At 26.5% G+C, this 230686-nt stretch carries 228 protein-coding genes, 2 pseudogenes, 4 CRISPR repeat arrays, 1 riboswitch and 1 other annotated feature (2 of these 236 running past the window's edge); of the genes and pseudogenes, 133 read left to right on the top strand and 97 right to left on the bottom strand.

The window, feature by feature from the left end; translation table 11 throughout:
• The 14 genes from Q7K47_02160 to cls form a co-directional block, all read left to right on the top strand.
• Window positions 1-164 carry the final stretch of a MarR family transcriptional regulator gene (locus Q7K47_02160; GenBank protein ID MDP0506010.1) on the top strand. The gene continues 322 nt to the left of window position 1, outside the view, so the window shows 164 of its 486 coding nt (coding positions 323-486); its start codon lies off the left edge, out of view; its stop codon occupies window positions 162-164.
• An 83-nt stretch (window positions 165-247) separates the two neighbouring features.
• A complete protein-coding gene (locus Q7K47_02155) occupies window positions 248-673 on the top strand; it encodes an Rrf2 family transcriptional regulator (GenBank protein ID MDP0506009.1) in 426 nt (141 codons plus the stop codon).
• Between the two features lie 143 nt (window positions 674-816).
• Window positions 817-1470, top strand: a complete 654-nt coding sequence (gene nfsB / locus Q7K47_02150; protein MDP0506008.1) for an oxygen-insensitive NAD(P)H nitroreductase — start codon at window positions 817-819, stop codon at window positions 1468-1470.
• A 118-nt stretch (window positions 1471-1588) separates the two neighbouring features.
• Entirely contained in the window at window positions 1589-1894 is a 306-nt protein-coding gene (locus Q7K47_02145) for a hypothetical protein (GenBank protein ID MDP0506007.1), read from the top strand.
• 204 nt (window positions 1895-2098) lie between these two features.
• On the top strand, window positions 2099-2917 hold the full coding sequence (locus tag Q7K47_02140) for a gamma-glutamyl-gamma-aminobutyrate hydrolase family protein (protein MDP0506006.1): 819 nt from the start codon (window positions 2099-2101) through the stop codon (window positions 2915-2917).
• A 120-nt stretch (window positions 2918-3037) separates the two neighbouring features.
• Window positions 3038-3309, top strand: a binding site (T-box leader).
• Between the two features lie 45 nt (window positions 3310-3354).
• Window positions 3355-4755 (top strand): anthranilate synthase component I, encoded by a 1401-nt coding sequence (gene trpE, locus Q7K47_02135; protein MDP0506005.1) that lies wholly within the window; start codon window positions 3355-3357, stop codon window positions 4753-4755.
• On the top strand, window positions 4752-5312 hold the full coding sequence (locus Q7K47_02130) for an aminodeoxychorismate/anthranilate synthase component II (protein MDP0506004.1): 561 nt from the start codon (window positions 4752-4754) through the stop codon (window positions 5310-5312). The genes trpE and Q7K47_02130 overlap by 4 nt, the downstream gene beginning before the upstream one ends.
• Window positions 5313-5321: 9 nt before the next feature.
• The gene (gene trpD / locus Q7K47_02125; GenBank protein MDP0506003.1) at window positions 5322-6332 is read left to right on the top strand and encodes an anthranilate phosphoribosyltransferase; all 1011 of its coding nucleotides are present in this window, start codon (window positions 5322-5324) and stop codon (window positions 6330-6332) included.
• 2 nt (window positions 6333-6334) lie between these two features.
• Window positions 6335-7081, top strand: a complete 747-nt coding sequence (gene trpC / locus Q7K47_02120) for an indole-3-glycerol phosphate synthase TrpC (GenBank protein MDP0506002.1) — start codon at window positions 6335-6337, stop codon at window positions 7079-7081.
• Window positions 7082-7093: 12 nt separating this feature from the next.
• Window positions 7094-7714, top strand: a complete 621-nt coding sequence (locus tag Q7K47_02115) for a phosphoribosylanthranilate isomerase (protein MDP0506001.1) — start codon at window positions 7094-7096, stop codon at window positions 7712-7714.
• Window positions 7715-7732: 18 nt separating this feature from the next.
• Window positions 7733-8932 carry a tryptophan synthase subunit beta gene (gene trpB / locus Q7K47_02110; protein MDP0506000.1) on the top strand — a complete coding sequence of 400 codons (1200 nt, stop codon included), beginning with the start codon at window positions 7733-7735 and terminating at the stop codon, window positions 8930-8932.
• Window positions 8933-8944: 12 nt separating this feature from the next.
• Window positions 8945-9706 carry a tryptophan synthase subunit alpha gene (gene trpA / locus Q7K47_02105; GenBank protein ID MDP0505999.1) on the top strand — a complete coding sequence of 254 codons (762 nt, stop codon included), beginning with the start codon at window positions 8945-8947 and terminating at the stop codon, window positions 9704-9706.
• A 121-nt stretch (window positions 9707-9827) separates the two neighbouring features.
• Window positions 9828-10691 (top strand): hypothetical protein, encoded by an 864-nt coding sequence (locus Q7K47_02100; protein ID MDP0505998.1) that lies wholly within the window; start codon window positions 9828-9830, stop codon window positions 10689-10691.
• 52 nt (window positions 10692-10743) lie between these two features.
• The gene (cls, locus tag Q7K47_02095) at window positions 10744-12237 is read left to right on the top strand and encodes a cardiolipin synthase (protein MDP0505997.1); all 1494 of its coding nucleotides are present in this window, start codon (window positions 10744-10746) and stop codon (window positions 12235-12237) included.
• Here the strand turns inward: cls and Q7K47_02090 are convergent.
• Window positions 12213-13028, bottom strand: coding sequence for a MerR family DNA-binding transcriptional regulator (locus Q7K47_02090; protein MDP0505996.1), 816 nt, complete (start codon window positions 13026-13028; stop codon window positions 12213-12215). The two genes, cls and Q7K47_02090, sit on opposite strands and share 25 nt — an antisense overlap.
• A gap of 70 nt (window positions 13029-13098) precedes the next feature.
• Here Q7K47_02090 and Q7K47_02085 point away from each other — a divergent pair, with 70 nt between their 5' ends.
• From Q7K47_02085 to Q7K47_01930, 32 genes are all read left to right on the top strand, one after another.
• Entirely contained in the window at window positions 13099-14382 is a 1284-nt protein-coding gene (locus tag Q7K47_02085) for an MATE family efflux transporter (protein MDP0505995.1), read from the top strand.
• 103 nt (window positions 14383-14485) lie between these two features.
• A complete protein-coding gene (locus Q7K47_02080) occupies window positions 14486-15583 on the top strand; it encodes a GGDEF domain-containing protein (GenBank protein MDP0505994.1) in 1098 nt (365 codons plus the stop codon).
• A gap of 235 nt (window positions 15584-15818) precedes the next feature.
• Window positions 15819-16082, top strand: coding sequence for an iron-only hydrogenase system regulator (locus tag Q7K47_02075; protein MDP0505993.1), 264 nt, complete (start codon window positions 15819-15821; stop codon window positions 16080-16082).
• Window positions 16083-16096: 14 nt separating this feature from the next.
• On the top strand, window positions 16097-17548 hold the full coding sequence (gene hydG, locus Q7K47_02070) for a [FeFe] hydrogenase H-cluster radical SAM maturase HydG (GenBank protein ID MDP0505992.1): 1452 nt from the start codon (window positions 16097-16099) through the stop codon (window positions 17546-17548).
• A 12-nt stretch (window positions 17549-17560) separates the two neighbouring features.
• Window positions 17561-18160, top strand: coding sequence for an HAD family phosphatase (locus tag Q7K47_02065; protein ID MDP0505991.1), 600 nt, complete (start codon window positions 17561-17563; stop codon window positions 18158-18160).
• A 160-nt stretch (window positions 18161-18320) separates the two neighbouring features.
• Entirely contained in the window at window positions 18321-19025 is a 705-nt protein-coding gene (locus Q7K47_02060; protein MDP0505990.1) for a radical SAM protein, read from the top strand.
• Window positions 19022-19726: a queuosine precursor transporter gene (locus Q7K47_02055; GenBank protein MDP0505989.1), complete on the top strand. Its 705-nt coding sequence runs from the start codon at window positions 19022-19024 to the stop codon at window positions 19724-19726. The genes Q7K47_02060 and Q7K47_02055 overlap by 4 nt, the downstream gene beginning before the upstream one ends.
• Before the next feature lie 14 nt (window positions 19727-19740).
• Window positions 19741-20652, top strand: coding sequence for a tetratricopeptide repeat protein (locus tag Q7K47_02050; protein ID MDP0505988.1), 912 nt, complete (start codon window positions 19741-19743; stop codon window positions 20650-20652).
• A 220-nt stretch (window positions 20653-20872) separates the two neighbouring features.
• A complete protein-coding gene (pnp, locus tag Q7K47_02045; GenBank protein MDP0505987.1) occupies window positions 20873-22984 on the top strand; it encodes a polyribonucleotide nucleotidyltransferase in 2112 nt (703 codons plus the stop codon).
• Between the two features lie 15 nt (window positions 22985-22999).
• On the top strand, window positions 23000-24334 hold the full coding sequence (rimO, locus tag Q7K47_02040) for a 30S ribosomal protein S12 methylthiotransferase RimO (GenBank protein ID MDP0505986.1): 1335 nt from the start codon (window positions 23000-23002) through the stop codon (window positions 24332-24334).
• Between the two features lie 20 nt (window positions 24335-24354).
• On the top strand, window positions 24355-24900 hold the full coding sequence (pgsA, locus tag Q7K47_02035) for a CDP-diacylglycerol--glycerol-3-phosphate 3-phosphatidyltransferase (protein ID MDP0505985.1): 546 nt from the start codon (window positions 24355-24357) through the stop codon (window positions 24898-24900).
• A gap of 16 nt (window positions 24901-24916) precedes the next feature.
• Window positions 24917-25177: a YggT family protein gene (locus Q7K47_02030; protein MDP0505984.1), complete on the top strand. Its 261-nt coding sequence runs from the start codon at window positions 24917-24919 to the stop codon at window positions 25175-25177.
• Window positions 25178-25224: 47 nt separating this feature from the next.
• Complete coding sequence (rsmH, locus tag Q7K47_02025) at window positions 25225-26175, top strand: 16S rRNA (cytosine(1402)-N(4))-methyltransferase RsmH (GenBank protein ID MDP0505983.1); 951 nt, start codon at window positions 25225-25227, stop codon at window positions 26173-26175.
• 15 nt (window positions 26176-26190) lie between these two features.
• Window positions 26191-26472 carry a hypothetical protein gene (locus tag Q7K47_02020; GenBank protein ID MDP0505982.1) on the top strand — a complete coding sequence of 94 codons (282 nt, stop codon included), beginning with the start codon at window positions 26191-26193 and terminating at the stop codon, window positions 26470-26472.
• The gene (gene rlmD / locus Q7K47_02015; protein ID MDP0505981.1) at window positions 26459-27805 is read left to right on the top strand and encodes a 23S rRNA (uracil(1939)-C(5))-methyltransferase RlmD; all 1347 of its coding nucleotides are present in this window, start codon (window positions 26459-26461) and stop codon (window positions 27803-27805) included. The genes Q7K47_02020 and rlmD overlap by 14 nt, the downstream gene beginning before the upstream one ends.
• Window positions 27806-28066: 261 nt before the next feature.
• On the top strand, window positions 28067-28447 hold the full coding sequence (locus tag Q7K47_02010; GenBank protein MDP0505980.1) for a helix-turn-helix transcriptional regulator: 381 nt from the start codon (window positions 28067-28069) through the stop codon (window positions 28445-28447).
• Between the two features lie 231 nt (window positions 28448-28678).
• On the top strand, window positions 28679-29806 hold the full coding sequence (locus tag Q7K47_02005; GenBank protein ID MDP0505979.1) for an aminotransferase class V-fold PLP-dependent enzyme: 1128 nt from the start codon (window positions 28679-28681) through the stop codon (window positions 29804-29806).
• 34 nt (window positions 29807-29840) lie between these two features.
• The gene (locus tag Q7K47_02000; protein MDP0505978.1) at window positions 29841-32753 is read left to right on the top strand and encodes a sigma factor-like helix-turn-helix DNA-binding protein; all 2913 of its coding nucleotides are present in this window, start codon (window positions 29841-29843) and stop codon (window positions 32751-32753) included.
• An 18-nt stretch (window positions 32754-32771) separates the two neighbouring features.
• Window positions 32772-34484: a phosphoadenosine phosphosulfate reductase family protein gene (locus Q7K47_01995; GenBank protein MDP0505977.1), complete on the top strand. Its 1713-nt coding sequence runs from the start codon at window positions 32772-32774 to the stop codon at window positions 34482-34484.
• A 9-nt stretch (window positions 34485-34493) separates the two neighbouring features.
• A complete protein-coding gene (locus Q7K47_01990) occupies window positions 34494-35360 on the top strand; it encodes a DUF4007 family protein (GenBank protein ID MDP0505976.1) in 867 nt (288 codons plus the stop codon).
• 3 nt (window positions 35361-35363) lie between these two features.
• Window positions 35364-38768, top strand: a complete 3405-nt coding sequence (locus Q7K47_01985) for a hypothetical protein (protein ID MDP0505975.1) — start codon at window positions 35364-35366, stop codon at window positions 38766-38768.
• Window positions 38768-39463, top strand: a complete 696-nt coding sequence (locus tag Q7K47_01980) for a hypothetical protein (protein ID MDP0505974.1) — start codon at window positions 38768-38770, stop codon at window positions 39461-39463. Before Q7K47_01985 ends, Q7K47_01980 begins: the two co-directional genes overlap by 1 nt.
• 20 nt (window positions 39464-39483) lie before the next feature.
• Window positions 39484-40296 carry a DUF4007 family protein gene (locus tag Q7K47_01975; GenBank protein MDP0505973.1) on the top strand — a complete coding sequence of 271 codons (813 nt, stop codon included), beginning with the start codon at window positions 39484-39486 and terminating at the stop codon, window positions 40294-40296.
• Between the two features lie 16 nt (window positions 40297-40312).
• On the top strand, window positions 40313-40777 hold the full coding sequence (locus tag Q7K47_01970) for a hypothetical protein (GenBank protein MDP0505972.1): 465 nt from the start codon (window positions 40313-40315) through the stop codon (window positions 40775-40777).
• Window positions 40767-44717: a DUF6079 family protein gene (locus tag Q7K47_01965; GenBank protein MDP0505971.1), complete on the top strand. Its 3951-nt coding sequence runs from the start codon at window positions 40767-40769 to the stop codon at window positions 44715-44717. The genes Q7K47_01970 and Q7K47_01965 overlap by 11 nt, the downstream gene beginning before the upstream one ends.
• Complete coding sequence (locus Q7K47_01960) at window positions 44718-47081, top strand: PglZ domain-containing protein (GenBank protein ID MDP0505970.1); 2364 nt, start codon at window positions 44718-44720, stop codon at window positions 47079-47081.
• A 9-nt stretch (window positions 47082-47090) separates the two neighbouring features.
• A complete protein-coding gene (brxL, locus tag Q7K47_01955; protein MDP0505969.1) occupies window positions 47091-48482 on the top strand; it encodes a BREX system Lon protease-like protein BrxL in 1392 nt (463 codons plus the stop codon).
• A 177-nt stretch (window positions 48483-48659) separates the two neighbouring features.
• Window positions 48660-49166: a nitroreductase family protein gene (locus Q7K47_01950; protein ID MDP0505968.1), complete on the top strand. Its 507-nt coding sequence runs from the start codon at window positions 48660-48662 to the stop codon at window positions 49164-49166.
• A 15-nt stretch (window positions 49167-49181) separates the two neighbouring features.
• The gene (locus Q7K47_01945) at window positions 49182-49469 is read left to right on the top strand and encodes a putative quinol monooxygenase (GenBank protein MDP0505967.1); all 288 of its coding nucleotides are present in this window, start codon (window positions 49182-49184) and stop codon (window positions 49467-49469) included.
• A 97-nt stretch (window positions 49470-49566) separates the two neighbouring features.
• Entirely contained in the window at window positions 49567-49974 is a 408-nt protein-coding gene (locus Q7K47_01940; GenBank protein ID MDP0505966.1) for an arsenate reductase ArsC, read from the top strand.
• 515 nt (window positions 49975-50489) lie between these two features.
• A CRISPR array of direct repeats spans window positions 50490-50993; the repeat unit is 30 nt; unit sequence AATTTAATCTAACCAATGTGGAATGTAAAT.
• A 107-nt stretch (window positions 50994-51100) separates the two neighbouring features.
• Window positions 51101-51607, top strand: coding sequence for a PH domain-containing protein (locus Q7K47_01935; protein MDP0505965.1), 507 nt, complete (start codon window positions 51101-51103; stop codon window positions 51605-51607).
• Window positions 51608-51793: 186 nt separating this feature from the next.
• The gene (locus Q7K47_01930) at window positions 51794-51931 is read left to right on the top strand and encodes an LDCC motif putative metal-binding protein (GenBank protein ID MDP0505964.1); all 138 of its coding nucleotides are present in this window, start codon (window positions 51794-51796) and stop codon (window positions 51929-51931) included.
• Window positions 51932-51985: 54 nt separating this feature from the next.
• Here Q7K47_01930 and panB read toward each other — a convergent pair whose 3' ends face one another.
• Together panB and Q7K47_01920 are read right to left on the bottom strand one after the other, a co-directional pair.
• Window positions 51986-52813, bottom strand: coding sequence for a 3-methyl-2-oxobutanoate hydroxymethyltransferase (panB, locus tag Q7K47_01925; protein ID MDP0505963.1), 828 nt, complete (start codon window positions 52811-52813; stop codon window positions 51986-51988).
• Window positions 52814-53659: a DUF2520 domain-containing protein gene (locus Q7K47_01920; protein ID MDP0505962.1), complete on the bottom strand. Its 846-nt coding sequence runs from the start codon at window positions 53657-53659 to the stop codon at window positions 52814-52816. It lies immediately after the preceding gene.
• A gap of 204 nt (window positions 53660-53863) precedes the next feature.
• Between Q7K47_01920 and Q7K47_01915 the strand changes: the two genes are divergently transcribed.
• The 7 genes from Q7K47_01915 to Q7K47_01885 all read left to right on the top strand — a co-directional run bounded on the left by Q7K47_01915 (window position 53864) and on the right by Q7K47_01885 (window position 61926).
• Complete coding sequence (locus tag Q7K47_01915; protein ID MDP0505961.1) at window positions 53864-54583, top strand: putative ABC transporter permease; 720 nt, start codon at window positions 53864-53866, stop codon at window positions 54581-54583.
• 83 nt (window positions 54584-54666) lie between these two features.
• Window positions 54667-55686 carry an ABC transporter substrate-binding protein gene (locus Q7K47_01910; protein ID MDP0505960.1) on the top strand — a complete coding sequence of 340 codons (1020 nt, stop codon included), beginning with the start codon at window positions 54667-54669 and terminating at the stop codon, window positions 55684-55686.
• A gap of 20 nt (window positions 55687-55706) precedes the next feature.
• Entirely contained in the window at window positions 55707-57389 is a 1683-nt protein-coding gene (locus Q7K47_01905) for an iron ABC transporter permease (protein ID MDP0505959.1), read from the top strand.
• A gap of 17 nt (window positions 57390-57406) precedes the next feature.
• Window positions 57407-58477, top strand: coding sequence for an ABC transporter ATP-binding protein (locus tag Q7K47_01900; protein ID MDP0505958.1), 1071 nt, complete (start codon window positions 57407-57409; stop codon window positions 58475-58477).
• Window positions 58478-58667: 190 nt separating this feature from the next.
• Window positions 58668-59675 carry a Fe(3+) ABC transporter substrate-binding protein gene (locus Q7K47_01895; GenBank protein ID MDP0505957.1) on the top strand — a complete coding sequence of 336 codons (1008 nt, stop codon included), beginning with the start codon at window positions 58668-58670 and terminating at the stop codon, window positions 59673-59675.
• A complete protein-coding gene (locus Q7K47_01890; protein ID MDP0505956.1) occupies window positions 59675-61285 on the top strand; it encodes an iron ABC transporter permease in 1611 nt (536 codons plus the stop codon). The genes Q7K47_01895 and Q7K47_01890 overlap by 1 nt, the downstream gene beginning before the upstream one ends.
• Entirely contained in the window at window positions 61285-61926 is a 642-nt protein-coding gene (locus Q7K47_01885; protein MDP0505955.1) for an ABC transporter ATP-binding protein, read from the top strand. Before Q7K47_01890 ends, Q7K47_01885 begins: the two co-directional genes overlap by 1 nt.
• Before the next feature lie 25 nt (window positions 61927-61951).
• On the opposite strand, the gene Q7K47_01880 is transcribed toward Q7K47_01885, so the two are convergent.
• A complete protein-coding gene (locus Q7K47_01880) occupies window positions 61952-62812 on the bottom strand; it encodes an MBL fold metallo-hydrolase (protein MDP0505954.1) in 861 nt (286 codons plus the stop codon).
• Between the two features lie 268 nt (window positions 62813-63080).
• On the opposite strand from Q7K47_01880, the gene plsY reads away from it, so the two are divergent.
• The 16 genes from plsY to Q7K47_01800 all read left to right on the top strand — a co-directional run bounded on the left by plsY (window position 63081) and on the right by Q7K47_01800 (window position 79365).
• Entirely contained in the window at window positions 63081-63686 is a 606-nt protein-coding gene (plsY, locus tag Q7K47_01875; protein ID MDP0505953.1) for a glycerol-3-phosphate 1-O-acyltransferase PlsY, read from the top strand.
• Between the two features lie 13 nt (window positions 63687-63699).
• Complete coding sequence (locus Q7K47_01870) at window positions 63700-64698, top strand: NAD(P)H-dependent glycerol-3-phosphate dehydrogenase (protein ID MDP0505952.1); 999 nt, start codon at window positions 63700-63702, stop codon at window positions 64696-64698.
• A 12-nt stretch (window positions 64699-64710) separates the two neighbouring features.
• Window positions 64711-65538, top strand: coding sequence for an RNA polymerase sigma factor RpoD/SigA (locus tag Q7K47_01865; protein MDP0505951.1), 828 nt, complete (start codon window positions 64711-64713; stop codon window positions 65536-65538).
• 13 nt (window positions 65539-65551) lie between these two features.
• Window positions 65552-66676, top strand: a complete 1125-nt coding sequence (dnaN, locus tag Q7K47_01860) for a DNA polymerase III subunit beta (protein MDP0505950.1) — start codon at window positions 65552-65554, stop codon at window positions 66674-66676.
• A gap of 180 nt (window positions 66677-66856) precedes the next feature.
• On the top strand, window positions 66857-67396 hold the full coding sequence (locus Q7K47_01855) for a DUF116 domain-containing protein (protein ID MDP0505949.1): 540 nt from the start codon (window positions 66857-66859) through the stop codon (window positions 67394-67396).
• A 5-nt stretch (window positions 67397-67401) separates the two neighbouring features.
• Window positions 67402-70302: a tetratricopeptide repeat protein gene (locus tag Q7K47_01850; protein MDP0505948.1), complete on the top strand. Its 2901-nt coding sequence runs from the start codon at window positions 67402-67404 to the stop codon at window positions 70300-70302.
• Window positions 70265-70597, top strand: coding sequence for a hypothetical protein (locus Q7K47_01845; GenBank protein MDP0505947.1), 333 nt, complete (start codon window positions 70265-70267; stop codon window positions 70595-70597). The genes Q7K47_01850 and Q7K47_01845 overlap by 38 nt, the downstream gene beginning before the upstream one ends.
• A 16-nt stretch (window positions 70598-70613) precedes the next feature.
• Window positions 70614-71222, top strand: a complete 609-nt coding sequence (locus Q7K47_01840; GenBank protein ID MDP0505946.1) for a MotA/TolQ/ExbB proton channel family protein — start codon at window positions 70614-70616, stop codon at window positions 71220-71222.
• A 5-nt stretch (window positions 71223-71227) separates the two neighbouring features.
• Window positions 71228-71662: a biopolymer transporter ExbD gene (locus Q7K47_01835; protein MDP0505945.1), complete on the top strand. Its 435-nt coding sequence runs from the start codon at window positions 71228-71230 to the stop codon at window positions 71660-71662.
• A 10-nt stretch (window positions 71663-71672) separates the two neighbouring features.
• Complete coding sequence (locus Q7K47_01830; GenBank protein MDP0505944.1) at window positions 71673-72551, top strand: energy transducer TonB; 879 nt, start codon at window positions 71673-71675, stop codon at window positions 72549-72551.
• 17 nt (window positions 72552-72568) lie between these two features.
• Window positions 72569-73960, top strand: coding sequence for a sigma-54 dependent transcriptional regulator (locus tag Q7K47_01825; protein ID MDP0505943.1), 1392 nt, complete (start codon window positions 72569-72571; stop codon window positions 73958-73960).
• Between the two features lie 29 nt (window positions 73961-73989).
• Window positions 73990-75441, top strand: a complete 1452-nt coding sequence (gene dnaX / locus Q7K47_01820; protein MDP0505942.1) for a DNA polymerase III subunit gamma/tau — start codon at window positions 73990-73992, stop codon at window positions 75439-75441.
• 4 nt (window positions 75442-75445) lie between these two features.
• Window positions 75446-76285 carry a hypothetical protein gene (locus tag Q7K47_01815; GenBank protein MDP0505941.1) on the top strand — a complete coding sequence of 280 codons (840 nt, stop codon included), beginning with the start codon at window positions 75446-75448 and terminating at the stop codon, window positions 76283-76285.
• Between the two features lie 24 nt (window positions 76286-76309).
• Window positions 76310-76756, top strand: a complete 447-nt coding sequence (gene rplI / locus Q7K47_01810; protein MDP0505940.1) for a 50S ribosomal protein L9 — start codon at window positions 76310-76312, stop codon at window positions 76754-76756.
• 3 nt (window positions 76757-76759) lie between these two features.
• Entirely contained in the window at window positions 76760-78097 is a 1338-nt protein-coding gene (gene dnaB / locus Q7K47_01805) for a replicative DNA helicase (protein ID MDP0505939.1), read from the top strand.
• A gap of 38 nt (window positions 78098-78135) precedes the next feature.
• On the top strand, window positions 78136-79365 hold the full coding sequence (locus Q7K47_01800; protein MDP0505938.1) for a U32 family peptidase: 1230 nt from the start codon (window positions 78136-78138) through the stop codon (window positions 79363-79365).
• A 169-nt stretch (window positions 79366-79534) separates the two neighbouring features.
• On the opposite strand, the gene Q7K47_01795 is transcribed toward Q7K47_01800, so the two are convergent.
• Genes Q7K47_01795 through Q7K47_01775 form a run of 5 tightly spaced genes read right to left on the bottom strand, consistent with a single transcriptional unit; the run spans window position 79535 to window position 84266 of the window.
• Complete coding sequence (locus Q7K47_01795) at window positions 79535-80854, bottom strand: UDP-glucose/GDP-mannose dehydrogenase family protein (protein ID MDP0505937.1); 1320 nt, start codon at window positions 80852-80854, stop codon at window positions 79535-79537.
• Window positions 80854-81873, bottom strand: a complete 1020-nt coding sequence (locus tag Q7K47_01790; protein ID MDP0505936.1) for a GDP-mannose 4,6-dehydratase — start codon at window positions 81871-81873, stop codon at window positions 80854-80856. The genes Q7K47_01795 and Q7K47_01790 overlap by 1 nt, the downstream gene beginning before the upstream one ends.
• Window positions 81873-82136 (bottom strand): lipid-A-disaccharide synthase N-terminal domain-containing protein, encoded by a 264-nt coding sequence (locus Q7K47_01785; protein ID MDP0505935.1) that lies wholly within the window; start codon window positions 82134-82136, stop codon window positions 81873-81875. The genes Q7K47_01790 and Q7K47_01785 overlap by 1 nt, the downstream gene beginning before the upstream one ends.
• A complete protein-coding gene (locus tag Q7K47_01780) occupies window positions 82136-82849 on the bottom strand; it encodes a glycosyltransferase family 2 protein (protein MDP0505934.1) in 714 nt (237 codons plus the stop codon). The genes Q7K47_01785 and Q7K47_01780 overlap by 1 nt, the downstream gene beginning before the upstream one ends.
• Window positions 82850-82868: 19 nt before the next feature.
• Window positions 82869-84266 carry a hypothetical protein gene (locus tag Q7K47_01775; GenBank protein ID MDP0505933.1) on the bottom strand — a complete coding sequence of 466 codons (1398 nt, stop codon included), beginning with the start codon at window positions 84264-84266 and terminating at the stop codon, window positions 82869-82871.
• Between the two features lie 209 nt (window positions 84267-84475).
• On the opposite strand from Q7K47_01775, the gene Q7K47_01770 reads away from it, so the two are divergent.
• Together Q7K47_01770 and Q7K47_01765 are read left to right on the top strand one after the other, a co-directional pair.
• Entirely contained in the window at window positions 84476-85153 is a 678-nt protein-coding gene (locus Q7K47_01770; GenBank protein MDP0505932.1) for a response regulator transcription factor, read from the top strand.
• A 14-nt stretch (window positions 85154-85167) separates the two neighbouring features.
• Entirely contained in the window at window positions 85168-86637 is a 1470-nt protein-coding gene (locus tag Q7K47_01765) for a HAMP domain-containing sensor histidine kinase (GenBank protein ID MDP0505931.1), read from the top strand.
• 41 nt (window positions 86638-86678) lie between these two features.
• Here Q7K47_01765 and Q7K47_01760 read toward each other — a convergent pair whose 3' ends face one another.
• Together Q7K47_01760 and Q7K47_01755 are read right to left on the bottom strand one after the other, a co-directional pair.
• A complete protein-coding gene (locus Q7K47_01760; GenBank protein ID MDP0505930.1) occupies window positions 86679-87143 on the bottom strand; it encodes a YhcH/YjgK/YiaL family protein in 465 nt (154 codons plus the stop codon).
• A gap of 23 nt (window positions 87144-87166) precedes the next feature.
• Window positions 87167-88042, bottom strand: a complete 876-nt coding sequence (locus tag Q7K47_01755) for a LysR family transcriptional regulator (protein ID MDP0505929.1) — start codon at window positions 88040-88042, stop codon at window positions 87167-87169.
• Between the two features lie 287 nt (window positions 88043-88329).
• Between Q7K47_01755 and Q7K47_01750 the strand changes: the two genes are divergently transcribed.
• From Q7K47_01750 to Q7K47_01675, 16 genes are all read left to right on the top strand, one after another.
• The gene (locus Q7K47_01750) at window positions 88330-89517 is read left to right on the top strand and encodes a mandelate racemase/muconate lactonizing enzyme family protein (GenBank protein MDP0505928.1); all 1188 of its coding nucleotides are present in this window, start codon (window positions 88330-88332) and stop codon (window positions 89515-89517) included.
• Between the two features lie 26 nt (window positions 89518-89543).
• On the top strand, window positions 89544-90722 hold the full coding sequence (locus Q7K47_01745; protein MDP0505927.1) for a PatB family C-S lyase: 1179 nt from the start codon (window positions 89544-89546) through the stop codon (window positions 90720-90722).
• A gap of 16 nt (window positions 90723-90738) precedes the next feature.
• Complete coding sequence (locus Q7K47_01740) at window positions 90739-91701, top strand: tripartite tricarboxylate transporter substrate binding protein (protein MDP0505926.1); 963 nt, start codon at window positions 90739-90741, stop codon at window positions 91699-91701.
• A gap of 60 nt (window positions 91702-91761) precedes the next feature.
• Entirely contained in the window at window positions 91762-92190 is a 429-nt protein-coding gene (locus Q7K47_01735; protein MDP0505925.1) for a tripartite tricarboxylate transporter TctB family protein, read from the top strand.
• Window positions 92191-92199: 9 nt separating this feature from the next.
• On the top strand, window positions 92200-93681 hold the full coding sequence (locus Q7K47_01730; GenBank protein ID MDP0505924.1) for a tripartite tricarboxylate transporter permease: 1482 nt from the start codon (window positions 92200-92202) through the stop codon (window positions 93679-93681).
• Window positions 93682-93696: 15 nt separating this feature from the next.
• Window positions 93697-94065 carry a hypothetical protein gene (locus tag Q7K47_01725; protein ID MDP0505923.1) on the top strand — a complete coding sequence of 123 codons (369 nt, stop codon included), beginning with the start codon at window positions 93697-93699 and terminating at the stop codon, window positions 94063-94065.
• Between the two features lie 401 nt (window positions 94066-94466).
• Window positions 94467-95426 carry an ATP phosphoribosyltransferase regulatory subunit gene (locus Q7K47_01720; protein ID MDP0505922.1) on the top strand — a complete coding sequence of 320 codons (960 nt, stop codon included), beginning with the start codon at window positions 94467-94469 and terminating at the stop codon, window positions 95424-95426.
• A gap of 2 nt (window positions 95427-95428) precedes the next feature.
• Window positions 95429-96052 carry an ATP phosphoribosyltransferase gene (gene hisG, locus Q7K47_01715; protein ID MDP0505921.1) on the top strand — a complete coding sequence of 208 codons (624 nt, stop codon included), beginning with the start codon at window positions 95429-95431 and terminating at the stop codon, window positions 96050-96052.
• 13 nt (window positions 96053-96065) lie between these two features.
• Window positions 96066-97352, top strand: a complete 1287-nt coding sequence (hisD, locus tag Q7K47_01710; protein MDP0505920.1) for a histidinol dehydrogenase — start codon at window positions 96066-96068, stop codon at window positions 97350-97352.
• A gap of 19 nt (window positions 97353-97371) precedes the next feature.
• Window positions 97372-98418: a histidinol-phosphate transaminase gene (gene hisC / locus Q7K47_01705; protein ID MDP0505919.1), complete on the top strand. Its 1047-nt coding sequence runs from the start codon at window positions 97372-97374 to the stop codon at window positions 98416-98418.
• Entirely contained in the window at window positions 98405-98983 is a 579-nt protein-coding gene (hisB, locus tag Q7K47_01700; protein MDP0505918.1) for an imidazoleglycerol-phosphate dehydratase HisB, read from the top strand. Before hisC ends, hisB begins: the two co-directional genes overlap by 14 nt.
• The gene (gene hisH, locus Q7K47_01695) at window positions 98984-99586 is read left to right on the top strand and encodes an imidazole glycerol phosphate synthase subunit HisH (protein ID MDP0505917.1); all 603 of its coding nucleotides are present in this window, start codon (window positions 98984-98986) and stop codon (window positions 99584-99586) included. It begins immediately after the preceding gene.
• Window positions 99583-100302, top strand: a complete 720-nt coding sequence (gene hisA / locus Q7K47_01690) for a 1-(5-phosphoribosyl)-5-[(5-phosphoribosylamino)methylideneamino]imidazole-4-carboxamide isomerase (GenBank protein ID MDP0505916.1) — start codon at window positions 99583-99585, stop codon at window positions 100300-100302. Before hisH ends, hisA begins: the two co-directional genes overlap by 4 nt.
• Window positions 100284-101042, top strand: coding sequence for an imidazole glycerol phosphate synthase subunit HisF (gene hisF / locus Q7K47_01685; GenBank protein MDP0505915.1), 759 nt, complete (start codon window positions 100284-100286; stop codon window positions 101040-101042). The genes hisA and hisF overlap by 19 nt, the downstream gene beginning before the upstream one ends.
• 9 nt (window positions 101043-101051) lie before the next feature.
• Entirely contained in the window at window positions 101052-101690 is a 639-nt protein-coding gene (gene hisIE / locus Q7K47_01680; protein ID MDP0505914.1) for a bifunctional phosphoribosyl-AMP cyclohydrolase/phosphoribosyl-ATP diphosphatase HisIE, read from the top strand.
• 18 nt (window positions 101691-101708) lie between these two features.
• Complete coding sequence (locus tag Q7K47_01675; GenBank protein ID MDP0505913.1) at window positions 101709-102521, top strand: histidinol-phosphatase HisJ family protein; 813 nt, start codon at window positions 101709-101711, stop codon at window positions 102519-102521.
• Between the two features lie 40 nt (window positions 102522-102561).
• Here Q7K47_01675 and Q7K47_01670 read toward each other — a convergent pair whose 3' ends face one another.
• The 8 genes and pseudogenes from Q7K47_01670 to Q7K47_01635 all read right to left on the bottom strand — a co-directional run bounded on the left by Q7K47_01670 (window position 102562) and on the right by Q7K47_01635 (window position 109956).
• Window positions 102562-103776, bottom strand: coding sequence for a bifunctional 3,4-dihydroxy-2-butanone-4-phosphate synthase/GTP cyclohydrolase II (locus Q7K47_01670; GenBank protein ID MDP0505912.1), 1215 nt, complete (start codon window positions 103774-103776; stop codon window positions 102562-102564).
• An 18-nt stretch (window positions 103777-103794) separates the two neighbouring features.
• Window positions 103795-104451 (bottom strand): riboflavin synthase, encoded by a 657-nt coding sequence (ribE, locus tag Q7K47_01665; protein MDP0505911.1) that lies wholly within the window; start codon window positions 104449-104451, stop codon window positions 103795-103797.
• Between the two features lie 14 nt (window positions 104452-104465).
• Complete coding sequence (locus tag Q7K47_01660; GenBank protein ID MDP0505910.1) at window positions 104466-104999, bottom strand: dihydrofolate reductase family protein; 534 nt, start codon at window positions 104997-104999, stop codon at window positions 104466-104468.
• A gap of 114 nt (window positions 105000-105113) precedes the next feature.
• Window positions 105114-105839 (bottom strand): annotated as a pseudogene (ribD, locus tag Q7K47_01655) (bifunctional diaminohydroxyphosphoribosylaminopyrimidine deaminase/5-amino-6-(5-phosphoribosylamino)uracil reductase RibD).
• A gap of 19 nt (window positions 105840-105858) precedes the next feature.
• On the bottom strand, window positions 105859-106320 hold the full coding sequence (ribE, locus tag Q7K47_01650; protein ID MDP0505909.1) for a 6,7-dimethyl-8-ribityllumazine synthase: 462 nt from the start codon (window positions 106318-106320) through the stop codon (window positions 105859-105861).
• 153 nt (window positions 106321-106473) lie between these two features.
• A riboswitch (FMN riboswitch) is annotated at window positions 106474-106590 on the bottom strand.
• 74 nt (window positions 106591-106664) lie between these two features.
• Window positions 106665-108011 (bottom strand): sodium/glutamate symporter, encoded by a 1347-nt coding sequence (locus tag Q7K47_01645; GenBank protein ID MDP0505908.1) that lies wholly within the window; start codon window positions 108009-108011, stop codon window positions 106665-106667.
• A 93-nt stretch (window positions 108012-108104) separates the two neighbouring features.
• Entirely contained in the window at window positions 108105-109442 is a 1338-nt protein-coding gene (locus Q7K47_01640) for an MATE family efflux transporter (protein ID MDP0505907.1), read from the bottom strand.
• 28 nt (window positions 109443-109470) lie between these two features.
• The gene (locus Q7K47_01635) at window positions 109471-109956 is read right to left on the bottom strand and encodes a bifunctional precorrin-2 dehydrogenase/sirohydrochlorin ferrochelatase (protein ID MDP0505906.1); all 486 of its coding nucleotides are present in this window, start codon (window positions 109954-109956) and stop codon (window positions 109471-109473) included.
• Window positions 109957-110161: 205 nt separating this feature from the next.
• Here Q7K47_01635 and Q7K47_01630 point away from each other — a divergent pair, with 205 nt between their 5' ends.
• Both Q7K47_01630 and Q7K47_01625 read left to right on the top strand, forming a co-directional pair.
• On the top strand, window positions 110162-110989 hold the full coding sequence (locus Q7K47_01630; GenBank protein MDP0505905.1) for a MerR family transcriptional regulator: 828 nt from the start codon (window positions 110162-110164) through the stop codon (window positions 110987-110989).
• A 36-nt stretch (window positions 110990-111025) separates the two neighbouring features.
• Window positions 111026-112237 carry a diaminopimelate decarboxylase gene (locus tag Q7K47_01625; GenBank protein MDP0505904.1) on the top strand — a complete coding sequence of 404 codons (1212 nt, stop codon included), beginning with the start codon at window positions 111026-111028 and terminating at the stop codon, window positions 112235-112237.
• A 54-nt stretch (window positions 112238-112291) separates the two neighbouring features.
• Here Q7K47_01625 and Q7K47_01620 read toward each other — a convergent pair whose 3' ends face one another.
• The 3 genes from Q7K47_01620 to Q7K47_01610 all read right to left on the bottom strand — a co-directional run bounded on the left by Q7K47_01620 (window position 112292) and on the right by Q7K47_01610 (window position 115486).
• Entirely contained in the window at window positions 112292-113659 is a 1368-nt protein-coding gene (locus tag Q7K47_01620; GenBank protein ID MDP0505903.1) for an aldehyde dehydrogenase, read from the bottom strand.
• A 70-nt stretch (window positions 113660-113729) separates the two neighbouring features.
• Window positions 113730-114275: a ribonuclease M5 gene (gene rnmV / locus Q7K47_01615; protein ID MDP0505902.1), complete on the bottom strand. Its 546-nt coding sequence runs from the start codon at window positions 114273-114275 to the stop codon at window positions 113730-113732.
• On the bottom strand, window positions 114272-115486 hold the full coding sequence (locus tag Q7K47_01610; protein ID MDP0505901.1) for an SAM-dependent methyltransferase: 1215 nt from the start codon (window positions 115484-115486) through the stop codon (window positions 114272-114274). Before Q7K47_01610 ends, rnmV begins: the two co-directional genes overlap by 4 nt.
• Window positions 115487-115710: 224 nt before the next feature.
• Here Q7K47_01610 and Q7K47_01605 point away from each other — a divergent pair, with 224 nt between their 5' ends.
• From Q7K47_01605 to Q7K47_01595, 3 genes are all read left to right on the top strand, one after another.
• On the top strand, window positions 115711-116586 hold the full coding sequence (locus Q7K47_01605) for a DMT family transporter (GenBank protein ID MDP0505900.1): 876 nt from the start codon (window positions 115711-115713) through the stop codon (window positions 116584-116586).
• A 21-nt stretch (window positions 116587-116607) separates the two neighbouring features.
• Window positions 116608-116763 (top strand): hypothetical protein, encoded by a 156-nt coding sequence (locus Q7K47_01600; protein MDP0505899.1) that lies wholly within the window; start codon window positions 116608-116610, stop codon window positions 116761-116763.
• 131 nt (window positions 116764-116894) lie between these two features.
• Window positions 116895-118907, top strand: a complete 2013-nt coding sequence (locus tag Q7K47_01595) for a sulfatase-like hydrolase/transferase (GenBank protein ID MDP0505898.1) — start codon at window positions 116895-116897, stop codon at window positions 118905-118907.
• 57 nt (window positions 118908-118964) lie between these two features.
• Here Q7K47_01595 and clpB read toward each other — a convergent pair whose 3' ends face one another.
• Window positions 118965-121526 carry an ATP-dependent chaperone ClpB gene (clpB, locus tag Q7K47_01590; protein ID MDP0505897.1) on the bottom strand — a complete coding sequence of 854 codons (2562 nt, stop codon included), beginning with the start codon at window positions 121524-121526 and terminating at the stop codon, window positions 118965-118967.
• Between the two features lie 171 nt (window positions 121527-121697).
• Between clpB and Q7K47_01585 the strand changes: the two genes are divergently transcribed.
• The 3 genes from Q7K47_01585 (at window position 121698) to Q7K47_01575 (ending at window position 123180) form a co-directional block, all read left to right on the top strand.
• A complete protein-coding gene (locus tag Q7K47_01585) occupies window positions 121698-122198 on the top strand; it encodes a PH domain-containing protein (GenBank protein MDP0505896.1) in 501 nt (166 codons plus the stop codon).
• A gap of 151 nt (window positions 122199-122349) precedes the next feature.
• A complete protein-coding gene (locus tag Q7K47_01580) occupies window positions 122350-122841 on the top strand; it encodes a PTS glucose transporter subunit IIA (GenBank protein ID MDP0505895.1) in 492 nt (163 codons plus the stop codon).
• A gap of 69 nt (window positions 122842-122910) precedes the next feature.
• Window positions 122911-123180, top strand: a complete 270-nt coding sequence (locus tag Q7K47_01575; protein MDP0505894.1) for an acylphosphatase — start codon at window positions 122911-122913, stop codon at window positions 123178-123180.
• On the opposite strand, the gene Q7K47_01570 is transcribed toward Q7K47_01575, so the two are convergent.
• The 4 genes from Q7K47_01570 to Q7K47_01555 are packed head-to-tail and all read right to left on the bottom strand — an operon-like array spanning window position 123181 to window position 128976.
• Window positions 123181-123921: a 4Fe-4S binding protein gene (locus Q7K47_01570; GenBank protein MDP0505893.1), complete on the bottom strand. Its 741-nt coding sequence runs from the start codon at window positions 123919-123921 to the stop codon at window positions 123181-123183. It lies immediately after the preceding gene.
• A 21-nt stretch (window positions 123922-123942) separates the two neighbouring features.
• Window positions 123943-126282 (bottom strand): bifunctional glutamate--cysteine ligase GshA/glutathione synthetase GshB, encoded by a 2340-nt coding sequence (gene gshAB, locus Q7K47_01565; protein ID MDP0505892.1) that lies wholly within the window; start codon window positions 126280-126282, stop codon window positions 123943-123945.
• Window positions 126275-127612, bottom strand: a complete 1338-nt coding sequence (locus tag Q7K47_01560) for an MATE family efflux transporter (protein ID MDP0505891.1) — start codon at window positions 127610-127612, stop codon at window positions 126275-126277. The genes gshAB and Q7K47_01560 overlap by 8 nt, the downstream gene beginning before the upstream one ends.
• Window positions 127609-128976 (bottom strand): MATE family efflux transporter, encoded by a 1368-nt coding sequence (locus Q7K47_01555; GenBank protein ID MDP0505890.1) that lies wholly within the window; start codon window positions 128974-128976, stop codon window positions 127609-127611. Before Q7K47_01555 ends, Q7K47_01560 begins: the two co-directional genes overlap by 4 nt.
• 136 nt (window positions 128977-129112) lie before the next feature.
• Between Q7K47_01555 and Q7K47_01550 the strand changes: the two genes are divergently transcribed.
• Both Q7K47_01550 and Q7K47_01545 read left to right on the top strand, forming a co-directional pair.
• Window positions 129113-129892, top strand: coding sequence for a TSUP family transporter (locus tag Q7K47_01550; protein MDP0505889.1), 780 nt, complete (start codon window positions 129113-129115; stop codon window positions 129890-129892).
• A gap of 110 nt (window positions 129893-130002) precedes the next feature.
• Window positions 130003-130905, top strand: a complete 903-nt coding sequence (locus tag Q7K47_01545) for a DUF523 domain-containing protein (GenBank protein ID MDP0505888.1) — start codon at window positions 130003-130005, stop codon at window positions 130903-130905.
• A gap of 28 nt (window positions 130906-130933) precedes the next feature.
• Here the strand turns inward: Q7K47_01545 and Q7K47_01540 are convergent, their stop codons facing one another.
• Both Q7K47_01540 and Q7K47_01535 read right to left on the bottom strand, forming a co-directional pair.
• Window positions 130934-131635: a hypothetical protein gene (locus Q7K47_01540; GenBank protein MDP0505887.1), complete on the bottom strand. Its 702-nt coding sequence runs from the start codon at window positions 131633-131635 to the stop codon at window positions 130934-130936.
• Window positions 131636-131732: 97 nt separating this feature from the next.
• Complete coding sequence (locus Q7K47_01535) at window positions 131733-132083, bottom strand: helix-turn-helix domain-containing protein (GenBank protein MDP0505886.1); 351 nt, start codon at window positions 132081-132083, stop codon at window positions 131733-131735.
• Between the two features lie 145 nt (window positions 132084-132228).
• Between Q7K47_01535 and Q7K47_01530 the strand changes: the two genes are divergently transcribed.
• Window positions 132229-132951 carry an SDR family oxidoreductase gene (locus tag Q7K47_01530; protein MDP0505885.1) on the top strand — a complete coding sequence of 241 codons (723 nt, stop codon included), beginning with the start codon at window positions 132229-132231 and terminating at the stop codon, window positions 132949-132951.
• Window positions 132952-132963: 12 nt separating this feature from the next.
• Here the strand turns inward: Q7K47_01530 and Q7K47_01525 are convergent, their stop codons facing one another.
• The 3 genes from Q7K47_01525 to nhaC form a co-directional block, all read right to left on the bottom strand.
• A complete protein-coding gene (locus Q7K47_01525) occupies window positions 132964-134148 on the bottom strand; it encodes a CaiB/BaiF CoA-transferase family protein (GenBank protein ID MDP0505884.1) in 1185 nt (394 codons plus the stop codon).
• An 87-nt stretch (window positions 134149-134235) separates the two neighbouring features.
• Window positions 134236-135387 (bottom strand): beta-aspartyl-peptidase, encoded by a 1152-nt coding sequence (gene iadA / locus Q7K47_01520; protein ID MDP0505883.1) that lies wholly within the window; start codon window positions 135385-135387, stop codon window positions 134236-134238.
• A 7-nt stretch (window positions 135388-135394) separates the two neighbouring features.
• The gene (gene nhaC / locus Q7K47_01515) at window positions 135395-136846 is read right to left on the bottom strand and encodes a Na+/H+ antiporter NhaC (protein MDP0505882.1); all 1452 of its coding nucleotides are present in this window, start codon (window positions 136844-136846) and stop codon (window positions 135395-135397) included.
• Window positions 136847-137057: 211 nt separating this feature from the next.
• On the opposite strand from nhaC, the gene Q7K47_01510 reads away from it, so the two are divergent.
• From Q7K47_01510 to Q7K47_01445, 14 genes are all read left to right on the top strand, one after another.
• Entirely contained in the window at window positions 137058-139007 is a 1950-nt protein-coding gene (locus Q7K47_01510; GenBank protein MDP0505881.1) for a sigma-54 dependent transcriptional regulator, read from the top strand.
• Window positions 139008-139076: 69 nt separating this feature from the next.
• Window positions 139077-139415 (top strand): zinc ribbon domain-containing protein YjdM, encoded by a 339-nt coding sequence (locus Q7K47_01505; GenBank protein MDP0505880.1) that lies wholly within the window; start codon window positions 139077-139079, stop codon window positions 139413-139415.
• 141 nt (window positions 139416-139556) lie between these two features.
• Window positions 139557-140210, top strand: coding sequence for an epoxyqueuosine reductase QueH (locus Q7K47_01500; protein ID MDP0505879.1), 654 nt, complete (start codon window positions 139557-139559; stop codon window positions 140208-140210).
• The gene (locus Q7K47_01495) at window positions 140203-141138 is read left to right on the top strand and encodes a TIGR01212 family radical SAM protein (protein ID MDP0505878.1); all 936 of its coding nucleotides are present in this window, start codon (window positions 140203-140205) and stop codon (window positions 141136-141138) included. The genes Q7K47_01500 and Q7K47_01495 overlap by 8 nt, the downstream gene beginning before the upstream one ends.
• Complete coding sequence (locus tag Q7K47_01490) at window positions 141113-141970, top strand: MurR/RpiR family transcriptional regulator (GenBank protein MDP0505877.1); 858 nt, start codon at window positions 141113-141115, stop codon at window positions 141968-141970. Before Q7K47_01495 ends, Q7K47_01490 begins: the two co-directional genes overlap by 26 nt.
• 21 nt (window positions 141971-141991) lie before the next feature.
• Window positions 141992-142822: a glucosamine-6-phosphate deaminase gene (gene nagB / locus Q7K47_01485; GenBank protein MDP0505876.1), complete on the top strand. Its 831-nt coding sequence runs from the start codon at window positions 141992-141994 to the stop codon at window positions 142820-142822.
• A gap of 149 nt (window positions 142823-142971) precedes the next feature.
• Complete coding sequence (locus Q7K47_01480; protein ID MDP0505875.1) at window positions 142972-144666, top strand: FAD-dependent oxidoreductase; 1695 nt, start codon at window positions 142972-142974, stop codon at window positions 144664-144666.
• 27 nt (window positions 144667-144693) lie between these two features.
• Window positions 144694-145482 carry a cyclase family protein gene (locus tag Q7K47_01475; protein ID MDP0505874.1) on the top strand — a complete coding sequence of 263 codons (789 nt, stop codon included), beginning with the start codon at window positions 144694-144696 and terminating at the stop codon, window positions 145480-145482.
• An 18-nt stretch (window positions 145483-145500) separates the two neighbouring features.
• The gene (locus tag Q7K47_01470) at window positions 145501-145680 is read left to right on the top strand and encodes a rubredoxin (protein MDP0505873.1); all 180 of its coding nucleotides are present in this window, start codon (window positions 145501-145503) and stop codon (window positions 145678-145680) included.
• A gap of 115 nt (window positions 145681-145795) precedes the next feature.
• A complete protein-coding gene (locus Q7K47_01465; protein ID MDP0505872.1) occupies window positions 145796-146506 on the top strand; it encodes a DUF4163 domain-containing protein in 711 nt (236 codons plus the stop codon).
• Between the two features lie 24 nt (window positions 146507-146530).
• Window positions 146531-146965 (top strand): MarR family transcriptional regulator, encoded by a 435-nt coding sequence (locus Q7K47_01460; GenBank protein ID MDP0505871.1) that lies wholly within the window; start codon window positions 146531-146533, stop codon window positions 146963-146965.
• 96 nt (window positions 146966-147061) lie between these two features.
• Window positions 147062-148048, top strand: a complete 987-nt coding sequence (locus Q7K47_01455; protein MDP0505870.1) for a YhdH/YhfP family quinone oxidoreductase — start codon at window positions 147062-147064, stop codon at window positions 148046-148048.
• A gap of 153 nt (window positions 148049-148201) precedes the next feature.
• Complete coding sequence (locus tag Q7K47_01450; protein MDP0505869.1) at window positions 148202-149368, top strand: Fic family protein; 1167 nt, start codon at window positions 148202-148204, stop codon at window positions 149366-149368.
• Window positions 149369-149476: 108 nt separating this feature from the next.
• On the top strand, window positions 149477-150100 hold the full coding sequence (locus tag Q7K47_01445; GenBank protein ID MDP0505868.1) for a hypothetical protein: 624 nt from the start codon (window positions 149477-149479) through the stop codon (window positions 150098-150100).
• A gap of 52 nt (window positions 150101-150152) precedes the next feature.
• Here the strand turns inward: Q7K47_01445 and Q7K47_01440 are convergent, their stop codons facing one another.
• The 10 genes from Q7K47_01440 to Q7K47_01395 all read right to left on the bottom strand — a co-directional run bounded on the left by Q7K47_01440 (window position 150153) and on the right by Q7K47_01395 (window position 159159).
• Complete coding sequence (locus Q7K47_01440; GenBank protein MDP0505867.1) at window positions 150153-151628, bottom strand: citrate lyase subunit alpha; 1476 nt, start codon at window positions 151626-151628, stop codon at window positions 150153-150155.
• A gap of 16 nt (window positions 151629-151644) precedes the next feature.
• Entirely contained in the window at window positions 151645-152361 is a 717-nt protein-coding gene (locus Q7K47_01435) for an aldolase/citrate lyase family protein (GenBank protein MDP0505866.1), read from the bottom strand.
• Entirely contained in the window at window positions 152361-152624 is a 264-nt protein-coding gene (locus Q7K47_01430) for a citrate lyase subunit gamma (GenBank protein ID MDP0505865.1), read from the bottom strand. The genes Q7K47_01435 and Q7K47_01430 overlap by 1 nt, the downstream gene beginning before the upstream one ends.
• 58 nt (window positions 152625-152682) lie before the next feature.
• Window positions 152683-153621 (bottom strand): bile acid:sodium symporter family protein, encoded by a 939-nt coding sequence (locus Q7K47_01425; GenBank protein ID MDP0505864.1) that lies wholly within the window; start codon window positions 153619-153621, stop codon window positions 152683-152685.
• An 8-nt stretch (window positions 153622-153629) separates the two neighbouring features.
• On the bottom strand, window positions 153630-154013 hold the full coding sequence (locus Q7K47_01420; GenBank protein MDP0505863.1) for an aspartate 1-decarboxylase: 384 nt from the start codon (window positions 154011-154013) through the stop codon (window positions 153630-153632).
• On the bottom strand, window positions 154013-154861 hold the full coding sequence (gene panC / locus Q7K47_01415) for a pantoate--beta-alanine ligase (GenBank protein ID MDP0505862.1): 849 nt from the start codon (window positions 154859-154861) through the stop codon (window positions 154013-154015). The genes Q7K47_01420 and panC overlap by 1 nt, the downstream gene beginning before the upstream one ends.
• Before the next feature lie 338 nt (window positions 154862-155199).
• On the bottom strand, window positions 155200-155676 hold the full coding sequence (locus Q7K47_01410) for a methylated-DNA--[protein]-cysteine S-methyltransferase (GenBank protein ID MDP0505861.1): 477 nt from the start codon (window positions 155674-155676) through the stop codon (window positions 155200-155202).
• Window positions 155666-156910 carry a SulP family inorganic anion transporter gene (locus Q7K47_01405; protein ID MDP0505860.1) on the bottom strand — a complete coding sequence of 415 codons (1245 nt, stop codon included), beginning with the start codon at window positions 156908-156910 and terminating at the stop codon, window positions 155666-155668. The genes Q7K47_01410 and Q7K47_01405 overlap by 11 nt, the downstream gene beginning before the upstream one ends.
• 359 nt (window positions 156911-157269) lie before the next feature.
• A complete protein-coding gene (locus tag Q7K47_01400; protein ID MDP0505859.1) occupies window positions 157270-158235 on the bottom strand; it encodes a tyrosine-type recombinase/integrase in 966 nt (321 codons plus the stop codon).
• Window positions 158236-158478: 243 nt separating this feature from the next.
• The gene (locus Q7K47_01395; GenBank protein MDP0505858.1) at window positions 158479-159159 is read right to left on the bottom strand and encodes a pseudouridine synthase; all 681 of its coding nucleotides are present in this window, start codon (window positions 159157-159159) and stop codon (window positions 158479-158481) included.
• A gap of 133 nt (window positions 159160-159292) precedes the next feature.
• Here Q7K47_01395 and Q7K47_01390 point away from each other — a divergent pair, with 133 nt between their 5' ends.
• The gene (locus Q7K47_01390; protein ID MDP0505857.1) at window positions 159293-159790 is read left to right on the top strand and encodes a hypothetical protein; all 498 of its coding nucleotides are present in this window, start codon (window positions 159293-159295) and stop codon (window positions 159788-159790) included.
• A 109-nt stretch (window positions 159791-159899) separates the two neighbouring features.
• On the opposite strand, the gene Q7K47_01385 is transcribed toward Q7K47_01390, so the two are convergent.
• The 6 genes from Q7K47_01385 to Q7K47_01360 all read right to left on the bottom strand — a co-directional run bounded on the left by Q7K47_01385 (window position 159900) and on the right by Q7K47_01360 (window position 164205).
• Window positions 159900-161231: an MATE family efflux transporter gene (locus Q7K47_01385; GenBank protein MDP0505856.1), complete on the bottom strand. Its 1332-nt coding sequence runs from the start codon at window positions 161229-161231 to the stop codon at window positions 159900-159902.
• A gap of 96 nt (window positions 161232-161327) precedes the next feature.
• Complete coding sequence (gene queF / locus Q7K47_01380; GenBank protein MDP0505855.1) at window positions 161328-161828, bottom strand: preQ(1) synthase; 501 nt, start codon at window positions 161826-161828, stop codon at window positions 161328-161330.
• Window positions 161829-161846: 18 nt separating this feature from the next.
• On the bottom strand, window positions 161847-162524 hold the full coding sequence (gene queC / locus Q7K47_01375) for a 7-cyano-7-deazaguanine synthase QueC (GenBank protein ID MDP0505854.1): 678 nt from the start codon (window positions 162522-162524) through the stop codon (window positions 161847-161849).
• 30 nt (window positions 162525-162554) lie between these two features.
• Window positions 162555-163097, bottom strand: a complete 543-nt coding sequence (gene folE / locus Q7K47_01370) for a GTP cyclohydrolase I FolE (GenBank protein MDP0505853.1) — start codon at window positions 163095-163097, stop codon at window positions 162555-162557.
• A 3-nt stretch (window positions 163098-163100) separates the two neighbouring features.
• Window positions 163101-163778 (bottom strand): putative 7-carboxy-7-deazaguanine synthase QueE, encoded by a 678-nt coding sequence (gene queE / locus Q7K47_01365; protein ID MDP0505852.1) that lies wholly within the window; start codon window positions 163776-163778, stop codon window positions 163101-163103.
• On the bottom strand, window positions 163768-164205 hold the full coding sequence (locus tag Q7K47_01360; GenBank protein MDP0505851.1) for a 6-carboxytetrahydropterin synthase: 438 nt from the start codon (window positions 164203-164205) through the stop codon (window positions 163768-163770). The genes queE and Q7K47_01360 overlap by 11 nt, the downstream gene beginning before the upstream one ends.
• Before the next feature lie 245 nt (window positions 164206-164450).
• Between Q7K47_01360 and Q7K47_01355 the strand changes: the two genes are divergently transcribed.
• From Q7K47_01355 to Q7K47_01340, 4 genes are all read left to right on the top strand, one after another.
• A complete protein-coding gene (locus Q7K47_01355; protein MDP0505850.1) occupies window positions 164451-165002 on the top strand; it encodes a hypothetical protein in 552 nt (183 codons plus the stop codon).
• Between the two features lie 130 nt (window positions 165003-165132).
• Window positions 165133-165996 carry a DUF3100 domain-containing protein gene (locus tag Q7K47_01350; GenBank protein MDP0505849.1) on the top strand — a complete coding sequence of 288 codons (864 nt, stop codon included), beginning with the start codon at window positions 165133-165135 and terminating at the stop codon, window positions 165994-165996.
• Window positions 165996-166451 (top strand): hypothetical protein, encoded by a 456-nt coding sequence (locus Q7K47_01345; protein MDP0505848.1) that lies wholly within the window; start codon window positions 165996-165998, stop codon window positions 166449-166451. Before Q7K47_01350 ends, Q7K47_01345 begins: the two co-directional genes overlap by 1 nt.
• A 34-nt stretch (window positions 166452-166485) precedes the next feature.
• Window positions 166486-167805 carry an amidohydrolase gene (locus Q7K47_01340; GenBank protein MDP0505847.1) on the top strand — a complete coding sequence of 440 codons (1320 nt, stop codon included), beginning with the start codon at window positions 166486-166488 and terminating at the stop codon, window positions 167803-167805.
• A gap of 45 nt (window positions 167806-167850) precedes the next feature.
• Here Q7K47_01340 and Q7K47_01335 read toward each other — a convergent pair whose 3' ends face one another.
• Entirely contained in the window at window positions 167851-168303 is a 453-nt protein-coding gene (locus Q7K47_01335; GenBank protein MDP0505846.1) for a DUF4402 domain-containing protein, read from the bottom strand.
• A gap of 186 nt (window positions 168304-168489) precedes the next feature.
• Between Q7K47_01335 and Q7K47_01330 the strand changes: the two genes are divergently transcribed.
• Window positions 168490-169350 carry a DMT family transporter gene (locus Q7K47_01330; protein MDP0505845.1) on the top strand — a complete coding sequence of 287 codons (861 nt, stop codon included), beginning with the start codon at window positions 168490-168492 and terminating at the stop codon, window positions 169348-169350.
• 53 nt (window positions 169351-169403) lie between these two features.
• On the opposite strand, the gene Q7K47_01325 is transcribed toward Q7K47_01330, so the two are convergent.
• The 3 genes from Q7K47_01325 to Q7K47_01315 form a co-directional block, all read right to left on the bottom strand.
• Window positions 169404-169922 carry a nitroreductase family protein gene (locus Q7K47_01325; protein MDP0505844.1) on the bottom strand — a complete coding sequence of 173 codons (519 nt, stop codon included), beginning with the start codon at window positions 169920-169922 and terminating at the stop codon, window positions 169404-169406.
• 62 nt (window positions 169923-169984) lie between these two features.
• Window positions 169985-170530: a toxin-antitoxin system YwqK family antitoxin gene (locus tag Q7K47_01320; GenBank protein MDP0505843.1), complete on the bottom strand. Its 546-nt coding sequence runs from the start codon at window positions 170528-170530 to the stop codon at window positions 169985-169987.
• Window positions 170531-170634: 104 nt separating this feature from the next.
• A complete protein-coding gene (locus Q7K47_01315; GenBank protein MDP0505842.1) occupies window positions 170635-170778 on the bottom strand; it encodes a hypothetical protein in 144 nt (47 codons plus the stop codon).
• A gap of 180 nt (window positions 170779-170958) precedes the next feature.
• On the opposite strand from Q7K47_01315, the gene Q7K47_01310 reads away from it, so the two are divergent.
• A complete protein-coding gene (locus Q7K47_01310; GenBank protein ID MDP0505841.1) occupies window positions 170959-171420 on the top strand; it encodes a YbaK/EbsC family protein in 462 nt (153 codons plus the stop codon).
• Window positions 171421-171468: 48 nt separating this feature from the next.
• Entirely contained in the window at window positions 171469-171663 is a 195-nt protein-coding gene (locus tag Q7K47_01305) for a rubredoxin (GenBank protein MDP0505840.1), read from the top strand.
• A 19-nt stretch (window positions 171664-171682) separates the two neighbouring features.
• Here the strand turns inward: Q7K47_01305 and Q7K47_01300 are convergent, their stop codons facing one another.
• The 3 genes from Q7K47_01300 to Q7K47_01290 all read right to left on the bottom strand — a co-directional run bounded on the left by Q7K47_01300 (window position 171683) and on the right by Q7K47_01290 (window position 174065).
• Window positions 171683-172486, bottom strand: coding sequence for a Cof-type HAD-IIB family hydrolase (locus tag Q7K47_01300; protein MDP0505839.1), 804 nt, complete (start codon window positions 172484-172486; stop codon window positions 171683-171685).
• 1 nt (window position 172487) lies between these two features.
• Window positions 172488-173255, bottom strand: coding sequence for an RNA methyltransferase (locus Q7K47_01295; protein MDP0505838.1), 768 nt, complete (start codon window positions 173253-173255; stop codon window positions 172488-172490).
• A 159-nt stretch (window positions 173256-173414) separates the two neighbouring features.
• Window positions 173415-174065 (bottom strand): outer membrane beta-barrel protein, encoded by a 651-nt coding sequence (locus Q7K47_01290; protein ID MDP0505837.1) that lies wholly within the window; start codon window positions 174063-174065, stop codon window positions 173415-173417.
• A 245-nt stretch (window positions 174066-174310) separates the two neighbouring features.
• Between Q7K47_01290 and Q7K47_01285 the strand changes: the two genes are divergently transcribed.
• The gene (locus tag Q7K47_01285; GenBank protein ID MDP0505836.1) at window positions 174311-174697 is read left to right on the top strand and encodes a VOC family protein; all 387 of its coding nucleotides are present in this window, start codon (window positions 174311-174313) and stop codon (window positions 174695-174697) included.
• Window positions 174698-174735: 38 nt separating this feature from the next.
• On the opposite strand, the gene Q7K47_01280 is transcribed toward Q7K47_01285, so the two are convergent.
• Entirely contained in the window at window positions 174736-175590 is an 855-nt protein-coding gene (locus Q7K47_01280; GenBank protein ID MDP0505835.1) for an NAD(P)-dependent oxidoreductase, read from the bottom strand.
• Between the two features lie 12 nt (window positions 175591-175602).
• Entirely contained in the window at window positions 175603-176238 is a 636-nt protein-coding gene (locus Q7K47_01275; GenBank protein MDP0505834.1) for an N-acetyltransferase, read from the bottom strand.
• A gap of 135 nt (window positions 176239-176373) precedes the next feature.
• Here Q7K47_01275 and dinB point away from each other — a divergent pair, with 135 nt between their 5' ends.
• From dinB to Q7K47_01255, 4 genes are all read left to right on the top strand, one after another.
• Window positions 176374-177432, top strand: coding sequence for a DNA polymerase IV (gene dinB / locus Q7K47_01270; protein MDP0505833.1), 1059 nt, complete (start codon window positions 176374-176376; stop codon window positions 177430-177432).
• Between the two features lie 87 nt (window positions 177433-177519).
• On the top strand, window positions 177520-178242 hold the full coding sequence (locus Q7K47_01265; protein MDP0505832.1) for an ATP-binding cassette domain-containing protein: 723 nt from the start codon (window positions 177520-177522) through the stop codon (window positions 178240-178242).
• A 14-nt stretch (window positions 178243-178256) separates the two neighbouring features.
• Window positions 178257-179177: a SufD family Fe-S cluster assembly protein gene (locus tag Q7K47_01260; GenBank protein ID MDP0505831.1), complete on the top strand. Its 921-nt coding sequence runs from the start codon at window positions 178257-178259 to the stop codon at window positions 179175-179177.
• A gap of 25 nt (window positions 179178-179202) precedes the next feature.
• Complete coding sequence (locus tag Q7K47_01255) at window positions 179203-180288, top strand: extracellular solute-binding protein (GenBank protein MDP0505830.1); 1086 nt, start codon at window positions 179203-179205, stop codon at window positions 180286-180288.
• A gap of 86 nt (window positions 180289-180374) precedes the next feature.
• Here Q7K47_01255 and Q7K47_01250 read toward each other — a convergent pair whose 3' ends face one another.
• Both Q7K47_01250 and Q7K47_01245 read right to left on the bottom strand, forming a co-directional pair.
• On the bottom strand, window positions 180375-181349 hold the full coding sequence (locus Q7K47_01250; protein MDP0505829.1) for a magnesium transporter CorA family protein: 975 nt from the start codon (window positions 181347-181349) through the stop codon (window positions 180375-180377).
• 197 nt (window positions 181350-181546) lie between these two features.
• On the bottom strand, window positions 181547-182758 hold the full coding sequence (locus Q7K47_01245) for a M20 family metallo-hydrolase (protein MDP0505828.1): 1212 nt from the start codon (window positions 182756-182758) through the stop codon (window positions 181547-181549).
• Between the two features lie 137 nt (window positions 182759-182895).
• Here Q7K47_01245 and dnaN (Q7K47_01240) point away from each other — a divergent pair, with 137 nt between their 5' ends.
• Both dnaN (Q7K47_01240) and Q7K47_01235 read left to right on the top strand, forming a co-directional pair.
• Window positions 182896-183987 carry a DNA polymerase III subunit beta gene (gene dnaN / locus Q7K47_01240; protein MDP0505827.1) on the top strand — a complete coding sequence of 364 codons (1092 nt, stop codon included), beginning with the start codon at window positions 182896-182898 and terminating at the stop codon, window positions 183985-183987.
• Window positions 183988-184010: 23 nt separating this feature from the next.
• Complete coding sequence (locus Q7K47_01235; GenBank protein MDP0505826.1) at window positions 184011-184559, top strand: hypothetical protein; 549 nt, start codon at window positions 184011-184013, stop codon at window positions 184557-184559.
• Window positions 184560-184634: 75 nt separating this feature from the next.
• On the opposite strand, the gene Q7K47_01230 is transcribed toward Q7K47_01235, so the two are convergent.
• Genes Q7K47_01230 through Q7K47_01220 form a run of 3 tightly spaced genes read right to left on the bottom strand, consistent with a single transcriptional unit; the run spans window position 184635 to window position 186431 of the window.
• On the bottom strand, window positions 184635-185381 hold the full coding sequence (locus tag Q7K47_01230; GenBank protein MDP0505825.1) for a hypothetical protein: 747 nt from the start codon (window positions 185379-185381) through the stop codon (window positions 184635-184637).
• Between the two features lie 9 nt (window positions 185382-185390).
• Window positions 185391-186080, bottom strand: coding sequence for an ABC transporter ATP-binding protein (locus Q7K47_01225; GenBank protein MDP0505824.1), 690 nt, complete (start codon window positions 186078-186080; stop codon window positions 185391-185393).
• Window positions 186081-186089: 9 nt separating this feature from the next.
• On the bottom strand, window positions 186090-186431 hold the full coding sequence (locus tag Q7K47_01220; protein ID MDP0505823.1) for a GntR family transcriptional regulator: 342 nt from the start codon (window positions 186429-186431) through the stop codon (window positions 186090-186092).
• 513 nt (window positions 186432-186944) lie between these two features.
• On the opposite strand from Q7K47_01220, the gene Q7K47_01215 reads away from it, so the two are divergent.
• A complete protein-coding gene (locus Q7K47_01215; GenBank protein ID MDP0505822.1) occupies window positions 186945-188156 on the top strand; it encodes a MalY/PatB family protein in 1212 nt (403 codons plus the stop codon).
• A complete protein-coding gene (locus tag Q7K47_01210) occupies window positions 188146-189480 on the top strand; it encodes a Na+/H+ antiporter NhaC family protein (protein ID MDP0505821.1) in 1335 nt (444 codons plus the stop codon). The genes Q7K47_01215 and Q7K47_01210 overlap by 11 nt, the downstream gene beginning before the upstream one ends.
• Before the next feature lie 62 nt (window positions 189481-189542).
• Here Q7K47_01210 and Q7K47_01205 read toward each other — a convergent pair whose 3' ends face one another.
• From Q7K47_01205 to Q7K47_01075, 27 genes and pseudogenes are all read right to left on the bottom strand, one after another.
• Window positions 189543-189911 carry a hypothetical protein gene (locus Q7K47_01205; protein ID MDP0505820.1) on the bottom strand — a complete coding sequence of 123 codons (369 nt, stop codon included), beginning with the start codon at window positions 189909-189911 and terminating at the stop codon, window positions 189543-189545.
• On the bottom strand, window positions 189895-190998 hold the full coding sequence (locus Q7K47_01200; GenBank protein ID MDP0505819.1) for an ABC transporter permease: 1104 nt from the start codon (window positions 190996-190998) through the stop codon (window positions 189895-189897). The genes Q7K47_01205 and Q7K47_01200 overlap by 17 nt, the downstream gene beginning before the upstream one ends.
• Before the next feature lies 1 nt (window position 190999).
• A complete protein-coding gene (locus tag Q7K47_01195) occupies window positions 191000-192025 on the bottom strand; it encodes an ABC transporter permease (GenBank protein MDP0505818.1) in 1026 nt (341 codons plus the stop codon).
• Complete coding sequence (locus tag Q7K47_01190; GenBank protein ID MDP0505817.1) at window positions 192025-193611, bottom strand: sugar ABC transporter ATP-binding protein; 1587 nt, start codon at window positions 193609-193611, stop codon at window positions 192025-192027. The genes Q7K47_01195 and Q7K47_01190 overlap by 1 nt, the downstream gene beginning before the upstream one ends.
• Window positions 193612-193720: 109 nt before the next feature.
• Window positions 193721-194899, bottom strand: coding sequence for a DUF3798 domain-containing protein (locus tag Q7K47_01185; protein ID MDP0505816.1), 1179 nt, complete (start codon window positions 194897-194899; stop codon window positions 193721-193723).
• A 448-nt stretch (window positions 194900-195347) separates the two neighbouring features.
• Window positions 195348-195988: a CRISPR direct-repeat array (repeat unit 30 nt; unit sequence ATTTACATTCCACACTGGTTAGATTAAATT).
• Between the two features lie 198 nt (window positions 195989-196186).
• On the bottom strand, window positions 196187-196945 hold the full coding sequence (locus Q7K47_01180; protein MDP0505815.1) for a hypothetical protein: 759 nt from the start codon (window positions 196943-196945) through the stop codon (window positions 196187-196189).
• Between the two features lies 1 nt (window position 196946).
• Window positions 196947-198074, bottom strand: coding sequence for a type III-B CRISPR module RAMP protein Cmr6 (gene cmr6 / locus Q7K47_01175; protein MDP0505814.1), 1128 nt, complete (start codon window positions 198072-198074; stop codon window positions 196947-196949).
• The gene (locus Q7K47_01170) at window positions 198067-198468 is read right to left on the bottom strand and encodes a type III-B CRISPR module-associated protein Cmr5 (protein ID MDP0505813.1); all 402 of its coding nucleotides are present in this window, start codon (window positions 198466-198468) and stop codon (window positions 198067-198069) included. The genes cmr6 and Q7K47_01170 overlap by 8 nt, the downstream gene beginning before the upstream one ends.
• Window positions 198461-199291 carry a type III-B CRISPR module RAMP protein Cmr4 gene (gene cmr4, locus Q7K47_01165; GenBank protein ID MDP0505812.1) on the bottom strand — a complete coding sequence of 277 codons (831 nt, stop codon included), beginning with the start codon at window positions 199289-199291 and terminating at the stop codon, window positions 198461-198463. The genes Q7K47_01170 and cmr4 overlap by 8 nt, the downstream gene beginning before the upstream one ends.
• On the bottom strand, window positions 199291-200370 hold the full coding sequence (locus tag Q7K47_01160; protein ID MDP0505811.1) for a type III-B CRISPR module-associated Cmr3 family protein: 1080 nt from the start codon (window positions 200368-200370) through the stop codon (window positions 199291-199293). Before Q7K47_01160 ends, cmr4 begins: the two co-directional genes overlap by 1 nt.
• Window positions 200370-201896, bottom strand: coding sequence for a type III-B CRISPR-associated protein Cas10/Cmr2 (cas10, locus tag Q7K47_01155; protein ID MDP0505810.1), 1527 nt, complete (start codon window positions 201894-201896; stop codon window positions 200370-200372). Before cas10 ends, Q7K47_01160 begins: the two co-directional genes overlap by 1 nt.
• Window positions 201896-203182, bottom strand: a complete 1287-nt coding sequence (locus Q7K47_01150) for a hypothetical protein (protein MDP0505809.1) — start codon at window positions 203180-203182, stop codon at window positions 201896-201898. The genes cas10 and Q7K47_01150 overlap by 1 nt, the downstream gene beginning before the upstream one ends.
• A 14-nt stretch (window positions 203183-203196) precedes the next feature.
• Complete coding sequence (locus Q7K47_01145; protein ID MDP0505808.1) at window positions 203197-204918, bottom strand: hypothetical protein; 1722 nt, start codon at window positions 204916-204918, stop codon at window positions 203197-203199.
• Window positions 204919-205121: 203 nt separating this feature from the next.
• Window positions 205122-205749: direct repeats of the CRISPR family, unit length 28 nt; unit sequence ATTTACATTCCACATTGGTTAGATTAAA.
• Window positions 205750-205949: 200 nt separating this feature from the next.
• Window positions 205950-206228, bottom strand: a complete 279-nt coding sequence (gene cas2, locus Q7K47_01140; protein ID MDP0505807.1) for a CRISPR-associated endonuclease Cas2 — start codon at window positions 206226-206228, stop codon at window positions 205950-205952.
• Between the two features lie 2 nt (window positions 206229-206230).
• Entirely contained in the window at window positions 206231-207223 is a 993-nt protein-coding gene (gene cas1b / locus Q7K47_01135) for a type I-B CRISPR-associated endonuclease Cas1b (GenBank protein MDP0505806.1), read from the bottom strand.
• A gap of 12 nt (window positions 207224-207235) precedes the next feature.
• Complete coding sequence (gene cas4 / locus Q7K47_01130) at window positions 207236-207724, bottom strand: CRISPR-associated protein Cas4 (GenBank protein ID MDP0505805.1); 489 nt, start codon at window positions 207722-207724, stop codon at window positions 207236-207238.
• A gap of 16 nt (window positions 207725-207740) precedes the next feature.
• Complete coding sequence (cas3, locus tag Q7K47_01125; protein ID MDP0505804.1) at window positions 207741-209966, bottom strand: CRISPR-associated helicase Cas3'; 2226 nt, start codon at window positions 209964-209966, stop codon at window positions 207741-207743.
• A 36-nt stretch (window positions 209967-210002) separates the two neighbouring features.
• Window positions 210003-210755 (bottom strand): type I-B CRISPR-associated protein Cas5b, encoded by a 753-nt coding sequence (gene cas5b / locus Q7K47_01120; protein MDP0505803.1) that lies wholly within the window; start codon window positions 210753-210755, stop codon window positions 210003-210005.
• Window positions 210742-211605, bottom strand: a complete 864-nt coding sequence (cas7i, locus tag Q7K47_01115; GenBank protein MDP0505802.1) for a type I-B CRISPR-associated protein Cas7/Cst2/DevR — start codon at window positions 211603-211605, stop codon at window positions 210742-210744. Before cas7i ends, cas5b begins: the two co-directional genes overlap by 14 nt.
• Window positions 211606-211622: 17 nt before the next feature.
• Window positions 211623-212498: pseudogene (gene cas8a1 / locus Q7K47_01110) on the bottom strand (type I-B CRISPR-associated protein Cas8b1/Cst1).
• A 15-nt stretch (window positions 212499-212513) separates the two neighbouring features.
• Window positions 212514-213281: a hypothetical protein gene (locus tag Q7K47_01105; GenBank protein MDP0505801.1), complete on the bottom strand. Its 768-nt coding sequence runs from the start codon at window positions 213279-213281 to the stop codon at window positions 212514-212516.
• 12 nt (window positions 213282-213293) lie between these two features.
• On the bottom strand, window positions 213294-214001 hold the full coding sequence (gene cas6 / locus Q7K47_01100) for a CRISPR-associated endoribonuclease Cas6 (protein ID MDP0505800.1): 708 nt from the start codon (window positions 213999-214001) through the stop codon (window positions 213294-213296).
• A 525-nt stretch (window positions 214002-214526) separates the two neighbouring features.
• Window positions 214527-215221: direct repeats of the CRISPR family, unit length 30 nt; unit sequence ATTTACATTCCACATTGGTTAGATTAAAAT.
• A gap of 418 nt (window positions 215222-215639) precedes the next feature.
• Complete coding sequence (locus Q7K47_01095; protein MDP0505799.1) at window positions 215640-216677, bottom strand: 2-hydroxyacid dehydrogenase; 1038 nt, start codon at window positions 216675-216677, stop codon at window positions 215640-215642.
• Window positions 216678-216771: 94 nt separating this feature from the next.
• Window positions 216772-216966 (bottom strand): hypothetical protein, encoded by a 195-nt coding sequence (locus tag Q7K47_01090; GenBank protein MDP0505798.1) that lies wholly within the window; start codon window positions 216964-216966, stop codon window positions 216772-216774.
• Between the two features lie 130 nt (window positions 216967-217096).
• Window positions 217097-217423 (bottom strand): hypothetical protein, encoded by a 327-nt coding sequence (locus Q7K47_01085; protein MDP0505797.1) that lies wholly within the window; start codon window positions 217421-217423, stop codon window positions 217097-217099.
• A 22-nt stretch (window positions 217424-217445) separates the two neighbouring features.
• Window positions 217446-217694 carry a hypothetical protein gene (locus tag Q7K47_01080; GenBank protein ID MDP0505796.1) on the bottom strand — a complete coding sequence of 83 codons (249 nt, stop codon included), beginning with the start codon at window positions 217692-217694 and terminating at the stop codon, window positions 217446-217448.
• 41 nt (window positions 217695-217735) lie between these two features.
• Entirely contained in the window at window positions 217736-218806 is a 1071-nt protein-coding gene (locus Q7K47_01075; protein MDP0505795.1) for a M20/M25/M40 family metallo-hydrolase, read from the bottom strand.
• A 218-nt stretch (window positions 218807-219024) separates the two neighbouring features.
• Here Q7K47_01075 and feoB point away from each other — a divergent pair, with 218 nt between their 5' ends.
• Window positions 219025-221409 (top strand): ferrous iron transport protein B, encoded by a 2385-nt coding sequence (gene feoB, locus Q7K47_01070; GenBank protein MDP0505794.1) that lies wholly within the window; start codon window positions 219025-219027, stop codon window positions 221407-221409.
• Window positions 221410-221451: 42 nt separating this feature from the next.
• Here the strand turns inward: feoB and Q7K47_01065 are convergent, their stop codons facing one another.
• The 7 genes from Q7K47_01065 to Q7K47_01035 form a co-directional block, all read right to left on the bottom strand.
• A complete protein-coding gene (locus Q7K47_01065) occupies window positions 221452-222090 on the bottom strand; it encodes an outer membrane beta-barrel protein (protein ID MDP0505793.1) in 639 nt (212 codons plus the stop codon).
• Window positions 222091-222219: 129 nt separating this feature from the next.
• On the bottom strand, window positions 222220-222468 hold the full coding sequence (locus tag Q7K47_01060; GenBank protein MDP0505792.1) for a thioredoxin family protein: 249 nt from the start codon (window positions 222466-222468) through the stop codon (window positions 222220-222222).
• Between the two features lie 24 nt (window positions 222469-222492).
• A complete protein-coding gene (locus Q7K47_01055) occupies window positions 222493-223464 on the bottom strand; it encodes a permease (GenBank protein MDP0505791.1) in 972 nt (323 codons plus the stop codon).
• A 116-nt stretch (window positions 223465-223580) separates the two neighbouring features.
• A complete protein-coding gene (locus Q7K47_01050) occupies window positions 223581-223856 on the bottom strand; it encodes a metalloregulator ArsR/SmtB family transcription factor (GenBank protein MDP0505790.1) in 276 nt (91 codons plus the stop codon).
• A 101-nt stretch (window positions 223857-223957) separates the two neighbouring features.
• Window positions 223958-225379 carry an aspartate ammonia-lyase gene (locus Q7K47_01045; protein MDP0505789.1) on the bottom strand — a complete coding sequence of 474 codons (1422 nt, stop codon included), beginning with the start codon at window positions 225377-225379 and terminating at the stop codon, window positions 223958-223960.
• Between the two features lie 34 nt (window positions 225380-225413).
• On the bottom strand, window positions 225414-225971 hold the full coding sequence (locus tag Q7K47_01040) for a Fe-S-containing hydro-lyase (protein MDP0505788.1): 558 nt from the start codon (window positions 225969-225971) through the stop codon (window positions 225414-225416).
• A gap of 24 nt (window positions 225972-225995) precedes the next feature.
• Complete coding sequence (locus tag Q7K47_01035) at window positions 225996-226838, bottom strand: fumarate hydratase (GenBank protein MDP0505787.1); 843 nt, start codon at window positions 226836-226838, stop codon at window positions 225996-225998.
• A 195-nt stretch (window positions 226839-227033) separates the two neighbouring features.
• On the opposite strand from Q7K47_01035, the gene Q7K47_01030 reads away from it, so the two are divergent.
• The 3 genes from Q7K47_01030 to Q7K47_01020 all read left to right on the top strand — a co-directional run bounded on the left by Q7K47_01030 (window position 227034) and on the right by Q7K47_01020 (window position 229374).
• Window positions 227034-228197 carry an NADP-dependent malic enzyme gene (locus Q7K47_01030; GenBank protein MDP0505786.1) on the top strand — a complete coding sequence of 388 codons (1164 nt, stop codon included), beginning with the start codon at window positions 227034-227036 and terminating at the stop codon, window positions 228195-228197.
• Between the two features lie 94 nt (window positions 228198-228291).
• Window positions 228292-228906 (top strand): TrkA C-terminal domain-containing protein, encoded by a 615-nt coding sequence (locus Q7K47_01025; protein MDP0505785.1) that lies wholly within the window; start codon window positions 228292-228294, stop codon window positions 228904-228906.
• 84 nt (window positions 228907-228990) lie between these two features.
• On the top strand, window positions 228991-229374 hold the full coding sequence (locus Q7K47_01020; protein MDP0505784.1) for a desulfoferrodoxin family protein: 384 nt from the start codon (window positions 228991-228993) through the stop codon (window positions 229372-229374).
• A 163-nt stretch (window positions 229375-229537) separates the two neighbouring features.
• On the opposite strand, the gene Q7K47_01015 is transcribed toward Q7K47_01020, so the two are convergent.
• Window positions 229538-230686: the 3' portion of a response regulator gene (locus Q7K47_01015; protein MDP0505783.1), read on the bottom strand. It continues 2391 nt past the right edge of the window; 1149 of the gene's 3540 nt are visible here — the last part of the coding sequence; its start codon lies off the right edge, out of view; its stop codon occupies window positions 229538-229540.

Genomic DNA, 230686 nt, shown 5'->3' with positions numbered 1-230686 from the left:
AAGCCTTTGATAGTCATGAAGTTTATCACTCGGATATATATGATAAAATTAAAGAACTTTTAGATAAATATGGTGAAAAAGAAATTGAGACTATAATTAAATTTTTATTGGATGTAGATGAATATTTTTTAAGAGAAAGAGCAGCTAATAAAAAAGAAGTGTAAAATTAAATTGATTATTAAGATAGAAGTCTTAAACTTGACATTATATATTGTGTCTGATAACATTAGTTATGGGAGGAATATATATGAAAATAACATCAAGATTTACAATAGCAATACAAACTATGCTGTGTATAGCAGCATTTTCAAAGGATAGAAAAGTAACATCTAATTTTATTGCAGGGAGTACAAATGTTAATCCTGTAATAATAAGAAGATTAATAGGTCAATTAAAAGAAGCAGGTTTAGTTGAGGTTAAAGCAGGAGTTGGAGGAACGAAAATAAAAAAAGATTTATCAGATATAACTTTACTAGATATATTTAATGCAATTCAAGCAGTTGAAGAAAATTTTTTTAATTTTCACATGAACCCTAATTGCGATTGTCCATTGGGTAAAAATATTCATACAATTCTTGATTCTCATTTAAATGAAATTCAAGAAGCGATGACCGATAAGATGAAAAGTAAAACTTTACAAATGTTATTTGATGAGACAAAACAATATATATAAAGAATGCGGATTGATATCTGCATTTTTTTTATATTTTTTTGAGTTGTAACAATTGACATTACAACTCTTGTGTGGTACACTGATGTAACAAGAAAAGTTACAACTGGTATTTTTTATTTTTTATTAACTAAAAGGAGAAATATATGGAACTATTAAATATTTTAAACAAAAGATTTTCTACTAAGAAATTTATTCCAAATAAGGAATTATCAAAAGAACAAATAGAAATGGTAGAAAATTTATTGCAATTATCACCTTCTTCTACTAATGCACAACCATGGCATTTTATATTAGCTTCAACTAAAGAAGGAAAAGAAAAAATTGCAAAATCAGCAGCAGGTTTTTATAAATTTAATGAAGAAAAAGTTTTAGATGCAAGTGCAGTAGTTGTATTTTGTGGAAGGCATGATGTAGATGAAAAGTATTTGCTAGAAGTTTTAGAAAAAGAAGATAAAGATGGAAGATTTTCAGAAAAACAAATAAAGTTAGATCAACATTCAGGGAGAAGTTTTTTTGTGAATAAACATAGATATGAGCTTAAAGATATAGAACATTGGGCAGAAAAACAAGTGTTTTTAAATTTAGGGCAATTTTTGTTAGGAGTAGCTATTTTAGGTTTGGATGCTATTCCTATGGAAGGTTTTGATTTTAACGTATTAGACGAAGAATTTAAATTAAGAGAAAAAGGATTTACTTCGTGTGTAGTTGTATCTATAGGGTATCATTCAGAAGATGACTTTAATGCTAAATTACCTAAATCAAGATTAGCAAAAGAAACAATAATAGAAAGAATATAAAAAACATTTAGAAGTCATTTGACAAAACATTATACTAGTTATATACTCGAGGTGAAGAGCGTTAACATTACACTCCGTTTAATTATTAATTAATATCTGTTTTAATTGGAGGCGAAATATGAAAAAATTTAAAATGTTAGGTTTGGGTATATTTGCAGCTTTTCTTCTAGTTGGTTGTTCTAATATGTATAACAATAAAAAAGAAGAATTAGGAACAATGATGATGAGAGATAAAAGCGGGAAAATGATGATGGTAGAAGACAATCAAATGATGATGAAAGATGGTCAGATGATGTTAGTTAAAGACAAAGATGGAATGATGCATAAAGTAATGATGAAAGATGGAAAAATGATGATAAATAGGGATGGTCAAATGTGTGAAATAATGATGAAAGATGGAAAAGTTTATAAAGTTGGATATTAAAAAAAATCGGAAGATAGTGGTAATAATTCTTTAAAACACCCTGAGGGGTGTTTTTTTGTTTTTGATGACTAGTTTCTAACTTTGCGTTTGACAAATGGATAGGTGGATAGTATACTCAAGGTATAGTGTTATCTTTACTGGACTTTTCAATTAAATATTAGCAAATTAACTACTGCCTCTTAATAAATTTTTTGGGGGGTAAAGATGAAAAGAATTAAATTTAAGACTTTGATGTTAAACCTTGTTATTATGCTTTTTGCAGTTCTTTGTGTAGGTTGTAATAATTTTTCCATAAGAAACAAAAAAGATAAGCCAAAAATAGGTATTGCTTGGAGAAAAGATTTTAAAAATGAGGACTATTCAGAAAGTCTTCAAGTGTATATAGATGGTGTTGAAAAAGCTGGAGGTATAGCAGTTGTATTACCAAAAGTTACTGGAGAAGAAGAAGCTAAAGCTGCTTTAGCAACTGTAGATGGATTAATTATGACAGGAGGAGAGGATGTTAACCCTTCTTATTACGGGGAAAAACCTCATAGAAACCTAGAAAAAACAAATTCAGCTAGAGATACTTCTGATTTCTGGATGATAACAGCAGCATTAAAAGATGATATGCCTATGTTAGCAACTTGTCGTGGATTACAAATGTTAAACGTAGTATGTGGTGGAACATTATATCAAGATATTCCAACACAATACAAAACAAATATAGTTCATAGAGATCCTAGAAAAGAAAATTTTGTATATCATAAAATTAATATAAAAAGAGGAACTCACTTAAGTGCTATTATGGGACCAGAAGATATAACAGTTAATTCTTGGCATCATCAATGTATAAAAGATTTAGGGAAAAATCTAGAAGTTGTAGCAACAGCTCCAGATGGAATTATTGAAGCTGTAGAATATAAAGGTGCAACTTTTGTAGAAGCTCTACAATTCCATCCAGAATGGCATGTTCATGATGGAGATGAAGAGTTTATAGTTTTCTTTAGAGCTCTTGTAAAATATGCCGATGAAAACGAATAATATTTATTTTTAGTGTAAATAAAGAGGCAGTATTTGATTTTATAAATTGAAAATATAAATTTTTTAAAAAAAAGCTTTACAAAAGAAAAAATGTATGATAGTATATGCAAAATTAAATAAAGAAATCCAATGATTAGAAGTAGTAATCATTAAATTGTTTGTTTTAGCGAGTCGTCGGTTGGTGGAAAGGACGGTACAAATGTTGATGATGAATGGATCTATGAGGAGCGAGGTGAAATATAGTAGCTGCAGCCGGGTTCTCCCGTTACAGAGATAAGATATCGAATTAGAAAATTCCGTATTAAAAACTATTATGGTTATTATTACGTCTTTTTATAGACGTTTTTTTTATAATAACTTATGGGTGGCATAGCGAGTTAATCGTCCCAGTTTTTTGGGACGATTTTTTTTATACTTTTTTATACTGGAGGGGCAAAATGAAATTAAAAACTTACGAAAAAATTATTTCAGGTGATATAGAAACACCGATCACCTTATTTAAAAAATACATCAAAGATGAAGTTGGCTTTTTACTAGAAAGTGGTGAAAAATTTCATCCAAAGGGAAGGTATTCATTTCTTGGAAAACCTTATATGTTCCTAAAAGGAGATGAAAAATCTATTAGAGTTCAAAAGGATCATAGCTTAAAAATTCTTAAGGGAAATCCATTTGACATAATAAAAAAATATTTAGATGAAATAGATGTTGAAAATACAACAAGACTTGATTTTGTAGGAGGAGCAGTAGGAGCTATTTCCTATGACAGTATAAGATTTTACGAAAGAATACCAAATGAAAATAAAGATGAGATAAATACTCCAGTTGTAGATTTGTTGTTCACAAAGGAATTTTTAGCTTATGATCATTTATATCAAAAAATACATATTGTTGTTTTAGAAGAACCTACTAAGGAGGGGGAAGAGAAGGCAGAGGAAAGGATTGAAGAAATTGAAAGCCTTATAAATAAAGATGTGAAATTAAATTATGAACTTGAAGATTTCCATATTGATTTTAAAAGTAATGTTACAAAGGAAGAGTTTATAAATAATGTGAAAAAGGCTAAAGATTATATATATGCAGGGGATATATTCCAAGTTGTTTTAAGTCAAAGGTTTAGTGGAATAAAAAAAGATGTTGATTCATTGGATTTATATAGAAAATTAACTCAAGTTAATCCTTCTGCCTACATGTATTATCTTAAAATGAATAATTATGAAGTTATAGGTTCTAGTCCAGAGATGTTAGTTGAAGTAAATAATAATATAGTTAAAAATTGTCCGATAGCAGGAACAAGAAAAATATCAAAGGATGAAGGAGAAAATAAAAGAATTAAAGAAGAACTTTTAAAGGATGAAAAGGAAATATCTGAACATAATATGTTAGTTGATTTAGGGAGAAATGATATGGGAAGAATTGCAAAGATAGGCTCTGTAAAGGTTCCAAATTATTTAAATGTAAAAGATTGTTCTCATGTAATGCATATAACATCCTTAGTAGAAGGAGAACTTAGGGAAGATAAAAGTATATTTGATGCTTTTAAAAGTTTCTTTCCAGCAGGGACATTAAGTGGTGCTCCTAAAATTAGAGCTATGGAAATAATTGATGAATTAGAAAACTTAAAACGTGGAGTTTACGGAGGAGCAGTTGGATATTTTGGATTTAATAATACAATGGATACTTGTATAGCAATAAGAACAATTGTGAAAAAAGATGATGTTATAAATATACAAGCTGGAGCAGGGATAGTATATGATTCAGATCCTGAAGCTGAGTATGAAGAAACTATAAATAAATTAAGAGCTTGTGTTAAAGCTATAACAGGAAAGGAGATATTATGATAGTAATGATAGATAACTATGATTCATTTACTTATAACCTATATCAATATGTTGGGAAATACAATAAAGATATAGTTGTGTATAGAAATGATGAAATAACTTTAGAGGAATTAGATAAGCTAGACATAAAGGGAATAATTATAAGTCCAGGTCCCAAAACTCCCTATGAAGCAGGAATAACAATTCCAGTAATAGAAAAATACTATAATAAAATTCCTATACTTGGAATATGTTTAGGGCATGAAGCTATAGGAGTTGTCTTTGGTGGGAAGCTAGCTCACAGCAAAAAAATAATGCATGGTAAAACAAGTAAGATAGATTTAAATGATGATAAATTATTTGCAAATATGCCAAGTAAGATAAAAGTAGCAAGATATCATTCTTTAATAGTGGAAGATTTACCAGAAGATTTGGAGATTTTAACTTCTGCTGGTGATGAAATAATGGGGATAAAACATAAAGATTATGATGTTTATGGTCTTCAGTTTCATCCAGAATCAATACTTACAGAAAGTGGTGACAGAATAATAGCAAATTTTGTGAATTTATGTAGATAGGAGGAATTTATGAAAGAAATAATAAAAAAACTAGTTAATATGCAAGATTTAGATGCAAAAGAAATGGAATATGCAATGAACTATATTATGAATGAAGAAAGTGATGATATTCTTATTAGTAGTTTTTTAACAGCTCTTTTAATAAAAAAAGAAACTCCTGTTGAAGTTACTGCTGGAGCGAAGGTTCTTAAAAATCTAGCTACAAAAGTTCATGTGGATAATAAAGTTATGGTTGATGTAGTTGGAACTGGAGGAGATGCTTCTAATACTTTTAATATCAGCACTGCAACTTCTATAGTTCTTGCTGCAAGTGGTCTTTGTGTTATAAAACATGGTAACCGTTCAGTTTCTAGTAATTGCGGTAGTGCAGATGTTTTGGAAGGATTAGGAGTTAATATAAATTTAGATCCTGATAAAGCAAAAAGATGCGTTGAAAAATGCAATATAAGTTTCTTGTATGCTCCTTTGTTTCATAAAGCAATGAAAAATGTTGGAAAGGTTAGAAAAAATTTAGGATTTAGAACAATTTTTAATATAATGGGACCTCTTATAAATCCAGGATCTGCAAATCATATGCTAGTTGGAGTTTATGAAGAAAGACTAATGGATATTTACGGGAAAGTTTTAAAGAATTTAGGTGTAAAAAAAGCTCTTATAGTTCACGGAGAAGATGGATTAGATGAAATAACTTTAACAAGTAATACTAAAATCTTAGAGTTAAATGAAAAAGATATAAAAAAATATACTTTGAATCCTGAAGACTTTGGGATGAATAAATGTACAAAGGAAGATCTTAAGGGAAAAGATGCTAGTTTTAATAAGAAAATAATAAGAGATATTTTTGCAGGAGAAAAAGGACCCAAAAGAGATATTGTTATATTAAATTCAGCTGCTGCAATGTATGCTTCTAACTTAGTTTCTTCCATAGAAGAGGGGATTTTAAGAGCTAAAAAAATAATAGATGAGAAACTAGCTTTAAAAAAATTAGAAGAATTTATAATAGTTAGTAATGAGGTGTAGGTATGGAAGAATATTTGAAAAAAATTGTAGATGCAAAATTAAAATTTATAGAAAAAAAATATAAAACTAAAAGGAAGATGACTTTTTATGAAGCTTTAAAAAAAGAAGGGTTAAGTATAATTGGTGAAATAAAAAAAGCTTCTCCTTCCAAGGGATTGATAAAAGAAGATTTTAATCCTTGCAAATTAGGAAGAAAATATAATATCTGTGTAGATGCTATCTCAGTGTTAACAGAGGAAGAATTTTTCTTAGGAAGGGATGAATATTTGCAAAATGTAGCAAAAGAAGTTGAAATTCCTGTTCTTTGTAAAGATTTTATTTTGGATAAGATTCAAATTTATAATGCAAAGGCTCTAGGTGCAAGTGCGATATTATTAATTGTAAATATTTTACATAAAAAGAAATTAAAGGAACTTTACGACACAGCAAAGTTAATAGATTTAGATGTCTTGGTGGAAGTTCACACAAAGGAAGAGATAGATATAGCTTTAGATATTGGAGCAGATATTATAGGTATAAACAATAGAGATCTTAAAAGTTTTACCACTGATGTAAAAAATACAATAGATTTAAGAAGATATATTCCTAAAAATATTTTAGTTGTTAGTGAATCAGGTATAAAAAATGAAGAGGATATTAAAAAGCTATCAAAGGTAAAAATTGACGGTATTTTAGTTGGTGAAAGTTTTATGAGAGCTCCTTCTATGAAAAATTTGGCAAGGGAATTTAAAGAAAATTATTCTAATTAAAAAGGAAAAATTATGGAAATAAAAATATGTGGAATTAAAGAACTAGAAGAGATAGAAATAATAAATGAGTTTAATTTAAAATATGCTGGCTTTATTTTTTCTAATTCTAAAAGAAAGATTCCTTTGGCTAAGGGAATGATTTTAATTAGAAATTTAAGGAAGGGTATTTTACCAGTTGGAGTTTTTGTAAATGAAGATATTTCTTTTGTTATAAAAGCAATTGAAATATGTGGGCTTAAAATTATTCAGCTTCATGGAAATGAGAGTATAAAATATATAAGAGAATTAAAAAGAAATTTAAAGTCAAGAAATATAAAAATATGGAAAGTTGTACATGTTAAGGAAGAGTTAGATATTCTAGAATTAAAAAAATATAAAATGGTTGATGGGATATTATTTGAAACCTTCAAAAAAGGAAAGTTCGGAGGTACTGGAGAAAGTTTTGATTGGGGATTAATAAAAAACATAAAATTAGATCAAAAGAAAATTCTTGCAGGGGGAATAAATAGTGAGAATATAAAAAATGCAATAAATATTTCAAAGGCTGATGTTATAGATGTTAATTCAGGAGTTGAGACAAATTTAATAAAGGATAGAGAAAAAATAAAATTATTATTTGAAAACATTAATTAATGAAAGGAAGGTTATGTTATGACAAAATTTGGAGAATTCGGAGGACAATATGTTCCAGAAAGTTTAATGAATCCATTATTAGACTTAGATAAAGAATTGAAAGAGGCTTTAAATGATAAGGAGTTTATGGATGAATATAATTATTATTTAAAGGAATATGTGGGAAGAGCAAACCCTTTATATTATGCAAAGGCTCTTAGTGAGAAATACGGGAAAGCAAAAATATATTTAAAAAGAGAAGATCTAAATCATACAGGAGCTCATAAAATAAATAATGTTCTAGGGCAAGTTTTATTAGCTAAAAGAATGGGGAAAACAAAAGTTATTGCAGAAACAGGAGCTGGACAACATGGTGTGGCAGTTGCAACTGTAGCTACATTAATGGGAATGGAATGTAGAGTTTTCATGGGGAAAGAAGATGTTGAAAGACAATCTTTGAATGTATTTAAAATGAAATTATTAAATGCTGAAGTTGTATCAGTTACAAGTGGAACAAGTACTTTGAAAGATGCCACTAATGAGGCTATAAAAGAATGGGTTCGTAGTGTTGAAGATACTTTCTATGTTATAGGTTCAGTTGTAGGTCCTCATCCTTATCCTTATATGGTTAGAGAGTTTCAAAAAGTTATAGGAGAAGAGGCTAGAGCTCAAATTTTAGAAAAAGAGGGAAGACTACCAAATAGGATATATGCTTGTATTGGTGGGGGAAGTAATGCAATGGGAATATTTCATTCCTTTGTTAAAGATGAAAATGTTAAATTAATAGGAGCTGAAGCTGGTGGACTAGGAGTAAAATCAGGGAAACATGCTGTAGTTTTATCAGATGAAGTAAAACTTAATATAGGAGTTTTCCAAGGAATGAAATCAGCATTATTTACAGATGAAAATGGAAATATTTGTCCAGCTCATTCAATATCAGCAGGTCTTGATTATCCTGGTGTAGGTCCTGAGCATACTTATTTGAAAAGTGTAGATAGAGCTCGTTATGAAGTTGTAAATGATGAGGAAGCTTTAGTTGCATTAAAAGAATTATCAAGTGTTGAGGGAATTATTCCAGCAATTGAAAGTTCTCACGCAGTTGCTCTTGCTCTAAGAGAAATTGATGAAACTACAGAAGATGACATTATAATTATAAATATCTCTGGAAGAGGGGATAAGGATATGAATACAATAATGGACTATTATGAAAACAACGACATTCACAAATTAAATAAATAAGGAGTTATGACTATGAATAGATTAGAAAAAAAATTAAGAGAAAAGAAGAAAAATTTTATAGGATTTTTAACAGGGGGGGATCCTAGTTTGGAGAAATTAGGACTTATGGTTAGAGCTTTAGAAGATGGAGGCTGTGATGTTATAGAAATAGGAGTTCCTTTCTCAGATCCTTTGGCAGATGGACCAGTTATTCAAAGTGCAGGACAAAGAGCTATAGAAAAAGGAGTTAATCTAAGATCTATCTTTGACGAAATTAGTAAATTTAGAGATGAAATAAATATACCTTTAGTTTTTCTTATATATTATAATTCTATATATAATTATGGAGTAAAAGAGTTTATAAAAAGATGTGAAGAAGTTGGAATAGATGGATTGATAATACCTGACTTGCCATACGAAGAACAAGATGAAATGTTAGAATATTTAGATCAAGAAAAAGTTGCTTTAATTCCCTTTGCAACTCCTACATCAAATAACAGAATGGCAAAGACTCTTTCTAGAGGAAGTGGCTTTGTATATACAGTTTCATCTTTAGGCGTAACTGGTAGAGAATCTGATTTTTATAAGGACTTTGAAAAGTATATTGAGGAAGTTAAAAAATACTCAGATATCCCCGTAGCAGTTGGTTTTGGGATTAGTAGCTCTGAAGATGTAAAAAAAATATATGAGTATGTTGACAATGTTATTGTAGGAACAGCAATAGTTAAGAAGATAAATGAGACTAATGGAGACTATGAGGAAGTTAAAAATTACATAAAAAAACTTTTAAATTAATAAAAAATAGGATATAATACATAGGTGGCTTTATTGTGTAAGTTAAACAAATTTATTGTGTGTGTTTTGTGTGTTTTGTATCAATTGTGTGTTGTGTTATTTAATTTATGGAGTGATGTAAATGTTAAAAAGAATCATGATGTTTTTTGCAGTAGTTACATTGAGTACTAATTTATTAGGAGCAGCAAAATTAGGTGAGGAATACAAATTAGAGAAAGTGATTGAAGTTAAAGGAAGACAAGGGATAGCTATTGATAAAGATTATTATTATGTGTCTAATAGTAAAGCTTTATATAAGTATACTAAAGATGGTGAACTTGTTGCTAAAAATGAAAATCCTTTCACAAAATTAGAAAAAGAAGCAAACCATTTAGGAGACATCGATGTATGGAATGGAGAGATTTACACTGGAATAGAAATATTTCAATTTGGTGTAAGTAAAAATATTCAAGTTGCAGTTTATGATGCAAAAACTTTAGAATATAAATATTCAATTCCTTGGGATGAAACTTCAGGGCAAGTTGAAGTTTGTGGTTTAGCTGTTGATCGTGAGAGAAACATGGTTTGGATGGCAGATTGGACAAAGGGGAGATATATCTATCGTTATAATTTAGAAACTAAAAAATATGATGGAAAAGTTCATTTACGTCCTGACCCACAATACACACAAGGAATATTCTGTGTTGATGGTAAAGTGTTAATCTCTGCTGATGATGGAGACGCTGACTATGATGAAAGTGATAACATTTATATTTGTGATGTATCTGATTTAAACAAAACAGCTACATATACAAGATTATTCCGTGAAATGAAGGACTTTAGAAGAGCTGGAGAAATAGAAGGACTATCAATAGATCCTGAAACAAATGAGTTAGTTGTTTTATCAAATCGTGGAACAAAGGTTGATAGAGGAATGCCAGTTGGTTTCTATGAAGGTTATGATAAAGAAATTCATGAATTATATGTTTATAAAAAAGTGAAATAAAATTTGAATTACACAATAAAAGCTAGAGTATGAGAGTTAAAAGGAGTTGCCTATGAAAAGTTCGATTTTGAAAAGAAGTATAATTATTTTATTAGCAGCTATTTTACAAATAATGTTATTTTCATTTTTATTTACAGACTTGTTTGGTAGTATTGCACATATTGAAGGAATCTTAGCATTTGTGTCTTTATTAATTGGGTTAACTATTATTAGATCTGAATTAATAGGGAATTTTAAAATAGCTTGGATAATATTAATCTTTGTTTTTCCTGTTTTTGCAGTAATATTAATCTTCCTATTACAAAGAGATAGAAAAAAATTAAAGAAAAGCATTATGAAAAATACTCATAAATATCAAAGGAAATATACATTATATGATACTTGTCAGTTAGATTATCCTAAAAGACAAGTCCAATTACTTAATCATCATGCTCATTATAATGTATGTATAAATAATGAAACTAAATATCTTGAAATTGGGGAGAAATTTTTTAAAGAAGTTTTAATAGAGCTTGAAAAAGCAAAGAGATATATTTTCATTCAGAGTTTTATTATTAATACAGGAGAAATGTGGGGTAGTATTTTAGAAATTTTAATTGAAAAGGCGAAAGCTGGTGTTGAAGTTAAGGTTATGTATGATGATATAGGTTGTTTTGCTACTTTGGATCCTAAATATCCTAAGTTTTTAGAAAGTAAGGGGATAGAAACTGAGATATTCAATCCTGTTAAACCAGTGATTAATACAAATGTAAATAATCGTGACCATAGGAAGATTATAGTTATTGATGGGGAGGTAGCTTTTAATGGGGGGATTAATATTGCAGATGAATATATTAATGCTATTGTAAAATATGGACACTGGAAGGACATGGGAATTAAAGTTACAGGTGATTCAGCTTTTGAATTTGCAAAAATATTTTTAGAAACATGGAGCTTTACTAGAGATGTAAGTGTAGATGTGGAAAAATATAAGGGTAATATAGAAAATTCTAATAAAGCTAATGGACTTTGTATTCCATTTTCAAGTAGTCCTATTGATGAGGATAACTTAGCAGTAGATCTACTTTTAAATATTATAAGTAATGCAAAAAAATATATTTATATAACTACACCATATCTAATCATAGATGATATGATGCAAAATGCTTTGATTAATGCAGTTAAATCAGGTGTTAAAATAAAAATTATAACACCTCGTATTTGGGATAAGAAAGCAGTTCATATGCTTACTCGTTCAAATTATAAAAGACTTTGTGATTATGGAATAGAAATATATGAATATACTCCAGGATTTATTCATGGAAAAACATTGGTATCAGATGATAAATTAGCTATAGTTGGATCTATTAATTTAGATTATAGATCTTTATTTCATCATTTTGAATGTGGTACTTGGATGTATGAGACTAATTCAGTAAAAGAAGTTAGGGATGATTTTATAAATACATTAAGGGTGAGTGAAGAAATTACACAAGAAGACTATAATAAAAGCTTCATATATAATTTCTTCATAGATGTACTTTATTTATTTGCTCCTTTGATGTAAACTTGTACTTCAAGAGGAGTAGGATTGTAGCTGGCATAGTTGTCATATAATTCTCTAAATATATAAATCCCTTCCTTTGAAGGAATTAGTTTTTCTAAATATTTATTTTCAATGATTGAGATTTCATCATAATCAAAAATCTCACAGGTGAATTCCCCTTTGGGGATGACAATTAAATTTTCAATATATTTGGTATTCTTAGATATTTCTAGGAATACCATTTTTTTTATGGTGCTATTTTCATTTATAATTATTATTCCTTGATTAAACTTACTTTCTAAATCAAGATCTTCACATTGATTATAAAGGTCAGTTATTTTTTTTATAAATTCTTTTAAATTATTTACATCTCCACTCCACTTACAAGTTATAAAAAAACGTTCTTTACAGGAAATTTCGTATGTTCCTTTATGTTTTTTTATTTCTTCAGTTGTTTTTAAATGATTTGAAATATAATTTAAATTTTTTAAAGTTTTATCTATTTTAGCTTTTTTTTCATTGGCAATCTTAATTCCATCTTCTAGAAGTTTTTTTACATTTAAAAGTTTATCCTTTGCATAATAATTATGAAAGTTTTTAAGAGGAATATCTAAGTTAATGCAATTAATTATCAAATCAATTATAATCATTTGTTCAATTTTATAATATCGATATCCTGTTTCTTCATTTATGTATGCAGGTATTAATATTCCTAATCTTTCATAATATCTTAAAGATTTAACACTAACACCTTTTAAATTAGCCACTTGTCCTATTGATAAAAATTTTTCTTTATTTTCATTCATTTTCATTGACTCTCCTATTATGGTATAGTTTATACTTTCATTATATCATAAAGTAGAAAAAATATAAGGGGGATACATGTTAGAAAATTTATCAGATGATAAAAAGTTTTATAAATTTGTAATACCGTCAATTGGGGCAATGTTAGTTACAGGTTTATATTTTGTAGTGGATGGAATTTTTGTTGGAAGAGGAGTAGGGACAACTGGACTTGCAGCAGTTAATATAGCAATACCTTTCATTTCTTTGTTAACAGCAGTTACAATGATGGTTGCCATGGGTGGAGCAACTTTAACTTCAATAGAATTTGGAAAAAAAGATTATAAAAAAGCGAATAATTATTTTAATTTAAGTTTGATGATTGTTTTTTCTTTTTCTTTGTTTATGACCTTGATAAGTGTTTTATTTCCAGTTCAACTAGCAAGATTTTTAGGAGCTAGTAAAGTTTTAGAGGAAGGAACTGCTACTTATTTAAAATACTATGTTATTTTTGGAATTTTCTTTTGTGGAAGTTCTATTTTATCTGTATTTGTTAGAAATGATAATAATCCTGAACTTGCTTTGTGGGGAATGATAACAGGAGCAGTTACAAATGTTTTTCTAGATTGGTTATTAATTTTTCCATTAAACATGGGATTAAAAGGAGCTGCAATAGCATCAGGATTAGGTCAGATATTAGCTTGTATAGTTCTTTTATTTCATTTTGTAAGTGGAAAAGGAACTTTAAAAATATCAATGCCTAAAATAAATAAAAAGAATCTTTTAGATATTATAAAAATAGGAAGGCCTGAGTTTATTACTCAAATGAGTCAACCAGTTACAATATTATGTTATAATTATCTTGCTATGAAAATATTTGGGGATATTGGAGTTTCTGCATTTTCTGTAATTTCATATATACTAGTAATAGTGATTTGTGTGTTTACAGGTTTAGGTCAAGGAATTCAGCCTCTTATTAGTCAAAGTATTGGACAAAATAAAAAGGAAAAAGCTAACTATTTCTTTAAAAAAGGAATTAAATTAAATATTTTACTTTCTGTAATTATATATGGAATCATGTTAGTGTTTGGAAAAAGTATTATCTCCATATTTAATTCAGACGAGGATCTTATATCAATAGCTTATAAATGTATGAGTGTTTATGGAATTTCTTTCATTTTTGCTTCAGTTAATATTGTATATACAGTTTATTATTTAGCTACTAAAAATACAAATTATGCTTTAATTATTTCAGGGCTTAGAAGTTTTGTTTTAAATAGTATCTTTATCTTTGCAGTACCTCTAGTTTTAGGAAAAAGCTTTGTTTGGGGTGGAATGATAATGGCGGAATTATCAGTTATGTTAGTTGCTATGTTTGTATAAAAAGATGTTATTTTGTAATATAGTTTAAGTTTTCCTTTTAAAGTGGTATAATATGTAAGTGTGGTGTGTTATTATAAATAGGATTTAAAAGGAGATGAAAATATTGTTATTAAAAAATAAATCACAAGTGTTTTTTACGATGATATTAATTCCACTTAATTATCAATTTATTTATGCACATAATGTTTATACTCGAGGTAATTTTACTCCAAAGGAATATGCTTTTTTTGGAGCAGTTGGAATAGTAATTTTAAGTTTTTTCTTGATGGTTTTAATTTCTTTAAACTATCAACTTAATATGGCTAAAGAAAAGCTACATGAAAGTAGGCAAAGGTTTTTAGATGTAACTGAGGCTGCTGAAGAAATAGTTTGGGAAATAGGAAAAGATAGTAAATTTAATTATGTATCTAAAAAAGCTGAAAAAGTTATAGGTTATTCTCAAGAAGAACTTCTGAATATGTCTGTATATGATATTTTAAAAGAGGATAATAAAAAAAGATTTGAAAATGATCTTTATAAAAGTGTAGATAGGAAAGAAAAACTTTACAAAAGAAGATATGTTGTCGTTCATAAAAATGGTTATGAAGTTTGGTTGCAGATGAGTGGAGTAGCTATTTATAATGAAGAAAATAAATTTAAAGGTTTTAGAGGAGTTTCAGCTGATATTACAAGGGAACATTACCAAGAAGAAAAATTATATTTGCTTGCTAGATCTGATGCTTTAACTGGACTTATGAATAGAAGAGCTTTTATAGAAAAGGCAAGGTTAGCTTTTAAGAAAAGTAAGGAAGAGGGAAAAGATTTTTCCTTTGCAATGGTGGATGTTGATTATTTTAAAAGTATTAATGATGAATATGGTCATGATGCAGGGGATATAGTTTTAAAAGAATTATCTTCAATAATGAAAGGATTTGTAAGGAATGAATATTTATTAGGAAGATTAGGGGGAGAGGAATTTGCTTATGTTCTTCCTAATACAAATGTTGAGGAAGCTAAAAAACTCATGTCTGATTTGCAGAAAAAGATTAATGAATATGTCTTTGTTGTGAATGATAAAAATATAAACATAACTGTGAGTGTTGGGATAAGTTTCTTAAAAACATATGATAAAAATTTATCTGAACTAGCCAAAGGAGCAGATATTGCTCTATATAGAGTTAAAAATAGCGGAAGAAATAAAATAGAAATACAAAAAAAATAAATATTTAAAAGACATCTTTAGATGTTGACAATTTATTAACCATGGAATATAATTTAGTAAGGATGCAATGTATTTGCTTGTAAAATTTTACTTGGGAGTGCAGGGCTTTGAAGATATCTGACTCGTCGGTATTTCCGTAGAGAAAGGCTTATTAATAAATTCAAGGGCCTCCTTTGTGTCTACAAGGGAGTTTTTTTTATCTTTAAGGTTAATTAGGTTAGGGAAGGAGATGTTTATGTGCATAGAAAATGAATATAGAATAGCAACAATAGGAATCGTAGTAGAAAATTTAGATAAATTTTATTTGGTGAATGCTGTTTTACACGAATATTCTGATTTTATAGTAGGAAGAATGGGTATTCCTTATAAAAAACATGGAATCTCTGTAATTACGTTAATTGCTGAAGGTACAAATGACGAAATATGTGCAATGACAGGCAAACTTGGAAGAATTCAAGGGGTAACTGTCAAATCAATGTTAACTAAATTAAAAGATTAGGGAGGATTCATAAAATGAATTTCACACAAAAGTATGCTAAAGAAATGGCAGAATACGATAAAATGGAGAAGGACTTTATCGATGATGATTTGATTTGGAAAAAATTAAATGAAGCAAAAGCACCTTCAAAGGAAGAAGTAAGAAAAGTTTTAAAAAAAGCTGAACAATGTGTAAGATTAGAACCAGAAGAGACAGCTATATTAATTCAAAATAAAGATCCAGAAACTATTGAGGAAATGTATCAATTAGCTTATAAATTAAAACATGAAGTATATGGAGACAGACTAGTATTTTTTGCTCCATTATACTGTAGTGATGAATGTGTAAATAGATGTAGATATTGTGGTTTTAGATGTGATAATGGAGTTATGAAACGTAAAACTCTTTCTTTAGAAGAAGTAGCTGAAGAAACTAAGGTAATGATTGAAGAAGGACAAAAAAGAACAATACTTGTTTATGGTGAATCACCAAATACACAAGTTGATTACATGGTAGATACAGTAAAAACTGTATATGATACAAAAACAGAGCATGGAGAAATACGTCGTGCAAATATAAACTGTGCTCCATTAAGAAAAGATGAGTTTGCAAAATTAAAAGATATAGGAATTGGAACAGTTCAAGTTTTCCAAGAAACTTATCATCATGAAACTTATAAATATATGCATCCTGAAGATACAATGAAGGGGCATTATCGTTGGAGATTATATTCTATGGATAGAGCCATGGAAGGTGGAATAGATGACATGGGTCTAGGTGTTTTATTTGGACTTTATGATTGGAGATTTGAAGTTATGGGACTTTTATATCATACTATTCATTTGGAAGAAAAGTTCAATGGTGTAGGACCACATACAATATCTTTCCCAAGAGTAACATTTGCAAATGCAACACCTCTTAGTAGAGAATTAGAATATAAAGTATCAGATGAAGACTTTAAAAAATTAGTTGCAATAATTAGATTATCAGTTCCTTATACAGGAATGATTTGTACAGCTAGAGAACCAAAAGAAGTTCGTGACCAAGTTATTCCTTTAGGAGTATCTCAAATAGATGCAGGAACTAGAATTGGAGTAGGAGCTTATGCAAAATCTAAAAAAGCAAATCAATTAAATGATGCTGAACAATTTACAATTCATGATGACAACTCTTTAGATGATGTTGTTAAAACAGTTTGTGAAACAGGAGAAATTCCATCTTTTTGTACAGCGTGTTATAGAGCAGGAAGAACAGGGGAAGAATTTATGAAGGTTGCAAAATCTAAATTTGTTCATAACTACTGTATTCCAAATGCAATGTTTACGTTAAAAGAATATGTATTAGATTATGCAAGTGAAGAAACAGTTAAAATTGCAAATTCTGTAATTGAAAAACATTTAGAAAAATTAAAAGATAAAGAATATTATAAAGAAGTTGCAGATGGACTTAAACGTATTGAAGCAGGAGAAAGAGACGTTAAATTCTAAAGGAGAATGAATATGTTAAAAAATATTGTATTTGATTTAGGAAATGTTCTGATAGAATTTAATCCTCAAAAATTTGTAAATGAAAATGTGGAAGACAAATATAAGGAAGAATTTTTTAAAATAGTTTTTTTAGGAAAAGAGTGGCAAGAATTAGATAGAGGGACTTTAGAATATAGTAATGCTATAAATTATTTTAAAGAAAAATTACCTTATTGCAAAGAAGCTATTGATAAATTATTTGAAAACTATATTATAGATTGTCTTAATCCAATTGAAAAAAATATTAATATTTTAAGGAAATTACAAAAAAAGTATAAGCTATATATTATTTCTAATTTTCATTATCCAGCTTTTGATAATATATACGGAAAATGGGATTTTTTCAAACTTTTTACAGGGAAAATAATTTCAGGACATGTTAAACTTTTAAAACCTGAGGAAAAAATTTATAATATGCTATTTGAAAAATATAAATTAGATCCAAAGGAATGTTTGTTTATTGATGATACTTTAGTAAATGTAAATACGTCTAAAAAGTTAGGAATGGACGCCATACATTTAGAAAAACCTCACATGTTGTATGATGAACTTGCAAAGAAAAATGTAATATAAAAAAACATTGACAAAATTTGAAAATATCATTATACTTTACCTTGAAAGATGTTCTGCACAGTTAAACCATCTATAAAAAACTAGGTCTAAATTTAACATTATTTAGATTATTAGGGCAGATGTATTCTGCCCTTTTTTATTTCTAAAAAAAGGAGGTTAAATGGGAATTAGATATAATAAAATTCAAGATAAACATAGACGTGAAATTGTCCTTTTAAAAAGTTTTCCTTGTGGATATGGAAAATGTAGTTTTTGTAACTATATAGAAGATAATTCTCTAGATGAAGAAGAAATAGATAGAGTTAATAAAGAAACTATAAAAAATATCACTGGAGAATATGGAGTGTTAGAAGTTATAAATTCAGGTTCTGTATTTGAATTAACTAAAAATACAATGAAAATGATACAAAAGGTTGTCTGTGAAAAAAATATAAAGGTTATTTATTTTGAAATATATTATGGATATATTAAAAGACTAGATGAAATTAGAAAATTATTTCCTGAAGTTGAAGTTAGAATTAGAATGGGACTTGAAACTTTTGATGATGATTTTAGAATAAATTGCTATAATAAAAACTTTAAATTAAATGAAGATGTTTTAAAATTATTAAGCCGTGAGTTGTATTCAGTTTGTTTGCTAGTGTGTACAAAAGGGCAAACGAGAGATATGATAGACAAGGATATAGAATTAGGACTTAAATATTTTAAAAATATAACTTTAAATATCTTCATAGATAATGGTACAATAGTAAAAAGAGACAATGATCTAGTGAAATGGTTTATAGAAAAATATAGTTATCTTCAAGATGATGACAGGGTGGAACTTCTTATCGACAATAAAGATTTAGGAGTGTTCGAACAATGAAAAATGAATTAATGTGGTTAGTTATGTTACTAGTAAATTTCTTAAGTATTTTATTTATTTACAAAAAGTATGGTAAAATAGGGTTATACATATGGATACCAATTTCTACAATACTTGCAAATATACAAGTTGTGTTACTAGTTGATTTATTTGGGATAGGAACTACTTTAGGAAATATTCTATATGCAGGTGGATTTTTAGTTACAGATATATTAGCTGAAAACTATGGAAGAAAGCATGCACAAAGAGCAGTATATATAGGATTTTTCTCTTTAATAGTTATGAGTTTAATTATGAAAATAGCAGTATCATTTGTTCCAAGTGATGTGGAAGAAGCAGTTATGATGTTTGAAGGTGTGAAAAGAATATTTGATTTTATGCCAAGACTTATATGCGCTTCATTACTTGCTTATTTAACTTCTCAAACTCATGATATATGGGCCTATGAATTTTGGAAAAAAAGATACGGAGAAACTAAGCATATATGGATAAGAAATAATGCAAGTACTCTTGTGAGTCAATTTATTGATAATACTATCTTTACGTTAGTTGCCTTTTACGGAGTTTATCCTAAAGAAGTTTTAATGGAAATATTTATAACAACTTATATCTTGAAAGTTATGGTAGCGATTTCAGATACTCCATTTGTATATTTAGCTAGTTATTTACAAAGAAAAGGAAAAATACAAGAAGTTGAATAAGTAAAGGAGATACTATGTCTAAAGAACTTATAGAAAAAGAAAAAAAAGAGCTTACAGAAAAACAAAAACTGGAAGAAGAAGTGCAAGCATACAGGGAACTTGAAAAACTAGGAGAAGATTCTTATTGGCTTCACTGTAATTTAGGGGCTGCTCTAGGAAAATTAGATAGAAGAAAAGAGGCTATAGAGTCTTTACTAAAGGCTGAACTTAAAAATCAGTACGATAAAAATGGGTGGTTACATAGTGAAATAGCTTGGAATTACGGGGCTCTTGGGAAACATAAGACAGCTTTATATTATTTAAAGAGGGCACAAGCTTATGGAAGAGATGATATCTGGATAGCAAGTGAAATTGGTTGGAATTATTCTAAACTAAAAGAATTTGATAAAGCAATTAGATATTTTATTCAAAGCTTTTATTTAGGAAGAGATGATTACTGGCTTAATGCTGAGATGGGATTAATTTACGAGCAAAAAGAAGATTTTAAAGAAGCTGTAAATTACTATAATGGAGCAAAATCTCATAAGGAAGATGATATTTGGGTAAATTCTCATTTAGCTTGGTGTTTAGAAAGACTTGGTTTAGTAGATGATGCTTTAGAATTATTAAAATATATCAAGGGGTTAGGAAGAGAAGATGTATGGCTTTATTCACAATTAGCTTGGTGCTATAGCAAAAAAATGGAACATGATAAAGCTATTGCTGCACTTGATAAAGCTGGAGATCAAGGAAGAGATGATTTTTGGATATTATGTGAGTATTCTTGGAATTATTCTATGTTAAAACAATATGATAAGGCTATTGAATTTATGGAAAAAGCTAAAGAAATCAATGGTGATGATGAGTGGTTAGCAAAACAAATGGAAATAGTTAAAAAGAAAATAGAAGAAGAAAAAAATGGACATGATAATAATAAAAAAGAGTAGGATTTTTTGGTCTTACTTTTTTTTATTAACTATAATTATCTTTGATTTTTGTCCTTAAAAATGGTATACTTTAGAGATGATAAAATTATTGTAGAGTGAATTGATAAGTAAGTAGTAAGAGAAAAATTATGTAAAGTACTAAATTTTAAAATACATATATTTTCCCTTATTATTTGCTAGTTCCTCTATGATAATTTATAAAATATTTAGGAGGAAATAAATGTTTGATGAAAAAAAACTAGAAATAGAATTTGCAGGAAGAAAGTTATCACTTTCAACTGGTAAATTTGCAAGACAATCTAATGGAGCGGTTATGGTTCAATACGGTGATACTGTAATGCTAAGTACTGTTAACCGTGGAAAAGAGCCAAGAGTAGGAATTGACTTTTTCCCATTAACAATAGATTATATTGAAAAATATTATGCTGCTGGAAAATTCCCAGGAGGATTCAACAAAAGAGAAGCAAGACCATCTACTGATGCAACTCTTTTAGCTAGATTAACAGATAGACCACTAAGACCAATGTTCCCAGAAGGGTTCACTTATGAGGTTCAAATAGTAAATACAGTATTCTCTTATGATGGAGTAAATACAACTGATTGTTTAAGTATCGTTGGTGCTTCTGCAGCAATAATGATATCTGACATTCCTTTCTTAGGACCAGTTGCTTCAGTTTGTGTTGGTAGAATAAATGGAGAATTCGTTCTTAACCCAACTCCTGAACAATTAGAAGAAAGTGAACTTGACTTAAAAGTTGCAGGTACAAAAGATGCAATTAACATGGTTGAGTCTGGATCTCAAGAAATGGACGAAGAAACTATGCTTCAAGCTATTATGTTTGGGCATGAAAATATTAAAAAATTATGTGAATTCCAAGAAGCTTTTGTTAAATTAGCTGGAAAAGAAAAAATTGAATTTGTTAAACCAGAAACTAATCCAGTAGTAAAAACATTCATTGATGAAAATGGAGAAAAGAAATTATTAGAAGCTGTATTAAAAGTTGGAAAACAAGATAGACAAGAAGCAGTAGACGCTTTAAAAGCTGAATTAACAGAAAAATTCGTAGCAGAAAACTTTGCAGATGTTGAAGAAGAAGAAATTCCAAAAGAAATAATGGATGAATTCAACATGTATTATGATAAATTAATGAAAAAATTAGTAAGAGATTCTATTCTTTATCACAAACATAGAGTTGATGGAAGAAAAACTGATGAAATAAGAGACTTATATGCAGAAGTTGGATCTTTACCAATACCTCATGGTTCAGCAATGTTCACAAGAGGAGAAACTCAAGCTTTAGTAACTACAACTTTAGGTTCAAAAGCAAATGAGCAATTAGTAGATAACTTAAATCAAGAATATTATAAAAAATTCTACTTACACTATAACTTCCCTGCTTACTCAGTTGGAGAAACTGGAAGAAATGGAGCACCAGGAAGAAGAGAATTAGGACATGGTTCTCTAGCAGAAAGAGCATTATCTTATGTAATGCCAAATGAAGAAAAATTCCCTTACACAGTAAGAGTTGTTTCTGATATTACAGAATCAAACGGATCATCTTCTCAAGCTTCAATTTGTGGAGGATCATTAGCACTTATGGATGCTGGAGTTCCTATTAAAGAACACGTAGCTGGAATCGCTATGGGACTTGTAAAAGAAGGAGAAGAATTTACAGTACTTACAGACATCATGGGACTTGAAGATCACTTAGGAGATATGGACTTTAAAGTTGCAGGAACAAAATCTGGAATTACAGCTCTTCAAATGGATATAAAAATTACAGGAATTACTGAAGAAATTATGAGAATAGCATTACACCAAGCTCATAAAGCAAGAATTCAAATTCTTGAAGTAATGAATGCAGCTATACCTGAACCAAGAGAAGAATTAGCACCAAACGCACCAAGAATTCACCAATTACAAATAGATACTGATAAAATAGGAGCATTAATTGGACCTGGTGGAAAAAATATCAAGAAAATAGTTGAAGATACTGGAGCTTTAATAGACATAACTGATGACGGTAAAGTTTCTATATTCTGTTCAGATTTAGAAGGATTAAATATAACAGTTAAGAGAATAACTGATCAAGTTAAAGATGTTGAAGTTGGAGAAATCTACAAAGGTAAAGTAGTAAAAGTTATGAAATTTGGAGCATTCATGCAAATACTTCCTGGAAAAGAAGGATTATTACATGTATCTGAAATTTCAAAAGAAAGAGTAGAGAAAGTTGAAGATGTATTAAAAGAAGGAGACGAATTTGATGTTAAAGTAATTTCTACTGATAACGGAAAAATCAGTCTTAGTAAAAAAAGAATAATCACAGAATAAAAGAGGGAAAGATAAATGAAATTAGGATTAATAAGTTTAGGTTGTAGTAAAAATACGGTGGATAGTGAAAACATGCTAGGTATGCTTATAAGTGAAGGAAAAGTCCAATTAGTAGAAGATTTGAAAGAAGCGGATGTTGTTATTGTTAACACTTGTGCATTTATAAATGATGCTAAAATGGAGTCTATAGAAACTATTCTTGAGATGGCAACTTATAAGAAAGACTATAACTTAAAAAAGTTAATAGTAGCAGGTTGTTTATCTGAAAGATATAAAGAAGAACTTATAGGAGAAATTCCAGGAATAGATGCAGTTGTTGGAACTGGAGATATAGATAAGATTTGTGAAATTATCACAAATGTAATGAATGGAAATAAAGAAGTAGTTGTAGGAAGTTTAGACTTCCTACCAACTTCTGGTACTAAAAGAGTTCTTATAAATAATCCTCATTCAGCATATATCAAGATTTCTGAAGGATGCGACAAACATTGTACTTATTGTATAATTCCATCTTTAAGAGGAGATTTAAGAAGTAGATATATAGAGGATGTAGTAGAGGAAGCTAAGATGTTAGCTGCTCAAGGAGTTAAAGAATTAAATATTCTAGCTCAAGAAACAACAGAATATGGAAAGGATATTTACGGAGAACTTGCTTTAGCGAAACTTTTAAAAGAATTAGTTAAAGTAGAAGGAATAGAGTGGATTAGACTTTACTATATGTATCCAAATTCAATAACTGATGAATTAATTCAAGTTATGAAAGAAGAACCAAAGATTTGTAAATATTTTGATGTACCTATTCAACATATTTCAGATAATATGTTACAAAGTATGGCTAGAGCAAAATCTGGTCAATATGTAAGGGATATTTTAGGAAGAATCAGAACTGCAATTCCTGATGCTACTATAAGAACAACTGTAATAGTTGGATTCCCTGGAGAAACTGAAGAAAACTATGAAGAATTAAAAGAATTTATAAAAGAATTCAGATTTGATTATGTTGGAGTTTTTAAATACTCAAGAGAGGAAGATACAGTTGCATACTCTCTTCCAGATCAAGTGGATGAAAAGATAAAGGACAGAAGATGGGCAGATCTTTTAAATGTTCAAGGTGAAATAGCAGAAAATATAAATGAAAAATATATAGGAAAAGAAGTTGAAGTTATTATTGATGGAATTTCTTCTGAAAGTGAATATATGTTAGAAGGAAGAATGAGAAGTCAAGCACTAGATATTGATGGGAAAGTTTTAACTACTGATGGAACTGCAAAACAAGGTGATATTGTAAAGGTTAAAATTGAACAAAAATTCCAGTATGATTTTATAGGTCCTATATTAGAAGATAATTAAATATATATGGGAGGGACAATATGAATTTACCTAATAAGTTAACAATCACAAGATTATTACTAGCAGTACCTTTTATTTATTTTTTAGAGAATTCACCAGAAAGTATGCCTTTTAGAATTATTGCTTTAGCTATATTTGCAGTAGCTTCTATTACAGATTTTTTCGATGGATATCTTGCGAGAAAACATAATTTAATAACGGATTTTGGAAAGATTATGGATCCTCTGGCGGATAAAATATTAGTTATATCAGCTTTAGTTGTAATGGTTGCAATAGATTATATACCTTCTTGGATGTCAATTATTGTTATTTTCAGAGAGTTTTTAATAAGTGGAATAAGAATGGTTGTAGCAGCAAAGGGTGAAGTTATAGCAGCTATAAAATTAGGGAAATATAAGACAACTTCCCAAATGATAGTTATAATGATATTAATTGTTTTTGGTAAAGAGTATGACACTATTTTAAATTTTAATAACGCTTTAATGCTAATACCAGTTATCTTAACAATATGGTCAGGATTAGAGTATATAAAAATTACAAAGCATCACTTTTTAGAAGAAAATTAAATAGAGAGGTGAGAATATGAAAATACTGATATGGAATATTGTTAACTATGCAATAACTATACTTAATTTAATTATTTTAATTAGAGTAGTTCTTTCTTGGTTAGTACCTTACAAAAGAAATGAATTTACTGAAGTAGTTTATGCAATAACTGAGCCTGTTTTAGCACCATTTAGAACGTTAATTCCAATGGGGTCTATGAGAATTGATTTATCTCCAGCTCTTGCATATATTGCTTTAAATGTTTTAAGAAGAATAATACTTTACATAATGTTTTAATTAAATAGAGAAGCTTGCTTCTCTATTTTTTTCAATGGAGGGAAAAAATGAGTGAAAATTTAGATAACACTTTTAGTGATTATCATATTCCAGTTTTATTTTATGAAACTATAGAAAAATTAATAACAGATGAGGATGGAGTTTATCTTGACTGTACTCTTGGTGGAGGAGGACATTCAGAAGGAATATTAAAACATCTTTCACAAAATGGAAAATTAATTTCAATGGATCAAGATGAACAAGCTATTAAGTTTGCTTCTAAGAGACTAGAACCATATAAAGATAGATGGCAAGTTTTTAAAGATAACTTTGAAAACTTAGAAACAGTTGTCTATATGGCTGGTGAAACTGAGATTGATGGAATATTAATGGATATAGGAGTTTCTTCAACACAATTAGATGATGAAGACAGAGGATTTTCATATAGATTTGATACTAAATTAGATATGAGAATGGATAAATCAAGTCCTCTTTCAGCTTATGAAGTAGTTAATAATTATGAGGAAGAAAGACTTTCTAAAATTATCTATGAATTTGGAGAAGACAGATTTGCTAGAAAAATAGCAAGATATATTTGTCAAGCTAGAGAAGAAAAGCCAATTGAAACAACAGGAGAATTAGTTTCTATAATAAGAAGAGCTTATCCTGGAAGAAGTAAAAAGCATCCTGCTAAAAAAACTTTCCAAGCAATAAGAATAGAAGTTAATAGAGAATTAGAAGTTTTAGAAGTAGCGATAGAAAAAGCTGTTAAATGTTTAAAAAAAGGTGGAAGATTAGCAATAATAACTTTCCATTCTTTAGAAGATAGAATAGTTAAAAACAAATTTAGAGAACTTGCTAAAGGTTGTACTTGTCCTCCAGAAATACCAATTTGTGTGTGTGGAAAGAAACCTCAAGTTAAACTGATAACAAGGAAGCCAATTTGTGCAACAGGGGAAGAGTTAGAATATAACAATAGAGCACATTCTGCTAAACTAAGAGTTATCGAAAAAATTTAATAACAAGGTGGTAAGATGAAATCTTTTATTATTGGAATTATTGTTACGCTTAGTGTGTTTGGGGTAAATAAATATTATTTATCAAGAATAGAAAAATTAGAACAACAAATAAGATTTGAAAAAAAACAAGTTGAAATTTGCAGAAAAGAGCTTAGAAAAAGTATAGCGAAATATAATAGTAAATCTGATTTAAAAAAGATAGAGCTTGAAATGATGGCTAGAGAAGATATGCAACACTCAGAAGAAATAGTATATTTTAAATTAGAAGGTGAGGAGAAAGTAAGTGACGAAGATTAATATTGAGAAGATTATTAACGGGGGAGAAGGACTAGGATATGTTGATGGCTTTCCTATTTTTGTTCCTATGTCAGTTCCAGGGGATGAATTAGAAATAAAAATAATCTCAAAGAAAAAATCCTATGGTAGAGGTATAATTAAAAAAATAATAAAGCCAGGTGAAGAAAGAATAGATTTTCCTAAATTCACAGAAGAGGATTTTCATGGATGTAATTTTGCAATGCTTAATTATGAAGCTCAATTAAAATATAAAACTATATTAGTGGAAGATGTTATGAGAAAAATAGGGGGAGTTTCTGATGTTCCTGTTTTACCTATTATAGGATCTTCTAAAGAAACTAACTATAGAAATAAAGTGATTGAACCATTTGCTTATGGTGAAAATGGTGAAATAATAACAGGAATGTTTAAAAGAAAATCTCATGAGATTTTCCAAATTAAAGAGAATATGTTAAGTTCACATTTGAGCAATAAGATTATAAACAGAGTTAAAGAAATCTTAAATAAAAACAAGAATGTATCTGTATATGATGAAAAAACTCATAAGGGAATACTTAGACATATTATGACTAGAACAAATTCTAAAAATGAAGCTATGCTAGTTTTAATAATTAATTCTAAGAAAATACCAGTTGAAGTATTTAATACTTTAAAGGAAGTATATGATGAGATGGGGGAAATAAAATCTATCTATGTTTCTTTAAATAATAAAAGAACGAACTTTGCTTTAGGTAAAAGTATAAAACATTTATTTGGACAAAAATTTATAAAGGAAACTATTGAAGGAATAGATTTTAATATTTCTCCAGATTCTTTTTTCCAAATAAATTTAGAACAAACTAAAAAACTATATGAAATAGGAATAAGCTATTTTGATAATATTGAAAACAAATATATTGTTGATGCTTTTTCTGGAACAGGAACTATTGGAATGATTCTTTCTAGAAAGGCAAAACAAATTTATTCTATAGAGATAGTTGAAAATGCTGTATTAGATGGAATAAAAACAGCTAAAGAAAATAACATTGAAAATGTAGAATTTATATGTGGAGATGTTAATAAGAAGATAAAAGAAGTAATAGAGGAAGGAAAGAAAATAGATTCAATAATATTCGATCCTCCTAGAAAAGGGGTAGAAGAGCCAACTTTAAGAGGGTTATCTAACCATAAGATAGAAGAACTTGTATATATTTCTTGTAATCCATCTACATTTGCTAGAGATAGTAAAATATTGATAGAGGAAGGTTATAAATTAGAAAGAATACAACCTGTTGACCTTTTCCCACAAACCTCGCATATTGAGGTAGTAGGTAAGTTTACTTTGGAAAAATAAGATTCTTTACTATTATAGAGGTAAATAATATTATTTACTTTAAAAAACTAGATAGAGGTATATATTATAAAGCTTCAATTTTTAATAATTAAGAGGAGATGTTTTTAGTAAGTGATATCATTTACTTACTAAAGATAAACCTCTTTTTTTTATTTTTGTAAATAAAATCATTTCCAGAAATTGTATTATATTAACAAAATTACTTACAATTTGTTTCCTAATGGTTTATAATAGCAATAAGTAGCTAAGGAGGACATCATTATGGAATCAGGTTTTTATTTGAGAGAATTAAGAAATAATAAAAAATTCTCATTGAGAAGTCTAAGCATCAAATCAGGAGTTTCACATACTCAAATAGCTGACTTAGAAAAAGGAATTAATTTTGGAACAGTTGAAAAAATAGAAAAAATTTTAAATGCTCTAGGAGCAACTGAAGAACAAAAGATGAAATTTTACTATTTAAGAGATTATGAGAAAACTCCAGAAACTATAAAAAAAGAATTAAACGAGTATAAAAGTATTCCTTTGGAAATACTTAAAAATAGAGCAGAACATTTAACAGAGAAATTAAAAAAGTTAGATGTTGAAGAATTAAATAAGCTTGAAGAATATATAGATTTTCTTTTAATTAAAAGAAAATAGAAAATAAAAATTACAAAGGTGTTAATATGAAAAAGGACTACAGGAGAAATGAGAATAGTTATTCAAAGAATCAAGTTCCAGAATTAGAGAAAAATTGGAGCTTTTTGTCAGTTATATCTACTATTTTTATATTTTTTGTTAGTCGTCATTCAAAAATAATAAGTTAAGCAGAACTCTCTTTAATGAAATTAAAGGGAGATTTTTTTTGTCAAAAATTTAAGGAGTAAATTTATGTACTATTTTGATAATGCATCCACAACTTTTCCAAAAGCAGAAGCTGTGTATAATAAAACAATGGAAATTTATAAAGATTTAGGAGTAAATTTTAGTAGAAATAAATCAACTAAAAGTAATGAAGCAAATAATATAAAAAAAGATTTAGTTGAAAATTTAAAAAATATTTTTTCTTCTAATGGAGATATAATAATTAATTCTTCTGCTACTTTTTCAATTAATGAAATTTTAAGAGGATTAGATTATTCAAAGATTAAGACAGTTTATATTTCACCATTTGATCATAATGCAATATATAGAACTATAAAAGATTTACAAGAAAAATATAACTTTCAATTAAAGATTTTAAAATTTAATAAATTTGAATTGGATATAAATGATATGGAATTACAATTTATGTCACAAAAACCAGATTTAATAATATCTACACATGCTTCAAATGTGTTTGGAAATATTTTAGATATAGAGTCAATATTTAAGGAAGGAAAAAAATATAATTCAATAACAGTATTAGATGGAGCTCAGACATCAGGATTACTAGATTTTTCACAAATATCAAGTCTATGTGATTTTGTAGTTTTTGCAGGGCATAAAACTCTTTATGGGCCTAGCGGAATAGGTGGATATTTATATAACAATAAGAATATTATATTAAATCCTTTATTATATGGTGGAACAGGAATTAAATCAGAAGAAGTTAACATGCCAGATGATATGCCAGAAAGATATGAGGCAGGAAGCCCTAATTTAATGGGAATAATAGGTTTAAAATTATCTACTGATTGGCTATTAGAAGTAGGTTTAGAAAATATAAGAAAAAAAGAAGAAGAAAATCTTGAAAAATTAGTTAATATTTTTGAAGAATATGAAGATGAAGTTCATTTTCAAAGATCAAAAAAAAGTGTAGGAGTAATATCTATAACAACAAATGATTATACTCCACAAGAATTTGGAAATATTTTAGAAGGATATAATTTATATACAAGAACAGGAATGCATTGTAGCCCCTTGGCTCACAAACATATGAAAACTGATGAAAATGGAACTATTAGATTTTCAATTTCATACTTTACGAGAGAAAAAGATTTTAAAAAATTAATCGAAGTATTAGAAGAAATTTTATAAAAAGTTAAAAATATAATAAGTTAAGGGGAAATAAATGAAACAGGAATGTAGGGAGTATTTAGAAACGATAATAAAAAATGATGTAATAGGAAATAATAAGTTAATAACTGTTGATGAAGTTCAACAAAGAATTCATGCTAGTTTTTGTATTGAATATACTAAAGAAAAAGTTAAAGAATGGTTATTAGAAAAAAAAGAAATTTTTGAGATTCAAAAAAATTCTTTTGTTTGTAAAACTCATTTTATGAATTTTTATAAAAGTATAAAAGATAAGGATAACATTATAAGTAGAATAAATCGTCATTATTTTATAAGATTATCAGATTTAGAAATAAAAAATTTATTTGATAAATATAAATCGGATCAAGAAAAGAAAGAAAAAATATTTAATATTTACAAAGAAATATATAATAGGGATAAAAATAGACATGAAAATAAAAAAATAGAAAAAGAAACAAGGCAAGAAATAAAACAAAAAATAGAAAAAGAAGAAGAAACAAAAATATTTACTGCTTATGAAAATTTAGGAACAAATAAAATAAATTATGAAGTAGAAGATATAGAAAAATATGTAATAGACTTTATATTGAAAACAGGAGTTTCATTAAGATTTAATCATATAGCGGAAAATAGATCAAAGGCTGGAAAAGAAGTAGAAGAAATATTAAAGTGTATGCCTTATATTTTATCAAAAAAATTAGTCAAAAATAATAAGTTATTTTACATTGCTAGTAATAAAAATATTTTTTTCAAACCTCTTTTAGGAGCTTTAATAATAGATAGAGATATAAAAAAATTGCCTTATAAAGTAATAGAAAATCTTTTAGTAGATAAATTAAAATCAAAGTCTATAAATAGAAAAGAATTAGATAGATATTTAAGAGAAAACAATAAATTTTTTAGAGCAGATAAAAATTTTATAGAAATATTATGTACTTTAGAAGAATATCTTCAAAGTATAAGAAAAAAATATAAAGTGATAGATAATAAAATTTATAAAAAAATAGAAGAAACAACTTTAGAAGATGAATTGGCAAAAATAATAGAAGCAATGAAAATAATAGAAGAAGAAGCTCCTGTAGCATTTAACATTAATCAGGTAGAGAAAATTTTGTTGGTATTATTAAGAAATGAACCTTTAAGTGTAGAAGAAATAGAAGAAAAATTATGGTTATATAAGGAAAAAATATCTAAAATAGTAATAAAAGAAATTTTAAATAATTCTTTAAAGTTTAAATGTGTAGATTTTTATCGTTATGTTAATAGAAAAAGTTTAAAATATTCTGAATTTAAAAATAGTTTAGTTTTAGAAATTATAGATATAATGAAAACTTTTACTGATCCTCAAAAGAAAGTATTTAAACTTAGATTGCTTAAAAGGATGACTTTAGAAGAAGCAGCAAAGCATGTTGGGGTAACAAGAGAAAGAGTTCGCCAAATAGAAATTAAAGTAAAAGGGAAATTAGAATTACATAAGAAAAAAAGTATAAATAGTTATCTTGATATTTTAGATAATATTTTTAATGAAAATAAAGTTTTAACAAAAAATGAATTAGAAAAAGAAATAAGAAAATATAAAGCTTTTGATAAATTAAAAATAATAGAGATTATTAGAATATATGAACTTTTTAAAGAAGAAGTAGTTAATATTTATTTCGAAAATTATTATAGCTTAATAAAAGAAAAAGATATATATGAAAATTTAAAAGGAATAGAAGAAAAAGTAATAACTTTTGATAAATTTAAACAAGAATTTGAAAAAATAGGAATAAAATCAGAAGATTTTATTAGTAATATTATAAAAAATAGTAAAAAAATATGCAAATGTAAAAATTTAGTTATGTACTCAAATAAAAATATAAATATGATAGATAAATTACAAATGGTTTTTGAAGTAGAACAAAGGGAATTAAAACTAGCAGAAGCTGCAGATTTATATAATGAGTATTATAATGAAAATAATAGTTTTAGAAATATAATAATAAAATTAGAAGATAAAATTTTTACAAGAGTTTTTACAGGTATTTATAGATTAACGAAATGGGGAGGTCAAAGACATATTTATACAGCTGATTTAACTGTTGCTTATTTAAGAGAAAAAAGAGCACCAGCTACTATACAAGAAATAGTAGAGAATATAAGTGAAAAAACAAGAGCGAATAACACTACACTAAAAGCATTAGCTTCTATGCCAAAAGAAGTTTTTTCATATAGCCGTGGGAAGTTAGCTTTAAAAGAATGGGCAGATAATTTTGAGTTAAGTAAAAGATACTATATTTCTAAAAATAGAATAGAAGCTAGTATGGAAAATAAAGTAGGAACTTGTAATAAAGGAAAGTTTAAAAAGAATGGAAAATTAGTAAGTTTACATTGCGTAAATAAAGAAAATATAATAATAAATGGAGGGTTAAATTTAGGAGAATATTTTGTATATAAATTATTTTCACAAATATTATTAAGATATAAAGATTTAGAATATAAGTTAAACATATCAGATAGAGAAGAGGGAGCTATAATAAAAGGAATATCAGAAGTTTTTTCAAATGTAGGAATAAAAGAGGGAATGTATTTTTATTTGGTTTATTTGAATAATGAAATAATTAGATTATATAAATGGGATGAATTTGAAAATGAAATTTTTTATAAGAATGAAAATTTATCAAAAAAATCTGAAGAAAATTATGAAAAATTACCAAAAATTGAAAATACTGATGAGATTAATATGGAAATTTCAGAAAATACAGAAGAAGAAAAAATTCAAAATACACCAATTGAAAATGTAGAAAAAATTTGGACATTTGATACCTTGTTAGCTGAAGGATTAAGAGCAGGTAAAGTAAAAAGTAAATGGATTGATTCTATTGATTTTGAAGAAGAAATAGATGTTGAAGATTATTATGATGTTGAAGAAGTATTGCAAGAAAGAGGAATAATAATAGTATATTAGAAAGTATAGAGGGATAAAATGAGAGAATTTAAAGTATATTGGAACAGTAAAGAAAAAGTTCCAATAATTATAGACGAAAGAACAGATAATATTAAAATAAAAACAGATAATTTAGAATATTTAACAACTGATCTTAGGCCTGTATTTTTAGAAGAAAAACATTTAATAAAAGAATTATTTTCTTTAGAGGAAAGTATTTATGAAAGCTCAGTATGGTGTACTAAATTAGGTAAATATATTATAGATGGAGGCTGGTTAAAAAAAAGTTATATAAAAGCAATGAAGGAAATTAAAAGTATCGAAGAGCTTAGAATTAAAATATTTTCTTTTGAAAAAACTAATAAAATGATTGAAAAAGAAAAAATAATAATTAATAAATTTATAAAATTAAATTATCAACATTTGTATTATTTATTAGAATCAGAAGAGAGAGATAATGAAGGACATTTTATAGGTGCTTATCCATTTATAAATGAAGTATCACAAAAGCATAAAGATAGGATCAAAATGGTTTCTTTTAGTGGTGGGAAAGATTCTACTGCTGTATCTCATTTAGTAAGAAAAGCATTAAATGATCAAAGCATATTGCATATATTTGGGGATACAACTCTAGAATTACCCAAAACCTATGAATATGTTGAAAAGTTTAAAATTGACAATCCTATGACTCCATTTTTTGAAGAAAAAAATGAAGAGAATAATTTTTTTGAAATGTGTGAAGAAATAGGACCTCCGAGTAGAGTTAAATCTTGGTGTTGTTCAATATTTAAAACAGGACCGATGGGAACAACTTTGTCAAATTTTGACGAAAAATTTTTAACTTTTTATGGAGTTAGAAGAAAAGAGTCGATTGCAAGAAGTAAATATGAAAAAATTAATCTAACTCCTAAAATTCATGGTGAAATGGTAGCATCGCCAGTAATAGATTGGTTAGATATTGATATTTGGCTATATTTGCTAACAGAAAAGATAAAATTTAATGATTCTTATAGATATGGCTTTTCAAGAGTAGGCTGTTGGGTTTGTCCAAATAATTCTGATTGGTCTCAATTATTAGGCAAATTATATGTTTTAAAAGAAATTAATCCGAGTTTAAAAGTGGATTATAATGATTGGGAAAATTTTTTATATAAGTTTGCTAAAAAAATAATATTGGATTATAACGAAGGTATTGGTAAAAAATTATCAAAAAATGAACTATCTGAAGAGATAAAAAATTATGTTAATGAAGGAAAATGGAAGGCAAGGCAGGGAGGAGCAGGATTAGAAAAAAGTTCTAATATTGTATTAGAGAGTAAAGAATGTATTAATGAAAAAAATAGTTATAGATTTGTTTTAAATAGAAATGTTCAAGAAGAGCTTTTTGAATTATTAAAACCATTTGGAAAACTTATTTTTACAAACAAAGGAAATAAACAAGAAATATATATTCTTTCAAGAGAAGGAAAAGTATTATTTAAAATTTTTTATAGGGAACAAAATCCTGAAATTAAAATAACTTTAGTAGATACAAAAGATAGATATTTATATGGAAAAATAAAAAGACAATTAAATAAATATAATTCTTGTGTATATTGTCAAGCTTGTAATTCAACATGTAAATTTGGGGCAATATCAGTTGGGGATAATAGTTATAAAATTGATGAAAATAAGTGCGTACATTGTCTTAATTGTGTATCAAGATTTCAAACAGGATGTTTAATTTCGTCAGCTTTAAAAATAAAAAAATAGGAGAATAAGATGAATTATTTATTAGTAGGTCATAGCTCTTTTTATGTGAGAGAAGGCTGGATACAAAAAGGAATAAAGTATATAAAAAATAATAATAAAGATAATGCTTTTAGTAAGAGTAATATAAAAGCAATAGATGAGCTTGGAATCGGAAGTGTAATGGTGTTATCACTAAAATTTTGGTTAACATCACTGGACTTAATAAAAAAAGAAAAGAAAACATATATAACAAAAAGATGGATAGATCTTATTTTAGAAAAAGATCCCTACTTTCAAAATAATAATACTCTATGGTTATTACATAGTTATATTATGGAGAGAGATAATGAAGATGAGGTACTTCTATTATGGAAACTGATATTACAATCTAAAAAACTTAATAATTTTGATTATGCTAAGATAAAAAATCAAGTAGAAATTTTTCTAAAAGAGCATGAATTAAAGTTTTCAGAAAAAAGTATAAAAGACAGCATTAATGTTTTTATAAAAATGTATTACCAAGAAAAAGAAGAAAAATTAGATCCAGAAAATAATATGTATTCACCTTTTATTAGATTAAATTATTTAGAAAAAAATATATCTGGGGAATATAGATTTAGAAATATAATGGCTAAAGAAATATCAGAGTATATAGTATATTTTTTATTAAATAGAAATTTTCTAAAAAATAAAAATAGACAAATAGCAGTTAAAGATGCTTATGAAAAATTTAATGGGATTATAAGAATGAGACATTATGAATATGAAAAACTTTTAGTAAAGCTAGAAAATAAAGAATATATATCAGTTGATCGTGGTGGAGGATTAGCAAACATAATTTTAAAAAAAGAAATATCAGAAAAAGAAATAATAACTAGAATATTAGAAAGTGAGTAATAAATGAAAAATATAATTAATGTATTAGAAACAAATAAATATTCCATAAATATAGAAGCTGATTATCAAGATAAGAATAAAATTAATAATTATTATCCATCTTATAAAACTTTAAAATTATTAGATAAATTTTTAATGATGATTGATAAAAAGAAAGAAGGTTCTGTATTATTATCAGGAGCTTATGGAACAGGAAAGTCATACTTAATATCTATTTTGTTAAATATTTTAGATGAAAGATTTAATATAAATAATTTTAATTCTTTTTTAATGAAAAGCAATAAAAAATATAATATAGAGAATATTTTAAAAAAATATAGAAATAAAAAATATTTAATAATTTTTGGGGATGATAATGGGGATAATTATTGGCAATCAATTTTATTAGGTGTATATAGAGCTGTTAAAAATAGAAATATTAAATTAAATTTATCTACTAATTATGAAATCATAGAAGGAAAAATAAGTAAATGGAAACTAAATCATAATGAAACTTATAATTTATTTATTAGTAAATTAAAAGAAAAAGAATTAGAAGATCAATTTTTTAGATTTTTAAAAGAAAAGAATGAAAAAGCTATAAATATTTTTTCTGAAATATATTCAGAAATTTTTGCAGGAGAAAAATTTATATCTTTAGAAAAGACTTCTAGCATGAAGGAATTAGTTTGTGATGTAGAAAAGCAAGCTATTGAAGTAGGATATGATGGTGTTATTTATATTTTTGATGAATTTGGAAGATATTTAGAGACAGGAATAAACAATATTGATGTAAAAGAAATTCAAGATATGGCAGAATATTGTAATGAAGACAATAGTTCTAACTTATTTATGATAACTCATAAAGATGTTTTTCAATATACTAACAAATTAAAAAGTAAAGAAAATTTAGATGAATGGGAAAAAGTAAGTGGAAGGTTTTTAAAAGAACATCTTTCTTATGAAAAAATAAACGTAATGGATATTTTAGAAGATATTCTTTTGAAAAAAAATTATGAAGAATATAGAAAAAATAATTTTGAAGAATTTTCAAGAAAAGAAATTTTATTAAAAGAAACAGGAATGCTTTCTGGAGAGGCAAAAGAATGCGTAAAAAGATATTATCCACTAGATTACATAGGAGCAAATATGCTTCCGGATTTATCTCAAAAATTAGCTCAAAATGAAAGATCATTATTTGCTTATATTTGTGGAAATGAAGAAAAAGGATTAAAAAATACTATCTTAAATACAACGGATAAGTTTATAGGGTTAGATAGTCTATATGAATATTTTAAAGATAATTTTAAATTTTTATCAAATGAAAGCAGTGAATATAAAGTATATATAAATTCGAAAAATTTATTAAATAGTTTAAAGCCAGAAGAAAAATTAGAAAGAAAATTTATAAAATCTTTAGCCATGATATATATATATAATAAATTTTCTGAATTAGAACCTACTCCTGAAGTAATGAAGGCAATTTTAAACATAGAAAATATAGATAAGATTGTAAATAAATTAAAGTCAAAAAATTTATTAGGTTATAGAAAACATTATAATCACTATAAATTAGTAGAGGATATAGATGTAAATGTAGATAAAGAGATAAAAGATTATATAGAAAATAAATTAGGTAATTTTGACTATATGGAAACTTTGGAAGAAAATTTAAATAGAGAAGCTTATTATCCGTTGGAATATAACGATAAGAATAATATAACTAGGTATATGGGAAGATATTATTTAGATGTAAGCTATTTAAGTAAAATAGATGAGATAATGAAAAATGAAACAGAAGATGGAAAGATAATATATTTAACAAATATAGAAGGAAATGTTAACTATCAAGAGATAAAAAATAGGTTATTAAAAAAAGAGATAGTTTTAATAAGCAATGAATATGGAAAAAATTTAGAAATATTGGATCTTTTAAAAGAATTAGAAACAATAAAAATATTATTTGCTAAAGATGAAAAATATTCTACAGAAGGAGTTTTAAAAAGTGAGTTAGAAATTTTCAAACAAGAAGTATTAGAGAAACTAACTGATGAACTTAATGATTATTTTTTAAATGGAATTATAGATAAAGACTTAAAGTACAATCAGTTAAATTTAATGGATTTTACAACTAAATATTTAAAGAATAAATACACTAAATATATAGGAGTTAATTATGAACTAATTAATAAAAATAATCTGAGTTTTCCTATGAAAAAAGCAAGATATGATATTTTAACAAAATTAAAGAATAAAGAAATATTAACTGATGAAAGTTATTTTAATAAGACTACAGCAGAGGGAAGTGTGGCTAGAATCTTACTTAAAAATCAAAATATATATAAGTTAGGTCAAATAAAATTAAATGGAAGTATATATTATTCAGTTTATAAAGAGGTTTTAGAAGACATAAAGCTAAATAAAATAAATTTAGGGGATATATATAGAAAGTATACATCAAACTTGGGAGAATATGGTATAAGAAAAGGAATATTTACATTTATTTTAGGATTATTATTTATTGAAAATAGTGAGTTTATAGGATTAAATTTAAAGGCAACTCAAGGAGAAATTGAACTAGATTTAAAAATATTAGATGATATAGAAAAAAATCCAAAACGTTATGAAATAAGTTATTATTCTATGGGAAAAGAAGAAATAGAATATGTCAAAAAATTAAGTGAAATATTTGAATTATATATTCCTAAAAATAAAAATACAATTGCTAATAGAGTTTTAGCAGGAATGAAAAATTATATAATATCTTTGCCAAGATATATGAATGGAATCTTTTTAAGAGAAAACAAAATGATGAATAAATTATTTTCAGGAATTTTTAGTGTTAATAATGGACGTGAATTTACATTAAGAGCGATTCCTAAAGTATATAAAGAATATAATTTATTAGAATTAATTAAAAAAATGAAAACAGATTTAGAAAATTTAGAAAAGTGCAAAGTAAATTTTAGAAATGAACTTACTAATTTTATTATATGTTCTCTTGGTATAAATAAAAGTTTTAAAGAGTTAATAAAAATGTTAAAGACTAAAGAAAATTTAAATGAAATAGAAAAATATATTTTAACTTTAGAAGATTATAGAGATGAAGAAATATTAATAAAAATAACAGAAAGAATAAAGGGATTTTCTTATGAAAATTGGAGAAACAAAAAAGATGTAGAAGAATTTAAAGAAAAGTTTATTTTAGAATCTAAAAAAGAAGGAGAAAGTCATAAAGAAATCACAAGAGGGACAATTAATATAAAATATGACAATAAAAATATAAGTGTGGACATGAGACTAAAAGAAACTATGCATGGAAAGCTTTTAAAAAAGAAGTTAGAATCAGCAGTTAAGAATATGGGACAATCAATTCCTTTAGAGGAAAAGAAAAAAATATTAACAGAGATATTGTTAGGAGCTGAATGATGAGTGGATGGGATTTAAAAGAAGGTGAAGTTAAAAAAAATTGTTTAACTGATTATGAACTATGGGAAAAACATAAGAAGTTTTTTTCGAAAAAGACAGTAATGAAGACTATATATAAAATATTGCTATATGAATCATTACTTGAGAGTTCTGTAGAAACTGATGAAATTAATATTTTTGAGATTGCTTCAATAAAATTTGCTCAAAAGTATTGGGATTTTAAAAATAATAACAATTTAAAAATAACTATGTATAACGGAAAATCTTATAAATCTAGTCAAGAAATTATTATTGAAAAAACAAAAAAAGATTATAATTTAAAAAATATTAATTTTAATAGTTTGTCTTATTTTGTAAAACTTGATTATATAACTGAAACAAAAAAAATTTTAAAAATTAATGTGCTAGGAGCTTTATATAATGATTTTAACGGAACTATTTATTCTTTTGAAAAGAAAACAGAAAAGCTGGTGCTTAATAAATATTTTCTTTCTTTTTTTAAGAGAAATTTATATGTTTTAAAAAAGCTTAATAATTATAGAATGATTGAATTTCTAAAACAATTAAATAAAGGAAATTATGATATTGAAAGTTATTTTGAAAAAAATCATTTGGAGTTAACAGAGCCTCTTTATTTAAAAATAGAAAACCAAATAGAAAAATTTCAAAATTTAGAAATGAATATATTAAAATAAAATTTTCAAGGGAGAGATGTATGAATTCAAAGCAAGGATTTAAATTTGAAGTGAACTATTGTATATTACTTTTAGAAAAAATAAAAAGTGGAGTAAATACAAAAGAAGGATTAAAAGATGTAACAGGAGCTGGAGAAAATAGAATAGTAACATTTATTCAGTGGTTAAAGTATATAGGATCGATAGAAGTAATAGGACTAAACTTAAAATTAACAAACTTAGGAGAAGCATATATAAGATTAAAAGAAAGTGATGATTATTTAGAGCCGTTAATGTTATATCATTTATTAAGAGATCCTTATTCAAGTGAAAATGATGGGCATTATTATTTTTCAACATTAGTTAATGAATTATTTTATAATACAGTATTTGATTATGAAAATACGATAAGCTTAGAAAAAATAAAAAGTGAACTTATTAAAATAGGAGCAGATCCTAAATATCCTAAATTTATAAGCTCAGCATTTAAAACTTTAATAGATTCACAATCAGGCTTTGGTAAAATGGGCATATTAGAGAAAACAAATAAAAATGAAAAAGATGAAGTTGTAGAAGTTCATTCGTATTGGATAGAACCATTAGTAGGAGCATATATTATTTATGATATGTGGAAAGATGGTCAAACAGCTATGGAAATTACCAACATAATTAATGAAAAATATAATTTAGGAAGAATGTTTTTAATGAATGCAGATGCAATAGAAGAAACTCTCCTTGAAATACAAGCTCTAAATTTAATTGAAATTGAAAAAAGAGCAGGACTAAATCAAATAAGAATAAAGAAAAATATAACTAAAGAAGATATATTGAATAGAATAATTGAAGAAGCCTAAAAATGGAGGTACTTTTATGAAAAATATTATAGAAGCTATAAGAAATAATAATTCAAGAATAAAATCTTATATTCTTTTAGGAGAAGTAGGAAGCGGGAAAACTAAAGAATTATTAAAAATAGAAAATATAAAGTATATCAATTTTTTAGAGGAAGCAAAGAAATTTTTTGATAAAGAAATGCTTAGCTTAACTTTATTTGAGATAGGAATTTTCTTTAAATATATAGAGCGACTGATAGATTACAATAGGGGAATAGTAGTGATTGATAATTTAGAATTTGTTCAAAATATACTTTATAATTTAGAAAAAAATGAAAATGGATTAAAGAAATTTTTTGATAGTATGATAATGCAAGCTTATACTGGTAAAGTAATTTTTATTATTTCAAATATAAAAAAAATGAAGCTTGAAAATATATTAGAAAAAAGTAAATTACCAGAAGAAAATATTATTATTTGGAGGAAAAAGGATGCTGATTAAAGAATTAATAAATTTAAAAAGTTTTGATCCTGTAATAAATTTAAAATGGGCAGGAAATATAAATGAGCAAGAAAGATTGTTAGCAAATTATATAATGACAGAGGATTTAGCAGAAATTTTTGTGGATATTTTAGAAAGTATTACTATGGTAAGAAGTAGTACTAGAAGAGCAAAACTGCAAGATATAAATCCATCTATGAAAAGAGCACATATATTATCAGGACAATATGGTACTGGGAAATCTTATTTTTTATTGATGTTAAGTGTTGTTTTAGAAATGAAAAATAGTCGTTTAGCAGATGAATTAATTTCTAGATTTAATAATTTTCCAGAATTACAATATCAACTAAATTTAATAAGAAAAGATAAGAAATATTTTCTTGTTCGTATAAACGGAGAAAATGAAAATGAAAAAGATTTTAAAGATGTAATACAATCAGAAGTAACAAGAGCATTGGAAGAAAAATTTGAAGATATTTCTTTGTCTAGTGTATATAAAGAAACAATGGAAAATTTTGATAGAGTAGTTAGAGCTAATAGAAATAAGATAGAAGATTTTTTATTAATGAAAGATTATACAATTAGAGATGTAGAAGCCAATTTATTTCATCATAAGAGAGAGGGAATAAGTCAATTTGAAGAAATTGCTAAAGAAGTACTTGGCTTTTTACCAAAGATAGAACTAGATAAGCTAGAAGATTTTTTAAAAGATGCTAATGATGTTTTAAAGGAACAAGGTTATGATGAATTAATTATTATTTTTGATGAATTTTCAGCTTATATAAGTGCATCAATGGAAAATAATAGATTAAATAAAGACTTAGGTCAAATTCAAAATATAGCACAGTTAACATCTAAATCTACTAATATTGATGTTTCCTTTATTGCCTCTACACATACAGACATAGTTCAAATGGTAGGGAAATATGATAGCAGTAAAAAAGATATGTTAGATAAAGTTTTTGGAAGATTTGGAGGGCATGTTCTTAGTTTTAATCAAGGAGAAGAGTTATTAAAAAGTACTATTGAAATAAAAGATAAACTAGAAATAGAAGATTTATTTTATAAATATAGTAATTTTGTGCATGAAGCGGAAGATAAATTCAATAGAAAATTAATGGATTTTTATCCTTTGCATCCTGCAACAGCAGCTTTCTTAGAGCCAATAAGTAACCAATATGCTCAAAAAACAAGAACAACATTTACTTTTTTAGAAGAAGTTATTAGAAGAAAATTCTATAATGAACCTGTTGAGAAAAATGGGAAAATAAATTTAATAACATTAAGTGATCTTTATGATTATTTTGAAAAAGAAATAGAACAAGGAAACAAAAATTTAGTGAAAGAATTTAACCAAATATATAATGAAGTAAGAGAAGATGAGGACTTAATAAATTATGCTAAGGCTTTAGTATTAGCTTATTCAAACTCTTTAGTAAAAAGTAATAATAAAACTGAGTTTACTGCAAGTGATTTTGCAACTTTATATCAAAAATCAAATGAAGAAGAAGTTGAGAGAAAATTAGGTCCAGTAGCTTCAGTAAATCATATAAATATTCAAAAAATTAATGGTAAGTATAGAATGTTTGTGAATACTAGTGGAATAAATATAGAAATGTTATTAAATAAAGAAAAAGAAATAATAAATCCTAATTTTATAAGGGATAAAATATTAGAGAAAGCAGAAGATAGAATATTTATAAAGAAGCATTATAATTTAAATTATAGTATTGGATTATATCCTATGGATAGAAAACTAAATGGAGAAATATTTACAGTGAGTGCTTTAAGAAAAATGGGTAAGAGAGCCATTGTAGAATCATCGAAACAAGAAATGGAAGTAGATGGAAAAATATTTTTTGTAATTCCTAATTTTGAAGAAGAATATAATCAAAATAATATAATTGATGATTACAAAATAGCAATGAATGATTTAGAAGCTAATGTTTGTTTAGCAATGCCGAAAGAAATTGTTTTTAATAAAGAAGAATTAATTGAATATGGTGCATTATTAAATTTAGAAAATAATAATGAAAACATTGCTAAGAATGAAGATATAAAGAAATTAGTTGTTCAAAGAAGAAGAAAATTAGAAGATAAAATTAGAAATAAGTATTTAAGAAAATTTTCAAATTTAAGAAACTTTACATTTATATTTTCTAAAGGAAAAATAAGAGATGATTTAAGGCAAGATATAGCATTATATAAAGAATTATTGTATAACTTCTATAGTAAATTTCCTCATGAAATAAAAGTTGAAAACTTTAATACAAGAAGTCCGTTGAATGGATTAATTAAAATATTCTTAGATGGTAATGCAGATATTTCAAAGAAAGATAGAACTTCAGAAGAAGCTAAAAATGTATATGCTACTTTAAAACCTTTAGATTTAATAAGTGTTACAGAAAAAGTAGATATGGAAAGTGTTGAGTTTAAAGTTCCTAATGAAAATAATAGTTCTTTATCAAAAGAAATAATGAATATAGTTGAATCAAAAGAAGAAGAGATTAGTATTGCTGAAAAATATAAAATATTAGAATCATCACCTTATGGTTTGAATGTACCTTTAATAGATCTTTATTTCTTTATTTCAAATAAACTAGGAAGAACCTATATAGTTAATAAAGCTACCGGAAGACCACTTCCACTAGAAAGAGAAAACACAAAAAAATTAAGTTCAAAAGCTCAAGATTATGAAATGAAAAAAAATGAAATAATTTATGTTCCTGAAAAAGTGGTATCTGTTTGGAAAGCATTAGGAAGAATAAATGGAATTAAAAGTGAAGCTAAAAAGGTAAAAGCAGATTCAAGGAATGACTTTAATGTAGAATTAACATTATCAAAAGAAATGGTAGACATTTACAAAATAATTTCTAAAAAAGAAATTCAATTAAGTAGTTATGGGATTAAAACAGGAAAGTTAAAAACTTTATCAAATAAGTTAAATTCTATTCAAAAACAACGTGATAATAAACAAAAGTTTAAGGAACTAGAAGAATTACCTTATTTATTTAGAAATACAACATATGAAGAAAATATAGAAGAATTAAAAAGTACAATTCTTAAATATAATAAATTAAAAGATAATAGAATATATTTTGTGAAAGATATTTTAAGTAACTTAGATTATAAAATAGAAAATTTAGAAGGATATGAATCTTTTAAATCTACTTTAAAAGATATAAAAGATAGTTTTGAAAATTATAAAAATGATTATTTAAATTTGGAGCTTTTAGAAGACTTAGGAATTAAATCTGAAGGTTTAAAGGAAAATTATTATAGAGAATTTAAAAAAATTCATGATAGTTATTATGAAGAGTATGAAAGTTTAAAAATAAAGTTAGAAAGAGAAGAAAAAGGTAAAATAGAGGCAATTAAGTACTTTGAGGATGTTAAATTTGGAAATGTAGCATCAATAAAACCATTTTTAGAAGAATTAGATAGTTTTGAAAAATGTTCTTGTAAAGAAGAAAATGGAGAAATGAGATGTATGTGTAAAATAAATTCTTTGGGAAAAGCTAGCACTGAATTAAAAGAGTTAGAAGAAAAATTTAGCAAGAAAAAGGCTCATATTAGTGGGATATTCCAAAGATATCAAAGTTCTTTAAAAGATATCCAAACTTCTTTTCAAAATAATGATGATTTCTTTGATTTAATGATAAATATGAGACAGATAGAATCAGGAAATTATGAACATGTTGATAATTTAAAAGAGAAAATTGTTTCTATAAAAGAATCATTAAATAATTATTTGGAAGATAAAAAAGAATCATTTGGAAAAAGTATTGAAATAGATAAAATGAGAAAAGAATTAAATGAAAACTTAATGATTCTTGGAAAAAAAGAGATAACATTAAATGAGTTTAATGATAAAATATACCAACTTTTAGAAAGATATAAAAATGAAGGCTATGAAGGAATAAAAATATTTTGTGAGTAGGTGAGGACAATAATACATTTAATAAAAGATAGTGGAATTAATTATCAAGTAAAGGGAATAGGGATAGAAGTGAAAGATCTCTATTCCTACTTAGAAGCTAGAAAATTATATGAAAGATATAAAAATAGAGATGAAGCTATGGAAATAGTGATAAAAAAGGAAAGCTTATTTAATTTTTTTCTTGATTTAGAAGAAGATACTAGAGTAGTTGTAGAAAAAAAATCTCCTAAGGTAAAATTAGAAATTACTATAGATGAAATGAAAAGTTTAGGAATAACTAATTTTGAAAAATTTTATGATTTAAGTCAAGGAAATAAAAATTTTGATAGAGATTTAATTAGATATCATTTTCAAGAAGAAAAAAATATATTTAAGTTGTTAAATGTTTTAGAAAATATTTCATTTTCTAATTCAGAATTATTAGTAAATTTCAAAAATATTTATCTTAAAAATTATCCTGAAGAAATGCAAAAATTATTTTTAAAACATCCAACAATATTTAAAGAAAAATTATTAGAAGGTTATATTTTTTCAAAATATTTTGAAATTAATTATAGAATATTTGGGATTTGGGATGAAGTTGAAGAAAGTTATAAATTTTATAAAAAAAATGAAGAATTAAATAATGCATTTTTGGAAGCATTAGAAGATATTAATTTTGAAAAAATTGAAAAAAAATTAGAAGAAAACTATAAAAAATTACCTTTATTTATAAATTATAATGAAAATGAGTATTTAAATGGAGTGTCTGGCTACTTAAATTTTGAGAAAACATTTTTTATAGCTAAATTTTTAGAAAACTTTAATGAAAACTTGGATATTGAAAATAAAAAAATAAGTTATGAAAAGTTTTTAGAAAAGTTTCCAGAAGAAATTTTAATAAAAAGACTATTAGAAAGAGTAGAAGCCATTCAAAATATAGATATCAATTTTGAAATGGAAAATATTAAAGATTTACAAAATTGGAAAAAATTCTTTAAAAAAGAATATATTATTTTAAATAATGATTTAAGTGATGATAAAACTGAAAAGATAATAAAAGATTGTGAAAAAAAATATAAAATTGAATTAAATAATATTAGAATAAATATTCAGAAAAAATGGTTAAATATCGATGAGAAATTTCAAAATTATTTTTTAAACAATTATAATCAATTAATGAGCTCTGAAATTAAAGAAGGGTTGAGTTATAAATTAGAAGAAATAAAGAAAATATTATTAAAAGGTAAAAAAGTTTTTATAGTTTTTGTAGATTGCTTAAGATATGATGTATGGGCAAGTTACAAAGAAGAATTTAATAAATTAGATTATTTTGTTCAAAAGGATGATTTAATTTTAAGTATGATTCCAACAGTTACTAATCATTGTAAAAAAATATTATTTTCAGGTAAAAAATATAATGATATAAATGAAAATATGTCTTATGCAGATGAAATTAAAGAATTTTTTATGAAATATAAAGTAAATTATATTTCAAAATTTGAAGATATAGATGAAAACTCAGATATAAATATATATGAAATTTTAGAAATGGACGAAAATATTCATAAGTCTAAAGATCTAACAATAGAATATTTAAAAAGTATACTTCATCATAGAATGAAACCAGTGTTAGAATATATAAAAGAGAAAGATACTGATGTTGTAGTTTGTACTGATCATGGATGTGTAGCTATAAATAGTGAAAATACAAAAAATATTGAATTTAGAAATTTTATAAAAGAAAAAAATTTAGAGATAGAAAATCATGGAAGATATATAAGAATATCGGGATTATATTTTGATGAAAAAATTTATAATGTTTTAATTGAAAGCTTACAAAAAAGTGATTTGTATCATGTTATTTCAAGAGATAAGTTAAATAATTATTACTTAAAAGAAACTATTAGAAATAAAGAGGTATATTGTTATTTGATGTACAAAGGAAAATATGCTCCTATTAGAAGCGGAGAATGTACTCACGGTGGAATAGCAATGGAAGAAGTAATGATTCCTTTTGCTGTATTGAGCAAAAATATAAAAGAATATAAACCAATAAAATTAGAAACTAAAAAATTAAAAGTTACAGCTAATGAAAAAGATGAAATAATACTTCTTCTTATAAATGAAAATGAAATAGATAGCTTGGAAGTATCTTTAGCTTATAATGGAGCAAGTGAAGTTTTTAATAATATTGAAGGAAATAAACAGATAGTTATTCCTTTAACTATAAAGCAAATAGGAAAAATTCCTGAAAAAGTAGTGATAGAAATGAAGGTGTATGGTAAAACCCAGAAAGCAGAATTAAATATAGATATAGAATCTTTAGAATCTAGAAAATCTAAAATATCTAAAAAATTAAAAAAAAGCAGAAGTTTATTGTAGGAGGGTTATATGGAGCTTTGGGAAAGCAAGTTAAAAGAAAATTTTGGAAGTGCTGTTGTTGATAAACAAAAAGCATTAAATAATGAAGTACAAAGTCTTCCAAGATATGTTTCAGAATATCTTTTAGGATTTTTTTGTGAAGATGAGATAGAAGAAAGTGGATTAAAATCTATGCAATCATATATAGCAGAGCATAGAGTAGAGAGTAAAGAAAGGGAAAAAGCAAAATTTAGATTACAAGATGAAAGTAGTTTTAAATTGATTGATAAATTTAAAGTTAAAATTAATTTAAAAAAGAATAAACAGAATACTCAAATGGAAATCCCAAGTATGGGAATAAATGATGCAGAAGTTACTTCTGAGTTATTAAAAGATTATCCTAGACTTATGATTGATGGATTATGGGGAATGGGAGAAGTTTTATATAATTATGATTCTGGACAAGTTATTTTAAAAGCATTTAAACCTTTTCAACTTCCAGATATAGATGTAGATGAATTTGTAGATGCAAGATCAAATTTTTCTACAGACGAATGGATAAATGCAATGATAAGTACAATAGGTTTGAATTGTTCTAACTATAGTAGAAGAGAAAAATTTATACTTTTATCAAGGCTTTTACCAATGGTTGAAAATAATTTATTTATGATGGAATTTGGTCATCCAGGAACAGGGAAAACTTATGCTTATGAAAATATTTCTTCTTACTCTAGAGTTATTTCAGGAAGCCAGGTTAGTGTACCACAACTGTTTTATAATTTAAATACAAGGCAAGATGGTTTATTAGTACAATATGATGTTCTTCTTTTTGATGAAATAGATAAAATAAGTAATAAAGGTCTTGGTGATGAAGTAAATGGGAAACTTTATCAATATTTAGAGTCTGGAAAATTTGATAGAGGGAGTGTTGAAAAAAGTAGTGAGTGTGGAATGATGATGGTTGGAAACCTTCCAAGCGGAGAATTCAATAAGCAAGATCTTTTATCAAATTTATTACATGAAAGTAATACGCATACAGCATTTTTAGATAGATTAGCTGGAATAGTTCCTGGATGGGAATTAGATAGTATTAAAGATCCTAAATTTGCATTTACTAAAAATTATGGATTTGCAGCAGATTATTTTAGTGAAATTTTACATAAAATTAGAAGAAAAAGTTATCCATTTGTTATGAATAGACTTAATATTGAAGGAGCATCTATAAGAGATAAAAGAGCTATTGAAAAAATAGTTAGCGGATTAATAAAATTAGCATATCCTAATGGAGAACTAACAGATTCTGAATTGCAAGAAATAACAGAAATTGCAGTAGAATATAGACAATTTGTAAATGATCAAAATTTTAAAATAAATAGAGATTTGACTTTTAATAAGCATTTAAAATTTAATCTTCAATATTAAGAAAATAAAAAAATCCTTCAGTTTGAGCTGAAGGATTTTTATCTAAGTACTTCAAGATAATTAATAAATATTTCCTAAAAATGTAGCTTATTTATTAAAAAGGATTGATAAATAAAGAAATATGAAGTATCCTTTTAGTAAAGAGGTTAAAAAATAAATTTAGGAGGTGTAGTTATTATGGAAGCTATATTTAATAGAAGGAGTGTAAGAAAATATAAGGATCAAGTAGTAGAAAAGGATAAAATTATTGAGCTTTTAAAAGCAGCTATGCAAGCTCCGTCAGCAGGGAATCAACAACCATGGGAGTTTATAGTTGTTCAAGAAAAACATACTTTGAAAGAACTTTCTTTAGCGAGTCCTTTTGCAAAATTTGTTGAAGATGCACCTTTAGCAATAGTTTTATTATCAGATGAGGAAAGATTAAAATATCCTCAAAATTGGCAACAAGATATGGGAGCCGCAGCTGAAAATATTTTGTTGGAAGCTACAGATTTAGGATTAGGAGGAGTTTGGCTTGGAGTAGCACCTTTTGAAGATAGAGAAGAAAATATTAAAAATCTATTCCAACTAAATGATAATTTAAGACCTTATTGTGTGATTGCTTTAGGCTATCCAGCAGAAGGATTAGGAAATAAATTTATTGATAGATATGATGAATCAAGAGTACATTTTGAAAAAATTTAATTAAAGAGGAGAAATATGATAAAAGTTATTGCAAAAAATTTTACTAAAAAAAATAAAATTGATGAAACTATAGAACTTTGTAAAGAATTAGCTGATGCTACGAGAAAAGAAAAAGGTTGTATAAAATATGAGTTATATCAAGATGAAAAAGACTCTAGTATATTAACCTTTATAGAAGAGTGGGAAAATAAAGAAGATTTAGAGAGACATTTAAAATCAGAACATTTCACTAGAATAGTTCCTAAGTTGTCACAATTAAGGACTAAAGAAGGAGAAATAAATATATACAACAAGATCATTTAATTAATAGCATAAAGATAACTTTATATTTACAGTGAAAAATGTTAGAATTTATTATAGCGTATCTTATAAATAATGTTTTTAATTAAAAAGGAGAAATATGAAATACAAAGTTGCATTTATATGTGTTCACAATTCTTGTAGAAGTCAAATGGCAGAAGGGTGGGCAAAAAAATTAGGTAGTGATATGTTTGAAGTTTATTCTGCTGGAACAGAAGATTATAAGGAAGTGAAACCTCTTGCAGTAGAAGTTATGGAAGAGATAGGAGTTAGTATGAAAGGTCATAGACCAAAATTACTTTCAGAAATTCCTTCTAAAGTTGATATATTAATAACAATGGGATGTAATGTTGTATGTCCATATATTCCAAATAAATATAAGGTGGATTGGGGACTTGATGATCCTTCAGGAGGCCCAATAGAAGATTTTAGGAAAACAAGAGATCTTATAAAGCTAAAAGTAGAAGAATTAATAAGGCTAGTTAAAAACAAAGAAATAGCCCTTTAATATGGGTGAAATTAACAAAAAACACTTGATTTTGTACTAATTAAAAGGACATTTGTCCGAGTAATGGTAAAGTTAAGTGTTTTTTTGCTTTTTTTGGTTAAAATCAGAAAATATTCATCTTAAATCCTTTAAAATCAGTAGATTACAGGCAGATTCTAAGAGACTTATAGGTGCTTTTTAGAAGGGAAAAATTAGCCTATGTAATTACAAAGGGAGGATTGAAAAATGCTTTTATTTTGGAGATAAGAGGGTGCTTTTTTCTTGAAATTCATAGGATAAAGATTGTAACTAAATAGTGTTACCAAATAAGAGATTAATTTCAAAAACTGTCGACCTCCAGTAAGGCAAATTTACCTATAGATCGACAGTTTTATATAAAGTTAATAAAACAAATAATTTATCTAAAAATCCCAAGGATAAATAAGAAAAACTTATAGCAAAAATCATAAAAATTTAGGGGGTCGACAGAAACGACTTTCTTATGTTATAATTTTAGGGAGGTTACAAGGGTACCTAATTTAATCTAACCAATGTGGAATGTAAATTCTATTTCTATAAGCTATTGCTCTAGCCTTCCTAGCATAATTTAATCTAACCAATGTGGAATGTAAATCTAAATTGTCTTTGAATGTTCTCTCTAATTCTTCTTTGAATTTAATCTAACCAATGTGGAATGTAAATACTGTAGCCGTAAGCACTCGCCCTGTTTCCTTTGCAAATTTAATCTAACCAATGTGGAATGTAAATCTTGATATTATGTAAAGCCCATAATCACTAACCATAAATTTAATCTAACCAATGTGGAATGTAAATCTTAATAACTTATCATACTGGTCTGGAGATATATCTGTTAAAATTTAATCTAACCAATGTGGAATGTAAATAATCTGATTCCTCCTGAAAGCCTGTTGAATCCTCTATCAATTTAATCTAACCAATGTGAAATGTAAATTATGTTTTACATAAATCAATAACATATGGATCTTTTTAATTTAATCTAACCAATATGAAATACAACTATTTTTTATTTATTGATATAGAAGAAAGTTTTAAATTATATTGATAAAACAAGTCACATATGGTACTATAATTTCAGTAGTATGAACTTTAATTATAGGAGGAAAATATGAATAATAATGATAGTTTTATTATGGAATTAAAACCGATTTTTAATAAAAAAATAATATTTTTTAGATTTATTCCTTTACAAATATTTGCAAGTTTTTGGTTAGGGATATTTTTTAAAATTTTAGAAGTATTGATATTTGATAATTTTAATATAAGAATAAATAATCTAGGTTTAATTGTAGGTGTTTCTGTGTTTTTATTATTTCCTTTTTTATCTAATTATTATTTAAAAAAAGTTTATCTTAAAACAAAATATTTGATTTATTCTGATAGAATAGAATATCAAGAAGGTTTTTTTAATATTGAAATAAAAACAATATTATTTACAAAAATAACAGAAATAAATTTAAAAATAAACATTTTTCAAGAAAAAAATAAATTAGGAAGTATTTATCTTTCTATTCCAAATTTTAATAAAAAAGGAATTTTTAATGGACTTATAATTAAAGATATTAAAGAACCTAATTTAGTTTATAAAAAAATATTGATGTTAATGAAATCTTAATTTATTTTACTTATTTAAATAAATAAAATTATATTTTGTGATATACTTATATTAGTAGCAATACCCATGATTTAATAAGCTCATCTACATTTGTAGGTGGGCTTATTTCCGTTGACAAAGAAATCAAAAAATGATAAGATTAGTTAACCCCCTGTAGGGGGGTATAAAATTAGAGAGGTGATGGCTATGTTACAAAAACTAAAAACGGCTTTTAACCATTTTTTAGAAAAAATTGCAGCGGAAAACAAGAAAACATTTGGAGATCAAAAATTAGATTGTTGTTCTCTTAATAAGGAAGTAAAAAGAAATAAGAAAAAGGAATAAATTATAATTATAAAAAAAAAGAGGACTTTTGTCCTCTTTTAAATTTATTTATATTTAATATAATTTACTTATTACATCTTCATTTATTTTGAAAGTATGTTCCTTTGCTGGGAATACTCCCTCTTGCACTTCCTTTGCATAATTACTAAAAGCAGTCCTCATCATTTCTCCTACATTTGCATAATGCTTAACAAATTTTGGTTTGAAATCTGAAAACATACCAAGCATATCTTGATAAACTAATATTTGTCCATCGCAACCAGTACCGCAACCTATTCCAATTGTTGGAATATTAACATTTTTAGTTATTAACTCAGCTAGTTTTGCTGGAACACATTCAAGAACAACAGCAAAAGCTCCTGCCTCTTCTACTTTTTTAGCATCTTCTATTAATTTTCTAGCAGTTTCTTCTGTTTTTCCTTGAACTTTAAATCCTCCAAAAGCATTTACAGATTGAGGTGTTAATCCTATATGAGCCATTACAGGAATACTTGCATTAACAATTGCTCTTATTTGTTTGCAAACTGTAGCTCCACCTTCTAGTTTAACAACTTGAGCCCCACCTTCTTTTATCAATCTTCCTGCATTTTTAACTGCATCTTCCACACAAGCTTGATAAGACATAAATGGCATATCTGCCACAACTAAAGTATTTTTAGCTCCCCTTGCAACAGCCTTTGTGTGATGAATCATATCTTCCATTGTTACACTTAATGTATTTTCATATCCAAGGCATACCATTCCTAAAGAATCTCCCACTAATATACCATTGATTTCTGTATCATCTATTAATTTAGTTGTAGAATAATCATATGATGTAATCATGCTAAGTTTTCTACCTTCCATTTTTGCTTTTCCAAAAGTTGAAACTGTATTGTTCATTTATATTTCCTCCAAATATTCTTGTAATTTTGAATAATTTCTATTTTTATTTTTAATTTTCGCAATTTCAAGTAGCTGTAAGGACAAACTCTTATACAATTTTTTATTTTCACTAGGAATAACTTCCATGTGTTTTTCTATGGTTTTTTTATCTCCCCTTTCAATTGGGCCTGTAAGTGAAGAAGTTATTCCCCGTTCACCTATATTTTCGATATTACTTTTAATAAGTGGATACATAGCTTCTAAAGCAGTATGTTTGTCTATTCCACATTTTTCTAAATATTTTGATCCTGAATCAATAAGTGCTATCACAAGGTTTGAAACAGTTACGTTACCAAGGTGATATAAACTTTTTTTATCACTGTCTATGGATAATGTTTTATTTCCTAAACTTTCTAGGAATTGTTTCATATGACTTAAATATTTGTCATGTCCTTCAATAGTAAAATGAATGTTATTTAATTTTTTATATGTTTCATACTTATCTGAAAAAGGAAACATAGGGTGAACAGAATAGGAAAATGCTCCTAATTTATTTATACCAGAGAAAATCTTAGAAGATAATGAGCCACTTGTATGACAAATTATTTTTCCTTCTATTTGGAAATTTTTTATTTCTTCCCATATGTCAGCAATATAATCATCAGGTGTAGTTATGAATATAATATTACTTTTCATAACTAATTCTTCTAAATTTCTATATGCTTTGCTATTAGTAAATTTAGCTGCTTCAACTGAAGACTGATAATTATGGCTGTAATACCCTTCAACTATTTTATTTTTTGTTGAAAAATATTTTCCTAGAGAAAATCCAACCTTTCCAGCTCCGATAAACCCAATATTCATTAAGATGCCTCCTTGTATAAAATAAATTTAGCTACCCTAGTTAACAAATTACCACAATTAAAAATCTTTTTCAAATTTATTTTTGGAAAAAATATAAAAAAAAGATAATTGATTAAAAATTTAACTCTTAAGTGTAGGTAATTGATTTTTTTAAACTTTAGAGTATACTTATAGTGAAGTTTATTTTACTTGAAAGGAGTTTTTATGGACGATATATTAAAATATAGTTTAATATTTATAATTTGTAGTGTATCAGGATGGATTATAGAATTAATTTATCGAAGATATTTTGGAGATACTAAAAAATTTATCAATCCAGGATTTTTATATGGACCGTACCTACCTATATATGGAATTGGTGGAATAATACTATATATATTATCAGGATATGAAATGAATGATGTGAGTAGATTTTTTATGATAGCTATGTCTATGACCTTAATGGAGTATATTGGTGGATATATTATTTTAAAATATTATAAGATTAGACTTTGGGATTATAGAGATGAAAGATTTAATTATAATGGTATAGTTTGTTTTAAATATGCTATTTACTGGGGGATATTAGGGGAGTTATTTTATTTATATGTAAGCCCTATACTTACAGAAAATGTTTCTTTTCTTTTTTCAAATTTAAGTTTTTCATATTTTTTAGGAATGTTTTTTGGATTTTTCATAATTGATGTAGTTATTAAAATGAATTTAATGAATATTTTAAAGGGTGTAATAGAAGAAGTAGAAAACAAAGAATTTACTTTGAATATGGATACTTTTAAATTGAGAATAGGAGAAAGAAGAAAAATAATTAATCTTGGCTTTAGATTAATTCCAACTTTTCATAGTATTAATATTAGAGAAGTAGTTAAGGATATAGCAAAGGAAAAAATAAATAAAAGAAGGAAGCAAAAAAATAAAGAAGACTAGCCCTTGACTTTTGAAAAAGACGGGGTATTATTAAGAGTGTAGTTCAAATAAAATTAAATAAAGGGATTAAGGAGGATAAGGTTATGAAAAATTTTTTGAAAAAAGTGGCACTTTTTACGTTAGTATCTTCAATAGCACTAGGGGCAAGTAAAGATAAGGGGCATTTATTAATTTACGCAGGGCTGATGGAAGATTATGCAATTAAATCTACTAGAGAATTTGAGAAAGAAACAGGAATAAAAACAGAATTTGTAAGAATGAGTAGTGGAGAAACTTTAGCAAGAGTCAGAGCTGAAAAAGATAATATGACAGCCTCTGTTTGGTTTGGAGGTCCAGTTGATGCATTTGTAGCTGCAAATGAAGAAGGATTAATTGAACCATATAAATCTCCAGTTGCAGATCAAATACCAAGTAAGTTTAAAGATCCTAATGGAGTTTGGACAGGAATATATGTAGGATATTTAGGATTTGTTGGTAATAAAGAATTATTAGATGAAATAGGTGCTAAAATGCCTCAGTCTTGGGCAGATTTATTAAAACCAGAATACAAGGGAGAATTAGTAACAGCTCATCCAGGTTCTTCAGGAACAGCATATACAATGCTATCTACAATAATTCAATTAAAGGGTGAAAAAGAAGGAATGAAATATATGCAACAACTAAATAAACAAGTAAGACAATATACAAAATCAGGAACAGCTCCAGGAAGAATGGTTGGAATGGGAGAAACTGCAGTAGGTATAACATTCTTACATGATGCTATTAAATATAGAAAAGAAGGGTATAAAGATATAATTATTGCTGCTCCAAAGGAAGGAACAGGATTTGAAATAGGTGGAGTTGCAGTTTTAAAAAACGGTCCTGATCAAGAAGCTGCTAGAAAATTTGTTGACTGGGCATTATCTAAGAGAGCTCAAGAAATAGGACAAACAGTAGGTTCTTTCCAATTCTTAACAAATGAAAATGCTATTCCTCCAAAGGAAGCTCAAGAAATAGTGGGTACAAAATTAATTGACTATGATTTTTCATGGGCAGGAGCAAATAGAAAAGATTTACTAGTAAAATTCAGTAATGCAACAAAAACTAAAGCACCTAAAAAATAGGGGAAGAGAAAGGGATAAATATGTCAAATTTTAGAATAAAATTAGAGACAAGTATAAAAAATATGAAAAAAATGTTTTATGACCCAATCTTATTTTCAACTTTTACATTTGTAATGGTAATTTTAATCTTATTTATATTATTACCTATGTTCAATGTTTTAAAGGAAAGTTTTACTTACAAGGGAGAATTTTCTTTGATTCATTATAGAAATGTAAGGGATATGCATGAAAATTTTGTGATCATATTAAATACTTTGAAATTAGGAGTGGTGACATCTACAATTTCAACTGCTATAGGATTCTTTTTTGCATATGCAATGACATATATAAAAGTGCCATTTAAAAAAGTATTTAGTTCCATAGCAATACTTCCAATTGTTTCTCCTCCATTTGTAATAGCATTATCAGCTATTATGTTACTTGGAAGAAGAGGATATATAACTAGAACACTTCTTGGAATAAGAAATGCAGAGATATATGGATTTAAAGGTTTGGTCTTAGTTCAAGTTTTAACTTTTTTTCCAGTAGCCTACCTAATGTTAGTTGGACTTTTACAAAAAATAGATCCTTCAGTTGAAGAAGCTTCAAGAGATTTAGGAGCTTCAAGATGGGATGTGTTTAGAACTATAACTTTACCTCTTATGGTTCCAGGAATTGCAAATGCTATACTTGTAATATTTATACAAGCAATAGCAGATTTCTCAAATCCAATGGTAATAGGAGGAAATTTTACAACAGTGGCAGTTCAAATTTATTTACAAGGAATAGGAAACTTTGATATGGGTAGTGCAACAGCCCTTGCAGTAATATTAGTGCTAATGTCAGTATCTATATTTGTCACTCAAAAATATTATATAAGTAAAAAATCCTATGTAACTGTAACTGGAAAAGTATCTAGACAGAGAGAAAAAATTTCTGAAAAAGGAATAGCTCTTCCAATAGTTATAGTAATGTCAATAATAACACTTGGAGTTTTTATAATGTATATTATGATACCTTTAGGATCCTTTGTAAAATTATGGGGAATAAATAATAGTTTCTCACTTGAGCATTATAGATATGTTTTTGATTTAGGAATGAAACCAATTAGAGATACAACTTTATTAGCTTTAATTTCTACTCCAATTACAGGAATTTTAGCTATGATTATAGCCTTTTTAATTGTTAGAAAGGAATTTTTTGGTAGATCTTTTATTGAGTTTATAACTATGATGGCCATAGCAATTCCAGGTACAATAGTAGGTTTAGGTTATATTATAACTTATAATAAAAAACCTCTTGTTCTTGCAGGAACAGCTTTTATTTTAATAATAGCCTTTATAATGAGAAATATGCCAATTGGAATTAGATCTGGTATTGCAGCCTTGCAACAAATAGATCCTTCAATAGAAGAAGCAGCCTGTGTTTTAGGTGCAAATAGTAAAAAAGTATTCACTTCAGTTACTCTACCTATGATAAAACCAGCATTCTTTAGTGGGCTTGTTTATGCTTTTGTAAGAAGTATGACTTTAGTAAGTACAATAATTTTCTTAGTTTCAGCTAGATATAATTTACTTACAGTTGCTATTATGAATCAAATAGATGTTGGAAAAATAGGTGTTGCATCAGCATATTGTACTATTCTTATCTTTATTGTATTTGTCATAGTTGGACTTATGAGATTTACATTAAAAAGAATGGGTATAGATGATATTTCAGAATAAGAAGGGGAGAAAATACTATGAGAGCTAAAAGAGTAAAATTTGAAAATATAAATAAAATTTTTATAACAGGTGACGGGAAAAGAGTAAATGCTGTAAAAGAATTAGATTTAGATGTGGAACCAGGAAAATTTGTCTGTCTTTTAGGGCCTTCTGGATGTGGTAAAACAACAATTCTTCGTATGCTTGCAGGATTTGAAGTTCCTACACAAGGGCATATATATATAGGAGAAGAAAATGTTGAAAGAATAACCCCAGATAGAAGAGATACTGCAATGGTATTTCAAAATTATGCATTATTTCCTCATATGAATGTATATAATAATATTTCTTATGGATTAAAACTACAAAAAATATCTAAAAAAGAAATAGATAGAAGAGTTCATAAAATACTTGAATTAATGAATATGAAAGATTTTGCAGATAGAATGCCATCTCAAATGTCAGGGGGACAACAACAAAGAGTTTCCCTTGCAAGAGCTTTGGTTATGGAACCAGGAGTATTATTATTTGATGAACCGCTATCAAATCTTGATGCAAAATTGAGAATACATATGAGAGATGAGATAAAAAAAATTCAAATGCAAGTTGGAATTACATCAATATATGTAACTCATGATCAAGCTGAGGCAATGGGACTTGCAGATATTGTTGTTATAATGAAAAATGGAAAAATTCAACAAGTAGGTAGTCCAATTGAGGTATATCAAAATCCAATAAATACTTTTGTAGCTAATTTTATAGGAAGAGCAAATATCTTTAAGGGGAAAATAATATCTAAAACTGAAAAAGAATGTGAAGTTGATATTCTTGGAGTTAAGTTTAAAGTTCCTCAAAATGTTAAAAAAGATGTTGGAGAAGAAGTTCAAGTAGTTGCAAGACCTGAAGGAATAGTTATTTCAAAAGAAGGATACAGAGGAAAAGTAACAAAAAGTATGTTCATGGGAGCTTATCATGAGTATGAAGCTATGCTAGGAGATCTTAAAATTGAAATTTCAGTTAGTAATCCTAGAAATAAAAAAAATTATCCTTTAGATTCAGAAATTGATTTTACCTTAGAAGCAGATTCTCTTCATATAATAGAAGAATAAAAAAATAATGAAAGTTTAAAGTACAGCTAATTAGCTGTACTTTAAACTTTTAGAAGGAAAAAGATAAATGAAATAAATGTCAAAAAGAAACTACATATATAAAAATTATTGACACATTAATGTTATCATGATACTATATTTTGACTATCAAAAGATAGAAAGTTAAAAATATTTATTTATGGAGGAAAAAATGAAAAAAATTATTTTATTATGTTTGTTTGTATTAGGTATTTCTGCTTTTGCCAAAGAGGAAGTGAATATTTATACTGAAAGACATTATGATGCAGATAAGATTTTGATTAAGAATTTTGAAAAAGAAACAGGAATAAAGATTAATGTTGTTAAGGCTAAAGGAGATGAACTTATAAAAAAATTAGAACTTGAAGGAAAAGATACTCCAGCAGACTTATTTATAACAGCTGATGCAGGAAAACTTTATAGAGCAAAAGAAAAAGGATTATTGCAACCAGTTGTAACAGAAAAATTATCAGAAAATGTTAAAGAAACTTTAAAAGATAAGGATGATTTTTGGTATGGATTAACTTATAGAGCAAGAATTATAGCTTATGATCCAACAAAGACAGATGCTTCAAGTATTAACAAAATAGAAGATTTAGCAGATGATAAATGGAAAGGAAAGATTTTAGTAAGATCTTCTTCTAATTTATATAATCAATCTTTATTAGCTTCAATTATTAAAAATGATGGTGAAGAAGAGGCAACTAAATGGGCTAAATCTATAGTTGAAAATATGGCAAGATCTCCAAAAGGAAATGATAGAGATCAAGCAAAGGGTGTAGTTAGTGGAGTTGGAGAAATAGCAATTATGAATTCTTATTATATGGGAAGATTGTTAACATCAAAAGATCCATATGAAGTAAAAGTAGGAAAAGCATTAAAAATTAAATTTTTAAATCAAGAAGATAGAGGAAATCATATTAATGCAAGTGGAGCAGGAATTACAAAATATTCAAAGAATAAAGAAAATGCTATAAAATTTTTAGAGTATATGACAAGTGTAGAAGGACAAAAAGTTTTTGCAGAACTTAATTACGAGTATCCTGTAAATGAAAAGGTAAGTCCTTCTGAAATAGTAAAAAAATGGGGAGACTTTAAAGCTGATAACTTAGATTTAAATTATTTAGGTGTTTATAATGAAAAGGCAGTTAAAATATTTGATGAAGTTGGTTGGAAATAATGGTTAAGCTTTTAAAGAGTCTAAGGTCAAACTTAGACTCTTGGTCTACTATGACTATTGTTTTAACATTAGCTATAATTTCTCCAATTTTTTTAATATTTAAAGGTATATTATTACCCTCTAATGAAATTTTTGAGCATATAAAAAATACAGTTTTAAATGAATATTTATATAATACTGTAATAATAGCAATGGGTGTTACTATTATTACAGCTATTTTAGGAGTTTCTCTAGCTTGGTTTGTAAGTGTTTATGAATTTCCTTGTAGAAGATTATTTTCCATAAGTCTTATCTTGCCACTTACTATCCCTTCTTATATTGCAGGATATATATATTCAGATATGTTTTCTTTTACAGGAAGTATATCTAGAATTTTATCAAAATTAGGAATAAATTTAAGAATAGACATATTAAATATATACGGAGTTATTATTGTATTTAGTTTGTTTTTTTATCCTTATGTATTTATTATTATGAAAGGATATTTTAATAAAAGTTCTAAAAATATGATAGAAGCTTCTCGTTCTTTAGGGAAGACTCTTCCAGAAACATTTTTTAAAGTAATTTTACCTCTTTCTAGGGTAGCTATTATATCAGGAGTTAGTTTAGTTCTAATGGAAGTTTTAAATGCTTATGGTTTAGTTAGCTATTTTGGAGTAAATACTTTTAGTATAGGAATATTTAGAGCTTGGTTATCTTTAGGAGATTTAACTTCAGCTTTAAAACTTTCAGCTATTTTAGTTATATTTATTTTTGGAATTTTATATATTGAAAGTAAAAGTAGGGGTCATAAAAAATATACTATTTCAACTAAGAGCAAACCTTTAAAAACAATAAAATTAAAAGGATATAAATGCATTGTTGTTTTTACATATTGTATGATAATACTGTTATTTAGTTTTATAATACCTATTTTACAACTTTTATATTGGACAAAATTAAGTTATTTACATTTTGATTATTTTGAACTTTTAGGAGTATTTAAAAATTCTTTAGGAATAACTGTAGTAGCTTGTTTTATAATAGTAACAGTTTCCATAATAATAGCAAATACAATGAGATTAAAAAAAGATATGATTTTTTTAGCTAAAATCGTAAACATGGGATATTCAATTCCAGGTGCTGTTATAGCAGTTGGAGTAATGACTATATTTATATTTTTAGATCAGAATTTAAAAGGAGTTTACACATCTTTAGGGATAGATAAATCTCTTGTCTTATCATCTAGTTATTTAATTTTAATATTTGCTTATTTAGTTAGATTTTTAGCAGTATCTTATTCAAATATAGACTCTAATTTTAAAAAAATAGGTACTAAGTTTCATCAAGTTTCTAGAACTTTTGGATTTGGAATTACAAGAACTTTTTTTAAGGTGGATCTTCCAATGATAAAACCAGCAATTTTTTCTAGTTTTATTTTGGTATTTATAGAGATAACAAAAGAGTTGCCTCTAACTTTAATATTAAGACCTTTTAATTTTAATACTTTAGCAACTTTAGTTCAGCAGTACGCAAATGATGAGATGATTCAAGAAAGTTCCATTCCTTCTCTTATAATAATAGGGATGTGTTCTATTGCTGTTTTAATATTTAGTAGAAAGGAAAAATAATGTATATTTCAATTAATAATTTATATTTTAAATATGATAAAGAAGATATATTGAAGGATTTTAATTTAGAGATTAAACGTGGAGAGATAATAGCTATTTTAGGAAAATCGGGAAGTGGAAAATCAACGTTATTAAGAATTTTATCAGGATTTGAGCAACCTTATAAAGGATCTATTTTAATAGATGATAAAGTTTTAATAGATGATAAAACAAATGTTCCCACAGAAAAAAGAAATATAGGGATGCTTTTTCAAGATTATGCTCTTTTTCCACATTTGACAGTTGAAAAGAATATTGAATTTGGTTTAAAGAAAAAAAACAAATCAGAAAAAGTGAAAGAGATGCTTGAATTAGTTGAAATGGAAGGCTTTGGTAAAAGATTTCCTCATGAATTATCAGGGGGTCAGCAACAAAGAATAGCTTTAGCTAGGTCTCTAGCTCCTAGTCCAAATTTAATTCTTCTTGATGAACCCTTTTCTAATTTAGATACTGAATTAAAAGAACATATTAGAGAACATTTAAAAAGTATTATAAAAAAATCAAATACAACAGCTATTTTTGTAACTCATGATTTTGCAGATACAAGTATAGCAGATAAAATTATATATTTAGAGAATGGTAAAATCATAGAAAAAAAATAAAGGAATCCTTAGGATTCCTTTTTTATTAATCAGTTGATAAACTGGGAGCATAAATTAAGTTCATATTTTGAATCTTATCTATTTTCTCAAAGTTTTTGATGTTTTCAGTATTATATTTAAATAATAAAGCTTTATGTTTATTTCTTGGATGAATAAATACACGACTCTTAGCAGCGCTTCTAGCTTTAATAGTAGCTTGAAGAGCATCTATTATTCTTCTTGGAAATTTAGTATCAAGATGTCCACTTAAAATATATTTAATTGGATATTTTTTTAATTTTTCTATGTTTTCACAATAATCAATTAAAGAAACTCCCTCATCATAATATATCCAAAGATTAGAAGCCACAGCGTCACTTGAAAATAATATTCCAGTATTATAGTCAAAGGCAACCATTTGTCCAAGAGTATGACCAGGAACTTTAGTAAATTCTATAATTCTATCTCCTAAATCAAACTTTTCAACATCCTTCATAAAGATAAATTTCTTAGTTTTTTGAGAAACATACTCATCTTTACTAAAATTTTCAGGCCAAACATAATCCTTCTTTAACTTATCAAATCTTTTTTTCATAGTATCTATCATTAATCCCTTTTCTTTTTGATAATGGGAATAAGTTTTAAGATCATCGTGATGAAGATATATCTCATCATATAAATAATTACCACCAGTATGATCAAGATGACCATGGCTATTAACGACAATAAGTGGTAAATCTGTAATTTTTTCTATAATTTCCTTTGAATTATAAAATCCAAAACCAGTATCAATTAACATTGCTTTCTTTTTTCCAAGTAACAAAGTTAAATAATTCCCTCCAAGCTCCCAAATTCTATAGGTATTTTTTTCAATTTGTGTTACCTTAAACGTTTCTTTTGTATCCAAAACAAAATTCTCCTTTTTATTTCTTAAAGATTATACATGCTATTATACACGGAAATGAGAAAAAATAAAAGGGAGTTGTGTAAAAATTAAGTATAATATCCTTTAAATGTGTTTTTAAGTTGACTTATGTAGATAATTAGTATACAATTTGACTATCTCTTGAAGTATTGCACCTGTTTTTTATAATGGAAAAAAAGCTTGAAAAATGCTATAATAGAGGAAGTGAGAAAAAACAAAAACAAATTTTTAAGATAGGAGAAAGATAATTATGATTATTAATATAGTTTTAGTAGTATTAGCTTATTTATTAGGGTCACTACCTAACGGGGTATGGCTTGGGAAAACATTTAAGGGAATAGATATTAGAACAGTTGGAAGTAAAAATTCAGGAGCTACAAATGCTTATAGAAATTTAGGAGCCAAGTATGGGATTGCCACTTTAGTATTAGATGCTTTAAAGGGTTATTTACCTGTATTTATTGCATATAAAGCTGGAGCAAGTTCAGTTTTTGTTGTCTTTATAGGATTAGTTGCAATATTAGCTCACTCTTTTTCATGCTTTTTAAACTTTAAAGGTGGAAAGGGAGTTGCTACAAGTTTAGGAGTATTTTTATTTTTATCTCCTAAGGGAGTTTTAGTTGCATTGGCTGGTTTTTTAATAGTACTTTATTTTACAAGATACGTTTCATTATCATCTATTACAGGAGCTATAATCTTACCAATAATGGTTTACATATTACCTGTTAGAGAAGGTGTGGATAAGGCAGCTCTTTGTATTTTAGTAACAATAATAGGAGCATTTGTCATATACAAACATAAGGCAAATATCTCTAGATTACTTAATGGGACAGAGTCTAAAATAGTTTTTAAATAAAGAGAGGTTGCAAATGGAAAAAATAGTAGTTGTTGGTTGCGGAAGCTGGGGGACAGCATTAGCTTTAACCTTAGCTAGGAAAAAGTGTTATGAAGTTCATATGTGGGAGTACAAAAAAGAAGTTGCACAGGAATTGCAAAGAACAAGAGAAAACAAGCTATTAAAAGGAGTAAAGCTACCAGAAAACATCCATATTACTAATGAAAAAGAAGATTTATTAAAGGATGCTAAGGCAGTTATATTTTCAATTCCTTCTCAAGCTTTAAGAAGTGTAGTAAGTATTTTTTCAGATCAACTAAGAGATGATTTGGTAATAGTTAATACAGGGAAAGGGCTTGAAATTTCTACGGAAATGAGACTATCTGAAGTTATTAAAGATGAAATTTTAGGAAAATATCACAAAAATATAGTTGTGCTATCAGGACCAACTCATGCTGAGGAAGTTGCAAATGATATGCCTACTACAATTGTTGCATCAGGAAGACTTGAAAAAGCTAAGATAATCCAAGAAATATTTAATTCACCAAAATTCAGAGTTTATGTAAATGAAGATATGGTAGGAGTAGAACTTGGAGGAGCAGTTAAAAATTGCTTAGCTTTAGGTGCAGGAATAGCAGATGGTTTGAAATTTGGAGATAATACAAAAGCAGCTCTTATAACAAGAGGAATTAGAGAGATGATAAGATTCGGGGAGGCTTGTGGAGCAAATCCAAAAACTTTCAACGGATTATCAGGAATAGGAGATTTAATAGTTACTTGTGCAAGTAAACATAGTAGAAATAGACATGTTGGAGAAAAACTTGGACAGGGTAAAACATTGAAAGAAATATTAGATGAAATGGAAATGGTTGCTGAAGGTGTTCCAACAGTTAAAGCTGTTCATGGAAAAGCTCAAAAACTAAAGGTAAGCATGCCAATAACAGAAGCAGTTTATAAAATTTTATATGAGGATAAGAAAGCGACAGAAATGGTTGAGTATTTAATGTCTCGTGAATTAAAAGAAGAATTTTAAAATGGGGGATTTATGGAAGAAAGAGATCTAGTATCGTTATACTTAAAAGATATAAGAAGATATAAAATTTTGGAAAAATCAGAAGAAGAAGTTTTATTGACAAAAGCAAAAGCAGGAGATGCAGAAGCAAAGAATCAACTTATAGTATGTAATTTAAGATTAGTTGTTAGTGTGGCTAAAAATTACATGAGTAAGGGGATGAATTTTATAGATTTAATAAGTGAAGGAAATTTAGGACTTATTCATGCTATTGATAAGTTCGATTTATCTAAAGGATATAGATTCTCAACCTACGCAGTTTGGTGGATAAAACAATCAATAACTAAAGCTGTGATAAATAAAGGCCGAGAAATAAGGATACCATCATATAAATATGATTTATTTAATAAAGTGAATAAAGTTATTATGAAAAATTTTGTTAAAGATGGTAACTATATAACAGAAGAAGAAATTGCTAAGGAATTAGGAGTTAAGGTCAAAAAAGTAAAAGATATAATGCAAGAATTCCAAGAAATTTTATCTCTTAATATGGAAGTTGGAGAAAATATTTATTTGGAAGATACACTAGTTAATAGTAGCAGTAAAAACTTAGAAGAAAAAATAATAGATAAACTAGGTAAGGAAAGAGTTCATGAAATCTTAGATACTTTAGAAATGAGAGAAAGAGAAATTCTAAAAAGAAGATATGGACTAGATGGGTATGATATTAATACTCTAGAAGAAATAGGAGATGAATTTAATATAACTCGTGAAAGAGTTAGACAATTAGAGAAAAAAACATTAACAAAATTAAGAAAAAAATATAATAAGGATTTAGAAGAATTATTATATATGAAATAAGCGGGGGTAATACATGTTTCTAAAAGTTAATAGAAGTGAATTTTTAAAAAATTTAAGAATCGTAGAAAAGGCAATTGGAGAAAATAAAATAAGACCAATTCTTTCTTGTGTTTATGTGAGGACAGAGGGTAATAAACTTTTGTTCTGTGGTACTAATTTAGAACTTACAATAAAGACCAAGATGGAAAGTGAAGTATTCGAAGAAGGAAGAATGGTTTTTCAACCACAGCTTATAGATGAATATATAAAAGAAATATCCGATGAATTTGTAACTTTAAAAACTGATGGGGAGACTCTAGTAATAGAGACTGAAGATTCTTCTTCAGAATTTGCTATTATGGATGTGGAAGAATATCCTACAATTTCAAATACAAATATGGAAGAGGTTGAAAAATGTCTATCTATAAAAGAAAATGAATTATTAAATGTTTTTGGAAAAGTTAAGTTTTCAGCAGCACAAAGTGCAGACAACCTATCGATAAACTGTATAAGAATAGATATGTCTGATAAAGTAGCAAGATTTATATCAACTGATACTTATCGTTTGACTTATTTAATGAAAGAAGTTGAAAGTGACTCTAAGTTAAGTGTAAGTGTTCCTTTAAATACTGTTGATGCAATAACTAAACTTTTGAAAAATGATTCTGAAGAAATTATAAACATTAGTAAAAGAGATAATAAAATTTACTTTACTTTAGGTGAGGTTGAGATTATTAGTAGAATTATAGAGCTATCTTTCCCTAACTATGAAGGAATATTAAGTGGAGCACTTTATAATAAAACAATGATAACTGCAAATGAAGATATACTAAAAATATTCAAAAGAGTTTTAATTTTTGTTAAAAATAATGTTGAATCTAAAAATGGAGCAATATTTAAATTTTCAGATAATAGAATGGTTATTAATGGAGTAAATGACATTGCTAAGATAAATGAAGATAGTGAGGTTAATTTTTCTGGAGAAGATTTAAAAATATCTCTTAATGTAAAATTCTTATTAGAATTTTTACAAAATTTAGAAAAAGATGATACTATTACTTTAGAATTTAAAGAATCAAATAGTTCTGTTAGATTAACTAGTAAAAATAATGAGGACTACATTTATGTAGTTATGCCTCTAGCATTAAAAGATATATAAACAAATAATATTAAAATTGAAATATTTGTTTTTTAAGCGTTAAAATTAATGAGATTTTTGAAAAAAATTTGGTCATTTTTGTGCCAAATTTTTTTTGTGTAAAACTTTTATATGTTTAAAATAGTCTAAAATTATGATATAATCTTAGTGTATAAAAAAAAATCCTAGTGGGGTGAATAAATGACCAAGACATTTTTTCATAAGATTATTTATAGTGGTTATTATATTTCATATTTATTAAGTGAAAGATACATCCATGATCAAAAAAAGAAAAATAATATAGCTGTAAATTTTGTGAAATATAATAATAAATTAGTTTTAAAAAATCTAAAAAAAGAGAATGTGAAAAATATTTCAATTCTTCTGCCTCATTGTATTCAAAATTATGATTGTAAATATAAAATTACTTCTAATATTGAAAATTGTATTAGATGTAAAAAATGTAAAATTTATAAGTTCTTAGAATTTAAAGAAAAATATAATGTGGATGTGAAGATAGCCACAGGGGGGACATTAGCAAGATTATATCTAAGGAAACAAAGACCAGATTTTATTATTGCAGTAGCTTGCAAAAGGGATTTAATTTCTGGAATTTATGATGCATTTTCTCAAAATGTATATGGGATATTTAATAGAATAGTGGATTCACCTTGTATAAATACAGATATAGATTTAGATAAGGTGGAGGAAGTACTGAAAAAGTTGTATTGTGAGGAGTGATCAATTTGAAGAATACAAGGTTAATGAAGATTGCTTTAATTATTTCCATTGTTACAAATGTTGCCTACGCAGATATGAAAGAAGATTTAACTAGTCTAAACAATTTGTATTCAAGAGGAGAATATAATAGAGCAGTTATTAAATCTAAAGAATTTATTACAGAATATCCAGAGTCAAAATATAATAAAGATTTAGCTTTAAGAATATGTAAGGTACAGTATTTAAATAAAGATTATTCAAAGGCAAGTAATTCCTTTGAAAACTTTTTGGAAAATTATAAACCTGGTAGAAGCGAAAGAATGGAAGTTTATTCATATTTATATAGAATAAATAAATTATATGGTAATGTGCAAAAATCAAATTATTACGAAGAATTATTAAAGAAAAGAAAAAAAAGTTATGAAGAAGCATTATTTAGAACAGGAATATTATTAGTTGATAATGAAAATAATATATCTGCTATAAAAGAATTTGAAAAGGCAATCTCATTAAAGGGTAAAAACTATGAAGATTGTTTTTTATATGTTTCTCTAGCTTATGTTAATATAAAAGAATATAGAGAAGCTTCTGCTTATGTTAACCAGTATTATAAGTTTAAGCATAAGAAAAAACCAGAAAATTTAGTGTTAGCTAAATACATAGAAGGTACTATTAGTTATAAAGAAAATAATACAGAAGCTGCAATAAAACATTTTACTTATCTTGCAGATAATGCTCCTGGTTATCTTTATACTGAAAAAGGAAAAGTTTCTTTAATAGAAATATATCTTAACAGTGGTGAAGTTATAGAAGCTTTCAAATTATATGAAACTATCAGTAATACCTATTTAAGAAATCAAGGGGCAAAGGTTATAGGTAATTATTTTGTTCTAAGAGAACAATTTAAAAAAGGTATAGAGTATTATGAGAAGATTAATGGAAGAAAAGATAATGAAAGTGCATATAACTATGCATATGCTCTTTATAAAATAGGAGATTATTCAAAGGCGATTACAGAGTTTAGTAAGATAAGAGGGAGATCTTATACCTTAAATAATAGATACTATATTATTTTATCTTTAGATAAAAATAAAGATTATGAAGCTGTTATAAATTATGAAAAGTATTTAGAAGATTATGTTTCAGATAGTGAAAAATATAATGATCTTAGATTAGTTTTATCAAATGCTGCCTATGAATTAAAAGATTATGATAAGGCTTTTCATTATATAAAAGAAATATATAAAGATTATCCAACTGCTAAAAATATAAGTAAATATATACTTATATCTTCTGAGTTAGAAGATAAGGAATTAGTTGAAAAATTATTTGAAGATTATAAAACTTTGTATAAAGATGATGAAGAATATAGAAGGGAAATATATTTAGCTGTTGCAGATTATGAAATAGAAAAAGATGATTTAATATCAGCTGAAAAAATATATGTAACTTATCTAAAAGATCATGATGATAAAGAGATAAGAGGTAAATTAATAGATCTTTTAATAAATCAAAAAAAATATGCAGTTACAATTAAATATTTAGATAGTCAAGAAAAAACAGATGACAATATATATTTAAAAGGGATAGCTTATATAGGAATAGGAAATTATGAAGATGCAGATAAGTTGTTAAAAAGTCTTTTAGATAAAACTACAAACAATCTTCTTTTAGAAAAAACTAAGTTTAATATTATAAAGAACTATTTCTTGTGGGAAAAATATGAAGATACTATAAAAGAAGGGAAACTTTATTTAGATGAAAATAATCACTATTCAAGTTTAGAAGTTTTAAATAGGATTGCAATAAGCTATTATAGATTAGAAGATTATAATAATGCTAGAAAATATTATGAGATTTTAGGAAAGGATGCTAAATTCTATTCATATTCAAAATATCAAATAGCTGATTCATATTATACTGAGAAGAATTATAAGAAAGCTTTAGAATTATTTAGAGAAATAATCAATTCTAAAGATATAAAAGGATACAAGGAACTAGCTGAATACTGGTCTATAAATTGTTATTTAAATTTAAATGAAGAGGAAAAATATTTAAGTGAAAGTTCTAAGTTTTTAAAAGACTATCCAGATTCAATATATTTAAAAGCTGTACTTTTAGAAAGAGGTAAGCATTTATCAAAACTTAAAAATTATGATGGAGCAATCAAGGAATATACCTCTTTATATGAAAAGGAAACAGACGTTTTAGAAAAGGATAAAATAATAGAAAAAATTCTAGATATATATATTCTAAAGGGGAATATTGATTTAGGAAAAAATTGGATAAATAAATTAAATGATAAATATAAAAAAAGTTATTATCTTTCTCATTACTATAGAAAAAAAGAAATGATAAATGAAGCATTAAAAGAAGAAAAAACTCTGCTTGAAAATGATTTCTATAAGGATTATGCTCTTAAAAATTTAGGAGAATATAGTTATGAAATAAAAGATAATAAAGAAGCAAGAAGATATTTTGGTGAGACTTTAAAATTAAATGCTAGTTTGTATAAGGATTTAGCAACATTTAGAATAGCTTACTTAGATAAAAATGATAAAAAATATGATGATGCTTTACAAGGTTTTACAAAAGTAATTGTTGTATATCCTAAGAGTAAATATGTAATTCTTTCAAAAATAAACATCTGTGAAATTTATGAAATCAAAGGTAATATTGATAAAGCAATAAAGGCTTATGAGGAAGTGTATAAAGATCCAAAAGCTGATTCTTATTTAGAATATTTAGTTGAGAAGTTATTAATTTTAAATTTACGTAAGGAAGATAAAATTAAGTCAGATAAATATTATAATGAGCTTATGGGATTAAATAAAGAAACTGCAAAAAAATACGAACAATTTTTAATTAAAGCTAAGGAGGAGATTACAGATGAAAAAAATGTTAGTAATAATGATGTTAAGTTGTAGTGCAGGTTTATTTGCCGCAGACAATGTAGTTCTTGATAAACAGGTTACAGGAGTTAATAAGGAAACTATTGAAACGAGGGAAATTAAAGATAGTGGAGTTAAACTAGAAAAGGAAAATGTAGAGGGAATGAGAGCTAGAATTTCTGATAAAAATATGAAAAATGAGAAGCAAGAAGTTTTAGGGAAAGATAATGACTTACAAAAAGAATTATCTGGAGAAGTTGAAAAAGATTCTTCTTTTATGAAAATCTTATTAGGTGTACTTGGAATAGTTGCTATAGGAGTAGCTTTATAGATTATTAGGAGGAAATATGTATTGGATAGAAAATGGTGGGGCATTAATGTATTTTATAGTTTTAATGTCTGTACTAGGAACAGGAGTAATAATTGAAAGGTTTATATACTTTAAAGTAGCAGAAAAAAGAAGATTTGATGATTTAAGAGATGAGATAGAAAAATATTTAGAAGATGGGAATTTAAAAGGTGCCATTGGATATTTGGAAAAAACTAGATGTTCAACTGGTAAGGTTCTTAAAGAAATATTTAGATCATGTCATAAGGATACAAAAAGTATTGTTGTTTTAGAGGAAAAAGCAAGAGAGCAAGCTTTAGCACAAATTCCTCGTTTAGAAAAAAATATGTGGATACTTTCAATGGTAGCCCATGTAACACCTCTTATTGGATTATTAGGTACAGTTACTGGAATGATCAAAGCTTTCCAAGCTGTAGCAATTCATGGAACAGGGGATGCTTCTATATTAGCAGAGGGAATTTCAGAAGCATTATTTACAACTGCAGGAGGATTATTTGTAGCTATACCAGCTCTTATTATTTATAATTATTATAATAAAAAAATAGATGATATTGTAAATGATATGGAAAAGGGAAGCGTTGAGGTAATAAACTATTTTAGGAGGTAAGTAAAATGAAATTTCAAAATTTCAGAAGACGTAATAATAAAAATATCGTTTTAGAATTAACTCCTCTTATAGATGTGGTTTTCTTACTTATTATATTCTTTTTAGTGGCTACAACATTTGAAGATGTGGATACAGGGATAAAAATAGAACTTCCTAAATCAACAATTAGGGAATTGAAAACTGTAGAACAATTGCAAGTAAGTATTACTGGAAAGAAAACTATTTATTTAAAATATAAAGATGGAAAAGAAAAGAAAAAAATATTAGTTAAAAAAGGAAATCTTAAAGGAAAATTAGCAAAAGTATTAGAAAAATCAGAAACTAAAAATGTAATTATTAGTGGAGATAAATCTATAGACTATGGATTTATTGTTGAGATTATGACAATTTCCAAAGAGGCTGGAGCAGAGGAATTAGATATTGATACAGTATTAAAATAGGAGATAATTTATGAAAATACAAAAAAGAGATGCGGTTTCATTTTCTTTGGCTATTGTTATAAATTTAATAATTCTTATCTGTATTCCAGGGTTAGATAAAGTAGAGGATGTAAAGGATAAAAAATTAAAAGTTGGACTAGTTGCACTAGAAAAACAAAAATATACATCTAAAGCTAAAAAGAAAGCGATACCAAATAAGAAAAAAGCTGAGAAAAGAGAAACCTTAGATACAACTAAACAAGATTTAATAGAGGAAAGAAAAAGAATAAAAAGAGAAAAAAATCTAAGTCTTATGAAAATTTCAAAATCTTTAAAAACTCCTTCTTTAGATGTATTAACTTCTAAAAAATCTGCTATTAATAAAAAATTAAACTCTGTAAAATCTGATGAGAAAAATTATAAGGAACAAGTTAAGTTAGAAAGAGAAGATAGTGATGGAGTAAATAAAAATAGTTCCATATTCAATGATTCTAAAATAATTGATAAAATTGTTTCTGAAACAAAGGATGAAGCTTTAGAGATTAAAAATAAAGATGGAAGTGGAAATATAGAAGTAAAGGAAGGAAAAGTAGAAGGATTACCTAGTGGATATAAATTAGGAGTTGAAGATGCAGAAATTATAGCTAAATGGGATAAATTAAATAAAGAACCAATTTATCCAGAAAAAGCAGAACTTGCAGGAATGCAAGGAACAGTCAAGGTAAAAATGGACATTGATGCAAATGGTAGAGTTATCAGTTTATCTATGGAAAAGGGAAGTGGAGTTCCTGAAATAAATACAGCAATAGAAACTATAGGAAGAACTTGGAAAATCTATCTAAGCAAAAGAGGCCAAAGAATAAAAGGTAAAGTAATATTAGAGTATTCTTTTAAATTAAAAGGAATGTAAAACACAAGGGGGAAAAAGTGAGATTATTAGGTTTTAGATTGGAAGATGAATTAAGAGAAAAACTAGAAAATAATATTGATAATGAATTAAAAGTAATTAACAATGTGACAGAGTTTATGGAGACAGTGAAGGAAAAGAAATATGAATGTATATTAATTGAAGAAATGCAATTACCATCAGATACTTTAATAAATATTATAAAAAAAGTTGAAGAGTTTCAAAGGAAAGCTGTTATAATAATACTTGGTCAAAGTTCAAACTTAAAAGTTGTAGCAGGAAGTATAAGAGCAGGAGCCTATGATTATATTTTAAAGCCAATATCTAGTGAAGAAGTTATTAAAATCATTGAAAAATCTGTAAAGGATCATAAATTATTAGCTGAAAGAGTTGATAAAAATAAAAATACAGGGGATAAACTTATAGGACAAACTAAGGAAATAGTTGAAGTTTATAAAAAAATAGGAAAAGTTGCTATTAACAAAGTTCCAGTTTTAGTAGTAGGAGAAAAGGGAACAGGGAAAAGAAGTGTAGCAAATGCTATTCACCAATTTAGTGATGCATCTAAAAAACCATTTATAAGTATTAACTGTACATCATTTCAAAATTCTTTATTAGAAAGAAGATTATTTGGATATGAAAAAGGAGCCTTTGAAGGAGCTATATTCTCACAAGCTGGAGACTTAGAAAAAGCAAATAGTGGAACATTACATTTAGGAAATATTGAGTTCTTAAATTTAGATATTCAATCAAAACTTCTTTATTTATTACAAGAAAAAGAGTTTTTTAGAATGGGTGGAGCAGATCCAATCAAAACAGATATTAGAATAATTGCTACTACAAGTGCAAATTTAGAAGAAGCAATAGCTAATGGAGACTTTATAGAAGAATTATATTTAAAATTAAGAGTTTTAGAAATTAATATTCCACCATTAAGAGAAAGAAAGGATGATATTCCATTCATAATAGATAAATATTTGGCTGACTGTAATGGTGAACTTCATAAGACAGTTAGAGGGGTAAGTAAACCTGCTATGAAAAAAATCATGAGATATGATTGGCCAGGAAATGTAAATGAATTAAAAAATGCAATAAAATCAGCTGTAGCATTATGCAGAGGAACATCAATTTTAATTGAAGATTTACCAAGTAATGTTTTAGGAAATAAACCTATTAAAAGAAAGGGAGATATTCAAAATTGGATTCTTGGAGATTGGATAGAAGGGGAAATAAACGCCTATAAATCAAATGGAAAAACTGCTTATTATACTCATATAATTTCTAAAGTTGAAAAAGAACTTATTAGACAAGTTTTAGAAATAACTAATGGAAAAAGGGTTGAGACTGCTGAGATACTTGGAATTACTAGAAATACACTTAGAACAAAAATGGGAAATTATGAGTTAGATTAATTCTAATTCTATTTATGAAGGGGGCTATTGTGCAAACAACGCTATATAGAAAATATAGGCCTAAAAACTTTGAAGAAATAGCAGGGGAAGCTGATATAATAAGAACTTTAAAAAATTCTTTAGATAATGGAAGAATGTCCCAAGCTTATCTTTTTTGTGGACCAAGGGGAATAGGAAAAACAACATGTGCAAGACTTATTGCAAAGGGAGTAAATTGCATAAATAATGGAATTAGTAGCGTTCCTTGTAATGAATGTGAAAATTGTAAAGCGATAGACAATGGAAGCTTTATTGATTTAATAGAAATTGATGCTGCTTCAAATAGAGGTATTGACGAAATAAGAGATTTAAAAGAAAAAATAAATTATCAGCCTAGTAAGGGTAGAAAAAAAATATACATAATAGACGAGGTTCATATGTTAACAAAAGAGGCTTTCAATGCTCTTTTAAAAACATTGGAAGAACCTCCAGTACATGTAATATTTATTTTAGCAACTACTGAGCCAGATAAAATATTACCTACAATTATTTCAAGATGTCAAAGATATGATTTTCAGATTTTATCTTTAAAAGAATCAAAGGATAAATTAAAAGAAATATGTGAGGCTGAAAATGTAACAATAGACGAAGGAAGTTTAGAACTTATCTATGATATATCTGGTGGAAGTATGAGAGATGCCATATCAGTATTAGAAAGAGTTATAGTTTCTTGTTTAGGTAGTGAAATAACAGAAGAAAAAACAAGTAGAATTATTGGAGCAACATCAAAGAGTCTTTTAAAGGATTTTTATGAAAAGGTAAAATCAAAGTCAATGGTAAATGGAGTTAGTTTTCTTGATAATCTATGGGAAGAGTCAATTGATATTGAAAAATTCTTCAAAGATTTTGCAAGATATATAAAAGATTCTTTAACTAAGGGTGAAATAGAAGTTGAAGAGGGACTAGCTATTATTGGAAAGGTATATGATTCTTTGAATAAATTTAAATATGAAGAAGATAAAAGATTACTTGGTTATGTTGTTCTTAATAATTTATTAAAAAAAGATACAGTTGCAACTAGCAGTAAAGAACCAGTAAAAGAAATAATTAGAGAAAAGGTTATATATAAAGAAGTAGAAGCAGGGGAGACTTCTCACAGTCATGAAGAAGTAAATGTTAAGATAGAAGATGTAAAATCTATGTGGAATGAAATTGTTGATAAAGCAAGATCTAAGAAACCTCCTTATGGTGCATTTCTAATAACTGCAAAACCTGTTAAGGTAGATGAAGGATATTTATATATAAGTTTAGGGGACAGTTTATTTGCAAAGGATCAGTTAGAAACTGAACATTATAATATTCCTTTACAAGATTTAGTTCAAGAAATGACAAAATCAAAAATAAGAATGAAATATATAGTTACAGAAGAAAAAGATGAAATAGAAGTAGAAGAGGATGAAACACTTTCTAGAGTAGTTGATTTCTTTTCAAAGGGAGAATAATTAGATGAATAAAAAAATGATAAAGTATAGTTTGATTTCAATTGTTTTATATAATTTAGTAATGATAGTTCCAATTACAGGATTTATGTTACCAAACTATAAATTAAAAAACGGAGCAGACTTTACTTTAAAAGAGCATATTCTTACAAATATAGTAATATTAGCAGGAACAGCTGCAATTAGTTATCAAAATGTGTTATTATATATATCTGTGTTTCTAGCAATAGAAATGATATTTTATATATTCAAATATGTAAAATTTAAAAATTATCATTTTAAAATTTTTGATAGAATAATAATAACATCAATAATCTCAACAATTTTAGTAGTTATATGTATGAGATTTCTTGCTGGAGATATTGAATCTATAAAAAAATTAATAGAAGATATGTATATTAATAATTATGGAATGTCAGAAAGTGATTTAAAATTAGCTTTTAAATTTATAAAAGATTATAGATATTTTCTTATATTCTCTTATTCAGGACTTATGACTTATTTAACATATTTAGCAAGAGGAAGAAAGTTTTATAAAAGCTGGCATATGTCTTATATTTGGGTTATATTTTATATAATTCCATTTTTAGCAAACAAGTATTTTAATGTAGATAGTATACTATTAAAAAATATTTTAATTATTACAAAAATAACTTATATTGTATATGCAGCTAAAATATTATATAATCTTATAGGAAATAAAATTAGATTTGATATTTTAAAACATATACTTTCAATAGTGGTAGTATTTTATTTCCCTAATACAGCTTTTGTTTTAGGTGGATTATATAGTTTTAGAATAATAAAAATTAAAATAGGTGTAGAAAATAATAAAGAAAATAAATAACAAAAGAATAATGGAGGAAGAGAAATGGCAAAAATAAAAGTAATACTTACACAGGACGTAGCAGGACAAGGAAGAAAAGGAGAATTAGTATCAGTTTCTGAAGGTTATGCTAAGAACTTTATTCTTAAGAACAACAAAGGAATCCTAGCCACTGATGAGGCATTAAAGAAAATAGAAAATGATAAGAAAAAAGCAGCAAAAAGAGATGAAGCAGAAAAACAAAAAGCTATAGAAGTAAAAGATTTATTAGAAAAAGAAAAATTAGTTTTAGAAGTAAAAGTTGGAAATAATGGTAAATTATTTGGAGCAATTACAAATAAAGAAATTTCTGCAGAAATTGAAAAGAAATTTGGTAAAAAAATTGATAGAAAAAAAATAGATGGAAATATTAAAAGTACAGGGGAACACAAGGTAACAGTAAAATTACATAAAGATGTAAAGGCTGAAATAACTATAGTAACAAAAGGATAAAATATGGAAAAATTAGATAAATTAAAGTCGGTTCCAAGCAGTTTGGAATCAGAAAGAGCAGTACTTGGAGGTATATTTCTAAGGCCTGATATTTACGGGGAAGTAGCAGCAGTTATTTCAAGCCAAGATTTTTATAAAGTGGGACATAGATATATATTTGATGCTATGGCTGAATGTTATGGAAATCAAGAAAGTATTGATCCATTACTTGTAATGAATAGACTTAAGAAAATGAATAAATTTGATGAGATAGGTGGAGAATCTATATTCTATGATATTTTAGAAGAAGTTCCAACCGCAGCAAATATTCTTTCTTATGCAGCTATTGTTAAAGAAAAATCTCTTTTAAGAAAATTAGGAACTGCAGGAACTAAAATAGTTGAAATGTCATATGAAGGATATGAAGATGTTGATGTTATATTAGATAAAGCTGAAAGTTTAATATTTAAGATAGCTGAAACAAAGGATTCTAAAGACTTAGTTGATATGAGACAGGCTATTTCAGATGAGATAAAAAGATTAGAAAAAGTTATGAATAATAAAGGAATGACTACGGGAATATCTTCAGGATTTAAATCTTTTGATGATAAAACAAGTGGATTCCATCCTTCAGATCTAGTAATAGTAGCGGCAAGACCAGCAATGGGAAAAACAGCCTTAGCTCTTAACATGGCCCTTAATATGGCAACTCATGAGAAAAAGGGAATATTATTATTTAGTCTGGAGATGTCTAGTTCTCAGTTACTTCAAAGACTTATTTCTATGCAATCTGGAATTGGATTACAAAAGATAAGAAATGGATTCTTACTTGATAAAGAATGGGGAAATATTGGTATTGCTTGTGGACAGATATCAAACTCAAATATTAATATTGCAGATACTCCAAATGTAAATGTTTTGGAAATAAGATCAATAGCAAGAAAATTAAAAATAGCAGGACAGCTTGATGTTATAATAGTTGACTATCTTCAACTTATAAAAGGAACAGGAAAGGGAGAAAATAGGCAACAGGAAATTTCTGAAATTTCAAGATCCTTAAAAGGAATAGCAAGGGAATTAGATGTTCCGATTATAGCTTTATCACAGTTATCTAGAGCTCCTGAGCAAAGAGCAGACAGAAGACCTATGCTTTCAGATTTAAGAGAATCTGGAGCCATTGAGCAGGATGCGGATATGGTTGTTTTCCTATATAGAGATGATTATTATAATGAGAATTCTGAAGAAAAAGGAATAACAGAAGTAATAATTGGTAAGCAAAGAAATGGACCAGTTGGAACAGTTAAATTGAAATTCTTTAATGAAATTACAAAATTTGGAGATTTTACAACTGCAATTGACTAAAATTATAAGTATAAAAAAGATAAGAAAGGAATTATTAAATGAAAAAAGTAGAATTATTAGCACCAGCAGGAAACTATGAAAAAATGGAGATGGCATTTCATTATGGAGCTGATGCTGTATTTCTTGGGGGAAAAATATTTAACCTAAGAGCTGGAAGTCATAACTTTTCAGATGAAGAATTAGAAAAAACTGCAAATTATGCACATAGTCTTGGAAAAAAAGTTTATGTAACATTAAACATAATACCACATAACGAAGATTTAGACATTCTTCCTGAATATGTTAGATTTTTAGATAAAATAGGAGTAGATGGAGTTATTGTAGCTGATTTAGGAGTATTCCAAATAGTTAAAGAAAATTCTAATATTCCAATTAGTGTAAGTACTCAAGCTAGTAATACAAACTGGCGTTCTGTAAAAATTTGGAAAGATATGGGAGCAAAGAGAGTTGTTCTTGCTAGAGAAATTTCTTTAGAAAATATTAAAGAAATTAGAGCTAAAGTTCCTGATATAGAATTAGAAGTATTTATTCATGGTGCTATGTGTATGTCTATTTCTGGAAGATGTTTACTTAGTAATTATCTTACTGGAAGAGATGCAAATCGTGGAGATTGTGCTCAGCCTTGCAGATGGAGATATTCTCTAATGGAAGAAAAAAGACCAGGTCAATATATGCCAGTTTTTGAAGATGAGCATGGAACATTTATCTTTAGTTCAAAGGATTTATGTACAATAGATATGATAGATCAAATTTTAGATGCAGGAGTAGATTCTTTAAAAATTGAAGGAAGAATGAAGGGAATCTATTATGTAGCTAATGTAGTAAAAGCATATAGAGAAGCAGTTGACAAATATTATGCTGGAGAATTTGCTTTTGATGAGAAATGGTTAAGAGAATTAGAATCAACATCTCATAGATTATATACTAAAGGGTTCTATTTTGGAAAACCAGGAGTAGATGGACAAAACTATAATGATAGAAATTCTTATAGCCAAACACATCAATTAGTAGCAAAGGTTATAGAAAAAGTATCTGATACTGAATATGTTTTAGCTATTAGAAATAGAATTGAAACAGGTGATAATTTAGAGGTTGTTACTCCAAATACAGAGGCTATAAAGTTTGAATTACCTAAAATGATTCTAATTGACAAACGTGGACATGAATCAGAAACTTTATTTGCAAACCCTAACTCAACTGTTAGAGTTAAAACAGATGTAAAAATGGAAGTTTTAGATATGATTAGAAAAGTTAAAGCAGAAAACTAAGATTTGTAGGAGGTTATTATGCAATTTGTTAATCAAAAATCAACTCGTTTAATAAAATGGCTTACAATTATATTCTTATTTCCGCTGTTTTTTGTAGGTTTAGTTTTAAGAATTTACGATAAATATAATAATAATGATGAAAGTCCCATTAGATACTAATGGGACTTTTTTACATTCCGATTGGAAAATATTTGAAAAGTTTTCTAGCTAGGGGATTTTTGCTATGAAGATTTCTTAAATCAAAATAAAAATTATTTTTCATTTTATTTTTAATTTTTTCTAAGTTTAAATCTTTAAATTGAGACCATTCAGTTACTAAAACTATTGAATCACAATCAATAGATACTTCATATTCATTTTTACAATAGGTAATATTTTTATTAAAATTATTTAATCTCCATTTAGCTTCTTTTATTCCTTTAGGACAATAAGCTTTAATCTTAGCTCCTCTAGCTATAAGTTCTTTTATAATATCTAGACTAGGAGCATCTCTTACATCATCAGTATTAGGTTTAAAAGAAAGTCCTAATATTCCAATAGTTTTGTTTTTTATATCTTTCATTTCATTGTTTATTTTTTCAACAATTTTAATTTTTTGTTTTTTATTAGCATAGATAGCTGCATTTACAACAGACATTTCTTCATGATAATTTTTACCAATTTTTACTAAGGCTTCAGTGTCCTTAGGAAAACAAGATCCCCCATATCCAGGACCACAGTTTAGAAATTTAGGAGATATTCTATTATCAATTCCCATAGCCCTTGCAATTTCTTCAGTATTAGCTCCCACTTTTTCAGCTAAAAGAGCAATTTCATTAATGTATGATATTTTAACAGCTAAAAAAGCATTGGAAGCATATTTTATCATTTCAGAAGTTTCTAAATTTGTAAAAATAAAAGGGATGTTTTTTTCTTCTAATTTTTTATATAATTTTTTCATTATATCTAAAGCTTTTTTAGAATCATAACCGATAACAACTCTATCTGGCTTAATACAATCTTCAACAGCCTTACCTTCCCTTAAAAATTCAGGATTTGAAATTATATCAAAGTCTAGGTTAGTATTTCTTTCATTTAATTTTTTTCTTATTTTTTCTTTAACTAATTTTCCAGTTCCTATGGGAACAGTTGATTTATTAACTATAACTGTGTATTTTTTTAAATTTTCACCAATTTCACTAGCCACATTAAGGACATATTTTAAATCAGCAGATCCATCCATTGCAGGAGGTGTACCAACAGCAATAAAAATAACATCACTTTCATCTATTGCTTCTTTTATATCAGTTGTAAATTTTATATTTTTTCTTAATATATTTTTATGAAGAAGTTCTTTTAAAGAAGGTTCATATATTGGAATTTCACCTTTTTTCAAGCTGCTGATTTTATCAATATCTATATCTACACAGGTAACATTATGCCCAAAATCAGCCATTATAACACCCTGAACCAATCCAACATATCCTGTACCAATTACTGTAATATTCACTAAACTAACCCTCCTTTATACCATTTAACGAAATTTTTTATTCCTTCTTCAAAAGTTATACTAGGTTTATATCCTATAAGAGTGCTTGCTTTATTAATATTTGCATAGGTTTTATCAACATCTCCAGCTTGCATGGGAAGATATTTAACTTTAGCTTTTTTATTTAAAACCTTTTCAATTGTCATAAGCATTTCTTTTAAAGAAATAGGTTTAGAACTACCAAGATTTAAGATTTCATAAATATTATTATGAGAATTTAAATAGTCAATAGATTTTAATATTCCGTATATAATATCATGAATGTATGTATAGTCTCTATATGTTGATCCATCTCCAAATATTTCAATTTCTTTATCTTTTGATATTAAATTAATGAATTTATGGATTGCTAAATCAGGTCTTTGTCTTTCTCCATATACAGTGAAAAATCTAAGTTGGAACATATTAATATTATAAAGTTTATGATATACATGTCCCATTACTTCACAAGCTTTTTTAGTAAAAGCATAGGGAGAGATTGCATTATCAACAGTATCTGTTTCTTCAAAGGGAACCTTTATATTATTTCCATATACTGAAGAAGATGAAGCTTGAATAAATTTAGATATTTTATATTTCTTACAAAGTTCAAGTAAGTTCATACTTCCTTTTATATTGACTTCCTCATAAATTAGAGGAGTTTCAATTGATGGTCTAACTCCTGCAAGACCAGCTAAATTTATTATGAACTCAGGTTTTTCAGAATAAAAAATATTATCTAGACTTTGAAAATCTCTAATATCATTAAAGTATAGTTTATAATTATTAGAGTTAACTATTTTTGTTAATTCCTTTATCTCTTTAATTTTATTTATGTAGTCTATATTATTTGTACTTTCTAAAACATTATTGATTTTAATGTCCTTTGAATAGAAATTATGAAAATTATCAACATTTATGATAGAATGCCCAAGGGATAATAATTTTTCACAAAGATGAGAGCCTATAAATCCAGCTCCTCCAGTTACAAGTATTTTCATTAATTAGCACGCTCCTTTTGTATTAAGTAGATATTTCTAGAATAGATAAATAGATTAGGAGTTTGTCCTAAAATAAATACAGGATCTCTTCTATATATTGCATAGGATAATAAAAGACTACTTCCAAACAAACTAAATATCCAAAATGAGAAAGGAATAACACTTTTCCCAGCTTTTTCACTAGCAACCCATTGAACTAAAAATCTCATAGAAAAAAAAGTTTGTCCAATAAAGCCTACTATCATCCAAAAATTTAAAGTCATTATATCTCCTTTCTTTCAAATGAATAATGTAAATGTCTTTTTTTCATCCATCTTACAGCAAAGGCATCCTTTAAACTTTTAAACAAACGATTAAAAACTCCGTATTTAGATGTTCCAAACTCTCTATCATAATGTCTAACTGGAACTTCAATTACTTTAAATCCATTTATTTTAGCTAAAGTAGGTAAGAATCTATGCATTCCTTCATATAAATAGAAACTTTCAATAACTTTCTTTTTAAAAAGTTTTAAAGGACATCCAGTATCTTTAATATCATCTCTTGTAATAAAATTTCTAATTTTATTAGCAACAGTAGAAGAAATTTTTCTTTTTAATCCGTCTTCCCTAGTTTTTCTACAACCGTTTACCATATCATATCTATCTATATATTTTAAAAGTATATAAATATCATCAGGATTTGTTTGTAAATCTGAATCCATAGTTACTATTAAATCTCCAGTTGCCTTTTTAAAGCCAGCATCAAGAGCTGCAGTTTGTCCGTTATTTTTAGAAAAATTAAGAACCTTAACATGAGCATTTGAAATAGCAGCTTCATTTAATATTTTGGTACTTCCATCTGTACTTCCATCATTTACTAAAATAATTTCATAGGAAGAAAAGCCTTTTTTTAAAGCCTTTTCAACTTTATTGATGAATTTAACAATATTATCCTTTTCGTTATAAACTGGTGCTATTACTGATATTCTTTTCATTTTATCTCCCCTTTGTATATTAAATTTTATATAAATAATAATTCTTATTTTTTGATACTAATGATATATTTTCAAAATCATTAGAAATTTCTTTTGCTTTATTTGCCTTTGTAATAATATAATTATTTTTTGAAATATTTTCATCTTTACTAGTTGAAATTGTAATAATATTCTTATCTATCATATATTTTGTATTTTTGAAATCATTAAATCTATAGGCATATATTTTATCTTTGTTTATAGCTTCAATCTTTTTTAATAAAGGTTTTAAAGTATAATTTTTACTGTAGTAGTTTCCATTTATAGAAACAATAAAGATTATAAAAAGAATTATATATGCTCCTTTGTTCAAGGTTTTATTAAAAGATATTTCTTTAAATTTTAAAAAATATAAAACTATCAGCCCTGTAAATCCGTATAAAGTAGGAAGAAGATAAATAACTAGTTTACCACTTGCAATAGAAAGTAATATAAATAAAGGAACTGACATAGAGAAAAATATTTTTTCTAGTTCTTCCCATTTTTTAAAATATTTAATATTTCTTATATAGTGAAATAATGTAAAGAAAATTATTAGACCATAAGGAAGAGATATTAAAGGTAAAGTTTTTAAATAATAATAGATCGGTCTTACATGAGTTTTAGCTTTAGTTATTCTTCCTAAAGTTTCTTGACCTAATAAAAGTTTTATATAATTAGATCCATTTTCACAAAAATAAATATTAATAAACCACAAACTAATATAAGAAAATACAAATATTATTCCTTGAATAAAATATATTTTTTTTAAAAATTTAAGATCCTTGTTAAGGAAAAGAAAAACAATAATTGTAGATAATGGTGCAACTATACCAACTATTCCCTTAGTAAAAAGTCCAAGAAAAATAAAAGAATACATAAAAAATAGATTAATAAAATTTATTTTTTTAAAATTATAGTAAATATTAAAAAATAAATAAATACTAGAAAAGATAAATAAGTACATAAGCATATCCATTCTAAGTACATTGGTTCCTCCTATGAAAAGAGGACAGGCTATTAATCCTAAAATTATGGTAAAACTTAATTTTTCCATATATCTATATTTATTTTTAAATTTTAATAAGAATTTATAGCTAAGTATTGATATAATATAAGAAGGAATAATACTTCCTATTAATATTCCCAGTTCAAAAAAATATTTTGGAAAATAAACATCTATTATTTTAAGTATCCAAAAATAAAATGGAGGTTTATCTGGATAAAGATTTCCTAAATATTTTAATATGAACAAATTATTATTTAGAGATTCCTTTGTAATAACTAAATATTTAATTTCATTTCTAATATCAGGAAATCTAAAAAATAACAGGGGTATAAATACAGCTAAATATATAAATGTAATTTTAATTATTTGTTTTTTGTAATTAATTCTCAAAGTTTCACATCCTTTTTATAAAATATTATCTTGCAATTGCCATTATAATTAGAATTATTAATATCATAAATCACCTTCCTTTTTTAATTTAACTTAATATTAGTCTATAAAAATTAAAATTAGATTAAAAATAAAAAATTAATAAAAATTAATTAAATCTTAAGAATAATGTTATAATATTTATTATATTTAATTTAAAGGAGTAGTATATGAAAAGGGTACTTATAATTGAAGATAATGATAAAATAAGAAAATTATTAAAAATGGAATTAATGCATGAAAAATATTTAGTTCACGAGGCTTCAGATGGAAAGATTGGTCTTGAAAAATTTAAATCAGGAAGTTTTGATTTAATTCTTTTGGATTTAATGTTGCCAAAATATTCAGGGGAAGAGGTTTGTAAAAAAATAAGAGAAACTTCAGATATTCCAATAATAGTATTAACAGCAAAGGATCAAATATTAAATAAGGTAGAGCTTTTAGATATGGGAGCAGATGATTATTTAACAAAACCATTTAATATGCAAGAGTTATTTGCAAGAATGAGGGTAATATTTAGAAATAAAAAGAATTTTTATTCAGATAATTTTATTAAATACGAGGAATTAAAAATAGATAGCGAGCAGAAGATTTTATATTTAAATGATAAGGAAATAAAATTAACAAAGACAGAATATAATTTAATTTATAATTTTATTTTAAATAAAGAGATAGTTTTATCTAGAGAAAAAATAATAGAAGAAATATGGGGCTGGGATTTTGAAGGAGATATAAAAATAATAGATGTATATATTAATTCTCTTAGAAAAAAAATAGAAACAAAAAATAAAAAATATATAAAAACAGTGAGAGGATTTGGTTATGTATTAAAACATGAAGAAAAGTAGATGAAAGGGGGAGTATGAAATATATTTCAGAAGAATTAAGTAGAAATTATAAGAAATTAATAGTTATATTTTTTATATCGTATATAGGTATAATTGGGTTTTATAGCTCATATATGTATAAAAATATAAAGAATCAAATAAGAACAGTTGAGACTTTTATTAATTATGAGTTTTTAGACTTTAGAAAAGAAGTTGATTTTGAAGGAGAAAGTCCAAAGGTGTTTTTTGAAGAAGCCTTAGATGAGAGTCCTAAGCCAGAGAGAACAATGATTAATTTAGAATATGAAGGTGTGAATTATTTTTATATGCCAAATAAATTTATAAAGGATAGAGATAATCTAAATAAAAATAAATTAAGTGATTTAAAAAAAGAACATATAAAAAATATATTAGAAGAGTCAAATAAAATGCTTCCATCGAATAAAATAAGAAATTATGTAGGATATAAATATAAAATTTTATATAAAGAAGTATTTATAGAGGGAATGAAACCTATAAAATTAAAAGTTATAAAAGATATGTCAAGGGAATATGAAAGACTAGGAATGTTAGCTTTGTTTTCTATAATTTGGATATTTATAACTTTGTTAATAGCAAGATATATAACAAAAAATTTCTATCAAAAATTTAAAAATTCCATAGAAGATTTACATAATTCTACCAATAAAATAAATTTAAATTCTTTAGAATTAAAAGAAGAGGAACTTGATAAAAAATTAAACTTTAAAAATGAATTTGAAGAATTTAATTTAATAAAGACTTCATACATTGATATGGTTAAAAGATTAAAATTACAAATGGATTCTCAAATAGATTTTGTAAATAATGCCTCACATGAATTGAAAACTCCATTATTTATAATAAGTGGATATATAGACATGATAAAAAGATGGGGAATTGAGGATAAAGAAATTGTATTAGAAGCTCTTTCTTCAATAGAAGATGAAAATAAGAACATGATATCATTAGTTGAAAAATTATTATTTTTAGCAAAGGATATGGAACTTAAAAGAAAGTATTATGAGGAATTTAATTTATCTGAAAAAATAAAAAATATAGTTGATAATTTAAAAATAGTATATCCAAATCAAAGTATAAATTTAAAATTATCAAAGGAAGATTTTTTAATTTTTTCTGATAAGGCCTTGCTAAAACAATTAGTCTTAAATTTATTAGAAAATGCTGTAAAATATGGAAGAGGAAAGCCCATAGATATATCTTTGGAATACGATAATAATTATGTAATTAATATTAAAGATAATGGAATAGGAATTCCTGAGGAAGACTTAGAGTTTATATTTGATAAATTCTATAGAGGGGATAAATCTAGAAATAAAGATACAGGAGGACATGGATTAGGATTAACTATTGTAAAGGATATAGTAGAATTTTTAAAGGGTGAAATAATAATTAATAGTGAAGTTGGTAAGGGAACTGATATAAAAATAATAATTCCTAAGGGAATAAAAAAGGGTGCTGATTAACAGGCACCCTTTTCTAATCAATACAAATTTAATATAAATTTTTAAAGTAAATCAGATTTTATTTTTACTACTACTTTTTTAAAAGCTTGATTATATTCATAGTAATCTGTTCTATGAACTATATTTATAGGAAAAACAATAAAAGATCCCTTTGTAAGGGTTATTTCTTTTTCCTCTTTAAAATCATTATAAAAAAGAATATCCCTTGTTTCATTATATTTTTTTAAAATTTTATAATTCGGAGAATCAGAACCATATTCAATTTTTAAAGTTCCATTGATTATATATTGTAAATCAATATATTTTCTATGAACTTCAGGGAGACGATTAATTTTAATGTCTGTAGTACTTTCTATAACTTTAGCAAATATTTCATTGCCTCTAATTTTATATATACCAGGGGGATTATTGTCAAATGGGTTTTCTTTTAAATATCTCATTATTTCTTTAATTATTGATGGAATATTATTATTATTCTCAAAGCTTTGAATATTTCCTAAAATCATTTTAAATTCTCCTTTTTAGAATATTATTTTTTAAATCTCTTGATGAAAAATTCTTTTATTTGTTTTGTATCTCTATATAAAGAAATGTTTTTTTTAGTAACAATAGAGATATTAGCAGTAATGTCTTCTTCTAAAGGAATAGCAACAATATTATCTTCTTCTGAAATAGCTGACCTTATAAGAAGTGCAGAAGCAATACCAGAATTAATCATAGTTTTAATAGTACCTAATTGGTTAGTAGTAAATAAAATTTTATTATCAAGATTCCTTTTTTTTATTTCTTCTTTAAGAATTTTACTTACGAAAAAAGTATCTCCGAGCCCGACATGTTTTTCATTTATTGCATCTTCAAGTTTAATAGATTTTAAATTAGCATATTTATGATTTTTCTTTACACATAAGCATACCTTATCCTTGAATAAAGGTTCAATTAAAAGTTCACTTGAAAAATTTTCAGGAATACCAGTTATAGCTATATGAATTTCTTCGTCTAGCACTCTTTGGACAGTGCTTATTCCTCCAGTTTCAAATATTTCAATTTTAATATCTTGGAACTGATTTTGAAATTCACTAAAAATAACAGGTAACATTAAAACACCTATTTGCAAAGGAATACCAATTTTAATATATTTATATTCATTTAAAAAATCTTTAGTTTCTTCGAGTAAACTATCATAATGTTTAAGAAACTCATTTGTTTTATTTAAAAAAAATTCACCTTCTTTGGTGAGGATGATTTTAGATTTTGAACGTTTTAATAAATTAATATTAAGATCTTTTTCGAGATTTTTTAATGATGTAGTGAGAGCTGGTTGAGAAATATATAGTTTTTCAGCAGCTTTAGTAATACTTTTATAAATACAAATCCCTTGAAAATGCTGAAGCTGTTTAATGGTCATAAAATTCTCCTTTGATACAATATACTTGACTAAATTTGTTCTTGTTAATTTTTTTAGTCCAATTGATGTACTTTATCCAATAATACACTATTTATCTGTCGTTGTCTATATAATAAATTTTTTTTATAGGGTTATTCATTTAAAATATTTTACAAAGAGTTCTTTTATCGTTATAATAGTCTCACAAAGGTACTTATAAGACCGAAGAAGAATTGCTTAAGTTTATGTTTAATTGTTTTTTATAAAATAAAAAATAAAAAAAATTTATATTAAACGAGGAGAAAAAAATGAAAATAACAGATATTAGAGTAATACGAGCAAATAAATTTATTTATGTAAAAGTAATGACAGATGAGGGGATTTATGGTATAGGAGAGAGTGGAGCTTGGGGATTTTTAGATGCTTCAGCAGAAGCTATTGAAAGCTTTAAATCTTATTTAATAGGGAAAAATCCACTGAATATTGAACAGCATTGGCAATATTTATATAGATGCTATCACTTTAGAGGTGCAGCAGTAATGGCTGGAATTAGTGCAATAGATATAGCTTTATGGGATATAGCAGGAAAGAAATATAACACTCCGATTTATAATTTATTAGGAGGACAGTGCAGAGAAAAAATAAGAGTTTACTATCACGTTAGTGGAGAAACTGATGAGGAGTTATTTGCAAACTGTTTAAAAGCAAAAGAAGAAGGCTATACAGCTATTGGACATTTATCACCATTTCTTGATGAACCGAGAAGCAAAAGATTTTATTCATCATATGCAAATGTAGTGAATGAAGCAGTTGAAAGAATTGGGCATATTAGAGAACTTGTAGGTAATGATGTAGATTTATGCTTGGAATTACATAGAAGAATGAAGCCTCATGAGGCAGTAGCTTTTTCTAAAGCAATAGAAAAATATACTCCAATGTTTTTAGAGGATCCTATTATACCAGATAATTTTGATTCTATGGGGTTGGTAGCTAGTAAGAGTAATGTTCCAATAGCAACAGGAGAAAGAATTCACACTATTCAAGAATATGAAATGTTATTTTCAAGAGATGCTATGGGATATGCAAGAGTAAGTCCTTGCTTATGTGGAGGATTTACAGGTGCTAAAAAAATTGCAGCATTAGCTGAAGCAAGAGGAATATTAGTGGTTCCTCATAATCCTCTAAGTCCTGTAAGTACAACTGTTTGCATGCATTTAGCAACAGCTATTGATAATTTTGCAGTATTAGAACTACCAGATCACAGTACAGTATCTGCAACGGAAAGATTTTGTAGTACAAACTCAGTAGATTTTAATTCATTTAAACAAAGTGATATGGTTACATGGGTTCCAAATGCAGATCAAGGATATGTGAAGTTAGAAGGAAAACCAGGATTAGGAATTGATTTAGTAGAAGGAATAGAAGAAAAATTTCCCTACCAAAGAAGAGAAATAAATACTCGATTGAATGTTGATGGTTCGGTTGTAGATCAATAAAATAAAGTTCTTTAAAGGAGGGTGTAATGAGTTTTGAATTTTTTAATAATGATCCAAATAGAAAAGGGAATACAAATGCTAAAAAATATAGTCCAGAGAAAACTAAAGAAGATCAAATTTCAATGTGGATAGCAGATACAGATTTTTATTCTCCAAAAGAAATAACTGAAGCTTTAATAAAAAAGGCATCTGTAGGACATTTTGGATACGAATATAATACTTATGAATTTGAAAAAGCAGTAGCCAATTGGATAAAAAAAAGATTTAATTATGAAATTAATCCAAATTGGGTAAGTTATTCAACAGGAGTAATAAATGGAATAGCTTTTGCTGTTCATGCATTAACAAGTTCAAAAGATAGGATATTAATTCAAACTCCTGTATATCAAAATTTTAAAAAGACAATAGAACTTAATGGAAGGGAGTTAATAAAAAACCCATTGGTTTTAAAAAATGGAAGGTTTGAAATTGATTTTGAAGATTTAGAGACAAAATTGAAAGATGAAAAAGTAACTATGATGATACTTTGTAATCCTCATAATCCTTCAGGAAGATGTTTTACAAGAAAAGAATTAGAAAAAATAGGAAATTTATGTACTTCGAATAATGTTTTAATAGTGTCTGATGAAATACACCAAGATATTATTTATCCAGGTCATAAACATATAAATATATCAAGTATAAGTATGGAAATAGCTAATAATTGTATAACATTTATAAATCCGAGTAAAACTTTTAATATAGCAGGTTTATTTACAGCTGCATGGTTTACTCAAAATAAAGAAATATTTAAAAAAATGGATGAAAAACAAATAGCCCATAAAGCTATATGTAGAAATGTTTTTGGTGAAGTAGCATTAATAACTGCATATAATGAATGCGATTATTATGCAGATGAAATGATGGCATATTTGACAGAAACTAGAGAGATAGTTAAAAAATATGTGGATGATCATTTAGAGGGAGTAAGTTTAATTTGGCCTGAAGCTACTTATTTATACTTATTAGATTTTACAAATGTAGGTTTTGATACTCAAGAACAATTAGTTAATTTTATAGAAAATGAAGCAAAACTATATTTAAATTCAGGAACATTATATGGAGAAGAGGGAAAAATGCTTATGAGAATAAATGTGGGGGTACCTCATAAAACAATTTATGAAGCATTGGAGAGATTAAATAAAGCTTTAATTAGATTAAAATAAAAGGAGGAAAAGAATTATGATTAAAAAAGGATTGCTATTAATAGGCTTAGCTACATTGATGTTTGTGGGGTGTGGAAAGAAAGAAAATAAACAAGGAGTAATAAAGAATTTTCCAGAAAAGAATATTAAAATAATTGTTCCATTTGCAGCAGGTGGTGGAGTGGATACAAACACAAGGATATTAGCAGATGTAGGCTCAGATTTAATGAATGGATATAAATTTATTGTGGAAAATAAACCTGGAAGTGGAGCTATTGTTGGATTAACTTATGCTAAGAATGCTAAGCCAGATGGATATACTTTAGGAGCAACATCTTATTCTATGATTAGTAAACCGATCTTAATAAAAGACTCAACTTTTAAGACTGAAGATTTTAGTCCAATAGCTTTAATGACAACAGATGGAACAGTTTTAGCTGTACCAACAAATTCTCCTATTAATACATTTAAAGATTTTATAAAACTATCAAAAGAAAAAGAAATTACTGTAAACACATCAGGATTTAAAGGTGGACCGCATATTGCAGGAGTAAAAATTTCTAATGCAATAAATTCAAAACTTAATTTTGTACATACTGATGGAGCAACAGTTCAAATACCTCAATTATTAGGTGGGCATATAGATGCAGGAATATTAACCGTTGGTGAAGCAGAAAAATTATATTCTGATCATAAAATAAAAATACTAGGAGTTACAACAGCTGATAGAAGTCCCATTCTAAAAGATATTCCTACTTTTAAAGAATTAGGATATAATGTTCAATATGAAGTATTTAGAGGATTTAGTGCCCCTAAAGGAACTCCAAAAGAAACATTAGATAAATTAGAGAAAATATTTAAAGATATTATTACAAGTGATGAGTTTAAAACAAAGATGGAATCAGCGGGTAATTTAGTTAATTATAAAGGTCAAAAAGATTTTAAAGAATTAGTAAAAAATGAAAGTGAGTCATTAAAAGCAATTGAAAGTCAATTATAAATAGTTCTTATTATCAAGGAGAGTTTATCTCTCCTTGATTTTTAAAAAGGAGAAGAAAATATGAATAAAAAAATTATTGATATTATTCTTAGTATTTTAGGTATATTATTTGGAATATATATATGCGTAGGTACTAAAAACAGTGTAGTAGGAATAGAAAGTATATTTCCTTACTTAATAGGTGGCGGAGTTATTTTAACATCAATTATTTTGCTATTAGTTACATTGAAAGAAAATAATAATGAGAAATTAAAAGATAAAAACTATAAAGTTGTAGGAATAATGATTATATCTTTAATAGTGTATTCAATAGCTATAGAATATGCAGGTTATTTGATATCAACATTTATTTTATGTGCTTTAATTCTTTTTATGTTATCAGAAAAAGTTAATTTAAAAAGAACTGTTATTGTATCCTTAGGTACAACAATTATAGTATATAGTTTATTTAGTTTTGTATTAAAGGTCCCATTACCAAGTATTTTTTAAGGAGGAAAAATGGAACATATATTATTAGGTTTTTCAAGTGTTTTAAATCCTACAAATTTACTAGTATTAACATTTGGAGTTATGTTAGGAATGCTTGTAGGTGCTTTACCAGGATTAAATGACACAATAACAATGGCAGTTTTAATTCCTATTACTTTTGGAATGGCTCCTCATGTTGCATTATGTTTGTTGGTAGGAGTTTATACAGCTTCTTGTTATGGTGGATCTATTCCTGCAATTTTATTAAAAATACCAGGTACAGCAGCATCATTAGTAACTACATTAGATGGATATCCTATGACAGAACGAGGAGAAGCAAATCAAGCTTTAGGAATATCTATTTCTAGTTCAGTTTTTGGAGGAATATTTAGTTCATTGATATTACTATTTTTTGCTCCTATTTTAGCAAATCAAGCTTTAAAGTTTGGCCCTCCAGAATACTTTATGTTAGGTGTATTAGGAATAAGTAGTGTACTAGGAATGGCTACAAAAGATATTATGAAAAATATAATTAGTTTATTTGTAGGGTTATTTATATCACTAGTTGGTATAAGTGCTCAAACTGGTACTACAAGATTTACTTTTGGAAATTATAATTTATTTTCAGGCGTTCCTTTTGTTCCAGCGTTAATCGGTTTATTTGGAGTGGTATCATTATTAAATATTCTTGAGAATATAGGGATGAAACAAGAACAAATTAAGAAGCCAGGAAAGATTGGTTCTGTTTTAATAAGTAAAAAGATGGCAAAGAAGCTTTTGCCTACATGGATAACATCTAGTTTAATAGGAAGTGGATGCGGAGTACTTCCAGGAGCAGGTTTCATTATGGCAGTATTTATGTCTTATGATTTAACAATGAAAAGATTAAAAAATAAAGTATTTGGAACAGGTATAGATGAAGGAATAGCAGCTCCAGAATCTGCAAATAATTCTGTTGTAGCAAGTTCAATGGTACCTTTGTTATCTTTGGGGATACCAGGAAATTCAAGTTCAGCTTTATTTTTAGGAGCTTTAACAATTCAAGGTGTAAAAGCAGGTCCTGCATTATTTACAGATTATCCTGGTGTAGCTTTTCATATAATGGTTAGTTTTTTAGTGGCTAATATAATAATGTTTCCTTTAGGCGTAATATTTTGTAGACATTTTGCAGGTATAATTTTAAATTTACCTAAAGATATATTAGCAGTTGTAGTAACTATATTATGTGTTACAGGATCATATGCTATATTAAATAGTGTTTTTGCAATTTATTTGACTATTTTCTTTGGTATTTTAGGATATTTGTTTAATAAAATATCTTTGCCTTTATCGCCACTTATTCTTTGTATGATACTTGGTAGTATGATGGAAAAGAATTTTATTCAAGCGTTAACTATTTCTAATTATAATTTTAAAATATTCTTATCAAGTGGGATTTCTATAGGGCTATTCTTATTATCTATGTTATTTATAATGATGCCTATTATAAAAAATATAAAAAAAAGAAAGTAATATAAGGAGAAAATAATGGTACAGTCAAATCCAAATAATAGTTATCCGAAAACAAAGATTATAGGAGATATACTAGTAGTTTATAATGTGATTTATAAGGAAAAAAAATCAAAAAATAATGTGAAAGATTATTTAGCAAAACAAATAAAACAAACATTAGACGATTCATTAAAGATATTAAAAATAGCAAAAATTGAACCTAAAAATATAGTGCGGTCTAAAATTACTTTATCAGATATTGAGGGCAAAAATACTGTTTTTGATATACATAAAGTTTACTTTTTAGATGAAATAGATCAAAAATTAGAAATACAAATTTGTAAATTAAAAGAAGATATTTTAGCCAAGATAGAAATAACTTTTTATCTTGGCTTTAATGGTTAATTTTCTATAAAACAAAGGGTGCCTGTTAATCAGCACCTTTTTTTTATTTTAATTTTTTCATAAATTTTCTTGAAAATTAGAAATAAAAATGTTATACTCTTCGAAATACTTTTAAAGTAATAACAAGTAAAGCAAGCAAAGGAGAGATTATAATGAAAACACTACTTTTTAAAGAATTAAATTTACAATTTGTCAAAAATCTAGCTTTACAATTTCATAGCCATCATCATAAAGATAAGGGTTTGTAATAATGAACATAAAATAGTTCATAGATACAATCCCAAATTTTGTTACTGAATTTCGGGATTATGTCTATGATGATTTACATACTGTAAAGCCATATAGGGATAACCTATATGGCTTTTTTATTTTTATTTTATTTTTACTTAGGTGGTGACATAATGAAATTTACACAAATTAAAGATGAATTGAACTATTCATCTAAAAAATATCAATTAACAAGAGAAATAGAGGATATATTTATAAATTTTAAATATATAAAATTAGAACCCTCGATTTTTGAAGATTATGATGATTTTACCTCAATTAATCAGAGAATAAAAAAAGAAAAAATAGTTAAGGTTATTAATAGTAATTCAAAAATTTTAATTTTAAGGCCTGATATTACAATGAATATAATTAAAAAATTAATACCTAGATGGGAAGATGATATTAAAGTTAAATTGTTTTATAATTCTTCAATTTTTGTAAATGAGTCAAATACTAATATTAAAGAATTTTCTCAAATGGGGGTTGAGTATTTAGGAGAGGATTCCATAGATGCTGATATAGAAATTATTCAACTGGTTTTTAAAATTTTAAAAAAATATAATAAAAATTTTCTGTTAGAAATAGGGAATAGCAAATATATCAATGGATTATTAGATGAGACTTATTTAACAAAAAGTTCAAAATTAAAATTAAAAGATTTAATTTATAAAAAAAATAAAAACGAACTAATTAAATACGTTAGTAATTTAAATTTAAAAAAAGAAATTAAAAATTTACTTTTCAATATTTTAGATTTCCAAGGAAATATGGAGGAAGTAATAATTAAAGCAGAAAAGTTCTATATGAATCAAGCTATGAAAAATTCTATAGCAGAAATTAAAAATTTTAAAAAAATAGTGAAAGAATATGATTATTTAAAATATATACATCTTGATTTATCTTTAATTACAGAACTAGATTATTATGATGGATTAATATTTAAAGGCTATTATGAAAATTCTTATGCAGAAATTATTCGTGGTGGAAGGTATAATCTTTTAACACAAATATTTAATATTAATAGCCCTGGCATAGGATTTTCTATAAATTTAGATGAACTAATTAAAATATTTTATAAGGAGGGTGAATAAAATTGGATTTTATAACAATTGCTATTTCAAAGGGAAGATTAGGAAAGCAAACACATAAAATATTAAATAAAATGAATATGGGAGATGCTATAGATTTAGATTCAAGAAAATTAATTTTTAAAGATGAAAAAAATAAAATAAATTATATCTATGTAAAACCTTCTGATGTAATTACGTATGTTGAAAAAGGTGTTGCTGATTTAGGAATTGCTGGAAAAGATAATATTTTAGAAAGCAATACTGATGTTTATGAAGTTTTAGATTTAAAATTTGGAAAATGTAAGTTTTCAATAGCAAGCATAAAAGAACAAAAGATCTATAGTAAAAATAATGTTTTAAAAGTTGCCACTAAATATCCTGAAATAACAAAAAAATATTTTGAAAATAAGCAACAAAAAATTGAAATAATAAAACTTAATGGTTCAGTGGAATTAGCACCTTTAGTTGGACTAGCAGATGTAATTGTAGATCTAGTTGAGACTGGTAACACATTAAAAGCAAACGGATTAGAAACAATAGAAGATATGTTTAACATTAGTGCTAGGCTTATATGTAATAGAATAAGCTATAGGTTCAATTATGAGCGAATTCAAAATATCATTAAATTATTAGAAATAAATTTATAATAGGAGGAATATCATGATTAAAATAATAGATTCTCAAAAAGAAAATATATTTTTAAAAAATCTTTTAGATAGAAATCAATTTGAGTATGAAGATATAAATAAAATAGTAAGTGAAATTTTAAATGATGTTAAAATCAGAAAAGATGAGGCTTTGAAAGAATACACATTAAAATTTGACAACATAAAAATAAATAACTTTCTTGTATCAAAGGAAGAAATAGAAAATGCATTAAATAATATTGATGAAGACTTAAAGATAAGTCTTATTAAAGCAAAAGAAAACATTGAAATTTATCACAAAAAACAAATTAAAAAATCCTATGAAATTTCTAATAATAAAGATATTATCTTAGGTCAACTGATTAAACCTATAGAAAAAGTTGGAATATATGTTCCTGGTGGAAGTGCTTCTTATCCATCAACTGTTTTAATGAACGGAGTACCTGCTAAACTTGCAGGGGTTAAAGAGATAATAATGATTTCCCCACCAAATGAAGAAGGTAAAATAAAAGATTCTATACTTGTTGCTGCTTATATTGCAGGTGTAGATAAAATTTATAAAATTGGAGGTGCTCAAGGAATAGGGGCATTAACTTATGGAACTGAAAGTATTCCTAAGGTAAATAAGATAGTAGGTCCAGGAAATATTTTTGTCACAATAGCAAAGAAAAAAGTCTCTGGTTATGTTGGAATTGACATGATTGCAGGTCCTAGTGAAATTCTAATAATTGCAGATAAAGATGCAAATCCTAAATATATAGCTGCTGATTTAATTTCTCAAGCAGAACATGATGAAATGGCGGCTTCCATACTAATTACTGATTCTTTAACTCTTTCAGAAAAAGTAATAACAGAACTAGAAAAACAAATTTCATATCTTGAAAGAAAAGAAATAATAAAAAAATCTCTTGATAATTATGGAGCAATAATATTAACAAATTCATTGGATGAATCAATAAATATTGCTAATGAAATTGCCCCAGAGCATTTGGAAATATTAACAAAAAATTTCTTTGAAGTATATCCAAAAATTAATAATGCAGGTGCAATTTTTTTAGGTGAATTTTCTCCTGAACCATTAGGTGATTATTTTGCAGGAACAAATCATATTCTTCCTACTAGTTCCACTGCTAAATTTTCTTCTCCCTTAGGAGTAGATGATTTTCTAAAAAAAACTTCTTTGATTTACTACAGTAAAAAAGCTCTTATGGAAGCAAAAGATCCTATTATAAGAATTGCAAATGAGGAGGGTCTTACAGGACATGCAAACTCTATAAAAGTTAGAGTAGAAAATAAATAAAAAAGGAGGGATTATAAAAATGATGAAAAATAGCATAAAAAATTTAACTGGGTATAAAACATGTAATTTGCCTTTTACTATAAAACTTGATGCAAATGAAGGAAAAAATATTTTATTAGAAAATATAATTAAAGAAGGTTTAAAATTTAATGGAAGTTTTAATTTAAATTATTATCCAGATAATGAAGCTCATCTTTTAAAAAATGAAATAAGCAAATATGTAAATATTCCAAGTGAAAATATTATAGTTGGGAATGGATCTAGTGAAATGATTGAGCTTGTTATAAAAGCATTTGTAGATAAAGATGAAATTATTGTAAGCCCTATACCTTCATTTAGTATGTATTCAATATTTAGTCAGATTTATTCAGCTACTTTTATAGGTCTTCCTTGTAATGAAGATTTTTCAATAGATATGGATAAAATTATTCAAAAAGCAATTGAAATTAATCCAAAGGTAATATTTATATGCAATCCTAATAATCCAACAGGATTTTTATTAAATACAAACGATATTGAAAAACTTATTTTAAATACTAATGCAATTATAGTAATTGATGAGGCCTATATGGAATTTGCAGAAGGTTCAATGATTGAAAAAATATTTAAGTATAAAAGGTTAATAGTTTTAAGAACATTATCAAAGGCTTTAGGACTTGCAGGTATCAGACTTGGTTATATGGTGGCTAATAGAGATATTCTTGAAATAATAAATAGAGTTAAATCTCCGTATAATTTAAATTCAATTACTCAATATATAGGGGTACAAGCCTTGAAAAATAAAAATAAAATTTTCAATTATATTAAAGAAGTTAAAGATGAAAGAGAATTTTTATATTCTCAGCTAAAAAATTTAGGTATTAAAGTATATCCTTCTTCTGGAAACTTTATATTTTTTAATTCTGATATAGAAAATTTATATGAAAAACTTGTAGCTAAAGGAATATTGATAAGAAAATTTAATGAAGATCTTAAAGGTTATTATAGAGTTTCGGTTGGAAATAAAATTGAAAATAAAATTTTTATTGAAAATTTAAAGGAGGTAATAAAATATGAGAATAGCTAAAGTAGAAAGAAAAACTCTTGAAACAGATATTATAGTGGAAATTAATCTTGATGGAAGAGGGGAAAGTAATATTGATACAGGTATAGGTTTTTTAGATCATATGCTTACGTTAATGGCTTTCCACGGTTCCTTTGATATGAATATAAATTGTATAGGAGATATTTATGCTGATGATCATCATACAGTTGAAGATATAGGAATTGCTTTAGGAGAGGCTTTTAATAAAGCTTTAGGAGATAAAAAAGGAATAAAAAGATATTCTAGTATTTTTATTCCTATGGATGAAGCCTTAAGTCATGTTGTTTTAGATATAAGCAATCGTCCTTATCTTGTATTTGATGTTGATTTTAAAAGGGAAAATCTTGGAAATATGAGTACTGAAAATTTCAAAGAATTTTTTAAAGCTTTTACTAATAAAGCAGGTATAACTCTTCATGTTAAGCTTTTATATGGAGAAAATGATCATCATAAAATAGAATCTATATTTAAAGCCTTTTCAAGAACAATGAGCGAAGGAACTAAAATTGTATCTGATAAAATACCGTCATCAAAGGGGGTTTTATAATTGAATATTATAATAGATTATGGACTAGGAAATTTAGAATCTGTATTTCAAGCTTTTGAAAATCTTGGAATAGAAACTAAAATTTCAAATGATCCTAAAGAAATATCTAATGCTAGTTCTCTTATTCTTCCTGGAGTAGGAGCATTTAGAGATGCTATAACTGCATTAAAAGAAACTAACTTAATACCTTTAATAAAAAATCATATAAAATCAGGAAAATTTTTAATGGGAATTTGTCTTGGAATGCAACTTCTTTATGAAAAAAGCTATGAAAATGGAGAATATGAAGGATTAGGTTTAATTGAAGGGAGTATTGAAAAGCTTAATACAAGTCTAAAAATTCCTCACATGGGTTGGAATAGCCTTAAATTTAAAAAAGATGATGAAATATTAAAATATATAAATGAAGATGCTTATGTTTATTTTGTGCATTCATATTATGCTAATTCATCTAATGAGGAGCTTATAGCTTATAGTAATTATGGACAAGTAGTACCTGGAATAGTTAGAAAAAATAATATTTATGGTATTCAATTTCATCCTGAAAAAAGTTCAGATGTTGGTCTGAATATATTAAAAGCATATGGGGAGATGATAAAATGATAATATTTCCTGCTATTGATATAAAAAATAATAAAAGCGTGAGACTTTCTCAAGGAGATTTTAATAAAATTAATGTCTATTCCAATGATCCATTTAATATGGCTGTTAAATGGAAAAATCAAGGAGGAAAATTTCTTCATTTAGTTGATTTAGATGGTGCTAGAAATGAGGAAATCATTAATAGAGAATCAATTGAAAAAATTGCAAAAAATATAGATTTACCTATCCAAGTTGGTGGAGGAATTAGATCTGAAAAAAGAGTTGAAGAATTACTTAAGATTGGAGTTCAAAGGGTTATTGTAGGAACTATTGCAATTGAAAATAAAGAATTATTAAAAAGATTAGTTTCAAAATATCAAGATAAAATAATAGTATCCATAGATGCTAAAGATGGTAAGGTAGCTCTTAGAGGTTGGGAAGTTATAAGTGAAGTAAACTCTTTAGATCTTTGCAAAGAACTTGAAATAATAGGTGTAAAGACTATAGTTTATACTGATATATCAAAAGACGGGATGCTTCAAGGACCTAATTTTGAAATATATGAAGAACTATCTAAAAAAACTTCATTAAACATTATTGCTTCAGGGGGAATTACCTCAATTGATGATATTAAAAAGCTTAATGAAATGGACCTTTATGGTGCAATAATTGGGAAAGCTCTTTATAATGAAAATTTGAAATTAAAGGATGTGATAGAATGCTTGCCAGAAGAATAATACCATGCCTAGATGTTAAGAATGGAAGAGTTGTTAAAGGTATGAAATTTAAAAATTTAAAGGATGTTGATAGTCCTGAAAGCCTTGGAAAATATTATAGTGATTGTGGTGCTGATGAACTTGTATTTTATGATATAACTGCTTCAAATGAAGAGAGAAAAACTTCTTTAGAATTTGTTTCAAAGGTTGCAAAAAATATAAACATTCCTTTTTCTGTGGGAGGAGGAGTTTCTTCAATTGATGATTTTACAAATATTTTAAGAAAGGGGGCAGATAAGATTTCTATTAATTCTGCTGCTGTTAAAAATCCGCAATTGATAGAGGAAGCATCTTTAAAATTTGGTGCTCAATGTGTAGTACTATCCATAGATGCTAAAAAAAATAATAAAGGTTCCTGGAATGTATATGTAAAAGGTGGTAGAGAAGATACGGGTTTAGATGCTATAAAATGGGCTATAAAAGGAGTAGCTCTTGGAGCAGGAGAAATAGTTATAAATAGCATTGATGAAGATGGTATGAAAAGAGGATATGATGTGGAACTACTTCAAAAAATAACTGCTGCTGTAACTGTTCCTGTAATTGCTTCTGGTGGTGCAGGAACTTTGGAAAATTTTTATGAAGCTATACAATATGCCAATGTTGATGGATTACTTGCTGCATCAGTATTTCATTTTGGAGAAATTAAAATTAAAGATCTTAAAAAATATTTAAAAAATAAAAAAATAGAAATTAGACTTTAGGAGGTTAGCATGAATATTAATGATATAATAAATGAAATTAAATTTGATAGTAAGGGTTTAGTACCAGCCATAGCTCAAGATGTGGTTACTGGTAAAGTTTTAATGCTCGCTTATATGAATGAAAATGCAATTAGAAAAACATTAGAGGAAAAAATAGCCTATTATTACAGCCGAAGTAGACAGGAACTTTGGAAAAAAGGAGAGACAACAAAAAATATCCAAAAAATAAAAGAATTTTACTATGACTGTGACAAGGATACTATTTTAATTAAAGTTGAACAAATTGGAGTTGCTTGTCATACTGGAAATTATTCTTGTTTTTTTAATGAAGTTTTAAATGAGGTTGAAGATAAGACTATTGAAAACAAAGAAGATGTTTTAAAAGAACTATATTTAAGTATAACAGATAGAAAAAATAATCCAAAGGAAGGTTCTTACACAAATTATTTATTTAGAGAAGGAATTGATAAAATTTTAAAAAAAGTTGGTGAAGAATCAGCAGAAGTTATTATAGCCTCTAAAAATGAAAGTAAGGAAGAAATGATTTATGAAATAAGTGATTTAGTTTATCACCTTATGGTTCTTATGATCAATCAAGGGGTTTCCATTGAAGATATAAAAAAAGAACTTATTAAAAGAAGAAAATAAATTATAAGGAGAAAAAAATTGAAGAATATAAATTTAATTATGGATAGTCATGTTCATACAGAGTTTTCTCCTGATTCAAGTTCTAATATGATTGATATTATTAAAAGAGCTGTTAAATTAGGACTGAAACAAGTAGTGTTTACAGATCATGTTGATTTTGATAGTCCTGAGGAAATATTTTCCTATGAAATAAATTATATTGATTACATGAGAAAACTTGGAATTTTAAGGAATACTTATCCTCATATTGATATTTTAATGGGAGTTGAAATAGGATATCAACCACATTTAAATAAAAGGTTAGATAAATTTATAAAATCTTACCCCTTTGATTTTGTAATATGTTCCATTCATTCTTGTGATGGATTAGACTTTTATAATGGAGACTTTTTCAAAGGAAAAACTCAAAGAGAAAGTTACATAAGTTATTTTAAAACTATAAAAAAATCCATTGAAGATTTTACTGCTTTTGATGTTTATGGACATTTAGACGCAGTAGTTAGATATGGAGGTTTTATAAATAAAAAAATAGATTACTTCAATTTTAAAGAAATTATAGATGATATTTTAACTTTAATTATAAAAAAAGGAAAGGGTATTGAATTAAATACTTCAGGTTTAAGATATAATTTAGGAGAAATGCATCCTAATAGAGATATCTTAAGAAGATACTTTGAATTAGGTGGGAGGATTATAACCTTAGGTTCAGATGCACATAGTGCTAATGATTTATGTGCAGATTTTAAAGAGGGTATCAAGTTACTAAAAAAAATTGGTTTTAAACATATTGCACAATTTAAAAATAGAAAAGTAACATTTATAAAAATATAAAACAAAGGGTGCCTTTTAATCAGCACCCTTTGTATTTATTCTATTTTTCTTTTGAACAGTCACATAAATGTAATTTATGACCCATTCTTTGTTCTTTAGTTTTTAAGTAACATTCATTAACTTTGTTAGGTGCTATTTCAATTTCTTCTCTTTTTACAACTTTCATTCCGTAAGTTTCAAGACCATTGATTTTAGCAGGGTTGTTAGTCATAAGTCTAACTGATTTTACTCCTAAAGATTTTAACATTTGAGCAGCTACAGCATAATCTCTTTCATCAGCTTCAAATCCAAGTTCTAAGTTAGCATCAACTGTATCTAATCCTTGATCTTGAAGGTTATAAGCTTTTATTTTATTAACAAGCCCGATTCCTCTTCCTTCTTGTCTTAAGTAAACAACTACTCCTTCTCCATCTTCATTAATTTCTTTCATAGCTCTATGTAATTGAGAACCACAGTCACATCTAAGAGATCCTAATATATCTCCAGTAAAACATTCAGAGTGTATTCTTACAAGAACATTTTCTTTTCCAGAAACATCTCCTTTAACAAGGGCAATATGTTCTTTATCATCTAATTTATTATCAAAACCAACTATAGTGAAGTCTCCCGAAGTAGTAGGAAGTTTTGCAGTACATTCAACTTTAACTAGTTCATCATGAGATTTTATATAAGTAATTAAATCTTCTATTGAGATTATTTTTAAATCAAAATCTTTAGCAAATTTTAATAAATCTTCTAATCTAGACATTGTTCCATCTTCTTTCATGATTTCACAACAAAGTCCCATTGGTTTTAATCCAGCTAATCTAACTAAGTCAACAGTTGCTTCAGTATGACCGTTTCTAACTAAAACTCCTCCGTCTTTAGCTTTTAGTGGGAACATATGTCCAGGTCTTCTGAAATCTTCAGGTTTAGCATCATCTTCAACAGCTTTTATAGCAGTAACAGAACGCTCTAAAGCAGAAATTCCAGTTGTAGTATCAACATGATCAATAGATACTGTAAAAGCAGTTTCGTGATTATCAGTGTTATTTGTAACCATTTGTGGTAAGTTTAATTTTTTAACATATCCACTAGACATAGGCATACAGATTAATCCCTTTGCATGTGTTGCCATGAAGTTTATATTTTCAAGAGTTGCAAATTCTGCAGCACAGATTACATCTCCTTCATTTTCTCTATCTTCATCATCTATAACTAATATATTTTTTCCTTGTCTTAAGTCTTCTAAAGCTTCTTCTATTGTATTTAACATTATTATTTCCTCCGATTTTTAAAAGAATCCATTTGATGCTAAGAATTCTTTAGTTAATTTTGATTTTTTATCTTCCTTTTCTTCAGTTTGAAAAGTTAAAAATCTTTCTATATATTTTCCAATTAAATCAGTTTCTATATTTATATAGTCTCCAACTTTTTTACGTCCAAGTGTAATCATTTCCTGAGTGTGTGGGATAAGAGATACAGATAATGTGTCCCCTTCAAATCCTACAACAGAAAGACTAGCTCCGTCCAAACTAACTCTTCCTTTTTCAACAACGTATTTCATAAATCTATGTTCTATTTCTATAACGTATATTTTGGCTATTCCGTCTTTTGTTATAGATTTTATTCTTCCTTCGCAATCAACATCTCCAGTTACTAAATGTCCTCCAAGAGGAGTAGCAAGAGAAATTGATTTTTCAAGATTTACTATACTACCAGCTTTCAGTCTCTTTAAATTAGTTCTTTTAACAGTTTCATGCATACAATCAGCAACAAAATAGTTAGAACCAATTTCAACTGCAGTAAGGCAAGTACCATTAGTTGCAATACTATCTCCTAATTTGGCATTTTCTAAAACTTTAGTACATTTAATCTTAACTTGTACAGATTTATCACCACTTTTAATGGAAATAACTTCACCCATTTCTTCAACTAATCCAGTAAAAATCTTACTCACCTCTCTTATTTATTTTGATTAAATTCTATAGAAATATTATCATTGAAAACATTGAATTTAACATTTTCAAGATGAAAACCTTCTTTTACAGTATTGAAATTAAAGCCGTCTATAAATGGAAGTCCTCCTCCAAGTATTTTAGGAGCGATGAAGATTTCTCCACCGTCAATTCTATTTTCTGAGAAAGCTTTTGAAATAAGGAAAGATCCTCCTTCAAGTAAGACAGAATCAATATTTAATTTCCCAATCTCATCTAAAATTTCATCCACAGTAAAATCATAGCCGTCTAAATAAATAAATTTAATATTTTTTTTATTTAGGGCTTCAGTTTTTGCATATATTTTCTTTAAATTATCAAAATCTAATTTTTTTTCTAAAGCATCTATTTCCCTAAGAATTTGAAGTCTATAATATTTTTCTTCATCTAAAAGTTTAGATAATTCATATTTGTTTAAACTTTTTAAATTTTCTAGGATGTTTAGTTTTTTAATAGTTTTAAAAGCTTCAGTTTGATTTATATCATCAAAATTTTCTAACAATTTACATAGGTTAGAATTTTTTTCTAATCTTTTTATATTATCAATTTCTTCAAAAGAATTAGGTTTAGTTAAGGATCTTATTTGATCAAATAACTCTATTTTTTTATAATCAATTATATTATGTTTTGATGTAACAATTATGCTTTTTTCATCTTTCATATTTACAAAATTACAATTAAGAGGAGTTTTCAAATGAGGATCAATAACTATCCTATATGGATCATTACCATTTTCAACTCTAGCTGTTAATCTAGGATTATCATTAAGAAGAGTATTTATTCCAACCATAATTCCAGCATATTTATTTCTTAATCTTTGAACTTTTTCTCTAGCTAATTCATTAGTAATCCATTTTGAATCCTTTGAATTAGTTGCTATCTTTCCATCTAAGGTAATAGCGCATTTTAAGAACAAATATGGTTTTTTGCTTTGAATATATTTCATAAAAACTTTATTTAAGTTTTTAGCTTCTTCTTCTAATATTCCAACAACAACTTCAATACCAGCATCTTCTAGTATTTTCTTTCCCCTTCCTGAAACTAAAGGGTTTGGGTCTAAAGTTGCAATAACGCATTTTTTAATTCCCATTTTCTTTATTTTTTCAGCACAAGGGGGAGTTTTACCTTGATGAGAACAAGGCTCTAAAGTTACATAAATAGTAGCATCCTTTGCATTTTCTCCTGCTTGATTAAGAGCATAAACCTCAGCGTGGGGACCACCAAAAAACTTATGATAGCCTTCACCAATAATTTTGTCATTTTTTACTACAACAGCCCCAACCAGTGGATTTGGATTAACATGACCTTCTCCTTTTAATGCAAGTTTAAGGGCTAAATTCATGTACTTTTGGTCCATGATATTACATCTCCTTTAGTAAGTTACACATTTCTATAGCACCATTAGCAACGTCGAATCCTTTATTTCCAGCTTTTGTTCCAGCTCTTTCAATTGCTTCTTCAATGCTGTTAGTTGTTAAGACACCAAACATTACAGGCATTCCACTTTCAAGACCTATAGTAGCACATCCCTTTGAAACTTCAGAACATACATAATCAAAATGTGGAGTAGCTCCTTTTATTACAGCACCTAATGCGATAACTGCATCATATTTTTTAGATTCAACCATTTTTTTAACAGCTAAAGGAATTTCAAAAGCTCCTGGAACCCATGCTAAAGTGATGTCATCAGCATTAACTTCATGTCTTCTTAAAGCATCTTCTGCTCCACCTATTAATTTTGAAGTTATAAACTCATTAAATCTTCCTGCTACGATTCCTACTTTTAAACCTTTACCACTAAAATTTCCTTCTAATACTTTCATTTCTGCCTCCTAAAATTATTTTTTTAAGCTTGCAGGGACATAAAAAAAACCTGAAACAAAATTTCAGGTTTGGTTACAATTACTAATTTTTCTCGAACTAAAAACAATCAAAATATAATTTCAATAATTTTAATCACGAAAAAAAGCATATATTGTAATCTTCTTCCATCCAGACTTTAACTGTCGGTCTTGGAATTTAACCAAGTCTGTGATAAATCACTTGCGGACTTTACCGCCGATCGGGAATTTCACCCTGCCCTGAAGTTTTACATTTTTAAATTATTCTTTTGTACTAACAACTGAATTATACAATATATAGTGCTTCTCTGTCAATAGTTCTTTCATTAATTTTTTATTTTATTGTGATTAAAGTATTCAAGTATTGAAAATCCTAGGATTATCATAAATATCAAAAGTAAGATAGGGGCTATTGAATTATATTCTACTCTTAATTTAGTAGAATAAAATATTAAATTAAATATAGGTCCTAGTATTGCCACAATAGAAAAACCTAAGGAATAATCTTTTAAAACAGGAGTCTTAAGCTCAGGATCACAAACTCTAAGAAGTAATAAACCAGTTATAAATATTCCAGTTGAAGTTCCAAACATGGTGATACTTCTTTGAAACCTAAAATTATCTTTAAAATATCTTTTACAAAGTATATTAATGAAAAACCAAGTTGAAAATATCCCAAGAGTTGCAGTGATTAATATAGGAGTAATATATGTGAAAACAGCTCTTAGAGGTAAGGTTGCAACAGCTGAAACTACTGCATATTCAATTAATAATCCAGAGACCATATTTCTTAATTCTAAATCAACTCCTTCAGAAATACTATAGTTTTTAACGTATTTCCAAAGAACAAACATTATAATCATAGCTAAAGACCAAGAGGAAATATTAGATAATATAAAAATATCGTATTTTCTAAAGAGATTAGAAAGAACAAAGGCAACCCCACATGCAAAGAAAACAAGAGCAAAATAAACCACTAATTTATTAGATCTTAAATTTTTGTTTTGGTTAGAGCTTTTATAAGTTTCTTCTTTTTCACTGATATTTCCATTAATTATTTCTATTTCATTTTTAGAATAAACTTTTACTCTTCTTTTTTCAATATTTATTAATACTATTCCAAATAAAATTCCAAAAACAAGTCCAAAAGTGGCCATTGAAGCAGCTACTCCTTGAGCAAGATTCCAGTACTTTAAATGTAAATCTTTTAAAATAAGTCCCATAATCCCTGCTATTCCGTGACCTCCAGCAAATCCGGCATTAAGTTCAGATCCAAATGATTCATATATTGCACTTGGATTAAAAATAGTATAAAAATGATTAACTAGAAAACCTACTAAAAGTTGAAGAAAGGTAACCATAAATAATATCAAAGTCATATTAATGCTAGAATTATTATTTTTCTTAGATCCTTTTAGCTTTAAACCAATTGGGATAGAAGCTGTTAAAGGTATAATAAGAACACTGGGAATGGATTTTATATTATGATACCATTCAAAAGGTACAATTTCATAAAATCTTCCTAAAATTTCTGGTCCTAAAATCAATCCAATTAATCCTCCAATAATCGAGGAAGGGATAAAAAATTTATTTAAAAAGTGAGACTTAGATTTAATAAATATTCCAAGTAAAGTAAGTAAACTGATGAACGACAAGTAATAAAGTATAGGCATTTGTAAAACTCTCCTTTAATAAAATTTAGGACTATTATGTCACAAAGAGACAATAAAGTCAAAGGTGGATTCAAATAAGAATCCACCTAGTATTTAAATATATTTTTTATTTATGCTTTTAAGTCCAATATTTATGAATATTGAAATTGAAATTATTAAGGTTAAAAATTCATTTGTTGGGGCTGATAGCCATATCCCTGATTCATGAAAAAATGAAGGGAAAGTATAGAGTAAGAGATTTATTATAATAAAACCTCTAATAGTACTTAAAATACTTGAAACAAATGAATTTTCAATAGCTGTAAAGAAAGCTGAGATAATTATATTTATTCCCACTAGCAAATAAGTAAAACTATAGATATTAATGGCTTTTTTAGTAATATTATAAATAGTTTTATCATCAGTTATAAATATAGAAATTATATTTCCTACATATGTATTTATAAATATATAAAATAAAGCTCCTAATATAAGAACAGTAACTAGTTCTATTTTTAATATATTTTTTATTCTTTTAAAATTTAAAGCTCCATAGTTATAACTTATAACTGGTTGTATTCCTTGAGAAAAACCAATCATAGTCATTGTAACAAGGGTTGAGATATATCCAATTATTCCAAATGCAGATACTCCCTTTTCTCCCATGATTCTCATAATAACAATATTGAATGCCATAATAACTATTCCAGTAGCAATTTCAGTTACAAATTCAGATAAACCTTTATAACAAATAGTTATAGAATTTATAAAGCTTAGTTTTATAGGGGAAAACTTTAATTTTTTAGATTTAAATACAAGATACATAAATAAAGATAGGGCAGTTCCAAATTGTGCAATTCCAGTAGCTAAGGCAGCTCCCTGTATTCCTAAATTTAAATGTAATATAAAATAATAATCTAAAATAATATTTAAAGCAGCACCTATACATAAACAAATCATAGAATATGAAGGACATCCTTCTATTCTAACAAAAACTTCAAAACCATAAGATAATAAATAAAAAAGTGTGAAAAAAGATAAATAAAATAAGTAAGTAGCAGCATCATTTAAGATAATGTCATTAGCTCCAAGGAATGCAACTATTTTTTTAGGGAAAAGTATTCCTAGGATTCCTAGTAAGGATCCAAATAGAAATAGTAACTCTAGGGATAAACTATAAATTTTGTTTGCTTTTTCTTTATTTCCTTCGCCCAAATTAATGGCAATTATTGTTGAACTACCTATTGCAATCATAATTCCTAAAGCAAAGGACAGGTTAACATATGGCATTACAATATTTACAGCAGCTATTTCTTTAGCTCCTAAATATCTTCCAATAAATGTTCCATCAACAATTGTATATAAAGAAAAAATCCACATGGTTATCACTGAAGGATAACCGTACTTAAAAATAATCTTGGTGAGGCTATCTTTGCCTAAATCAAGTTTCATAATATCACTCTCCTGAGGATATTATAAACTATAGAATAGTTCCAAGGTCAAGAGAAGAAAGCTTATTTTTTAAGGCTTTAGATTTTTTAGGATCTCCATTTGCAGAGATTCCAATAGTGTAATCCCCTTGTTTTAAGATACTAGGAAATCTTGTATTCATTTCAGTTTTTGATGTAATATTATTCACTAGAACGTTGTTTTTATCACAATAACTAGCTAGTTCTTCATTTAATTTTTCATTATCAGTGGCAAGAATAACAAGGAAACTATCAAGGCATTCTTTTTTTATAAACTTTTTATCAAATTCTCCAATACTTAATTTAATTAAATTGTTTTCAAGAATTAAATCGCTGAATCTAGGATCCACAACTTTAGTTGTAAGAATTTTTATATTAGCTTTATAGGGAGCAACTGTGGATACTTTTCTAAAAGCTATTCTTCCAGCTCCAAGTACAAGAACCTTTTTATTTTCTAAACTGATAAATAAAGGTAAAAACTCTTTATTATTTTCCATGAGAAACCTCCTAAAATAATAGATAAATTATATTAATATTGTACTCTTTTATAATAATAATTTCCATATATTTATATAGTCCGATAAAACATCGATATATTATTTTTATTTTTAGAGATAAAGAAATAACATTTTTGGAAATTTAAATCAATAGTTTTTTATATTTATGTTATAATATTATAAATGGTTACATGGAGGGATATTTATGAATTCTCAAAAAAAGAAATTTTATAAAATAGGAGAAATCAGCAAATTATATGGAGTAAGCAGTGACATATTAAGATATTATAATAAAATTGGCCTTGTGAAACCGGATTTTATAGGAGAAAATGGATATAGATATTATTCTAAGAAACAGATTTGGAAATTAAATAGTATTCGTAATTTAAGAAATTTAGGGGTAGGTTTAGAGGATATAAAAGCATTTTTATATGAAAGAAATACTAAGAATGCTGAAGAAATGCTTGAATTTCAATTAAATGTTATCTCTGAAAAAATAAATAAATTAGAGGAATTAAGAGAAGAAATTAATAATAAAATTGAAAATATAAATTTTTTCAAAGGATTTAAAGACTTTGAAAAACCAGTATTAAAATATATTCCTGAAAGAAAGATTTTAAAATCTAAAGGAATTTTAAAAAAAGACTGGGAGATAGATTTTGAGATAAAAATATTAAATAAAAAAACAACATATAAAGATGATATATTATTAACTAATAATGAGGTTGGTGCTTTTATATCTAAAGATAATTTTTATAAAAAAGAATACCAAACATTTTCAGGAACATTTATTATAAATGAGGAAAAGGGAGAAAAATTAGATGAAGGATATTATTTAAGTTTAATTTTTAAAGGTAGTTATGAAAATAGCCCTAAGTACTATAAAATTTTAAAGGATTATATTCTTGAAAATAATTATAAAGTTATTGGTGAAATTTTAGAGATATATCATATAGAGGTTCATATAACAGAAAACGAAGATGAATATATAACAGAAATTCAAATTCCCGTAGAAGAAGTTAATTGCAATTAAAGTAATATACAAAATAAAAGGAAAAGGAGATGTTTTATGTTTAACAGAGAAGTGGTATTAGAACAAGGAAAAAAGTATGATAGTTTTTATCTTTATGATGAGAAAATTATTTTGGAAAATATAGCTAGATTAAAGAAAAGTTTTCCAAATGTTAAGTTTTTATATTCAGTAAAATCAAATCACCATCCTGAAATGCTAAAAACAATATTTGCTCAAGGAATAGGAGCAGATGCAGCTAGTAGCAATGAAGTTTTAAAAGCTTTTGATAATAATGTAAACAAAGAAGAAATAATTTATTCAGCTCCAGGAAAATCAATTAAAGATATTGAAATAGCTTTTGATAAATGTATATTTACTGCAGATAGCATTAATGAAATTAAACTATTGGATGAACTAGGAAAACAAAAAAATAAAATAATGGAGATTGGGATTAGAATTAATCCAAATTTTACTCATTATAGTGACTTAGGAGTTCCTACTAAATTTGGAATAGATGAAGAAATATTAATGGGAAATTTAGAATTATTAAATTCTTTTAAAAATATAAAAATAATAGGAATACATGTTCATTCTAGCAGTCAAGAATTGGATACAGAAATATTAAAAAATTATTATAAAAATATGTTTGATTTAACAAAGAAAGTTAAAGAAGGATTAAACTTAAAACTAAAATTTGTTAATTTAGGATCTGGAATAGGAATTCCTTTTTCTTTAGAAGATAAACCTGTTGATGTGGAAAGTTTAGGAAAAGAATTAAATTCTTTATGTAAAGAATTTAAAGAAGAAATTAAAGATGTTCAAATTTATATAGAAACTGGTCGTTATTTATGTGGACTTAGTGGAGTGTATGTTACAAAAGTAATGGATACAAAAGTTTCAAGAGGAAAAAAGTTTGTTATATTAAAAAATACTTTTAATGGATTTATAAGACCATCAATAATAGAGTTTGTTAAATTTTATTCAGATGAGCCAAAAATGAATGAGCCTTTATTTACTAAAAAAGGAGCCTTCCAGTATATTGTATTAACTGATGAAAAAGAATTAGAAAAAGTTAACATATATGGAAATCTATGCACTTCTACAGATTTAGTAGCTAAAGATATAGAGTTACCAAAAATAAAAATAGGAGATCTAGTAGTAATGACAAATGCTGGATGTTACGCAGCAGTACTAACACCTTTTCAATTTTCATCACAACTTCCACCAAAAGAAATTTATTTGAAAGAAGATGGAAGTATTCTAATTTAAATATTAAAGGACTAGTGTATTAATTATACAGCTAGTCCTTTATTATATTATATTTTATTTTAATACTTTTTTAATAGCATGAAGTTTCTTTAGATTATAAGGAGGGAATATTAAAGTATTACTTATTTTTGTAGATTTACTAAGAATTCCCTTCATATGAGAAAAAGTTTTAAAACTATCTTCTCCGTGATAGCTTCCAATACCAGAACTTCCCACTCCACCAAATGGTAAATGATGATTGCTATAATGATTGATAACATCATTTATACAAACTCCTCCAGAACTAGTTCTATCTATAATTCTATTTTGAAGATATGAATTTTCTGTGAAGATATATAAAGCTAAAGGTTTTGGTTTAGAATTTATTATACTTATAATTTTATCAATATCAGTGAAAGGAATTATTGGTAGTATTGGCCCAAAAATTTCATCTTCCATACATTTATCTTCCCAAGAAACATTGTCTAATATAGTTGGCTCAATATATTTTTCTTCTAAAATATAATTTCCTCCGTAGACAATTTTATCTTCATCTTCTTTTAAAATTTCAATTAATCTTTCTGTATGTTTCTTATTTATAATTCTTGAAAAGTCAGGAGATTCATGGATATTATCACCATAAAATCTTTTGATAATATCTTTTAATTCTTGAATAAAATCATGTTGAACAGCTTCATGAACTAATAAATAATCTGGAGCAATACAGATTTGTCCAGCATTGAAGAATTTTCCCCAGGCAACTCTTTCAGCAGCTATTTTTAAATTTGCATCTTTGTCTATTATACAAGGGCTTTTTCCTCCAAGCTCTAAAGTTAAAGGAGTTAGTTTTTCACTAGCAGCTTTCATAACTATTTTTCCCACAGGAACACTTCCAGTAAAGAAAATATAATCAAAAGAACTATGAATTAGTTCACTAATAACTTCTTTTCCTCCTTGTATAACCTGTATATATTCTTTTTGAAAATTTTCACAAAACATTTTTTCAATAACTTTAGAAACATTTGGAGTTTCTTCAGAAGGTTTTATTACAGCGCAATTTCCTGCTGCAATAGCTCCAATCAAAGGTTCTATGCATAAATTAAAAGGAAAATTAAACGGAGAAATTATTAAAACAACTCCATAAGGTTCTGGTTGAATATAACTACTAGCTCTAAATTGAGTCATTGGAGTTCTAACTTTTTTTAATTTACTCCATTTTTTTAAATTATTAATAGTGTAAGTTATACTATTTAAGATAACTCCAATTTCAGATATATAACTTTCAAAGGCGGGTCTTCTTAAATCTAAATTTAAAGCCTTTATAATATTATCTTCATTGTTTAATATAACTTCTTTTAATTTTAATAATTGATTGATTCTAAATGAAATATCCTTTGTTTCCCCAGTGTAATAATAAGTTTTCATTTCTTCTAAAACATCCATTATCATCCCCTCCTTAGGTGAAAAAAATCCTTCAACATTTTGCTGAAGGACCTTAGAAGTAAATATTTAATTATAAGCTTTTAATTATTTCATCCATGGCATTTTCAAATTCTTCCATTGAAATTCCATAGTGATTTAATTTAACAAGAAGTTGTTTTCCATTAGAATATCCTATACCTAATTTTTCTCCAAGTTTTTCTCTTAATAATTTAGAGTTTGAAAAACCTGTTAAGTGATACTCTAATAAATCATCAACTGTAAAAACTTTTTCAGATTCTAATGTTTCGTATTTTGCTTTTTCTAAAGCTTTTATAATAGATTCAGGAGAAGCGTTCTCAACTCCAATATTTCCATTTTTAATTCCTTCATATCTATTTATATATGCTTGTTTTGCTTCAGGAAAACGTTCAGTAATAATTCTTCTAATTTGAACTCCAGCAAAATCTGGATCTGTTAATATAATTATACCATTATTATCGTAAGCTTTTTGTATTTTATCTAAATTTTTCTTTACTGAATATCCATGAACTGGAATAAGTTCAGCATCGACAGCTCTTTTTACAGCAGTAATATCATCTCTTCCTTCTACTATTATAACTTCTTTAATTCTTTTCATTTGTTCTCCTTAGTTAAAAAATATGGTTTAAGTAGTGTATCTAAAATAGGCTCTATTCCTAAGAAATTTTTAAAAGTATTATATTCCTTTAGTTTTTTATCAAGAGAATCCTTAGTAGTTTTTTCTCTGATTCCACGAATAAGTACATTCTTAGGAGTATTAACTAAATCTATAAATTCTATAACTTGAGTTTTGAACCCACATAATTCTAAAGCTTGTGCTCTAAAAGCATCAGTTGCAATAGAAGAAAATTTTTCAAGTAATATTCCATGCTTTCCAATTAAAGATTCATTTTCATGAAAAGAACTATTCTTATTAGATGAAATTTTTTCATTAAATTCATGCTGGCAACAAGGGACAGCTAAAATTGCTTTAGCATTAAGTTCCATTGCTTTTAATAAAGAATAATCTGTTGCATTATTACAAGCATGAAGAGAAAAGATAAGATCAACATCATTTAGTTTGTCAAAATCTTTAATATCTCCTGTTAAAAATTCTATGTTTTTTAAATCAAGTTCTTTTGCTATATTATTACATTCTTCTATAACATCTTCCTTTAAATCTAGACCTATAATTTTAAAATCTAAATTATCTTTTATTTGGAAATAATAATGTAATGCAAAAGTTAAGTATGATTTTCCACATCCAAAATCTATTGCTTTAATGGAATCAGTTATTAGTTTTTTAGATTGCATCTCACAAATTGTTTCATCTATAAATTGTAAATATTTATTTATTTGTTTGAACTTATCATAACTTTTTTTAAATACTTTTCCATTTTCACCCATAACTCCAAGCTTAACCAAGAATGGGATTGGGGCTCCTTCTTTTAAAATATAATTTTTATTCTTATTGTGTTCTAAAGAAACTTCTCCTTTTATATTTTTTGTTTCTTTAATTTTAAAACCTTTCTTATTTTTTAAAACTTGAATATCTTGTTCCTTTGTGAATATCATATATTGTTTAAAGTTTTCAATTAATAAAGGAAGCTTATCTAATGTATCTTCAATATTTAAATTTGAATGATAAGCTTTGTTATTTTGAAATTCTTCAAACTGATAAAAAAATTCATTTTTTATTAAAATAGGTTTTATATTAACTTTAGTATAGGGATAATTTCCTTTCATATTAGAAAAAATGCATTTTACTAATTTCTTATTTCTGAAAATATCATCTATAAGTAAGTTTATTTTTTCTTCATTTACTTTCATTAAAACTCCTTACAAAACTATTTATGATTAATTTTAATCTACCAAAAATTATAACTTAAAAACTGTAAAAAAGCAATAGAAACAAATTTTTTAAAATCTTTAATTTGATTTTTTTACTTTTTTTAGGTTGTTTTTATGTAGTAATTTAGGTATAATTATATATATAAGATACATTTATTTTCAAAAATAAATATTTAAATGTATTAGGGGGGAGATAGATTACAATGAATAACTTTATTAAAAATAATGAGAGCAAGTGTTTTGCTTTTGGAACTATTTTTTTATGGGCTTCAGCTTTTCCAGTTACAAAAATAGCTCTTTCCTATTTTACCCCACAAACTTTGGGACTTGTAAGATATTTAGCAGCAACTATTTGTTTGCTTTTAATAGGATATATAAAGAAAATAGGACTTCCTAGAACAAGAGATATACCCAAATTTTTATTTTCAGGTGGAATGGGATTTTTTATGTATATGATAACTTTCAATACAGGATCAATTTACTTAACTTCGGCAACAAGCAGCATTATTATAGCTATAGCTCCAATACTAACTGCTTTAATGTCAAATTTATTATTAAAAGAAAAAATTAATGTATATGGTTGGATAGCCATTGCCATGGAATTTGTTGGAATATTATTTTTAACTCTTTGGGACGGAGAATTTTCTTTGAATATTGGAGTTTTATGGATGATAGGTGCGGCTGTTGTTCTAGCAATTTATAATATTACTCAAAGAGAATATACTAAGACTTATACTGCTTTTCAATCTACAACTTATAGTATTATAGGAGGAACAATTTTGCTTTCTATTTTTGTTCCTGAATCAACCGCTCAAATTATGAAAGCTCCAATAAAAGCTTGGTGGATAATAGCTTATCTTGGAATATTTCCAAGTGCTATTGCTTATATTTGGTGGAGTAGAGCCTTGTCTGTTGCTAAAGTAACTAGTGAAGTTACAAATTTTATGTTTGTAACTCCGTTATTATCTGGTATAATGGGTTGTATACTTGTTAATGAATATCCTTCTGCAGCTACATATATAGGAGGAACTATTATTTTAAGTGGGTTAATGTTATTTAATTTAACAAATAAAAAATGATATTAAAGGGGATGAATATCTATGGGAATGACAACAAACAAGAGAAAGGCTATATTAAGAAAAATAGTAAAAAAATATGATGAAGATTATCAAAGAGCTTTAGAAGAAAGGAAAAAAGATACTTTTGAATGTAAGATGTTAGAAAATTATAAAAAAGTTAGAATTGAAAAATATTAAAAATTAAGAAAAAATTAAGAAAAAAATAATGAAAAACAAATAAAAAAATGCTAAAATATATAGTGTTTAAATTTAATATTAAAAGAGGGTCTAAATTCCCTCTTTTTAATTTTTTAGGAGTTGTTTTGATTATGAAAAAGTTAAAGATTTTGTTTTATTTTATTAAAGAGTATTTAACGGTTATGTTAATTATGACAGGAATAAGGGGATTGTTTTCATTTGTTAATTTAGAAGGAGTTAAAAATATAAATTTTAACTTGATGCTAAGAAGTTTTTTACATGGTTTAGTTTTTGATACTTCTATAACTAGTTATTATTTAATAGGATTTATATTATGTTTTATTTTGTTTAGATTCTTTAAGTCAATATATCTAGGAATATTTGGGAAAGTTTTTTTAAAAATTTATAAAGTAATAATGTCTACATTGATATTTGGAATAATGTTTGCAGATATAAGATATTTTAAACAGTTTAATTCTCATTTAACGTCAACTATATTAGATTATGCAAGTAATCCAAATGAAATAATATTAACTGTTTTGGCAGATAGATTATCTATTGTTTTATTTATCATGTTTATTTTAGTAGAAATAATTTATTTAATTATTAGTTTTAAACTTTTTAGAACATTAGAAATAGATGAAAAAGAGCTTAAAAATAAATATCATTTTAATTTTAAAGTTTCTTTTACTAAAAGAATTATAGATTTTATTTTAGAAATAGTTTTATGTTTAACGGTTGTAATATTTTGTATTTTTGGAGCAAGGGGTGGATTTTCTCAAGGAACATTAAATTGGGGGAGAGCATATTTTAGTGAAAATTATTTTGCTAATCAAACAGCCTTAAATGGAGTTTTTACTTTGTTTAAAAGTATAGATATAGATAGAAAAGAAAAAAATAAATCGGCCAAAGATATTAATTTTATTTATTCTAAAGAAGAGATTAAAAATAACATAAGAGGCTATATAGGAACTTCTCAAGATAAGTTTATATCTGATAAGAATATAGTACTAAGAGAAACTGATACAAAAAAAGAAGAAAAAGAATATAATGTAGTTATTGTTTTAATGGAAAGTTTTATGGGAGATACAGTTGGAGCTATTGGAGGAAATCCAGATATAACTCCTGAATATAATAAATTAGCTTCTAAAGGTTTAATTTTTAACAATTTTTATTCAAATGGGAATAGATCTAATCGTGGTATGTTAAGCGTGTTAACAGGTTTTCCTTCTCAATATGGAAAATCTATTTTAAAAAAATCCATTGCTCAAAAGCCCTTTGTATCATTAAGTTCAATTTTAAAGAAAAGAGGTTATAATACTAATTTTATTTATGGTGGAGATATAGAATTTGATAATATGAAAGGATTCTTAACTTTAAATGGAATAGATAATTTAGTTTCTAGGGATGATTTTCCTTTAAAAGATAGAAGTATTAAATGGGGAGTTCCAGATGATAAAGTTTTAACTTTTACAGATGATTATTTAAGTAAATTAAAGGAACCTTTTTTCTGTGAAATTTTTACATTGAGTAACCATGCACCTTTTGATATTCCTGAAGAATTTAAAAAATATACAGAAAAAGAATATAAGAATTATGAAAGGTATAATGCTTTTGCCTTTGCTGATTATTCAATAGGTAAATTTGTAAATTTAGTAAAAGATAAAAAATGGGCTCAAAATACAGTATTTGTTTTTGTAGCTGATCACGGAGAGCATAGGGGAGAAAAAGTTGAAGTTGATTGGAAGAAATTTACAAATCCTTTATTAATATGGACTCCAGGAGGGCAGATAGAACCTGGAACTTTTGAAAAGTTAGGATCTCAAGTAGATTTATTACCTAGTTTAATGAATATTCTTGGAGGCAAATATATAAATTCTTCTTGGGGTAAAAATTTATTTTTAAAGGAAAGTAAAAATGATTTTGTTTATATAATTGAGCATGGATTTATTGGGCTTATAGATAATGATAATGTTTTTGTTAAGAATATGGAAACAAAAAAATATCTAACTAGAAGAAAATCAGATAATAAAAAAATAAAGATTTCAAATGAATTAGAAGAAAAATATAAAAAAGCATTAAATACTTATTATGAATTAACCATTAGACAGGAAAAAGAAGGTTCTTTTGGAAATGTTAAATAAAGTAAAAGAGTTGGAAATATATATTCCAACTCTTTTTTTATTTTAATCAGGGAGTGATTAAGCTATTTTAAATTCAATTTCATTATTTATTAAATCAACTAATACATTATCTTTTTCCTTTATTTTTCCTGCAAGGATTTCTTTTGCTAAATTAGTTTCAATTGATTTTTGTATAAATCTACCTAAAGGTCTTGCTCCATAATGAGGATCATAAGAGTTTTTAGCTAGATAATCAACTACAGAATCGCTAAATGATATTTTTATATATTTATCTTTTAGTTTTTCTTCTGTTTCTTTAAGTAAAGCTTTAACAATTCTTCTAATAGATTCAAAGTTAAGGCTCTTAAATAAGATTACATCATCCACTCTGTTTAAGAATTCAGGTTTAAAAGATTGCTTCATTAATTGATTAACTTTTCCTCTAGTTTCTTCATTTAAATCAGGATCTTCTAATATAAAGTTACTTCCTAAATTTGAAGTCATGATAATTAATGTATTTTTAAAATCTACAACTTTACCTTTACCATCTGTTAATCTACCATCATCTAGTATTTGAAGGAAAGTATTAAAAACATCAGGATGAGCTTTTTCAATTTCATCAAATAAAATTACAGAATAAGGTTTTCTTCTAACAGCTTCAGTAAGTTGTCCACCTTCTTCATATCCAACATATCCAGGAGGGGCTCCGATTAATCTAGTTACTGAGAATTTATCCATATATTCACTCATATCTATTCTTATCATATTATTTTCATCGTCAAATAAATTATAAGCTAGAGATTTAGCAAGATATGTTTTACCTACTCCTGTAGGACCTAAGAAAATAAAAGATCCTATAGGTTTTGTTTTATCCTTTAATCCAGCTCTTGCTCTAAGTATAGTATTTGCAACTAGATTAACTGCTTCATTTTGACCGATTACTCTATTGTTTAAAGAATTTTCAAGTCCTAATATTTTTTCTTTTTCACTTTCAATCAATTTATTTACAGGAACTCCAGTCCATTTAGAAACTATATCTGCAACCTCTGTTTCATTAACTTCTAATTTTAATAATGCATGATCAAATTTATTATCTGTTATTTCTTGTTGTTCTTTTAATTCTTTTTGTAAATTAGCTAATTTACCATATTTTAATTCTGCTAATTTATTTAAATCATAGTCTCTTTCAGCTTTTTCAATTTCAAGTTTTGTCTTATCAATATCAGCTTTTAAAGTTTTAACCTTTTCAACTTCTTGTTTTTCAACATCCCATTGAGATTTTAAAATATCTTTTTTAGAATTAATTTCAGATAATTCTTTTTCTAAAGCTTTTAATCTTTCTTGAGAAGCATCATCTTTTTCTTTCTTTAGAGCTTGCTTTTCAATTTCAAGCTGCATAGATTTTCTTGTAAGTTCATCTAATTCACTAGGCATTGAATCAATTTCTGTTCTTATCATAGCTGCAGCTTCATCAATTAAATCAATGGCTTTATCAGGTAAAAATCTATCACTGATGTACCTATCACTTAAAACAGCAGCAGAAACTATCGCTCCATCACTAATTCTAATTCCATGGTAAACCTCATATTTTTCTTTAAGTCCTCTTAATACAGAAATTGTATCTTCAACAGTTGGTTCATTAATTAATACTGTTTGGAATCTTCTTTCAAGGGCTGGATCTTTTTCAATATATTTTCTATATTCATCAATTGTTGTAGCACCAATAACTCTAACTTCTCCTCTTGCAAGCATTGGTTTTAATAAATTACCTGCATCCATTGCCCCGTCTGTTTTACCTGCTCCAACTATAGTATGAATTTCATCAATAAACAGAATTATTTTTCCATCAGATTGTTCAACTTCTTTTAACACTGCTTTTAATCTTTCTTCAAATTCACCTCTAAATTTAGCTCCTGCAATTAAAGCTCCCATATCAAGAGAGAATATTTTTTTATTTTTAAGAGTTTCAGGAACATCTCCGTTAAGTATTCTTTGTGCCAGTCCCTCTGCAATTGCAGTTTTACCTACTCCAGGTTCTCCTATTAAAATAGGATTATTTTTTGTTCTTCTAGAAATAATTTGAATAGTTCTTCTTATTTCTCCATCTCTACCTATAATAGGATCTATTTTTCCTTCTCTTGCTAATTCAACTAAATCCCTAGCATATTTTTCCAATACCTCATATTTATCTTCAGGATTTTGAGAATCAACTTTTTGATTTCCTCTAATTTCTTTTAAAGCTTCTTTAAACTCTTTTATTTTAATTCCAGCTTTAGTTAAAGCTTTGCAATTATTTAATAAAGCTATGAAAATATGTTCAACACTTATATAAGAGTCTTCCATTTTTTTCATTTCTTTTTCTGCTTCCATAAGAACCTTATTGCTGTCATTATCAAGTCCTATTTGGTTATTTCCCTCTACTGTAGCATAAGATTTAACTTCATTTTCTAGAGAGAAAACTATATTGTTTAAATTTAACCCCATTTTTTCTATAATTCTAGGAATCAAACCTTCCTTATTTAAAAGTAATGCTAGAGCAATTATTTCTGGACGAATACTTGATTGCTTATATTCCATGGCCAATGCTCTCGCGTCATTTAAAGCTAATACTGAATTTTCAGTAAACATATTTGGATTCATAAAAACCTCCTTTTTCTTCTTTAGCACTCTTAGCTCTTGTCTGCTAACAATAAAATGATACCCCTTTTTTTTCATATTGTCAAGAGGTTTTTTATGGAAAACAATTGTTTTTTTTAAGAATACATTATATAATTAAATATATATATAATAAATGAAAAGGAGGGAAAAAATGTGCTGAGCAATAAAAAATTTATTTTTAAAATTAAACCTAAATTTAATAAAAAGATTATTTTTTTGAGATTATTGCCTATTCATGCCTTTATAAGTTTATGGTTGGGATTTTTTTCAGGAATAGTCGCGCATAAAATCACAAGTATAATAGCGCCTTTATATTTAGGCATTGGAATTGGAATAGTCACCTTTATTTTATTCCCTGTGGTTACTCTTTTATATTGTAAAAGTAGCTATTCTAATACACAGTACTACATATATAAAGATAGAATAGAGTATAAAAAAGGCTTGTTTAATTTGAGAACTAAAAAAATCTTTTTTAAAGATGTAGCAGAAGTTAATCTAAAAATGAATATTTTTCAAAATAGGACTGAGCTTGGTAATATCTTACTAGCTAATCACAAGGGAAAAAAATCTTGTAAAAAGTTTAATGGAATTTGTATGAAAGATATTCCTGATTCTGTATTGATTTATAAGAAACTTTCTGATTTGATGTTCTAAAAACATATTTTTCAGTTGGATATTATAATTCTTTTAAAAAAAAGGCTCAAAAATAATAATAAATTTTGTCAAAAAAGTTATTGATTTATTTTAAGAAATATGAAATAATGTTAACGTAAGATAAAAATAAATTAAGGATAAGGAGAATGATATGGGATTTTTTGATATGTTTAAAGGGAAAAAGAAACAAAATGTAGTTGAAATTTTTTCACCACTTAACGGAAAGGTAATACCTTTAGAAGAAGTACCTGATGAAGCTTTCGCTCAAAAAATGATAGGAGATGGATGCGCAATAGATCCAACTGAAGGAGCTATATATGCACCAGTTAACGCTGAAATTGATATCTTTGATACAAATCACGCTGTTAGTTTTGAAACTAAAGACGAATTAGAAATGATTGTTCACTTTGGTATTGATACAGTTAAGTTAAATAGTGAAGGATTAAAAAGAGTTGCTACTGCTGATGAAGTTTCTGTAGGAGACAAATTAGTAGAATATGATTTAGCATATATTAAAGAAAATGCAAAATCAACAAAGACTCCAATAATAATTACAAGCATGGATATAGTAGATAATATAGAAGTGGTTGCAAAGGGTGACGTTAAAGTTGGAGATCTTTTAATGAAAGTAACTTTAAAATAATTAACTATTAATTTCAAAAGTAGCAGAAATATTTCTGCTACTTTTTTTTATAAAAATGAGGTGATTAATATGAAAAGTTTTAAATATATAGTGAAAGGAAGAGTACAAGGAGTTGGATATAGATTTTATGTTGGGTTAAGATTGAAAAAGCTAGGAGCTAAAGGATATGTTAAAAATTTAGATAATGGAGATGTTGAAGTTATAATCCAAATAAAAGAAGATAAATTGATCCGTGCTGAAAAATATATAGAAAAAGGATCTCCTTACGGAAAAGTAATAGAAGTAAAAAAGAGCATCCTTGAAATGAAAGAATGCTCTAGTTTTGATTTGAGATATTAATTATTTAAATTTACTTAGTGTAAAAAGAATAGTTATTATTAAAAAGTAGATTCCTACTCCCATAAATATATATGTTTTAGGTTTTTTAAATTCTCTTATTCCAATTTTTAAAGCTTTTTTCTTAGGACAAGAAAGGATACATCTTCCGCAAGAAATACATTGGGGAGAGTTTACAGCTTTATCATTAGATACTTCTATTTGCATAGGACAATTTCTGTCGCATAATTTACAATCAATACATTCATCAATGTCACGTTTTATTGTGAATATTCTTGTCAAAGAAATTAATCCATATTTAGCACCTAGGGGACAAAAATATCTACAAAATATTCGATGAATAAATAAAGATAATATCATGAATATAACCATTATTATAAGAGTAGTAGTTAAAACTGGTTTTCCTTTAAGAAGAAAGGTAAAAGCTTTTCTAGAATCTATTAATTTAATAATGGCATATCCTGATGAAAAATAAATTATATATCTTAACCATTTTAATAATCTTTCTAAAGAATCAGGAACTGTAATTTTCTTTTTAAAAGTTTTTTCATTAATTTTAAATAAAAAGTCTTGAACAGACCCAAAAGGACACATCCATCCACAGAAGATAGGACCAATTAAAACAATCATACCTAAAATAATAAAAGTTTTTAATAATTTTTCATTTCCATTATGCATTGAAAATGTAGCTAAGAAAATAAAAAATAATTGAAAAACCCATCTAAATTTTAATAATTTTTTCATAAAAAGACACCTCCTAAATATCTAATATCCTAAAACATCTAATATTTTTTCTCCTAAATGTCTATTTTTACCAATAAAAGGATAGCAATGTATATGAATCGCTGGATTAAAGTTAATTTCAATAATACTATAATTATCCTTAGGATTAGGATTTTTTAAATTTTTAATCATCATATCGACACCACAAATTATAGCATTTGCAGATTTTGCAGCGCAAACAGCAATTTCCTTATAAATATCTAAAATGTCATCTGTATAATCAATACTGTCTCCCCCTGTACTAATATTTGAATTTTCTCTTAAATATATCACTTCTCCATCTTTAGGAATATAATCAAAGGTTTTATCTTGTCCTTTTAAAAATAACTCTTCAGCTTCTCCTAAATTAATTTTTTCAAGTGGAGTTTTATAACCTTTTCCTCTTAATGGATTTTTATTTTTTTCTTCAACTAATTTATAAATATTAGATTTTCCATCTCCAGTAATATTGGCAGGAACCCTATGTAATATACCTGCAACTTCATCTCCAATAACAAAAAATCTATATTCTTTTCCAGATATGAATTCTTCAATTAAAATAGAAGAATCTTCTTTAAATGCTAAATCAATAGCTTTTTTATAATCTTCAAATGTATAATTTTCTTTAAATATACTGATACCTAATCCAAAATTTGTAGATTTAGGTTTAATTACAATTGGATGCTTATCATATTTATAAAAATCATTTATAGCAGTTTTTTCATTTGAATAATTAAGACCTTTAGGAACAGCAATATTATTTTTTTCTAAAACCTTTTTAGTTACAACCTTGTTTTCCATAATAAGCATTGTTACATATGAATCTAGGGAGGTTTTTGTAGCTTGCTTTACATATTCTTCATGATTATCTTTATTAAAATAAATAAAGTTTTCTGCTTCATCTAAAATTTCAAATTTAATTCCCCTTTTGATAGCTTCCTTTAATAGTATTTGTGTAGAAAGTTCTAGATTTTCATAGCCCTTTAAAGCAAAACTTTTATTTTTACTTTCAGCTAAATATTTTTTTGCTTGATCAAGATGAAATTCAACATATCCTTTTTTACTAACTTCTTCTAATAATTTATTAACATAAAGAGTTTCAGGATTTTCTATTTTATTTTTTTGAAAATTTAAAATATCTAAATCTTCAGCTGAAAATAAATTAATATCTTTTAAATTAGTCTTAATATCTTCTAATAATTCAAGTGCATAATCAGTTATTTTTATAGGATTATCTTTACAACAATTAATTTCAAGATTAGGATTTCTTCCTTCATTGGCAATTAATTCTTGATTTTTTAAAAATCTCGTATAATCATTTTCATTAAATTCATGATCTTCTTCCTTAAGAACAAAATATTTTATAAGTAAATGTATAAATTTTAAATCTTCTAGATTAATTCCAGTTTGAGAAAAAGGATTAATATCAATTGTTCTAATTTCTAAGTATTCAATGCCGTCCTTCAAAAGAGAATCAAGAATATTATGAGGGTCCTTTGATTTTAATCTTATTGGACTATAATATTCCCTTGCTCCATCTAATATGTTTAATTTTATCAATTCTTTAATATCATTAACATAATTTTCAACTAGATCATGAGAAATGAAAAATTTATCTTTATTTTTATAACCACATTTTCCATTTCTAAAGGAAAGAGTTCCATCGAAATAAAAAGAGTTCTGATTTAATTTTTCCATATTTTCAATGCAAGTTCGCCTATATGATTTATGTACTGTGGAACTAGCTCCTAGAAGATAAATAATAAGCCAACCATATTTAAAAAAGTTCCTAGTTGTTTTAAGATACAGTTCATTTTTAAAATCTTTATAGCTTAATTTAGATTTAGATTTTTTATGTAAAAGCTCTAGAAAATCATTGGAAAAAGAAAAATTATAATGTATCCCTGAAATAAGCTGAATCTTTCTTCCATATTTTTCAGCTAATCCTTTTCTATATTCTTCTGATTTTCTTCCCTCTTCTCCTGAAAATTTAGCAATTGGTATCATATTTTCTTCTGGTATAATACAAGGAATACTTTGAGGCCAAAGATATTCATCCTTAAGACTTGTTGTAACAATATCATTTAAATTTTTTAAAAAATTATATGTTTTATCTAAATTATTAAAAGAGGGTGTTATCATTTCTATTTGACTTTCTGAAAAATCAACAGTTATATAGGGATTAGTTTTTTTATCTCCAAAGTCTTTAGGAAAATCTGTTAATGCAAGATTTCCTAGTAGGTCAGTTCTTAAATTTTCTTTTTCAAGTCCAAAATTTCCTTGATTAAAAAAATCAGATAGGTCGTTATCTCTAATGATGTTTTTAAAATTTATTTTATTCATAAATTCCTCCATTCTTATTTATTAAACTTTTTAATTTAAATGTAAAAGCTGTTGGTGTGATTAATCCCTTAGCTAACATAGATAAACTTATTGCTATCCAAACTCCGTTAATTCCATAAATTGAAGATAAATAATATGCAACTGGAATTCTAGAAGCTGTAAAAATAATACTTACAAAGGAAGGAATGTTTGGAGCTCCAATACCATGGAAAGAAGCGCTTGAAACAATCTCAATACACATAAATATTTGAGTATATCCTAAAATGATTAAATAATTTCTTCCTATTGCAATTGTTTGTGGATCTTTTATAAATATTCTCATTAACATATCTGGGAAGAAAACAAATAAAATAGATGTGAAAAGTCCAAGACAAATGGATAATACGCTTGCTATTTTAAATCCTTTCTTTATTCTAAATAATTGTTTTCCACCAAAATTTTGACCAACAAATGCAGACATGGCACCATAAAGTCCCCAAGCTGTCATGTAGGAAATAGATTCTATTTGAACTCCTATCTTTTGAGCAGCAATTGCTTCAGGTCCAAAACTTGAAACAACTCTTCCAATAACAATACTAATACTTGTAAATATAATACGCTGGATACCACCAGGAATTCCTAATTTAAAAATATTTTTTATCTTATCAATATATATTTTAAAAAGTGAAGATAAGGAAAAATATTTTTTAGAAACTTTAATATAAAGAAGTGTAGTTACTCCTTGAGACAACAAGGTTGCAATAGCAGCTCCTGTAACTTTATAATTTAATATAAATATGAATAAAGGATCTAATATTATATTTAAAACAATTCCAAAAGCGCTTATTTTAAAGGGAAGTTTAGTTTCTCCAAAACTATTTAGAATTCTCATAAAAAGCATATTTTCAAATAAAAATATTAGACTAAATCCTGCAATAACTAAATATTTAATAGCGTCCATTTCAACTTGAACATCATTCAAATTAAAATATTTAATTAATGGACCTCTAAATAAATATAAAAAAATAAAATACATTATAGAAATTACTATATTTATAGTAAAAGCTGAGTTAATATATTCATGTAAATCTTTTTTATTATTAGCTCCTATTGAGTGGGCTGTTTTTATTCCTCCTCCCATAACAATAATAGAATTTATGGAATAACCCATACCAATATAAAAGGATGCTGTTCCTATTGAAGCTACAGCTTTACTTCCTAATTTTCCAATCCAAACCATATCCACAAGTCCATAGGTCATTTGTAAAAAAGATGTTCCTATAATTGGCAAGGCCAAAGAAATAAGAATCTTTAAAATATTACCTTCTGTTAAATTTTTTCCTCTGCTCACTTTTCATCTCCTAATAATAATATTCTTTTTAGAGTATATTCTCCGTAAAAATAAGTTAAAATAACAGCTAACCAATTTACAATAACTATTCCTATCCAAATACCTGTAATTCCCATATTAAAAACCTTGGTAAAAATGTTAAATAGAACAAAAGGCATAATTATTTGTCTAAATGTTCCTATGAAAACAGCCCAATTTGGTTTTTTGATTCCTTGTAATACGCTTAAATATAAGCCAAGTATTATATATGTAGGAAGAGCTAAAATCTCTATTTGTAAATAATGAGTTCCTGCATTTATTACATTAATATCAGATGCAAAGATTCCAATTAAAGAAGAAATAAAGGGATAAATAATTATCCCTCCAAGAGTAATAAAAGTAGTTCCTATTAATAAAGTCTTATTTTTAACTTCAATAACTCTAGAATATATTTTTCCACCAAAATTTTGACCTGAAATTGTAATAGCAGCAGTGTTTAATCCCATTGTAGGAATTAAAGCTAATTGCTCAACTCTCATGGCAGCTCCGTAAGCTGCTATTGTAACAGGACCTGGCATAATTTTCAAGATAAAATAATTAATTACAAATACTCCAAGAGCTGTAGTAGCTGTAGTTAAAGCAGAGGGAATACCTTGTTCTAATAATTCTAAAATTGTTTTAAGTCTTAAATTACATCTTTTAAATAATTCAAATTTAAAAATATGATTTTGATAAAGTCTTTTTCCAAGGTATATTGTTCCTGTCATTTGAACTAAAACAGTGGCAAGAGCTACTCCTATTGTTTCTAGTTTAGGAAGGCCAAACCAACCCATAATAAATAGAGGATCTAATAGGATATTTAAAAAGAATCCAATAATTAAGAAATTTCTATAGGATTTAGTATCTCCATAAGCTACTAAAAGAGCATTTAAAATCGAATTAATTATAAAGAAAATAGAACCTATAAAAATAGTATTTATATAATCTATCCCATAATTTAACTCTGTTCCACTAGCTCCTGAAAATTTGAATAAAAAAGGAACTAAATTCTTTATAGATAAAGCTATAAGTAGACTTGAAACAAAACCTATAACCATGGAATTAAGTGCGAGAGAATGATAAGTTTCTCTATCTTTTCTTCCAAGAGCAATTGAAGCTAAGGCAGTAGTACCATTTCCAATACCAGTGCTTATAGCAATTAAAATAAAATAAATAGGGAAACCAATAGTTATTCCAGCTAGAGCAGCTGTACCTATTTCTTTCCCTGCAAAATAAGTGTCTACAACATTATAAAAAGTATTAAAAATTAATCCTGTACTTGCAGGAATAGCAATATTTTTTATGAGTTTAAAAATTGAATCTTTTGTTAAATTATCAGTTTCCATAAAAATCTCCCTTATAGTTAGTATATAATATCATTATATAACATATTTAAATAAAAGTTATTATTATTTTATATTGTTTTATAGTGTCTTACTATGCTACTATCTTTAATATAATGAAAAAATCAGGGGGAGAATTATGGAGGATATGTTTTTAAGTTTTTCACTGGGAAAATTTTTATTTTTAAGTGTAGCTTGTTTTACGGGAGCTTTTGTTGATGCTATTGCTGGGGGTGGTGGAATTATAACTGTTCCTGCTTATATTTTTACAGGAATGCCTATTCATTTTGCTTTAGGTACTAATAAATTTTCTTCTGTTTTTTTATGTTTAGGTAGTTCTTTAAGATATTTAGTTTCAGGTAAAATTAATATCTCTGTTATAAAATATCCTGCAATAATTTCTTTTTTTGCTTCCTCGTTAGGAGTTTATACAGTTAGTAGAATAGATGATAAATTTTTAGAACCTGTAGTTGTTATTCTTTTGTTCCTTCTAACAGTTTATACTTTTTTAAATAAGAAAATAGGATTTGAAAATACATTTAAAGTTTTAGATAGAAAAACTGAAATTTATGGTTGGCTCGCTACTTTTATAGTTAGTTTTTATATTGGATTCTTTGGACCTGGAGGAGGATCATTTTTATTATTTGCTTATATAAAAATTTATGGATTTGATTTTGTTACAGCTTCAGCTAATACAAAGGTAACTAATTTATTTGCTTGCATTGCAGCTGTTATTGGATTTATAATTTTAGGAAAAGTAGTATATATATACGCTATTCCATTAAGTATAATCATGTTTATTGGAGGTCAAATAGGAGCAAAATTTGCTATAAAAAACGGAGTTAAAGTTGTAAGACCTATTTTTATGGTAGTATGTACAATAACAGTAACTAAATTAATAATTGAAAAATTTTTATAAGAATAAGTATCTAATCTATCTTTTGACATTTAGAAATTAAAGGGGTACACTTGAATTAAGGAAAGTTTTATTTATAATAATTAAATATAGATATAGTTCAAGGAGGAAATATGGATTTTAAATTAAAAGAAAGAATAAATATTGGTATTTCTGCTTGTCAAATTGGTGCTAAAGTTAGATATAATGTTAAAGGTTATGATATGCTTGGATATTTAGAAAGGGAAAAAGCAGATTATATTTGGCATCCTGTATGTCCTGAAGTTATGTCTGGGATGGGAGTTCCAAGGGAACCTATAAGGATTGTTGGAGGAAATGGTTTTGATGTTTTAAATGGACGATCTCAGATAAAAAATAGACATGGAAGAGTTTTAACAGATAAACTTTTAGCTGGATCTAATGCTTGCATAGAAACTCTTAAAAATGGTAATGTAGAAGTATTTATTTATATGGAAGGTAGTCCTAGCTGTGGTGTTTACAGAACTACATTAAAAAATAAAAGATTAGGTCATCCACCTGGATTATTTGGAGCAATGTTATTAGATCAAGAGATATTCTTAATTCCCTCTTCAGATCTTCAAAGCCCAGTAAAATGGTGGGATTCAAGAAGAAGATTGCAAGCTTTTGTATGGCTAAAAAGGCAAAATATAGAAAAACCAAAGGATCTTTATGAAGTTTGGCATATTTTAAAATTTTTATGTCAAGAACTAGATAATGAATGGGCTCGTGATTTTGGACATAAAATAGGAGATTTAACAAATTATGATTTGCAAGTTTTAAAAAAAGAGATTCTTTTTTGTTTAAGAAAACCTTCTTCTTTAGAAAGAATTAAGGGAAGTCTTAAAAAGAACTATTCCTTTTTAAGGAAAAGATTTGATTTATCTTTAGATGCGGATTTTGATGATATTAGAGGTATGAGAAGAATCGCAGAAAAAATGTTACTTTTAGAAAGATTATTAAAACAAGAAGAATATTTATTTGGAACAGCTCCAATAGATTATAAGCCATCAAGATAAAAAGAAGCAAGCAAATGCTCGCTTCTTTTTAAATAGTCTTAACATCTGGATTTTTATCTCCAAATAACTCAACTAATTTTTTCATAATTTCACTTCTATCTTTTCCTAATTTTTCTTGACCTTTTATAAATTTATATGTTTTAAATAAAGTAGAAGGTCCTATTTCTGATGAAAAATATCCAATCCCTTGATTCCAAGCAAATAAAGAGAAAAGTTCATCTAATTCTTCTGTTTTAAGACCAATTGAATAAGCTTTTATAAGTTCTCTAGTAGCTTGTCTATATCTTCCTGCTCCAACTGCATTTGCTAAAGAAAGTAATAATTTTGTTTTTAAATCAATGGCAGGATTTTCTTTCTCCCAAATAAATTCCCAGAAATTAACAACTGTATCAGCTAATCTACTATCAACTTCTTTATAATTAAGTATTGAAGTTGGTTTAAAAGGCATGTCTCCACTCTTTTGACTCATTTCTTTTTTAGATATTCTAAAAAAATATGTTTTGTATTCTGTTTCATTAATTTTTTCAGTATAATATTCATATCCTAAATCTTCGTAAGCTTTATACAAAGGTTTTGGCTCAAAGGACTGAATTACAATTATTCCTTCTCCTACTTCTTTTTCTTTTCCTTTATTTAACATACCAGTTAAAAAGTTACCACTTGCTTTTCTTACATCTATAACCTCAAAACTATCTGCTTTGTTCATCCATACAATTTTCTCATTTTTCATAATATCAACCATCCTTATAATTAATGTTATTTCTTTTTCTTTACAATATAATTATAAGACATTTTTTATTAGTTATCTGTTGCTTATGCAACAATTTTTAATCTTTACATTGAGGATTTAAAATTTCAAACCTCTCATCTTTATTTTCATAGCCCCATTCACACATTAATTCTAGTATTTTATATAAAGATTTTCCTTTTTCAGTAGCTGAATATTCTACTCTAGGTGGAACCTCTGCAAATACTTGTCTATTTATTAAGCCATCTTTTTCAAGTTCTCTAAGTTGATTTGTTAAAGTTCTAGGAGAAGTTTTTCCAATAAATCTATGTAGAGCATTAAATCTCTCACTTCCATTTTCTATTAAATGATAAAGAATTAAGCCTTTCCACTTTCCTCCTATCATATGTAATGTAACTTCTATTTCATAGCCTATTTTTATCTTTTCCATAACCCTCCTAATTTTAATAATACTAACATTTTTTTCAGTAACTAACATAAATACCGTACTTGTTTTTAGTAAAGTAACTTGTTATTATTTACATAATGATTTAAAGAATTATAGCATTAAAAAATATAAGTGTAAAGGAGATAAAATGAAAAAATTAGTTATAATTACAGGAGCAAGTAGTGGTTTTGGTAGAGAAATGGCATATTTATTTAATAAAGCTGGCTATCCTTTATTATTAATAGGAAGAAGAACTGAAATTATGGAAGGTTATAATTTATCTAATACTTTAGTTAAAAAAGTAGATGTTACAGATTATAAAGAATTTGAAAAAGCAGTGAGAGAAGCAGAGGGAAGATATGGAAAGGCAGATCTATTAGTAAATAACGCAGGAATAATGTTACTTGGAAATATAAAAAAACAAGATCCTTTAGAATGGCAAAGTATGTTAAATGTTAATGTAATGGGAGTTTTAAATGGAATGAAGATAGTTTTAGAAGATATGACTAAAAGAAATGAAGGTACTATTATAAACATATCTTCAATAGCTGGAATTAAACCATTTCCAAATCACGCTGCTTACTGCGCTTCAAAATATGGAGTATCAGCTTTAAGTGAAACAATTAGAGGAGAAGTTGCAAATACAAATGTACGTATAATGACAGTAGAACCTGGAGCAGCTGAAACAGAATTATTATCTCATACAACAGACTCTGAAATTATAGATGGATATAACCAGTGGAAAGAAACTATGGGTGGAAAATCTATGGATCCTAAACATGTTGCTAAGTCAGTTAAGTTTATGTATGAAATGCCTCAAGAAGTAAATATTAGAGAATTAGTCATTGCCCCAACTAAACAAGATGCATAAAAAAAGATGAGATTATATAATCTCATCTTTTAATAACTTTTTAATTTCATCTTCACTATATCCAAGTTTTACTAAAACTTCCTTTGTATGATATCCTAAAGGATATCCACCTTCATAGTATTTAACAGGACATTCAGATAATTTTATAGGAGAACCCATTTGTTTTATTTTTAGTTTTTCAGTATTTGGAACCTTTACCTCAACAACCATTTCACGAGCTTTTATTTGTTCATCATCTATTAAAGCTTCTTTCATATTTAAAACAGGTTCAACACATACATCTTTTCCTTTAAATATATCCATCCATTCATTAAGAGTTTTTTCTTTTAATCTATTTTTTATAATTTCTTTTATTTCAGAGACATTCTCAGGCATAACTGTAAGTTCTATTAGATTTGTTAAATTAATACATTCACAAAAATTCTTCCAGAATTTAGGTTCAAGAGATCCAACACTTAAGTACCTATTGTCCTTTGTTTCATAGAAATCATACATACTTCCACCATTAAGTCTAGTTTCTTCCCTTTTAGATTCTACTCCAGTTGCGAGAAAGCTCGCTCCTTCCATTGCATGGAAAGGGATTAATCCATCAAACATGGCAACATCAATATATTGACCTTTTCCTGTAGTATTTCTATAATTAACTGCTGCAAGAATACCTACAACAGAGTGAAGAGAACCAACTCCAATATCAGCTATTTGCATATTTGTTAAAACAGGTCCAGTGGATTTTCTTCCTGAATATGACATATTTCCACTTCTAGCAAGATAATTGATATCATGCCCTGCATTATTTTTCATAGGTCCTGTTTGCCCGTAACCAGTAAGAGAACAATAAATAAGTCTTGGATTAATGCTTTTTAAAGTTTCATAATCAAGTCCTAATCTTTTCATAACTCCAGGTCTAAATTGTTCAACTACAATATCATAATCCTCAACTAATTTTTTAACTATATTTATTCCCTCTTCTGATTTTAGATTTAAAAACATATTTTTTTTATTTCTTCCAAGCCAAGCTTGATTTGCAGATAATCTACTATCTTCTATAAATGGAGGATAGTTTGCTACAATATCTCCCTTAGTAGGAGAACTTATTTTTAAAACTTCAGCTCCTAAATCTGCAAGCATTAAAGTTGCATAGGGTCCAGGTAATAATGTTGAAAAATCTAGTATTTTTAATCCAGTTAAAGCTCCCATGTTTCCACTTCCTTTCAAAAAATTAAATATACTTTATTATAGCACTAAAGTGGAGTAAATTCATCTGTTTAAGTTAAATTTATTATTTTATTTCTCATATGTTCCTTTAACAAGGATTTCTTTATCTTCCATCATTATTCTTCCGTTACTTATAACCCCGTCAAGTTCTAAATGTTCATCTAATATAACTAAATCTGCAAAATAATCTTCTTTAATATATCCTCTTTTATTAGAAATACCAAGAGCATCTGCAACATTAGAAGTACCAAATTTAAGAGCTTGGTCTAAAGAAAATATATCTTCCTTTGCTAATTCAATAATCTTTTCCAAAACGACATTACATTTAGCAGCTCCAATTTCTATCATTTTTCCAGAGCTATCATAATTAGACCAACTTCCATTTCCATCAGAAGTTAAAGTTACCTTAGATAAATCTCCTTTGTTTTCTATTAAAATTTTAAAAAGTTCAGTTACTTTCATAATATTTCCTCTATCATCAGCAGTTATATCTATGTAACCTCCCATTTTATTAAATTCAATACAGTCATAGAATAATTCTTTTTTTCTTCCAACATGAGTAGGTCTAAAATGATTAATAGGAATATCAGTATCCTTAAGTACTTCAAATATTGGTTTTATAGATCTAGCTCCGTTTCCCATATGTAAAGTTACATAACCTGCTTTTCCAGAAAGCATTCCTCCAACTCTTGCTTCTGAAGCAAGTCTAGCTAACTCGCTATTTGTTACTATTGATGATCTATGATCAGAAAGAGCTAGTTTTATACCAATAATTTCATCTATAAATACTATATCTTTTTTTACATTTCCAGTAAGACTAGGAGATGGAAATTCATATCCCCCTGTTAAGCAATATGCATTAATCCCCTCTTCTTTAAGAGCTTTAGTTTTAGCAACTAAATTTTCAACACTTCTAGTAAGACAATCTGTTCCAAGTAATCCAACAACAGTAGTAACTCCACCTTTTATTAGATCAGAAAGATTAACTTCAGGAACTCTAGTTTTAAAGCTTCCTTCTCCTCCACCACCAATAACATGAATATGTTGATCCATTATACCAGGAACTAACCTTTTTCCTGTACCGTCAATTATTTTTAAATCTTTTAAAGCGTAAGATATATTCTCTTCAATCTCTACAATCTTATCATTACATATTAATACATCCTTTTCCCCTATATTCTCAGGAGAGTAAACTTGAATATTTTTTATAAGTATAAACATTCTCTACTTATTCCTCCTCTTTAATATTTAATTTTTCCATAAATGCTGTCTTTTCTTCTAAAGATAATTTAGCAATTCCAAATCCAGTGAAAGCTAGTATAATAGCTACGATTATTCCTAAATAATTTAATATAGCCCAAGGTGCATATTCAAAAGTTGAAACACCTAATGTTGCTGTCATATAAGCACCTGCAGCAGACCAAGGAACTAATGGAACTAAAACTGTTCCTGAATCTTCTAATGTTCTTGATAAGTTTTTAGGATGTAACCCTCTTCTTATATAAGTGTCTTGGAATAATTCTCCTGGAATAAGTATTGTTAAATAAGAACTTCCTGTAACAAAAGCCATTGTGAAACAAGATAATATAGTAGAAGTAATAATACCTGCAGTAGTCTTTACTCTAGAAAGAATTTCTCCTAGAACAACATCAAGCATTCCTGATACACTAATAATTCCAGCAAATCCCATAGCACAGAATACTAAAACAGTAGTTCCAGTAACTGATACAACTCCACCTCTATTTATTAATCTAATAACATCTGGCATAACTGTTCCTTCAAAGCCTGTCATATTAATATTAAATCCTTTTACTAAAGATGTCAATCCATTTTTTAAAGTAAATCCTTGAATTAAAACACCTAAGACAATTGAAAATATACTTGTTCCTAGCATAGTAGGGATTGAAGGCCATTTTCTAACAGAACCAATTATAATTAATAAAACCGGAAGAATTAAAATAATATTCCAGTTAAACATACTATCTAACTGTGTTAATAACATTGTAACTTTTTCAGGAGTTGCTACTTGTCCAGTTGCGTTAAGTCCTGCAAATAAATATATAACTATTGATATTAATGCTGCTGGAATTGTTGTATAAAGCATATGTTTTATATGTTCGTATAATTCACTTCCTGCTGCAATTGGTGCTAAGTTAGTAGTATCTGAAAGAGGAGAAATTTTATCTCCAAAATATGCTCCAGCAACAATAGCTCCTGCTGTTGCAGGTAAAGAAACACCAAGTCCACCTGCTATTCCCATTAAAGCAACACCTATAGTTCCTGCACTTCCCCAAGAAGTTCCAGTAACTGTTGAAACTATTGCAGTTATTAAAAATGCAGTTACTAATAAGAATTTAGGATTAACTATTTGTACTCCGTAATATATTATCATTGGAACTGTTCCTGAAAACATCCAAGCACCAATTAAAAATCCTACACTCCATAATATTAATGTTGCAGGCATTGCCTTTGCAATTTTTTGAATAATTGCTTCTTGCATTTCTTCCCAATTGTATCCAAGTCTTAAAGCTAAGACTCCTGCTACAAAACTAGATAAAATAAGAATAGGTTCTGTTCTAAATCTTAAATATCCATAACCTATAGACAAGGCAAAAATCATAAATAAAATAGGGAATAATCCCTCCATCAGCGTGGGTTTTCTTTTTAACGTGTTTTTCATAAATATCTCTCCTTTATAAATTTTATTTGATTACTTATAAAGCAATTTTTATGCCAAACTTATTTTTTCCTTTATTAGAACAAAATCACGATAAATAAACTAATATAATACACATGAGGGATGTAAACTTCATTTAAAAAATAATATATTTTTCCTTTATTTATGTTATACTAATATAACACCTAAACAAATCCAAAGAAGAGGGGAAGATATGAAGATTATAACTTTAATAGCAGGTACGTATGTAACTAAAACTAATTTATTAAAACAACTTAAGGAATTTTTATTTGAAGATGTCATTATCAATGGATATTCATTGGATGAGTTAGGAGAAAATGAAATTCAGGGAGATTTGATATTGTTTTCAAGTAATTCTGCCCTTGAAAAAGTAAAAAAAAGAAAAATAAGTTTTCCTTTAGATAAATTTATTGTAGCTAAGAGAACAATAAATTATAACAATATAGATATTTTGTTCAATATTAAGTACAAAGAGGAGGTTCTTTTTGTAAATGATTCCAAAGCTTCTACCTATGAAGCTCTTTCTTCACTAAAAGACATAGGTGTAAAACATTTAAAGTTTATTCCATATTATCCTGAAAAGCCAGGAATAATAGATAAGTTTAAGATTGCTATTACCCCTGGAGAAGTGGACAAGGTACCTCCATTTGTTGAAAAAATATATGATATTGGTTCTAGGCTTATTGAAACAGAAACATTGATGTTAATTTTAAATGAATTGGACTTACTTTCTTTAAATACCAACAGAATTTCAAATAAATTTTTAAATAAAATAGTTAAATTAAATGAAGAAAAATATAAAAATTTAAATAAAGAAAAAGAAAAATTAGATAGTCTATATAATCTAATAGAAACTTTAGGAAAAAATTATGTACTATTTTATAAGGACAAATTCAAGGATTTTTCATTGGAAAATGATATTATTAAAGATATGAACCTAGAAATAAAATATAAAGAGTCAGAAAAACATCTTAAACAAAAAGATATAATGGAATTTTTAAAAGAAAAAAATGATTTAGTTAAAATTATTTTAATGGAAAATAATAAATTTATATTAGAAAAAAGTAAATTTCAAGATTTCACATATATAAATATAAAAAGAGAAAAAAAGGGATCTGAAAGTAATTTTAAAGGAAAATATCTTTTAAAAGATATAATAGGAGAATCACAAAAGATAAGAGAACTAAAAAATAAAATAGAAAAACTAGCTAAAACTGAAATGACTGTTTTATTAGAAGGGGAGACAGGAACAGGAAAAGAACTATTTGCTTCAGCTATCCATAATTCTTCTCCTAGAAAAAATAAACCCTTCATCCCTATTAATTTTAGTTCATTGAATGAGACTATTATAGAAAGTGAACTTTTTGGTTATGAGAAGGGAGCTTTTACAGGGGCAAGTACTAGTGGTAAGAAAGGATTTTTTGAACTTGCTGAGGGAGGAACAATATTTCTTGATGAAATAGGAGATATTAGTCCTAAAATCCAATCAAGATTACTTAGAGTATTAGAAGAAAAGGAAGTTGTTAGACTAGGGGGAGAAAAAATAATCCCCATAGATATTAGGATTATTGCAGCTACTAATAAGGATATATATCAAATGTGCCAAGAAAACAAATTTAGGAAAGATTTATATTATAGATTAAGAAATGGTTATTTGAGAATCCCCCCTCTAAGAGAAAGAAAAGAAGATATAGAAACTATTATAGAGGATTTTTTAATGAAAAATGCCTATGAAAATTATATAATATCCAAGGAAGCAATGAACTTTTTAAAAAATTATATATGGGAAGGAAATGTAAGAGAGCTACTTAATACTATTTCTTATGCTATAGTATTAAGTGAGTATAATACTATAACTTTAGAAACTCTACTTAAAAATGATTTTCTAAGAGATAAGATAAAAGCTAAGGAAAAAATAAAATTAAAGAAAATTAATAAAAAACAAATAAAAAAAGATATTATATATATAATAAAAGAAGCTTATGAAAATAATTATTCTATAGGAAGAATTAAGATTTTTAAAAAGCTTTCAAAGACCTATGATATAAGTGAATACAGAGTCAGAAAATTAATAGAAGAACTAAAAGAAGAGGGGAAAATAAAGCAGGGTATTAAAAGTCAGGGAATAATATGTATTAATTAATAAATTGACAAAGGATAAAAAACATAGTACAATGTGCAGGAATATATCAAATTATTATTAGGAGGCTTAATGAAAACAATACCAAATTGTCCAGAATGTGGATCTGATTACACTTATGAAGACGGAGCTTTATTTGTTTGCCCAGAATGTGCTTATGAGTGGTCTGAAAATAGTATTAAAGAAGAAGCGGAAGAAAAAGTATATAAAGATGCAAATGGAAATATATTAATTGACGGAGATACTGTAACTGTTATCAAAGATTTAAAAATTGGTGGTGGTTCTGGAGTTATCAAAAGAGGAACTAAAGTAAAAAATATAAGACTTATTGATGGAGATCATGATATTGATTGTAAAGTTCCTGGTTTTGGACCAATGCAATTAAAAACATCTGTTGTTAAAAAAGGTTAATATGAAAAGGCATTTATATGCCTTTTTTATTTGGATAATTTTTGATTTAAAAATTCATTTTTTTGAATTATCTCTTGAAATTAAGTCAAAAGTATATTAGAATATAAGTGAGGTGTAATTATGGAAAATAGAGGGAATAAAATAAAAATTAACTATGAATTAGAAATGCAAAATCAAATAAAAGATATACAAACAAAAGATAAAAAACCAAAATTACTTTTACAAGCTTGTTGTGCTCCTTGTAGTTCAGCTGTATTAGAAGCTATAATGGATTATTTTGATATTACTTTATTTTATTATAATCCTAATACAACAGAAGAATCTGAGTATTATAAGAGATTAGAAGAATTAAAAGAATATATAAAAAAGAGAAATTATAATATTTTCATAGAAGAGGGAAGATATAATCCTAAAGAAGATTTTTTTGATAAAGTTAAAGGAATGGAAGATTTAAAGGAAGGTGGAAAAAGATGTTATCTATGTTACACTATTCGTTTAGAAGAAACAGCAAAATATGCAAGGGAAAATAATTATGATTATTTTGCAAGTGTTTTAACGATCAGCCCTTTAAAGAATGCCCAGTGGATAAATGAAATAGGGAAAAATTTACAAAAGAAATATTCTATTAATTATTTTTATAATGATTTTAAGAAAAAAGGAAGATATCAAGAATCTATTAAACTTTCTAAGGAATATGATTTATATAGACAAGATTATTGTGGATGTATATTTTCTAAAGTGGAAATGGAAAATCATAGAAAAGAGAAGTTAGAAAAGGAAGGGATTCATGAATAATGATAGATTTTATTCTCTAAATAATTATTTAAAAGAAAAATTTCTTCATAAGATATATAAGGTTTCTTTAGATGGAGGCTTTACATGTCCTAATAGAGATGGAACCATTTCTTCACAAGGTTGTATTTTTTGTAGTGATGCTGGAAGTGGAGAATTTGCAGGGTCTAGAACTAAAAGTATTACTAGTCAGATAGATGAACAACTAGAATTTATAAAATCTAAAAATAAAGATAATAATGTAATTGCTTATTTTCAAAATTTTACAAATACATATGGTGATATAAACTATTTAAGAAAGATATATTATGAAGCTCTTTCTCATGAAAAGGTAATAGGTATAGCTATTGCAACAAGACCTGATTGCATGAATAAAGAAGTTTTACAATTATTAGAAGAAATTAATAAGGATTATTTTTTATGGATAGAATTAGGATTACAAACTGCTAATGATAATATAGGAAAAATAATAAATAGAGGTTATGATACAGTAAAATATATAAAAACCGCTAAAAATTTAAGAGCATTAAATATTAAATTTGTAACTCATATGATAATATCTCTTCCAAAGGAAGAAAAGCAGGATTTATATGATACTGTTAATCTTATAAACGAAGTTAAGTCCTGGGGAATAAAGATACATATGCTTTATATTTTAAAAGATAGCAAATTAGAAGAATACTATAATGAAGAAGAATTTAAAATATATAGTGAAGAAGAATATGTTGAAACAGTTATTGAACTTATAGAGAGATTAGATAAGAATATAGTTATACATAGATTAACTGGTGATGCAAAAAAAGAAGAATTGTTATTACCAACTTGGACACTAAATAAAAGAAGAGTTTTAAATGATATACATAAGAATCTAAAATTAAAAGATACTTTCCAGGGGGCGAAAAGAAATGAGTGTAATATCCAAATTAAATAAAATGCAAGGTATGTTTACTAAAAAGGAAAAGAAGATCAGCAAATACATACTAGATAATTTAGATAAGATAATGCATATGAATACCTATGAAATAGCAGAAGAATGTGAAACAAGTCAAGCTTCTGTAGTTAGATTTGCTAAAAAAATGGGATATTCTGGTTTCCCTGAATTTAAGGTTGATTTTGGAAAGGATATGGGGAGAAGAGAAGCAAAGGAAAAAGTTAATTTTGTTTACGAAGATTTAAAAGGCGGAAACGAAATGGAAGATATGGTAAAAAAAGTTGTATATGTTAATAGTAATATAATACAAGATACTTATTCTATAATTAGTACAGAGGATATTGTGGATAGCATTACAATGATTACAAAGGCTAAAAAAATTATGATTATTGGTGCTGGTTATTCTGGAATTATAGCAAGAGATTTACAATATAAACTTAGAGAACTTGGAATAATGGCTTTCTTTGAATCTGACTATCATATGCAATTATCTACAATTTCCACTCTAGGAGAAGAAGATTTGTTATTTGTAATATCTCAAAGTGGTAAAACTTTAGATATATATAATTTAGTAAAAGAAGCTAAGAAAAAAAATATTAAGATAATTTCTATTACTCAAATGGCAAAAAATCCAATAAGTGAGCTATCTGATGTAAATTTACATACTGTTGTTGAAAAAAATAATTTTAGATCAACTGCGTTATATTCAAGAATTTCTCAATTAACAATAGTTGATATTATATATGTGGCATTAATTACAAGAAATAAAAAACTTGCTGAAAAATATATAGGAGATGCTCTAAAAATAGTAAGTGATTTTAAAATTGATTAATTATTTTATTAGGAGGAATAAATGAGAGTAATTATAACAAACAAAAGTTTTTGTGACTGGGCAGCAATTCATATTGCTAAAAGAATATTACAAGCTAATCCAACTAAAGAAAAACCATTTGTATTAGGTTTACCTACAGGGGGAACACCTATTGATATGTATAAAAGATTAGTTGAATTTTATAAGGAAGGTATTATTTCATTTGAAAATGTAGTAACTTTTAATATGGATGAATATGTAGGGCTTAGTAAGGAAGATGATCAAAGTTATTGGAAATATATGCATGAAAATTTATTTAATCATGTTGATATGAAAGAAGAAAATATAAATATTTTAGATGGGATGGCTAAAGATCTTAAGAAGGAATGCAAAAGATATGAAGATAAGATTGAATCTTATGGGGGAATAGATTTATTTGTTGGAGGAATTGGTCCTGATGGACATATTGCTTTTAATGAACCTGGATCATCTTTAACTTCAAGAACAAGAGATAAAGAATTAACTATGGATACAATTATAGCAAATTCAAGATATTTTGGTGGAGATTTAGAAAAAGTTCCAAAACTTGCATTAACTGTAGGGGTGGGAACAATTATGGATGCTAAAGAAGTATTAATAATTGTAAACGGAGAAAAAAAAGCAAGAGCACTTCGCCACGCCGTAGAAGAGGGAATAAATCATATGTGGACAATCTCAACTCTTCAAATGCATAATAAAGGAATTATTGTTTCAGATGAAGGAGCAACTAATGAATTAACAGTGGGAACATATAGATATTTTAAAGATATTGAATCTAAAAATTTAGATACAGATAAATTGCTAGAAGAATTTTATAATAAATATAAAAAATAAAGACATATAATTTTAATTCTAAGAGAACTACTAATGCGTAGTTCTTTTATTTTATTTTTTTATAACCAAATCGCTTTAATCTAAGTCTAATAGGATATAGGTTATTTTTTTTATTTTGTTTTTTTTCTAAAGAAAAAGGGGGAGATATTATGAAAAAAATTGTTATTATTGGTGGTGTAGCTGGAGGTGCTTCTGCTGCTACAAGACTTAGAAGATTAGATGAAAAAGCTAAAATTATAATGTTTGAAAGAGGACCTCATGTTTCTTTTTCTAGTTGTGGATTACCTTATCGTCTAGGAAATGTAATTAAAGAAACAGAATCTTTATTTGTAACTACTCCAAAACAATTTTATAATAATTTTAATATTGACGCTAGAATAAATGAAGAAGTTATTGAAATAGATAGAAAGAATAACAAAGTAAAGGTAAAAAAAATAGAGACAGAGGAAATATATGAGGAAACTTACGATAAATTAATTTTATCTCCGGGAGCAAATCCAATTGTACCTAAGTTTCCTGGAATAGAAAAAGTACAGGTCTTTACTGTAAAAACTGTAGTAGATGTTATGAATATTATAAAATTTTTAAATGATAAAGAAGTAAAAGAAATAACAATAATTGGAGGAGGCTTCATAGGAGTAGAGACAGCTGAAAATTTAAGAGAAATTGGCTATAATATTACCTTAATTGAAGCTATGCCACAGATTTTAAAACCCTTCGATTACGATATGGTGCAAATTTTTCACAAAGAGTTAATGGATAAAGGAGTTAACTTAATTTTAAATAAAAAAGTAGAAGGTTTTGAAGAAAATAAAGTTCTTCTCTCTTCTGGGGAAAAAGTAAAAACAGATCTTGTATTAATGGCAATTGGAGTTTCACCTGAAACAACATTAGCTAAAAATGCTAACTTAGATATAGGTAAAATGGGAGGAATAAGAACAAATCAAAACTATATGACAAATGATTCTGATATTTATGCCATTGGAGATGCAATTGAAGTTTATAGTCCTTTATTTCATGACTATTTTAAACTCGCATTAGCAGGACCAGCTCAAAAACAAGGAAGAGCAGTTGCAGATCATATTAATGATTTACCTGTTGAGAATAGAGGATTTATAGGAACTTCTATTATAAAAGTTTTTGATTATAATGGTGCTTCCACAGGGATGACAGAAGGATTTATTAAAGCTATGAATTTAAATGTCGATTATGACACTGTTGCTTTAGTTGCTCATGATAGTGTAAGTATTATGCCAAATTCTAATCCTATGTATTTTAAATTAGTTTATGAAATTCCAACAGGAAAAATATTAGGAGCCCAAGCTATAGGTAAGGGAGATGTAGCTAGAAGAATAGATGTAATAGCTACTTCCATTAAATATAATGGAACTATTTATGATTTGAAAGATTTAGAATTATGTTACGCTCCTCCTTTTGGAACAGCAAAGGATGTTGTTAATTATGCAGGATATATAGCAAGTAACTTAATGAACGATACATATAAGCATTGTTCATTTGCTAAAGTAAGAGAATTAGTAGAAAATGGAGAATACATAATAGATGCTAGACCTCCAGAAATATTTGAAAAAGTACATATTAAAGGAGCTATTAATATTCCTATATGTGAAATAAGAAAAAGAATAGATGAAATACCTAAAGATAGAACAGTTTATATCCATTGTAAAACTGGATTAACTAGTTATAATGGAGCATTAATTTTACAAAGCTTAGGAATAAAAGATGTTGTCTCTGTTGATTGTGGTTTCTCTTTACTTTCTTACTATGAATACTTTAATGATAAAACTCAATCAAGAGAACCTATTGTAACAAAATATATGTTTTAATAGTATTGTATAATGATGGAGGTGTTTATGTTAGATGATTTATGGAAGTTATTAAGTGAATTAAAATCTTTAGAATGGATAGAATTATCTCATTCATTAACAAATGAAAGTCCTTTTTGGGATGGGATTCCAGAGAATGCAGTGGAGTTAGGAACTAATCTTGTTGATTATAACTATATAGAAGGAATGCCTTTACAAATTCAAAGTTTCAAATTTCCAGGACAGTTTGGAACTCATATAGATTATCCAAGGCATTTTATAGAAGAGGGAAGAACTTCAGATGATTTTCATATTAAAGATACTATTCTTCCTTTAGTTATATTAGATGTTACAGAGAAGGTAGAAAATAATTTTGATTATGAAATAAACATTGAAGATATTGTTAATTTTGAAATTAAGCATGGTAAAATTCCAGAAAATAGTTTTGTTGCCATGAGAACTGGTTGGGGAAAAAGATGGCCAGATAAAACTTTATTAGAAAATGCAGACTATGATGGAAAAGAACATTATCCTGGATGGACAATAGAAACATTAAAATATTTATTTGAAGAAAGACATATAGCAGGAGTAGGACACGAAACTTTAGATACTGATGCTCCTATTACAAGTTGTGCTGTTGGAGATTTACAAGCAGAAAGATATGTGTTAGCTCAAGACAAATTTCAAGTTGAATTACTTGCAAATTTAGATAAAGTTCCTTTAACTGGATCTTTAATATTTATAGCTGCCCCTAGAATTTCAGAAGCTAATGGGCTTCCAGTAAGGGTATGGGCTATAATTCCTTCAAAACAAAAAAAGCACCATAAAAAACACTAATATAAAAGGGGGGAAATTATGAAAAAATGGAAATGTACTCTTTGTAACTATGTTTATAATCCTGAGGTGGGGAGTCCTAAAACTGATGTTGAACCTGGAACAAAATTTTTAGATTTACCTGATGATTGGACTTGTCCTATTTGTGGAGCTACAAAAGACAAGTTTGAACCTTTGCTAACAAAGATATTAACTGATTAAAAGATTCTTCTAAGGGTAGATACACATCTACCCTTTTTTATATTTTGTTGATTAATTACATTAAAAGTAATATAATAGATAGGTATTACTTTAGTTTTTGTGAAAGGAGATATAAATGAAAAAAATAATAACAACTTTTTTATTAGTTGCATCAATAGGTTGTATGGGAGAGAAAAAAATAGTTATTAAAAATATAAAAGAAAAATCAGAGAATAAATATTATTCTTATGAATACTCTGTTCCTCAACTTTCTTTTAAAGATAAAGATTTTTCAAAGGAAAATGCAAAGTTTAAAAAAATGATAGAAGAGGGAAAAAATGATTTACAGGAAGAATTAAAAGAAATTGAATACTTACAAGATAATATGAATAGTTCTATTAAATATGAAGAAAAAATATCATACGAAACTTATGAAAATGATTTTGGATTAACTTCTATTTTATTAAATAATTATTATTATCAAGGTGGAGCTCATGGATTAACAAATATAGTTTCTTATAATTATTCTAATAAAACAGGGAAAGAAATAAAAGTAAATGACATTCTTACAGAGGAGGGAAAGGCATATATTGAAAATAGAATATTAGAAAATATTAGAGAGGATTTTAAAAAATCAGATAATGATGACACTAAAGTATTTTATTTTCAAGATAGCTTAGAAAGTGATGGAGTAAGATTAAAAAATGCAAATATTTATTTTAAGGAAGATAAATTAATTGTAAAATATCCTCATTATACTTTAGCACCTTATTCAACAGGAATGCCAGAGTTTATATTTTCAAAGGAAGAATTAGAGGAGTACCTAAAAGATTTTAATAAAAATTAATTAGATTAAATAGAAGGGGCGAGAATGAAAAGTACAAATACTATAATAGGTTTGATTTCAACAATTAATGAGAAGAGTAGTCAATATATTAATGAAGAATTAAAAAGAAATAATATTACAGATATTATAAATTCTCATGGAACTATATTTTCTTTATTGTATATGAATGAAGGAAGACTAACAATTAATAAAATTGTTAGTAAAACAGGGAAAAGGAAATCTACTATAACAGATATGGTTAAGAAATTAGAAAAATTGGGATATATATCTAAGGAAAAAAATAAACAAGATGCTAGAATAACTGAAATTGTTCTTACTGAGAATGGTTGGAAATTTAAAGAATCATTTAAAGAAATAAGTGATAATCTTTTAGCTAAAACATATTTTGATTTTACTGATGAAGAAAAAGAGTTATTAGTTAGCTTACTTCGTAAAGTTAAAAGAAACTTTGAAAAATAATAATAAATAAAATTTGACATTCTTCATACTTTATTGTATAATCACCTTATCTTAATAAAGTACGGTTTCGTACTAATTAAAAATTTAGGAGGAACGATGTTATTTAAAGCTTTAAGAATTTTTGAAGAAGATGGAAAATTTATTAGAAAAATAGTAGAGAGAGAAATTAATGATTTACCTGAAGGAGAGGTAGTTATAAAAGTTAAATACTCATCTCTTAATTATAAAGATGCATTATCATGTACTGGAAATAGAGGAGTTACTAGAAAATTTCCTCATACACCAGGGATAGATGCAGCTGGTATTGTTGAATCTTCAACAGTTGATACATTTACAAAAGGTGAAGAAGTTATCCTTACAGGTTATGATTTAGGAATGAATACTGATGGAGGATTTGGAGAATATATTAGAGTTCCTGCTTCTTGGGTTGTTAAAAAACCAGAAGCTTTATCATTAAAAGAAGCTGTTATTTATGGAACTGCTGGTTTCACTTCTGCATTATCAGTTTTTGAATTAATTAGAGAAACAAAACCTGAAGATGGAGATATTTTAGTAATAGGAGGAACTGGAGGAGTTGGAAGTCATTCAGTTAAATTCTTAACTAAATTAGGATATAATGTTTATGCAACTATAAACAATCCAGAGGAAGAAAAATTTGCTTTAGAATTAGGAGCTAAGGGAGTTCTTAGTAGAGAAGAAATTGATGATCAATCTGGAAAAGCATTATTAAAACAAAGATGGGCTGGAATTATTGATACTGTTGGAGGAAATCCTCTTTCAACTGGAATAAGAAGTCTTAAATATGGTGGAACTATAACTAGTTGCGGAAATGTTGCTGGTGGAGATATTCCTCATGCAAATGTTTATCCTTTTATTTTAAGAGGAGTTAGATTTATAGGTATTGATTCTGTTCAATGTCCTATGGAAAAAAGGTTAGCAGTTTGGGAAAAATTAGCTATGGAATGGAAAGGTCATAATCTAGAATCAGGAATTAAAGAAGTTGGACTTGATGGAATTTCTGAAGAAGTAGATAAAATGCTTGCAGGAAAAATGATCGGAAGAGTTATATTAAAACACAATTAAAAGATATTATTATCTATCTTTTAAGATAAAGTCAATCACTTTAGAGAGAACTTAAGAAATTAAGTTCTTTTTAATTTACTTGAAAAATATATAAATTAATGGTAAACTGATATATATTGGTATCAGTTAGTATCAGTCGATAAGGAGGGAACTATGGAAACAACTTTGTTTTTTAATATAATAAATGATAAGGATTTCTTTAACTTAAAAAAATTAAAATATAAATATTCTAAAGATGCTGTTTATAATTGTGTAGATATATTAAAGATGACAATGTTTAATGAAGTTAAGTTAAAAGATTTTAAAAATAATAATATTGTCTTTATACCAAGTAAAGTTTCATTAAATATTAATTCTATAAAAAATCTAATTAAACCAAACCTAACAGAATATAATTATGGATTTAAAGCAATGAATGAGGAAATTTATTCTACTTTGAAAATAGAAAATATTCATTCAGAGCGTAAAAACATTGAAAATGTTTTAAAGGGTTATGCTACACATGATGATAAAGATAATCATATAATGGGAATAAAAAAAGGTTTAGATTTTATAAGTGACAGCACAAATAAAATAAACAAAGAAAATTTAAAAATTTTATATGATTTAACAATTGGCAATTATTTAAAAGATGAATCTAAACTTTTACCAAACAATTTCTATCGTCATGATAAAGTATTTGTTGTTGGAGGAAAAGAAGTTCATGAGGGATTAGCTTATGAAAAATTACCTGAATATATGGATGAATTTATAAAATTTATTAATGCTAAATCAAATATAGATGATTTTATAAAATCTATAATGATACATTTTTATTTAGCATATATTCATCCCTACTTTGACGGAAATGGAAGAATGTCAAGATTATTACATTTATGGTTTCTAGTTCAAAAAGGATATCCAACTTCTTTATTTGTATCTTTTTCAAAATATATAAATGAAAGTAAAAATAACTATTATAAAGCTTTTCAGATTATAGAAGAAAATGAAAAACTATCAAAAGTTATTGATCTGACCCCTTTTATAAACTATTTCATAGAAAATGTATATAATAAACTAGAATTTAATGGAAACGAAGAAAATATTTTTGATATATTTTTAGAAAAATTAAATGCAGGGGAAATAACTTTAAAGGAAAAGGAATTATGGAATTTTGTTATGTCTCACTATGGAAAGAATGAATTTACAACAAAAGAATTAGAAAAAACTTTTGGAAATGCTGCCTATGCAACTATTCGTTCCTTTGTTTTAAAATTTTCAGAATTTGGACTTTTAGGAAGTCAGAAATATAAGAATAGAAATAAATATTTTATAAAATAACATTTTATAAATATTAATAAATATAAAACTTGCCTTTAACTTTTTTATGTTGTATAACTATAGTGTAGATTTAATTTCTTATTTTTAAAGATGATGGGAGGTTTTGTTATGAAAAAAATTATTTTATTTTTACTAATTACATCCACTTCAGTCTTTGCTAAAAAAACATGTATAGATCAAATTTCAGTGAAATTTGGGACTGATTTATCCTCAAAATATGAGTATATAGGTACCCAAAAATATTTTACTGATGAAACAGAAGGAAAATCATATGATTTTTCTGTTGAAGCACTTAAGTTAATTGATGATAAATTTAAAGTTGGATTAGGTATTTCTTATCAAAAACACAATAACAGAAAATTTTATAAATACAATCCTACATTAACTACTTTTGGAATGGAATATGATTCTATTCCTATATATGGAACTTTAAACTATAATATTAATTATAAGGATTTAACTCTATATTTAAAAGCTAATCTTGGATATTCTTTTAACATTAATTCTTCTGATCTTCGTTTTAATAGTCTTAAACTTGATTCAAGTAGTGAAAATGGTTTATATACAGCTTTTGGGGGAGGAATAGAATATAATGATTTTTTTGTTGAATTAATGTATGGTATAACTAGAAGCAAAATTAAAGTTAAATATAATAATAAATTATTTAATTTTAAAGAAAGTAATGATTATAAAAGAGTAACTCTTTCTGTTGGTTATAATTTCAATATTTAAATAAATCTTCCTTAATTTTTAATAAATTAAGGAAGATTTATTTCTTTTATTTCTATTTTTTCACTTGTTTTATTATGTCAATTACTTTTCCATCTGAAGATTCTATTACTCCAACTATATTTTCTGTATAAGTTGGTTTCTTAGGTACTCCTGTTATTTTAGTAACTGTCTCGTATAATTTTTTTATATTAGTTAATTTTATATTTTCTTTCTTTAAAATTTTAATTAAATCTTTTCTCCTAGGATTTACACAAATTCCTCTTTCTGTTACTAGTATGTCAACATCTTCACCAGGAATAACTGTATTTGTAACTTTTTTAGTTATTATAGGAATTCTTTTTCTCATGCTTGGAGACATTGCAATTGTAATTTTTGAAGTATGTGCAATATCTTGGGCCACTGTAGGAACTCCCATTATCACACCATTTGATCCGGTTAATAAATTTATATTAAAATCAACATCTATTTCTGTTGCATTTACAATTGCTATATCCAAATCAGATAAAATTCTATCATAGGAAGCATCTGAAACTTCCATATGTTTCTCATTATTTAATAAAGATTTAGCAGAAATAACATCATAACTTTGTAAATCAAAAATATTTTCAAAATATCCCTCTTCTAATAAATTTACTAAATAAGCAGAAATCCCACCACTTAGAAAAGATCCTTTAATTTCATTTTTCTTCATATATTCCTTAAGATATTTACTTATTGCTAAAAATGCTCCACCAGGTCCTGGTTGAATAGAATACCCATTTTTAATATATCCTAATTTAATCAGAATTTCTGCAGCTTTTTCTGCAATTATTAATTCTCTTGGATTTTTAGTTAATTTAATAGAATTTAAAAAATTAGTATTAATAGTCAGTGATTTTATCTTAACTATATAATCTACATAATCCATAGGTATTGAAATTTTTTCCAAAGGAAAGGGCACAATATTATCTGTAATCACAATAACTTTATTTGTAAATTTCATATCAGTCATAGAATAACCAGTTGAACCAAATGCTGATTTACCTTCTATACCATTAGAATTTCCCATTGTATCACAAGATGATGCAATTAAAAAGGCAACATCTATTTTTAATTTTCCAGAAATTACTGAATCAACTTTATTTCCAGAACTTCTAAAAATAACAGGATTTTTTAATATATTATTTATTGAAATTTCCTTTGCTATTTCTCCTCTAATTCCAGAAGTACTTATTTTTGTAATTACTCCTTTTTTTATATATTTAATTAAAGGCTCGTGTATTTTTCCAAGGGAAGAAACAACTAAATTTATATCTTCTATTCCTAACTTATCAATTTCTTCAATTATTAAATTTAAGATATTATTATTATTTCTATGATTAGTTTGAAAGGAAATAGTCATCCCACTTATTAAATTACTTTTAATTATACTTTCTTTTATATTTTTTAAAACTTTGTCCTGTGATTTTTCATTAACTTTATTTTCTGTGTAAAGTTTAACTTTTCCATAACCTTTTATAAAATCGGGTATTTCATTAGAATTCTTCAATTTTTCTCCTTTCATACTAATCCTTATAATAATAACTATCTTTATAAATGTTATTTATTATTCTAACTTGAGATGGATGAAAACAAATTTTTCCATTAAATCCAATATTCATATTATTTTTAATTTCTTTTATAAAATTATCTTCATCAGATAAATCTTCAAAGGGACTATCAATACAATAAATATCTTTAAGTGCTGATCCCATAACTAACATTTTTTTACCTAAAGATAGATCTTCATTATTTTTATGTCTTTCTACTTTTATCTTTCCTCTAAACTCCTCTTTGTTAAAAGAAAGAGCAAGTATTCTATTTGTACTCATAACTATATTTTGAATATTCATAATTAAAAATGGTTTCCCTATAAAATATATAATTTTAGAACTTCCCTCTTCCACATTAGATTTATTTTCTAATGCTTTTAAAAATTCATCAATCTCTTTAATATTTTTTTCTTCTTCTAAATATATCCCAAAATTTCTTATTCCAGCAGCAAATAAATCTTTAATATCTTCCTTCCAATAATCAGATGAAATTAAATTAATATTTATTATAATATTATCTAAATTATAATCCATATGTTTAACTGCCTGTACAAGTAATTCTCTAGCAGAATCTTTTTCCTCTATAGATATAGTCTTATCTAAATCAAATATTAAATAATCTGCTTCATACAAATGAGCATTTGCAAGTATTTTTGGAGTGACCGATGAAATTAATAAACTTCTCATCATTATTTATCCCCTCCTTGTAAAGCTCTTTTTATAGCAACTTTAGTTCTAGCTTTGATTACAAAATCCAAAGCTCCATAATCTTTTAAGATAACCTTAATATTTTTAATCTTCATTTCATCAAGGATTTCTATTATAGCTTTTTCCATATATTCTCCAAACATATCCTTTAGTTTTGAATTAATTTCAATATCTCTTCCTTTGTTTTTCAAATCTACAATAACTAAAGCATCTGAATCTTTTTCATTTCCACAACTTCCTATCATCACTTCTCCTTTTTTCTACAAAAATACCCTAGTAGTTAATATCTACTAGGGTTAGTTGTTAAATCTTTTCTTTTTTTCTTGTAAAATATGTTGCTAATAATGACCCTGAAATATTATGCCAGACACTAAATAATGCTCCTGGAATTGTTGCAAGTGGATTTGCTGCAAAATTACTAACTGCTAAAGAAACTGCTAGTCCTGAATTTTGAGTTCCAACTTCAATTGATATAGCACTACTTTTATAATCTTCTAACTTCAACATTTTTCCAACTGAGTAACCAAGTAATAATCCAAGTAAATTATGGAATATAACTACTAATATTACAGTAAGTCCCATAGTCAAAATTTTAGAAGAATTATTTCCTATAATACATCCAATTAATATAACTATAGTTGTAATTGATATTAAAGGTAAAACGTCCTTTGTCTTTTCTATTTGTTTTGAAAATAAATGATTAATTAATATTCCTAAGAATATTGGTAATGCAACTATCTTTAATACTGATATTACCATTGCTATTAAAGAAACTTTCACCCATGTTCCAATTAATAAATAAGTTATTAATGGAGTAAGTATAGGTGATAATAAAGTTGATAACATTGTCATTCCAACTGAAAGAGATACATCTCCTTTAGCTAGATAAGTTAAAACATTTGAAGCTGTTCCACCTGGACAAGTTCCAACTAATATGACTCCAATTGCTAAATCTGGAGGTAATTTAAATATTACTGCCAGTGCATAAGCAAGTAAAGGCATTATAGTAAATTGTGCTAAAGTTCCTATAATTATATCCCTTGGACGTAATAAAATTAATTTAAAATCTTCTAATCTTAAAGTAAGTCCCATTCCAAACATTGCAATCCCTAATAAAGGAACTATGTATGGAGTGGCCCATGTAAAAAAACTAGGTTCAAACATTGCTATTATTGACATGATAACTATAATTAATCCCATAAATTTTCCAACATTTTTAGTAAAGGCAGCTAAGATTTTCATTTTATCACCTATCCTAACTGTCCGTGTTTTTCATATCTAGTAACCCTTTTAATTTTATTCTCTTCATCTACAAAAACAACTTTTGGTTTAACTGCTTTTGCTTCTTCAACAGACATACTAGCATAACACATTATAATTATTTTATCATTCACACTTACACATCTAGCAGCAGATCCATTTAAACAAATTAAACCAGATCCTCTTTCACCTGCTATAACATAAGTTTCAAATCTACTTCCGTTATTTACATCTGAAATTTGAACTTTTTCATATTCAATAATACCACTTGCATCCATTAAATCTTCATCAATAGTAATACTTCCAACGTAATCAAGAGCTGCTTGTTTCACTGTAGCACGATGTATTTTTCCTTTTAGCATTGTTAATTCCATTATCTTTTACCTCCATTAAATGTAAAATTGTCTATTAAACGAGTATTTCCAATATATACAGCCACAGCAACTAAAATATCTTTTTTTATTTCAGAAACAGGCTCTATATTTAAACTGTCCACTACTTCAACATAGTCAATTTTTGCTAGAGGTTCACTATTAATTTTATTAACAATAACTTCTTTTAAATGATTTACATTATTATCTTTTTTTAAATAATCTTTACCTAATTCAAGAGCTTTACTTAAAATAAGTGCTGCTTGTCTTTCCTCTTCATTAAGATAAAAATTTCTACTACTTTTAGCTAAATTATCCTTTTCTCTAACAATAGGACATCCAACTATTTTTACATCAAAATTTAGATCTTTTACCATTTTTTTAATAATAGCCAATTGTTGTGCATCTTTTTCACCAAAGTATGCTTTATCAGGAGTAACTATGTTTAATAATTTTGAAACAACAGTACAAACTCCCTTAAAATGAATTGGTCTAGATTTACCACATAAATTTTTTGATAAACCATTAATATTAACATAAGCACATGGATCTATATACATTTCTTCTGGTGATGGATTAAAAATTAAATCAACACCTGCAGATTTACATAAAGCAGAATCTGCTTTTAAATCTCTTGGATAAGAAGATAAATCTTCATTTTCTCCAAACTGAGTAGGATTAACGAAAATTGAAACTACAACTAAATCGTTTTCCTCTCTACATTTTTTTATAAGACTTAAATGTCCTTCATGAAGATATCCCATAGTTGGAACTAATCCAACTGATAATCCTTCTTTTTTCCAACCTCTTACTAAACCTCTTACTTTTGAAACTTTTGAAACGATATTCATTCCTTCTCCTCTTTACATCATCCTACATATTTAAGCATATTTCCATTTACAATAGTTATATAATAAACTCAAAGTAGATCGATATACATAAAATAATATAAATTTATTAGGAATTTATATGTTTTTAATACTATTTACAAACCAAAGATACCAACTAGATTTTTTTGCTTTTATATTTTAAGCTATTATCTTGTCCATATATTAATTTCACCAATTCCTATATTTCTGTCAATATCTCAATCATATGTTTTTGTAAAAGTTCAAAATGAATATTATAGCATATAAAACACTAACTAAAATAATAATAACAAATTATACCAAATTACGCAAGTAATTTATTAGTTTTTTTGCTTTTGTTCTAAATTTAATAATTTTTCTTTCAAATTTAATCCACCTGCAAACCCAACTAATTTTCCTGTGCTCCCAATAACTCTGTGACAAGGAATTATAATTGGAATTGGATTTTTATTATTTGCAGAACCCACTGCTCTACAGGCTTTTGGACTTCCAACTTCAATTGCAATTTCTTTATAACTTTTAGTTTCTCCGTATGGAATATTAATTAATGCCTTCCAAACTCTTTTTTGAAATTCAGTACCTAAAGGTTTTAAAGGTAAATCAAAATGTTTTCTTTCTCCTTTAAAATACTCATTTAACTGAGAAATTATTTTTTCAGAAAAATCATTCTTACATTCTTCAGGGAGATAAGTATGTTCTGGAGAAATAAAGTTCAAACCTAAAACTTTATCTTCAGAATGAATAACTAAAAAGTCACCAAAGGAACACGTGTAAAAAAAGTGATACTTATTTTTCAAGAGAACCCCTCCTAATCTTATTTAATATATAGTAAGAAACTAAACCTAAAATTATTCCTAAAGAAACATTTTTTATTAAAACAGTTACAGCAGTAATTATAAAAGGTAAATGCTTTTTAGGATTTTTAAATACTTCTTTTAATATTTTTATTTTATTCATTTTAATTCCTGTTGTTATTAAAATTCCAGCTAAAACAGTTAATGGAATTTTTGACATGTAATTCCCAAAGAATAAAATTATAAATAAAATTGTTATTGAATGAATAAGAACAGAAACTCTAGTTTTTTGATTATTCATAATTCCAACTTGAGTACATGAAATTGAAGCTGCTGTGGGAATTGCTCCTATAAAAGGTAATATCATATTTCCTATTCCAAGGGCAAATAATTCATTATTAGAATCTAAAGTTTCATCTTTTTGTTTTGCTGAAGCAAGACCACAAGATATGGATTTTAAAATTAATAGAAATCCTATTGAAAAACTAGGAGCTATTAAAGGCAATATATTTTTAAAACTTATATAATTAAAATTCAAGGAAATAGCATTAAATATAGATTTTGGTATTTCCCCTATTGTAGCTATATCCAATTTGAAAATAATATTTATGATTAAGAAAAGCATAATTACAACTAAAGAAGCAGGGAAAATATTATTTAGTTTTCTAGGATATAAAAACAATATAATAATTGTACAAAGTCCCATACCTAAAGAAATTAAATTAGAATCCTGTATATTAGAAAAAGCAAATATAATTTTTTCTATTGAACTTCCATGAATTCCTGGAACTCCAAAAAGTTTATTTAATTGATTAGCTATTAATAATATGGATATTCCAGAATTTAAACCAAGTACAATTTCATTTGGAGTATAGTTTATATATCTACCTAGATTAAATATACTGCATAATAAAATGATAAAACCTGAAATTAATCCTGTTAAAAAAACTGCTTGAAGTCCATACATGGAAGTTAAACTTGCAAGAATTCCTAAAGTAACTGCAGTTGATCCATTAACTTGAAAACTTACATTTGACATGGCAGCTATAATTACTCCCCCAAATAGAAAGCTATATAATCCTGAAATTGCTCCAGTTCCACTAGTAATTCCATAACTAAGTCCTAAAGGTAAAGCTACTGCCACAATTGTAAATCCAGCTAGTAAATCTTTTATGAAAAATTTCAAAGAATAATCCTTAAATTCATTTTTGTAAATATTTATGTAATTAAAATCCACTTTCATTCCTCTCCTCTTATTTTATACATTAAGTCCTATTATATTTTATATTTAACCCACGCTCTTTAAATCTGCCACATAATTATTTCTCGTAATTATTATTCTGTACAATTATCTGAACAACTATCATATAATGTTAATTATATGCTTTTCACACGCAATAATAATTGTTATTTATATTCTTTGTTATTTTTCATAGTTTTTAATTTAAGTGTTTAATCATTTATAAATCTAGGCAATTACAATTTATATGATTGTTATACTACTTTTTCTTAAAATCTAAATTATAGCTTATTTAATAAAAAAGTCCTAGAAAAACAACTATACAGTAAATATATTTGTTAATAGGACTTTAATTCTTAATCTGGTATTTTAGAGATAACTTTTTTGTCTAATAGTGATTTTGCGTTTATATAAATTTCTGTAACCTTACTATCTGAATGACCAAGAAAATCTCTAATTTCTAAAAGATCTGCTCCATTGGCAGAAAGTTCTGTTGCAATTGCGTGTCTAATATTATGAGGACTGATATCTAAATTTATGCTTTTCCCCATTTCTTGAACTAGACTATATAACGCCCTATATGAAAGTTGCGTGTTTTTTTCAAATGAACTTGGAAAAAGAAAAAGCTCTCCAATTTCTTCCTCATCATATTCATATACATTAAATACATAATTTTTATACTCTTGAATTTTCTCAACTAAAATAGAATGCAATGGTTTATACTGTTCTCTTCCATTTTTTGATTTTTCTATTTTTATGAAGTAATCATTGTTTCTTTTAAGTATATTTTTATATCGGACATTAATTAATTCCTGACTTCTCATTCCAGTATAAAACAATGCATATAGAATGATGGTATTTCTATACTCTTTTTCATTTGTAACTTTATAAGTAGCTAATATATCTTTAATATCCTCGAAAGAAACCTTTAATATATTATCTAAATTTCTAGTTGTTTTAAATAACTTTATAAATTTAAAAGGATTATTTACCTTATGTTTTTCTAATTCTTTATATAATGATTTTAAAGCTGATATAATTTTATTTACAGATGTTTTTTTTAATTTTCTCTCATATAATAAATGAGATAAATAATCCTCAACATCTTCCTCTGTTATATCCGACATTAACTCCACTATTTCATCTGGTTGAATGCTGTCCCCATCATAAACAAATGATAAAAAGTCATTTAAATAAAAAAGATAATCTTTCATGGTCTTTTCACTTTTGTAAATTTCAAATATTGATTTCCTAGATTTTTTTTCTTTCTTTTTTCTTCGCCTAGTACTCACTTCATTTTTATCTTTTACTATCAAATCCATTTTATCACCTCCAAATTCTTCTTTAATGAAAAAGGTCCTATTAAAAACTATATTTAGTGAAATATTCATTTTTACAAATAATTCTTTTATATACTTAGTTATAGGACGCTTTTTTATGTGATTTCTATTATTTTGAGTTTTATATTTTTTATTGACTTATTAATCCTAAGTTATTTTTAATGTTGCATAAAAGATAAATTAAAAACTATAAAAAATAATTTTTTTGTTAAATAATTCTATTTTTTAGATGATATCTTCTAATTCTACTTCCTTAACTTCACCTAATTCTAAATCATCTAATTTTAATTTTCCAAATGAAATTCTTTTTAAATATGTTACTTCATTATCTATTTGCTCTAACATTTTTTTCACTTGATGAAATTTACCCTCATTAATAGTAAGCAATATTTTTTTACTTTCTAAAGCTTCAACTTTTCCTGGTAAAGTTATATATCCTCCAATATCTATTCCCTCTTCTAATTTCTTAATGTCATTTTGACTTATTATGTTTTTAGCTTCTACATAATAAGTTTTATCAACATGACTCTTTGGAGAAAGCAATTTATGATTTAATTTACCATTATTTGTAAAAAGTAAAAGTCCTTCAGTATCTTTATCAAGTCTTCCAACTGGAACAAGATTCTTTCTAACTACCCAATCAGGTAAAAGATCCATTACAGTTTGATCTCTATAATCTTCAACTGCTGTTACAAATCCAGCTTTTTTATTTAAAACATAATACCTAAACTCTTTGTAAGTTATTGGTTCTCCTCTAAATAAGATAATATCTTCCTTTTCATTGATGCTAGTTTTTGGATAAACTTTACAAGTCCCATTAACCCTTATTGCATTTTCATCAATTAATTTTTTTACTTCACTTCTTGTTCCAAGTCCACATTCTGTTAAAAATTTATCTAATCTCATATATCTCCCTTTTTAAATTTATTCTATATTACTATTATACATTAATTTTACAAATATTTATATATTTATTTGTTTTAGATATGACAAGATGTTATAATAACTTATAATAAACGTGTATACTAAGGAGAATTTTATGAATAAAAAATTATTAATCAGTCTTTTTTTAGCTATTAGCTCTTTTAGTTTCAGTAATGATAATGAGCCAAACCAATTTCATGCTCAAGTTGAGTTGGTGCAATCATTAGCTGTAAAGGTTGAAAGTGATTTAAATTATGGGAATATTATAGCAGGGACATCTAATAATTATCCAGTTCAAAAAGGAAGAGTTAAAATCTTAGGAGTTCCATATACCTTGATAAATTTACAAATTAAAATTAAAAATCAAAGTATTCATAATCAATCAGGAAGTCGTATTCCTTTAAAAAATAAATATAATGATACAATATACACTCGTGTATTTTATGATTTTATTCAAGGATATCCTTATTATTCTACTGGTGATAAAGAAAGTATCTTATCCAATGAAAATGGAATTATAGAAATGGTAATAGATGGTTATATTCATTTACCTTCAAGCACTAAAGCTGGTAATTATTCACAAACTTTAGTATTTGTTGCTAGATATGATTAAGAAAATAAAAAAAATCAACATAATTTATTAAACAAAGTTTAAAAAAATGCTGATTTTCCCGGGGTTATACAAATTTAATTGTTGAAATAATATTTTTTTGTTGAAACTTTTAATACTTGTATCTCCCTTTTTTTATTAGTATAAAAAATATTGAAACTGTTAAACCAAAGGCTTCTGCCACAGGAATAGCAAGCCATAATCCTTTTTCATTTAATATTAAAGGTAATAATAATATTGTCCCAACTAAAAATATTAATGTTCTTGAAAATGAAATTATTGCTGATATCTTTCCATTTGATAGAGCAGTAAACAAATTAGAAGCAAATACATTATATCCAATAATTAGAAATGAGAATGAAAATAATGGAAATCCTTTTAAGATAATATTATATACATTAGTTCCTTCGTGTGTGAATATCTCTACTATATTTGGTAAAAATATTCTTGAAAATGAAAATATAAATAAAGAACTAATTCCAGTAAATATAATACTATACTTAAATAATTTTTTTAATTGATCACAATCTCTACTTCCATATTTATAACTAATTAAAGGAGATACTCCCATTGAATATCCTAGATATATAGCCATAAATATAAATTCCAAATATAATGCAATTGTTATTGCAGCAACTCCATCTTCACCATAATATTTTAAGAAAGATATATTAAATAAAAAAGTTGTAATACCGTAAGCTAAATTAGTTACCATTTCAGAAGATCCATTCACTAATGATTTGAATACAAAGCATCTATCAAAACAAGTCTTAGCAAAATGTAATTCTCCCCTCTTCAATAATCCAAAATAGATTAATCCAATGGAAGAGGGAACAAGATATCCAAGTCCACTTGCAAGTGCAGCTCCACCAACACCAAATTTTAATATTACAATAAAAAAATAATCTAATATTATATTTAATATCCCTCCTCCAAGTGTACTAATTAATCCAAGAGTTGGAACTCCTGCAGTTATAAAAAATGTCTGAAACATAACTTGCAAAAATAAAAATGGTGCAAATAAAAATAATATCTTTCCATAAGCAATACTAAAAGGAAGTTGTATATCACTTGCTCCTAATAATTTAGCAATAGAATGAATGAAATTTGTTCCAATTAATGAGAATATCATTCCAATCCCAATTCCTAAAATTATAATTAATGTGAAATTTTTTCTAGCTTCCTCTACCTTTCTTTCCCCTAACTTTCTAGCTACAATAGCACCTCCACCAGTTCCAAGCATAATTCCGATTGCAAAAACTAAACTTAAACATCCTGGAAACATAATATTCATAGAAGATAAAGCTGTTGTTCCAACATATCTAGATACAAATATTCCATCTACATTTACATAAATAGATAATATTAGCATCATTAATATATTAGGAAAAACAAATTTCATCAAAGAAAGAAAATTATAAGTTTTCCCTAAGTTGTTATTCATAATTATTTTTTCCTCCTTATATATAATAATTAAAGTCTGTCTTTCATTATATTCCTTTTAATTATTTATGTCAAGAAGAGGGAAGTAAATTATTATTTATCTATTATCTATTTTTTCAGGATACATATCATGATTAAATAATCTATCTTCTGCTACCTTTTCCCATTTAGTATCTTTCATTCCGTAATTACAATATGGATCTATAGAAATTCCACCTCTTGGGGTAAATTTCCCCCATACTTCAATATATTTAGGATCCATTAATTTTATCAAATCCTTCATTATAATATTCATACAATCTTCATGAAAATCTCCATGATTTCTAAAGCTAAATAAATAAAGCTTTAAAGACTTACTTTCCACCATATTTACATTGGGAACATAAGAAATATAAATTGTAGCAAAATCTGGTTGACCTGTGATTGGGCATAAACTTGTAAATTCAGGAGCATTGAATTTCACAAAATAATCATTATCTTGATGCTTATTCTCAAAAGTTTCAAGAACTTCTGGAGCATAATCAGTTGGATATTTTGTATTCATGCACCCTAAATGCGATATATTTTTTAAATCTTTTTCTTTTCTACCTGTTTCCATACTATTCTCCTTTTATAATTATAATATTGGATCTTTTACTCCATTTAAAGTAAAAGCTTGTATTCTATCTATACAAGTTCCACATTTCCCACATGGAACATCATTTCCTTCATAACAACTCCAAGTAAGTTCATAGGGAACCTTTAATTCTAAACCTTTTTTTACAATGTCTTTTTTTGTCATTTCTACAAAGGGGGCTTCTATTTTTACTTGTCTCCCAGATCCTTCATAAATTGCTTCATTCATAGCATCATTAAATTTTTTAGAACAATCAGGATATGCATTATGAGCAGCATCATCACTATGAGCTCCATAAAAAATAATTTCACATTTTTTAGAAAGAGCTAAACTTGCTGCAGTTGATAAAAATAATCCATTTCTAAAGGGAACATAAGTTGAAACTGTTCCTCCATTATTTTCATCAATTTGTTCCTTATATGATTTCGTTGGAATTTCTGCATTATTCTTTTTTAATAAAGTACAATCACTTGCTGCAAAAATTTTAGTTAAATCCATTTCAATATGTTCTACCTTATAAAAATCCGCAACTTTCCTTGCACTTATTATTTCCTTATCATGTTTTTGTCCGTAAAACATAGAAAGAGAAATCACATTTTCATTCCCGTATTTATTAACTGCCATTCCTAGACAAGTTGATGAATCTACTCCCCCACTTGATAAAACCATTACCTTCATACATTACCTCCAATATATTTTCCCTCTTCTTTAAATTTCAAATCTTCCTCTTAAAGTTTTTGTAACTGTCTTAGCATTAGTTTTTTTAATTCCCCTAGCACTCATACAACTATGGTTTCCTTCAATTATAACTTCTATATCTTTACTTCCAGTAATCATTTCTATAATTTCAGCTATATCTGATCCAATTCTTTCTTGAAGCTGAAGTCTTTTTCCAACCATATCTGCTATCCTAGCAAATTTACTAATTCCTATAACTTTATCCTTTGGAAAATAAGAAATACTAACTTTCATATTATACATAAGTGCCATGTGATGCTCACAAAAACTAAAAATTTCAATATCTTTAACAGTGACCATATCATTTTTATTATATGTTAAATCTTCTTCAAAGGTTTTATTAAACATATCTGCTATTTCTCTATTGGTATATTTAATACCTTGAAAAACTTCTTCGTACATTTTAGCGACACGCTTTGGAGTCTCAATTAATCCTTCTCTATTTGGATCTTCTCCAATAGCTTTTAATATTTCCCCTATATGAAATTCTATTTTACCCCTATCTATTTTCATATCTTATACTCCTTTTTTATTAGGATCCCAAATATATTTATGTAACTGTAATTGTAATCTTACATTATTTAAGTTTTCCTCTATTAAAAATTTAACTATATCTTGTGGCTCAATTAAACTAAATATTGGACTAAAAAATATATTACATTTATTTATTAGGTTAAATTTATCTATTACATCTTTTCCACAAATTAAATCTTTCATACTTCCTACTACAAACTTAATACTGTCTCTTTGATCTATAAGATTATAATTATCTAAGTGCATATATTTTTCCATATTACTAGATGGTGATTTATAATCTATTGTAAAGGAAATATTAGCATTTGTTTCATTTCTATAATTAACTAATTCTTCTATACTTATACTTCCATTTGTTTCTATCTCAATTTTTGTATCTTTTATTTTTAAAATATTTTCAATTAAAAATTGTATATGTTTTTGAAGAAGGGGTTCTCCTCCAGTTATAGTTATATTTTTTATGTTTTCCTTCCTTATATAATTAACTAAACTTTCTTCAGTTTCTATTTTATAAGAAGCATCAGAAGAATTTGCCCATTTAGTATCACAATAGCTACAATCTAAATTACAATTTATAAATCTAATAAAAATAGCTAACTCTCCAGCCTTTGGCCCTTCACCATTAATACTTACAAATTTTTCAGCAATTTTATATTCCAAAGTTTTCTCCTTTTGTATAAGTAGCACAATTGTTAGGTGTTTCATAAACTTGTACCTTACTCACTTTATACCCTTTGCTTTCTATTTTATCAAAAAAGTATTTAGCAAATTCCTCTGCAGTTGGTCTAAATTTAACAAATTCTATTTTAAATTCTTCATCTAAAAGAGCATCAATTGTTTTTTTCTTTAAACTTCCCTCTTCTACTATTAAAGAGTGATCAAAAAAATCTACTTCCTTTTTTATAATATCTTTTAATTCCTTAAAATCAAAAACCATTCCTCTTTCAGGTCCTTCTTTTTTCAATTCTTCTTTCATAACATTTACTATAACTCTCCATCTATGTCCATGTATGTTAGAACATTTTCCATTGTATCCAGATAAAAAATGAGCTGCGTCCATACTATGTTCTACTGTTAAAAAATACATAATTCCCCCTTCACTTATTTTTTTGCATTAAAAAATAGCCCTAGTTTTGTTTAGAGACAGGATGGTACAAATGAACTGTCTTTTGGTTAATTACAAAATATCATATTTTGAGCTTATTGTCAAGTTTTGTATTTTTATAAAATTAATAATTAATAAAAATAATTATTAATAATTGCTTTTTTATTTTTTATACTGTATAATTTAACTATATTATACATATCTTAATAACTTAGGAGGATTTATACATGATAGATTTTAATAAATTAGATGAATATATTGAATTAATTGAAGAGGGAAATATCCCAGGAGAAATGACTTTTAATGAATTTGCAATGGATTTCTACAAGGAAGCAAAAATTATTCCTCTTTCAAAATATTTAAGAAATAAGAATAAACATAAAAAATTACCTAAAATAATGAATATGAAAAAGGCTGGTGAAATTCTTACAGATACTTATAAAGACTCTAATGGAGAAGTTACTACTTTTTTAAAAAGAAAAGGATATAGAGAAATTCCTCAATTAAATTTTACAATAATAACTCTAGTTAGAAAAGTTGACCTTATAAGTAACTGGAAAAGATTAATCAGTTATCTTGGAGGAGATAAGACAATTGAAGAAATTAATAATTCCACTAAGGTTCAGTTATTTCCTGAAGAAATAAAAAAATTAGAAGAATTTGTAAAGGAAGAATTAAGAATGGATGAGGATGATTTAAACTGGTTACTTACTAAATTTAAAAAAATAGAAAATAATAGACATTTACTTCGTGCAATAAGAAAGCTAAATAGACAATAAATAAGGCTCCTAACCTCCATTTTTTCTAGTTTACTGAAATTTTGTTCACATAAGAAAAACAGTTGACTTCATACGGGAAACATGATACTATAACTCATTAGATTTAAAGAATATAACAGGGAGGATTTTTATGGAAAATGTTTTAAGTATGAAAAATGGAAGGGCGCCGATATTTATTAAATTATTTGCTTCTTTAATAGTTATCAGTATTATTGCAGAGGGAATAGGTGCAAAAATTATATTACTAGGTACTAGTGGAAAAATTGTTTTATTACCTATGTTGTTTGCAATGGTAATTGCAACATTAATTACACCTCATGCTCTTGGACAAGTTTTACCAGCATTAAGAAATATTTGTGATGAAAAAGAAATTGAACTTGCTGAGCAAGTAGTTATGTTTTCATTACTTTTCTTAGGAGTTAAACTAGGAGCAAGTGCAGGACCTAAGGTTGGAAAAGTTATTGAAGCAGGACCAGCATTATTATTACAAGAATTTGGAAATTTAGGAACAATGTTAATTGGACTTCCAATAGCTATTGCCCTTGGAATGAAAAGAGGAGCAGTTGGAGCAACAGTTAGTATTTGTAGAGAACCTACTTTAGGATTAATTGGAGAAAAATATGGAATTAATTCACAAGAAGGAATTGGAGTTATGGGAACTTATATTACAGGAACAGTTTTTGGAACTATTTTCTTCGGATTACTTGGATCTTTAGCTTCTAATACAAGTATTCATCCTTATGCACTTGCTATGGCTAGTGGAATGGGAAGTGGATCTATGATGACTGCAGCATCTCAATCTCTTGCAGCAAGTGTACCTGGAATGCAAGATGAAATACTTGCTTACGCAGCAACTTCAAATATTATGACTAGTATCACTGGGCTTTATATGGTATTATTTGTTTCATTACCTATAGCAAATAAACTTTATGCAGTATATACTAAATTATTTGGAATTAAAGAAGATTTAAATAAAGAAGAGGTGAATAACTAATGGAAAAAACTATGAATGAAATTAAAGTATTTATATTATGTGGAATAACAGCTTTTATAGCTCAATTTGTTGGTTCTAAAGGAAATATGGATTTAGGAAAAGGATTTGTTGGAATATTATTAATTATTCTTGTCTCTTTCCTAGCTATAAAAATAAGAGAAAAACTTCCTTTAAAAATTCCTGCATTTGCATGGGCTTCTCTACTTGCCTTTGTAATAACTACACCTATAAGTCCAGTTCAAGGATTCTTTCTTGATATGACTAAAGGATTTGGATTTTCTGCAGTTTCTACAGTAATACTTGGTGCTGCTGGAATATCAGTTGGAAATAAATTAAATGATATTAAAAAATTAAGTTGGAAAATAGTTCTAACAGCTTTAGTAGTATTTACTGGAACTTTCTTCGGTTCTGCATTAATTGCCCAAGCAGTTCTTAAAGCTCAAGGAATTATATAAAATAGAAACAATTTAAAAATGGAGATGACATATAATGACAAAAGAAGAATTAAAACAACAGGTTTTAAAAGTTATTGAAGAAAACAAGGACTTAATTATTAACATTGGTAGAGATATTTATAAAAATCCTGAATATGGATACAAAGAATTTGAAACTACTAAGAAAGTTGCAAATTTCTTGAAAAATGAATTAAACTTAGAAACTTCAGAAAATATAGCTTATACTGGATGTAGAGCTAGATTAAATTCTGAAAAAAAAGGACCTAAAGTTGCTATACTAGGAGAACTTGATGGTATTTCTTGTAACGAACATGTGGATGCTTTAGAAAATGGAGCAAGTCATACTTGTGGACATAATATTCAAATTGCTGGAATGCTTGGAGCTGCAGTTGGTTTAATAAAATCAGGAGTTTATAAACATTTAGATGGAAAAATTGATTTTATGGCTACACCTGCTGAAGAGTTTGTTCAACTTGAATATAGAAGTAAACTAAAAGAAGAGGGAAAAATTAAATTCTTTGGTGGGAAACAAGAACTTATAAGAAAAGGTGCTTTTGACGATGTTAATATGAGTATTATGTTTCATGCTCAGGCTCTTGATGATAAAAAAGTTTTAGTTGGTCCTGTAAGTAATGGATTTATAGGAAAACAAATAAAATTTATTGGTAAAGAAGCCCACGCAGGTTCTGCTCCATATGAAGGAATAAATGCTTTAAATGCTGCAATGCTTGCAATTAATAATGTTAATGCTCAAAGGGAAACTTTCAAAGAAGCAGATAGAGTTAGATTTCATCCAATTATAACTAAGGGGGGAGACATTGTAAATGTTGTTCCTGCAGATGTAAGAATGGAATCTTATGTTAGAGCTAGAACTATTGAAAGTATGATTGATGCTAACAAAAAAGTTAATAGAGGATTAATAGCTGGAGCTATGGCTGTTGGAGCTGAAATTGAAATAACTGAATTACCTGGATACTTACCTATATTAAGACATGATAATATGGAAGATGTTTTAAAAGAAAATCTTAATTATATGGGAATAGGAAATGATGAAATAATTGATGGGGGAGATTTCACAGGATCATTTGATTTTGGAGATGTTTCTCATATAATGCCTACTCTTCATCCTATGTTTGGAGGAATTAAAGGAGCTTTACATACAAGAAATTATAAAATAGTAGATGAGGAAAAAGCTTATTTATATCCTGCAAAGGCAATGGCTTTAACTGTTGTAGATTTATTATTTGATAATGCTAATAAAGCTAATGAAATTTTAAAAGATTTTAAACCTCTTATGACTAAGGAAGAATATTTAGAATTTATGAATTCTAATGATAAGACAATTAAAAAATAGATAAATAAATAAAAAGCCTATTTATAAAATAGGCTTTTTTTAATACTAATTATATTTAACTGAAATAGTAACTGTACCTGTATGTTCACCTGCTTTAGTAGTTTCACCCTCTGCAATATTTCCTTTTATAGTATGAATGATTTCACCATCCTCACCTAAATTTTGAGTTCCTTCAACATCAGAACTTAAAGTTACTGTTGCTGTTGAACCACTAATTCCAACTCTTTCAATAGTAGCAGAAGCTGGTACTGTAACAATAACATTATTTCCAGGAGCTCCTTCTACTTTCATTTGACCATGAGTAGTTGATTCTGCAGCTTTTCCAATAATTATATCTCCAAATTCCATAGGAGTTTGTTCTTTTATTTCCAAAGGTGCGAGAACATTGGCATTAATTTTCAATTCACCACTTACATCTACTCCTGTTTCCACATTGTTTGAGGCAGCTAAAATTAATGTTGATAAACTTAAAAATATCAAAGTTAAATTTTTTTTCATGTTTAACCTCCCATGTAAATTAGAATAATTAAAAAAGTTAATATCTTAATATAAGGATATAACATAAATTACCCTTTGTCAATTTCAACAAGAATTAAATTATTTAATTCTTGAGTTATTTTCTAATATTTGTTACTATAAAAGTAGATATTTAAAATTATTACTTAATATATTTAGGAGGATTTTGTGGATAAAAAAATGAAAAAAGGAATAATATTTATTATTCTTTCTGCTCTTTGTTTTACTACTATGGGTCTTTTTATCAGACTCAGCGGGGAACTACCTGTAATGCAAAAATCTGTTTTTAGAAATGCCATTTCAGCTATCTTTGCATTTTTTATTTTAATTAGAAAAAAAGATTCAATTAAAAAAATTGAACCAAAAGCTTTGGGAACTTTAATTTTTAGGTCTTCCTTTGGAACTCTAGGAATTTTATGTAACTACTACGCTGTTGATCATTTATTATTATCAGATGCTACTATGTTATTACAACTTAGTCCCTTCTTTGCAATTGTATTTAGCTTTCTTATTTTAAAAGAAAGAGTTGTTACAAAACAAATGTTAATTGTTATTTTTGCATTTATAGGAGCATTATTTGTAATAAAACCTTCTTTTACATCAATGAGTATGATTCCATCTTTAGCAGGAGTTTGCGGAGGAATGTTTGCAGGACTTGCATATACTTATGTTAGAAAATTAGGAGGAATGGGAATGGCAGGACCTTTCATAGTCTTTTTCTTCTCAGCATTTTCTTGCCTTAGTATTTTACCCTTTGCAATTATGTCATATGTGCCAATGTCAACAAGCCAAATAATATATCTTTTATTTGCAGGACTATTTGCATGTGGTGGTCAATTTACAATGACAACAGCATATTATAGTGCCCCTGCAAAGGATATATCTGTTTATAATTACTCAAGTATAATATTTGCAGCAATTCTAGGATTTACTTTCCTTGGACAAATACCAGATATTTACAGTGTAATTGGATATATTATTATACTACTAATGGCTTATACAATGTTTAAATTTAATCAAAATAAATAATTAAAATTAATAGAAGAGGGAAGCAGTTTAAAATTGCTTCCCTCTTCTTTATTTTATTTTTTGTATTTGTTATAACTTACTTTAGAAAAATCTAAATCTTCATCTGTGTAGGCTGGCTTTTCTTCATCTGCATAACCTAAAGCTACTAAAGAAAACACCATTAAATTATTAGGTATATCTACAACTTTTTTAAAAAATTCTTCTGAAGTTTCAGTTTCTGAAGCTTTTCTTCCAATTATATGAACCCAACAAGAACCAAGTCCTAAATCATAAGCTTTTAATCCTATTGTATGTGTTGCAACTGATCCATCTTCAACAGGTGTATAAGCTTCATCTTTGTTAATTAAAGTAGCAATTACTGCTGTTGCAGTTTTAAGGCAACTTCCTCCATGAGGTTTAATTCCAACTAATTTTTCAACTTCTTCCTTTGTATCAAAAACTAAAAATTCACAAGAATTTTTGCCCATACCAGTAGGAGCTGTTAAAACTGATTTTATAATTGCATCTAATTTTTCCTTTTCTATAGGTTTATCTTTAAATTTTCTGATTGTTCTTTTTCCTAAAAAATTCATATTTTCTCCTTTCAGTCATAAAAAGCAGAGCTTTTCCTCTCTGCTCTTTCAATTTATTTAATTTATTCAGCAATTTTACCATTCTTATAGATATGCTTAGCAATAAGAGTCCCGTCCTCAGCGTATTCTTTATATGGCCCATCTAATTCTCCAGCTATATAATTTGCATCTATATATATTTGTCCATCAGGATAATATTCTTTATATGGTCCTGATAATTTATCATCCTTGTAATTCTTATCTATTTTAACTTTCCCATCAATATAGAATTGAATATTAGTAGATGTTGTATGATTATTAATATGAACCTTTAATTTTTTCACTTGCCCATTTGGATAATAACTTTCATATCTTCCAACCATTTCTCCATCAACTAAATTATAACAAACATCTCTTGCTCCATTTGATAAAAATGTTTCATATTTTCCATGAAGATTACCATTTTTATAAAATTTTCTAGTTTCTATTTGTCCATTAGAATAATAACATCTATATTCACCCTCTCTAATTCCGTTAACATAATTTTTTTCTTCTTTGACTTTCCCAGTCTCAAATTTTTTTACCCATAAACCTTCTTTTTTTCCTTGTGCATTGTACTGATTAAACATGTCAGACCGCCTCCTCTTATAGATAGTATATGTGCTTGAATAAAATTATATCCTCTTATTATGAGTATACCTCATAATTTATAAAAAAACTACTGTAAAAAAATTTACATGAAAATATTAATCTCTTCACCAGCCCCTAAATCTAGAACATACCACTTTAATTGTGGATACATTGGTGAAGTTCCATTATCAATAATATCTTTTACTAATTCACAGTTATCAATTTCTTTAAATTCATCTTCTGACACTTGCTGTCCCTGATAATTCCTTAAATCTTCTAATGTCATTTGTATCACCTCTTTCTTTAATATATCTATATTATACATCTTTTTTTATAAAATCAAAATATTTAAATTAAATTTTATTCTAGTTTTTTATTTAAAAATTTGATATAATCTTTGTTAATAAATTTTATTAGGAGGGACAAAATGAGTTTAAGAACTGTACAAGAATTTTTTAAAGAAAATGAATTACCATTATCTGTTATAGAAACAGAAAAACCTACTGGTACTGTTAGTGAAGCAGCTAAGGCTTTTGGAATATTAGAAGATGAAATTGCTAAAACCATGGGATTTTTATTAAAAGATGGTAGCTGTATTCTGATACTTATGAAAGGAACTGCGAGAGTGGATAACAAAAAATTTAAAAAAGTTTTTCATGAAAAAGCTAAAATGATTCCCTTTGATGAAGTGGAAGAATTAACAGGACATGAACCTGGGGGAGTTTGTCCTTTCGGACTAGCTAATCCTCTTAAAATATATTTAGATGAAACTTTAAAAGAATTTGAAATTATGTATCCTGCAGGAGGAACTCCTCACTCAGCAGTTAAAGTTTCTGTTGAAATGTTATCTAAAATTACAAATGGAACTTGGGTAAATATTACAAAATAAAAGACTTTTAACAAATAAAAATCGTCATAATGGTGAGAGGTGATTTTTATGAAAAAGTGGGAATGTCAGTCTTGTGGTTATATTTATGATCCTAAAGCAGGAGATAAAAACAAAGTTAATCCAAAAACACCATTTGCTCTTCTAGATGAAGATTGGGTTTGTCCAGTATGCGGAGCATGTAAAAAATCATTTGAAGAACTACATACAATAGAAACGAAAGATAAAAAAAATGCTGTAGGTTAATTCCTACAGCATTTACTATTTATAAAAATAATTTTGCTAAGTGTATACCTATTGCATCTTCATTATTGTTTCCAATAACTTCGCATTCAGGTAACATTTCTTTTAATTTTGGATTTGCATTTTCCATAATAAAACCCTTTCCTGCAACAGAAAGCATTTCATAATCATTAAGTCCATCTCCAAAAGCTACTACTTCTTCTTCAGAACAATTTATATCTTTTAATATTTCTTTAATTGCATTTCCTTTATTTGCATCTTCTGCCATAACTTCAATACATTGAGGGAAAGAAGATGTTATATTTAAATTTTTCCCAAAAGATTCATGTAATTTATTTTCCAAGCATTGAATCTTATTTAAATCATCACACATATAAAATACTTTTGAAATCTCTTTTCCCTTAGCTTTATCAAAACATTCTACAACTTCCTGAGTAAAACCAGATTCATTTATAAATTTCTTATCTTGTTCTCTTAATTTAGATGAATACCAATTTTCACCTTGAGAAATATTCATAAATATGTCCTTATCTCTAGGAAAATCTAATATTTTATCTCCGTATTTACAAGGAATTGTACAAGTTCTTATAATCTCGTTATCTTCATTTAAAATTACAGCACCATTTAAAGCTATTAAATAAGATTCACATTCTAATATATCTTTATAATGTATAGCATCTTTATAATGTCTTCCAGTTGCTATAATAACTTTAATTCCTTTTTGAATTATTCTTTTTATTACTCTTCTTGTATAATCAGAAATTTTATGATTGGAATTTAATAAAGTTCCATCTAAGTCACATACTACTGCTTTATATTTATTCAAGTTATCTTTCCTCCATTAATTCTTTAGCTTTATAAATTATAATACCACAAGCCATTGCTACATTAAGTGATTCAGCACTTCCATATATTGGAATGATTATCTTCTCATCTGAAGCATCTATTATCTTTCTAGAAATTCCATTACCTTCGTTTCCAAAAATAATAGCATTTTTTTCTTTTATCTTCATCTTATTATATAGAACAGAATCTTTTTCCAAAGTAGCTGATATCATCTTATAATTATTTTCCTTTAAAAATAAGATTAATTTATCATCCTCTATATAATGTAAATTCACATTAAATATTGATCCCATTGTACTTCTTATAGTTTTTTCATTATAACAATCTACACTACCTTTGGTAAGGATAATATCCTTAAAACCAGCTGCATCAACTGTTCTTATTATAGTCCCTAAATTTCCAGGATCAGCAATTTTATCTAAAACAATAACATTATTTTCTATATCTTCTATATTTTTTGATTCATAGGAATATACTAGAATAATTCCTTGAGAATGTTCTTGTGAAGAAATATTTGAATATAAAGAAGAGGGAAGTATAATTTTTTCGCAATTAAATTCTTCTATTTTATCTTCTATTATTTTATAATCAAAGTCTTCATCTATTAAAATATATTTTGGAATTTCTTTAAAATCTAAAAATTTAATTCCCTCTGCCAAGAATAATTTATCTTGTTCTCTATATTTTTTTTGCTTTAACTTCTTTATTTTTTTGAAAGTATTATTTTCTTTACTGTTTATATATAGCATATTTTTTCCTTTATAATCTTTTTTAAGTATAATCTTATTGTATCATTAAATCTGTAAGATTTCAATTAAATCTATCCTTTCCTTTCATAACTTTTCTTTCTAATATAAAAAAGCGTGATTTAAAATCACGCTCTTAATTAAATTCATTATTTTTATTATCTACATATCAAATTTATAACCTACTGATAATGTTAACTTTTCATAGTCAGCTGAATACTTATCATTTCCTAAAGTATTTCCTGTAAGAGAAATATCCGCTTTTACAACTCCATACATTAAATCTACAGTAAAGTTATCATATTCTAATCCTCCACCTATTGCAAAATACATTCCGTCATCTACGCTTACACCTACTTTTTTTACAATAGACCCATCTGGAGCTTTTCCAACAATATCATCTTCGTCAAAATTAAAAGCATAACCTAAATTAGCTTTTAAATATGGAACGTAATTATATCCTGAATTAAATTTATATTTAGCTACAAAATATATCGGTATCGAATCATAATCTGCTCCGTCAACATTATAAACCATAGGATTAGCAGTTTTTCTATCTGCATGATCTTGATATGCAATACCTATACCTAAATCCCAATTATTATTATATTTCATCATTCCTTCTAAAGCAAGTTCAAAACCATCTGACTTAGCATCATTTGCAATAAATTCAGTTCCACCAATATCAACAGAATCATACTCAGCGTTAACATCCCATCCAGCTCTAACTTCCAAATACTTATCTGCATTATTCAAGGTATTTGCAAAAGATATAGCCGATAATACAAAACAACCGATTAATATTTTCTTCATTCTTCTACCTCCTAAATTAAAATTTATTATTTTTGTAAATTTCTATGCAAAATATTTGTATCAATAAATATAATAGAATTCTTATTTCATATATAAAACACTTACTATAATAATATCATACCTCATAATTTCAAAAAAAACAAGTAGAATAAAAGCGTTATAACTATCAACAGAATATATAATATTACACATCTGTCTTTATATGCTATAATATTGATAAATAATTAAAAAGGAGAATAGCTTATATGAAAATAGAGCATATCGCAATTTGGACTAAAGATATTGAAAAAATGAAAAAATTTTACTGTGAATTTTTTAAAGGGGAATCTAATGCTATATATATCAATGAAAAAAAAGGTTTTAAATCTTATTTCATTAAATTTTCAGATGGCTGTAGACTAGAATTAATGAATTCTATAAATATAAATGAAACAACTAGTAATCTAACTTTTGGAATTGCACATATTGCCTTTGTTGTAGGAGATAAAAACAAAGTAAATGAAATGACTGAGTTTTTTAGATCTAATAATATAGAAATAGTTGGTGAACCTAGAGTTACAGGAGATGGGTATTACGAAAGCGTTATACTTGATCCTGAAGGAAATACTATTGAGCTTGTTGCAAATAAATAACAAAAGTCAGCTTATTATTTTTTAAGCTGACTTTTTAATTATATTTTTAAATCTGATATAACTTTTTCAATAATTTTATCTGTGTCAGTAAATTTAATTCCAAATTCAGAAGCTTTAGATGTATCTAGTCTAATATCTCTCTTATTATTAGAATATTTATTATCTTTAATTAAAATCCCCTCTATATTTTTATTTCCTAATCTATTTAAAATTAACTTAACTATGTCATACCTACTAAGATTATTAGTTGAACCTAAATGATAAGTCCCGTAAGGAATATTAAATATTTTTGGAAATTCTTCTATTATTTCATATACATAGGTCATTCCCCTAAATTCATTTGGACTAGCTAATATTCTTTCCCTCTTCAAAAGATTTTTAAAAGTACCCCATAAAATATTTTCTGATGTTTTTAAGTTTCTTTCAGGAAGTCCAAATAGCCAAGTGAATCTAATTATCCACATCTCAGGAATTATGTCTTTAAGTAAGTTTTCAGCTTCTAACTTATTTTCACCATAAACTGTATTTGGAAAAGCTTTATCTTCTTCACTGTAAGGACCACTTTCTCTATTTCCATTAAAAACTTGCTCAGAACTTAAAAATATAAGTTTTGCTCCAATTTTTTTACATGCTTTTCCAACATTTAAAGCTCCCTCAACATTTATATTATAAGCTATCTTAGGATTATCATTACAAAAATCTGTAACAGCTATAGCTGCTCCGTGAATAACATAATCAGGTCTATATTTTTCAAATATTTTTAAAACATTTTCTTTATTTGTAACATCTAAACTTTTTCTATTAGTTGATATTATCTCATACTTATTTTCATATTCTTTTTTAAATCTTGAGCAAAAAAATCCATCTCCACCTGTTAAAAGAATTTTTTTCATAATGCCCCTCCTCTATTCAGTCATACTACAAGCAATTTCAAATTCCTTTTGACTTTCCAAAACAACTTTCTTTTTTTCAGGAAAATTTTTATCAAATTCATCTAATTCTTCCCTAGAAATATTAAAAACATCTGAAAAACTAGCATAACCTGAAATATTTTTTAGGGCATCTTTATATAAAGGAAGCACTAATAATCCAACATAAAATTTCCCATCTTCCATGGAAACATTATAATTTTTCCCTCCTAAAAATCCATAAGGTTTATAGTGATGAGGATAACCCAACGTTAATATTGCTCTATAACCTTCTTTTTTAGCTTCCTTAATAGAATATTCTATTAATTTTTTTCCAAAACCTTGTCTTTGATACCCTGGCTTTATAAATACCGGACCAAAAGAAATAGTTTCAACTATTTTATTATCTTTTCCTATAATCCTAGATTTAGTATAAAATATTCCTCCAATAATTTTTCCGTCTATTTCTAATATATAAGATAGATTTTTTATATAATCCCGATGATTTCTCATTTTATTTATTACTAAATGTTCTTCACAACCAGGAAAATAAAGATTATAAAAAGATTCTCTAGCTAACTCTTCAACCTTATAAAAATCTTTTTCTTCTTCATGTCTAATCACTATATTCATAATCTCCTCCTAAGTATTCTTTTAAATCTATTATATAACACTAGTAAAATAAAATCTATCTTTTATACATTTGATTTATTTTGGAAAAGAAGTTAAAATATATTTAGTGAGTATAATATATTATTAGGGGTAGATATGAATAAAACAATAGTTCATTTTGATATGGATTCTTTCTATGCTTCCATAGAGATAAGAGACAATAAAAAATATAAAAATAGACCCCTAGTTGTTGCTGGGGGAGTTGTTACAACAGCTAGTTATGAAGCTAGAGAATTTGGTATTCATTCTGCAATGTCTACTTATGAAGCAAAGAAACTTTGCCCAAATCTTGTAATTGTTCCTGTAAATAAGAAAAAATATGCCTATGAATCAAATAGAATTCATGAACTTGTTTTAAAAATAACTCATAAAATTGAATTTATAGCTCTTGATGAAGGATATATAGATATGACTGATATTATTCATAATTATGATTCTATAGAAAAATTTTGTGATATTTTTAGAAAAAGAATATTTGAAATAACTGGCTTAACTTGTTCTGTTGGAATTGGATTTAATAAGCTTACGGCTAAGATAGCAAGCGATATTAATAAACCAGGAGGGCAATACGTCTTTAAAAATGAAGAAGATTTCATTAATTACATGAAAGATAAATCAATTAGAAAGATACAAGGAGTTGGAAAGAAATTTGAAAAGCTTTTGAATAAAGATAATATTTATAAAGTAGAAGATATTTTAAAATATACATATAATGAACTTATAACAAAATATGGCCAATCTAGAGGACAACTTCTATATTTATCCGCTAGAGGCATTGATCATAGAGAGGTTAAATATAATAGACCTACTCATTCAATAGGAAATGAATCCACCTTTTCTTTCCCCATATCAACTGAAGAGGAAATAGCTAAAAATATAGATGATATTTATAATAAAAGTTTTAATAGACTTATAAAGAAGAATTTTCTTGTTCACACTGTTTCTATAAAAGTAAGATATGATAATATGAAAACTATCAGTAAATCAAAGACAATTAATATTCCAACTAAAGATAAGGAATTTTTAAGGTTCTTAGTTGACGAGCTTCTAGAAAGCATTGATTTCACTAACACGAAAATCAGACTTCTTGGAATTTCTTTTAAAAATTTAGTCAAAGAAGAGACTAGACAATTAAAATTAAAAATGACCCGTTGACAAGTAAATATTAGAGTTGGTATAATAATATGTTAGGGAAAATAAAGGAAAACTTACAAAATTACACAACTAAAGGGAGGAATTAACATGGCAGTTTTGTCATTAAACAACGTTCATCTTACTATGAATGATGAATTAGGAAAAAATAAAATATTAGATGATGTTTCTTTATCTTTTGATCCAAAGAAAATATATGTTATTACAGGACCAAATGGTGGAGGAAAATCTACATTAGCAAAATATATTATGGGAATTAAGCAAGGAGAAGAGGGAAAAATTGCTCTTAACGGTGAAGATATCACTGATCTTAACATTGTAGAGAGAAGTAAAAAAGGAATTGGATATGCTTTTCAAACTCCAGCTAGATTCAAAGGTTTAAAAGTTAAAAAATTACTTGAACTTTCAAAGGGAGAGGGAGAGAAAAATATATATAAAGCTTTAAAAGACGTTGGACTTTGTCCTGAAGATTATCTTGAAAGAACTATGGATGGAAGTTTCTCTGGTGGAGAAATAAAGAGAGTTGAAATAGCTTCTGTTCTAATTAGAGATTTAAAAGTAGCTGTTTTTGATGAGCCTGAAGCAGGAATAGATTTATGGAGTTTCCAAAGAATGACTGAAACTTTTAAAGAATTAAATCAAAATACAGACACTTGTATCATTATAATTTCTCACCAAGAACGTATTATGGCCCTTGCAGACGAAATTATTGTACTAGATAAAGGAAAAGTAATAGAGAGAACAACAAATAAAAAATTCTTAGAAAGCATGACTCATGGAAAAGATTCGTGCAAAAAATGTTGTAGCTTATAAAGGAGAGATTATATATGTTAGATAATGTTGATAAAGAACTTTTAGAGAAAATCGCAGACTTACACGAAGTGCCTACAGGTGCTTATAATATAAGAAAAAATGGTGGTGGTGAATCTAGAAAAACTACTGCTAATATAGACATCATAAATAAAACAGATAAACCTGGTATTGATATTATAATCAAACCAAATACAGTAAATGAAAGTGTTCATATTCCTGTAATTCTTTCTAAGGAAGGGTTAAATGATATGGTTTATAATACTTTTGAAGTTGGAGCTAACTCTGATGTTGTTATTATAGCTGGATGTGGAATTCATAGCTGTGGTACACAAAACTCAGAACATAGTGGTGTTCATGAATTTTTCGTTAGAGAAAATGCTAAAATGAAATATGTTGAAAAACATTATGGAGATGGAAATGGAAGTGGAGAAAGAATTATGAATCCTAAAACTTTCATAGAAGCTTTTGATAATAGTGTTATTGAATTAGAAATGGATCAAATCAAAGGAATAGACTCTACTATAAGAGATACTGAAATTATTTTACATAAAAATGCTAAATTAATAATTACAGAAAGACTTTTAACTGATGGAGAACAAAAAGCAGAATCTAATATAATTGTTACTTTAGAAGGAGAAGATTCTTCTGCACAGATTATATCTCGTTCTGTTGCACAAGGAAATTCTGTTCAAAACTTCAATATGGAGTTAATCGGAAAACATAAATCTAGAGGACATATTCAATGTGATTCTATCATAACTGGAAATGCTAAAGTTTCTTCTTCTCCTAGGATTTCTGCTATTCATTCTGAAGCAGAACTTATCCATGAGGCTACTGTTGGAAGAATTGCATCTGATCAATTAACTAAATTAATGACAATAGGAATAAATGAAGAAGAAGCTGAAGAAATTATCATAAAAGGATTCTTAGGATAATTTAATTTTGATTTTAGGAGGTATAATGTTTAAAAAAGGTTTATTAAAATATTTGTCTAAATCACTTTTAATAGGAAGTTTATCTTTAGGTCTTATTTCTTGTATGGGTTCTAATGAAAATACAAATTCTACAGAGAAAAAACTATCTAATAAAAATGTGGTTCATTTATATTCTTGGGCTGAATATATTCCCCCTGAAGTTTTTGATAATTTTGAAAAAGAAACTGGTATAAAAGTAATTGAAGATATATATTCTACAAATGAAGAGATGTTTACAAAACTTAGGTCTGGAGCAACTGGATATGATATTGCCCTTCCTTCTCCTGATTATGTGGAAATTATGATGAAAGAAAATATGCTTGAAAAGATCGATAAAAATAAAATATCTACTTTTAAAAATTTAGATAATAATATGATGAAAAAATTAAGATCTTTTGATAAAAATAATGAATATGCTATTCCCTACGCAATTAGCGCTACGGTAATAGCTGTTAACACTAAATATGTTAAAGATTTTCCTAGAAATTATGATATATATGAAATGGAAAGTTTACGTGGAAGAATGACTCTTTTAGATGATTTAAAAGAAAATATTATAGCTGCCCTTGCCTATGAGGGATATCCTCAAACTACTACAGACAAAGAAGCTTTTAAAAAAGCTGAAGAGAGACTTTTTAAATGGAGAAAAAATCTAGCAAAATTTGATTCTGATTCCTTTGGAAAGAACTTTGCTTCTGAAGATTTTTTAGTAGTACAAGGTTATGCGGAAAATATATATTTTGAACTTTCAGATGAACAAATAGAACATACAGAATTTTTCATACCTGAAAATGCTGGAAGTTTTTCCATAGATTCATTTGTTATTTTAAAGTCAGCCCCAAATAAAGAAAATGCATATAAGTTTATTGAATATATTCATAGACCTGAAGTTTATAAATTAGTAGCTGATTATTTAATGCTACCTTGTATAAATGTCCCAGCAAGAAAATTAGTTGAGGAAGATCCAATCTTTACAATTGAAGCCTTAAAGGACGCTGCTCTTTTAAGAGATACAAGTAAAACTTTAGATATGCAAAATGAAGTTTGGGAAAATGTGAAAATGAGAAATTAGGCACCAACATATTAACTATTATATATTAAAAATCCTTGAGCGAAAGCTCAAGGATTTTTCTATTATTTTATATTTTATTATATTCTTTATAACATTTTGTTTTTATTTAACCAGTATGCAATAAATCCACTTATAGCAATTGATAAAAGTATCACTAAACCAAAACCAAAATTATTTCTTGCGAATGGAACAGAAACATTCATTCCCCAAATCCCTGATATGATAGTAGGTATCGCTAGAACAACTGTGATTGATGTTAGTCTTTTCATTACATTATTCAAGTTATTTGACATAATTGTTGAAAAAGCATCTCTTGTACCACTCAAGATACTAGAATAAATATTTGCCATTTCTATGGCCTGTTTAGTATCGATAATTACGTCATCTAAGAGTTCCATATCATCTGGATATTTTTTTACAAATTGCATTCTCATGATTTTATCTAAAACTAGCTCATTTGATTTTAATGAAGTTTTAAAATAAACCAAACTCTTCTCTAAATCTAAAAGTAATAATAATTCTTCATTTTGCATATTTTTCTTTAATGTAGATTCAACAACATCACTTACACGACCTATCTGTCTCAAGTAGAACAAATAATAAGATGTATTTCTAAAAAGAAGTTGAAGTATAAATCTTGTTTTCTTATAAGTAAAAAATTCTTTAATTCTTCCTTTTACAAATTCATCTACAAGAGGAAATCTCTCTGTTGATATAGTAACAATATTATCTTTTAATAAAATAATTCCTAGAGGTAGTGTTGTAAAGGAACATTTATTTCCTTCACTATGAAGAGGGACATCTATAATAAGTAATAATATATCTCCGTCAATCTCCAAACGAGATTTTTCTTCTTCATCTAGCGCTGCTTTAATATGTTCTTCTGGTATTTCTAATATATTCTGTAATGCTAAAATTTCTTCTTCATCTGGATCTGTTAAAGATATCCATGTATTTTTTTCTTTTAAAATCGTTGGATCTATTGCTTTATTACTATCTTCGCCTCTAAAGTAAAGATAATCCAACTTAAAATCATCATTAGTTTTAATAACTTGTAACATTAATTTCACCTTCCATAATATACTAAACCCCTATTATGAAAAGTAATAAAGGTTTATTAGTTTTTTTTATTATTCCACCAGGAATACGTGTCCATTTTTATATTCACCTCTTAAAATATTATAATTATTAAAGTCTTTTCACTATATTGTACTAAAATTTCACTAAAAAGTAAACCTTAAAATAACAGATTGATATATTATTTAAAATACCTGCAAAAGAAGCTTTTAAGAACCTTCACACAATCATTGATATCACTTAAAGAAACACTTTCTTTTGGATTGTGACTGATCCCATTTTCACATCTTACAAATATCATTCCAATATTTGTGACCTTTGACATTTCTTGTGCGTCATGTCCTGCTCCACTAGAAATAATTCTAGGATGCAATTCATTTTCTATAAATGAATCTTTTAATTTTGAAATTATATTTTCATTACAAAGAGTTGGTTTGTTTTCTGTTTTTATCTTTAAGCTATATGTTAATTCTAATTTTTTGCAAACATCTTGTATTAGCTTTTCTATTTCTTCCATAGAAGAAACTAATAGCTCTTCTGATAAAGATCTAATATCTATTGAAAAAGTTGCTTTGCTTGGGATAACATTTTCTGAACCAGGTAAAAATTTCATTTTTCCAACTGTAGCTACTATTTTTTCTTTCTTTCTAATTAGTTCATTTAATTTGTATACTATTTCACTAGCTCCAACTCCAGCGTCATATCTCATATCCATTGGAATTGTTCCTGAATGTCCTGCTTCTCCAAATATATTCACTTCATATCTTTTAAATCCTTGAATTGCATTTACTATTCCAAGAGAAATATTTTCATTAAAAAGAATTGGTCCTTGCTCTATATGTATTTCTAAAAAATCAGAAATATCATCTATCTTATCTTCATTTAATCTAGTTGGATCTCCTCCAAAATCTTTTAAGGCTTCTCCTAATGTTTTGTTATATATTCCTACTCTATTTAAATTTTTATGGTCAAATGTTCCAGCGATAACAGAACTGCTTATAAAAGGCATTGCAAATCTGATTCCCTCTTCATCACCAAAAGAAATTATCTTTACATTATAAGGTAGTTCTTTTTCTTCCTTTAAATATTCACCAAAAGAAATTATAGGTAAAATTATTCCTAGAGGTCCATCATACTTTCCACCATTTTTAACACTATCTTCATGGGATCCAATAACTAGAGTTTTTGCATTTTTATTTTTTGAAAAATATTCACCTATCATATTTCCAGCGTTATCTTCCCTTACTTCTAATCCATTTTCCTTCATTATATCACCAATAAACTTATTAGCCTTTTTATGCTCTTTGGTAAAAGAAATTCTAGTAACCCCTTCTCCTTCAATGGTTATTTCTCCTAATTTATCTAAAGTGTTATAAATTTTTTCTTCAAGCATAGATTCCTCCCCCGATTAGTAATTTTCTGCGTTACATAAGTATAACATATTTTCTAATTATTATTAAAAAATTCCTAGAATATTTAGTCATTATACTGTATAATTTATATGTATAAAAAGATTTTAGGGGGCAGAAAATGAGATTTAAAGTAAACAGAGAAGAGTTTGCAAGCGTACTTTCAGATTTTTTACTAATATTGAAAGAAAATCCAATTAAACCAATAATAGTTGGATTAAAAATAGAAGTTACTAATGAAGAGATAATACTTACTGGGACAAACTTAGAGTCTACATTAATTAAAAGAGTACCAGGAGAAATATTAGAAGAGGGAACTATAATCATTAAGCCTCAACTTATGTTAGATTATATAAAACTTTTAGAGATCCAAGATCTTGAAATTTATTCTAATAACAATTCACTATTTGTTCATCAAGCGGAATTTGTTACAATGGATACAGAAGAATATCCAAAAATTACAGAATATTTACCTATTGAAGTTTGTAAATATAATTCAGATAATTTTTCTAAAGCACTAGAAAAAACTAAATTTTCAGCATATCAAACTGCTGACAATTTAGCTCTTAACTGTGTAAGAGTAATTTTTTCACAAGAGAAAACAGAATTTGTATCAACTGATTCTTATAGATTAACTTATTTAAAAGAAACAGTAAAAGCTATTATGAATAAAGAGTTTTCTATTCCTTTAGAAAGTGTAAATGCTCTTATGAAACTTTTAAAGGATATTGATAAGGAAGTAACTGTTGGATTCAGCGATAAATACTTACTTTTCACATGGGAAAACAACTACTATGCAACTAGAATAATAGAATTACCTTATCCTGATTTTAATCAAATTTTAGGTTATGATAGTTTTGATAAATTCCTTGAATTTAATACTTCAGAATATAAAAGTGCTTTAAAAAAAGTTCTTACTGTTGCAAGAACAAGTTATGATAAAAAATATGGAGCTATCTTTGATTTCAAAGGTAAAATGTTAAAAATAGAATCTCAGTCAGGAAGAGGGAAGACAGTTCAAAAGGTTAATATGTTAAAGGATGGAGAAGATTTTAAAGGTTCTTTAAATATTAAATTTATATTAGAATTTTTAAATAATATATCTAAAAATCTTGTTATAAAAGCAACTAATTCATCTTCTATGTTTAAAATGGAAGAGTTTGAAAATGAAGATTATATATATATCTTAATGCCACTTGCTCTTAGAGATTAATTATTATTTAGGAGGACATAAATATGCTTAATATAATCTGTGGTGGGATGTATTCTGGTAAAAGTACTGAGCTTTTAAGAAGATACCAAAGAAATAAGTACGCTAAAAGAAAAGCACTACTTTTTAATCATTCTTTAGATAAAAGATATGGAGAAAGTGTTGTTTCAACACATCTTCAAGATCAAGAGAAAGCTTATTCTATCTCTAAGATAGATGAAATGATTTCTATTTTAAATGAAAATAATGAAATTAAAAATATCTATATTGATGAATTTCAATTTTTTCAAGAAGAGTTTTCACAATTAATAATCTCTTTAGTAGAAAAAAAAGGATATTCAGTTACTGTAGCAGGATTAGATTTAACTTCTGATAATAAATCTTTTAAAAGCATTGAAAAGCTTATGCCATATGCTGATGAAATTTTAAAACTAAAGGCTGTTTGTTGTAAATGTGGGAAAAATGCTAATAAATCATATAGATTAATTCCTAGTAAAGAAGAAATAGAAGTTGGAGCTAGTGATTCTTACATAGCTTTATGTAGGGAATGCTTTAATAAAATGCATAAAAATTAAAATAATTTATAAAAAATAAAAGAGAGATTTACACGTGTAAATCTCTCTTTTTTATTAATTTTACTAATACGTTGTTTATATACTTAATTTTCTTTCTATTAAATAGATAAGAGCGTAAACAATAATTACTAAATAAAGTATATCTGTAAAAATCATAGTAGTACTTACTGTACTAAATACATTATCTCCTATATTAAACTTCCCATAAAATCCAACATTTAAAATTCTATATACATAACCTCTTAAAAAGAATAGTATATTTGCAATTATAAAAGTTATTAAACCTTTAAATTTTATATCTTTAATTAAAAAGTTTCTAATTGTTATAGCTAACATAAATATAGTAATTAATGTCAAATACTGTAATGATAGATAAGAAATTATCTTAAATATCTGTATGAAAAAGGCTGAATTATTAACTCCTTGAATATTTCTAATAAGATAAAAAACTTCTAAATCAATATTTAATATTTTTAGTTCTATAAGAAATAGTCCCATGGCAAATGTTTCTATAACAAAGCTTTCTATAAAAAATGTAAATATCTTGGTTAATATATATTTTTTTCTACTAACATTTGCCATAAATATCATATACCCTGGCTTTGGTGAAAGATGATTTCTAAATGAAATTAAATTCATAAAGAATGAAAAAGATATAAATATTAAAACCATAAATATCATATTAACAAAAAGTAATTCATTCATTTGAAAATTTTCCTTACTTTTTAAAATCACATAAATATTTTCTATAATAAATAAGACTCCAAGACTTAATAATACTTTGCTTTTACTTTTAAAATCATATTTTATTAAATTAAACATGACATCCTCCTAATCGTATATTTCTTTGTATAAATCATTGATAGACATATTTCTTTCAAAACGTAATTCTTCACAATCTTCATTTAATAAAATTTTACCATCCTTTAAAAATAAAACTCTATCTAAAATAGTTTCAAATTCTTTAATTAAATGACTAGATATAATAATTGTTTTATCCTGATTTAGCTCACCAGAAATTACCTCAACTATTTTTTCTCTACTAATTGGATCCACCCCATTTAAAGGCTCATCCAAAAGATATAAAGGAACATTTCTTGATAAAGCTAGTGCTACCTTTAATCTAACCTTTTCCCCTGTACTTAAAGAAGATATTTTTTGATTAAATTCTAATTGCATCATTTCTGTTATTCCAAGTGCTTTTTCTTTATCAAAGTCACTATAAAAATCTTTATAAAAATTAATAGCATCTTCAACCTTCATCCATTTATAAAAATAATCTTCTGTTGGTTGATAAGAAATATTATATCTTGTTTTTAAATTATATTTTTCACCTTTAAAATAAATTTCACCCTTTGTCTTTTGAACTAAACCAGCTAAAATTTTCATAAAAGTCGATTTACCGCTTCCATTTGGACCAACTAATCCATAAATATATCCTTTTTTTATTTCAAGATTAAAATCATCTAAAACTTTTTTCTTGAAAAATCCTTTTTCTAAACTCTTAATTTCAAGTAACATGAATGCCTCCTATTTTAACATTTCTAGTATTTCTTCTTTGCTGTATCCTAAATCATACATACCATTAAAGAAATCTTCAATTATTTTGTTTGCCATAATATTTTTTAGCTCATTTAAAATTACTTCTTCCTCTGTTATAAATGTCCCTAGTCCTCTTTTTGTAAATGTAATTTTTTCTTGCTCTAATTCTTTATATACTCTAGCTATTGTATTAGGATTAACTTTAAGTTTCAATGCCATTTCTCTTGTTGAAGGAAGTTTTTCCCCTAACAAAATTTTCTTTTTAACAATATCTTTTTTTATAAGATCTTTAATTTGCACATATATTGGCAAGTTATTATGATATTCCATAGAACCTCCTCACTAGTGTTATAGTTAGATAATACACTATAGGTGTGGAAAAGTCAAATAAAAAAATCCCTAATTTTTTTAATTAAGAATTTTTTTATTAAAATTTAAATATTTTTGAATGGGTAAAATAAATGGAGGAGACTTAGTGATAAACTAAGTCTCAAGGATGCTGACAGTATGTCTGCATTTGCCTATAATGAATTATACTGTATCCTCTCTTTTTTGTCAAGGGGAATTCCTATTTTTTTGATATTTTTGTTCATTTTTTTGTTAATGCATATTATATTTTTTTTATATGTTAGGTGAAAGCAATACATGACAACTATAAAGTTCTTTTTCAGAACTTTTATTGTTAAAAATGTAGAACTAAATTAAAATAACTATTAATTTATACATTATAAATATTAAAAAATTTGGTTTTTTAGCAAATGTTAACCTTTTGTTTTTTTTTAGTTGCCAATCTGTTGCAGGATAGTATATACTCTATAAAATTATAGAAAGGAGAATATTTTAATGAAACATTATTTTGATAGTAAAATTGATAGAAGTAACAATCATGCAGCAAAATGGGAAGAAATGGGGAATAAATATATTTCTAATGATTTATGGCCAATGTGGATTGCAGACATGGATTTAAAAACGGCTCCAGAAATTATTAAAGCTATGAAAGATAAATTAGAGCAAGGAATATTTGGTTATGTTTATAGACCTGACTCTTATTATGAAGCAGCAACAAATTGGATTAATAAAAGATTTGAATATAAGATAAGTCCTAAAACTTTAATTAATAGTCCAGGGGTAGTACCAACTTTATCTATATTAGTTAGATTAATGACAAAGGAGGATGAAAAAATATTGATTCAATCTCCAGTTTATTATCCTTTTTCAAGCGTAGTTAAAGATAATAATAGACAATTAGTGATTAATGATTTAATTAAAGATGAGAATAATTATTATACAATAAATTTTGAAGATTTAGAAAAAAAATTATCAGATGAAAAAGTAACATTATTTATACTTTGTTCTCCTCATAATCCTGTTGGAAGAGTTTGGAAAAGAGAGGAATTAGAAAAAATATCAAATTTATGTTTAAAATATAATGTAAGGATTATAGCAGATGAAATATGGAGAGATTTAATAATGCCTGGATATAAACATATTCCAATGGCTTCTATTAATAAGGAATGTGAAAAAAATACAATAACTTGTTTTTCTCCAACAAAAACATTTAATATAGCGGGACTTCAGGCTTCATTTGTAACTTTTCCTAATAAAGAAGAATGGCTTACTTTTGATAGAGAATTAGGAATATTAGATATTAAAAGGAATAGTCCTTTTAGTTTAGTAGCTTTTGAAACAGGATATACAAAGTGTGAAAATTGGTTAGAAGAATTAATAGAACATTTAAACGGTAATATGGATTATGTAATTACTTATTTAGAGGAAAAAATACCAGAGGTTAAATGCAACAAACCAGAAGGAACTTATTTAATGTGGTTGGATTTTAGCAATTTAGGAATGACTAAAGAAGAATTATCTAAATTTTTACAAATAGAAGCAAAGATAGCTTTAGATGATGGTTATTGGTTTGGAGAAAAGGGAGAAGGCTATGAGCGAATGAATATTGCATGTCCTAGATATATGGTTGAAGAAGGAATGAAAAGAATAGAAAATGCAATATTAAAATGGAGAAAAATTAAAGGGGGGACACGTTATGAAAAGTAAAATTGAAAAAAAATATGGAGCGTCATCATTTTTACCGTTAGTAGTATTTTTAGTACTTTATATAGGCAGTGGATTATTTTTTACAGCAATAGGAGCAGAAGGAGCATTTAAAAAATTTCCTAGACATGTTGCATTGCTTGCAGGTGTAGTTGTAGGTATGGTAATGAATAGATCTAAATCAATGGAAGAAAAGTTAGAGATATTTGCTAAAAATTCTGGGAATCCAGGAGTTATGACAATAGGTCTTATTTATTTGCTTGCAGGTGGATTTCAAGGAGCAGCAAAAGCAATGGGAGGAGTTCAATCAGTAGTAAATTTAGGTTTAACTTTTATACCAGGATTTGCATTAGTTCCAGGAATATTTATAATGTCAGCTATAATTTCAACAGCGATTGGAACTTCTATGGGAACAGTTGCAGCAATGGCTCCTATAGCTATAGGATTAGCAACAACAGCAAAACTTAATTTGCCAGTTACTTGTGCAGCTGTTATATGTGGAGCTTATTTTGGTGATAATTTATCAATGATTTCTGATACAACTATCTCTGCTGCTAAAGGGGTTGGATCTGAAATGAAAGATAAATTTAAAATGAATTTCTTTATTGCATTACCAGCAGCAATAATTGCAGCTATTTTATACGGTGTATTTAGTGGTGGCGCAGATTTAACAGGAGAATATCCATTTCATATAATAAGAATAATTCCATATTTTGTTGTTTTAGCAGCAGCTCTTTCAGGATTTAATGTAGCTGGAGTTCTATTTATAGGAATTGGAATGACTGGTATAATTGGAATAATGCAAGGAACGGTGGATTTTTTAGGCTGGATATCAGCTATAGGTGGAGGAATGTCAGATATGTTTAGTATTACAATAGTAGCTATTCTTGTTTCTGGTATTCTTGGAATTGTGAAAGAAAATGGTGGAGTAGATTGGATGGTTAAAGGAATAACTTCTAGAATTAAAGATCGTAAAGGTGCAGAATATGGAATAGGACTGTTATCAGGTATTTTATCTGCAGCTTTAGTAAATAATACTATTGCGATAATTATTTCAGCTCCAATAGCTAAGGAAATAGGTAAAAATTATGGTATTGCTCCAAAAAGATTAGCAAGTTTAATAGATATTTTTGCTTGTGCTTTTATATCAGTATTACCTTATGATGGAGGAATGTTAATTGTTACAGGATTAGCAAAGACAGTATCTCCTTTAGAGGTTATGAAATATATGTTCTATATGTTTGCTTTAATAATAATGACTAGTATAACTATACAATTTGGGTTATTAAGAACTCCAGAAGAAAAAAAGTTTTTAGAAAAAAATTAAGACAAACAATTAAAAAATAAATTCCTTCAGCATTAATGCTGAAGGAATTTTTAATATCTTATTTATTTAGATTTCTTATAAGTAATCCAATCTTTTTCATTTCTTATAATCTTTTGAATATCTATTTGCTCTATAGCAGAAATTTTAGCTTTAAATTCTTTTTCTACTTTAACTTCTTTTTTGTCTTCAGTTTTGTAACTAATTTCAATAACATGATTAATACCTTTTATATAGTAAGCACTTTTCTTTCCATACCTTATCTTTTTAGTTTTAAGATTATCTATACTATAAACAACATTTGTCTTTATAGCATTTTCTCCTTTTCCTTTATTTGTTAATAAAACCTTATGTTGTTTTCCAGTAAAGAAAAATATCGCTGACAATATTAGTACAAATATTAATAAGAAAATCCAATTAAATACTTTTTTCATTTAATTCTCCTTTCATAATTGCTTCCATTTCTTTTTTTCTTTTATATTCTTTTTCTTTTTTTCTTCTCCATTGATGTAACACTAGTGTTAAAGCAACAATACCATAAGAAATAAATACTCTAAAATATTCTCCTATCTCTGCAGATCCCATTATATTTTTTCCTGCATTTGGTGATACAATAAATAGCATATGAAATAAGATAACTCCACTGATAGCATTGAATATTGTAGCCTTTGAAGAACTTGCTCCTCCTACTAGTAAAGCTGCTATAGAAAACATTCCTATTTGTTCATGACTGTTATAAGTATTCATTGTTCCTATATTTTGTAAATATATTATTTGACCAAATCCTGCTAAAACAGTTGATATTACTATTGCAAGCACTCTAGTCTTTGGTACATTTATTCCTGAACTTCTAGCAACTTCCATGTCTTGTCCTACAGCTCTCATATCTTGACCTAATTTAGTTTTTCTAAACCATATTGTGAAAAATCCTAATCCTACTATTATTAATAATGTGAAGATTGGAATTTCAACATTATATATTTTTAAATTAATCAAAGAATCTAAGGCTCTTCTAACATTTATTAAATCAACTGCATTTCTTACTCCGTAACCTCTAGATAATAATAATTTTTTATCTGTTATGTGAATTATATTTCCCATACCATAAAGAACTACAAGTTGATAAACTCCATTTATAAAAAACCCTAATATCATAGAGGTTATCATTTCTCTTCCCTTAGCTTTATTTAATATTTTACCTGCTAAAATTCCAAGTAAAACTGAGAAAGGAATTGAAATAATAGTTGCTAAAAATATTCCTTGAATTCCAATTATCTGCCAATCTGTTATAAATATTAAAGCTATCTGTCCTGCCATGGCACCTAAAACTATTCCAAAATTTAATCCCATTCCTGCTACTATAGGAATTAGCAAAGATAAAACTAGAAAAAGATTTCTTGATAATCTTAAAACTATTTCTTGAATAGTAGGAATTACTCTAAGACCAGATAAAGGAAAAACTACCGCTATTAAAGTTAAAATTAATATAGGAACTATATTATTTATTAAATTCTTTTTCATTTTATAACTCCCCCTTTCTTGTAAGAGCATATAGTATCATTCCATTAGAAACTATAATCCTAATAGTTTCAGACATATCTGTCTTTATGATTCCATTTACAACACTTGGGGTCATAGTTAAAATTCCTTGAAAAAGAAAAGTTCCAATTACAACATTTAAAATTGTCGCTTTTTTTACAGATGCTCCTCCGATTAATATTGCTGCTATAGCTGGAAAAGCCATATAGAATGGCGCTAAATATAATTGAACAAAACCAAAACTTTGTTGATAAATAACTATTCCTATTGCTGCTAACATACTAGAAAGTACAACTGATTTTATTCTTTCTTTTTCTATATTTATTCCTGTAGCCTTTGCAAATTTTTCATTTGTTCCAACAGCTTTCATTGCTAAACCTGACTTTGTTTTAAAAAACATACTTATAATAAAAGCAAAGATAATAAAAATAATAACTTCTCCTATTGGAAAATTAATATTTTTTAAATTCAATACTTTCTCTAAAATTCTGTACCAATAATTTTCTACACTTATTGTTGTTCTTAATCCTGATCCCCCATAAGCCCATATCATATCTTGGCTTTTAAAAGGTAAAATTAACCACATTATACACATTAAAGCTACTGATGAAAATCCAACATATGTTGCTATCATCATTTCTCCGCCTTTAGCTTTATTTAGGATAAGACCATATATCCATCCAAAAATAATACCGAAAATTATTGCAAATAGAATTGCTACTAAGAAACCATTAAATCCTTTAGCTCCTAGTTCAATACTTATTGTTGCTCCTAATAATCCTGCTTCAACTCCAAGAGGCATTCCAAAATTTAAACCTGTTCCTGCCTGTATCATTGGAACTAAAGATAATACTAGAACAGCGTTCATTCCAAATCTAATAAATGTATCGTTCAATGCTGCTTTCAAATCTAATCCTAGAAAAGGACAACTTATATACATTGAAGCTAAAAATAATCCTATAATTATCCTTGGCCACCCTAATTTATTAATATGAGCTTTAACATTCATTATTTATCACCCCCTACACCAACCATATGTTTTCCAATTTCAATAATATCAGCTGTTGCAGGTAATATTGCGGCGACCTTACCCTCATTTACTACAGCTATTCTATCACAAATCATTCTTAATTCTTCAACTTCAGATGAAGTAATTATGATTGTTGTTTTATTTTCTTTGTTATATTTTTCTAGAATATCTAATACTAATTTTTTTGCTCCTACATCAATCCCTCTTGTTGGTTCTGAAACAAACATTAATTCTGGATCCATTGTAAACGCTTTAGCTAAACATACTTTTTGTTGATTTCCACCACTAAGTTCTGCTACTCTTTGCTCACTGTCCATACATTTTATTTTTAATTTTTTAATATAATCATTGGCATTATTTGTTATTTCTTTTATATCTCTATAATTAAAAACTTTTCCAAATGATTTTAAAAATTGTTTTTTTATTTGGATTGAAGGATAAGCTATGTTCATTGATATTGATTCATCAAGAATTAATCCCACACCTTTTCTGTCTTCCGATACAAAAAACATTCCTTTTTTAAGAGGTTCTGCTGGAAGATTAGTTTTTATATCTTCTCCTTTAAATTTTACTTCTCCGCTAGATAAATATAATCCCATAACTCCATTTGCTATACCAATTTTCCCTTGTCCTGCCATTCCTGCTAGTCCTAAAATTTCTCCTTTTCTAACTTTCAAGTTTAAATTTTTAACTCTTTCTCCTGGCATATCAACATTAAAATTTTTCAATTCTAAAATAATATTTTCTTCATCTATTTCTTTATCACTAGTTTTTTCTTTATTTGATTCTACTTTTCTTCCAATCATCCATTGAGTTATCTCTTCAACATTAGTCTCACTTGTTGGAATTGATTTTATCATTAAACCATCTCTTAAAACTACAACTTTATCACATGCTTCAATTATTTCATCTAATCTATGAGTTATAAAAATAATAGAAATCCCTTTTTTAGACAATTTTTTTATAGTTTCTATTAAGATTTCAGATTCTTTTTCTGTTAATACTGCTGTTGGTTCATCTAGTATTAGCAGTTTTGTTTTTTCTCTTTCTATTTCTCTAGCTATCTCTATAAATTGCATATGAGCTACAGGCATATTTGTTATAACTTCTTCACTATTAATCTTTAATCCTAATTTATCGATTGCTTTTTCTGATCTATTTGTATTTGCGTCAACATCTAGTCTTGTTACACCTTCTCCAAAAAAATTCTCTAAAAAACTTTTTTTTGTGCTTTCTCTATTTAAAACTATATTTTCACTAGCTTTGAATCCAGGGATCAAAGAAAATTCTTGGTGAACCATTCCAATCCCTTCTTCTAAGGCTTCAAAAGGATTACTAAAATTAACAACTTTTCCATTTACTTTTATTTCCCCTTTATATCCTCCTGTATCTTTTATAACAGACATACCGAAGATTATTTTCATTAATGTTGATTTTCCAGCTCCATTTTCTCCAACAAGCCCTATTATTTCTCCCTCTTTTATATTAAAATTTATATCTTTTAAAACTGTATTTTCACCAAAAGATTTAGATAAATTCTTTATTTCCAATAATTTTTCTTCCATAAGGTTACCCCTTTCTAATTCTAAAAACTTTTTTATCAATATCTAATAATAGAAATAATGACAAATGTACCTTTGCACATTTGTCATTATTCTTTATTTTATTAAAATTTTATTTTACACCAAAATATTTTTCAGGAACTTCAACATCTGTCATTCCTAGATATCCTTTTCCAAAAACATAAGTATCTTGATATATTAATAAAAAGTTTTCTTTTTCTATATCGTCACTATCTGTTAAGTAACTTCCATTCCATCCAGCACCTGGAGTTGCTGCACCTAAAGTTTCCATGATAGAATCAAAGTCTAAAAGCTCAGATTTTCCTTCTATTACATTTACTGCATGATCAACTAAAGCTACTGCACAAGAGAAGTTATATGAATAAGCCCATGTACCCATTCTTCCTGCTGCTCCTTTTGCAAGAACAGTTTTTTCAACTTTATCTAAAATCTTAGGCCAGTTTCCTTTTTCAGAATCATCAAATTTTATTCCTAATGCTCCAGGATATCCCATTGTTGGAGAAGGCATATCTGCTTCTACAAAATATCCACCCTCTTCAGCTATTCTTTTTAATAATGGTTCTGTATGAGCATCATTTGTTGCAAAGAATGCTGTTTTCTTACCATATTTATTTAACCAGTTAGGAACTTGCTCTAATATATATTGTTGAGCTCCAGCTACTCCAACATCACTTACAGGATCAGGTGCTGAAATATCAATAAATTCCATTCCTAAATCTTTAGCTGTTTCTTTCATTATATTTCTTCTTCTAGATAACATTTCATAACTTAAATGTCTAGGGAATGAAATATGTGCAAATTTATCTGCTCCCATTTCTTTAGCAGCTTTTACTATTAAATATCCTCTTGCAACTGCATCAGGATATAAAGATAAGTCCGCTACTTCTGATACCATTTCTGGATCTTCATGAGTTGAGTTATCAAATAATAATATATCTGGTCTTTTTGCTCTTACTCTTCTAAAAGCCTCAACAGTTCCTGGAATTGCTTCTGTTACAACTATAGCTTTCATTTTAGGATCTGAAGCTAATGCTGTTATTTGAGAAATTGTTGTTTCCATTTCTTGCATGAAATTATCTGGATAAGTTATATGAGTTATCATACCTCCATTTTTAGAATCACCATATTTTTCAATAACCGCTTCTGCACCTCTTAATGCATCCTCTGACTGTGAAACTGTTCCTGAAACTATTCCAACATGAAATTTAGCTTCAGCAAAAGAAACAATAGACATAAGCGATAATAACAAAGTTACTAATATTTTCTTCATAAAAACACCCTCCCTTTAATTTTGTTTATTTTTTTAGCACTGCAGTCACTAACAAATATTATTTTCTACAATGTTTAAAAAATTATACACTTATTTTGCTCTAATGTCAATTATAATTAGGCATTATTTTTTATATGGATTGATTTTAAGTCAAGTATTTAGACTAATTACCCACACTTTTTTTATTTCAAAACTCTTTTATTTTCAAGGACAAGCATCTTTCAAGCTTTAATTTTAAATTTAATTTTTTCAGACATATAATATATTCCTCTATATATTTTTACGCTTGTTAATAATACACGGATGTTCTGTAAAAGTTTACTCATTATTTAAAAAAATAATTACATTAATTTAAGTATACTACATATATATTTAAAAGAAGTAAAAAAAATCTAAAATTTAAAAGAAATAGAAAAAAGGAATAGAGCAAAAACTCTATTCCTTATTACATTGTATTCCACATTGGTTAGATTAAATTTTTATGGTATTACAAACTCTGTTTTTCCATCACCCATATTTACATTCCATAGTGGTTAGATTAAAATGAAAAACCTTACGTGCCACCTCAATATACTATGCCAGAATTTACATTCCATAGTGGTTAGATTAAATTATGTTTATAAAATTCACACTAACAATGCCTAATGTATTTACATTCCACACTGGTTAGATTAAATTTGGAAAATACAGATCTTGACGGTCAATTTGATAAGTTATTTACATTCCACACTGGTTAGATTAAATTGAAGTTCCTGAAGGATCATATGAAATTGAAGTTGAAAAAAATTTACATTCCACACTGGTTAGATTAAATTGTTAAATTATGGGCTTATAGATAAGTTCAGAATAAACAGATTTACATTCCACACTGGTTAGATTAAATTTTTAGCTGAAGTTGTTACATATTTACTGTAAATATCATTTACATTCCACACTGGTTAGATTAAATTCTAAAGCAGCTGAAAAAAATGAAGTTGAAGTTGTGAAAGAATTTACATTCCACACTGGTTAGATTAAATTGATACTCCATAATATGCCCCGTCAACCTTTTTGTCCTTAATTTACATTCCACACTGGTTAGATTAAATTAGGTACCCTTGTAACCTCCCTAAAATTATAGCATAAGAAAGCCGTTTCTGTCGACCCCCTAAATTTTTATAATTTTTACTATAAGTTTTTCTTATTTACTTCTTCAATTTTTATGTAAAATATTTATTTTGTTAATTTTATGAAAAACTGTCGATCTATAGGTAAATTTGCCTTACCGGAGGTCGACAGTTTTTGAAACTAATTAAATTTATAGTCTGTTTTTATTTTTTCCCACTTTTTAGTTAAACTAGGATTTAATTCATTATATATTTTCCCATCTAAAAATAATTTAGAATTAGATATATTAGCTTCATATTCTATCCAAATATTTAAGATATGTGGTTCATATTTTAAAATATTTTTGCTGTTTAATTTAGCTGTGTCACATAAAGTAGCAATATTATTATATATATTTTCTACCTTTTTATTATAATTATTTAATTTTATATTTTTACATAAAAACTCTTTTGATAAAAATAATTGTAAAATTGGAATCATTAATTGATTTCCTAAAAATCCATATACAGCTGAAATCATTAATATTAAGGCTGGTATTATCGATTTTTTTAACTTTTGTTCTAGCATTTTTTCTGAAATTTCTTTAGAAAATAAAGAATTTTCAAATAAATTTAATAATGCTTTATAAAGACCTTTTTCTATTTCTTCATTATCATAATATCCTTCTGAATTTTCATTTAATAATTTTGTTCCAAAAGCATTATCTATAAAATCTTTTCTTCTAATTGTTTCAGCTTTTGCCTGATAATTAGAAATTACGTGTTCTAAAGCTATAAAACCAACAATACTTAGAATACTTAAAAGTATTAATAGCTTATTTTCTCCTATATAAATAAAAATTAAAGACAAAACCATTGCTATAATTAGTAATTTTTCATAATATTTATTTAAGGTCAAAGCCTTCATAAAATAATTTGTTTGTGGTGAAGATTTTGCCATTTTATTCCTCCTTCAATATAGACTCAATTAAATTCTTTTTTTCAGTTTGTTTTTTACTTTGTTTTCCATCCCATTTTCCTAAAGATTTATATTTTTCTTTTAGTGAAAACGCTACTCTTTTTTTATCTTCTGAATTATAATCTTTTAATCTATCAAGAATACCTTTTAATTTATTTTCATCTCTAAATTCTTCTAAATTCAAGTAATATATATCTTGATCAGGTTGTGATAATTTTTTTATTTCTTCTTGCTTTTTTTTTGCTGCTTCCTCTTGCTTTTTTTTATCAGCTTCTTCTTTTAATTTTTTCTCTTTTTCTTTTTCTTCATCTGAAGCCTTTCTATCAAATTGACCATAACTAACATTTGTTTTAGCCCCAACTCCTATATCTAATAAAATTTTTCTAAATAATTCATTCTTTTCTTCTGCTGTTATTAAACCATTTTTTAATTCAAATTGAAATTTAAAAGTTATCCCTGGCAACACTTTTAAAAATTTTAGAGGTGTCGGATTTTTTAAAGGATTTTCCCCATGAGGACACAAGTAATCTTCACCAAATATTTTTTTATCTTCAGTTTCTATTTCAGCATCATAAAAAATATCTCTATAATCAAATATTTCTTGTTCTAATTTTTTTATATCTAGATTTTCTTTATTTATTAATAAATCTTTTATATAATCTTCATGTTTAAATACACTTCTTAATACTCCCTTTATAGATGATCCTGGTATAATTGGAAGTCCTGTAGTATAGTCAAAATAAAATCCTAATTTAAAATCTCCCTCTAATCCTGTGTCATGAGAGTAGCCACTTCCAAGTAAAAGTCCAGGATAAGTAGTCTTTAATTTTAAAGAGCTATTTCCTAACTCTATGATTTCTGAATTCTTGACTTTATAATTTTTGATTTCATTTGTTTTAACAACAAAAAAATCTTCATTAGGTTTCCTTGTGGGATTTAAAATATCTTTAATTTCTTTTTTTACTTTTTCTTTATTATCTTTTTCTTTTCTTAATTTATTTAATTCTTTCCAAAAATCATTTTTTACTTGTCCTTTTTCAGAAAGTTCATTATACATTTTTTTATAAAAAAGGTAACCAATATTTCCTTTATATTCCTTGATATCATTCATTAATATCACCTGTTTCATCAAGTTTTTTATATAATCTTATCACTAATTTTATAGCTACTGAAGCATTAATTATATCATCTTTTTTTATTTTGTTATGCTCATCAATTAATTTTTCTAATAACAAATTATCTTGTTTGAAATCTTCATATAATAATTTCCCTATTATTCTCATTAATTTTTTTCTATTTTTAGATGTTTCATCACTACCATTTGACTCTTCTCTTTCATAAAAAGCTACAGCAGGTATCAAACCACTTTGAATTATTGCTGCTCCAAAACTTGTTATATATCCTGTTAATTCTTTCGGCAATCCTTTATTACTATCTTTAAATTCTTCTTCTATTAATTTTATTACCTTAGGTATATATTCTTCTACTTTCTTTTTATTAATCATTAATATCACCTAATTTCATTATTTTACAAGCTCCAAATCCTACAGTTACATTTCCCCCTATATGGATTATATTTTTCTCCCCTTTTTTATTTCCTTCACTGTCTTTATATTCAAATAATATTTCGTTATTAAAATCTTCCTCATATTTTGTTCCTTCCTCAGCTACTCCTTTGTCAATACCAAAGTAAAAAATTGATTTTCTTGGAACTATTTCTTCATACCATAAGTTTTTGCTTTCTCCATTATCAAGATGATTTCTAGCTATTACAGGTAGATTTTCAACAATCTTAGAAAATTCTTTATCTTCTATTACATATATATCTTTCTCTCTAAAATTTATTTTCTCTGCTTTTACTTCTTCACCCTCTAAATCTAAATTTTCTTTTTTATTATCTTTATTTGATTTTAAATTAGACTCTTCACCTTTAAATAAAGTATGTATTTCATTATAATCTTCTATAATTTGATCTGAAGTAACTAGATAGTAAGGTCTACTTGAACTTCTTACAGGGATTGCAAGTAAGTTAGCTGGAAAAAATTTATATTTTCCTTGACCTATAAAGTTTTTATCTTCATCTTTTTTAGTATCATTCCCTCTTCCAAATATAGCTTCCCCTTCTTTTGTTCTTTTTTTATCTTTTTCATTATTAAAGTGACTTGCAAAAGCTCCTTTTAAACTAGAAGCATTAATAGTAGGATAACCAGTTATTACATCTCTTTGTACTCTATTATCTATAAGTCCAAAATCATTATCGCCACTACCCACATGTAAATTTGTTACACATTCTATTATATATAAATCTCTATTCATTTCAGTACTCATTATTCCTCTCCCCCTATAATATAGTTATATCCTATTTTTTTATATTCTTTATTTTCTAATTTTTCCTTTATAATTTTACTTTTATCTTTTTTATAGAAAATAATTGAACCTTTTTTTAATATCAACATAGGATTAGATTTTTGATATTTTCCATCTTCCACTCTAAAATTTTTGAAATATTTAAATTCACCTAAAATAAAATATGAATTTTCAACTATTGTATTATAATCTTCTTGTTTTATTATGCTATCACTTAATAATTCTATTTCTCCCTTATCAGGCAAGAAATCATTTAAAGATTCTTCTGTCTTTTCTATGCTCATTTTAAAAGGTTTACTTTCAGCTCCTATATAAACTATGTTTTCATAATTGCTATCAAAAATTTCTTCTGACAAATCTAATATAAAAGAAAATTCCCAGTTTTTTTCTAATCTTAAAAATTTTTGTTTATAAAAAGCTTCTTTCTTATTTACATCTATTCCTACTCTTAAATCATCTTTAAAGATAGTTGATAATTTTATTTTTTCACCTGAATTTTTTATAGAAACTACTTCTTTTACTCCTTCTTCTTTTTGGTCATATTCTTCTAATAAAAAAGTTCCTTCTTTTTTTTGGTTTCCTAAGTAAACTCTAGCAGTTTTATCACTAACTTTAAATTTTATATTTTTATCTTTAAAATTATCATATTTTTTCTTCCCTAATTGTTCCTTTAATGAATTTTCTTTATATAATTTCCCATCATTATATAAAAATAAAGGAGATATGTTTTTTATTACACCAAAATCATTTTTTCCTTTAGCATTAAAACTTCCTTTTCCAACTAAGCTATATAATTTAGATGAATTTAATTTTTTATCTCTAATATCTTTTGCATAATCATTCCTATTTTCTCTAAACCATCCTTTTTTTATAAGAAGTTCCTTTCTTATTACTCCTAATAAAGTCGTTTGCTGAGGATAATATTCAGATTCAATATAGTGGTTTGCTTCTTTTCTTTTTTCTCCATTTCTAAATCTAAAAGTATTTTTGCCAGAAAAGAAAAATGAATCTAAAGGTTTTAATCTAACTAAATATTTCACTATTCTTCTCCTCCTTTCTCACTTAAAAATGCCATAAATTTCAAAATATTTATACTAGTTTTTATATCTTCATCTTTTTTGCATGTTTTAAATAAATCTTTAATCTTATCCAAATTTTCATGACATTCTTTTTTAAATTTATTATTAAAAAATTCCTCTATTTTTTCTTCATTATTTATAATTTGTTCCAAAAGTATAATTTGTTCTTCTAATGTATATATCATACTTTTTAAAAGGTTATTTTCATAATTTATATTTAACATATTTTTTAATTCTGTATAAAAAGACCCTTTTTCTTTGCTTACTACAAATTCAATTTCACTTCCGCTATGTTTATTTACTTTAATTCCTATTGCATTTTTCTCATAATCTTTTTTTTCATTTTCTTTTTTTTTGGCATTACTTTCTTTATATTTTCCTTCATATTTTTTAGCTTTTACAAATAACATATTAGCTGATTCAGAAATTGATTTAGACATTGAATCTTTATAGTATCTTATGTCTACACCAAAAGATAAAGTAGGTCTTTCTTCTTCTTTTAAAATTTCATCATATTCACGTTTTATAGTTTTTTGAAAATTATCTGATATTTCTTCAATTAAAGTAAATATATTTTTTTCACCATTAATAATTGGAGCAAACAATAATAAATCATCCCCTCCAGCATATATAGTTAATCCTCCATAAGTATTGATTAACTTTACATTGTTTTCAGAAAACTTAAATAAATTTTCTGAAAAATCTTGATATTTATTTTTTGAAATAGTTCTAATTATTTTTCCAATATTATCACCATCACATCTAATTGTTGCATAATATTTATGATGTTTTCTAAATATATCTTTATATTTACTTAAAATTTTATATGCTTCGTCGTCATCATTTTCTACATGATTTTCAAAGTTTTTTTCTATCTTGTTTTTTTCTTCTAATTTAATATTTTCATTATCTAAAATGGCTTTTATAGCTATTTCAGGAAGGCTTTTAATTTTAAATTTATCTTTTTCTTCACCAAAAGCATCTTCAGTAAATATATTATTTTCTTTTTCATTAAAATAGTTCATTATATAATCTTGTTTTAATTTATTTGTACACAATTGAGGTTGTAGTTCTAAAACATCTAAATAGTTAGAAACTTTAAATATTGGATTTTCATCTTCCTTAACATCTACTTCTACTATATTAAATTTAATATACTTATTTAAATATTCTACAATATTTTCTTCACTAATAGCTTCGGCTAAATTTTCAAATATTTTTTCTTTAGCTTTTATAATATCATCAAAATCTTCTTCACTATTTAATTTTATTATAAATCTGTCATGATATAATCCTGCTTGATTTTCTTTTTTTAAATATTCAGTCCCTTTATATGGAATCAAAAATTCTTTTTCTTTTATCTCTTCTATTATTTTTTTCATAATATAAGAAAATAAATAACTTGATCCCCACATCTCTTTTGTTGTTTTAGCTTCCATCAATGTAGCAAAAATTGGACCTATTGTTGCCCCTATATATTTAGTCATTATTTATCACCCAATCTTTTATACTTTTTATTTCTTATTTTTTCATATATTTCTCTCAGTTCTTTAAATTCTGATCTATTTTGAAATTTTTTTTCAACATATTTATCTTCACCTTCATCAAATATATTTTTTTCAAAAATACATTTAAAAAAATCATTAATATCAAATTTTTTAGGTGTAGATAACTTCAAATTTCCAACTCCATTATTTTTTATAATAAATTCTTTGTCCAAAATTTGAGAATTATTATTTCCTTTAAAGAATACTTGAAATTTATTTTCATTTTTTGCCCTAATAGGCTTAAAAAAAATTGGAGACTGAAATCTATCAATAGATTTTTTTTTGTCACTACAATTGTTCTCTTTAGTTATGTTACCATTATATGTCATCCAACTTTCTTCTTTTGATAGTCCCAATAAATCTTTGATCAAATATTTTTCTAATTCTTTATTTCCTTTATGCTTAGTTTGTTCTTTTTTTAAATTTTTAGAAAAATATGCCTCTTTTATACTTTTTTTATCCCACTGTATATTTTTATCTTTTGCATACAAAAATATTAAAGATTTAAAATAAAAAACACTTTCACCATTTTTAACTTGATTGATTCCACTTCTTAAAGATTTATAAAACAATTCTATTTTATAAAATAATTTTTTATAATTTTTATAAACTTCAATACCTTCTTTATCGGTTTTCACTTCAAAATAGGGATAAGATTCTTTTAATTTTTTCATTACATTTTCTTCATATTTTTTATTTTCTTGATTTAATTTATAAATTAATTCATCATTTATAAAAAAGCTTCCAAAGCCTTTACTTTGTCTTGTTCCAAAATTATTTAAAAATAAAAATTCTGGTAAAAGATCTCTTATTTTTTCTATAACTTCTTTTTTAAATGAAAAAAATTCCACCTCTAAATTGTCGCAATAAGAAAAAAACTTATCTTTATTTTCTTCTCCAAGATTTGCAAAAAATAGTGGAAAATTTATTTTTTTAGGCTGTCCACTTCTTTTATATTCAATTTTTCCATTTTTAATTTTATTTTTTTCTATATCTTCTTTATCATAATTTTTCACATTTTTAATTTTCACCTTATAATTAAAAGATTTCTTTTGTCCTTTTATTAAATAATTACTATAATCAATACTTTCCTTTTGAAAATGTTCTATTAAAAACTTATCTAACTTAGATTTTAATTCTGTTGCTCTAAGCGTTGCTCCTTCAATATCACTTTCAAAATGAATTAACGGTGTGTGCTGCTTTAATGTAACTTCTAACTTTGCCAATTCTTGCCTCCTTTTTATGCTACTATAATTAAATAAATAATCACTATAAATATAAAAGTAAACATTGAAACTTTTTCAACTTCTTTTTTTTCAAGATCTTTGCTTATATAATTGTTAATAAATATAAGATAAAATAAAAGTGGAATTATTATAAAAAGAATTCCTCCTAATAACCCGTTAAAAATACTAAACGGATAAATATTTAATATGTTCTTATATTTGTCTAAACTAATTATTCCTATAGAAAAACTAGGCAAGACTAATGATCCACCAATTACTGTTAAATAATTAATTCTTTTTTCTTTCCTTTTTTCTTCTTCTGATTTTTTTCTTTCTCTTTCGTTATCTTCTTCTGATTTTTTCAAAGCATAAAAATTATTTAATTCTGATATTTCGCTTTCTAGCTCTCTTAGAGATTGATCTATTTCCATAATTTCTTTTGACATATTATATAACTCTATTCCTTGTTCTTGAGCTGTAATTTCTCTAAAACACATAGCATTTACAAATTTCAAATAATCTTTTTGAATTATCTGAATTTTTTTATAATCTCTTCCATTATCTTCTAAAAATTCTGATATTCTCTTTTTAAAATTAAGGATAGTTGCTCTTTGCATTAAACAAATTACATTTAATTGATAATACATAGTTCTAATGTGCTCTGTCAAATATAATGCATGATTTTCTTTTAAAGTTTCATAATCAGATGTTAATAAAACAAATGAATATCTACTAATTCCATAAAGTGTCCCGTAATCTATCCATCTTTCATAAGTACTCTTCTTCAAAAGTTCTTTCAACATATTTTTACTTTGACATGTACTGCCATTTCCATCTATAAAAATATATTGTTCCCATTCTTGATTGTTACAGTAACTATAGTCGTTATTTCTTATAGTCGAAAATTCTTTTGAATAATAATTATTTCCTGTCCAACAAATAGTAAACATTCTATCATCTATAATTGTTTCTATTTCAATACTTTCATTATCTTTTTTTTCTTTTTTCAATTGAAATTTTTTTCCTAAAATATCCAATATAACTTTTGATATTTTTTTATTTTTATAGTCCCATGATTCAAAATTTTCCGAATACTCTCTATTTTTTTTATCAACCTTAATTTTAATTTTATCTGCTAAAAAACTATTTTTGACTTTTTCTAAAGAAATTTTTTCTCTACAATCTTCAGATTCACTTATATACTGAGGATAAATTCTTCTCCCATAATCATTAATCAAATTTATATCTTTTAAGTCACTATAGTTATAATTTTCTAAATTAAAAGATAATATTCCAACACCAGTTCTAAATATTCTAAGAGATATTCCTACAATTTTTAAATTATATATTTTTAAACTATCTATTTTTAATTTTTTATCTTTTTTTCTAATAAGTATAGTATAAATATTTTCTTTATTTTCATCAAAACCTTCATAAGAATAATATAAACTTAATTCATTTTTTAATTTTTCCTTCAATTCTTTTTTAGTTAAATCTTTAAGATTTTTTTGATTATATAATAATTTTTGAACAGGTTTATAAAAATATACCCATTCATTATAATTTGGAATTTCGCCATTAAAACCATTTACTTTAAATTCCTCATACTTCCAGTTTTCATCTTTAATTAAATTATGTATTCTACTTAAAAAATCATCACTACTTTTATCAGTATCGAATTCTATACTAAATGGAAACATAAAAGTATGATAACTATATATTTTTTTATCTTTCATGCTCAACCTTTCTTGATTCTCTTATTTTTTGATTATCAAAATTTAAAAGTTTTTTAAAAAAGAAAATTAATCTTTTTTAAATTTTTTATATAACATCTGTTTTTAAATGCTCATTTATCAAAAACTTACACTTAAATATACCATAAAATTTCAAAAATTCAAAATTAAATTCATATTAAAAAGGCAAGCTTAAAAACTTGCCTTTTTATATTCCACATTGGTTAGATTAAAATCATAGGTTATATTTTTATTGGTTAAATATTTTATAGCCATTTACATTCCACATTGGTTAGATTAAAATGGATTTAGAATGAAAAGAATAGAAAATTTATTAGAAAAATTTACATTCCACATTGGTTAGATTAAAATAATTTAAAGAAGTTGTGTAACATAAAAACTCAAAGATTTACATTCCACATTGGTTAGATTAAATTGAACAAATGAAAGATTATATAGCATTTGATACAGAAACATTTACATTCCACATTGGTTAGATTAAAATTTAAAGAATTATATTCTATAGATATAGAAATATATATTTACATTCCACATTGGTTAGATTAAAATACTGGGGAAGTGGAAAAGAAAGTCACAGAAGAAAGAATTTACATTCCACATTGGTTAGATTAAAATTGTAAGTTCATTAGAAAAAATAAATGAACTAAAAGAAAAATTTACATTCCACATTGGTTAGATTAAAATCTCAATTAATTCTAAATGGAACTATGGTCCTGAATCATTTACATTCCACATTGGTTAGATTAAATTGACCTACACTTTGAGATTATCAAATGGTTTATCATATTTACATTCCACATTGGTTAGATTAAATTAGGTACCCTTGTAACCTCCCTAAAATTATAGCATAAGAAAGCCATTTCTGTCGACCCCCTAATTTTTTATTAATTTTACTATAAGTTTTTCTTATTTGCCTCTTCAGTTTTTCTATAAATTTTTTATTTTATTAACTTTATGAAAAACTGTCGATCTATAGGTAAATCTTCCTTACCGGAGGTCGACAGTTTTTGAATTTAAAAGAAATTAGAAGTTTTATCATCCTTCATTCCCCAGAAATGTTTCTTTAAAAATCTTTCATGACGACTTTCAAAAACTAAAAGAGAATCTCTATCTTCTCTTATATATCCTTTTAATTCAAGTCTTAATTTTTCAAGTAAAGGTTTTGTTAATTCTCCTTCAAAGGTAGAATTTTGAATATGAGTAAGATATTTTTTACATATTTTAAAAACATTTCTTAAAACTTTTGCTCCCTTTTCATCTAATTTTATATCATAAACTAATATTACATACATAATTACCACCACATTTCAAAAGGTATATATTCTTGATCTTCCATCAGATGCTTTATTATCTTATAGCATTCTAATTTTATCAAATGTCTATAGCTCACATTTCTATTTAACGTTTTGTGTTTTATTGTCATCTTAAGTCTTTCATCATATGCCTGAAGTATTTTCTTTCTTCCTTTTTCTTTAATATAGTAAAAATTAGATTCTTCTTCAAAATCTTTTTCAGTTATAATATTTTTATTTAATAGAGAAAATATCAATCTATCTCCAAGGACAGGCTTAAAAATTTCTGCTAGATCTAGGCATAAAGAAAATCTTCTTTCCCCTGGAACATGAAGATAACTTATTGTTGGATTAAGCTGAGTCTTATATATTTCAGCTAAACATGTTGTATATATTAAAGAATTAATAAATGATATCATAGTATTGATTAAATTATCCGGTGGCCTTTTAACTCTTTTTTCAAAATTTATTTCTTGATTAACAATTTTATTCCACGTACTATAATATACTTTTCTAATATTTCCTTCTATTCCCATAAGTTCTTTTACATCTTTACATTTATCAATTTCACTTCTAAGTTTTTTTATTAAAAAAATTGGATCCTCTAAATCTTTTTCTCTAGAGTTATAATATCTCAAATTTCTTTTAATGTTAAAACTTGCTCCTTCTATTAATTTTTTAGCTAGAATAGTTCTTTTATCTGAATCTTCATAATGATTTACTTGCTTTACTAAAAGTCTTCCTGATACAGCTCTTTCCTTAGGATAAAAACTTCCTGTATAAAAACCATAGTAATTAAAAAAGTGTAAATTTATTCCAAGTTGTCCCACATAGTTTAAGCATTTGGTATTTAAATCAACTTCTCCAAAAATATAAATCTCATTTGTTACTTCTATTTTCATATCCTTGTATTGTCCCTCTGGTGTAGTTAATCTTAAAACATTATCTTTTCTTTTCAATCTTCCATCCGAAAATAAATAATAAGTTTCACTCATAAACTCCTCCTACTAGATATAGCAATACTCGTAATAAGCACATTTTTTGCAAATTTTTGAATTTATTTTTTCAGGAGCTTTCTCCCTCATAACTATCTCTTCTATTTCTTTTAGTATACCTTCTATTTTTTCTTCATCTTCCTTTGATAAAAATATTTCTTCTCTTCTTTTTACTTTAGGATAATCTAAGATCCCTTTTTCTATTTCTATTCCTCTTTTTTTCAAAAAATATAAATAATATTTAACCTGCCAAATTGAAGCTTCTTCAATGCTTTTGCTTTTTTTAATTTCATGTAATATCTTCCAGTCTCTTATGAAATCAACATTAACTGTTTCATCAATCATAATATGTTTCTTATCTTTAGAAAAAGATGAATTATCTAAAAGTCTTCCTAGCATAACATTTTCACTCTCATCTTCAAGGGAAATTCCTTTAGTAAAATGCCACAGCTTTCTAGGACATACAAAATAATAATAAAACATTATTCCAGTTATCTTCATAAATAACCTCCAAGAATTAAATAAGTAAAGAATCAAAATCAAGATTATTATTCTCAATTTTTTTTAAAACAATACCTAAATCAATATCATAATCACAATCTAAAATATATATTTTTTCAAATTTTCCTAAATTTATTGTTTCTTCATCTTTTATTCTTTTGTTTGCTTCTCCGTAACTAATATTTAAAGTATAAGCCTTTAATAATTCTAGCTTTTTAGATTTTTCAATCTTATTTTCCTTTGTACTAGGTTTTTTAACATTTATTTCTTCTTCTAATTTTTTTATAATTTTATATTCTCTTTCATAAACTGGAAGAGGAATAACTAATAAACTATTAATATCTCTAAATCTTTTTCTTACCTCTTTTTTATCTAATTCATACGCATCTATAGTATTTAAATATCTTATTCCTTCAATCACTTTTTCATAATACTTTGTATCTTTTATATTTTCTGTAGAATAAATCCTATCAATTAAATCTAATTTTTTCTGTTCTGATAAGCTACCATCTATTTTTTCTTTTAATAATATCTCTTTAGAAGCTTTAAAAATATCATAATCTATAATAGATCTTTCATTATTTCTTATACCACTGCAAGGCTTTTCTTTCCCTACATATAAATAGCAATTATATCCTTCTTCCTTAAACTCTCTTTTCCTATAGCATCTTCCAAGTCTTTGAAAAAATCCATTTATATCTGATAATTCTGTAAACAATAAATCAAAATCAATATCTAAAGATGCCTCTACAACTTGAGTTCCTATCCAAATTCCAAAATCTTTGTTATCTTTATCTCCTAGCTCCATAATTTTTATTTCTTTTTCATTTCTATCTTTCCTTATAAATTTAGAATGTAACAAATTTACTCTTTGTTTTTCAATATCTTTATTTTTTACAAGTTCATTATAAATACTTTGAGCTTTTTTCACAGTATTACAAACAATTAAAATCTTATTTTCTTTATAATTTTCTAAAATCCTTTTAACATTTAAATCTTCTTCTAATACTTTTACTTTATGCCTTATTTGATTATTAATAAAAGGCTTTTCACTTTCTACAAAGTTAACATTATATTTTTTTAATAAATCTCCTATAAACTTAGGAAAAGTTGCTGTTAAAATAGAAAATTTTCCACCTACTTCATTTATCATTTTTAATCCTACTATTATATACGCTACTAGATTTGAAGAATACATTTGAATCTCATCTATAACTATTTTTGAATATGATAATGTTGCTAATTTTAATTCAAAATCTCTATATCTATATACAAAATCAAATATTTGATCTAAAGTGCAAACTGTTAAAGCTAAAGATAATTGTTTGGTTTCATTATAATATTTTTGAATATCTATTTCTTCTTTTTCATATTCAATATATTTGCTAAAAGTATCTGAGTGAAGTAATCCTACTTTGTTTTTAAAAACTATATTTCCAGTTATTCTTTTATAAATTTCATTAATTGCTGATTTTAATGGTAATATAAAAAATCCTTTATTATTATCTATCCATAAAAGTCCAGCTTCAGTTTTCCCCATTCCTGTTTGAGCAATTACAATTGTATTTTTTTCTTTATTATTTATCATAAAATTTTGAAGTTCATTCCAATGAGATTTGGGATTTAAATTTTTCCAAGATAGCATCAAATTAGAAAGAGACTCTCTTAAAAAATCATTCTTTTGTTCAACTTCTATATCTCCACTTGCTGCATAATCAAGTCTATTTAATAGTCCTTTTATTAAAACATAGTTATAAAAATTTTCATTATCATCATAGATTCTATCCTTACTAAAATATTTTGCAGGTATTTCTTTTATTCTAGTTATTTCTAATTTATCGTATTTAAATTCCTTTGCATTTTCTTTTATATCTTTTAATTCCTCTTCATATAGTTCTTTATCATAAATTCCTCTTTCATGATGATAAGCAACAGCATGAGCCAAAATTTTTATATCATCTTCACTGTATTTTTCTTTTAATAATTTTGTATTTATAAAAGCTAAACTTAATAAATTATGAGCAACTTCATTTTCATTTCTTTTACCATATAATATCTTATTTTGAAATTTAGAATTGATTTTTCCTAAATCATGGTAAATACAAGCATCTTTTAATAAATTCCAATTTATTGGAACTTTATAATATAACTCATTTAAAATTTTATAATTTTTAAGTAACTTATCTGTATGCTGTTGAATAGTTTCTTTTGGATTTGACTTAGCATAAAACTCTATTTTCATCACCTACTTTCAAAAAAAAGAGGATTTCTCCTCTTTTTAAGCTAGCAAAACAATATTATTATCTTCATCTAATAATATCTCATTTTCTTCACTTGAAAAAACATTTGAAGAATATAGCACTTCTACTTTATCCCATTTTCTAAACTCTTTTTTATTTTTGTTTTTTCCTAATTCTATTTTTTTATAATTTTTATTAAGTAAATATCTTGTTCCTGTATTTTTAATATTATAATTATTATTTACATAAACTTTATTTGATTTTATCCATTTAATAGGAATATATGCACAATAATTTTTTTTGATTTCATAATTTTCTTCTAGTTCAACTTTATTTACTTCTACTACTTTTACTTCTTTTATTATAGCTAAATCTTCTCTTCTTCCTAAAGCTGCATATTCTAAAGGATTTCTTAATTTTTTTTCTATTATTGAAATTAAATTTTTATCCTTTGGAACAATATGTATTATAAGTTCCACCTCACTTAATAACTCTGTTGTAGCTATGCCTCTACATATTCCATATCCTGAAGTTTCTAATTGATGTCTTCCTTTTTCAAATTTCATTCCTGGTTTAAATTCATATCTTGTAAAAAGATCATTTACTTTAGAATTATAATAACCCTGAATACTAATATCCATATCCATATATTTTTCAAACCCGCAAAGATTGTGAATCATTCCTATGATAGTCGAATAAGGTGGCAAGGGATATGTTTCTTTTAATTGAAAACTGGTTGGAACTTTATAATTTACTAATTCTTGTTCTAGCTTTAATCTAATTGCTTTCATAATAGTCTTTAACCTTTTGTTTTAAATTTTTAAATAATTCTGGCATAGATATGGCATGTAACTTGTCTATAATTTCTCTATCATTATCAAATTTTCCTTTTATTAATCCACACATTGTATCTTTTTCTATTACTTCAAACATAACATCTTTTATAGAATCAATTACTATCTTATTATCTTTAACTTCTACAACATTTTGGAAAATTGGATTTTTAATATCATAAACTCCCCCTATTGCAAACAATGGTTTTAAATCTTCTCTTCTTCCTCTAATATCTCTATATAACAAAGATATAGTATCTAATAACTTATTAACTCTTCTTGTTTTTTCTTCTTTTTTTAAATTAATGTCATCATCAATTCCTATTTGATCTAAATCTGCTACAATAGTATATCTATAATATGATTTATGAATTTCTGATTGAGCAATATTCATTCCTTTCATTTCTTTTCCAAGTCTATCAGATAATCCTTTATTTGTTAAAAAATCTAAATCTCCTTTGAAAGTTTCAAGAGATATTGCGTTTGAAAGTCTAACTTTAGCAGATCTTGTTAAACTTGATTCTCCTTTTATTGTTTTCATATATCCAAAGAAATCTATTTCAGGATAATCTTCAATTGTAGTTTCTGGAGAAAATTGAACTACTTTTTTTTCAACTCTAGTTGGAGTTATTTTTTCTCCTAGTTGCTCTATTATATTATATCTTATAGCTTGTCTTGAAATATAAGTATATTGTTCACCATCTCTTCTTGCCATTTTTTTTAAAGAAGCTACATTTCCGATTCCTTCTCCATAGTTTGCACTTTCTGCTTCAAAAATCATTGTTAACATTAATCCCTTATTTTCCATTGTAATTTCCTCCAATTCTATTTACTATAACTTTCTCCATCTACTAACCCACTTACAAAAGCATAACCTATAGTTTTTAAATTAACTGTATCTTTTAAACAATCTGTAAAAAATCCTGGAATTTGTTTTCCTGTGTATAAATAACAATTAATAATTACATCCATAAACATTCCTTGATTATTAGTTTTAAGAGCATTTAATAATTTATAAGCTATTCCATTTAATTTATTTTCAGAACCTTTCTTTAAATATTCTAGTTTTAAATAATATCCTGCTCCACTATAAGTTTTCAGTATATTCTTTTCTTGACCTTCCATATATCCAGCTCCTTTCAAAAAGTTAAAATTAATTTTTATAATTTCTTGTATTTCTTTACAATTAAAATAAATATCTTTATTATTATCTTTCATTTTAATAATAAATAATTTATGAATTAAAAGAAACAAATTTTCATTATTAAGCAATTTTTTTATTGTCATTTCATATAATCTATTGTATAAATCTCCATCTTTATAGCCAGCCATAATTATTCTATTTAATTCTTCTTTTGAATTATATAGCACTTCTAGCATTTGTTTTGAAAGAAGATTAAATCTATATTTTCCAGATTCATATCTAACCACTTGAATATCTGCTAATTCATATTTAACACTGGAATTATTTTCTTTTATCAATGCTGAAATTAAACTTTTAAAAGTTGTATTTGAATTAAAACTTTCTTCTTTTAAAATTTCAATTTCTATTTTATCTGCAATTCTAACTAAATCCTTTATATTAGAATTATTATTTACAAATATTCCTTTATCATAAACATATATAAAACCTGCAGGAACACAAGAATAAACCAATCTACATAAAGGACATATTGATATATCATTATTATAATTCCATACAGTTGAAGGTTTTCTTTAACTATCAAAACCCATATTATTTAAAAAATTCATTTCTATATCTAAATTTTTAATTGGTCTATTACAAGTACTGCAATTATAAATATATTTTTCTTTATCAACATTCAAATATTCTCTGCATTCTTCTAAAAAATAATTTTTATAGTTTTTATACATATCTTTTTCTTTAGCTTGAGTATTTAAAAAAGAAACTCCTTCCCAAGCATTTTTAATAACTGTATATATTATATTTTTTGCACTTATAAATTTTTTAGATTCTTCTAAAGAATAAAAATCAATTATTTCTTTCATCAATTTAGTTACTTCTTTTATTTCTTCTAATCTATCTGCTATTTTTTCTTTCTTTTTTAGTTTTATTTTTTTTAACTGCTTTTCTAATTTTAAAATATCTTTTTTTTCTGTTATTAATTCATAAGCAGCAACATGACTATTACTTTTTATTACTTTTTTAAAAAAATCAATTTTATCATTTAGATTATTTAAAGAAACCTCGTTAAAATTATTAAAATTTTCTTGCTCCCAGTTATCAATAGATTCTTTGAAAGAAACTATTTTTGACCAAGATAATTTTTTCTCATATTTATTTATGAAATAATTAAAATATTTTTCTTCAAAATTATCTAAAGCTTTCACATTAAACAAAATTTCTTGTTCTTTATAAATAACTTCTTCTTTAGCATATTCTAAAATTTTTATAAAACCAACTAATCCTGAATTATATAGCCAGTCTCCTAAAGTTAAAGTTATCATATTATCTTCTTCCATGACTTTCCTCCTTTAACTTAAAATATCTACCATTCCAAATCCTGCACTGCTTTTACTTCCTATTCCTGCTTTGTATAAATAATTTAATATTTCTTTGTTCCCTTCTACTTTAAAAACTCCCATTGAAACAGGAAATTTTATTCCATAATTTTTTACAACAGTTCTTTTCATTTCGTAAGGGTATATATTTATTTCTTCTAAATATTTAGTTGGAAATTTATCTGATAAATTATTTACTAAATTTTTCTTTAAAACTTTTAATCCTTTTTCATCAAAATCATGATACCAAGATTTTTTATCAGTTAATTTTTCTCTTATAGCAATGGAAGACATTGTTTTAAATATAACTTCTTCTTTATTTATTTCTTTTTCAGGAAGAGGCCTTATTCTTGTTACTTCCATTTCATTATCTGCTATTAAATATTTTTTATGAATAGATCCAAGCATTGCATTTGTAAAATATAGCGCGCCTTCTAACGAATAAATAGATATGAATAATTTAATATCGTTACTCTTTAAATATATTTTTTCATCTGTAAATTTTTCAGCTTTAAAATAAACTGAAAAAGAAAAATCTTTTTCATGATTTGTTTTATAAAATTTATCTTTAATATCATTATCATATTTTTCTAAAATATTTTTTATATATGAAATGAACTTCCTTCTATAATCATTTACAATCTCTTTTTTCTGTAATTTAAAACACACCTCGTATCTCATGATGTCCTCCTTAAAGTTATTAAATAACAACTATTTATTGTTTGATTTATTACACGATACAATTATACCCCCTTTTTTTTATTTTTCAATCTTTTTTTGATTTATATAAATATCCAGTTAATTTTGTAAGTTTTCGCTCACTTAAGAATGTAGTTTTCAAAATTAGTAAACAAACATATTTCCAACACAAAAAAACTGTAACACTATATAATTACAATCATTAAATATTTATTTCTCTTGAAAAAATCAGCTTATCATTTTTAAAATAAGAACAATTTCACACTCTCCCCTTGTAATTACATAGGTTAATTTTAATCCTCTACAACCCCTTTAATAGCCCTATCAACCCGCCTCGTAACTCTTTAATTATAAATGAATTAAGGCACGTAAAATCCAAAAAAAGCAAAAAAACACCTATTTTTACTATTATTCAGACAATTGTCCATTTAATTAGTATAAAATTAAGTGTTTTTTGCTATTTCTACCCCTAATAAAGATAGTTTTGCCCCTACATATATTCCACAAATTTACATTCCACATTGGTTAGATTAAAATTGGATATAGCAAGTAAATTAATGGAAGAAATGAAATTTACATTCCACATTGGTTAGATTAAAATAACTGATATTCCAAGTCCTACTAAAAAAGTAGGAGATTTACATTCCACATTGGTTAGATTAAAATTAAATGCGTCCTCACGCATTATTACTTCAAGTTCATTTTTATTTACATTCCACATTGGTTAGATTAAAATTAAATGCGTCCTCACGCATTATTACTTCAAGTTCATTTTTATTTACATTCCACATTGGTTAGATTAAAATATGAAAGAACAAGACACGCAATACAAATTAATGAAAAATTTACATTCCACATTGGTTAGATTAAAATAATTTATATGGAAAACTTCTGGGAGGAAATTTACTCATTTACATTCCACATTGGTTAGATTAAAATTTAATTTCTTTGCAGATCAAAAAGAAAGCTTTGGCATTTACATTCCACATTGGTTAGATTAAAATTGAAAACTAGAGTGACTCAAATAGTAGCAACATAATTTACATTCCACATTGGTTAGATTAAAATTTAAGGGATACCAGGTGGTTAGTATAAAACTTTAAATATTTACATTCCACATTGGTTAGATTAAAATGCCAACCTAAAACTTTTTTTTCGTCACCTATCAAAATATTTACATTCCACATTGGTTAGATTAAAATAGGTACCCTTGTAACCTCCCTAAAATTATAGCATAAGAAAGTCGTTTCTGTCGACCCCCTAAATTTTTGTCTTTTCTTCTATAAGTTTCTCTTATTTATCCTTATGATTTTTCGATAAATTATTTATTTTGTTAGCTTTATAAAAAACTGTCGATCTATAGGTAAATTTGCCTTACCGGAGGTCGACAGTTTTTGGGGATAAAAATTTATAAAATATTTTCCAAAGATTATAAAAGGAACTAAACTCTAGTAAAAAGAATTTAGCTCCTTTTTTTATTTTCTCTTGCAATTTAATTCAAAAAATGATAGATTTTTATCTATAAAAATTAAATAATATATTAATATTTTATAGGACTTTGTAAAAAGAACAATAAAATTTATAAATTAATCCTTTCTGTTTTTTTTATTTATCTATTTTTTAAAAGCATCTTCCTTTTTCATTTTTCTCACAATTTTCACTATTTGGATCTCCCTTACAGTGATAACAAATTTCATTAGTTAGTTTTCCACCAGCAAAATATTCATCAAAGTTTTCTATTGTTACTTTTGCTATATTTTTTAAAGCTTCCTTAGTAAAGAATCCTTGATGAGAGGTCATAAGTACATTTGGTTTAGAAACTAGTAGAGATAGAGTATCATCATCTATTATTGTATTTGAAAAATCTTCATAGAATAAGTCTCCTTCTTCTTCATACACATCAAGTCCTGCCCCTGCAACTTTTTTACTTGTTAAAGCTTTTAGTAAAGCTTCACTTTCAAGAAGTCCTCCTCTAGATGTATTTATAATATATACTCCTTCTTTCATTTTATTAAAGGCTTCTTCTGATAATAAATATTTTGTTTCCTCTGTTAATGGACAATGTAAAGATATAACATCACTTTCTTTAAATATAGTATCCAAATCAACATAATTTATGTCCACTTTTTTATCAGGATATAAATCATAGGCAAGCACCTTCATTCCAAATCCTTTGCAAATATTTATAAATATTTTTCCAATTTTACCAGTTCCTATTACTCCAACTGTCTTCCCGTGAAGATCCATTCCCATAAGTCCAGAAAGACTGAAATTAAAATCTCTTGTTCTGTTATATGATTTATGTATTTTTCTATTTAAAGTAAGTAATAATGCCATAGCATGTTCTGCCACTGAATAAGGTGAATAAGCTGGAACTCTCATTATATTTATTTTTCCGTAAGCTGCTTTGAAATCTACATTATTAAATCCTGCACATCTTAAGGCAATTGCTCTAACACCAACGTCATATAAAGCATCAATAGTTTCTTTTCCTATATCATCATGGGCAAATCCACAAATAGCTTCACATCCTTTAGCTAATAAAGCTGTTCTAGAATTTAATTTTCCTTCAATAAATATAAATTCATAATTTTTATTAAGTTTCCCAAACCATTCCTTATCATAAGGCTTAAAATCAAAAAAAGCAATCTTTTTCATGAAGCTCATCTCCTATTCAAGTATATTAAATAACGCATCAATTTAAACAAAAAAGGTCTAGATAACTAGACCTTAAAAAGAATTTATAAATAAACTAATCTTTGGTATGACAATTTAAACTATCGTAAGCAGAACCATCAGCTTTAGGATATCCTTTTGCTTTAGCTGCTTCCACAGCTTCGCTAACATATTCAAAATTTCCTAAAAGAACCATATCATCAGTACAACCACACTCGTTACAAGATTCCTTAAATACTTCTTGAGTTTTTTTGTTAATATAATATTTCATAATGTTCTCCTTTCTGAAAATACATGTAGTAAGATAATTCCTTATCTAATATGAGGATACCTCCAAAACTTTCAATTGTCAATAGTTAAATTTAAAAAAAGGTATGCTGCCTTTGCAACATACCTCTAAACTACTTGTCTGAACCTAAATAATATTCTGCCATCATTTTATTCAAAGAAACTTTAAATCTTTGATTAAAAGAAATTATTAATTCTTTTATATTTTCTTTTCCATTTATACTTAAGTTATCATTTTTTTTATAAAAATCATGAAGTAACCCTAAACTAAAATCTCCCTTTAACATTTCTTCATTTTCATTTAAATCTAAAATATATTTACACACTTCTTTATAAAAAGATATTTTACTTGCCTCATTAAATATATTTTCCTTTGTTCCAAGTAAAGCTTCCTTTTTAAATTCTTCAAATTCTGTCCTAATACTATCTTGTTTTTTCATACATCTCCTCTAATATTTTATTTTAAAATTTATTTTCATAATTTTTATCAATATATTTTATAACATCTTTAATTTCAAGCATATCTTTAGCATATAAATAAGGAATATTTATATTAAAATATATTTCATATTCTATTATTATATTGGCTAAATCAAAGGAATCAGCGTCTAAATCTTTATAGTAATTTGATTCTTCCCTTATTATATTACTATCTATATCCAAATAGTCAGCTGTTATTTTCTTTAAGCTGGCAATATTTTCATTTTTCATAAATTCACACCCTCGCACACACTTAATCATATCATAAAAACCTAAAAATTATTAATCACATCTTCATTTAATTCAACTAACATTCCCTTAACTAATTTGCATATTTCTATATAATCACTATAAGCTATAAAGTTATAATGAGAATGAGTATAACGAACAGGAACACCTAATACAACTGTTGGAATTCCTAAATTTTCCAAATGAATCTTACTTGCATTTGTTCCTCCGCTTTCTCTTACTGCCTCTTGAATTTTCACATCATATTTTTTAGATATTTCCTTTATAAATTTTATAAATCTTGGGTTTGCCATCATAGTTGGATCAAAATGACGAAGTTGAACTCCTTTTTTTATAGTTCCTTGACTATTATATTTATTTCTAAAACTATCATCTGCAGGAGGTCCTTCTAAAACTATTGCTACATCTGGTAGAACTCTTCTACTTGAAACAACAGCTCCCCTAGTTCCAATTTCCTCTTGAGAAGAGAAAACCCCAACTACATCTACATCTAAATCTCCATCTTTAATATCTCTCATTATTTCTATAACTGCAGCGCACCCTACTCTATTATCAAAAGCTTTTCCTAAAAACATCTTTGATCTTTCATTATATGTACAAACTACATCAGGAACAACTGGAGCTCCTATTTCTATTTTAAAATCTTTTACAGTTTCTTCATAAGAAGTTGTTCCAACATCTATGAACATATCCTTAATATCTGTAACCTTTCCTTTATTTTCACTAGATGTAAAATGAGGTGGAATTGAAGAGATAATTCCTTCTATATATTCCCCTTCACTATTTAATACCTTTACCTTATGAGCTGGTATTTGTTGATTACTCCATCCTCCAATTGTAATGAATTTTAAAAATCCATTAGGTTCTATAGATTGAACCATGAAACCAACTTCATCTGAGTGAGCATCTAACATAACAACAGGTTTCTTTCTTTTACTCTTTTCTACATTATTTATATATAAATTTCTCATTGAATCTTCTTCTATATTATAAATGTCTTTTAATTCTTTTTTTGCAAGATTATTTACCCTATCTTCAAAGCCAGAAATTCCTTCTACATCACTTAATTTTTTTATAAGTTCTATACTTTCCATAATTTCCTCCTATTATAATATTATAGTCTATTAAATTATAAATAATTAAACACTTAAAGTCAACTTATACATTTTTTATTTTAAAAATATATTATAAATTTTATTTATCATTTTGATTATAAAATGATATAATATAAAAGCAATAATTATATAAAATAATTTATAATAAAATATTTAGGGAAAGGAATGTATATATTCAGTTATATATTAGGAAAATTATGATTAAAACATTAGATAAACTAGACATAGGAAATTCAGCAGAAATTATTAGCATCGATGGAAAAAAAGATTTAAGACATCATTTCTTAGAAATGGGCTTGACTCCTGGAACTCCAATCACCTTAGTTAAAACCGCACCAATGGGAGATCCTTTAGAAATTAAAGTTAGAGATTATACTTTGACCTTAAGAAAAAGTGACGCTGCTAAAATTGAAATTTCAGAGATTTCTGAATTTAAATGTAGAAAAAAAAGAAACAAGAGATTAAATTTAGTAGATCATCCTCAACTTGGAGAATGGCATCATCCTAAAAGAAAAAATTGTGAACATGGAATTTGTGAAAAAAAGCACTATAAACAAAAAATTTCTTTACTTGGAAGTCATTTAAGATTTGCTTTAGTTGGAAACCAAAATAGTGGTAAAACGACTTTGTTTAATCAATTAACTGGAGCTAATCAACATGTTGGAAATTTTCCAGGAGTTACAGTTGAGCATAAGGAAGGACAATTAAGAGGTTATCCTTCTGTGAAAATTATAGATCTTCCAGGAATTTATTCTTTGTCTCCTTATTCAACAGAAGAAATTGTTACAAGGGATTTTATTATTAAAGAAAAACCAAATGCAATTATTAATATTTTAGATGCTACAAATTTAGAAAGAAATCTTTATCTAACTATGCAACTACTTGAACTTAAAGTTCCTATGGTTATTGCTCTTAATATGATGGATGAGGTTCGTGATAATCATGGAAATATCTTAATTAATAACTTAGAAGAAATTTTAGGAGTACCTGTTATTCCAATATCTGCTTCTAAAAATGAAGGTATACAAGAGCTTGTACATCACGCTGTTACTGTTGCTAAGTTTAAAATAAATCCTAAAAATTTAGATTTATGTAATAATTTAGGAACTAAGGAAGAGCAAGCAATACATAGAGGTATCCATTCTATTTTACATATTATTGAAGATCATGCTCTAAGCATTGGAGTCAATCCTAGATTTGCTGCAACTAAAGCTATTGAACAAGATAGACTTATGATTGAAGCATTAAATCTAGATGAAAATGAAAAAGATACTATAGAACATATTGTAAAACAAATAGAAGAAGAAACAAAAGTTGATAGAGTTTCTGCAATTGTAAATATGAGATTTTCATTTATTGAAAATTTATGTGAAAATACAGTTGAAAAACCTGAAGAAAGTAAAGCTCATAGAAAGAGCAGAAAAATTGATAAATATTTAACAGGAAAATATACTGCAATTCCAATATTTTTAGGAATAATTGCTCTTATGTTTTGGATGACATTTTCAGTCTTAGGTCCTATTTTATCCACAGGACTTGAATATCTTATAAACGATTTAACAAAATATGTTGATTTACTTCTTACTAATTTAAAAATAAATCCAGTAGTTCATTCCCTTGTAATAGATGGTATATTTGCTGGTGTTGGAAGTGTTTTAAGTTTCTTACCACTAATCGTTGTATTATTTTTCTTCCTATCTTTAATGGAAGACAGTGGATACATGGCAAGAGTTGCTTTCATAATGGATAAATTACTAAGAAAGATAGGACTATCTGGAAAGAGTTTTGTCCCAATGCTTATTGGATTTGGATGTTCAGTTCCTGCTATTATGTCAACTAGAACTTTATCATCAAATAGAGATAGAAGAATGACTATGTTTTTAATTCCATATATGAGTTGTTCTGCAAAATTACCAATATATGTTATGTTAACATCTGCATTTTTCCCAAAACATCAAGGACTTGTAATTATAGGATTGTATTTACTTGGAATAGCATTTGGAATCATCTTTGCTCTTTTCATGAAAGAAACAAGATTTAAAGGAGAACCAATACCATTTGTTATGGAGTTACCTAATTATAGATTACCTAGTTTTAAAAGTGTAATCCTTTTATCTTGGGAAAAAGCAAAGGATTTTATAACTAAAGCTTTTACTATAATCTTTGTAGCTTCTGTAGTTATCTGGTTCTTACAACATTTTGATGTTAGATTAAATGTTGTTCATGATTCTTCTAAAAGTTTATTAGCTGGACTTGGAAATTTAATTGCTCCTTTACTTGCTCCTTTAGGATTAAATGATTGGAGATTATCCACAGCTTTAATTACAGGACTTATGGCAAAAGAAAGTGTTGTTAGTACTATTGCTGTTTTACTTGGACCAAATGAAACTATTCATAGTTTACTTTCACCTGCTACAGCATTTGTTTTTCTTGTTTTCACTTTATACTATACACCTTGCGTTGCTGCAATGGCTGCATTTAAAAGAGAAACAAATTCTACTTGGCTTACTATTGGAATGGTAATTGTTCAATGTGCTATTGCTTGGCTAATTGCATTTATTTTCTATTTAATTTTAGTATAATAAAAAGGAGAGACACTTTTCTCTCCTTTTCTTTTATTTATTTTAAAGATTAAAATTATATCCTAAAGAAAGAGTAAATCTTTCATAATCATTATCCTCTATAACTTTTTGACCTCTAGTAAAACATTCTGATTCAGCCTTATTAACACCATACATAAGTTCAACTATTAGATTATTATATTCTAATCCTCCACCAAAAGCATAATATATTCCATCTGTAACACTAGTATCTGATGTATAATATCCTTCACTTTCAAACTTTGAAGGATTTTTATTAAAAGAATAACCTAAGTTAGCTTTTACGTAAGGAATTACATTAGAATTCATATTAAAATCATATCTGATAGTTCCATATACTGGGTAAGAATCATATTCTACACCTGAAAGATTAAAAATATAATATCCATTGCTTTTTCTATCTCCATGTTTTTGATAAGCTATTCCTATACCTGCCTTTAAATTATCATTTATATCTTTTAAAAATTCAAGTGAAATTTCATAACCATTACTTTTAGCATCTTCCTGAAGAGCCTCTTTAGTTATTGACTGTTCTGTAAAATATACTGATTCATAATTAGCTGAAAAATCAGATCCTACCTTTACTATCATATTATCAAAATACATATTTTGAGCAAAAGATAAACTTGATAAAGCAAATAATCCTAATAATATTTTTTTCATATTTCTCTCCCTTTAACTTTAATTTATTAATTCTATTATAGTTATACTATATTTATTATAAAAATACAATTATTTAATTTTAGTATAATAAAAAGGAGAGACACTTGTCTCTCCTTTTCTTATATTTATTTATTTATTTATATTCTTTTTAATTGTTTCTTTTGCTTCCTCAACTTTTAAAACTTTTCCAGTTGATACTACCTTATCATTAATTACAAGAGCTGGTGTTGACATAACTCCGTATCCTACTATTTTAGCCATATCAGTTACATGCTCCACATTAGCTTCAATTTCAAGTTCTTCAATAGCTTTCTTTGTATTTTCCTCTAAAGCTCTACATTTTTTACATCCTGATCCTAGTATTTTTACATTATCCATATTATCCTCCTATTTATGTTCTCCTTAACCTATAAGCCAAGGAGCTAATATATTAAACAAATATCCAACAAATATAATTGAAATACCTGTTATTAAAACAAACACCATTATTAATTTTGGCTTAATTACTTTACGAAGTAATATCATTTCTGGTAAAGATAAAGCTGTTGTAGCCATCATAAAAGCTAGAGCTGTACCTATTCCTACTCCCTTTGCAATTAAAGCTTCAGCAATTGGAATTGTTCCAAGAGCATTTGAATATAGAGGAATTCCTAAACCTACTGCTAAAAATACAGCTAGAGGATTATCAGGTCCTGCATATTTTAATAATAATTCAGATGGGGCCCAACCATGAATAAGAGCTCCTATTCCTATACCAATTAATAAAAATATCCAAATTCTTCCTACAATATCCTTTACATTCTGAACAGCAAAACTAATTCTTTCATTTCTACTTAATTTTTCAAGTTCTATATCTGCTGATTGCATTTTAAAAACATACTCTTCAATATAACTTTCCATTTTAAAAGTTCCTATAAGTATTCCTCCAACAACTCCTACAACAACACCTGTTATAACATAAACAAACGCTATCTTCCAACCAAATGATGCTAGTAAAATTGCAAAGGCTGCTTCATTTACTATTGGAGAAGTTATTAAAAATGAAAAAGTTACGCTTAAAGGAATCCCCCCTTCAATAAATCCTATGAACAAAGGAACTGAAGAACAAGAACAAAAAGGAGTAACAATTCCCAAAAGAGAAGCCATTATATTTCCTTTAATTCCAGAAAACTTTCCTAATATTTTTTTCGTTCTTTCAGGTGGAAAATAACTTCTAACATAAGAAATTAAAAAAATCATAATCCCTAATAATATTAAAATCTTTATAACATCATATATGAAAAAGTGAATAGATCCTCCCAAAGAACTTGCAACACTGATACCAAAAACATCTTCAACTAATAAAGTAACTAAATAATCTAACCAATTAAACATAAGCCCTCCTAAAAATAGATACATCTAAATATATCGATGTACAATTTTAAAAAATAAACCACTTAAAGTGGCTTGTAACTTATTATACACTTCATATCGATAGTTGTCAATATGTTTTATTTCTTAGAATTTAATTTATTTAATACCTGGACCAATCTTTCCACTCCTCTTGGATCTATGGAATAATGAGTCCATTTCCCTTCTTTTCTAGAAACTACTATTTCTGATTCTTCTAAAACTTTCATATGGTGAGATAATGTTGACTGACTAATATGTAATTCTTCTAATATATTGCATGCACATTTTTCTTCATCCTTAATAAGATCTAATATTTTTAATCTATTTTCATCACCAAAGGCTTTGAAAAATTTAGCTAATTTTTTTTTATCCAAAGTATTTCCTCCTTCTGTATCTGTCCTATTTAAATTATAACATAAAAAAGGTAATCTTTATAATGAAAGATTACCTTTTTATATATTTATCTAATTCATCTTTATTTTTTTCTTTTTTCTAACAATACTTTTCCAGAAATTCCTGGCTTAGTCATTTCAAAAGGATTTAAAATAACGTCTAACTCTTCATCACTTAAAAGTCCTGCTTCTATTATAAGTTTTCTAACAGAAATTCCAGTACTTAATGATTTTTTGGCAATATTAGCTGCATTCTTATAACCAACATGAGGTGTTATTGCAGTAATAATTCCAATACTATTTTCTACTATTTCTTTACATCTTTCTTCATTTACTGTAATTCCAATTAAGCAATTATCTATAAATGTTTTTATTCCATTTTTTAAAATTTCAAGAGATTGTAATAAATTAAAGAATAATACAGGCTCAAAAACATTTAATTCAAATTGTCCTGCTTCAGCAGCCTTTGTTATAGTTAAATCATTTCCAAATATTTGGAAACAAACTTGATTTAAAACTTCTGGTATAACAGGATTTACTTTTCCTGGCATAATTGATGAACCAGGTTGTTGTTTTGGTAAATTAATTTCAAATAATCCTGTCTTAGGACCTGAAGCCATTAATCTTAAATCATTAGCTGTTTTTGATAAATTTGTTGCACAAGTTTTTAAAGCTGATGATAACCAAACAAATCCATCTAAGTTTCTTGTTCCATCAACTAAATCTGTAGCTTGAGTAAATTTAATATCAGTAATTTCAGATAATATTTTCACAACACAATCCATATAGTTAACATCTGCATTTATTCCTGTTCCAACAGCAGTTGCTCCCATATTTATAACTTTCAAATCATCTAAAGCTGATTTTATTCTTTTAATATCTCTTTTTATAGGTCCTGCAAAGGCTCTAAATTCTTGTCCTACTCTAATAGGTACTGCATCTTGCAAATGAGTTCTTCCCATTTTTATCATATGATCAAATTCTTTAGCTTTTTTTTCTAAAACTCTATCTAATCTTTTAATCTCAACTAAAAGTTCTTTTCCTAAAAGTTGAACTGCAATTTTTCCTCCAGTTGGGAAATCATCATTAGTTGATTGTCCAAAGTTAACATGATCATTTGGATGAACTTTGTCATAAACTCCTAATTGTCCACCTAGTAATTCATTTCCTCTATTTGCAATTACTTCATTTATATTCATATTAACAGATGTCCCTGCTCCACCTTGAATAACATCAGTTATAAATTGATCATCAAATTTTCCTGCTAATATTTCCTCTGAAGCTTGAACCATTACATCTGCTATTTCCTTTGAAATAACCCCTGCATGAGCATTTGCCATTGAAGTAGCTTTTTTTACGTAAGCTAGTCCTCTAACAAAAGCTGGATGAGTATGATATCCCGTAATATGAAAATTATGAACAGCTCTCCAAGTTTGAGCTCCAAAATACGCCTCCTTTGGAACCTTTATTTCTCCAATTGAATCTACTTCTATTCTATATTCCATCATACATCCCCCTATTAATAAATTTATATAATAATTAATCTTCTTCTCTATTCCATTTGCTTTGACCCTCTTCGTAAAGATCTCCACCATAAACATCATTTACAACTATAACTGGAAAATTTTCAACTTCTAATTTTCTAATTGCTTCTGCTCCTAAATCTTCATAAGCTATTAATTCAGCTTTTTTTATACATTTAGAAAGAAGAGCTCCAGCTCCACCAATTGCACCTAAATATACTGCATTATATTTTTTTATAGCATCTTTAACTTCCTTAGATCTTCCACCCTTTCCAATCATTACTTTTAAGCCGTTTGCCATTAAAATTGGAGCATATGGATCCATTCTATAACTAGTTGTTGGTCCCGCACTTCCTATAACTTTTCCTGGCTTTGGAGGAGTTGGTCCTACATAAAATATTCCTTGATCTTTTATATCAAAGGGTAACTCTTTTCCTGCCTCTATTAATTCTACTAATCTTTTATGAGCTGCATCTCTTGCTGTATATAATGTTCCTGTTATTTCAACACTGTCACCTATTCTTAATTTTTTTAAATCTTCTTCTTTAAAAGGTGTAGTTAATTTCATAATAATCCTCCTTAAAACTTATTAATTTTTCTATAAAACAATTGATTTATGTCTAGAAGCATGACAATTAATATTTATAGCTAATGGTAATGAAGCTATATGACATGGAAAACTTTCAACTTTAACTGCTATAGCTGTAGTCATTCCACCAAGTCCCATTGGTCCAACACCTGTTTTATTAATAAGCTCTAATAAATCCTTTTCTAATTTTGCATTAATTGGATCTTCACTTTCATCATTAACATCTCTAAGTAAAGCTTGTTTTGCAAGTAGTGCTGATTTTTCAAAAGTTCCACCAAGTCCTATTCCAACAAATATTGGTGGACAAGGATTTCCACTTGCATTTTTAACAAAATCAACTACAAATTTTTTAACTCCTTCTATCCCATCAGCTGGTTTTAACATTTTTACAGTACTCATATTCTCAGCACCTCCACCTTTAGGAGCCATTACTATTTTAATTTTATCTGATCCTGCCACTAATTTTGTATGAATTATTGCAGGAGTATTATCCTTTGTATTTACTCTATCTAAAGGATGTCTTACAGAAGATTTTCTTAAATATCCTTTTTCGTATCCTCTTCTAACTCCTTCATTAATAGCTTCATAAATATCTCCATTTAATTTAACCTCAGTTCCTATTTCAAGAAAAATTACTGCAAGTCCAGTATCTTGACAAATTGGCACTTGTTCTCTAGCTGCTATTCTGTCATTTTCTAAAATTTGCCCTAATATATTTTTAGCTACTTTAGATTCTTCTTTTTCATAAGCTTCCTCTAATTTTTCAAATACATCTTGGCAAATGAAATAATTAGATTCAATACATAATTTTTCAACTTCTTGTGTCACAAGATCTAACTTTATCTCTCTCATATAATCCCCTCTTTAAACTTTTTTATCTTTTTTACATCTAGATTCTAACATATTTAATTTGAAACCTAAAGGTATAAATGAATATATTTCAATATTCTTAAATATACATAGATATAACTATCTTTTTTTTATTCTTATGATATAATAAATTGATGAGATAATATAATAACTTAAACGAATAAGGGAGGATTTTAAATGACTGTTTATGAAAAAGCTCTTAAATTACATGAAGAGAAAAAAGGTAAAATTGAAATGATTTGTAAGGTGGATGTTAACACTAAAGAAGACCTTTCTCTAGCCTATACACCAGGAGTTGCTGAACCTTGTAGAAAAATCAATGAAAATCAAGAGGATGTTTATAAATATACAACAAAAGGAAACACTGTTGCTGTTATAACTGATGGAACTGCTGTGCTTGGACTTGGAGATATTGGACCTCACGCTGCTCTTCCTGTTATGGAAGGAAAATGTGTTCTTTTCAAAAGATTTGCTGGAATTGATGCTTTCCCAATCTGTCTTGATTCTAAAGATCCTGAAGAAATCATAAGAACTGTAAAACTTCTTGCTCCAAGCCTTGGAGGAATTAATTTAGAAGATATTTCAGCTCCTAGATGTGTTGAAATTGAAACAAGATTAAAAGAAGAATTAAATATACCTGTTTTCCATGATGATCAACATGGTACTGCAATTGTAGTTACTGCTGCACTTATAAATTCTTTTAAATTATTAGGAAAGAAATTTGAAGATATAAAGATTGTTGTAAGTGGAGCTGGAGCTGCTGGTTCTTCAATTTGTAAACTTCTTCATAAAATGGGAGCAAAAGAAATAGTTCCTGTTGATATTGATGGAGTATTAACTAAAGATGATGTGGATTCTTATAATGATCTTAAAAAACATTTAGTTACTTTCGTAAATCCAAAAAATATAAAAGGTGGATTAAAAGAAGCTATTGTTGGGGCAGATGCTTTTATAGGAGTTTCAGCACCTAAGTTATTAACTAAAGAAATGGTTTCAACAATGAATAAAGATGCAGTTGTTTTTGCAATGGCAAATCCTGAACCTGAAATTTATCCTGAAGAAGCTATGGCTGGAGGAGCTAAAATTGTTGGTACTGGACGTTCTGATTATCCTAACCAAATTAATAACATTCTTGCCTTCCCTGGAATATTTAGAGGAGCTTTAGATTCAAGAGCTGAGCAAATAACTGATGAAATGAAAATTGCTGCTGCTAAGGGAATCGCTGCAGTTATTGATGAAAAAGATTTAAGAACTGACTATATTATTCCAGATGCCTTTGATGAAAGAGTTGTAAAAGTTGTTGCAAAATCTGTTTCTGATTTTGTTTTAACTCATAAGTAATTATAATTAAGGAGGTGATCTTATAAATATAATAGTTGCATTATTTTTCTTTTTAATTGTACTATATATTTTCCTTGCTGATATATTTACAGTAATGTTTAGATTAACTGGAATGAGTGAAGAAAAGGCTAGATTCCAAGTTATTTCTCTTTTAACTAATTCTGGTTTCACTACCTCTGAAAGTGAGCTTATATTAAGAAGTAGAAAAAGAAGAAGTATAGCTAAGGTCATTATGATTTTTGGATATACTTTTACAGCCACAATTGTGTCAGGAGTTATAAGTATAATTGTAACCTATAATTTCAAAAATGATAAGCTATCAATAGTTGAAATTATAACTCTTTCAATTATGTTTATAATATTTTATTTTTTAAGAAAATTTGTTTTCATAAGATTTATTTTTAATAGATTTTCTGAAAAACTTTATCGTTATTTTGTTGCAAAGGATAATATTAATTCTTTAATGGTTATTGAAAATTTCGGTAACAATATAATTGCTCAAGTTTTTTTAAATCAAGTTCCTCTTCCTCTTCGAGGTAAGACCTTGGCTGAAGTTGATATTAAAAATAAAGATAACCTCCTTGTTCTTACAATAACTTCAGGAGAAAATAAAATTTGTTCTGTTACAGCTGATACTATTTTAGAAAAAGATTCTACCATCACTGTTATGGGTAAGAAAAAAGATATAAAAAAAATTCTTTGTCCTTAGTTGATTTGTTGCAATAAATGTTATAAAATTAGATTGATGGTATATAATTTATTGTTTAATTTATAAAGGATAGGAGGAATTATTATGTTAGAAACTAAGTTTTTTAAATGTGAACACTGTGGTAATATTATTAAGAAATTTTATGATTCAGGAGTTCCAGTTAATTGTTGTGGACAAAATATGAAAGAACTTATTCCACAAACTGCTGATGCTGCTGGAGAAAAACATGTTCCATTAATTGATGTTGATGGAGAAAATGTAAAAGTAACTGTAGGTTCTACTCTTCATCCAATGCTTGATAATCATTATATTGTTTGGATATATCTTGAAACAACAAATGGTGGTCAGTTCCATTATTTTAATCCTGGAGATGAACCAATTGCATATTTTAAACTAGCTAAAGATGAAAAAGTAATCTCAGCTTATGAAAATTGTAATCTTCATGGTTTATGGAAATCTGAATTATAATAATAAAAAATCCTTCGTTAAAACGAAGGATTTTTTTATTTCAATTATTTATTCTTAAAATACACAAAACATGCTCCTAGTACTGCTCCTATTGAAACCCCAAAAAACATTTGACTTAATGTTTCACTACTCATAGCATCTCCCCCTTAAATTTTAAAATATCTTAATTGAAATCAATCATAACTTCTAGTAAAGTTTTAAACATTTTATTTTTATCAATAGGTTTAGATAAATGTGCGTTCATTCCTGCATTTAAAGATTTTTTTATATCTTCTGCATAAGCATTTGCTGATAAAGCTATTATAGGTATATCTTTATTAAATTCTCTTATTTTTTTAGTTGCCTTTAACCCGTCCATAACAGGCATTTTTATGTCCATTAATACTGCGTCATATTTTTCATTTTTTACTTGAGTAATTCCTAAAAATCCATTATTTACTCTTGTTATTTTTATTCCTACACTGGATAATATTTTTTCAACTATCTTTGCATTGATATCGTTATCTTCACATAAAAGTACCTTTTTCCCTTTAAATTCATCTAAGGATTTTATAATTTCTTCTTTTCTTAAATTTTCAAATTCTTTTTTAGATATTTTATGTACTGGTAAATCTATAGTAAATTTAGATCCCTTGCCAAGTTCACTTTCAACTATAATATCCCCATGTAATAAATCTATTAATTTTTTTGTAATTGCTAAACCTAATCCTGTTCCTCCTTCTTTTTTAGAAAGAATATTTTTTTCTCTAGTAAACTTTTCAAATATATGTTTTTGGTATTCTTTACTAATTCCAACTCCGTTATCAGTTATTATACTTCTTGTAAACGGTCTTCCCTCTTCATCTTCTAAAAATTCTAATTCCCATTTAACTATCCCTTTAGGATGAGTATATTTTATTGCATTTCCTATAACATTAACTAATATTTGTTTATAATGCTGAACATCATATTTTTTATAAATATTTTCTTCTTCATTTAAATTAGGCTCTATAAAATGTATGTTTTTCTTTCTAGCCTTTGGTAATACTATATTCATTACTGTTTGAATAAATTCTTTTGTATCAATGGTAGTTTCTATTAAATCTACTTTCCCATTTTCTATTCTTTGAGCATCTAATATATCATTCATTAATCCTAACAAATATACAGAACTTTCTTTTATTTGATTAAAATATTTTTTATTATTTCCATCTTCATTTTCTTCTATTCCAAATTCAGCAAAATTTATAACTGCACCTAGAGGAGTTCTCATATCATGACTCATTTGAGATAAAAATTCCGATTTAGAATTGTTAGCCACTTCAGCTTTTTC

The organism is Fusobacterium sp. JB019, from assembly GCA_030673965.1.
In the GTDB taxonomy this organism is placed as follows: domain Bacteria; phylum Fusobacteriota; class Fusobacteriia; order Fusobacteriales; family Fusobacteriaceae; genus Fusobacterium_B.
This window is presented reverse-complemented; position numbering and strand designations above follow the sequence as displayed.

Excerpts from the sequence above, each read along its gene's own strand:
- cmr6 (MDP0505814.1), bottom strand. The coding sequence starts at position 198,074 with ATGAATGATATCAAGGAATATAAAGGAAATATTGGTTACCTTTTTTAT.
- Q7K47_02085 (MDP0505995.1), top strand. The coding sequence starts at position 13,099 with ATGTTAGAAAATTTATCAGATGATAAAAAGTTTTATAAATTTGTAATA.
- trpB (MDP0506000.1), top strand. The coding sequence starts at position 7,733 with ATGACAAAATTTGGAGAATTCGGAGGACAATATGTTCCAGAAAGTTTA.
- queF (MDP0505855.1), bottom strand. The coding sequence starts at position 161,828 with ATGGAAACAGGTAGAAAAGAAAAAGATTTAAAAAATATATCGCATTTA.
- rimO (MDP0505986.1), top strand. The coding sequence starts at position 23,000 with ATGAAATTAGGATTAATAAGTTTAGGTTGTAGTAAAAATACGGTGGAT.
- Q7K47_01290 (MDP0505837.1), bottom strand. The coding sequence starts at position 174,065 with ATGAAGAAAATATTAATCGGTTGTTTTGTATTATCGGCTATATCTTTT.
- Q7K47_01095 (MDP0505799.1), bottom strand. The coding sequence starts at position 216,677 with ATGAAAAAGATTGCTTTTTTTGATTTTAAGCCTTATGATAAGGAATGG.
- Q7K47_01205 (MDP0505820.1), bottom strand. The coding sequence starts at position 189,911 with ATGAAAAAAGTATTTAATTGGATTTTCTTATTAATATTTGTACTAATA.
- cas2 (MDP0505807.1), bottom strand. The coding sequence starts at position 206,228 with ATGTATGTAATATTAGTTTATGATATAAAATTAGATGAAAAGGGAGCA.
- Q7K47_01215 (MDP0505822.1), top strand. The coding sequence starts at position 186,945 with ATGAAACATTATTTTGATAGTAAAATTGATAGAAGTAACAATCATGCA.
- Q7K47_01815 (MDP0505941.1), top strand. The coding sequence starts at position 75,446 with ATGAATAAAAAAATGATAAAGTATAGTTTGATTTCAATTGTTTTATAT.
- clpB (MDP0505897.1), bottom strand. The coding sequence starts at position 121,526 with ATGAATCCAAATATGTTTACTGAAAATTCAGTATTAGCTTTAAATGAC.
- Q7K47_01530 (MDP0505885.1), top strand. The coding sequence starts at position 132,229 with ATGAAAAAATTAGTTATAATTACAGGAGCAAGTAGTGGTTTTGGTAGA.
- Q7K47_01575 (MDP0505894.1), top strand. The coding sequence starts at position 122,911 with ATGAAAAGTTTTAAATATATAGTGAAAGGAAGAGTACAAGGAGTTGGA.
- Q7K47_01740 (MDP0505926.1), top strand. The coding sequence starts at position 90,739 with ATGATTAAAAAAGGATTGCTATTAATAGGCTTAGCTACATTGATGTTT.
- Q7K47_01355 (MDP0505850.1), top strand. The coding sequence starts at position 164,451 with ATGATAGATTTTAATAAATTAGATGAATATATTGAATTAATTGAAGAG.
- Q7K47_01055 (MDP0505791.1), bottom strand. The coding sequence starts at position 223,464 with ATGTTTAATTGGTTAGATTATTTAGTTACTTTATTAGTTGAAGATGTT.
- Q7K47_01030 (MDP0505786.1), top strand. The coding sequence starts at position 227,034 with ATGACTGTTTATGAAAAAGCTCTTAAATTACATGAAGAGAAAAAAGGT.
- Q7K47_01475 (MDP0505874.1), top strand. The coding sequence starts at position 144,694 with ATGTTAGATGATTTATGGAAGTTATTAAGTGAATTAAAATCTTTAGAA.
- cmr4 (MDP0505812.1), bottom strand. The coding sequence starts at position 199,291 with ATGAGTACTGAAATGAATAGAGATTTATATATAATAGAATGTGTAACA.
- cls (MDP0505997.1), top strand. The coding sequence starts at position 10,744 with ATGAAAAGTTCGATTTTGAAAAGAAGTATAATTATTTTATTAGCAGCT.
- nagB (MDP0505876.1), top strand. The coding sequence starts at position 141,992 with ATGAGAGTAATTATAACAAACAAAAGTTTTTGTGACTGGGCAGCAATT.
- Q7K47_01635 (MDP0505906.1), bottom strand. The coding sequence starts at position 109,956 with ATGGAAAATAATAAAGAGTTTTTACCTTTATTTATCAGTTTAGAAAAT.
- Q7K47_01630 (MDP0505905.1), top strand. The coding sequence starts at position 110,162 with ATGAATTCTCAAAAAAAGAAATTTTATAAAATAGGAGAAATCAGCAAA.
- Q7K47_01735 (MDP0505925.1), top strand. The coding sequence starts at position 91,762 with ATGAATAAAAAAATTATTGATATTATTCTTAGTATTTTAGGTATATTA.
- trpE (MDP0506005.1), top strand. The coding sequence starts at position 3,355 with ATGAAATTAAAAACTTACGAAAAAATTATTTCAGGTGATATAGAAACA.
- Q7K47_01750 (MDP0505928.1), top strand. The coding sequence starts at position 88,330 with ATGAAAATAACAGATATTAGAGTAATACGAGCAAATAAATTTATTTAT.
- Q7K47_01275 (MDP0505834.1), bottom strand. The coding sequence starts at position 176,238 with ATGAATATAGTGATTAGACATGAAGAAGAAAAAGATTTTTATAAGGTT.
- Q7K47_01430 (MDP0505865.1), bottom strand. The coding sequence starts at position 152,624 with ATGATAGGAAGTTGTGGAAATGAAAAAGATTCAGATGCTTTAGTTATT.
- Q7K47_02115 (MDP0506001.1), top strand. The coding sequence starts at position 7,094 with ATGGAAATAAAAATATGTGGAATTAAAGAACTAGAAGAGATAGAAATA.
- Q7K47_01640 (MDP0505907.1), bottom strand. The coding sequence starts at position 109,442 with ATGAAACTTGATTTAGGCAAAGATAGCCTCACCAAGATTATTTTTAAG.
- Q7K47_01670 (MDP0505912.1), bottom strand. The coding sequence starts at position 103,776 with ATGTTAAATACAATAGAAGAAGCTTTAGAAGACTTAAGACAAGGAAAA.
- Q7K47_01425 (MDP0505864.1), bottom strand. The coding sequence starts at position 153,621 with ATGAAAATCTTAGCTGCCTTTACTAAAAATGTTGGAAAATTTATGGGA.
- Q7K47_01400 (MDP0505859.1), bottom strand. The coding sequence starts at position 158,235 with ATGGATTTGATAGTAAAAGATAAAAATGAAGTGAGTACTAGGCGAAGA.
- Q7K47_02030 (MDP0505984.1), top strand. The coding sequence starts at position 24,917 with ATGAAAATACTGATATGGAATATTGTTAACTATGCAATAACTATACTT.
- folE (MDP0505853.1), bottom strand. The coding sequence starts at position 163,097 with ATGAAAATAGATAGGGGTAAAATAGAATTTCATATAGGGGAAATATTA.
- Q7K47_01460 (MDP0505871.1), top strand. The coding sequence starts at position 146,531 with ATGAAAAGTACAAATACTATAATAGGTTTGATTTCAACAATTAATGAG.
- Q7K47_01195 (MDP0505818.1), bottom strand. The coding sequence starts at position 192,025 with ATGAATGTTAAAGCTCATATTAATAAATTAGGGTGGCCAAGGATAATT.
- Q7K47_01335 (MDP0505846.1), bottom strand. The coding sequence starts at position 168,303 with ATGAAAAAAAATTTAACTTTGATATTTTTAAGTTTATCAACATTAATT.
- Q7K47_01390 (MDP0505857.1), top strand. The coding sequence starts at position 159,293 with ATGAATAAAAAATTATTAATCAGTCTTTTTTTAGCTATTAGCTCTTTT.
- Q7K47_01305 (MDP0505840.1), top strand. The coding sequence starts at position 171,469 with ATGAAAAAGTGGGAATGTCAGTCTTGTGGTTATATTTATGATCCTAAA.
- Q7K47_02000 (MDP0505978.1), top strand. The coding sequence starts at position 29,841 with ATGAAACAGGAATGTAGGGAGTATTTAGAAACGATAATAAAAAATGAT.
- Q7K47_02005 (MDP0505979.1), top strand. The coding sequence starts at position 28,679 with ATGTACTATTTTGATAATGCATCCACAACTTTTCCAAAAGCAGAAGCT.
- dnaB (MDP0505939.1), top strand. The coding sequence starts at position 76,760 with ATGGAAAAATTAGATAAATTAAAGTCGGTTCCAAGCAGTTTGGAATCA.
- Q7K47_01950 (MDP0505968.1), top strand. The coding sequence starts at position 48,660 with ATGGAAGCTATATTTAATAGAAGGAGTGTAAGAAAATATAAGGATCAA.
- Q7K47_02075 (MDP0505993.1), top strand. The coding sequence starts at position 15,819 with ATGTGCATAGAAAATGAATATAGAATAGCAACAATAGGAATCGTAGTA.
- Q7K47_01835 (MDP0505945.1), top strand. The coding sequence starts at position 71,228 with ATGAAATTTCAAAATTTCAGAAGACGTAATAATAAAAATATCGTTTTA.
- brxL (MDP0505969.1), top strand. The coding sequence starts at position 47,091 with ATGGAGCTTTGGGAAAGCAAGTTAAAAGAAAATTTTGGAAGTGCTGTT.
- Q7K47_01725 (MDP0505923.1), top strand. The coding sequence starts at position 93,697 with ATGGTACAGTCAAATCCAAATAATAGTTATCCGAAAACAAAGATTATA.
- Q7K47_01230 (MDP0505825.1), bottom strand. The coding sequence starts at position 185,381 with ATGTTTAATTTAATAAAATATGATTTTAAAAGTAAAAGCAAAGTATTA.
- Q7K47_01595 (MDP0505898.1), top strand. The coding sequence starts at position 116,895 with ATGAAAAAGTTAAAGATTTTGTTTTATTTTATTAAAGAGTATTTAACG.
- Q7K47_01625 (MDP0505904.1), top strand. The coding sequence starts at position 111,026 with ATGTTTAACAGAGAAGTGGTATTAGAACAAGGAAAAAAGTATGATAGT.
- Q7K47_01855 (MDP0505949.1), top strand. The coding sequence starts at position 66,857 with ATGACCAAGACATTTTTTCATAAGATTATTTATAGTGGTTATTATATT.
- Q7K47_01190 (MDP0505817.1), bottom strand. The coding sequence starts at position 193,611 with ATGGAAGAAAAATTATTGGAAATAAAGAATTTATCTAAATCTTTTGGT.
- Q7K47_01985 (MDP0505975.1), top strand. The coding sequence starts at position 35,364 with ATGAAAAATATAATTAATGTATTAGAAACAAATAAATATTCCATAAAT.
- Q7K47_01990 (MDP0505976.1), top strand. The coding sequence starts at position 34,494 with ATGAATTATTTATTAGTAGGTCATAGCTCTTTTTATGTGAGAGAAGGC.
- Q7K47_01885 (MDP0505955.1), top strand. The coding sequence starts at position 61,285 with ATGTATATTTCAATTAATAATTTATATTTTAAATATGATAAAGAAGAT.
- Q7K47_02145 (MDP0506007.1), top strand. The coding sequence starts at position 1,589 with ATGAAAAAATTTAAAATGTTAGGTTTGGGTATATTTGCAGCTTTTCTT.
- cas3 (MDP0505804.1), bottom strand. The coding sequence starts at position 209,966 with ATGAAAATAGAGTTTTATGCTAAGTCAAATCCAAAAGAAACTATTCAA.
- Q7K47_01340 (MDP0505847.1), top strand. The coding sequence starts at position 166,486 with ATGACAAAAGAAGAATTAAAACAACAGGTTTTAAAAGTTATTGAAGAA.
- cas4 (MDP0505805.1), bottom strand. The coding sequence starts at position 207,724 with ATGAAGATAACTGGAATAATGTTTTATTATTATTTTGTATGTCCTAGA.
- Q7K47_01760 (MDP0505930.1), bottom strand. The coding sequence starts at position 87,143 with ATGATTTTAGGAAATATTCAAAGCTTTGAGAATAATAATAATATTCCA.
- Q7K47_01465 (MDP0505872.1), top strand. The coding sequence starts at position 145,796 with ATGAAAAAAATAATAACAACTTTTTTATTAGTTGCATCAATAGGTTGT.
- Q7K47_01185 (MDP0505816.1), bottom strand. The coding sequence starts at position 194,899 with ATGAAGAAAATATTAGTAACTTTGTTATTATCGCTTATGTCTATTGTT.
- Q7K47_01895 (MDP0505957.1), top strand. The coding sequence starts at position 58,668 with ATGAAAAAAATTATTTTATTATGTTTGTTTGTATTAGGTATTTCTGCT.
- feoB (MDP0505794.1), top strand. The coding sequence starts at position 219,025 with ATGATTAAAACATTAGATAAACTAGACATAGGAAATTCAGCAGAAATT.
- Q7K47_01020 (MDP0505784.1), top strand. The coding sequence starts at position 228,991 with ATGTTAGAAACTAAGTTTTTTAAATGTGAACACTGTGGTAATATTATT.
- hisD (MDP0505920.1), top strand. The coding sequence starts at position 96,066 with ATGATTAAAATAATAGATTCTCAAAAAGAAAATATATTTTTAAAAAAT.
- Q7K47_02010 (MDP0505980.1), top strand. The coding sequence starts at position 28,067 with ATGGAATCAGGTTTTTATTTGAGAGAATTAAGAAATAATAAAAAATTC.
- Q7K47_01995 (MDP0505977.1), top strand. The coding sequence starts at position 32,772 with ATGAGAGAATTTAAAGTATATTGGAACAGTAAAGAAAAAGTTCCAATA.
- Q7K47_01105 (MDP0505801.1), bottom strand. The coding sequence starts at position 213,281 with ATGGAAGAAGATAATATGATAACTTTAACTTTAGGAGACTGGCTATAT.
- panC (MDP0505862.1), bottom strand. The coding sequence starts at position 154,861 with ATGAATATCGTTTCAAAAGTTTCAAAAGTAAGAGGTTTAGTAAGAGGT.
- Q7K47_01910 (MDP0505960.1), top strand. The coding sequence starts at position 54,667 with ATGAAAAATTTTTTGAAAAAAGTGGCACTTTTTACGTTAGTATCTTCA.
- Q7K47_01720 (MDP0505922.1), top strand. The coding sequence starts at position 94,467 with ATGAAATTTACACAAATTAAAGATGAATTGAACTATTCATCTAAAAAA.
- nhaC (MDP0505882.1), bottom strand. The coding sequence starts at position 136,846 with ATGAAAAACACGTTAAAAAGAAAACCCACGCTGATGGAGGGATTATTC.
- cas5b (MDP0505803.1), bottom strand. The coding sequence starts at position 210,755 with ATGAAAGCAATTAGATTAAAGCTAGAACAAGAATTAGTAAATTATAAA.
- Q7K47_01025 (MDP0505785.1), top strand. The coding sequence starts at position 228,292 with ATGTTTAGATTAACTGGAATGAGTGAAGAAAAGGCTAGATTCCAAGTT.
- plsY (MDP0505953.1), top strand. The coding sequence starts at position 63,081 with ATGATTATTAATATAGTTTTAGTAGTATTAGCTTATTTATTAGGGTCA.
- iadA (MDP0505883.1), bottom strand. The coding sequence starts at position 135,387 with ATGTTTATACTTATAAAAAATATTCAAGTTTACTCTCCTGAGAATATA.
- Q7K47_01035 (MDP0505787.1), bottom strand. The coding sequence starts at position 226,838 with ATGAGAGAGATAAAGTTAGATCTTGTGACACAAGAAGTTGAAAAATTA.
- dnaN (MDP0505950.1), top strand. The coding sequence starts at position 65,552 with ATGTTTCTAAAAGTTAATAGAAGTGAATTTTTAAAAAATTTAAGAATC.
- Q7K47_01085 (MDP0505797.1), bottom strand. The coding sequence starts at position 217,423 with ATGAAAAAACAAGATAGTATTAGGACAGAATTTGAAGAATTTAAAAAG.
- Q7K47_01545 (MDP0505888.1), top strand. The coding sequence starts at position 130,003 with ATGGATTTTAAATTAAAAGAAAGAATAAATATTGGTATTTCTGCTTGT.
- Q7K47_01145 (MDP0505808.1), bottom strand. The coding sequence starts at position 204,918 with ATGAAAGATAAAAAAATATATAGTTATCATACTTTTATGTTTCCATTT.
- Q7K47_02055 (MDP0505989.1), top strand. The coding sequence starts at position 19,022 with ATGAAAAATGAATTAATGTGGTTAGTTATGTTACTAGTAAATTTCTTA.
- queC (MDP0505854.1), bottom strand. The coding sequence starts at position 162,524 with ATGAAGGTAATGGTTTTATCAAGTGGGGGAGTAGATTCATCAACTTGT.
- Q7K47_01580 (MDP0505895.1), top strand. The coding sequence starts at position 122,350 with ATGGGATTTTTTGATATGTTTAAAGGGAAAAAGAAACAAAATGTAGTT.
- Q7K47_01210 (MDP0505821.1), top strand. The coding sequence starts at position 188,146 with ATGAAAAGTAAAATTGAAAAAAAATATGGAGCGTCATCATTTTTACCG.
- Q7K47_01395 (MDP0505858.1), bottom strand. The coding sequence starts at position 159,159 with ATGAGATTAGATAAATTTTTAACAGAATGTGGACTTGGAACAAGAAGT.
- rsmH (MDP0505983.1), top strand. The coding sequence starts at position 25,225 with ATGAGTGAAAATTTAGATAACACTTTTAGTGATTATCATATTCCAGTT.
- Q7K47_01075 (MDP0505795.1), bottom strand. The coding sequence starts at position 218,806 with ATGGAAAGTATAGAACTTATAAAAAAATTAAGTGATGTAGAAGGAATT.
- Q7K47_01170 (MDP0505813.1), bottom strand. The coding sequence starts at position 198,468 with ATGATTAATAAAAAGAAAGTAGAAGAATATATACCTAAGGTAATAAAA.
- Q7K47_01385 (MDP0505856.1), bottom strand. The coding sequence starts at position 161,231 with ATGAATAACAACTTAGGGAAAACTTATAATTTTCTTTCTTTGATGAAA.
- Q7K47_01965 (MDP0505971.1), top strand. The coding sequence starts at position 40,767 with ATGCTGATTAAAGAATTAATAAATTTAAAAAGTTTTGATCCTGTAATA.
- Q7K47_02155 (MDP0506009.1), top strand. The coding sequence starts at position 248 with ATGAAAATAACATCAAGATTTACAATAGCAATACAAACTATGCTGTGT.
- hisC (MDP0505919.1), top strand. The coding sequence starts at position 97,372 with ATGATGAAAAATAGCATAAAAAATTTAACTGGGTATAAAACATGTAAT.
- Q7K47_01525 (MDP0505884.1), bottom strand. The coding sequence starts at position 134,148 with ATGGGAGCTTTAACTGGATTAAAAATACTAGATTTTTCAACATTATTA.
- Q7K47_01345 (MDP0505848.1), top strand. The coding sequence starts at position 165,996 with ATGGAAAAAACTATGAATGAAATTAAAGTATTTATATTATGTGGAATA.
- Q7K47_01255 (MDP0505830.1), top strand. The coding sequence starts at position 179,203 with ATGTTTAAAAAAGGTTTATTAAAATATTTGTCTAAATCACTTTTAATA.
- Q7K47_01605 (MDP0505900.1), top strand. The coding sequence starts at position 115,711 with ATGAATAACTTTATTAAAAATAATGAGAGCAAGTGTTTTGCTTTTGGA.
- Q7K47_01930 (MDP0505964.1), top strand. The coding sequence starts at position 51,794 with ATGTTACAAAAACTAAAAACGGCTTTTAACCATTTTTTAGAAAAAATT.
- Q7K47_01445 (MDP0505868.1), top strand. The coding sequence starts at position 149,477 with ATGAAAAAAATTATTTTATTTTTACTAATTACATCCACTTCAGTCTTT.
- Q7K47_01905 (MDP0505959.1), top strand. The coding sequence starts at position 55,707 with ATGTCAAATTTTAGAATAAAATTAGAGACAAGTATAAAAAATATGAAA.
- Q7K47_01975 (MDP0505973.1), top strand. The coding sequence starts at position 39,484 with ATGAATTCAAAGCAAGGATTTAAATTTGAAGTGAACTATTGTATATTA.
- Q7K47_01620 (MDP0505903.1), bottom strand. The coding sequence starts at position 113,659 with ATGGATGTTTTAGAAGAAATGAAAACTTATTATTACACTGGGGAAACA.
- Q7K47_01890 (MDP0505956.1), top strand. The coding sequence starts at position 59,675 with ATGGTTAAGCTTTTAAAGAGTCTAAGGTCAAACTTAGACTCTTGGTCT.
- panB (MDP0505963.1), bottom strand. The coding sequence starts at position 52,813 with ATGAACAATACAGTTTCAACTTTTGGAAAAGCAAAAATGGAAGGTAGA.
- Q7K47_01800 (MDP0505938.1), top strand. The coding sequence starts at position 78,136 with ATGAAAAAAGTAGAATTATTAGCACCAGCAGGAAACTATGAAAAAATG.
- Q7K47_01065 (MDP0505793.1), bottom strand. The coding sequence starts at position 222,090 with ATGAAAAAAATATTATTAGGATTATTTGCTTTATCAAGTTTATCTTTT.
- Q7K47_01730 (MDP0505924.1), top strand. The coding sequence starts at position 92,200 with ATGGAACATATATTATTAGGTTTTTCAAGTGTTTTAAATCCTACAAAT.
- pgsA (MDP0505985.1), top strand. The coding sequence starts at position 24,355 with ATGAATTTACCTAATAAGTTAACAATCACAAGATTATTACTAGCAGTA.
- Q7K47_01970 (MDP0505972.1), top strand. The coding sequence starts at position 40,313 with ATGAAAAATATTATAGAAGCTATAAGAAATAATAATTCAAGAATAAAA.
- trpA (MDP0505999.1), top strand. The coding sequence starts at position 8,945 with ATGAATAGATTAGAAAAAAAATTAAGAGAAAAGAAGAAAAATTTTATA.
- Q7K47_01320 (MDP0505843.1), bottom strand. The coding sequence starts at position 170,530 with ATGTTTAATCAGTACAATGCACAAGGAAAAAAAGAAGGTTTATGGGTA.
- hydG (MDP0505992.1), top strand. The coding sequence starts at position 16,097 with ATGAATTTCACACAAAAGTATGCTAAAGAAATGGCAGAATACGATAAA.
- hisB (MDP0505918.1), top strand. The coding sequence starts at position 98,405 with ATGAGAATAGCTAAAGTAGAAAGAAAAACTCTTGAAACAGATATTATA.
- Q7K47_01940 (MDP0505966.1), top strand. The coding sequence starts at position 49,567 with ATGAAATACAAAGTTGCATTTATATGTGTTCACAATTCTTGTAGAAGT.
- Q7K47_01360 (MDP0505851.1), bottom strand. The coding sequence starts at position 164,205 with ATGTATTTTTTAACAGTAGAACATAGTATGGACGCAGCTCATTTTTTA.
- ribE (MDP0505909.1), bottom strand. The coding sequence starts at position 106,320 with ATGAAAGTATTAGAAGGAAATTTTAGTGGTAAAGGTTTAAAAGTAGGA.
- Q7K47_02060 (MDP0505990.1), top strand. The coding sequence starts at position 18,321 with ATGGGAATTAGATATAATAAAATTCAAGATAAACATAGACGTGAAATT.
- Q7K47_01540 (MDP0505887.1), bottom strand. The coding sequence starts at position 131,635 with ATGAAAAATGAGAAAATTGTATGGATGAACAAAGCAGATAGTTTTGAG.
- trpD (MDP0506003.1), top strand. The coding sequence starts at position 5,322 with ATGAAAGAAATAATAAAAAAACTAGTTAATATGCAAGATTTAGATGCA.
- dinB (MDP0505833.1), top strand. The coding sequence starts at position 176,374 with ATGAATAAAACAATAGTTCATTTTGATATGGATTCTTTCTATGCTTCC.
- Q7K47_01920 (MDP0505962.1), bottom strand. The coding sequence starts at position 53,659 with ATGAATATTGGGTTTATCGGAGCTGGAAAGGTTGGATTTTCTCTAGGA.
- Q7K47_02050 (MDP0505988.1), top strand. The coding sequence starts at position 19,741 with ATGTCTAAAGAACTTATAGAAAAAGAAAAAAAAGAGCTTACAGAAAAA.
- Q7K47_01350 (MDP0505849.1), top strand. The coding sequence starts at position 165,133 with ATGGAAAATGTTTTAAGTATGAAAAATGGAAGGGCGCCGATATTTATT.
- Q7K47_01295 (MDP0505838.1), bottom strand. The coding sequence starts at position 173,255 with ATGCTATATATAAACAGTAAAGAAAATAATACTTTCAAAAAAATAAAG.
- Q7K47_01225 (MDP0505824.1), bottom strand. The coding sequence starts at position 186,080 with ATGTTACTTGAAATTAAGAGTTTAGAAAAAGGATTTTTCAAGAAAAAA.
- Q7K47_02065 (MDP0505991.1), top strand. The coding sequence starts at position 17,561 with ATGTTAAAAAATATTGTATTTGATTTAGGAAATGTTCTGATAGAATTT.
- Q7K47_01900 (MDP0505958.1), top strand. The coding sequence starts at position 57,407 with ATGAGAGCTAAAAGAGTAAAATTTGAAAATATAAATAAAATTTTTATA.
- Q7K47_01550 (MDP0505889.1), top strand. The coding sequence starts at position 129,113 with ATGGAGGATATGTTTTTAAGTTTTTCACTGGGAAAATTTTTATTTTTA.
- Q7K47_01490 (MDP0505877.1), top strand. The coding sequence starts at position 141,113 with ATGAGTGTAATATCCAAATTAAATAAAATGCAAGGTATGTTTACTAAA.
- Q7K47_01770 (MDP0505932.1), top strand. The coding sequence starts at position 84,476 with ATGAAAAGGGTACTTATAATTGAAGATAATGATAAAATAAGAAAATTA.
- Q7K47_01470 (MDP0505873.1), top strand. The coding sequence starts at position 145,501 with ATGAAAAAATGGAAATGTACTCTTTGTAACTATGTTTATAATCCTGAG.
- Q7K47_01785 (MDP0505935.1), bottom strand. The coding sequence starts at position 82,136 with ATGACTTTAAATTTTTGGATGATAGTAGGCTTTATTGGACAAACTTTT.
- Q7K47_01260 (MDP0505831.1), top strand. The coding sequence starts at position 178,257 with ATGTTAGATAATGTTGATAAAGAACTTTTAGAGAAAATCGCAGACTTA.
- trpC (MDP0506002.1), top strand. The coding sequence starts at position 6,335 with ATGGAAGAATATTTGAAAAAAATTGTAGATGCAAAATTAAAATTTATA.
- Q7K47_01570 (MDP0505893.1), bottom strand. The coding sequence starts at position 123,921 with ATGAAAAAATTATTAAAATTTAGATGGGTTTTTCAATTATTTTTTATT.
- Q7K47_01600 (MDP0505899.1), top strand. The coding sequence starts at position 116,608 with ATGGGAATGACAACAAACAAGAGAAAGGCTATATTAAGAAAAATAGTA.
- Q7K47_01780 (MDP0505934.1), bottom strand. The coding sequence starts at position 82,849 with ATGAAAAGAATATCAGTAATAGCACCAGTTTATAACGAAAAGGATAAT.
- Q7K47_01455 (MDP0505870.1), top strand. The coding sequence starts at position 147,062 with ATGTTATTTAAAGCTTTAAGAATTTTTGAAGAAGATGGAAAATTTATT.
- Q7K47_01610 (MDP0505901.1), bottom strand. The coding sequence starts at position 115,486 with ATGAAAGTAAATGAAGAAAAAATAAACTTACTTATAGATGATATTTTC.
- dnaN (MDP0505827.1), top strand. The coding sequence starts at position 182,896 with ATGAGATTTAAAGTAAACAGAGAAGAGTTTGCAAGCGTACTTTCAGAT.
- Q7K47_02140 (MDP0506006.1), top strand. The coding sequence starts at position 2,099 with ATGAAAAGAATTAAATTTAAGACTTTGATGTTAAACCTTGTTATTATG.
- Q7K47_01840 (MDP0505946.1), top strand. The coding sequence starts at position 70,614 with ATGTATTGGATAGAAAATGGTGGGGCATTAATGTATTTTATAGTTTTA.
- Q7K47_02090 (MDP0505996.1), bottom strand. The coding sequence starts at position 13,028 with ATGAAAATGAATGAAAATAAAGAAAAATTTTTATCAATAGGACAAGTG.
- Q7K47_01980 (MDP0505974.1), top strand. The coding sequence starts at position 38,768 with ATGAGTGGATGGGATTTAAAAGAAGGTGAAGTTAAAAAAAATTGTTTA.
- hisA (MDP0505916.1), top strand. The coding sequence starts at position 99,583 with ATGATAATATTTCCTGCTATTGATATAAAAAATAATAAAAGCGTGAGA.
- Q7K47_01495 (MDP0505878.1), top strand. The coding sequence starts at position 140,203 with ATGAATAATGATAGATTTTATTCTCTAAATAATTATTTAAAAGAAAAA.
- Q7K47_01870 (MDP0505952.1), top strand. The coding sequence starts at position 63,700 with ATGGAAAAAATAGTAGTTGTTGGTTGCGGAAGCTGGGGGACAGCATTA.
- Q7K47_01915 (MDP0505961.1), top strand. The coding sequence starts at position 53,864 with ATGGACGATATATTAAAATATAGTTTAATATTTATAATTTGTAGTGTA.
- gshAB (MDP0505892.1), bottom strand. The coding sequence starts at position 126,282 with ATGAATAAAATAAATTTTAAAAACATCATTAGAGATAACGACCTATCT.
- Q7K47_01645 (MDP0505908.1), bottom strand. The coding sequence starts at position 108,011 with ATGCCTATACTTTATTACTTGTCGTTCATCAGTTTACTTACTTTACTT.
- Q7K47_01090 (MDP0505798.1), bottom strand. The coding sequence starts at position 216,966 with ATGAAATATTATATTAACAAAAAAACTCAAGAAGTATTTAAGGAATCT.
- Q7K47_01505 (MDP0505880.1), top strand. The coding sequence starts at position 139,077 with ATGAAAACAATACCAAATTGTCCAGAATGTGGATCTGATTACACTTAT.
- Q7K47_01060 (MDP0505792.1), bottom strand. The coding sequence starts at position 222,468 with ATGGATAATGTAAAAATACTAGGATCAGGATGTAAAAAATGTAGAGCT.
- Q7K47_01450 (MDP0505869.1), top strand. The coding sequence starts at position 148,202 with ATGGAAACAACTTTGTTTTTTAATATAATAAATGATAAGGATTTCTTT.
- Q7K47_01480 (MDP0505875.1), top strand. The coding sequence starts at position 142,972 with ATGAAAAAAATTGTTATTATTGGTGGTGTAGCTGGAGGTGCTTCTGCT.
- nfsB (MDP0506008.1), top strand. The coding sequence starts at position 817 with ATGGAACTATTAAATATTTTAAACAAAAGATTTTCTACTAAGAAATTT.
- Q7K47_01180 (MDP0505815.1), bottom strand. The coding sequence starts at position 196,945 with ATGGCAAAATCTTCACCACAAACAAATTATTTTATGAAGGCTTTGACC.
- Q7K47_01555 (MDP0505890.1), bottom strand. The coding sequence starts at position 128,976 with ATGGAAACTGATAATTTAACAAAAGATTCAATTTTTAAACTCATAAAA.
- Q7K47_01285 (MDP0505836.1), top strand. The coding sequence starts at position 174,311 with ATGAAAATAGAGCATATCGCAATTTGGACTAAAGATATTGAAAAAATG.
- Q7K47_01265 (MDP0505832.1), top strand. The coding sequence starts at position 177,520 with ATGGCAGTTTTGTCATTAAACAACGTTCATCTTACTATGAATGATGAA.
- Q7K47_01045 (MDP0505789.1), bottom strand. The coding sequence starts at position 225,379 with ATGGAATATAGAATAGAAGTAGATTCAATTGGAGAAATAAAGGTTCCA.
- cas6 (MDP0505800.1), bottom strand. The coding sequence starts at position 214,001 with ATGAGATACGAGGTGTGTTTTAAATTACAGAAAAAAGAGATTGTAAAT.
- Q7K47_01510 (MDP0505881.1), top strand. The coding sequence starts at position 137,058 with ATGAAGATTATAACTTTAATAGCAGGTACGTATGTAACTAAAACTAAT.
- Q7K47_01245 (MDP0505828.1), bottom strand. The coding sequence starts at position 182,758 with ATGCTTGAAGAAAAAATTTATAACACTTTAGATAAATTAGGAGAAATA.
- Q7K47_01745 (MDP0505927.1), top strand. The coding sequence starts at position 89,544 with ATGAGTTTTGAATTTTTTAATAATGATCCAAATAGAAAAGGGAATACA.
- cas7i (MDP0505802.1), bottom strand. The coding sequence starts at position 211,605 with ATGGAAAATAAGGGATTAATGTTAACAATGATTTTTGAAGCAGAAAGT.
- Q7K47_01200 (MDP0505819.1), bottom strand. The coding sequence starts at position 190,998 with ATGAAAAAGAATTTAATAAATAATATAGTTCCTATATTAATTTTAACT.
- Q7K47_01790 (MDP0505936.1), bottom strand. The coding sequence starts at position 81,873 with ATGAAAATACTTGTAACTGGAGGAGCTGGATTTATAGGCTCTCATCTT.
- Q7K47_01845 (MDP0505947.1), top strand. The coding sequence starts at position 70,265 with ATGAAAAAAATGTTAGTAATAATGATGTTAAGTTGTAGTGCAGGTTTA.
- Q7K47_01535 (MDP0505886.1), bottom strand. The coding sequence starts at position 132,083 with ATGGAAAAGATAAAAATAGGCTATGAAATAGAAGTTACATTACATATG.
- rplI (MDP0505940.1), top strand. The coding sequence starts at position 76,310 with ATGGCAAAAATAAAAGTAATACTTACACAGGACGTAGCAGGACAAGGA.
- Q7K47_01250 (MDP0505829.1), bottom strand. The coding sequence starts at position 181,349 with ATGTTACAAGTTATTAAAACTAATGATGATTTTAAGTTGGATTATCTT.
- Q7K47_01080 (MDP0505796.1), bottom strand. The coding sequence starts at position 217,694 with ATGAAAAATGAAAATATTGCCAGCTTAAAGAAAATAACAGCTGACTAT.
- Q7K47_01325 (MDP0505844.1), bottom strand. The coding sequence starts at position 169,922 with ATGAATTTTTTAGGAAAAAGAACAATCAGAAAATTTAAAGATAAACCT.
- pnp (MDP0505987.1), top strand. The coding sequence starts at position 20,873 with ATGTTTGATGAAAAAAAACTAGAAATAGAATTTGCAGGAAGAAAGTTA.
- Q7K47_02020 (MDP0505982.1), top strand. The coding sequence starts at position 26,191 with ATGAAATCTTTTATTATTGGAATTATTGTTACGCTTAGTGTGTTTGGG.
- Q7K47_01235 (MDP0505826.1), top strand. The coding sequence starts at position 184,011 with ATGCTTAATATAATCTGTGGTGGGATGTATTCTGGTAAAAGTACTGAG.
- Q7K47_01420 (MDP0505863.1), bottom strand. The coding sequence starts at position 154,013 with ATGGAATTAACAATGCTAAAAGGAAAAATACATCGTGCTACAGTGAAA.
- Q7K47_01765 (MDP0505931.1), top strand. The coding sequence starts at position 85,168 with ATGAAATATATTTCAGAAGAATTAAGTAGAAATTATAAGAAATTAATA.
- Q7K47_01945 (MDP0505967.1), top strand. The coding sequence starts at position 49,182 with ATGATAAAAGTTATTGCAAAAAATTTTACTAAAAAAAATAAAATTGAT.
- cas1b (MDP0505806.1), bottom strand. The coding sequence starts at position 207,223 with ATGAGTGAAACTTATTATTTATTTTCGGATGGAAGATTGAAAAGAAAA.
- Q7K47_01220 (MDP0505823.1), bottom strand. The coding sequence starts at position 186,431 with ATGGAATATCATAATAACTTGCCAATATATGTGCAAATTAAAGATCTT.
- hisIE (MDP0505914.1), top strand. The coding sequence starts at position 101,052 with ATGAATATTAATGATATAATAAATGAAATTAAATTTGATAGTAAGGGT.
- Q7K47_01310 (MDP0505841.1), top strand. The coding sequence starts at position 170,959 with ATGAGTTTAAGAACTGTACAAGAATTTTTTAAAGAAAATGAATTACCA.
- Q7K47_01935 (MDP0505965.1), top strand. The coding sequence starts at position 51,101 with ATGAATAATAATGATAGTTTTATTATGGAATTAAAACCGATTTTTAAT.
- Q7K47_01435 (MDP0505866.1), bottom strand. The coding sequence starts at position 152,361 with ATGATGAGAAGTTTATTAATTTCATCGGTCACTCCAAAAATACTTGCA.
- Q7K47_01830 (MDP0505944.1), top strand. The coding sequence starts at position 71,673 with ATGAAAATACAAAAAAGAGATGCGGTTTCATTTTCTTTGGCTATTGTT.
- Q7K47_01755 (MDP0505929.1), bottom strand. The coding sequence starts at position 88,042 with ATGACCATTAAACAGCTTCAGCATTTTCAAGGGATTTGTATTTATAAA.
- cas10 (MDP0505810.1), bottom strand. The coding sequence starts at position 201,896 with ATGACTAAATATATAGGGGCAACAATAGGTCCAATTTTTGCTACATTG.
- hisF (MDP0505915.1), top strand. The coding sequence starts at position 100,284 with ATGCTTGCCAGAAGAATAATACCATGCCTAGATGTTAAGAATGGAAGA.
- Q7K47_01280 (MDP0505835.1), bottom strand. The coding sequence starts at position 175,590 with ATGAAAAAAATTCTTTTAACAGGTGGAGATGGATTTTTTTGCTCAAGA.
- Q7K47_02100 (MDP0505998.1), top strand. The coding sequence starts at position 9,828 with ATGTTAAAAAGAATCATGATGTTTTTTGCAGTAGTTACATTGAGTACT.
- rnmV (MDP0505902.1), bottom strand. The coding sequence starts at position 114,275 with ATGAAAAGAATTAAAGAAGTTATAATAGTAGAAGGAAGAGATGATATT.
- Q7K47_02130 (MDP0506004.1), top strand. The coding sequence starts at position 4,752 with ATGATAGTAATGATAGATAACTATGATTCATTTACTTATAACCTATAT.
- Q7K47_01865 (MDP0505951.1), top strand. The coding sequence starts at position 64,711 with ATGGAAGAAAGAGATCTAGTATCGTTATACTTAAAAGATATAAGAAGA.